The sequence below is a fragment of the Paraburkholderia sediminicola genome (assembly GCF_902859805.1).
Lineage (GTDB): Bacteria > Pseudomonadota > Gammaproteobacteria > Burkholderiales > Burkholderiaceae > Paraburkholderia > Paraburkholderia sediminicola.
Window position 1 is genome coordinate 286,974 of the sequence record NZ_CADIKC010000007.1, and the last position, 180,912, is coordinate 467,885.

General features: G+C 62.1%; 170 protein-coding genes and 1 tRNA gene (1 of these 171 cut by a window edge). 96 read left to right on the top strand and 75 right to left on the bottom strand.

Annotated features, from left to right (window positions below; all coding sequences use genetic code 11):
* The 5 genes from R8871_RS24385 to R8871_RS24405 all read right to left on the bottom strand — a co-directional run.
* On the bottom strand, positions 1 to 1,486 hold the 5' portion of the coding sequence (locus R8871_RS24385; protein WP_175052764.1) for a bifunctional diguanylate cyclase/phosphodiesterase. It extends 884 nt beyond the left edge of the window; the window shows 1,486 of its 2,370 coding nt (coding positions 1-1,486); the start codon lies at positions 1,484 to 1,486; its stop codon lies off the left edge, out of view.
* A 469-nt stretch (positions 1,487 to 1,955) separates the two neighbouring features.
* Positions 1,956 to 2,867: a PhzF family phenazine biosynthesis protein gene (locus tag R8871_RS24390; RefSeq protein WP_175052765.1), complete on the bottom strand. Its 912-nt coding sequence runs from the start codon at positions 2,865 to 2,867 to the stop codon at positions 1,956 to 1,958.
* 183 nt (positions 2,868 to 3,050) lie between these two features.
* Positions 3,051 to 3,515 carry a RidA family protein gene (locus R8871_RS24395; RefSeq protein ID WP_175052766.1) on the bottom strand — a complete coding sequence of 155 codons (465 nt, stop codon included), beginning with the start codon at positions 3,513 to 3,515 and terminating at the stop codon, positions 3,051 to 3,053.
* A 63-nt stretch (positions 3,516 to 3,578) separates the two neighbouring features.
* A complete protein-coding gene (locus R8871_RS24400) occupies positions 3,579 to 4,775 on the bottom strand; it encodes an aminotransferase-like domain-containing protein (RefSeq protein WP_175052767.1) in 1,197 nt (398 codons plus the stop codon).
* 75 nt (positions 4,776 to 4,850) lie between these two features.
* Entirely contained in the window at positions 4,851 to 5,540 is a 690-nt protein-coding gene (locus R8871_RS24405; RefSeq protein ID WP_175052768.1) for a VOC family protein, read from the bottom strand.
* 279 nt (positions 5,541 to 5,819) lie between these two features.
* Here R8871_RS24405 and R8871_RS24410 point away from each other — a divergent pair, with 279 nt between their 5' ends.
* Together R8871_RS24410 and htpG are read left to right on the top strand one after the other, a co-directional pair.
* Positions 5,820 to 7,274: an aminotransferase-like domain-containing protein gene (locus tag R8871_RS24410; RefSeq protein ID WP_175052769.1), complete on the top strand. Its 1,455-nt coding sequence runs from the start codon at positions 5,820 to 5,822 to the stop codon at positions 7,272 to 7,274.
* Positions 7,275 to 7,431: 157 nt separating this feature from the next.
* Positions 7,432 to 9,330, top strand: a complete 1,899-nt coding sequence (gene htpG, locus R8871_RS24415) for a molecular chaperone HtpG (RefSeq protein ID WP_175052770.1) — start codon at positions 7,432 to 7,434, stop codon at positions 9,328 to 9,330.
* A 142-nt stretch (positions 9,331 to 9,472) separates the two neighbouring features.
* Here htpG and R8871_RS24420 read toward each other — a convergent pair whose 3' ends face one another.
* The gene (locus R8871_RS24420) at positions 9,473 to 9,742 is read right to left on the bottom strand and encodes a hypothetical protein (protein WP_175052771.1); all 270 of its coding nucleotides are present in this window, start codon (positions 9,740 to 9,742) and stop codon (positions 9,473 to 9,475) included.
* 272 nt (positions 9,743 to 10,014) lie between these two features.
* Here R8871_RS24420 and R8871_RS24425 point away from each other — a divergent pair, with 272 nt between their 5' ends.
* Positions 10,015 to 11,805 carry a glycosyltransferase family protein gene (locus R8871_RS24425; protein WP_175052772.1) on the top strand — a complete coding sequence of 597 codons (1,791 nt, stop codon included), beginning with the start codon at positions 10,015 to 10,017 and terminating at the stop codon, positions 11,803 to 11,805.
* Positions 11,806 to 11,936: 131 nt separating this feature from the next.
* Here R8871_RS24425 and R8871_RS24430 read toward each other — a convergent pair whose 3' ends face one another.
* Entirely contained in the window at positions 11,937 to 12,443 is a 507-nt protein-coding gene (locus tag R8871_RS24430; RefSeq protein WP_175052773.1) for an OmpA family protein, read from the bottom strand.
* 253 nt (positions 12,444 to 12,696) lie between these two features.
* Between R8871_RS24430 and R8871_RS24435 the strand changes: the two genes are divergently transcribed.
* The 7 genes from R8871_RS24435 to R8871_RS24465 all read left to right on the top strand — a co-directional run bounded on the left by R8871_RS24435 (position 12,697) and on the right by R8871_RS24465 (position 19,205).
* On the top strand, positions 12,697 to 13,455 hold the full coding sequence (locus R8871_RS24435; RefSeq protein WP_175052774.1) for a chorismate--pyruvate lyase family protein: 759 nt from the start codon (positions 12,697 to 12,699) through the stop codon (positions 13,453 to 13,455).
* Entirely contained in the window at positions 13,455 to 13,931 is a 477-nt protein-coding gene (locus R8871_RS24440; protein WP_175052775.1) for a DNA-deoxyinosine glycosylase, read from the top strand. The genes R8871_RS24435 and R8871_RS24440 overlap by 1 nt, the downstream gene beginning before the upstream one ends.
* Positions 13,932 to 14,110: 179 nt before the next feature.
* Positions 14,111 to 14,611 (top strand): pyridoxamine 5'-phosphate oxidase family protein, encoded by a 501-nt coding sequence (locus R8871_RS24445; protein WP_175052776.1) that lies wholly within the window; start codon positions 14,111 to 14,113, stop codon positions 14,609 to 14,611.
* Positions 14,612 to 14,845: 234 nt separating this feature from the next.
* Entirely contained in the window at positions 14,846 to 15,769 is a 924-nt protein-coding gene (locus R8871_RS24450) for a class I SAM-dependent methyltransferase (protein ID WP_175052777.1), read from the top strand.
* 397 nt (positions 15,770 to 16,166) lie between these two features.
* Complete coding sequence (locus tag R8871_RS24455) at positions 16,167 to 16,406, top strand: DUF3311 domain-containing protein (RefSeq protein ID WP_175052778.1); 240 nt, start codon at positions 16,167 to 16,169, stop codon at positions 16,404 to 16,406.
* The gene (gene mctP / locus R8871_RS24460; protein ID WP_175052779.1) at positions 16,406 to 17,956 is read left to right on the top strand and encodes a monocarboxylate uptake permease MctP; all 1,551 of its coding nucleotides are present in this window, start codon (positions 16,406 to 16,408) and stop codon (positions 17,954 to 17,956) included. The genes R8871_RS24455 and mctP overlap by 1 nt, the downstream gene beginning before the upstream one ends.
* A 124-nt stretch (positions 17,957 to 18,080) precedes the next feature.
* A complete protein-coding gene (locus R8871_RS24465) occupies positions 18,081 to 19,205 on the top strand; it encodes an FUSC family protein (protein WP_175052780.1) in 1,125 nt (374 codons plus the stop codon).
* A gap of 96 nt (positions 19,206 to 19,301) precedes the next feature.
* Here the strand turns inward: R8871_RS24465 and R8871_RS24470 are convergent, their stop codons facing one another.
* The 5 genes from R8871_RS24470 to R8871_RS24490 all read right to left on the bottom strand — a co-directional run bounded on the left by R8871_RS24470 (position 19,302) and on the right by R8871_RS24490 (position 24,539).
* Complete coding sequence (locus R8871_RS24470; protein ID WP_175052781.1) at positions 19,302 to 19,724, bottom strand: VOC family protein; 423 nt, start codon at positions 19,722 to 19,724, stop codon at positions 19,302 to 19,304.
* Positions 19,725 to 19,988: 264 nt separating this feature from the next.
* The gene (gene tal / locus R8871_RS24475) at positions 19,989 to 20,942 is read right to left on the bottom strand and encodes a transaldolase (protein ID WP_175052782.1); all 954 of its coding nucleotides are present in this window, start codon (positions 20,940 to 20,942) and stop codon (positions 19,989 to 19,991) included.
* Between the two features lie 249 nt (positions 20,943 to 21,191).
* Positions 21,192 to 22,412 carry a benzoate/H(+) symporter BenE family transporter gene (locus tag R8871_RS24480; RefSeq protein ID WP_175052783.1) on the bottom strand — a complete coding sequence of 407 codons (1,221 nt, stop codon included), beginning with the start codon at positions 22,410 to 22,412 and terminating at the stop codon, positions 21,192 to 21,194.
* 44 nt (positions 22,413 to 22,456) lie between these two features.
* Positions 22,457 to 23,632, bottom strand: a complete 1,176-nt coding sequence (locus tag R8871_RS24485; protein ID WP_175052784.1) for a vWA domain-containing protein — start codon at positions 23,630 to 23,632, stop codon at positions 22,457 to 22,459.
* Between the two features lie 64 nt (positions 23,633 to 23,696).
* A complete protein-coding gene (locus tag R8871_RS24490) occupies positions 23,697 to 24,539 on the bottom strand; it encodes an AAA family ATPase (RefSeq protein ID WP_093639389.1) in 843 nt (280 codons plus the stop codon).
* A 409-nt stretch (positions 24,540 to 24,948) separates the two neighbouring features.
* Between R8871_RS24490 and R8871_RS24495 the strand changes: the two genes are divergently transcribed.
* Both R8871_RS24495 and R8871_RS24500 read left to right on the top strand, forming a co-directional pair.
* Positions 24,949 to 25,317, top strand: a complete 369-nt coding sequence (locus R8871_RS24495; protein ID WP_007175710.1) for a c-type cytochrome — start codon at positions 24,949 to 24,951, stop codon at positions 25,315 to 25,317.
* Positions 25,318 to 25,376: 59 nt separating this feature from the next.
* Positions 25,377 to 25,760, top strand: a complete 384-nt coding sequence (locus R8871_RS24500) for a c-type cytochrome (protein ID WP_054035022.1) — start codon at positions 25,377 to 25,379, stop codon at positions 25,758 to 25,760.
* 147 nt (positions 25,761 to 25,907) lie between these two features.
* Here R8871_RS24500 and R8871_RS24505 read toward each other — a convergent pair whose 3' ends face one another.
* From R8871_RS24505 to rsxB, 3 genes are all read right to left on the bottom strand, one after another.
* Positions 25,908 to 26,342, bottom strand: a complete 435-nt coding sequence (locus R8871_RS24505; protein WP_054035021.1) for a DUF1841 family protein — start codon at positions 26,340 to 26,342, stop codon at positions 25,908 to 25,910.
* A 205-nt stretch (positions 26,343 to 26,547) separates the two neighbouring features.
* Positions 26,548 to 27,192: an endonuclease III gene (nth, locus tag R8871_RS24510; RefSeq protein WP_175052785.1), complete on the bottom strand. Its 645-nt coding sequence runs from the start codon at positions 27,190 to 27,192 to the stop codon at positions 26,548 to 26,550.
* Between the two features lie 20 nt (positions 27,193 to 27,212).
* Positions 27,213 to 28,061 carry an electron transport complex subunit RsxB gene (gene rsxB / locus R8871_RS24515; RefSeq protein WP_175052786.1) on the bottom strand — a complete coding sequence of 283 codons (849 nt, stop codon included), beginning with the start codon at positions 28,059 to 28,061 and terminating at the stop codon, positions 27,213 to 27,215.
* A gap of 397 nt (positions 28,062 to 28,458) precedes the next feature.
* On the opposite strand from rsxB, the gene R8871_RS24520 reads away from it, so the two are divergent.
* Positions 28,459 to 29,091 (top strand): TetR/AcrR family transcriptional regulator, encoded by a 633-nt coding sequence (locus R8871_RS24520; RefSeq protein WP_020065324.1) that lies wholly within the window; start codon positions 28,459 to 28,461, stop codon positions 29,089 to 29,091.
* 119 nt (positions 29,092 to 29,210) lie between these two features.
* Here R8871_RS24520 and R8871_RS24525 read toward each other — a convergent pair whose 3' ends face one another.
* The gene (locus tag R8871_RS24525) at positions 29,211 to 30,488 is read right to left on the bottom strand and encodes a polyhydroxyalkanoate depolymerase (RefSeq protein ID WP_175052787.1); all 1,278 of its coding nucleotides are present in this window, start codon (positions 30,486 to 30,488) and stop codon (positions 29,211 to 29,213) included.
* A gap of 179 nt (positions 30,489 to 30,667) precedes the next feature.
* Complete coding sequence (locus R8871_RS24530; protein WP_175052788.1) at positions 30,668 to 32,548, bottom strand: glycoside hydrolase family 15 protein; 1,881 nt, start codon at positions 32,546 to 32,548, stop codon at positions 30,668 to 30,670.
* 228 nt (positions 32,549 to 32,776) lie between these two features.
* On the opposite strand from R8871_RS24530, the gene R8871_RS24535 reads away from it, so the two are divergent.
* On the top strand, positions 32,777 to 33,022 hold the full coding sequence (locus tag R8871_RS24535; RefSeq protein WP_054035019.1) for a hypothetical protein: 246 nt from the start codon (positions 32,777 to 32,779) through the stop codon (positions 33,020 to 33,022).
* Positions 33,023 to 33,279: 257 nt separating this feature from the next.
* Here R8871_RS24535 and R8871_RS24540 read toward each other — a convergent pair whose 3' ends face one another.
* Positions 33,280 to 33,432: a DUF3096 domain-containing protein gene (locus R8871_RS24540; protein WP_154559008.1), complete on the bottom strand. Its 153-nt coding sequence runs from the start codon at positions 33,430 to 33,432 to the stop codon at positions 33,280 to 33,282.
* A 251-nt stretch (positions 33,433 to 33,683) separates the two neighbouring features.
* Between R8871_RS24540 and R8871_RS24545 the strand changes: the two genes are divergently transcribed.
* Positions 33,684 to 34,979 carry a lactonase family protein gene (locus tag R8871_RS24545; protein WP_175052789.1) on the top strand — a complete coding sequence of 432 codons (1,296 nt, stop codon included), beginning with the start codon at positions 33,684 to 33,686 and terminating at the stop codon, positions 34,977 to 34,979.
* Between the two features lie 221 nt (positions 34,980 to 35,200).
* Here R8871_RS24545 and R8871_RS24550 read toward each other — a convergent pair whose 3' ends face one another.
* Together R8871_RS24550 and R8871_RS24555 are read right to left on the bottom strand one after the other, a co-directional pair.
* On the bottom strand, positions 35,201 to 39,187 hold the full coding sequence (locus R8871_RS24550; RefSeq protein ID WP_175052790.1) for a DNA translocase FtsK: 3,987 nt from the start codon (positions 39,185 to 39,187) through the stop codon (positions 35,201 to 35,203).
* A 122-nt stretch (positions 39,188 to 39,309) separates the two neighbouring features.
* Positions 39,310 to 39,849, bottom strand: coding sequence for an META domain-containing protein (locus R8871_RS24555; protein ID WP_175052791.1), 540 nt, complete (start codon positions 39,847 to 39,849; stop codon positions 39,310 to 39,312).
* Between the two features lie 194 nt (positions 39,850 to 40,043).
* Between R8871_RS24555 and purT the strand changes: the two genes are divergently transcribed.
* The 3 genes from purT (at position 40,044) to R8871_RS24570 (ending at position 42,060) form a co-directional block, all read left to right on the top strand.
* Complete coding sequence (purT, locus tag R8871_RS24560) at positions 40,044 to 41,258, top strand: formate-dependent phosphoribosylglycinamide formyltransferase (protein WP_093639418.1); 1,215 nt, start codon at positions 40,044 to 40,046, stop codon at positions 41,256 to 41,258.
* Between the two features lie 129 nt (positions 41,259 to 41,387).
* Positions 41,388 to 41,606, top strand: coding sequence for a DUF6726 family protein (locus R8871_RS24565; protein ID WP_407673192.1), 219 nt, complete (start codon positions 41,388 to 41,390; stop codon positions 41,604 to 41,606).
* 85 nt (positions 41,607 to 41,691) lie between these two features.
* A complete protein-coding gene (locus R8871_RS24570) occupies positions 41,692 to 42,060 on the top strand; it encodes an MliC family protein (RefSeq protein ID WP_175052792.1) in 369 nt (122 codons plus the stop codon).
* A 54-nt stretch (positions 42,061 to 42,114) separates the two neighbouring features.
* On the opposite strand, the gene R8871_RS24575 is transcribed toward R8871_RS24570, so the two are convergent.
* Positions 42,115 to 42,321, bottom strand: coding sequence for a hypothetical protein (locus R8871_RS24575; protein ID WP_175052793.1), 207 nt, complete (start codon positions 42,319 to 42,321; stop codon positions 42,115 to 42,117).
* A 33-nt stretch (positions 42,322 to 42,354) separates the two neighbouring features.
* Between R8871_RS24575 and R8871_RS24580 the strand changes: the two genes are divergently transcribed.
* The 3 genes from R8871_RS24580 to R8871_RS24590 all read left to right on the top strand — a co-directional run bounded on the left by R8871_RS24580 (position 42,355) and on the right by R8871_RS24590 (position 47,404).
* Positions 42,355 to 44,007: an acetolactate synthase large subunit gene (locus R8871_RS24580; protein ID WP_175052794.1), complete on the top strand. Its 1,653-nt coding sequence runs from the start codon at positions 42,355 to 42,357 to the stop codon at positions 44,005 to 44,007.
* Positions 44,008 to 44,101: 94 nt separating this feature from the next.
* Entirely contained in the window at positions 44,102 to 45,538 is a 1,437-nt protein-coding gene (locus tag R8871_RS24585) for an aldehyde dehydrogenase family protein (protein ID WP_175052795.1), read from the top strand.
* Between the two features lie 378 nt (positions 45,539 to 45,916).
* Positions 45,917 to 47,404, top strand: coding sequence for a DEAD/DEAH box helicase (locus tag R8871_RS24590; protein ID WP_175052796.1), 1,488 nt, complete (start codon positions 45,917 to 45,919; stop codon positions 47,402 to 47,404).
* 122 nt (positions 47,405 to 47,526) lie between these two features.
* Here R8871_RS24590 and gluQRS read toward each other — a convergent pair whose 3' ends face one another.
* A complete protein-coding gene (gene gluQRS / locus R8871_RS24595) occupies positions 47,527 to 48,411 on the bottom strand; it encodes a tRNA glutamyl-Q(34) synthetase GluQRS (protein ID WP_175052797.1) in 885 nt (294 codons plus the stop codon).
* 127 nt (positions 48,412 to 48,538) lie between these two features.
* Positions 48,539 to 49,402 (bottom strand): sulfurtransferase, encoded by an 864-nt coding sequence (locus R8871_RS24600; RefSeq protein WP_175052798.1) that lies wholly within the window; start codon positions 49,400 to 49,402, stop codon positions 48,539 to 48,541.
* A 271-nt stretch (positions 49,403 to 49,673) separates the two neighbouring features.
* Between R8871_RS24600 and dnaE the strand changes: the two genes are divergently transcribed.
* Positions 49,674 to 53,249 carry a DNA polymerase III subunit alpha gene (gene dnaE, locus R8871_RS24605; protein WP_175052799.1) on the top strand — a complete coding sequence of 1,192 codons (3,576 nt, stop codon included), beginning with the start codon at positions 49,674 to 49,676 and terminating at the stop codon, positions 53,247 to 53,249.
* Positions 53,250 to 53,391: 142 nt separating this feature from the next.
* Here the strand turns inward: dnaE and R8871_RS24610 are convergent, their stop codons facing one another.
* The gene (locus tag R8871_RS24610) at positions 53,392 to 54,159 is read right to left on the bottom strand and encodes a glycosyltransferase family 2 protein (RefSeq protein WP_175052800.1); all 768 of its coding nucleotides are present in this window, start codon (positions 54,157 to 54,159) and stop codon (positions 53,392 to 53,394) included.
* Positions 54,160 to 54,399: 240 nt separating this feature from the next.
* On the opposite strand from R8871_RS24610, the gene msbA reads away from it, so the two are divergent.
* The gene (gene msbA / locus R8871_RS24615; protein ID WP_175052801.1) at positions 54,400 to 56,193 is read left to right on the top strand and encodes a lipid A export permease/ATP-binding protein MsbA; all 1,794 of its coding nucleotides are present in this window, start codon (positions 54,400 to 54,402) and stop codon (positions 56,191 to 56,193) included.
* Positions 56,194 to 56,248: 55 nt separating this feature from the next.
* Here msbA and R8871_RS24620 read toward each other — a convergent pair whose 3' ends face one another.
* On the bottom strand, positions 56,249 to 57,340 hold the full coding sequence (locus tag R8871_RS24620; RefSeq protein WP_246287687.1) for a glycosyltransferase family 9 protein: 1,092 nt from the start codon (positions 57,338 to 57,340) through the stop codon (positions 56,249 to 56,251).
* A gap of 430 nt (positions 57,341 to 57,770) precedes the next feature.
* On the opposite strand from R8871_RS24620, the gene R8871_RS24625 reads away from it, so the two are divergent.
* From R8871_RS24625 to R8871_RS24635, 3 genes are all read left to right on the top strand, one after another.
* A complete protein-coding gene (locus R8871_RS24625) occupies positions 57,771 to 58,940 on the top strand; it encodes an O-antigen ligase family protein (protein WP_322789525.1) in 1,170 nt (389 codons plus the stop codon).
* Positions 58,941 to 58,956: 16 nt separating this feature from the next.
* Positions 58,957 to 59,877 carry a glycosyltransferase family 2 protein gene (locus R8871_RS24630; RefSeq protein ID WP_175052803.1) on the top strand — a complete coding sequence of 307 codons (921 nt, stop codon included), beginning with the start codon at positions 58,957 to 58,959 and terminating at the stop codon, positions 59,875 to 59,877.
* 175 nt (positions 59,878 to 60,052) lie between these two features.
* Positions 60,053 to 60,898: a glycosyltransferase family 2 protein gene (locus R8871_RS24635; protein WP_175052804.1), complete on the top strand. Its 846-nt coding sequence runs from the start codon at positions 60,053 to 60,055 to the stop codon at positions 60,896 to 60,898.
* A 22-nt stretch (positions 60,899 to 60,920) separates the two neighbouring features.
* Here R8871_RS24635 and R8871_RS24640 read toward each other — a convergent pair whose 3' ends face one another.
* Positions 60,921 to 61,241, bottom strand: coding sequence for a hypothetical protein (locus R8871_RS24640; RefSeq protein WP_175052805.1), 321 nt, complete (start codon positions 61,239 to 61,241; stop codon positions 60,921 to 60,923).
* A gap of 281 nt (positions 61,242 to 61,522) precedes the next feature.
* Between R8871_RS24640 and R8871_RS24645 the strand changes: the two genes are divergently transcribed.
* The 6 genes from R8871_RS24645 to R8871_RS24670 all read left to right on the top strand — a co-directional run bounded on the left by R8871_RS24645 (position 61,523) and on the right by R8871_RS24670 (position 66,667).
* Positions 61,523 to 62,446, top strand: coding sequence for a recombination-associated protein RdgC (locus R8871_RS24645; protein WP_093639465.1), 924 nt, complete (start codon positions 61,523 to 61,525; stop codon positions 62,444 to 62,446).
* A 238-nt stretch (positions 62,447 to 62,684) separates the two neighbouring features.
* Positions 62,685 to 63,047 (top strand): superantigen-like protein SSL4, encoded by a 363-nt coding sequence (locus R8871_RS24650; protein WP_175052806.1) that lies wholly within the window; start codon positions 62,685 to 62,687, stop codon positions 63,045 to 63,047.
* Positions 63,048 to 63,229: 182 nt separating this feature from the next.
* Positions 63,230 to 64,636 (top strand): HdeD family acid-resistance protein, encoded by a 1,407-nt coding sequence (locus R8871_RS24655; protein ID WP_175052807.1) that lies wholly within the window; start codon positions 63,230 to 63,232, stop codon positions 64,634 to 64,636.
* A 621-nt stretch (positions 64,637 to 65,257) separates the two neighbouring features.
* Entirely contained in the window at positions 65,258 to 65,833 is a 576-nt protein-coding gene (locus R8871_RS24660) for a hypothetical protein (RefSeq protein ID WP_175052808.1), read from the top strand.
* 92 nt (positions 65,834 to 65,925) lie between these two features.
* Entirely contained in the window at positions 65,926 to 66,414 is a 489-nt protein-coding gene (locus tag R8871_RS24665; RefSeq protein ID WP_175052809.1) for a hypothetical protein, read from the top strand.
* Positions 66,407 to 66,667, top strand: coding sequence for a hypothetical protein (locus R8871_RS24670; RefSeq protein ID WP_246287689.1), 261 nt, complete (start codon positions 66,407 to 66,409; stop codon positions 66,665 to 66,667). The genes R8871_RS24665 and R8871_RS24670 overlap by 8 nt, the downstream gene beginning before the upstream one ends.
* 134 nt (positions 66,668 to 66,801) lie before the next feature.
* On the opposite strand, the gene R8871_RS24675 is transcribed toward R8871_RS24670, so the two are convergent.
* A complete protein-coding gene (locus R8871_RS24675) occupies positions 66,802 to 67,521 on the bottom strand; it encodes a glycosyltransferase family A protein (protein WP_175052811.1) in 720 nt (239 codons plus the stop codon).
* 320 nt (positions 67,522 to 67,841) lie between these two features.
* Between R8871_RS24675 and R8871_RS24680 the strand changes: the two genes are divergently transcribed.
* The 3 genes from R8871_RS24680 to R8871_RS24690 all read left to right on the top strand — a co-directional run bounded on the left by R8871_RS24680 (position 67,842) and on the right by R8871_RS24690 (position 70,110).
* Complete coding sequence (locus R8871_RS24680) at positions 67,842 to 68,750, top strand: transglutaminase family protein (RefSeq protein WP_175052812.1); 909 nt, start codon at positions 67,842 to 67,844, stop codon at positions 68,748 to 68,750.
* 113 nt (positions 68,751 to 68,863) lie between these two features.
* On the top strand, positions 68,864 to 69,667 hold the full coding sequence (locus R8871_RS24685; protein WP_175052813.1) for a transglutaminase-like domain-containing protein: 804 nt from the start codon (positions 68,864 to 68,866) through the stop codon (positions 69,665 to 69,667).
* 125 nt (positions 69,668 to 69,792) lie between these two features.
* Positions 69,793 to 70,110: a hypothetical protein gene (locus R8871_RS24690; protein ID WP_175052814.1), complete on the top strand. Its 318-nt coding sequence runs from the start codon at positions 69,793 to 69,795 to the stop codon at positions 70,108 to 70,110.
* Between the two features lie 81 nt (positions 70,111 to 70,191).
* Here the strand turns inward: R8871_RS24690 and R8871_RS24695 are convergent, their stop codons facing one another.
* The 7 genes from R8871_RS24695 to R8871_RS24725 all read right to left on the bottom strand — a co-directional run bounded on the left by R8871_RS24695 (position 70,192) and on the right by R8871_RS24725 (position 79,053).
* Entirely contained in the window at positions 70,192 to 71,148 is a 957-nt protein-coding gene (locus tag R8871_RS24695) for a Csu type fimbrial protein (protein WP_175052815.1), read from the bottom strand.
* Entirely contained in the window at positions 71,145 to 73,559 is a 2,415-nt protein-coding gene (locus R8871_RS24700; protein ID WP_175052816.1) for a fimbria/pilus outer membrane usher protein, read from the bottom strand. The genes R8871_RS24695 and R8871_RS24700 overlap by 4 nt, the downstream gene beginning before the upstream one ends.
* Before the next feature lie 133 nt (positions 73,560 to 73,692).
* Positions 73,693 to 74,397, bottom strand: a complete 705-nt coding sequence (locus R8871_RS24705) for a fimbrial biogenesis chaperone (RefSeq protein WP_407673199.1) — start codon at positions 74,395 to 74,397, stop codon at positions 73,693 to 73,695.
* 83 nt (positions 74,398 to 74,480) lie between these two features.
* Positions 74,481 to 74,963 carry a Csu type fimbrial protein gene (locus tag R8871_RS24710; protein ID WP_093639731.1) on the bottom strand — a complete coding sequence of 161 codons (483 nt, stop codon included), beginning with the start codon at positions 74,961 to 74,963 and terminating at the stop codon, positions 74,481 to 74,483.
* 521 nt (positions 74,964 to 75,484) lie between these two features.
* Positions 75,485 to 76,693 (bottom strand): MFS transporter, encoded by a 1,209-nt coding sequence (locus tag R8871_RS24715; RefSeq protein WP_175052817.1) that lies wholly within the window; start codon positions 76,691 to 76,693, stop codon positions 75,485 to 75,487.
* A gap of 64 nt (positions 76,694 to 76,757) precedes the next feature.
* Positions 76,758 to 77,240, bottom strand: coding sequence for a VOC family protein (locus R8871_RS24720; RefSeq protein ID WP_175052818.1), 483 nt, complete (start codon positions 77,238 to 77,240; stop codon positions 76,758 to 76,760).
* Between the two features lie 163 nt (positions 77,241 to 77,403).
* On the bottom strand, positions 77,404 to 79,053 hold the full coding sequence (locus R8871_RS24725; protein ID WP_175052819.1) for an SH3 domain-containing C40 family peptidase: 1,650 nt from the start codon (positions 79,051 to 79,053) through the stop codon (positions 77,404 to 77,406).
* Positions 79,054 to 79,284: 231 nt separating this feature from the next.
* On the opposite strand from R8871_RS24725, the gene R8871_RS24730 reads away from it, so the two are divergent.
* The 5 genes from R8871_RS24730 to R8871_RS24750 all read left to right on the top strand — a co-directional run bounded on the left by R8871_RS24730 (position 79,285) and on the right by R8871_RS24750 (position 83,051).
* Positions 79,285 to 79,707: a TOBE domain-containing protein gene (locus R8871_RS24730; RefSeq protein WP_175052820.1), complete on the top strand. Its 423-nt coding sequence runs from the start codon at positions 79,285 to 79,287 to the stop codon at positions 79,705 to 79,707.
* A 177-nt stretch (positions 79,708 to 79,884) separates the two neighbouring features.
* Positions 79,885 to 80,385, top strand: coding sequence for a GAF domain-containing protein (locus R8871_RS24735; RefSeq protein ID WP_175052821.1), 501 nt, complete (start codon positions 79,885 to 79,887; stop codon positions 80,383 to 80,385).
* Positions 80,386 to 80,557: 172 nt separating this feature from the next.
* A complete protein-coding gene (locus R8871_RS24740) occupies positions 80,558 to 81,634 on the top strand; it encodes an aromatic ring-hydroxylating oxygenase subunit alpha (protein WP_175052822.1) in 1,077 nt (358 codons plus the stop codon).
* Between the two features lie 56 nt (positions 81,635 to 81,690).
* Positions 81,691 to 81,858 carry a rubredoxin gene (locus R8871_RS24745; protein WP_093639504.1) on the top strand — a complete coding sequence of 56 codons (168 nt, stop codon included), beginning with the start codon at positions 81,691 to 81,693 and terminating at the stop codon, positions 81,856 to 81,858.
* On the top strand, positions 81,855 to 83,051 hold the full coding sequence (locus R8871_RS24750) for an NAD(P)/FAD-dependent oxidoreductase (RefSeq protein ID WP_175052823.1): 1,197 nt from the start codon (positions 81,855 to 81,857) through the stop codon (positions 83,049 to 83,051). The genes R8871_RS24745 and R8871_RS24750 overlap by 4 nt, the downstream gene beginning before the upstream one ends.
* 159 nt (positions 83,052 to 83,210) lie before the next feature.
* On the opposite strand, the gene R8871_RS24755 is transcribed toward R8871_RS24750, so the two are convergent.
* Complete coding sequence (locus R8871_RS24755; RefSeq protein ID WP_175052824.1) at positions 83,211 to 84,131, bottom strand: LysR family transcriptional regulator; 921 nt, start codon at positions 84,129 to 84,131, stop codon at positions 83,211 to 83,213.
* Positions 84,132 to 84,561: 430 nt separating this feature from the next.
* Between R8871_RS24755 and R8871_RS24760 the strand changes: the two genes are divergently transcribed.
* Positions 84,562 to 86,271 (top strand): putative bifunctional diguanylate cyclase/phosphodiesterase, encoded by a 1,710-nt coding sequence (locus tag R8871_RS24760; protein ID WP_175052825.1) that lies wholly within the window; start codon positions 84,562 to 84,564, stop codon positions 86,269 to 86,271.
* Between the two features lie 169 nt (positions 86,272 to 86,440).
* On the opposite strand, the gene R8871_RS24765 is transcribed toward R8871_RS24760, so the two are convergent.
* The 14 genes from R8871_RS24765 to upp all read right to left on the bottom strand — a co-directional run bounded on the left by R8871_RS24765 (position 86,441) and on the right by upp (position 98,843).
* Positions 86,441 to 86,950 (bottom strand): phasin family protein, encoded by a 510-nt coding sequence (locus R8871_RS24765; protein WP_175052826.1) that lies wholly within the window; start codon positions 86,948 to 86,950, stop codon positions 86,441 to 86,443.
* Positions 86,951 to 87,129: 179 nt separating this feature from the next.
* The gene (locus R8871_RS24770) at positions 87,130 to 88,239 is read right to left on the bottom strand and encodes an extracellular catalytic domain type 1 short-chain-length polyhydroxyalkanoate depolymerase (protein WP_175052827.1); all 1,110 of its coding nucleotides are present in this window, start codon (positions 88,237 to 88,239) and stop codon (positions 87,130 to 87,132) included.
* Positions 88,240 to 88,345: 106 nt separating this feature from the next.
* Positions 88,346 to 88,771 (bottom strand): CopG family transcriptional regulator, encoded by a 426-nt coding sequence (locus R8871_RS24775; protein ID WP_175052828.1) that lies wholly within the window; start codon positions 88,769 to 88,771, stop codon positions 88,346 to 88,348.
* Positions 88,772 to 89,229: 458 nt separating this feature from the next.
* Positions 89,230 to 89,931, bottom strand: a complete 702-nt coding sequence (locus tag R8871_RS24780; RefSeq protein ID WP_175052829.1) for a hypothetical protein — start codon at positions 89,929 to 89,931, stop codon at positions 89,230 to 89,232.
* A gap of 271 nt (positions 89,932 to 90,202) precedes the next feature.
* Positions 90,203 to 91,672, bottom strand: coding sequence for a ribonuclease G (gene rng / locus R8871_RS24785; RefSeq protein ID WP_093639528.1), 1,470 nt, complete (start codon positions 91,670 to 91,672; stop codon positions 90,203 to 90,205).
* Positions 91,673 to 91,681: 9 nt separating this feature from the next.
* Positions 91,682 to 92,311, bottom strand: coding sequence for a Maf family protein (locus R8871_RS24790; RefSeq protein WP_054034992.1), 630 nt, complete (start codon positions 92,309 to 92,311; stop codon positions 91,682 to 91,684).
* Between the two features lie 61 nt (positions 92,312 to 92,372).
* Positions 92,373 to 92,504 (bottom strand): hypothetical protein, encoded by a 132-nt coding sequence (locus tag R8871_RS38750; protein WP_281370250.1) that lies wholly within the window; start codon positions 92,502 to 92,504, stop codon positions 92,373 to 92,375.
* A 29-nt stretch (positions 92,505 to 92,533) separates the two neighbouring features.
* Positions 92,534 to 93,004, bottom strand: a complete 471-nt coding sequence (gene rlmH, locus R8871_RS24795; protein WP_175052830.1) for a 23S rRNA (pseudouridine(1915)-N(3))-methyltransferase RlmH — start codon at positions 93,002 to 93,004, stop codon at positions 92,534 to 92,536.
* Between the two features lie 90 nt (positions 93,005 to 93,094).
* Positions 93,095 to 93,550 carry a ribosome silencing factor gene (gene rsfS, locus R8871_RS24800; protein ID WP_175052831.1) on the bottom strand — a complete coding sequence of 152 codons (456 nt, stop codon included), beginning with the start codon at positions 93,548 to 93,550 and terminating at the stop codon, positions 93,095 to 93,097.
* A 4-nt stretch (positions 93,551 to 93,554) separates the two neighbouring features.
* Positions 93,555 to 94,307 (bottom strand): nicotinate-nucleotide adenylyltransferase, encoded by a 753-nt coding sequence (locus R8871_RS24805; RefSeq protein ID WP_175052832.1) that lies wholly within the window; start codon positions 94,305 to 94,307, stop codon positions 93,555 to 93,557.
* 26 nt (positions 94,308 to 94,333) lie between these two features.
* Positions 94,334 to 95,257, bottom strand: a complete 924-nt coding sequence (gene hemF / locus R8871_RS24810; protein ID WP_097391844.1) for an oxygen-dependent coproporphyrinogen oxidase — start codon at positions 95,255 to 95,257, stop codon at positions 94,334 to 94,336.
* 230 nt (positions 95,258 to 95,487) lie between these two features.
* Positions 95,488 to 96,786, bottom strand: a complete 1,299-nt coding sequence (gene purD / locus R8871_RS24815; RefSeq protein WP_175052833.1) for a phosphoribosylamine--glycine ligase — start codon at positions 96,784 to 96,786, stop codon at positions 95,488 to 95,490.
* A gap of 239 nt (positions 96,787 to 97,025) precedes the next feature.
* Positions 97,026 to 97,754, bottom strand: a complete 729-nt coding sequence (locus R8871_RS24820) for a YebC/PmpR family DNA-binding transcriptional regulator (RefSeq protein WP_175052834.1) — start codon at positions 97,752 to 97,754, stop codon at positions 97,026 to 97,028.
* A gap of 438 nt (positions 97,755 to 98,192) precedes the next feature.
* Entirely contained in the window at positions 98,193 to 98,843 is a 651-nt protein-coding gene (gene upp, locus R8871_RS24825) for a uracil phosphoribosyltransferase (RefSeq protein WP_175052835.1), read from the bottom strand.
* A 236-nt stretch (positions 98,844 to 99,079) separates the two neighbouring features.
* On the opposite strand from upp, the gene R8871_RS24830 reads away from it, so the two are divergent.
* The 15 genes from R8871_RS24830 to R8871_RS24900 all read left to right on the top strand — a co-directional run bounded on the left by R8871_RS24830 (position 99,080) and on the right by R8871_RS24900 (position 115,011).
* Positions 99,080 to 99,862 carry an SDR family oxidoreductase gene (locus R8871_RS24830; RefSeq protein WP_175052836.1) on the top strand — a complete coding sequence of 261 codons (783 nt, stop codon included), beginning with the start codon at positions 99,080 to 99,082 and terminating at the stop codon, positions 99,860 to 99,862.
* Between the two features lie 76 nt (positions 99,863 to 99,938).
* Complete coding sequence (locus tag R8871_RS24835) at positions 99,939 to 100,328, top strand: methylglyoxal synthase (RefSeq protein WP_175052837.1); 390 nt, start codon at positions 99,939 to 99,941, stop codon at positions 100,326 to 100,328.
* Between the two features lie 53 nt (positions 100,329 to 100,381).
* Positions 100,382 to 101,356 (top strand): quinone oxidoreductase family protein, encoded by a 975-nt coding sequence (locus R8871_RS24840; RefSeq protein WP_175052901.1) that lies wholly within the window; start codon positions 100,382 to 100,384, stop codon positions 101,354 to 101,356.
* 171 nt (positions 101,357 to 101,527) lie between these two features.
* A complete protein-coding gene (locus R8871_RS24845) occupies positions 101,528 to 101,638 on the top strand; it encodes a potassium ABC transporter ATPase (RefSeq protein WP_175052838.1) in 111 nt (36 codons plus the stop codon).
* Positions 101,638 to 101,730, top strand: coding sequence for a K(+)-transporting ATPase subunit F (kdpF, locus tag R8871_RS24850; protein ID WP_011487462.1), 93 nt, complete (start codon positions 101,638 to 101,640; stop codon positions 101,728 to 101,730). Before R8871_RS24845 ends, kdpF begins: the two co-directional genes overlap by 1 nt.
* Positions 101,727 to 103,532 (top strand): potassium-transporting ATPase subunit KdpA, encoded by a 1,806-nt coding sequence (kdpA, locus tag R8871_RS24855; protein ID WP_175052839.1) that lies wholly within the window; start codon positions 101,727 to 101,729, stop codon positions 103,530 to 103,532. Before kdpF ends, kdpA begins: the two co-directional genes overlap by 4 nt.
* A 68-nt stretch (positions 103,533 to 103,600) precedes the next feature.
* Positions 103,601 to 105,685 carry a potassium-transporting ATPase subunit KdpB gene (gene kdpB, locus R8871_RS24860; protein WP_054034985.1) on the top strand — a complete coding sequence of 695 codons (2,085 nt, stop codon included), beginning with the start codon at positions 103,601 to 103,603 and terminating at the stop codon, positions 105,683 to 105,685.
* Between the two features lie 30 nt (positions 105,686 to 105,715).
* Positions 105,716 to 106,294: a potassium-transporting ATPase subunit KdpC gene (kdpC, locus tag R8871_RS24865; RefSeq protein ID WP_175052840.1), complete on the top strand. Its 579-nt coding sequence runs from the start codon at positions 105,716 to 105,718 to the stop codon at positions 106,292 to 106,294.
* A 233-nt stretch (positions 106,295 to 106,527) separates the two neighbouring features.
* Entirely contained in the window at positions 106,528 to 109,362 is a 2,835-nt protein-coding gene (locus R8871_RS24870) for a DUF4118 domain-containing protein (RefSeq protein WP_175052841.1), read from the top strand.
* Positions 109,355 to 110,053 (top strand): two-component system response regulator KdpE, encoded by a 699-nt coding sequence (kdpE, locus tag R8871_RS24875; protein ID WP_093639564.1) that lies wholly within the window; start codon positions 109,355 to 109,357, stop codon positions 110,051 to 110,053. The genes R8871_RS24870 and kdpE overlap by 8 nt, the downstream gene beginning before the upstream one ends.
* A gap of 153 nt (positions 110,054 to 110,206) precedes the next feature.
* The gene (sugE, locus tag R8871_RS24880; RefSeq protein ID WP_054034983.1) at positions 110,207 to 110,527 is read left to right on the top strand and encodes a quaternary ammonium compound efflux SMR transporter SugE; all 321 of its coding nucleotides are present in this window, start codon (positions 110,207 to 110,209) and stop codon (positions 110,525 to 110,527) included.
* 259 nt (positions 110,528 to 110,786) lie between these two features.
* Complete coding sequence (locus R8871_RS24885; RefSeq protein WP_054034982.1) at positions 110,787 to 111,398, top strand: DUF4126 domain-containing protein; 612 nt, start codon at positions 110,787 to 110,789, stop codon at positions 111,396 to 111,398.
* A gap of 56 nt (positions 111,399 to 111,454) precedes the next feature.
* Positions 111,455 to 113,971, top strand: coding sequence for an ABC transporter permease (locus tag R8871_RS24890; RefSeq protein WP_407673201.1), 2,517 nt, complete (start codon positions 111,455 to 111,457; stop codon positions 113,969 to 113,971).
* A 28-nt stretch (positions 113,972 to 113,999) separates the two neighbouring features.
* The gene (locus tag R8871_RS24895) at positions 114,000 to 114,413 is read left to right on the top strand and encodes a group II truncated hemoglobin (protein ID WP_175052842.1); all 414 of its coding nucleotides are present in this window, start codon (positions 114,000 to 114,002) and stop codon (positions 114,411 to 114,413) included.
* Entirely contained in the window at positions 114,406 to 115,011 is a 606-nt protein-coding gene (locus tag R8871_RS24900) for a DUF924 family protein (protein WP_175052843.1), read from the top strand. The genes R8871_RS24895 and R8871_RS24900 overlap by 8 nt, the downstream gene beginning before the upstream one ends.
* Before the next feature lie 64 nt (positions 115,012 to 115,075).
* Here R8871_RS24900 and R8871_RS24905 read toward each other — a convergent pair whose 3' ends face one another.
* The 11 genes from R8871_RS24905 to R8871_RS24955 form a co-directional block, all read right to left on the bottom strand.
* Positions 115,076 to 116,974: an ArnT family glycosyltransferase gene (locus tag R8871_RS24905; protein ID WP_175052844.1), complete on the bottom strand. Its 1,899-nt coding sequence runs from the start codon at positions 116,972 to 116,974 to the stop codon at positions 115,076 to 115,078.
* A 252-nt stretch (positions 116,975 to 117,226) separates the two neighbouring features.
* A complete protein-coding gene (locus R8871_RS24910) occupies positions 117,227 to 117,973 on the bottom strand; it encodes an SDR family oxidoreductase (RefSeq protein ID WP_175052845.1) in 747 nt (248 codons plus the stop codon).
* A 96-nt stretch (positions 117,974 to 118,069) separates the two neighbouring features.
* Complete coding sequence (locus tag R8871_RS24915) at positions 118,070 to 118,654, bottom strand: LOG family protein (RefSeq protein ID WP_175052846.1); 585 nt, start codon at positions 118,652 to 118,654, stop codon at positions 118,070 to 118,072.
* Positions 118,655 to 118,656: 2 nt separating this feature from the next.
* The gene (locus R8871_RS24920) at positions 118,657 to 119,382 is read right to left on the bottom strand and encodes a TetR/AcrR family transcriptional regulator (RefSeq protein ID WP_054034977.1); all 726 of its coding nucleotides are present in this window, start codon (positions 119,380 to 119,382) and stop codon (positions 118,657 to 118,659) included.
* A gap of 231 nt (positions 119,383 to 119,613) precedes the next feature.
* Entirely contained in the window at positions 119,614 to 120,249 is a 636-nt protein-coding gene (locus tag R8871_RS24925; protein WP_175052847.1) for a diacylglycerol kinase, read from the bottom strand.
* Between the two features lie 20 nt (positions 120,250 to 120,269).
* Positions 120,270 to 121,301, bottom strand: a complete 1,032-nt coding sequence (locus R8871_RS24930; protein ID WP_175052848.1) for a glycosyltransferase family 4 protein — start codon at positions 121,299 to 121,301, stop codon at positions 120,270 to 120,272.
* 30 nt (positions 121,302 to 121,331) lie between these two features.
* Positions 121,332 to 122,273, bottom strand: a complete 942-nt coding sequence (locus R8871_RS24935; RefSeq protein WP_175052849.1) for a UDP-2,3-diacylglucosamine diphosphatase — start codon at positions 122,271 to 122,273, stop codon at positions 121,332 to 121,334.
* 101 nt (positions 122,274 to 122,374) lie between these two features.
* On the bottom strand, positions 122,375 to 122,896 hold the full coding sequence (locus R8871_RS24940; protein WP_175052850.1) for an RDD family protein: 522 nt from the start codon (positions 122,894 to 122,896) through the stop codon (positions 122,375 to 122,377).
* A gap of 12 nt (positions 122,897 to 122,908) precedes the next feature.
* On the bottom strand, positions 122,909 to 123,667 hold the full coding sequence (locus R8871_RS24945) for a DUF3106 domain-containing protein (protein ID WP_175052903.1): 759 nt from the start codon (positions 123,665 to 123,667) through the stop codon (positions 122,909 to 122,911).
* A gap of 16 nt (positions 123,668 to 123,683) precedes the next feature.
* Positions 123,684 to 124,112 (bottom strand): DUF3619 family protein, encoded by a 429-nt coding sequence (locus R8871_RS24950; protein ID WP_175052851.1) that lies wholly within the window; start codon positions 124,110 to 124,112, stop codon positions 123,684 to 123,686.
* The gene (locus R8871_RS24955) at positions 124,109 to 124,672 is read right to left on the bottom strand and encodes an RNA polymerase sigma factor (RefSeq protein WP_054034971.1); all 564 of its coding nucleotides are present in this window, start codon (positions 124,670 to 124,672) and stop codon (positions 124,109 to 124,111) included. Before R8871_RS24955 ends, R8871_RS24950 begins: the two co-directional genes overlap by 4 nt.
* 363 nt (positions 124,673 to 125,035) lie before the next feature.
* On the opposite strand from R8871_RS24955, the gene R8871_RS24960 reads away from it, so the two are divergent.
* From R8871_RS24960 to R8871_RS24985, 6 genes are all read left to right on the top strand, one after another.
* On the top strand, positions 125,036 to 126,799 hold the full coding sequence (locus R8871_RS24960) for an acetolactate synthase 3 catalytic subunit (protein ID WP_175052852.1): 1,764 nt from the start codon (positions 125,036 to 125,038) through the stop codon (positions 126,797 to 126,799).
* A gap of 112 nt (positions 126,800 to 126,911) precedes the next feature.
* Entirely contained in the window at positions 126,912 to 127,403 is a 492-nt protein-coding gene (ilvN, locus tag R8871_RS24965) for an acetolactate synthase small subunit (RefSeq protein WP_011487482.1), read from the top strand.
* Positions 127,404 to 127,534: 131 nt separating this feature from the next.
* Positions 127,535 to 128,551, top strand: coding sequence for a ketol-acid reductoisomerase (gene ilvC, locus R8871_RS24970; protein ID WP_012432364.1), 1,017 nt, complete (start codon positions 127,535 to 127,537; stop codon positions 128,549 to 128,551).
* A 134-nt stretch (positions 128,552 to 128,685) separates the two neighbouring features.
* A complete protein-coding gene (locus tag R8871_RS24975) occupies positions 128,686 to 129,324 on the top strand; it encodes a phosphatidylserine decarboxylase (protein WP_054034968.1) in 639 nt (212 codons plus the stop codon).
* 24 nt (positions 129,325 to 129,348) lie between these two features.
* Positions 129,349 to 130,218, top strand: coding sequence for a CDP-diacylglycerol--serine O-phosphatidyltransferase (gene pssA / locus R8871_RS24980; RefSeq protein WP_175052853.1), 870 nt, complete (start codon positions 129,349 to 129,351; stop codon positions 130,216 to 130,218).
* 367 nt (positions 130,219 to 130,585) lie between these two features.
* Positions 130,586 to 132,133, top strand: coding sequence for a 2-isopropylmalate synthase (locus tag R8871_RS24985; RefSeq protein ID WP_175052854.1), 1,548 nt, complete (start codon positions 130,586 to 130,588; stop codon positions 132,131 to 132,133).
* A gap of 121 nt (positions 132,134 to 132,254) precedes the next feature.
* On the opposite strand, the gene R8871_RS24990 is transcribed toward R8871_RS24985, so the two are convergent.
* The 3 genes from R8871_RS24990 to R8871_RS25000 form a co-directional block, all read right to left on the bottom strand.
* A complete protein-coding gene (locus R8871_RS24990; protein ID WP_175052855.1) occupies positions 132,255 to 133,835 on the bottom strand; it encodes a SulP family inorganic anion transporter in 1,581 nt (526 codons plus the stop codon).
* A gap of 94 nt (positions 133,836 to 133,929) precedes the next feature.
* Positions 133,930 to 134,565 carry a carbonic anhydrase gene (locus R8871_RS24995; protein WP_175052856.1) on the bottom strand — a complete coding sequence of 212 codons (636 nt, stop codon included), beginning with the start codon at positions 134,563 to 134,565 and terminating at the stop codon, positions 133,930 to 133,932.
* 230 nt (positions 134,566 to 134,795) lie between these two features.
* On the bottom strand, positions 134,796 to 135,359 hold the full coding sequence (locus tag R8871_RS25000; protein ID WP_175052857.1) for a hypothetical protein: 564 nt from the start codon (positions 135,357 to 135,359) through the stop codon (positions 134,796 to 134,798).
* Between the two features lie 184 nt (positions 135,360 to 135,543).
* Here R8871_RS25000 and R8871_RS25005 point away from each other — a divergent pair, with 184 nt between their 5' ends.
* The 30 genes from R8871_RS25005 (at position 135,544) to R8871_RS25145 (ending at position 164,006) form a co-directional block, all read left to right on the top strand.
* Positions 135,544 to 136,866 (top strand): branched-chain amino acid ABC transporter substrate-binding protein, encoded by a 1,323-nt coding sequence (locus R8871_RS25005; protein ID WP_175052858.1) that lies wholly within the window; start codon positions 135,544 to 135,546, stop codon positions 136,864 to 136,866.
* A gap of 204 nt (positions 136,867 to 137,070) precedes the next feature.
* Entirely contained in the window at positions 137,071 to 137,343 is a 273-nt protein-coding gene (gene rpsO / locus R8871_RS25010; protein WP_011487489.1) for a 30S ribosomal protein S15, read from the top strand.
* 340 nt (positions 137,344 to 137,683) lie between these two features.
* Entirely contained in the window at positions 137,684 to 139,831 is a 2,148-nt protein-coding gene (gene pnp / locus R8871_RS25015) for a polyribonucleotide nucleotidyltransferase (protein ID WP_175052859.1), read from the top strand.
* 230 nt (positions 139,832 to 140,061) lie between these two features.
* Positions 140,062 to 141,078: an NAD(P)H-quinone oxidoreductase gene (locus R8871_RS25020; RefSeq protein ID WP_175052860.1), complete on the top strand. Its 1,017-nt coding sequence runs from the start codon at positions 140,062 to 140,064 to the stop codon at positions 141,076 to 141,078.
* A 126-nt stretch (positions 141,079 to 141,204) separates the two neighbouring features.
* Positions 141,205 to 141,984: a triose-phosphate isomerase gene (gene tpiA, locus R8871_RS25025; protein ID WP_175052861.1), complete on the top strand. Its 780-nt coding sequence runs from the start codon at positions 141,205 to 141,207 to the stop codon at positions 141,982 to 141,984.
* An 82-nt stretch (positions 141,985 to 142,066) separates the two neighbouring features.
* Positions 142,067 to 142,444, top strand: coding sequence for a preprotein translocase subunit SecG (gene secG / locus R8871_RS25030; RefSeq protein WP_054034962.1), 378 nt, complete (start codon positions 142,067 to 142,069; stop codon positions 142,442 to 142,444).
* A gap of 113 nt (positions 142,445 to 142,557) precedes the next feature.
* Positions 142,558 to 142,642, top strand: a tRNA-Leu gene (locus tag R8871_RS25035).
* A gap of 160 nt (positions 142,643 to 142,802) precedes the next feature.
* Entirely contained in the window at positions 142,803 to 143,162 is a 360-nt protein-coding gene (locus R8871_RS25040) for an NADH-quinone oxidoreductase subunit A (RefSeq protein ID WP_007175615.1), read from the top strand.
* A gap of 63 nt (positions 143,163 to 143,225) precedes the next feature.
* On the top strand, positions 143,226 to 143,705 hold the full coding sequence (locus R8871_RS25045; protein WP_006052903.1) for a NuoB/complex I 20 kDa subunit family protein: 480 nt from the start codon (positions 143,226 to 143,228) through the stop codon (positions 143,703 to 143,705).
* A gap of 21 nt (positions 143,706 to 143,726) precedes the next feature.
* Entirely contained in the window at positions 143,727 to 144,329 is a 603-nt protein-coding gene (locus R8871_RS25050) for an NADH-quinone oxidoreductase subunit C (RefSeq protein ID WP_093639627.1), read from the top strand.
* Positions 144,330 to 144,338: 9 nt separating this feature from the next.
* On the top strand, positions 144,339 to 145,592 hold the full coding sequence (locus R8871_RS25055) for an NADH-quinone oxidoreductase subunit D (RefSeq protein ID WP_093639630.1): 1,254 nt from the start codon (positions 144,339 to 144,341) through the stop codon (positions 145,590 to 145,592).
* A gap of 131 nt (positions 145,593 to 145,723) precedes the next feature.
* Entirely contained in the window at positions 145,724 to 146,209 is a 486-nt protein-coding gene (gene nuoE / locus R8871_RS25060; protein ID WP_054034960.1) for an NADH-quinone oxidoreductase subunit NuoE, read from the top strand.
* Positions 146,206 to 147,534: an NADH-quinone oxidoreductase subunit NuoF gene (nuoF, locus tag R8871_RS25065; RefSeq protein WP_175052862.1), complete on the top strand. Its 1,329-nt coding sequence runs from the start codon at positions 146,206 to 146,208 to the stop codon at positions 147,532 to 147,534. The genes nuoE and nuoF overlap by 4 nt, the downstream gene beginning before the upstream one ends.
* 110 nt (positions 147,535 to 147,644) lie before the next feature.
* Positions 147,645 to 149,978: an NADH-quinone oxidoreductase subunit NuoG gene (gene nuoG / locus R8871_RS25070; RefSeq protein ID WP_175052863.1), complete on the top strand. Its 2,334-nt coding sequence runs from the start codon at positions 147,645 to 147,647 to the stop codon at positions 149,976 to 149,978.
* Positions 149,979 to 151,043: an NADH-quinone oxidoreductase subunit NuoH gene (gene nuoH / locus R8871_RS25075; protein ID WP_175052864.1), complete on the top strand. Its 1,065-nt coding sequence runs from the start codon at positions 149,979 to 149,981 to the stop codon at positions 151,041 to 151,043.
* 15 nt (positions 151,044 to 151,058) lie between these two features.
* Positions 151,059 to 151,547, top strand: coding sequence for an NADH-quinone oxidoreductase subunit NuoI (gene nuoI, locus R8871_RS25080; protein WP_012432383.1), 489 nt, complete (start codon positions 151,059 to 151,061; stop codon positions 151,545 to 151,547).
* Between the two features lie 214 nt (positions 151,548 to 151,761).
* Positions 151,762 to 152,451: an NADH-quinone oxidoreductase subunit J gene (locus R8871_RS25085; protein ID WP_175052865.1), complete on the top strand. Its 690-nt coding sequence runs from the start codon at positions 151,762 to 151,764 to the stop codon at positions 152,449 to 152,451.
* Between the two features lie 20 nt (positions 152,452 to 152,471).
* The gene (nuoK, locus tag R8871_RS25090) at positions 152,472 to 152,777 is read left to right on the top strand and encodes an NADH-quinone oxidoreductase subunit NuoK (RefSeq protein ID WP_013339863.1); all 306 of its coding nucleotides are present in this window, start codon (positions 152,472 to 152,474) and stop codon (positions 152,775 to 152,777) included.
* A 17-nt stretch (positions 152,778 to 152,794) separates the two neighbouring features.
* Positions 152,795 to 154,867: an NADH-quinone oxidoreductase subunit L gene (nuoL, locus tag R8871_RS25095; protein ID WP_175052866.1), complete on the top strand. Its 2,073-nt coding sequence runs from the start codon at positions 152,795 to 152,797 to the stop codon at positions 154,865 to 154,867.
* A gap of 14 nt (positions 154,868 to 154,881) precedes the next feature.
* Positions 154,882 to 156,372, top strand: coding sequence for an NADH-quinone oxidoreductase subunit M (locus tag R8871_RS25100; protein ID WP_175052867.1), 1,491 nt, complete (start codon positions 154,882 to 154,884; stop codon positions 156,370 to 156,372).
* 25 nt (positions 156,373 to 156,397) lie between these two features.
* The gene (gene nuoN / locus R8871_RS25105; RefSeq protein WP_093639649.1) at positions 156,398 to 157,870 is read left to right on the top strand and encodes an NADH-quinone oxidoreductase subunit NuoN; all 1,473 of its coding nucleotides are present in this window, start codon (positions 156,398 to 156,400) and stop codon (positions 157,868 to 157,870) included.
* Positions 157,870 to 158,166, top strand: coding sequence for a DUF2818 family protein (locus tag R8871_RS25110; RefSeq protein WP_175052868.1), 297 nt, complete (start codon positions 157,870 to 157,872; stop codon positions 158,164 to 158,166). Before nuoN ends, R8871_RS25110 begins: the two co-directional genes overlap by 1 nt.
* Before the next feature lie 42 nt (positions 158,167 to 158,208).
* A complete protein-coding gene (locus R8871_RS25115; RefSeq protein WP_175052869.1) occupies positions 158,209 to 158,793 on the top strand; it encodes an NUDIX domain-containing protein in 585 nt (194 codons plus the stop codon).
* Positions 158,794 to 159,141: 348 nt separating this feature from the next.
* Positions 159,142 to 159,390, top strand: coding sequence for a hypothetical protein (locus R8871_RS38520; RefSeq protein WP_246287694.1), 249 nt, complete (start codon positions 159,142 to 159,144; stop codon positions 159,388 to 159,390).
* Between the two features lie 50 nt (positions 159,391 to 159,440).
* Positions 159,441 to 159,965: a helix-turn-helix transcriptional regulator gene (locus tag R8871_RS25120; RefSeq protein WP_175052870.1), complete on the top strand. Its 525-nt coding sequence runs from the start codon at positions 159,441 to 159,443 to the stop codon at positions 159,963 to 159,965.
* Between the two features lie 262 nt (positions 159,966 to 160,227).
* Positions 160,228 to 160,653, top strand: coding sequence for a DUF1178 family protein (locus R8871_RS25125; protein ID WP_093639658.1), 426 nt, complete (start codon positions 160,228 to 160,230; stop codon positions 160,651 to 160,653).
* A gap of 48 nt (positions 160,654 to 160,701) precedes the next feature.
* Positions 160,702 to 161,898, top strand: coding sequence for an acyl-CoA dehydrogenase family protein (locus R8871_RS25130; protein ID WP_175052871.1), 1,197 nt, complete (start codon positions 160,702 to 160,704; stop codon positions 161,896 to 161,898).
* 10 nt (positions 161,899 to 161,908) lie between these two features.
* A complete protein-coding gene (locus tag R8871_RS25135; protein WP_175052872.1) occupies positions 161,909 to 163,036 on the top strand; it encodes an acyl-CoA dehydrogenase family protein in 1,128 nt (375 codons plus the stop codon).
* A gap of 35 nt (positions 163,037 to 163,071) precedes the next feature.
* Positions 163,072 to 163,530 carry a MaoC family dehydratase gene (locus R8871_RS25140; protein ID WP_154567188.1) on the top strand — a complete coding sequence of 153 codons (459 nt, stop codon included), beginning with the start codon at positions 163,072 to 163,074 and terminating at the stop codon, positions 163,528 to 163,530.
* On the top strand, positions 163,527 to 164,006 hold the full coding sequence (locus R8871_RS25145) for a MaoC family dehydratase (protein WP_175052873.1): 480 nt from the start codon (positions 163,527 to 163,529) through the stop codon (positions 164,004 to 164,006). Before R8871_RS25140 ends, R8871_RS25145 begins: the two co-directional genes overlap by 4 nt.
* 147 nt (positions 164,007 to 164,153) lie before the next feature.
* Here the strand turns inward: R8871_RS25145 and R8871_RS25150 are convergent, their stop codons facing one another.
* The 6 genes from R8871_RS25150 to R8871_RS25175 form a co-directional block, all read right to left on the bottom strand.
* The gene (locus R8871_RS25150; protein ID WP_175052874.1) at positions 164,154 to 164,855 is read right to left on the bottom strand and encodes a glutathione binding-like protein; all 702 of its coding nucleotides are present in this window, start codon (positions 164,853 to 164,855) and stop codon (positions 164,154 to 164,156) included.
* A 134-nt stretch (positions 164,856 to 164,989) separates the two neighbouring features.
* Positions 164,990 to 166,249: an acyl-CoA dehydrogenase family protein gene (locus R8871_RS25155; protein WP_175052875.1), complete on the bottom strand. Its 1,260-nt coding sequence runs from the start codon at positions 166,247 to 166,249 to the stop codon at positions 164,990 to 164,992.
* A gap of 62 nt (positions 166,250 to 166,311) precedes the next feature.
* Entirely contained in the window at positions 166,312 to 167,418 is a 1,107-nt protein-coding gene (locus R8871_RS25160; RefSeq protein WP_175052876.1) for a phosphotransferase, read from the bottom strand.
* A 20-nt stretch (positions 167,419 to 167,438) separates the two neighbouring features.
* A complete protein-coding gene (locus R8871_RS25165) occupies positions 167,439 to 168,155 on the bottom strand; it encodes a histidine phosphatase family protein (protein ID WP_175052877.1) in 717 nt (238 codons plus the stop codon).
* Between the two features lie 21 nt (positions 168,156 to 168,176).
* Complete coding sequence (locus tag R8871_RS25170; protein WP_175052878.1) at positions 168,177 to 168,965, bottom strand: oxepin-CoA hydrolase, alternative type; 789 nt, start codon at positions 168,963 to 168,965, stop codon at positions 168,177 to 168,179.
* Positions 168,962 to 170,518: a 3-hydroxyacyl-CoA dehydrogenase gene (locus tag R8871_RS25175; RefSeq protein WP_175052879.1), complete on the bottom strand. Its 1,557-nt coding sequence runs from the start codon at positions 170,516 to 170,518 to the stop codon at positions 168,962 to 168,964. The genes R8871_RS25170 and R8871_RS25175 overlap by 4 nt, the downstream gene beginning before the upstream one ends.
* A gap of 126 nt (positions 170,519 to 170,644) precedes the next feature.
* Between R8871_RS25175 and R8871_RS25180 the strand changes: the two genes are divergently transcribed.
* Positions 170,645 to 171,292: a glutathione S-transferase family protein gene (locus R8871_RS25180; protein WP_175052880.1), complete on the top strand. Its 648-nt coding sequence runs from the start codon at positions 170,645 to 170,647 to the stop codon at positions 171,290 to 171,292.
* A gap of 115 nt (positions 171,293 to 171,407) precedes the next feature.
* Here the strand turns inward: R8871_RS25180 and R8871_RS25185 are convergent, their stop codons facing one another.
* Both R8871_RS25185 and R8871_RS25190 read right to left on the bottom strand, forming a co-directional pair.
* Positions 171,408 to 172,580, bottom strand: a complete 1,173-nt coding sequence (locus tag R8871_RS25185) for a pyridoxal phosphate-dependent aminotransferase (RefSeq protein ID WP_175052881.1) — start codon at positions 172,578 to 172,580, stop codon at positions 171,408 to 171,410.
* 127 nt (positions 172,581 to 172,707) lie between these two features.
* Positions 172,708 to 173,196, bottom strand: coding sequence for a putative toxin-antitoxin system toxin component, PIN family (locus tag R8871_RS25190; RefSeq protein WP_175052882.1), 489 nt, complete (start codon positions 173,194 to 173,196; stop codon positions 172,708 to 172,710).
* A gap of 57 nt (positions 173,197 to 173,253) precedes the next feature.
* Between R8871_RS25190 and yaaA the strand changes: the two genes are divergently transcribed.
* Positions 173,254 to 174,036 carry a peroxide stress protein YaaA gene (gene yaaA, locus R8871_RS25195; protein ID WP_175052883.1) on the top strand — a complete coding sequence of 261 codons (783 nt, stop codon included), beginning with the start codon at positions 173,254 to 173,256 and terminating at the stop codon, positions 174,034 to 174,036.
* A gap of 34 nt (positions 174,037 to 174,070) precedes the next feature.
* Entirely contained in the window at positions 174,071 to 175,225 is a 1,155-nt protein-coding gene (locus tag R8871_RS25200) for a M14 family metallopeptidase (RefSeq protein ID WP_175052884.1), read from the top strand.
* Between the two features lie 118 nt (positions 175,226 to 175,343).
* On the opposite strand, the gene R8871_RS25205 is transcribed toward R8871_RS25200, so the two are convergent.
* The 4 genes from R8871_RS25205 to R8871_RS25220 all read right to left on the bottom strand — a co-directional run bounded on the left by R8871_RS25205 (position 175,344) and on the right by R8871_RS25220 (position 179,273).
* The gene (locus tag R8871_RS25205; RefSeq protein ID WP_175052885.1) at positions 175,344 to 176,009 is read right to left on the bottom strand and encodes a BspC domain-containing protein; all 666 of its coding nucleotides are present in this window, start codon (positions 176,007 to 176,009) and stop codon (positions 175,344 to 175,346) included.
* A gap of 167 nt (positions 176,010 to 176,176) precedes the next feature.
* Positions 176,177 to 176,851 (bottom strand): energy-coupling factor ABC transporter permease, encoded by a 675-nt coding sequence (locus tag R8871_RS25210; RefSeq protein ID WP_093639753.1) that lies wholly within the window; start codon positions 176,849 to 176,851, stop codon positions 176,177 to 176,179.
* A 112-nt stretch (positions 176,852 to 176,963) separates the two neighbouring features.
* Positions 176,964 to 177,842, bottom strand: coding sequence for a response regulator transcription factor (locus tag R8871_RS25215; protein ID WP_175052886.1), 879 nt, complete (start codon positions 177,840 to 177,842; stop codon positions 176,964 to 176,966).
* 216 nt (positions 177,843 to 178,058) lie between these two features.
* Positions 178,059 to 179,273 (bottom strand): DUF2863 family protein, encoded by a 1,215-nt coding sequence (locus R8871_RS25220; RefSeq protein WP_175052887.1) that lies wholly within the window; start codon positions 179,271 to 179,273, stop codon positions 178,059 to 178,061.
* Between the two features lie 271 nt (positions 179,274 to 179,544).
* Here R8871_RS25220 and R8871_RS25225 point away from each other — a divergent pair, with 271 nt between their 5' ends.
* Positions 179,545 to 180,660, top strand: coding sequence for an AI-2E family transporter (locus tag R8871_RS25225; protein WP_175052888.1), 1,116 nt, complete (start codon positions 179,545 to 179,547; stop codon positions 180,658 to 180,660).
* The last annotated feature ends 252 nt before the right edge of the window (positions 180,661 to 180,912 follow it).

The window sequence follows — 180,912 nt, forward strand, 5'->3', positions numbered from 1 at the left end:
AATAGAACTGGTAGCAGTTCTTGCCCGCGTCTTTCGCGCTGTACATCGCGAGGTCGGCTTTTTTCAGCAGATCGATCTCGCTCTCGTTGGCGACCGAGTAGAGCGCGATACCGATGCTCGCGTGCAATACGAACGAACTGCCACGCACTTCGAAAGGCTTGGAGAACGCTTCGGCGGCCGCTTCGGCGAGCGTGACGGCGCGCTTCTCGACGTCGTCGCCCTTGATCACCACGACGAACTCGTCGCCGCCGATGCGGCTCAAGGCGCCGCCGTCGCCGATCGCGGTGGCCAGACGCGAGGCTGTCATTTGCAGCACGATGTCGCCTGCGTTGTGGCCTAGCGTGTCGTTGACGGTCTTGAAGTTGTCCAGGTCGATGAAAAGAATCGCGAGGCGCCCGAGATTGGCATGCTGCGCCACGTCGTGCCGCAGTGTTTGCAGCGTTGCATAGCGATTGCGCAAACCGGTCAGCAGATCGTACTCGACCAGATGCGTCATCTCGCGCTCGCGTCCGAGCAGCTTGCCGATCAAACCGGTGGCCACCGCGAAGAAACTCAGCATGGCAAGCGAGATGAAGCCCGCCATCAGCAGGTAGACGTTGCGCGTGTGGTTGTAGTCGGCGAATTCTTCGGCTTGCGAGAGTCCGACCAGCACGCCGAGCGGATAGCCGTCGATATGCCGGTACGAGACGATACGCGTGACGTTGTCGATCGAATCGACGTAAGTGCCCGACACATGCTCCGAGGTCGGATACGAGCCGCTCGCCGAAAACGAACCGTTGGCGCTGTCGGCGCTGCCCGTGCGGCGCGCCAGCACCGTACCGTTGTCCGAGATCACCGCGATTACGCCTTCACGGCCGATGGCCGCGTTGTTGTAGAAATCGCTGGTGAAATAGCTCGGGTCTTCGGAGACCACCACGACGCCCGCGAACGAGCCGTCGGGATGATTCAGCCGCCGCGTCATCTGCAAGGTCCAATGGCCGGATACGCGGCCGAGCACGGGCTTGCTGATATACAACTGGTCGTCGTTTTCGTGTTCGTGGACCTTGAAGTGTTCGCGGTCCGACAGATCGATGTGTTTGGGATTGAGTTCGGCCGTGTTGGCGATCAGCGTGCCGTGCTCGTCGATCAGCGACACTTGCACCAGTGTCTCGCTTTGCACGACGCCTTTTTCCACCGTGCTGGCGAGATCGAAATGACTCGGCGTTTTTTCGAATTCGTATTTGACGAAGCGGGTAATCTGGTCGACCTGGTGAATCGCCTTGACCGTGTGCTGCTCCAGCGCCGCGGAGAGAATTGCGGCAGAGGCCATCGCCTCACGATTCGTGGCTTCTTTCTCAACCGAGAGGCGCGCGAAGATCACAGTCCAAAGCAGGATCAGCACCAGCACGCCGAGCGCCGGAATGGCGAGCAAGGCACGGCGGCGCGACACGGCGGGGTCGCGGCGGGTTTTGGCTTCGCGCTGGTCGGAGAAGCGGAACTGGCTCATCGGGCGGCCCGTTCCCTGGTGCCGGCCAGTTGCAACTGCGCGAGAATTGACTGCGCTAATTTCATGGGTGGCTGCATGGTGACCAAGGTGCCGGGACTGCTGCGCAGGGGAAGGGAGCGTGGCGTCGTGCCTGACCATCCGCAGGTCATCGGGTACGTTTCGATATTACTTAATGCCACTGGATTAAGGAAGAGTCCACGCATCGGGTATACGCGGGCGCGACAGACCGTCCCGGCAGGCTGAATTCGCAGCCGGCGCAGCCAGTCATGGGGCTGCGGCCTGGCACTTGTTTTCGAATATTTCATCGGGATCTGGAATTCAGGTGTGCCAGGCCTCGCATCATGCATGGCGCATTAATCGCGGGAAAGGTGCGGCATTTTGTTGTTAAGCGTGGGCTGAAGCGGCGAAATACGGCCGGCGTTCAGCGGCAGACCGGCGCGTGCGAACCTGCAAACGAGTGCTGTGGCGTTCATGGCAACCGGAACGTGCCGTCGACGATCGTCACGGACGGCCCACCGATCCACGTTTTGCCGGCTGCGTCGTCGTAGTGCACAGAAACGTTGCCGGCACGGCCCAATACGGTGCCCTGGCGGGCCGTGTAGTGCGCGCCGGGGCGCAACTGCTGGGCGCTCAGCAGGCCCGCGAGCGCGGCGTTCGCGCTGCCGGTGACCGGATCTTCGCCGACGCCGAAGCTGCCGCCTGACATCAGGCAACGCACCTCGAAGGTGGCCGGGCCGTCAGCGTCGTGCGGTCCATAGACGGCAACGCCGTGGGTGTCCATTGCATGGACGAGGTCGGCTAGCGCTGCGGCATCGGGCTCGAGTGCGAGGCAGTCGCGCGCTGAATTGACGCGTACCACAAGCCATGGCGCACCATTGTCGACCGCGCAGGGCGTTGCGCTGAAGTCGACCGCGTCGCTACGCAAAGCCGCAGTGAGTGCCGCGTACCGATCCTGGGGAAGCGCTGTGACGCGTGCGGGAGGGGCAGCGAATGCCCATGTCTCCTGTGCTTCGCCGGTCGAGTCAGCCGGCGCCTTCAGCGCTTTCAATTCGACGAGCCCCACGCCGCACTGCTGCACCAGCTTGCCGGCCTGTTTCGGCAGGTACCCACTTTCGAGCAGCGCATGGGCGGTGCCGAGTGTCGGATGACCGGCAAACGGCAATTCGCCATGCGTCGTGAAGATACGCACGCGATAATCGGCCGCCGGGTCGGTCGGCTTCAGCAGGAAGGTCGTTTCGGAAAGATTGGTCCAGTGCGCGATGGCCTGCATCTGATCCGCATCGAGTGCATCGGCATCGAACACGACTGCAAGCGGATTGCCTTTGAACGGCACCGACGTGAACACGTCGACTTGTTTAAAACGAACGGTGTGAGCGGTCATCAGGCGCGGTCCGGCGAATCCAGCAAATTGATAGGTTTCGCGGATTCTATCTGGTGACAAAGGAACGATCTACCTCGCCACAAAAGCAAAACGCGCCGCAGGTGACAGACACCTGGCGACGCGTTCAGTACGCTTGGCGCGACCGGCCGGGTGAACCGCGGCGGTCGTGCCAGTCGACGGTAGTTATTCGACTTCGGCGATCATCTCGATCTCGACGCATGCGCCGAGCGGAATCTGCGCCACGCCGAACGCCGAGCGCGCATGCTTGCCGCGCTCACCAAACACATCCGCGATCAGTTCAGACGCGCCGTTCGTCACCAGATGCTGCTCGGTGAACTCGAGCGTCGAGTTGACGAGGCTCATCAGCTTGACGATGCGCGTGACGCGGTTCAGGTCGCCCACATGCGTATGCAGCGTGGCGAGCAGGTCGATCGCGATGGAGCGCGCGGCGGCCTTGCCTTCTTCAGTGGTAATGGTGGCGCCGAGCTTGCCGGCCCACACCTTGCCGTCTTTCTTCGCGATGTGGCCCGACAGGTACACCGTGTTGCCGCTTTGCGCGCTCATCACATAGGCGGCTGCCGGCGCGCCTGCGCTCGGCAGTTCGATGCCCAGTTCCTTAAGCTTGTCGTACACGTTTGATTGAGCCATGGTGCGTCCTTGGTCGGTAGTGAACAGTAGTGAAATTCGGTGGCGCGGGTGGGTCGGGACAGCCTAGACCTTCGCGCGGATCAGCGCCGCGAGACGCGACACGCCTTCGTCGATCTTGGCCGGCGGCACCGTGACGAACGACAGGCGCAGCGTATTGTGCTGGGCTTCGCTCGCGAAGAACGGACCGCCCGGCACGAACGCGACATTCTGCGCGACGGCTTCTTCGAGCAGCTTCATGCTGTCGATCTGCTCGGGCAGATTCACCCATACGAACATGCCGCCTTCCGGCCGGTTCCAGCTTACGCCTTCCGGCATGTAGCGTTCGAGCGAGGCGAGCATCGCCGCGCATTGATCGCGGTAAAGCTCGCGAATGGTCGGCACGTGCGTGTCGAGGAAGCCGTCCTTGATCACTTCGTACACGATGCGTTGCGTGAAGCTCGGCGTGTGCAGATCGGTGGCCTGCTTGGCCTGCACGAGCTTGAAGATCAACTCTTCGGGCGCAATGATGTAGCCGACCCGCAGGCCCGGCGCCAGCACCTTCGAGAACGAACCGAGATGGACGATGTGATCCGGCGCCATCGACAGCATGGTGGGCAGCGGTTCACCCGCGTAATCGAGCGCGCCGTAGGGATCGTCTTCGATCACCGGGAACGGCGCGGTCTTCGCGAACGCGGCCAATGCGCGGCGGCGTTCGACCGGCAAGCGGCGGCCCGTCGGGTTCTGGAAATTCGGTTGCGCGTACAGGAGGCGTGCGCCGGCCGTCAGTTCAGGCGTGAGCGCTTCGGGAATCAGGCCTTGCTCGTCGGTCGCCACCTGCACGTAGCGCGGCTCGTACATCGAGAACGATTGCAGCGCGCCGAGGTAAGTCGGCGTTTCGACCAGCACGGGGCTGTCCGGGCACACCAGCACTTTGCCGAGCAGGTCGAGCGCTTGCTGCGAGCCGGTCGTGATCAGTACCTGCGAAGGACGAATCTGCGCGCCGTTCACCGAATAGCGTTGCGCAATCCATTCACGCAGCGGCAGATAGCCTTCGGTCGCGCTGTATTGCAACGCCGCGGCGGGCGCGTCGCGCAGAATGCGGTCGGATGCTTCGCGCATGCGCTCGGCCGGGAAGGTCGCCGGCGAGGGCAGGCCGCCCGCGAACGAAATGACTTCGGGCCGCTCCGTGACCTTCAGGATCTCGCGAATCGCCGAGCTCGTGAGCTTGCGTGCGCGTTCGGACAGTTGCCACGTGGGGGCTTTCAAGTCGCTTTGGTCCATGGTCTCCTCTGCTGGTATCTCTGGAACCGGTCAAAACTTCCATTATCGCGCGAGTTGAGGCCCCGCGCGCGCTGCTTATTTAAGGGTCCGTAGACCCTCGGGTGTTTCAAATTCGGCGACGAGCGCTGGCGCGCCGTCCGCAGGTTCGAGTGCGATCAGGTGCGCGGCGCCTAGCCAATGCAATTGCGCGGCGATCGTGTCGGTCTGCGGATGTACTGCTTTCAAAGCTTTCAGAGCGATGCCCGTTTCCGGCAGGACCGCCGACGGATGCCGCGGCGTATCCCACTGGATCAGCGTCGGCAGCACACCGTCGCCGGCGCCTTGCCACGCGGGGAAGGCGCCATCGTCAGGCACCGACAGACCCCACGTGAAATCGCCGCGCGTCATCGGCACGATCGGTGCAATGCGCTGCGGATACTGGGTCTGCCATGCCGTAAGCTGCTTCGGCCGTTCGACTCGGGCAACCCAGTGCGACAGGTACGGGCCTTTTTCGAGCCGGGCTTGCGTCGCCGGGTCGTCGAGGGCGAACAGGCGGGCGCGAGGCGCGGCGCCATCTGCCGGTTCCGCCGCCTGCGGGTCGATTGCGATCACCTCCAGATACACGCCGCCCCACAGATTCAGCAGACGATTGTGCGTGCGCATCAACGGGTGCGCGCCGCCGCCGGCCGGTGCGACGCCGAGCGTGTCGGCAACGTACTGCGTGCCCTCGTCGAGGGTACGGGCGGAAATCACGAGATGATCGAGACGGAGCGAATGGGCAGTCATGGCGGATCAGGAAAACGGTTTCTGCGGTAAGCCGGAACGCGCGCCGGGTGCGGCAGCAGCGTTGCCGGGGTCGTAAGCATAACCGTTTGCCGGGTCGGCGGGCCAGGCGGATGGCGTTTGGGCGGGTCTTGCCCGAGGTCGCTCGTGAGCGGCGGGATGCAACCTGCGCCGCTTCATCATCCGTTGCTTATCTTAAATGTAGCCTTAAATGTAGCGGCGGCGACCGGCACAGTAACGGTACAATCGACTCGATACCGTTCGGTACAGTTGGAGCCCGTCATGTCCGTCCCGCTTACCCAGATTCCCACGCCTCACGATACGACGTCGCTGACGCTGGTCGAGCAGCTCGTCCAGTGGGCGCGCCGCCGCATCGAGGAGCGTGTGTTCCGTCCCGGCATGCGCATGCCATCGATCCGCAAGCTGGCGCTGGACAAGGGCATATCGCGCTTCACCGTGGTCGAGGCGTATGAGCGGCTGGTGGCGCAGGGCTACCTTGAATCGCGGCGCGGCTCCGGCTTCTATGTGCGCGAACGATTGGGCGCCGTGCCGACGGCTGAGATCCGCACGATCGCCGCAGCGGCGCCCGCGCCGGCCACGATCGACGTCGTCTGGCTGCTGCGCAACATGTTGCATACGGGCGCGCGCCCCGAGCGCAGTCCGGGCCTCGGCTACTTGCCGGGCCGCTGGCTCGACGGCGATCTGATCACCAATGCGTTGCGCACGCTGGGCCGGCAAAGCGGCGCGCAGATGCTCGGCATCGGCACGCCGCAAGGCTTTTTGCCGCTGCGCCAGCAGTTGCAAACGCGCCTGGAGGAGCTGGAAATCGGCGCTTCGCCGGATCAGATCGTGATGGTCTCGGGCATCACTCAGGCGATCGATCTGATTTCGCGGATCTACGTGAAGCCGGGCGATGCGGTGATCGTCGGCGATCCGGCCTGGTTCCAGATGTTCGGGCGCTTCGCGTCGCAGGGCGCGCGGCTGGTCGGCATGCCGTACACGCCGGATGGGCCGGACCTCGACGCGCTCGAGTCGCTGGTCGAGACCTGGCGGCCGAAAATGCTGGTGATCAATTCGGTGCTGCAGAATCCCACCGGCACCTCGCTCACGGCCGCGCAGGCGTTCCGCATTCTGCGGCTCGCCGAGGCCTACGATTTCATCGTCGTCGAAGACGATATTTACGGCGATCTGTGCCCGCCGAGCTATCCGGGCACGCGTCTCGCGAGCCTCGACCAGTTGAAGCGCGTGATCTACCTGGGCAGCTTTTCAAAGACGCTCGCGCCCAATCTGCGCGTGGGGTTTATCGCCAGTGCGCCGGAGGTGGCCACGGCCGTCAGCGATCAGAAAATGCTGGTCGGCATGACGAGCCCCGAATTGAACGAGCGCGTGCTCTACAAGATTCTCACTGAGGGCCACTACCGCCGGCACGTCGAGCGGCTGCGTGCGCGGCTCGACGGCGTGCGCGAAAAATCGGTGCGGATGCTCGAAAAGACCGGCATGAAGCTGTTTCTGACGCCTGCGGCGGGCATGTTCCTGTGGGCCGACACCGGCGTCGATGCGAGCGCGCTCGCGGCCGCCGGCCACGAAGAAGGCTTTCTGCTGACGCCTGGCAGTCTGTTTTCTCCGCTGCAATCCCCCACCACGTGGATGCGCTTTAACATCGCCAACTGCGGCGATCCCGAGCTGTCGACGTTCCTGTGCCGCTATCTGGACAGCGTCGCGCGGCGCGCCTCTTGAAACCGCGCCGGCCTGCCCCAACTTAGCGGCGACACGGCAATCCGGCCATCCGGCGGCACGGTCCCGGCGATCCCAGCGGCCTAGCCGGCCCAAGCGGCTCGCGGCCGTGCGCCACGCCTGACTAGAACCCCATTCGTAACAGAGAGGAAGTCCGACCATGGCACAAGAAACCATGAGCTTTCAGGCAGAAGTTAAACAACTTCTGCACCTGATGATCCATTCGCTGTACAGCAACAAGGAAATCTTTCTGCGCGAGCTGATTTCGAACGCGTCCGACGCGGCCGACAAGCTGCGCTTCGAAGCGATCGAAAACAGCGCGCTGTACGAAAACGATCCGAATCTGCGGATTCGCGTGTCGTACGACAAGGCCGCCCGCACGATCACGCTCGACGACAACGGCATCGGCATGAGCCGTGACGAAGCGATCGCCAACCTCGGCACGATCGCGCGCTCGGGCACCAAGGAATTCTTCGGCAAGCTCTCCGGCGACCAGCAGAAAGATGCGGCGCTGATCGGCCAGTTCGGCGTGGGCTTTTACTCGGGCTTCATCGTCGCGGACAGGATCACGGTCGAAACGCGCCGCGCTGGTCTGCCGGCCTCGGAAGGCGTGCGCTGGGAAAGCGCGGGCGAGGGCGATTTCGCGGTGGAGCAGATCGAACGCGCCGCGCGCGGCACGACCATCACGCTGCATCTGCGTGCCGATGAAGACGAGCTGCTGTCGTCGCATCGTCTGAAGTCCATCATCCAGAAGTACTCGGATCACGTCGCGCTGCCGATCCTGATGGCGAAGGAAGAGTGGGACGCCGAAAAGAGCGAGATGGTCACGAAGGACGAGGACGAGACCGTCAACCAGGCGAGCGCGCTGTGGACCCGTTCGAAGAACGACATCACCGAGGAACAGTACAAGCAGTTCTACCAGCATCTCTCGCACGATCATCAGGATCCGCTGACGTGGACGCATAACCGCGTGGAAGGCCGCAGCGAATACACGCAACTGCTGTATGTGCCGACGCACGCGCCGTTCGACATGTTCAACCGGGATCATCGCGCCGGTCTGAAGCTGTACGTGAAGCGCGTGTTCATCATGGACGACGCCGAGCAATTGCTGCCGGGTTATCTGCGGTTCGTGAAGGGCGTGGTCGATTCGGCTGATCTGCCGTTGAACGTGTCGCGCGAAATCCTGCAGGAAAGCCGCGACGTGAAGGCGATCCGCGAAGGCGTGACCAAGCGTTCGCTGTCGATGCTCGAAGAACTGGCGAACTCGGAGAACGGCGCCAATAAGGAAAAGTACGCCGGCTTCTGGAAGGAGTTCGGTCAGGTGCTGAAAGAAGGCATCGGCGAAGACTTCGCCAATCGCGAGCGTATCGCGAAGCTGGTGCGTTTCGCGTCGACGCATACGGAATCGCCGGAGCAAAACGTCTCGCTCGCCGATTACGTCGCGCGGATGAAGCCCGAGCAAACGAAGATCTACTACGTGACCGCCGACACCTGGCAGGCCGCGACCCACAGCCCGCATCTCGAAGTGTTCCGCAAGAAGGGCGTGGAAGTCCTGCTGCTGACCGATCGCGTTGATGAATGGATGCTGTCGTTCCTGAACGAATTCGACGGCAAGCCGCTGCAAAGCGTTGCGCGCGGCGATCTCGATCTGGGTGCGCTGAATGACGAAGAAAAGCAGGCGCAGGAAAAGGTCGGCGAAGAGTTCAAGCCGCTCGTCGACAAGATGAAAGAAGCGCTGAAGGACAAGGCCAAGGACGTGCGCCTGACGTTCCGCCTGACCGATTCGCCGTCCTGCCTCGTGGCGGACGATGGCGAAATGAGCGGCTATCTGCAACGTATGCTGAAGGCAGCGGGTCAGGAAGCGCCGTCGTTCCACCCGATTCTCGAAGTGAATCCGGAGCATGCGCTGGTGAAGGGATTGCATGCGGACAGCGCGAATTTCGACGACTGGTGTCATCTGTTGTTCGATCAGGCTTTGCTTGCTGAAGGTGGCGCGCTGGAAGATCCGGCCAGCTTCGTGAAGCGTACCAACGCGTTGTTGCTGGCGCGTGCGAGTTGAGTTTTCAGGTTTGAATTGAGCCCGGATCGGCGTTGTTTTGACGCTCGTGATTGAAAAATGCGCTGCCTTGGCAGCGCATTTTTTTCGTCTGTTTTTCCGGCACCGGTTTTGCGCCAGTGCTCAGGCGGGCAGCGGTGAAATCTTAGTGCGCGGGCGCCTGGCCATGCGAATGCCGCACTTGCGATAGCACGGAGCCGGCGAGTTCCTTTGCCTCCAGGCACGAGAGATGATTGGCCAACACTTTCGCCGCGAGACTGCCGATCGCCGCGCTGGTCTGTTTCGATGTGTGATGTTGCGCGAGCGCTGAACCGGCAAGTTCCTTTTCCAGATGCAAGGCACCCGGGCGCCGTAGGACGACCGCCGCCAGATGAGCAATGCGGTCAGAAGTTTCTTTTGAGTTCGTAGTAGTCAAGCCTTTGCTCCTGTGTGTTTGTTGTCGATCCGGACGATTTCGCGAGTCGTTAAAAATCGACCGGAAAATAATTATGGTTAACTAACCAAATATATTCAACAACACTATATTGAGATTGATTTGTGAGATGTGAAAGCGTGCTTTTGTCTTATGCTGGCGCGATCGAAATTCGGATGCGTATGGGGATTATCGAGAATCTCTAAGCCATTTATGCACCGAGTCTTATTTCTGCGATTGCACGTTCCTGCGTCGCGACAACGCTCTGTATTCCTATGTCCGATTCCACCTTGGTGAAACCCGCCGATCCTGTTTTCATTCTGTGGTCGATCTTGCGCGAGCAAGGTTTCAGCGCCGCTGAACGACGAGTCCGTGAACTCGTCGCAGAGGGTCTCACGCCGCAATGGCACGCAGATCTGTGCGCGAGTGCTGGGCGGTTCGAAGCGGCGTATCACAGTGCATCGCTGGCGCAGACGGTAGCGAATGGCGCGCGTTACGCCCGACTGGCGCTGTTCGCCGACGCGCTCGGCCGCGCTGACGCCGCGCAGCACAACAGCGAATTGGCGGTAACCGCCCAACCGTCGGCGGCGACGCTCGACTGGATCGTCTGGTTGATCGATCGCTGCGGCGCGCATTCGGCGGCGGCACACATGTTGCGCGCCTATGAGCAACATGAGCCACAGGATGCCCGCGCCCCCTGGTGGCTGGCGATTACGCTTGGCGAGTCGCCGGATGCGAGCGCGCGAGCGGAGCGCCGCGCCGCGCTGTGGCGAGCCTATGCGCTCGATCCGGTGATCCACCCCGCGTTACCGTTACAGCTCGTACTAGCGTTTCGTGAGATCCGCGATTGGCCCAAGGTCGAACGCGTTTGTCGTGAGGTGCTGAGACGCCATCCTGCCGATGCGGAAATCGCCTGGCAACTGAGTCATGCGCAGTGGCAGTGCAACGACGCCGCCGCGGCCGAGGCAACCATGTGCGCTGTCAATGCAGCCGCGCCAGGCAATGCCCACGTGTTGGGTGCGATCGGCATGTATCTGGCCGAACAGGCGCGTTTTGCAGAAAGCGAAGCGGCGCTGCATGCAGCGCTCGCGCTCGACCCTGCCGCATCGCAGGCGGCCGTTGATCTGGCCGATCTGAAGTTGCGGCGCGGCGACTGGTCGAGCGCGTGGCCGCACTTCGCGGCGCGTCTGACGCGCGACGATCGCGAGCCTAACAACGTCGTGACGGTAATGGAACGGCTGTGTCCGCGCTGGCAGGGTCAACTGTTGGCTGGCAAGACCTTGATCGTGCACAGCGAACAGGGCAACGGCGACGATATTCAGATGGTGCGCTTTGTGCACGAACTGGCGGCGCGCGTACGCGACGAAGGCGGTCGGCTGGTGCTCGCGGTGCGCAAGGCGCTACAACCGCTGTTCGCGCGCTTTTACGCAGATTGCGTGTCTATCGAGGACGGACCGCTCGGCAAGCCTCACTTCGGGCTGCCGATCATGAGCGTTCCGTCGGTGCTTGACTTGCTGCCTGACCAGGTGCGCGGCGGTGCCTACCTGACTGCCGATGCCAGCCGCGTGGCGGCATGGCGGGAGCGGATCAACGCATGGGGTGGGGAGGCAGCGCGATTGCATATCGGCCTTGTTTGGTCCGGCAGTCCGACGCATCGCCGCGACGCGAAGCGGTCGATTCCGCTTGCGATGCTGGCGCCAGTTCTCGCGCTACCCAAGATCGTGTTCCATCCGCTGACGCCGGGCCGTGATGCCGATGTGGCCGCGCTGAGCGGCGAGGGGTATCGCGTGTGCGATCTGACTGCGCACTATCAGGCCGGTTTCGACGACGTGGCCGCGCACGTGAGCGCGCTCGATGCGGTACTCACCATCGACAGTGCGCCTTTGCATCTGGGCGGCGCGTTGGGGCGCCCGGTGCTGGCGATGCTCGATCACGTGTCGCATTGGGCGTGGGGTAATGAAGAGACGCAACCGTGGTACGACTCGGTTGATCTGTTCCGGCAATCGCAACCGCGTGCGTGGGAGCCGGTAGTCGAGCGCGTGGTGGCTCGTCTGCTGGCGATGTAAGCGCGCCGTCGTTGTTCGCGCGAATCGCGCGCAACCTGGAAAATCGCGTCGACAGGAACAAGAGCGCGCACGTAGAAACGCCCGCATGACGCGGGCGTTTCCTTGCGAACCTCACATCAGATGCCGAACACCTACTTCTGCCCCATCAGCGTATCCATCGTTTCGCCGCGCACCACGATCTCAGTACGCCGGTTCAGCGCGCGCCCTTCGGCCGTGTCGTTGCTGGCGACGGGGTTGTTGTAGGCGTAGCCCTTCGTGCGGATCCGCTCTAACACCACGCCGTGCGCCACGAGCGCATAACCGACCGCCGTGGCGCGCGATTCGGAAAGCTGCTGGTTATAGTCGAGCGTGCCGACATTGTCGGTGTAACCTTCAACCAGCACGGGCTTCCTGCTGCGCTTGAGCAGAACAGCAGAACGATTGATCACCGCCGCCGCATCACCGCGTACTTCAGATTTGCCGAACTCGAACAGCGCGGCTTCCGGCAGCTTGACTGAAACACCATCGGCAACCGGCGTCACCTCGATGCCGACAGCCTTATTCAACGATGTTTCATTGTCGCGGTTCAGCGGCGCCGCGCAACCCGCCATCAGCACGACAGACATTGCGCATGCAGAAGCGCCCAGGAACGTTTTCATGGTTCTTTATCTCCTTCAATATCCTTCAATATCCGATCACAAGGCACGCCCTTCGATCGCGGGCGGGCCGTCGACTTGTTAAAGCACGAAGGTTGTATCGCGCGTCGCTGGACGAGGAGAATCGGAGCTGTCTGAAATCGCTGTGCTGATTGGGGCAGGCTCGTCTGGCATGGTGATCGACTTACATTCCCGATGGGACGACAGGTGAGGGACTCACGATCCTCTGACAACTGCGCCGTTATAATCCGACACCATGCCCATCCGTTTCGATGCCGCCGACGCCCACTGGCGTATCGCGCCCTTACCCGGTTTTAGTGCCGCCCAGAAAGACTGGTTGACCCGCGGTGGATCGCTGACCGCGCATCTGCGCACGCTCGGCGCGGTTGCCGTGCGCGTGACGCGCGAAGCCGTCGCGCTGCCGTGGGCCGACGAACACGCCGCGCTCGGCCTCGCGCCGCGTGCGCCGGTGTGGGTCCGGGAGGTGGTGTTGTCGGTCGACGGCGTGCCGTTTGTCGCGGCGCACAGTGTCGCGCCGTTGGCCGCGAGCGTCGGCGTATGGCAGGCCACGCGAAGCTTACGCACGCGGCCGCTCGCCGAGTTGCTGTACAGCGATAGCAGCGTCGCACGATCGTCACTGGTGAGCCGAAGGCTGACGGCGCGTCATCCGTTGTACCGGCTGGCCGCGGTTGAGATCGGCGGCATGTCTCCGCATTCGCTGGTCGCGCGTCGCTCGGTATTCGAGCGCCACGGTGCGCCCTTGATGGTCACGGAGTGCATGTTGCCTGCGCTGTGGGCGCAGTTGGCGTCTTCGGCGCAAACACCGTCAGCGGACCCTGCATCCACCCACGTTCATGCACCGCCGCGCACTCATGTGCGGGAACACGGCCGGCCGCTTGAGCACACGGTGTCGCGCGCCCATGGTGCGCCGCGCGCAGAGCCAGGACAGCTTTCCGAACGGGATGCGCGTGAATCCGGGCAAGCGCCCGCATCGGACCGTAAGGAAAAGCGCTGATGCTGCGCGGCTTTCCTCCCGTCGTCGCGGCGGATACGCACACACTGATTCTCGGCAGCTTTCCCGGCGAGGCGTCGCTGGCCGCGACGGAGTATTACGCGCATCCGCGTAACCAGTTCTGGCGTTTGTTGGGGGAGGTGCTCGGCGAGGCGGGGTTGCATCAGCTTACGTATGAAGCGCGACTCGAACGCGTGTTGAAGCACGGCATTGGCATTTGGGATGTGCTCGCCGCATGCCATCGCGAAGGCAGTCTCGATTCGGCGATCCGCAATGCGAAGCCGAACGATTTCGATGCGCTGCGCGAGCATGCGCCGCGGCTGAAGAGGGTGTGCTTCAACGGGAAGACGGCGGGGCGATTTGCGGAGGTAATCGGAGCGGCGGGCTATGAAACGCTCGTGCTGCCTTCGTCCAGCCCGGCAAATGCGATGCTGTCGTTCGAGCAGAAATTCGCTGTCTGGCGGCAGATTCTCGATTGATTGATGCCCAACGCTTTTTGCCGGAAATGTGGTGGACGCACCGGATGGGATGTCGCTTTGCAGTAGGATGGAACCAAAACAAAATCAAGGGGAAGCACGCGCGTTTGGGCCTCGCATCTATCGCATATAGCCAGACGTTAGCGTTCGGCTATTGATAGTTTGGTTGCAGGAGAATCACCATGACCGACCATACGAATGCGGACCTTGTCGCACGAGCCGTCGAGTTGTTGAATGGCCAGCCGTATTTCAACGTCGCAACCGAGAGCGATGGGCAACCTTGGAATACGCCGGTTTGGGCCGCGAGGAGTAGAGACCTGAGCCTCTACTGGTCATCATGGGTCAAGGCGGTCCACTCGCAGAACATTGAGAAGAATCCACGAGTCTTCCTCACTCTCTTTGACTCAACACGCAAACGCGGGACTAACAACCTGCGCTGCCTTTATCTTCAATGCACTGCTGCCGCTGTCGTTGACCCGGGTGAAGCACAGGAAGTCGCAGCGCTCCTCTATCCGGGAGACGTCGTCGAGCTGGCCGACTTTCTTGGGAGTGGCCAAAAGCGCTTCTATAAGGCCATTCCAACGCAAGTGTGGCTCAACTGCCTGTCTGAACGTGAGCTCACGCCGTCGACTGTCAAAATGCGCGTTGAGGTTCCATTGGAACTGCTGCAAGCTGCCACCTGATTGCTCGCTCGAGTGAACCGCTGGGGCGGTCCATCCGGGTAGTGATATTTATCTTCGCTCCGCGCCCACGCGCGGCAGCTTGCCAAGGTCTGCTTCAACGCCAGAACGGCGAGCCGCTTTGCGCCGGGGATCGGCGAAGCGGGCTGCGCCGCCCTCGTATTGCCTTCGTCGAGTCCGGCGAATGCTATGCTCTCGTTCGATCAAAAAATTGCGTCTCTGGCGCGACATCCTTACATGACGAAACTGATCAAGCGCGCCTCGGCTGAAGCCCGTGCTTTCCGCAACAAAGACGCTGACGCCCACGACACCACGCTGAACAAACAGAAAGCGGTGCGCAATAAAAAGCGCGCGCCGCACGACGACGATCTGCACGACGCGCCGCAAATTGAAGCGCCGCGCAAGCCGCGTTTCGCACCGGTTACGTTCTCGGAGGAGGGCGGTGTGCGCTTCCTGCACTTCGGTACGGAATGGGTGCAAGGCGCCATGCGCCTGCGCAAGCCGGATCACATCGAACTTGAATACGCGCAGCAGATGATGGGCTGGTTGCTGTTCATCGAGACGCCCAGGCGGATCGTCCAGCTCGGTCTCGGCGCCGCCGCACTGACCAAATTTGCGCATCGCTTCCTCAAGCGCGCCAAAGTCGAAGCGGTCGAAGTGAACCCGGCCGTGGTCGTGGCCGCGCGCACGATGTTCGAGCTGCCGCACGACGACGCCCGTCTGACCGTGCACGAAATGGACGCATGGGACTTCGTCAACGACCGCGGTAACCACGGCACGATCGGCGCGTTGCAAATCGACGTCTACGATGCCACCGCGCGTGGCCCGGTGCTCGACAGCGTTGGCTTCTACCGCGCGGTGCGCGCGTGCTTGACTGACGCGGGCGTGGTGACGGTGAACCTGTTCGGCGATCATCCGAGCTTCGTGCGCAACATGAAGCGTCTCAACGAAGCCTTCGACGGCCGCGTGGTCGCGCTGCCGGAAGTGCACGACGGCAACCGCATCGCCATCGCGTTCTCGGGCCCGGCGCTCGACGTGCCGTTCACGACGCTACAAGCGCGCGCGAAGCTGATCGAAGCGGAACTCGGCTTGCCGGCGCGCAAGTGGATCAAGGGTCTGCAGGAATCGACCGGACAGAACGGCAGTTCGTTCTCGATCTGATGTGAGAATGGGTCGGGCCGCTTAATGCCGCGTAAGGCTAGTTGAGGCTGGTCCGACCCAGGCTTCCCCGTTGCGCTGATGCGACGGTTTTCCAACCGATTCCCCACTGCGTTGTCCGGCTGGTTTGATATCCCCGGATACCCAGCATGCATCGCATCCATCGGCGGCCCAGCCCCCGCGTCCAACCCCCTCACGGCCACCCCTCACCTCTGCTAAACCACCGCCCCGCGCGCCCCAGCAGCACATTTGCGCATCGGGTCGTCCCTGCTTGACCGGATGTTCTCGGCTCCTATACTCTTTCGAAGCTTTCGGGGGACCCGTGGCCTACCTGCGACGGGAGATCCACCACCCGTCCACACACGGGCCAACATTTCAATAATAGGGAAGAGGAGACGTCATGGCTCACGACGCCGACGCGAACAAGGCCAGCAAGCACTGGCTCTGGTTGCTGCTGTTGCCCTGGATCGCGATGATCTGGGTGCCGTCATATAACAAGGTCGAACCGCAGCTGTTCGATTTTCCGTTCTTCTACTGGTACCAGCTGCTGTGGGTGTTGATCAGCGCGATCATCACGGCGCTCGTGTACTTCAAGACCAAGACCCGCTCGACGGGCAGCTCGCAAGGGGGCGCACAATAATGAACGCCACCGCAACATTCGTCTTCGTCCTGTTTTTTATCGGCGTCACCATTCTCGGTTTTGTCGCGGCTCACTGGCGCAAGGGCGACCTCGCCCATCTGGAAGAGTGGGGCCTCGGCGGCCGCCGCTTCGGCACTATCGTCACGTGGTTCCTGCTGGGTGGCGACCTGTACACCGCTTACACCTTCATCGCCGTGCCGGCGCTGGTGTTCGGTGCGGGCGCAACGGGTTTCTTCGCTCTGCCGTACACGATCCTGATCTATCCGTTCGCGTTCGTCGTGTTCCCGAAACTGTGGAGCATCGCCAAACGTCAGGGTTACGTGACATCGGCCGACTTCGTCTCGGCTCGCTATGGCAGCCGCATGCTGGCGCTGGCGATCGCCGTGACCGGCATCGTCGCGACGATGCCGTACATCGCGCTGCAACTGGTCGGTATCGAAGTGGTGATCGGCGCCTTGGGTTTCGACACCAAGGGCTTCGTCGGCGATCTGCCGCTGATCATCGCGTTCGCGATTCTGGCGGCTTACACGTACACGTCGGGCCTGCGCGCGCCGGCCATGATCGCGGTCGTCAAGGACGTGCTGATCTACATCGTGATCTTTGCCGCGATCATCGTGATTCCGCCGCAACTGGGCGGCTTCGGCCATATCTTCAGCGTGGTGCCGCCTGCCAAGCTGCTGCTGAAGGCGCCGGACGTGTCGAGCCTGAACGGCTACAGCGCGTACGCGACGCTTGCAGTAGGTTCGGCGCTTGCCCTGTTCCTGTACCCGCACTCGATTACCGCGGTGCTGTCGTCGAAGTCGGGTAACACGATCCGCCGCAACATGGCGATGCTGCCGGCCTACTCGCTGGTGCTTGGCCTGCTCGCGCTGCTGGGCTTCATGGCGCTGGCTTCGGGCGTGAAGGACATGCCGGAATTCGCGCCGTACTTCAAGGCGTTCGGCCCGAACTTCGCGGTGCCGGCGCTGTTCCTGCACTTCTTCCCGTCGTGGTTCGTCGGCGTGGCCTTCGCGGCGATCGGTATCGGCGCGCTGGTGCCGGCGGCGATCATGTCGATTGCGGCAGCGAACCTGTACACGCGCAACATCCACAAGGAGTTCGTGAACCGGAACATGTCGCATGAGCAGGAGACCAATGTCGCGAAGCTGGTGTCGCTGATCGTCAAGGTCGGCGCGGTCGCGTTCATTCTCGGTCTGCCGCTCACGTATGCGATCCAGTTGCAACTGCTGGGCGGCATCTGGATCATCCAGACGTTGCCGGCCATCGTGCTGGGTCTGTACACGCGTGTGCTTGACTACCGTGGCCTGCTCATCGGCTGGGCGGTCGGTATCGCAACCGGCACGTGGATGGCGATTTCGCTGAAGCTGGCGGGCTCGATCTTCACGATCCACCTGTTCGGCATGGCGATTCCGGGCTACGCGGCGGTGTGGTCGCTGATCGTCAACCTGGTGGTGTCCGTGGTGGTGAGCCTGCTGGTGCGCGTGTTCGGCATGCAGCGCGCCGAGGACCGTACCCGTCCGGAAGACTATCTGGACGTGGTCGAAGGCTAAGTCAGCCGTTCCATCTCGCCGGAAAAGCAACGCCCGCAGACAAAAGTTTGCGGGCGTTTGTCTTTCCGGGGCACTCCAGGGCACGATAGCGGAACCGTCCTTCAAAGCGTCCGTCGCGCGAGCCATGGCTTCTGCCGATTCCCCCCGTGTCGTTGTCCGTCGCTCGGCCATCAGCCGTATGGTGCGAACGATCACGTCGCCGTACTACCGCTATCGCCACGCGAAGGTGCTGCATAGCCTGCGCGTCGGCATCGCGATGCTGGTGTCGATTCTTGCGACCACCGGGATCAACATTCCGCACGGCATCTGGTCGTCGGTGACCCTGCTGGTAGTGATCGGCGGTTTGCAGCATCACGGCAACATCCGCAAGAAAGCTGCGGACCGGGCGGCGGGAACCCTGCTTGGCGCGGTGATCGGGCTTGCGCTCATCCTGACGCAGAATCTGACCGGGTCGCTGCCGCTGACCTATGTGCTGATGTCGATCGTCGCGGGGATCTGCGCGTGGTTCGCGATTGGATCGTCGGGATATATCGGCCTGCTGACGGCGATCACGATGTGCATCGTCGCGGGTCATGGCGACAACCTGATCGACGTCGGTCTATGGCGCACGTTGAACGTGCTGATCGGTATTGTGATCGCGCTGGCGTTTTCGTTCGCGTTGCCGCTGCACGCGACTTATTCGTGGCGCTACGGGATTGCCGCCAATCTGCGCGACTGCGCGCGGATCTACACCCGTTTGCTGGAAGGCGAAACGATCAGCGAGGACGAACAGGTCAAACGCTTCCTCGCGATCAACAAGCGGCTGGTGCAGTTGCGCTCGCTGATGCCTTCGGTGGCGAAGGAGATCGATGTGCCGCAGGCGAAGCTCGAAGAGATCCAGCGCTTGCATCGTTCGGTGCTCAGTTCGCTGGAGTTGCTGGCGACCGGCCCGCTGATGCGCGCCGACGCCGCGGCGCGCGCTGCCTATGCGCGGGAGTGCGGCGTCGAGGTGCACGCCGTGCGCGGCATGCTGTTGGCGATCGCGCGCGGCCTGCGCTTTGGCCGCGCGACGCACTTCGGCATTCCGCCTGCTACGCCGCTTACCGATGTGTGCAGCGGCGTGGCGCTTGACTTACCGCCTGACTTGCAGGGGCCGTACTGGCTCGGGCAGCGGCTTGCGGAACAGGTGGACCGGTTGCGTGCTTTGCTGCTGGAGACTGAGCCGAACTGGAACATCGAACGGCATTCGCGCAGTTTGCTGAAGGTTTAGAGCGCAATGCTCAGGGCCGCGTGCCCTTTGTTGACGCCCGCCGCGGCTGCTGCGGCAATCGGCCCACAGCGGACCAGCGGACCACGCACGAGAGGCTTACTCTTCCGGTACCGTCACCATCCAGGCGAGACCGAAGCGGTCCACCAGCATCCCGAACCCCTTGCTCCAGAAGGTGGGCTGAAACGGCATCATGACCTGTCCGCCGTCGGCAAGCGCGTTGAAGTATTTTTCGGCCGAGGCGGCGTCGTCGGCCGTGAGCGACAGGCTGAAACCGTTCATCGGGCCGGCTTGAGGGTCGCAGTGGCCGTCGGACGCCATCCAGTTGGTCGAGCCGAGCTTGATCGTGGCGTGCATGATCTTTTCTTCCAGACCGGGCCGTGGCTGGTTCTGCGGGTCGGGGCTGGGCGGCGCGTCCTTGTAGCGCATCAGTAGCAATACTTCGGCGCCGAGCTTTTCGGTGTAGTACTTGAGCGCTTCTTCACAGCGGCCGTTGAAAAATACATAAGGCTGAACGTACATGATCGTCTCCTGGAATAGGACCAGCGGCGCCGCGTTCCTTCGGCAAATGGCAGCGATGAGCGGGCGTGGAGACGATTGTAGTCGTCTGCTGGAGCAGCGATTGTGACATTGTGTCGACGGCAGAAGGCGGACGGCGGGTAGCAGAAGGCAGAAGGCAGGCGGGGCACCGCCGATCGGCGACTGGGTAAACGCCAAGCGGCCCTGAACCGGAAAGGTTCAGGGCCGCTTGCTTAACGGCGTGTTCAAGCTGTACCGTAGCGGGCTTTAACGCAGCGCTTCGATCATCTTTTCCAGCTTGACGGCGTCTGCCGCGAACGCGCGAATGCCTTCAGCGAGCTTTTCGGTCGCCATGGCTTCGTCGTTGACGAGGAAACGGAACGACGATTCGTCGACCGGCACGCGTTCGATATCCACGCCCGTGCCCATTTCGGGCGACAGATTGCGCTCGACCTTCTCGGTGCTCTCCTGCAGCTTTTGCAGCAGATCCGGGCTGATGGTCAGCAGATCGCAGCCGGCCAGTTCCAGAATCTGGCCCGGAGTGCGGAAGCTCGCGCCCATCACCTCGGTCTTGTAGCCGAACTTCTTGTAGTACGCGTAAATGCGGCGCACCGATTTGACGCCCGGATCGTTGGCGCCGCCGTCTTTCGCTTCGTCCCACGCGCTGCCGGCATTCTTCTTGTACCAGTCGTAGATGCGGCCGACGAACGGCGAAATCAGTTGCGCGCCTGCTTCGGCACAGGCGGCGGCCTGCGCGAGCGAGAACAGCAGCGTCATGTTGCAGTGGATGCCTTCCTTCTGCAGCACTTCGGCGGCGCGGATGCCTTCCCACGTGGAGGCCAGCTTGATCAGCACGCGTTCGCGGCCAATGCCGTGTTCTTTGTACAGGGCGATCAGCTCGCGGCCCTTGGCGATCGACGCCTCGGTGTCGAACGAGAGACGTGCATCCACTTCGGTCGACACGCGACCCGGGATGATCTTGAGAATTTCTGTGCCGAACGCGATCAGCAACTGGTCGATGATCGCGCCGACCGGCTTCGACGCATGCGCCTTCACGGTCTTTTCGAGCAGCGGCTTGTAGTCGTCTTTCTGGACGGCCTTCAGAATCAGCGACGGATTGGTGGTCGCGTCCTGCGGCTTGTACTGGGCAAGCTGCTGGAAGTCGCCGGTATCGGCCACGACGGTGGTGTATTGCTTGAGTTGATCGAGTGCGGTTGTCATGTTCGAGCCTTCATGGCGCGCGTGCGCCGTGGTTCAGGAGAAATGAGATCGCCACCGGACGGAAAATACAAAAACCGTTCCGGCGGCCGCGGGTCACGCTGCAGCGTCTGCCCGTCATGTTGCCGGGGAATTTTGACGGAAAGCGCTGCCGGATGCTTCTATTCTATGGCGGATCGTCTGACGCAGTATTGACACTTGCTGCCGGCAATCCGTTCACAGGGATTTTGGCTGTCGATTTCCACCGACGATTCAGGCACGCCGGGCGTTCAGCACCAGTTGCGTCAGCACGCCCGCCACCAGTCCCCAGAACGCCGAGCCGATCGACAGCAGCGTGAGGCCGGAGGCCGTCACCATAAACGTCACCAGCGCCGCCTCGCGCTGCTTCAGGTCGTGCATGGCGTTGGCGAGGCCGCTCATGATCGAGCCGAACAGCGCCAGCGCCGCAACGGAGACCACCAGCGCCTTCGGCAAGGCGGCGAACAGTGCGGCGATGGTCGCGCCGAAAATCCCGGCAATCAGATAGAAAGTACCGCACCAGACTGCGGCGGTGTAGCGCTTGTCGCGATTTTCGTGTGCTTCGGGGCCGGTACAGATCGCCGCCGTGATCGCCGCAAGATTGATGCCGTGCGAGCCGAACGGCGCGAGCAGCAGCGAAGCGATGCCCGTCGTCGAAATCAGCGGCGCGGAAGGCGTGGTGTAGCCGTCGGCGCGCAGCACGGCGATGCCCGGCACGTTCTGCGAGGCCATCGCGACGACGAACAGCGGAATGCCGATGCTGATGCTCGCCGCGACCGAAAACACCGGCATCGTGAACACCGGGTGGGCGAGCGCGACGTGAAAGCGGCTGAAGTCGAGCAGCCCGAGCGCGCCGGCGGCGATTGTGCCGACGATCAGCGTCGTCACGATCGCATAGCGCGGCGCGAGGCGTTTGACGATGAGATAGGTGAAGAACATCGCCAGCACGAGCGCGGTCTGGAACTGCGCTGCGCGGAAAATTTCGATGCCGATCTCGAACAGAATGCCCGCCAGCAAAGCGGACGCGATGCCGGCCGGAATTTTCTTCATCAGCGTGTCGAACCAGCCGGTCAGGCCGACCACCGTCAGCAGCACCGCGCAGACGATAAATGCGCCGATCGCCTCAGGGTAGGTCACATGCGGCAGCGACGACACCAGCAGCGCCGCGCCGGGCGTCGACCAGGCAATCACGATCGGCGCGCGAAAGCGCAGTGAAAGGCCGATCGTGCAGACGGCCATGCCGATCGACAACGCCCAGATCCACGACGAAATCTGCGCATCGGTGAGGTGGGCGGCCTGGCCGGCCTGGAACATCAGCACGAGCGAACTGGTGTAGCCCGTCATCATCGCGACGAAGCCGGCGACGAGGGTGGACAGGGACGTATCGGCAAACGGTTTGAGCGGCCCGGGGTGCACGTCGGCAGGGGACAAATCGGGCGATGAAGACGGACTCATGCAGAAGCTTTCTTATAGTTGGAGAAAAACGTGATCTGATCGGATTACTTGCTCAACATGCGCATCGCCGATTCGAGTCCGGCGAGGGTGAGCGGATACATGCGATGACCGAGCACTTCGCGGATCGCGCTGACCGACTGCCGGTAGGCCCACAAACCTTCCGGCTCCGGATTGAGCCACGCGTAATGCGGGAAATGATCGGCGAGGCGGCGCAGCCACACCGCGCCGGCTTCCGCGTTGTTGTACTCGACCGAGCCGCCCGGTTGCAGCACTTCGTAGGGGCTCATGGTCGCGTCGCCGACGAAGATCAGCTTGTAGTCAGGCGTGAACTTGTGCAGCAGGTCCCACGTCGGCATGCGTTCGGCGTGACGGCGGCGATTGTTCTTCCACAGGAAGTCATACACGCAGTTGTGGAAGTAATAGAACTCGAGATGCTTGAATTCGGCCTTGGCGGCGGAAAAGAGCTCTTCGGTGCGTTTGATGTGATCGTCCATCGAGCCGCCCACGTCGAGCAGCATCAGCACTTTCACCTTGTTATGCCGCTCCGGCACCATCTTCAGGTCGAGCCAGCCGGCGTTCGCGGCCGTGCTGCGGATCGTGTCCGGCAGATCGAGTTCTTCTGCCGCGCCCTCGCGCGCAAAACGACGCAAGCGGCGCAGCGCGATCTTGATGTTGCGCGTGCCGATTTCGACCTGGTCGTCGTAATCGCGATAGGCGCGTGCTTCCCACACCTTCACCGCCGTGCGGTTGCCCGCCGCGTCGCCGCCGATGCGCACGCCCTCAGGGTTGTAGCCGCCGTTGCCGAACGGCGAGGTGCCGCCCGTGCCGATCCACTTGTTGCCGCCTTCGTGGCGCTCCTTCTGTTCGTCGAACAGTTCCTTCAGGCGCTCCATCAGCTTGTCGAGGCCGCCCATCGCTTCGATCTGCGCTTTTTCTTCGGGCGACAGATCGCGTTGCAGCTTCTTCTTCAGCCAGTCGAGCGGGACGTCGAAGGCGAGCTCTGAAGCTTGCGCGACGCCGTTGAAATACGCGCCGAACGCCTGGTCGAACTTGTCGAAATACTGCTCGTCCTTGACCAGCGTGATGCGCGCGAGATAGTAGAACTCGTCGAGCGACGGCGCGATCACGTTGGCTTTGAGCGCTTCGAGCAGCGTCAGGTATTCCTTGACCGACACCGGCAGTTTGGCGGCGCGCAGCGAGTAGAAGAAGTCGATCAGCATGCTGTGTCCTCGGCGGCGGCGAGTGGGCGGTGCGCCGCGCTCATCAACGGGTATTCGCGATCAATCAACGGTTGTTGCGGTTCATGAAGATCAAGCGCTCGAACAGGCTTACGTCCTGTTCGTTCTTCAGAAGCGCGCCGTGCAGCGGCGGGATGATCTGCTTCTGGTCGGACGAGCGCAGCGCTTCGGGCGGAATGTCTTCGGCAAGCAGCAGCTTCAGCCAGTCGAGCAGTTCCGAAGTGGACGGTTTCTTCTTCAGACCGGCGACGTTGCGCAGCTCGAAGAAGCTCTGCATCGCCGCGGCGAGCAGTTCCTTCTTGATGCCGGGGTAATGCACCTCGACGATCTGCTGCATCGTCACCGGATCGGGGAATTTGATGTAATGGAAAAAGCAGCGGCGCAGGAACGCGTCGGGCAGTTCCTTCTCGTTGTTCGACGTGATGATCACGAGCGGGCGCTGTTTCGCGCGGATCAGCTCGTGGGTCTCATACACGTAGAACTCCATGCGGTCGAGTTCGCGCAGCAGGTCGTTCGGGAATTCGATGTCGGCCTTGTCGATCTCGTCGATCAGGAGCACCGTTTGTTCCTCCGACTCGAACGCCTGCCACAGCACACCCTTGACGATGTAGTTGCGGATGTCCTTGACGCGCTCGTCGCCGAGCTGCGAATCGCGCAGGCGCGACACCGCGTCGTACTCGTACAGGCCTTGCTGGGCCTTGGTGGTGGACTTGATATGCCATTGCAGGAGCGGCATGCCGAGCGCGGCGGCAACCTCTTCCGCGAGCATGGTTTTGCCGGTGCCGGGTTCGCCCTTGATCAGCAACGGGCGCTTCAGCGTCATCGCGGCGTTGACCGCGAGCTTGAGGTCGTCGGTGGCGACGTACTGCGATGAGCCTTCAAAACGCATGGCGAGATGCTCTTTTTTGGGAAAAAACCCAGTATAAGTCAGAAGGCCTGTTGGGCTGAATCAGCCTGGCGTAAGGTGTCACCCGCGATGCTGGACGCCGGTTCAAGTGCATACGCGGCGTTCGCGAGCAGTTCGTTCGCCTGGCGTGCCCGGTGGGCGGGCGCGCCAGGCGTCACGGGCCGAGCGGGCGACACGAGGCCATACGGAGCCTGCGCGGCGGAGCAAAATGGCGTCAGCTGCGGCTTTGCGGCGGCCGGATACGCCTCTGGCCCCGCGCGGTGGACGTTCGGCGCGGCGTCGCGGTACAATTAGCCCGATTTTTTTGGCCTGCGTGGCTACCCTATAAGAATAACGGCGCGGGCCGTTGCCTTTTCGGGCGCCCGTTTCCCCTCAAGCCAGGTTACATGCTATGAATAAATTCGTTGGCAAACACGTCGTGATCGCAGCGCTGTCGGTGCTCGCGGGCTATGCGGCCAGTGCGCAGGCAGCGGATGTCGTCGGCAACGCGAAGGCGGGCCAAGGCAAGGTCGCGATGTGTATTGGCTGCCACGGCATCCCTGAATACCGCACGGCTTACCCTGAGGTCTACCGCGTGCCCATGCTCGGCGGCCAGAATCAGGCGTACCTCGAGAATGCCCTGCACGGCTACAAGAAGGGCGACCGCCATTTCGAAACGATGCGCGCGATCACCGCGTCGCTGTCTGATCAGGACATCGCCGACATCGCTGCCTACTACGCAGCGCAAAATTCCTCTTCGAAGAGCAATCCCGACAAGTGATCGGCTTCGGTCATCCAAGCGGTCACTCGGCTATTTATATTCGCGGGATAGGAGAATTCATGAATAAGCCCCAACAGGCACTCCACACGGTGTTCAAGGCTGCATGCGCGTCGGCGGCAGTCATCGGTCTGGTTGCAGCGAACGTCGCGCACGCCGCTGACGCCGGCAACGGCAAGGTGCTGGCGAACAACCACAACTGCGCGGCTTGCCACGGCGTGAACCTGAACAATCCGGTGAGCCCGGAATATCCGAAGCTTGCCGGTCAGCATTCCGACTACGTCTACTGGGCGCTGCGCCAGTACCAGATGGGCAACGGCAACCCGCACCTGGGTCGCAACAACGCGATCATGCAGGCGCAGGTACAAAGCCTGTCGCCAAGCGACATGAAAGACATCGCGGCTTACATCGAATCGCTCGACGGCGCGCTGGTGCAGAAGAAGTAATCGCGCAGCGCTGCTTTTGCACGGTTTTCAGATTGAACAACACCCCGCTTCGGCGGGGTGTTGTGCTTTTGGGGTTGGGGTTTGTGCGGGGGTGGCGGGTTCGGCTAGCGTGCTAACGGGCGCTGAGCCGCTCTGGTCGCCTTAGTCTCAGTCCCGCGTAGCGCGCTGCTCGATGCGCTGCAAATACGCGTCCGTGTCCGGCGGGGTGCCGGTGCGTTGTGCTTCCCAGATGGTTTCGCCGAGGCAATCCATGATTGCGTGCTGCGCCTCGTGGGTCGAGCCGAGCCGGGCGGCCAGCCGTTCGTGCGCCGCGCGGATGCCCGGCGGCTGGTCGATCGACAGCTGTTCGGTGATCGCCAGATGCATCGACAGATGCAGGAACGGGTTGGTCTGGCCGCGTTCGGGCGAGTAGTCCTGCGCCTGGGCGGCTTCCGTGCTGGTGAGATCGGCGTGATATTCCGGATGCTCGACGATCCAGTCGGCTGCGATCGCTTCAAGCGGCGTCAGAATCTCGCCTTGACGCTGCTTGCGCCAGGTGTCGGTGAAAAATTGGCGGACTTCGTCGCGGCTGGGATTGAACATCGTGGGAATGGGTGTTGAGTGTGAGGCGGGCTAGAAGGGGGATTTTACGCCGAGGCAGAGCGGCTTGCTGGCGGCGTGGCAGCAAGCCGAAGCGCCGCGGCGGCCGTGGGTGCAATGAGCCTGTGTCGCGTACGCGCCGGGCAAACGCGCCACGGCGATTCGGTGTCGGCTCGCCCACGCGTGCGCTCGCCGACCGGTTCCGCCCTCAAAGATCCGGCGGCGGCGTCTTGGGCCGGAATTCGCAGAGCGGCTCGATCGCACAGTGCCAGCATTCCGGCCGGCGCGCTTTGCACACATAGCGGCCATGCAGAATCAGCCAGTGGTGGGCATCCTGCTTGAACTCTGCGGGCGTGAATTTCTCCAGCGCCACTTCGACCGCGCGCACGTCTTTGCCAGGTGCGAGGCCAGTTCGATTCGCGACCCGAAAGATATGTGTATCGACAGCGATGGTCGGATGACCGAACGCCGTGTTCAGGATCACGTTCGCCGTTTTGCGGCCGACCCCCGGCAAGCTTTCGAGCGCTTCACGATCTTCTGGGACTTCGCCGCCGTACTGGTCGAGCAGAATGCGGCAGGTTGCGATCACATTCTTCGCTTTGGTCCGATAGAGCCCAATCGTCTTGATGTAGCCAACAACCCCTTCTTCGCCGAGATCGAAGATCTTCTGCGGCGTGTTCGCGACCGGGAACATCTTGCGCATTGCCTTGTTCACCGACACGTCGGTGGCTTGCGCCGACAACAGCACGGCAATCAGCAGTTCGAACGGTGTGGTGTACTCGAGCTCGGTCGTGGGGTGCGGGTTGAGACTCTGAAGCGTCTCGTAGATGGCGCGGCGTTTGTTCGCGTTCATGCGCAGCGTAGAGTTAGAGGTTAGCGCTTCGTTGGCGGGATTTCAGTGTTACCCCCGGAGTTACCCGCGGTGTTGTCCGCAGCGAGTCCAAGACGGCGGCGGCGTGCTTCGGCTGCGTCGATCTGTGCCTGCACGTCGGCGCTGACGCGCTCGGTGTTCTGCGGACCTTGGCCCTTGGCGGCCAACTCTTCTTTCTTCTGGCGTGCACGCTCGAGCGCGGCCTGGATGATCGCGCGTTTCTTCGCTTCGGCGGAGTCCACTGCGGGCGCGGTGGGCGTTGCGGCGGCACCGGTTTCCATCACCGGAGCGGGCGCGCTGCTAACCGCTCGCCGCGCTGCAGCACGCGCCTCGGCCGCTTCACGTTCGCGTGCGAGACGGGCTTCACGCCGGTTGTGGCGCTCGCGCGCGGCGTCAGCCTGGCTCTGACTCCATGCGTCCCAGCCGGTTGCTTCACCGGTGACTGACGGCATCGCAATGCAATCGACCGGGCAGGGTGGCACGCACAGGTCGCAACCGGTACAGAGCTCGGCGATCACTGTGTGCATCTGTTTCGGTGCACCAACTATTGCATCGACCGGACAGGCCTGCATGCACAGCGTGCAGCCGATGCAAACTTGTTCGTCGATAACCGCCAACGGGCGCGGCCGTTCGACGCCGTTGGCGGAATTGAGCGGAATCACCGGTTTGCCGAGCAGTGCGGCGAGGCGCGCGATGCCTTCCGCGCCACCCGGCGGGCACTGATTGTAGTTAGCCTCGCCATGGGCGACGGCTTCGGCATACGGACGGCATGCGGGATAGCCGCACTTCGTGCACTGCGTTTGGGGTAGCAGATCTTCAATGCGATCTGCGAGTGTTCTGGAATCGGTCACGGTCACGACGTTGGGGCTTGCCTCGCTGCCGCACAGCTTGCCGAGCGCGGATTAGGGAAAACACGCGGCAGACCGGGGCAACACAAAAGCACTGCGAAAGCGCGCAAACACGCGCCAATATAGGTAAATACAGACACGAATAGAGGCGCGAATTTGTGCAGCTAAGTGTGCACCTAAGGCTGCAACTAAGCGCAAGCGCTGGACTTGAACTAAATAGCACATTATCGCCGATTTCCCCAATTGCCATCCGCAATCCATGTGCCATAATCGAAGCGCTTTTTCGAAAGACCGCAGAAGGGTGTTCCCCCAACCAGCCCGTTCAGTGCTGTCGGTGCAAGGCCCGAGGAGAGGCCGGCGGCGCGATCCGGATAACGCGGCTCACGAAGACGATGCCACCATGAATCAGCCGAAAATCAAAAGAGATCCTGAAGGCACGCGGCGCCGCATTCTGCTTGCGGCGGCCGAAGAGTTTGCAAATGGAGGGTTGTTCGGCGCGCGCGTCGATCAGATCGCCCGCCGCGCGGAGACTAATGAACGCATGCTCTATTACTACTTCGGTAGCAAGGAGCAGCTTTTCACGGCTGTACTCGAGCACGCATTCAGCGCGCTCAATGAAGCGGAGCGAACGCTCGAACTGAACGGTATCGCACCAGTCGAGGCCGTCACACGTCTCGCGCATTTTGTTTGGGATTACTACCGCGATCATCCCGAGTTGCTGCGTCTCGTCAACAACGAGAATCTGCATGAGGCACGCTACATGCAGAAGTCGACGCGCATCCGCGAAATGATCTCTCCGATCGTCGCCACGCTTGGCAGCATTCTGGAGCGGGGTCAACGCGCGGGGCTGTTTCGCACCAACGTCGATCCATTGCGCTTTTACGTGACGCTGTCCGGCATGGGCTACTACATCGTGTCGAACCGCTTCACGCTTGAAGCAACGCTCGGCCGCGATTTCAGCAGTGCGAGTGAGCGCAGTGAAGTCATCCAGATGAACACCGAGTTGCTGCTGGCTTATCTGTTGCGGAAGTAAGCCGCAGCGCGAGCGCGCATCGACGGTATAAGAGGCGGCAAAAAAGCGACAAACGAAGCGCCAGAAACGACAACGGCCTCTGAAGAAGAGGCCGTTGTTTATCTCTGCGTGCGGGGTGCTCAGGCTTCGACTTTTTCCTTCGCTACCTTCGGCGCCTTGTTGTGCTCGAGGATGAAATCGCGCAACTGCGGATAGATGATGGTGCGCCAGCGGCGGCCAGAGAAAATGCCGTAGTGGCCGCATTTTTCCGCGGTGAAGTGACGCTTGTTCTTCTCCGGAATGCCGCTGCACAACCCTTGCGCGGCGAACGTCTGACCGTCGCCCGAGATATCGTCCAGTTCGCCTTCGATCGTGAAGAGCGCGGTCTTCGTGATGTCCTGCGGGCGTACACGCTCGCCGGCGACGTCCCACGTACCTTCGGCCAGACTGAATTCCTGGAACACCACGCGGATCGTGTCGAGGTAATAGTCCGCGTCCATGTCGAGCACGGCGTTGTACTCGTCGTAGAAGCGGCGATGCGCTTCCGCGTCGTCTTCGTCGCCGCGCAGCAGGCTCTGGTAGAAGTCCCAGTGCGAAGCTGCATGGCGCTCAGGATTCATCGCGACGAAGCCGGTGTGCTGCAGGAAGCCCGGGTAAACCTTGCGGCCCACGCCCGGATAGTTCGGCGGCACCGTGAAGATCACGTTGTTTTCGAACCATTCGTACGAGTGCTGCGTGGCGAGCGAGTTGACCGAGGTCGGGCTCTTACGCGCGTCGATCGGGCCGCCCATCATGGTCATGGTGCGCGGCGTGTCCTCGCCGCGGCTCGCCATCAGCGAAATGGCGGCGAGCACCGGAACGGTGGGCTGGCATACCGAGATCACATGCAGATTCTTCGCACCGATGTGGCGGATGAATTCCTGGATATAGGCGATGTAGTCGTCGAGGTGAAACTCGCCGGCTTCGAGCGGCACCATGCGTGCATCGATCCAGTCGGTCAGGTAGACCTTGTGGTCTTGCAACAACGTACGCACGGTATCGCGCAACAGCGTAGCGTGGTGGCCTGACAACGGTGCGCACACCAGCACGACCGGCTCATCTTTCAATTGGGTAACTGCGTCGCTGTCGTCCGCGAAACGCTTGAAGCGCATGAGGCGGCAAAACGGTTTTTCGATGATCGTTTGTTCGATGATCGGAATGTTATGACCGTCTTTGACAATCTGATGAAGGTTGAACTCAGGCTTTTCGTAATCTTTGCCAAGCCGGTAGAGCAGTTCGTAACCGGCTGAGAGACGTGTGGCACCGGGCACATAGGCCAACGGGCTGGCGGGATTCGCGAACGATTTCGACGCGGCCTGGGCCCAGGCGGTGAGGGGGCTCAACATCGCCCGCTGGAATTCGTGCAGTTGGTAGAGCATGGGTGCTCCGTTTAGGCGGTTCGCATGGGGCTTGGCAAACACGCGTGTGGCGTTGCGGCAGGCCGTATTGGTTGTAGGCGCATTGATTTTCGGCCAACAGTCTGCTGGATCATACTGAACAAAGCGTACTTGTGCAATGCAGCAATTTGCGCGCGGGCTGCGCGCAAACTGTCATTAAATCATGGTACTGACGATGTCGCCGCGCCGCTATCGGGGGTTGCCGCAGCCTCAAGTTCCTCCGCCAGGCTGCCGATATGGGGCGGCTGCCCGGTCGCCTGAGCCATGGCCTGTTCGTGCTTCATCAGGTTCAGACCGGTGTGCACCAGCGCCACATGGGAAAATGCTTGCGGAAAATTACCGACCAGGCGTTTCGCGGCCGGATCGTACTCTTCTGCCAGCAAACCGACGTCATTGCAGAGGCCGAGCAGCCGTTCGTACATCGCGACAGCTTCATCGATGCGGCCTTGCAGCGCCAGGTTGTCCACCATCCAGAACGAGCACGCGAGGAAAGTGCCTTCGCCGGGCGGCAGACCGTCGTCGTATTCAGTGGTGCGGTAGCGCATCACGAAGCCGTCGTGCATCAAATCCTTTTCGATCGCGGCCACGGTGCCTTTGACGCGCGGATCCGTCGGCGGCAGGAAGCCGACCAGCGGCATCAGCAGCACGCTCGCATCGAGCTGATCGCTGCCGTACGACTGCGAGAACGCGTTCTGCGCCGGATTCCACGCCTTCGCGCAGACTTCCGCGTGAATTGTCGCTCGGGTTGCGCGCCATTCATCGAGCGGGCCTTCCAGCTTGAACATTTCGGCGGACCGGATGGCGCGGTCGTAGGCGACCCACGCCATCACCTTGGAGAAGGTGAAGTGCTGGCGGCCGCCGCGCGTTTCCCAGATGCCTTCGTCCGGCTCCTGCCAGATCGTGTCGAGATGGTTGAGCAACGCGCGCTGCACGTTCCATGCGGTGTCGTCCGCCTGCAGGCCGCCGACGCGCGCGAGATGCAGTGCGTTCATCACTTCGCCGTAGACGTCGAGCTGGCGCTGCCCGACCGCGTTGTTGCCGATCCGCACCGGTTTGGCGTCCTGATAACCCGGCAGCCAGTCGATTTCGAATTCGGGCAGGCGCCGCTCGCCGGCGATGCCATACATGATCTGCAATTGATCCGGCGCGCCGGCCATCACGCGGCCCAGCCAGCTGCGCCATGCGCGCGCTTCGTCGTAATAGCCGCCGCGCATCATCGCGAGCAGTGTGATGGTGGCGTCGCGCAGCCAGCAATAGCGATAGTCCCAGTTGCGTGTGCCGCCCAGTTGTTCCGGCAGCGACGTGGTGGGCGCGGCGACAATGCCGCCGGTCGGCTCGTACGCCAGCGCCTTCAGCGTAATCAACGAGCGGCGAATCTGTGCTGCCCATTTGCCTTCGACGGTGCTGCGCGACGACCATTCGAGCCAATGGTTCTCGGTGCGGGCCAGCGACGTGTGCGGATCGCGGCCCGGCGGAATGCGCAGATGCGAGGCCGCATAGGCCAGCGAAAACGGCACGCGTTCGCCTTCGCTCACCGTGAACTCCGCGACGGTCTTCATGTTCTCGCCGCGCAACTCGACCGGCGTGCGCAGCACAGCTGTGTCCGGGCCGACGATCGCCTTGATGCCGCTATCGTGCTTCAGGCGATCCACCCACGGAATCGAAAAACCGTAGTCGAAGCGCAGCACCAGTTCCATCTGCATGCGCACCGTGCCGCGTTTGCCCACGACGATCCGCACCATCTCCGACCAGCCGTTGCCCGGCGGCATGAAGTCGATCAGCGTGACCGCGCCTTCGGGCGTTTCGAAATCGGTTTCCAGGACCAGCGTCTCGCCACGATAACGGCGCGTGATCGTGGGCGGCGTATCGGAGACTGGCGAAATCAGCCAGCGGCCGTTGTCGGGCGTGCCGAGCAGGGCGGCGAAGCACGCGCCGGAGTCGAAGCGCGGCCAGCAGAGCCAGTCGACCGAACCCTCGCGGGAGACAAGCGCGGCCGTGTGGCCGTCGCCGATAAGCGCATAGTCTTCGATGAGTGCGGGCATGGAGGAGCGTGTCTGTTTTGGGCGAGGCGAAGGCCGCCGCGCTGGGGGTCATTGTGTTACCGGACTCGCGCGATGCGTTTTGGTTCAGCGCGCAATGCGGCAAAACGCGGGTTGGTAATTGTCAAATCACTGCCTACAATCGGATTTCAAGCCGATGCGCGGAGCCCTCCGGATCATGCAGCGGCCTTGCCCTGGCGAATGCAGACGCCGTTTTCGAGGATCCACGCAATGCTGAACCCGTCGAAATCCGATTGCATCACAATTCTCTCCGCCGCCAGCGAACTCGCTGACGATTCGATGTTGCCGCTCGAACATGGCCGGCTGGGCCTGAGCCGCAACGGAATGCTGGCTGCGGCGGCCTTTCTGATCGAACGGGCCTGTTTCCGCCGTCACCAGGAAGGTGACGGCCATTATGCCGTCGGCGGATTGTCGTTGCAGGGGCGTTTGCGGCTGGATCAGCTTTCGAACGGCTGACCGTTTCTGCGTTTCTCCGTTGCGCCGGCTCGCTTCGTGCGAGCTGTTCGCCGTTGTCTTGCATCTGGCGCATGGCGTCCGATGCGAATCTGTCGCGCCCGTACGGCTTCGCTGTGCCACGTGTTGCATTGCGGCAGCCGCCATCAGTCCGCGTGCCTAATCCGGCACTGATCCCCTTTCGTGTGAGACATTGCCGGGCCGGCACCGCGCCCGGTCGTGCGTCTCTTCGTGCAGCTTCCATGGCGGACGGTTGCAGCTTAGAAGTGCGACGACCCCATGCCGAAGATTCCAATGATGCCGATGATGATCAGATAGAGCGCGACGATGTAGTTCAACAGGCGCGGCATGACAAGAATCAGAATACCGGCGATCAACGAAACCAGCGGGCCCAGGCTGAGTGTGACGTTCATGAAAACTCCGTAGTGTGGGATGGGTGAGACGCGGTTGAAAAAACGCCCCGTCAGGCGGGACAATTGTTACTCATGCGCCGGCAGGCCAGTCAGCTGAACGCGGCCTGGCCTGCGTGGCCCGCCGGATTCGCTGCATGATCCGGCGCAACGCTTTTATACTTGCCTCGATAAAACAATTCGACCGATGGCGCGGCAGACCAGAGACACCATTACAACCGGATAAACCGAATAACCGATGTCCAGGAGGTCATATGCTTCGTAGTCACCGTGCCGTTGTGCGTGCCGTCTCAAGCTCTCCTCTGCCTTCTGCTGCTCAGTCCGCCTCATGGGGCGGCGGGCGGCCAGCTCCTTTGCGTTCCGCCCGCTCGATAATAAAAGGTTTCGTGCTCATGGTCTCGATTGTTGCTTCGCATGCGTTTGCGCAAGATTCCGGCCCGGCTCCCGCCGATGGCGTCTATGACATGCTGGTCGGCACTTACACGGGTGGCAAGAGCGAGGGGCTCTACGTCTATCGCTTCGACACGAAGACGGGTGAAGCGACCCGCGTCTCGGTCGCGCAGACGGTCAATCCGTCTTATCTGGTAGTGAGCCGTGACCGGCGCTTCGTCTATGCGGTCAACGAATTGCCTGGCGACAACGGGCCGGCCACGCAACGCGGCGGCATCAGCGCGTTTCGCTTCGATGCCGCGAGCGGCCAGCTGAGCTTTCTCAACAAGGTATCGTCGGACGGCAATGACCCGTGCTATCTGAGCCTGTCGCCGGACGGCAAATATCTGCTGACCGCGAACTATTCGGTGGCGGCCGATCCGGGTGGCAGCTTCGCGGTGTTCCCATTGCAGGCGGACGGCCAGGTGGGGGCGTCGGTGCTCACTGTGCATCACGAAGGCGGCGGTCCTGTGAAGGGACGTCAGGACAACTCGCACGTTCACTCCACCGTGTTCTCGCCGGACGGTCACTATCTGTTCGCGCAGGACCTGGGCGCCGACAAGCTGTACTCGTATCGCTACACGCCGGACGGCAGCCGCGGCCTGTTCGGCCCGACCGATTGGCGCTACACGCAGGAGAAAGCAGGCACGGGCCCGCGTCACCTGGTGTTCGGCGCGGACGGCAAGCATGCCTATCTGACGAGCGAGTTGGCCGCCACGGTCAGCACCTTCAACTACGCCGACGGCAAGCTCACGCAGGTCCAAACGAGTTCGCTGGTCGAGCCCGGCTTCAAGGGCGCGGTGGGCGCCGCGGCCATTCATCTGTCGCCGGACGGACGCTTCCTGTACGCCACCAATCGCGGCGATGCGAACGAGATCGTGATCTTCTCGGTCGATCCAACCAACGGTCATCTGAAGAAGATCGGGCATCAGTCGAGCCTCGGCAAGTCGCCGCGCGAATTCGCGATCGACCCGACCGGCAACTGGTTGATCGTCGGCAATCAGAACAGCGGCACGGTGTACGTGTTCAAGCGCGATCAGCAGAGCGGATTGCTCGAAGCGAATCCGAAGCGTATCGAGATCGATTCGCCGGTGGATTTCAAGCTGGTGTCGCCGTCGTGAGGTGAGGTTGCCTGCTATACGCGAATGGTGAGGCCGCGTTGAGCGTTCATCGCTCGACGTGAATGCGAGCAGGCATCCGTTCAGCGTGTGATGCGGATGCGGGTAAGCATGCTTTGGTTGAGCCTGATCTGAATACGCACGTTGAATAAAAAAACGGGTCGCTTCTAGCGACCCGTTTTTTTATCGTCTGGCTTTTGTTGATTCGCACTTGCCCGTCCGGCTTATTCCGCCGGTCCCGGCGCGAGCACTTCACGGCTGCCGTTGATGCCCATCGCGGACACCAGGCCCGCCGTCTCCATCTGCTCGACGAGGCGCGCCGCGCGGTTATAGCCGATGCGCAATTGTCGCTGCACCGACGAGATCGACGCGCGCCGCGTGCGCACCACGAAGGCGACGGCTTCGTCGTAAAGCGGATCGGCTTCGGCATCCGGCGTGTCGCCGAACAGATCGGGCGATGCACCTTCGGTAGCCGGGCCGTCGAGAATCCCTTCCTCGTACTGCGGTTCGCCGAACTGCTTCAGATACTCGACGATCCGGTGCACTTCCTCGTCAGCGACGAATGCGCCGTGCACGCGCTGCGGGTAGCCCGTGCCCGGCGGCAGGAACAGCATGTCGCCCTGGCCGAGCAGCGACTCGGCGCCCATCTGATCGAGAATCGTGCGCGAGTCGATCTTCGACGACACCTGGAATGCCACGCGGGTCGGAATGTTCGCCTTGATGAGGCCGGTGATCACGTCCACCGACGGACGCTGCGTCGCCAGAATCAGGTGGATGCCTGCGGCGCGCGCCTTCTGGGCGAGGCGCGCGATCAGTTCTTCGATCTTCTTGCCGGCGACCATCATCAGGTCGGCCAATTCGTCGATCACCACGACGATCAGCGGCAGCGGCGCGAGCGGTTCGGGTGCGTCCGGGGTCAGCGAGAACGGGTTGTCGAGCTTCTTGCCCTTGGCTTCCGTATCGCGGATCTTCTGATTGAAGCCGGCCAGGTTGCGCACGCCGACCGCGGACATGAGCCGATAGCGTTTTTCCATTTCGCCGACACACCAGTTCAGCGCGTTGGCCGCCAGCTTCATATCGGTGACGACCGGTGCGAGCAGATGCGGAATGCCTTCGTACACCGACAGTTCCAGCATCTTCGGATCGATCATGATGAGCCGCACTTCTTCGGGCGTCGCCTTGTAGAGCAGCGAGCAGATCATCGCATTGATCGCCACCGATTTGCCCGAACCCGTTGTGCCCGCAACCAGCATGTGCGGCGCCTTCGCGAGATCGGCGACCACCGGATGGCCGGTGATGTCCTTGCCCATCGCCAGCGTCAACTGCGAATGCGAGTTCTGGTAGACGCTTGCTTCGAGGATTTCGGACAGACGGATCGTCTGCCGCTTGGCATTCGGCAACTCGAGACCCATGCAGGTCTTGCCGGGAATCGTCTCGACCACGCGAATCGACGTGAGACCGAGGCCGCGCGACAAGTCCTTCATCAGGCCGACGATCTGACTGCCGCGCACGCCGAGCGCCGGCTCCACTTCAAAGCGCGTGATGACCGGACCGGCCGAATGGCCGACCACCGTAACCGGCACCTTGAATTCCTGCAGACGCTGCTCGATCAGCAGGCCGGTTTCGATGAGCTTTTCTTCCGAAACGGGTTCGACGTCGGTGTCGGCGCGCGCGAGCAGGTCGAGCGTCGGCAACTCGACCATCGACGCCGCGGGCGCGCGGAATTCGAAACCGTTGGCGGGGGCGTGGCCGCGCAGCGGGGTGCGCTGGACTGTGGGTTCGGTGGGTTCTGCGAGTTCAGCGGGCTCCGCAGGGTCAGTGCGCTCGGTCGAGGGTTCGGTTGCGACTTGGGCTGCAGGTTGTGCGGTTTGGTAGGCGGGAGTGCCCGGCGTAGCGGTTCCGCCTGGTGCTGCATGTGCTGGTGATGCTGCCGGTGCATCCGGTGAGTAAGGCAGTTCGTTTGCGGCTTCGTCGACGATGGTGGCAGAGGCCGCCGGGGCGGCCTGAACTGCGAAACTCGGGAAACGAACCACGTTCGACGTGTGCGATGTGGTGCTTTGCGGCTCTGCTTCGGCAACGATGGCCGAAGCGGCTGAAGAGTTCAAATCGTCGGCTACGCCCAATGTTTCCACTGCGTCCGATATATCTGATAGGGCAGGGGTGTCCGTCATTTCCACGTCGGCCGGCGCGGCTGCTTCGTCCTCGCTCGGCGCGGTGGTGCTGATCCCATGCTGTACGTCCGTCGACGCTACGGCTCGCTGTGGCGCGACTGCATCGATTCTGGTTTCCCAGGGCGCGAGCGGTTTATCGATGACCACTTCGGCGATCGGCACGGGCGTCTCAGTGTGCGCTTGCGTCGGTTCGTCTTCGCCGAGCGCTGACACGTCCGCTTGCGCGTCGCTAGCTTCCAGCTGGGCTGCGAAGATTTGAAACGGCGTGGGCGTGGGCACCGGCGCTGCATACTGCGTGGCCGCGGCTGGCGATTGTGCCGGTGCTGCCACCTCTGCCGGTGCCAATGAGGATGCCGACGTGTGTGCCGCAGCCAACGGCGCCTGGATAACCGGCGGTTCAATCGGCCATTGCACGACGGGCTCGGAATCTTCCTCGACCGGCTCATCAGAAGCGACTTCGATCCGCGGCGTTTCGACGGGCGATTGCGTCGCAATATGGTGGTCCGCCGCGGCCTCGGCTACGTCCTGCAAAGATTCGCTGACGTCTGATACCGTAGCCATTTCAACATCATCGTTCGCACGTGACGACGAAGCCGCGCCCGATTGCCCAGCCTCGACCGGCGGCTCGGTACTTGTCGGAGTTTCGGGAGTCGTTGTGACGATCGCGTTTTCCGTGCCGCTGCTGCGCGCGAGGCTGACGCCGGCAATGTCGGTCCAGCGCGCGGCGTTTTCCGCGATGCTGCGAAGCGTCTCCTGGACGCTGGCGGGCGGCGTGGCCTTCTGTGCGGTGGCCATCGGTCGGGTATAGCTCGGGGCCGGGGTGCTGAACGCAGCCGGATTCCGTGTAGTCTGCGCCGGCGCGGTGTTGGTGTTTGCGCGCGGAGCGGGCGAGAAGGGCTGCTGGGCGGCGGTGGCGCGACTTCCCGACGATCCTGCACTGGCGGCCGAACCCGGCGTCGTCGACGGACGGCCTTCGGTAGCCGAGGCGTTTGTCGCCGAACCGGCTACCGAACCTGACGCCGTCCGTGCAGCTGCCATGGTGGGTGCCGTTTGTGCCGCAGCAGCCTGGGCGGCGGCTGCACCCGCAAAACCTGCCACACCCGAGCCGGCTCCTGACGAACCTACCGGGCGTTGCTCGCCAGCAGAACGCCGCCCAACTTGAGATGCTCCATCACGGGCCGGAGTCGCTGCCGATCCTGACCCCGCTGTAGACCCAACTGCAGATGCCGGCCCACGCGGCGCCGTTGCCGACTCACGTAACCATCCAGCCGGAGCGACCGGTTCAGCCGGCATCCACGCGGCGCGGTCCGCGGTCTGCATGGGTGTCGGCGTCTGTGCCGGTGCTTGCCGTGGCGTCTGGCGCGGTGGCGTCGCAGCGGACGTACGCAGCACGGGCTCCGCCTGCGCGGGCTGACTACGCGGCTTGGCTGCGCCGGCGCGCCAGTTCGCCCCAGCGCCACGCGCCGCTGCGTCCCTGGCCGCGGCGGAACTAGCCGCACCGGCAGCCGCAGCTGCGCTGCGGCCGTTCGCCGGCGGCCGCCAGACGGTCGGGCGCGCATAACGTCCGTTGCTTTTGGGCGCCATCGTGTTAGTGGACGTCGACATGTGCGACGGCAAACCGTCATCGACGCTGCGATGGCGGCGCGCCTCCTCATCGCGTTTAGCGAGACCGCGCGACAGCCCAAGGCCGAATGCACCGTCGGCCCACACGGCGACGTCGCGCCAACGGAAGTCGATCAGCCAGGGCAGGCTGATCAGGAGCAGGGCAAATGCCGCGAGCGGCGTGCCGATATGTCCGAGCAGATGACCGAAGCCCGCCGCCAGCGCATGGCCGAAGCCATTCACGCCGGCCACGCCGATCAGCGACGCCTCCAGCGTGCAGCTTGCCGCCAGGACGCAGACGAAGCCGAGCCAAAGCCGGATCGTGCCGGGGCCGCGCAAGCCTGCGCCGCCCGGCAGCACCGACTTCACGAGGCGCCAGAAAAGAGGAATGAACCAGACGGCCGACCCGCCGAACCAGCCGAAAACTACCGTGTGCATACTAGACATCAACGAATGACGGACGCGCAAGAACGCAATCCGTCGAGTTTAACCGGCGAAGCCCGATGCTTCGAAGGCAGGCGCAAGTATGCCTGCGCCAAATGGAACGAACCGCGTACCGGTCACTTGGCGCTGCGGTCGAATGTGAGCGTGTCGCCGTTATCGAGCACCAGTTGCATCTGCTGCGGCGCGCGCATCTGCACGCCGGTACGGTCGATGTGGTTCAGCGCGTCGAGATACGGACCTTCGATCTGTCCGCCCGGCGTCGCGCACGCCATACGCGTGCCGCCCAGGGTGCCGAAGCTCAGCTTGCCGTCTTTCAGCGCATACGAGCCCATGTAGCGATTGCAACCGGAAAAGCCGCTGGCGTGGCGCTGGCCTTTGTCGGTGGAGAGCACGAGCGTGATCGGCGCGCCCTGATCCGCGGACGGAATCGCGCGGGCCGTGCCGTCGGCCTGTTTCCAGCCGCTGAGGACCCAACTGGTGTCGTCGAGCAACTGGGTGGCGGCCGGGTTGAACGGATCGGGCGGCGCGGCTTCCGAGTCGGGATGCTTCGGGATGGCGCACGCGCTGCATAGCGCGGCGACGCTCAACGCGGCGATGGCCGTGCGTGCATAAGGGATGAAGCGCGCAACACCTCGCGCGGAGGAGCTTTGGAGCATGACGTCGTTCCTCTTCAAACTGGCGAAGGCGTAAGGGTAACGCACTCGGTACGCCGCACGCGAGCGCGACGTCGACGCATCGGGTGCGGTGCGGGGTGCGCATCGAGGGCGCATCGGCGTGCGCATCGGGGTGCGCATGTTAACATCGTGTTCTACCTAATCCCACCCTCATCCGACTTTTATCTGGAGACCCCATGCAGATCGGCCAACGGATCGGCACGCCCCTTTCTGAATCCGCCACGCGCGTCATGCTGCTCGGCGCCGGCGAGCTCGGCAAGGAAGTGATCATCGCGCTGCAACGGCTGGGCGTCGAAGTGATCGCCGTCGACCGTTATCCGAATGCGCCGGGTCATCAGGTCGCGCATCGTTCGCACGTGATCGACATGACCGATCGCGCCGCCTTGCGCGCGCTGGTTGAACAGGAGCGCCCGCATCTGATCGTCCCCGAGATCGAAGCCATCGCGACCGACGCGCTCGCCGCCATCGAAACCGACGGCCTCGCTGAAGTGATCCCGACCGCGCGCGCCACGCAACTTACGATGAACCGCGAAGGCATCCGCCGTCTGGCCGCGGAAGAACTCGGCCTGCCGACCTCGCCGTACGCGTTCGCCGATTCGCTCGAGGAACTGCGCGCGGGCATCGCCAAAGTCGGCTATCCATGCGTCGTGAAGCCGGTGATGTCGTCGTCGGGCAAGGGGCAGTCGGTGCTGAAGAGCGACGCGGACGTCGAAACCGCCTGGCAATATGCAATGGCGGGTGGCCGCGTAAATCACGGCCGGGTGATCGTCGAAGGTTTTATCGACTTCGAATACGAAATCACGCAACTCACCGTGCGCGCGATCGATCCGGCGAGCGGCGAAGTCAGCACGTATTTCTGCGACCCGATCGGCCACGTGCAGGTGGCGGGCGATTACGTCGAATCGTGGCAGCCGCAGCCGATGAGCCCGCTCGCGCTGGAGCGTTCGCGCGAAGTGGCGCACAAGGTCACTGCGGCATTGGGCGGCAGGGGCCTGTTCGGTGTGGAACTTTTCGTGCGTGGCGATGACGTATGGTTCTCGGAAGTGAGCCCGCGTCCGCACGATACGGGTCTCGTCACGCTGTGTTCGCAACGCTTCTCGGAGTTCGAACTGCACGCGCGCGCGATTCTCGGTTTGCCGGTGGATACGTCGCTGCGGGCGCCTGGCGCCTCGGCGGTGATTTACGGCGGGCTGGACGAAACGGCGATCGCTTTCGAAGGTGTCGCGGCGGCGTTGGCCGTGCCGAACGCGGATCTGCGGCTCTTCGGCAAGCCGGAGAGCTTCGTCAAGCGCCGCATGGGTGTGGCGCTCGCCACTGGCGAGACGACCGACGAAGCGCGCTCGCGCGCGAAGCAGGCCGCGGCGGCGGTGCGGCCGGTTTCCACGAAGTAAGCTGCGTTAAAGGGCTGCTTTGCGGCGCTGCAGCGTGTCGAGGTGCAGTGAAGTGAAATACTCGTGCGCTGCGCAAACCTGCCGCGCGCGAAACCCGACTCATTGAAGTTCGTTGAAGTAGAGGTGCGTATGCCCCTGGAATCCCGCGAGAACATGCACATGCGGTCTGGAAGGTTCGGCCGCCTCGGCGCACTGGTTGTGATGCTCGCGCTGTGTGCGGGGATGACAGGGTGCGGCCTCGCCGCCGCGCCGTGCCGGGTTGCGTCGGCTGGACTGAAGATCGTGCCGCTGGTCGGACACGTCGCCGCCGCGCCGACCGACGCTTGCGCCGACGTAATCGATCCATAAGCAATCCACGGCCGGTTCGCGATGTTCCGGGCGCGCAACACAGCCGCCGCCCATGCTTGATGTGCAACAACAATCGAGGCATCGAATGAATAAATGGCTTGTTGCAGTCACCGCGGCAGCGGGTCTTGCGGCGCTGGTCGGCAATGCATGGGCTGCGCCCTTGAATCTCGCTGATATTCAGGCGAAGAATCGCCAGACGCACAAATATACCTGCGCGACCGGCAAAATTCTGCAGGTGACCTACTGGAATACGGCGAACGGCCAGAGCTTCGCGCTCGTGCCTGTCAAAGGCCAGCAACTGCTGTTCGTCAACACGATCTCGGCTTCCGGCGCGAAGTATCAGGCCGGCAGTTACACCTGGTGGACCAAGGGCCCGCGCGCCGACCTGTACGACGCGACGGACGGCGAAAACGCCCCGCCGATGCTGTCCGACTGCGTCACCATCAATCGCTGAGCATGATGCGGCGGCTTTCTTCAACCGTGCCGCCTGCCTCGCCTGACGTTCGCCCTACGTTTGCGTCTGCCTTGCGGCGCTGCCCGCCTGCGCACATCCTTTCCGTTCGAGTAGTAAGCTGTCCGGCATGGCATCCGCTGTGCCCGCTGCCATTGCTGTTGCCTGTGTCGTCGCTATCGCCGTTATGTCAGGCCGCGCCTGGCTCGCGCGGCTGTCGTCGTCTTCGATCGTCCGATATTGGACTTCAACGGGCGGGCTCATGGCCCGCGTCCGTTTCATCAAGCGAGACCCTCCATGAAAGCATCGGACCTGTTCGTCAAATCGCTGGAAGCCGAAGGTGTCGAGTACGTGTTCGGCATCCCGGGTGAAGAAAATCTCGATCTCCTCGAATCGCTGCGCCGCTCGAAAATTCGTCTGATTCTCACGCGTCACGAGCAGGCGGCCGGTTTCATGGCCGCCACGTATGGCCGCCTCACCGGACGCACCGGCGTGTGTCTGGCCACCCTCGGGCCGGGCGCGACCAACTTCGTGACCGCTGCCGCGTATGCGCAGTTGGGCGGCATGCCGATGCTGATGGTGACCGGGCAAAAGCCGATCAAATCCAGCAAGCAGGGGCATTTTCAGATCGTCGACGTGGTGCGGATGATGGAGCCGCTCACCAAGTACACGCGGCAGATCGTGTCGGTCGCCAACATTCCAGCCGCGGTGCGCGAAGCGGTCCGTCAGGCCGAGGAAGAGCGGCCGGGCGCCACGCACCTCGAATTGCCTGAAGACGTCGCGCACGAAGAGGGCGACGGTCATCCGATTCCGAAGAGCTTCAGCCGCCGCCCCGTTGCCGAGGAAAAGGCGGTGGCGCGCGCGGTCGAGGCGATTACGAAAGCGAAGCATCCCCTGCTGATGATCGGCGCGGGCGGCAACCGCAAGACCACCACCAAGATGTTGCGCGAATTCGTCGACCAGATCGGCATCCCGTTTTTTACGACGCAGATGGGCAAGGGCGTGATCGATGAATCGCACCCGATGTGGCTCGGCAACGCGACCTTGTCCGACGGTGACTTCGTGCATCGCGCGATCGATCACGCGGATTGCATCATCAATGTCGGCCACGACGTGATCGAGAAGCCGCCGTTTTTCATGCGCAGCGGCGATGCCGGCGAGAAGACGGTGATTCACGTCAACTTTCTCGGCGCGGAAGTCGACACGGTGTATTTCCCGCAGATCGAGGTGGTCGGCGATATCGCCAACGCCGTGTGGCAGCTCAAGGAAAGCCTCAAGGAGCGTCAGGAACACTGGGACTTCACGCGTTTCAAGGAGATCAAGCAGCACTTCGAGGAGCATCTGGTCAAAGGCCAGCACGACGACCGTTTCCCGATGTACCCCGTGCGGATCGTCAACGACGTCTACGAGACCACGCCGGTGGACGGCATCGTCTGTCTGGACAACGGCATGTACAAGATCTGGTTCGCGCGCTACTACCGCGCACACGAACCGAATTCGCTGCTGCTCGACAACGCATTGGCGTCGATGGGCGCCGGTTTGCCGTCGGCGATCGCAACCAAGATCGTGCATCCGGACCGCAAGGTCATGGCGGTGTGCGGCGACGGCGGCTTCATGATGAATTCGCAGGAGCTGGAAACGGCAGTGCGTCTGAAGCTCGACCTGGTGGTCCTGATTTTGCGCGACGACGCGTTCGGCATGATCCGCTGGAAGCAGGAAAACATGAACTTCCCGGACTACGGCATGACGCTGCGCAACCCGGATTTCGTCGCGTATGCAGAGAGCTACGGCGCGAAGGGGCATCGCATTGAATCGGCCGCGGAATTCGCGCCGCTGCTGCGCGAATGTTTCGCGACACCCGGCGTGCATGTGATCGATCTGCCGATCGACTACTCGGACAACGAGCGTGTGTTGAATCGCGAGATCAAGCGGCTGAGCGCCCAACTATGAATGGTGCGGCCATGTGCGGCCACATGCGGCAACGGCACATAGCCCTTGCCGCATGCACGGCTGATGTCAGGCATTGGATCAAGGAGAACGCGTCATGTTGAACAAGACTTACCCGTACTACCTCGCCAACGTTGCGGTGGCGGCCAACACCGATCTCGAAGTCACGGATAAATTCAGCGGCGAAGTGGCGACCCGTGTGGCGATGGCGGACGCGGCGGCGATCGACAAAGCGATCGGCTATGCCGTCGAAGCGATGCCCGCAATGCGCGCGTTCCCGCCGTTCAAACGTCAGGCGGTGCTCGAACACTGCGTGAAGCGCTTTCGCGAGCGTTATGACGAATTGGCGCTCGCGCTGTGTATCGAAGCGGGCAAGCCGATCAACGACTCGAAAGGCGAGGTCACGCGTCTGATCGACACGTTCAAGGTGGCGGCCGAAGAATCGGTGCGCATCGACGGCGAGATCATCAATCTGGAGATTTCACCGCGAGCGAAGGGCTATCACGGCTACGTGAAGCGCGTGCCGATCGGTCCGTGCTCGTTTATCTCGCCGTTCAATTTTCCGCTGAACCTGACCGCGCACAAGGTCGCGCCGGCGATCGCGGCAGGCGTGCCGTTCGTGTTGAAACCGGCGAGCCGCACGCCGGTCGGCGCCTTGATCATGGGCGAGATTCTGGCGGAAACCGACTTGCCGAAAGGCGCATTCTCGATTCTTCCCGCGCATCGCGACGGCGCCGATCTGTTCACCACCGATGAGCGCTTCAAGCTGCTTTCCTTCACCGGCTCGCCCGCGGTGGGCTGGGAACTGAAGAAAAAGGCCGGCAAGAAGAAGGTGATTCTGGAATTGGGCGGCAACGCGGCGGCCATCGTCGACGGCGATCAGGGCGAGAAGCTCGATTACGTGGTCGACCGGCTGGCGTTCGGTGCGTTCTATCAGTCGGGGCAGAGTTGCATTGGCGTGCAGCGGATTCTGGTGCACGCGAAGCTCTACGACGCGTTGCGCGAGAAGCTGATCGCGAAGACGAAGTCGTTGATCATGGGCGATCCGAAGGACGAAAAGACCTTTGTCGGGCCGATGATCTCCGAATCCGAGTCCAGGCGTCTCGCCGGCTGGATGGAGAGCGCGGTACAGGCAGGCGCGAAGATCGTCGCCGGCGGCAAGGTGGAGGGCGCGATGTTCGAGGCCACGCTGCTCGAAGGCGTGAAGCGCGACACCGACCTCTATCGCAAGGAAGCCTTCGGCCCGGTAGCGATTCTGGAGCGTTTCGACGATTTCGACGCCGCGCTTGCCACCGTCAACGACAGCGACTTCGGCCTGCAGGCCGGCGTATTCACCGATTCGCTCGCCCATGCGCACCGCGCGTGGGACCTACTCGACGTGGGCGGCGTGGTGATCAACGACGTGCCGTCGTTCCGGGTCGACAACATGCCGTATGGCGGCGTGAAAGATTCCGGGCTCGGGCGCGAAGGCGTGCGCTACGCGATCGAAGATATGACCGAGATGCGCCTGATGGTGATGCGCGAGACGTGGTGACGGGGCGGTGCGGCGGATCGGGTTGAGCCGGACTGTCATGCATCTGTCGCACGCGCGCACTACGCTGCCTGCGAAGCGTTCCGACCCTCGCAGGCCGCTTTTCGGCGCCGGTGCGGACGGTCTGGCGAGCGGCTCGCCGTCTGCCTTTCGCCCGCGTAAGCAGAAAGCGGACGGATGCGCCATGAGTGTTTTTGCTGAAGTGCTACAATACCGGCCTTTCCGGCGGGTGTTTCCGCCGGCCGGAGCCGGCCGCATTTTTCCCGTAATACTGACGGGTCCCGTGCGGAACGCCGTGGCTCCGCCTTCATCCTGATGCCCTCTGCGGTTCCGACCGCTGCCGCGCGCACCGCGCCAAGCGCATTTTTAGCGAAAGCCACCATGTCCGACACAGCCGTCACGCCCAGTACTGCGACTTTTGATCAATTCGGTCTCGCGCCCGACATCCTGAAAGCCGTCAAAGAATCGGGCTACACCATCCCTACGCCGATCCAGGAGCAGGCGATTCCCGTCGTGCTGGCCGGCCGGGACATGATGGGCGCCGCGCAAACCGGTACTGGCAAGACCGCGAGCTTCTCGCTGCCGATCATTCAGCGCTTGCTGCCGCAGGCCAGCACGAGCGCATCGCCCGCCCGCCATCCGGTGCGCGCGCTGATCCTCACGCCGACCCGCGAACTGGCCGACCAGGTGGCGGCGAACGTGCAGTCGTACGCGAAGCACACGGCGCTGCGCAGTGCCGTGGTGTTCGGCGGTGTCGATATGAATCCGCAGTCCGAGCAGCTGCGCCGCGGCGTCGAAATTCTGATCGCGACGCCAGGCCGTCTGCTCGATCACGTGCAACAGAAAACCGCGAATCTCGGCCAGGTGCAGATCCTCGTTCTCGACGAAGCCGACCGGATGCTCGACATGGGCTTCCTGCCGGATTTGCAGCGCATCCTGAACCTGCTGCCGAAGGAACGTCAGACGCTGCTGTTTTCGGCCACGTTCTCGGGCGAAATCAAGAAGCTGGCCGCCACGTATCTGCGCGACCCGCAGACGATCGAAGTCGCGCGCAGCAATTCGACTGCGACCAATGTGACGCAGATCGTTTATGAAGTGGCCGAGGGCGACAAGACGGGCGCGGTCGTTAAGCTGATTCGCGACCGCGGCCTGAAGCAGGTCATCGTGTTCTGTAATAGCAAGATCGGCGCGAGCCGGTTGGCGCGGAGTCTGGAGCGCGACGGTGTGATCGCCACGGCGATTCACGGCGACCGGACCCAGAATGAGCGGATGCAGGCTCTGGACGCGTTCAAGCGTGGTGAGATCGAGGCCCTGGTGGCGACTGACGTCGCTGCGCGCGGTTTGGACATTGCCGAACTGCCCGCCGTGATCAACTTCGATCTGCCGTTCAACGCGGAAGATTATGTGCACCGGATTGGCCGTACCGGACGTGCTGGCGCTTCCGGCGATGCATTGTCGCTGTGCAGCCCGAATGAGCGTAAGCAGCTTGCCGACATCGAAAAGCTGATCAAGCGGCCTTTGGAAGTGCAACACCTGACCGTCGATACGCCGGTGCGGCATCACCATGAAGAGCGTCCGCCGCGGCGTGAGCGTGTGGATGGACGTGCAGAGGGCCGTGAAGAGCGGGGTGGTCGCCGGCGTTCGGGGGCTTCGTCTTCAGGTTCGTTTGACCGGCCGCATCATCATCGTGCGCAGCCTGTGGATGATTTCTTCCTCAAGCCCTATGAGCCTTCGGCGGCTTCGGTGAGGAAGGTTGAGGAGGCGGCTGCCTCGTCTGCTACTGCTCCGCAGAAGTCGACTTCGAAGCAGCCGTTGGCTGCGCTGCTGGGTGGGTTTGGGATGCCGAGGAAGTCGCCTTCGTCTTCCTGATTGCTGGCTTTTTTGCCTGGCTCTGGTTGTTTTTAGCGTTTCTTTTCTGAGCGCTTGTTTTCTGAGCGGTTCACCGGCGCTGCCTCTATTTGGGGCGGCCGCTACGGTCCGCCGCCATCACATCACACTTGCACGCCCGTGCGCTGCGCCCATGCTGCCGTCGCGGCAGCATAAAAACCCTCTAGCGTCGTATGCCCGGTCCCGTCTAGCCCAAGACCCAGGTGACGCGCGGCTGCGCCCAGCGCTTCAAGCGGTTTGTCATTGTCCAGCGCAGTTGCGCCGTTTTGCTTGCTGAGCTTTTCGCCCTGATCGTTCGTGACCACCGGTACGTGCAGATACTCCGGGGTCGGTACGCCCAGGCAACGCTGCAGGTAGATCTGCCGCGCCGTTGAATCCATCAGGTCCGCGCCGCGCACAATGTGCGTAATTCCCGCGTCCGCATCGTCAACTACCACCGCCAGTTGGTATGCCCACTGATCGTCAGCGCGTCTCAGCACGAAGTCGCCGACCTCGGTGGCCAGGTTTTGCGTCTGTTTACCCTGCCAGCGGTCTTCGAATGTGATCACCGCCGCGTCGCCGTCGGGTACGCGCAGGCGCCATGCGCGCGCCGGTTTGTCGTGCAGGCCGCTGCGGCAGGTGCCGGGGTAGGCAAGCGTAGTGTTGCGCGCGTGGGCATGCAGCAGCGAATCAGCAATCTCCTTGCGCGTGCAGCCGCATGGATAGACCAGGCCGGCAGACTTCAATTGCTCCAGTGCTTCCTGATAGCGCGCAAGACGATCGCTTTGCCAGACCGGCGTCTCGTCTGCGTGCATGCCGAAATGCTCGAGGGTCGACAGAATCTCCTCGGCCGCGCCTGGGACGGTGCGAGGCCCGTCGATGTCTTCGACCCGCACCAGCCACGCACCGGCATGCGCACGCGCGTCCAGCCAGCTTGCGAGTGCGCTCACCAGTGAGCCGAAATGCAAGGGCCCGGTAGGCGACGGCGCGAAGCGTCCACGATAGGTCATGGGTTCGATGGGTGTGCTGATGCGCAAATACGCGGAACAACTGCGAGATTCATGCCGCTCAGCCATGAATCCATATGGGGGCGGCGGGCCGCAACGTGAAGACGCCCGGCCGCTGCAATCGCCCGCATCACGCGGCGTGCGCCGCCTTGCTGTCCGGATGGCATTCCGGACATGTCTTGCCTGCCACGTACATCGGCGATTGTTGCGCCTCGGGCGTCACCACCGCGCGGCAGCCGAAGCATTGCACGGTCGCGGTCGGCTCCAGTTGCGGATTGAGCGCGGTGCGGTAGTCGAAGACGAAGCAGTCGCCGTGATAGTGCGCGCCGCCGACTTCTTCGAAATACTTCAGGATGCCGCCTTCGAGCTGGTACACGTTCTCGATGCCGACTTCCTTCATATGGATCGCCGCCTTCTCGCAGCGAATCCCGCCTGTGCAGAACGACACGACCGTCTTGCCTTCGAGATCGGCGCGGTTTTGTTCGATGACTTCGGGAAATTCGCTGAATTTCGTAATGCGGTAGTCGAGCGCGTCGTCGAACGTGCCGACGTCCACTTCGAATGCATTGCGTGTGTCCAGCATCACGACGGGGCGGCCTTCGTCGTCATGGCCGCGGTCGAGCCAGCTTTTCAGCGTGGGGGCGTCGACAAACGGCGCGCGGCCAAGCTCCGGCCGGATGGCCGGCTTTTTCATGGTGATGATCTCGCGCTTGAGCTTGACCAGCATGCGGGTGAACGGCTGCTTGTCCGACAGGCTTTCCTTGAACTGCAGATTGACGAACTTGCCGTCGAACAGCGCGTCGTGACGGATGTAGTCGATGAACGCGTCTGCAGCTTCGCGCGTGCCGGCGACGAACAGGTTGATGCCTTCCGGCGCCAGCAGGATGGTGCCGCGCAAGCCGAGCGCATTACAGCGCTCCGTAACGAACGGGCGCCATGCGGCGGTGTCTTCGATGGTCGCGAAATGATACGCGGCGAGATTGACGATACTCATGTGTGTCCAGCGGTAAGAAGTGGCGGCGCGGAAAACGGGGCGCATTGAAACGCCCGCGTTCAAACTCCGTGCGGCGCGGCCACGTCGAAAAGGGCGAAACCCGTATTATCCCTCAAGCTGGCGCTTTGGCCGACCTGGCCGAATGGCCAACCCTTTGCGGCAGCGCAAATCGCCTGCACAACACGGGTGCGCGGTGCGCTCGCGTTGCCGTCCTAAGCCGAACGGCTAACGCGCGGTTTTGGCCTGAAAACTCCGGAAGGGTGGAGTTACAATGTCGCCCATGTCAGATCCCCGCTTCGTTCATCTTCGCGTCCACTCCGAATTCTCGATTGCCGACGGCATCGTGCGTCTTGACGACATCGTCAAGGCCGCCGCCAAAGACGGTCAGGGTGCGCTCGCCCTTACCGACCTCGGCAACGCGTTCGGCCTCGTCCGTTTCTACAAGGAAGCCCGCGGCAAAGGGGTCAAACCCATTGCCGGCTGCGACGTCTGGATCACCAATCCCGACGACCGCGAGAAGCCTTCCCGTTTGCTGCTGCTGGTCAAGAACCGGCGCGGCTATCTGAATCTGTGCGAGCTGCTCAGCAAGGCATCGCTCACCAACCAGTATCGCGGCCGTGCGGAAATCGAAGCCGGCTGGCTCGAATCCGGTCTGGGCGAGGGGCTGCTCGCGTTGTCGGGCGCGCAACAGGGCGACATTGCCCTCGCGCTCGCGGCGGGTAACGAAGAAGCGGCCAAACGCAATGCATTGCATTGGGCGAAGGTGTTCCCTGGCGGCTTCTATATCGAACTGCAACGCTGCGGTCAGCCGGGCGGCGAGCAGTACGTGCAGCAGGCGGTTGCGCTCGCGGCGTCGCTGAAATTGCCGGTGGTGGCCACGCATCCCATGCAGTTCATGACGCCGGACGATTTCACCGCGCACGAAGCGCGCGTGTGTATTTCGGAAGGCGATATCCTGGCGAATCCGCGTCGCTCGAAGCGCTTTACGTCCGAGCAGTATTTCCGCACGCAGCAAGAAATGGCGGCGCTGTTCGCCGACCTGCCGTCGGCGCTCGCCAATAGTGTTGAAATCGCCAAGCGCTGCAACCTGACGCTCGAACTCGGTAAGCCGAAGCTGCCGCTCTTTCCGACTCCCGACGGTATGTCGCTCGACGACTACCTCGTGCAATTGTCAAAAGAGGGCCTCGAAAAGCGTCTCGAACAGTTGTATCCGGATGCGGCCGAGCGCGAAGCACAGCGCGAAACGTATTACCAGCGCCTCGAATTCGAGTGCGGCACGATCATCAAGATGGGCTTTCCGGGCTACTTCCTGATCGTTGCGGACTTTATCAACTGGGCCAAGAACAACGGCGTGCCGGTTGGCCCGGGCCGGGGCTCGGGTGCAGGTTCGCTGGTCGCGTATGCGCTCGGCGTGACCGACCTCGATCCGCTGCGCTACAACCTGCTGTTCGAACGTTTTCTGAATCCGGAACGTGTGTCGATGCCCGACTTCGACATCGACTTCTGCCAGCACGGCCGCGATCGTGTGATTCAGTACGTGAAGGAAAAATACGGCGCGGACGCCGTGTCGCAGATCGCCACCTTCGGCACGATGGCGGCGAAAGCGGCGGTGCGCGACATCGGCCGCGTGCTCGATCTCGGCTATATGTTCACGGACGGCATCGCCAAGCTGATTCCGTTCAAGCCGGGCAAGCACGTCACCATCGCCGACGCGATGAAGGAAGAGCCGCTCCTGCAGGAGCGCTTCGATAACGAAGACGAAGTGCATCAGCTGCTTGAACTCGCGCAACGCGTGGAAGGCCTCACGCGTAACGTCGGTATGCACGCCGGCGGCGTGTTGATTGCGCCCGGCAAGCTGACCGATTTCTGCCCGCTCTATACGCAGGGCGACGAAAGCGGCGTTGTGAGCCAGTACGACAAGGACGACGTCGAAGCCGTCGGCCTCGTGAAGTTCGACTTTTTGGGCCTCACCACGCTGACCATTCTGGATTGGGCCGAGCGCTATATCCGCCGTCTCGATCCGTCGAAGAAAGACTGGTCGCTCGCGCAGGTGCCGCTCGACGACGCGGCGTCGTTCTCGATCCTGAAGAAAGCGAATACGGTCGCCGTGTTCCAGCTGGAAAGCCGCGGCATGCAAGGCATGCTGAAAGACGCGCAGCCTGACCGCTTCGAGGACATCATCGCGCTGGTCGCGTTGTACCGTCCGGGTCCGATGGACCTGATCCCGAGCTTCTGCGCACGTAAGCACGGCCGCGAAGTGGTGGAGTATCCCGATCCGCGTGTTGAATCTGTTCTGAAAGAGACCTACGGCATCATGGTCTACCAGGAGCAGGTGATGCAGATGGCGCAGATCATCGGCGGCTACTCGCTCGGCGGCGCCGACTTGCTGCGTCGCGCGATGGGTAAGAAGAAGGCCGAAGAAATGGCCGAGCATCGCGAGCTGTTCCGCCAGGGCGCCGGGAAGAACGGGCTGGCCGGCGAGAAAGCGGACGAAATCTTCGACTTGATGGAGAAGTTCGCGGGCTACGGCTTCAACAAGTCGCACGCGGCGGCGTATGCGCTGCTTGCGTACCACACCGCATGGCTGAAGGCGCACCATCCGGCCGAATTCATGGCGGCGAATATGTCGCTCGCCATGGACGATACGGACAAGGTCAAGATCCTGTTCGAGGATTGCCTCACGAACAAGATGGCCGTGCTGCCGCCGGACGTCAATCTGTCGGCGTACCGGTTCGAGCCGGTCGCGGAAGCGGACGGCAAGCGCTCGAAAACGATCCGCTACGGACTCGGCGCGATCAAGGGCAGCGGCCAGAACGCGATCGAAGAAATTATCCGTGCACGCGAAGAAGGTCCGTTCATCGACATCTTCGATTTCTGCAACCGGGTCGACCGCCGGATCGTCAATCGCCGCACGGTGGAAGCCTTGATCCGCGCCGGTGCGTTCGACACGCTGCACGCGAATCGCGCGCAGCTGATCGCCTCGGTCTCGCTGGCCATGGAAGCCGCCGAGCAGGCCAGCGCCAACGCGATGCAGGCGGGCCTGTTCGACATGGGCGATGCGCCGTCGCAAGGTCACGAACTGGTCGACGAGCCGGAATGGCCGGAAAAGAAGAAGCTGCAGGAAGAGAAGGCCGCGCTCGGCTTTTACCTGTCTGGCCATCTGTTCGATGCCTACAAGGACGAAGTGCGCCGTTTCGTGCGCCAGAAGATCGGCGAATTGAAGGAAGGGCGCGACAAGCTGGTCGCGGGTGTGATCGCGTCGCTGCGCACGCAGATGACCCAGCGCGGCAAGATGCTGATCGCGCTGCTCGACGACGGCACTGGTCAATGCGAAGTCACCGTCTTCAACGAGACCTTTGAAGCGCACAAGCAGCTGTTCAAGGAAGACGAGCTGCTCGTGGTGCAAGGCTCGGCGCGTAACGACGCATTCACCGGCGGCATCCGCTTCACGGTCGATACGGTGATGGACCTCGGCCGTGCCCGCTGTCGCTATGCGGAAGCCGTGAAGGTGCAGATGAACGGCAATGCGGACGCATTGGCGCTGCGGCGTGTGCTCGAAGCGCATAGCGCGGGTAAGGACGAGCCGCAAGCTGCGCCGGCGCCGGCGGCGTCATCGCGGGGTGGCAATGGCGGTGGTGGCGGCCGCAACGGCGGCGGTTATGGCGGCGGTGGCCAGCGTCAGGCTGTGCAGATTCCGAACGGCCTTGCAGTGCAGGTGGTTTATCGCAGCGAAAACGCGCAAGGCGAAATGCGTCTGGGCGACGCGTGGCGCGTGAAGCCGACTGACGAACTGCTCGCGGCGTTGCGCGGCGAATTTGCCGGAAGCTCGATCGAAATCGTTTATTGATGTCTGGTTTGCCTGCGCGGGTGGCATCGCCGCGCGGGCAAAGCTGATGCTACCCGAGTGGTCTTGATGCGAAAGCTGGTCACGCTGCGCGTATTACCATCTGACCGTTGCCAAAGAATGCAGTGTGGCGACAGTGAGCCGATCACTCCTCGCGCCGCGTCTGTTCCCCCATACGCGCCAGCTTCAGAAACCGGTAGTACACCGTTTCGGCATTGAACACCGCGATCATAAAACCCGCGCGGCCGTCGAGAAATCCACGCCGCAGCACATAGGTCCGCACGAACGCCCACGCGCCGCGCCCGAGCGCCTTGCCAAAACTGCCGCGTTTGCCGGCGGCGTGACGTTGCTGCGCACCCGCTGTCGAATACGCGTCGAGCTTGCGCAATACGCCTTCGAAGTCCTCATAGGAGTAGTGCATCAGCTTGCCGGTCAGGCGCTGCGACGGCGTGTCGAATACGAGGCGCTCGTGCACGAGGTCGTCGGAGAAACGCGCGGCGCCACGTTTGAACAGGCGCGGAATCCAGTCCGGATACCAGCCGCTGTGATGAATCCAGTGGCCGCAAAAGCTCGACAGCCGGTCCACCGCGTAGACGTCGGCGGTGGGCGCGGCCAGCGTCGCGCGGATTGCCGCGGCCAGTTCCGGCGTGACGATTTCGTCGGCGTCGAGCGAGAGAATCCAGCTGGTGGTCAGCGCGTCCACGGCGCGGTTTTTTTGTGGACCGAAGCCGGGCCAGTCGGTTTGCTCCAGCACGCGCGCGCCGTGTGCCCTGGCGATCTCGGCGGTACCGTCGGTGCTGCCGCCGTCGATCACGACGATCTGATCGGCGAACGCCACGGCCTGCAGGCATTCGGCCAGTCGCGCCGCCGCGTTTTTGGTGATGATGGCGACGCCGAGGGTGGTTTCTTGCATACCTGAATTGCGTGGAGGGTGCAGGGTGGCGAAATGGGTCGCGCAAGTATACACAGCGCGCGGTGGCCGTGGCCGTACGTGTCCGCGGGCCGCTGTCGGCCTGTGAATCCGGCCGGATCTGGTCAATTCATCACTACCGGCCGCACAATCCGCAACCGTTTACAATGCCGTATTTAATTTTACGTGCAGCGGGCATTCCGCCCCTTGCGCGGATGCAGTCCCGCATTCCCAGAGGATTCCTTGAGCGCGAAGCCTACGTTAAGCAAACCCATCGGTTCAGGTGAGGCATCGTCGCCTGCCGTCGTCTTCCGGCGCTTGTGGCCATATATCAAGCCGCTGTTGTGGGTGGTGGTCGGCGCGATCGTCGCAATGGCGGTGAGCGCCGGCACCGACGCAGCGATCCCCGCCTTGCTCAAACCGCTGCTGGACAAGGGTTTCGGCGCACATGCCAACGACAACGCCAAGTGGTTCGTGCCGGCCGCGGTGATCGGCCTCGCGCTGATTCGCGGCGTGTCGCAATACGCTTCGGGTTATCTGCTTGCCTACGTATCGAACAAGATCCTGCTCGATCTGCGCCTGAAGATGTTCGATCGCATGATCCACACGAGCGTGGCGTTCTTCCAGCGCGAAACCGCGAGCACGGTGATCAACGCGATCGTGTTCGAGGTGAACCAGATTCTCAACGTGTTGTTGAGCGTGCTGGTCACGCTGGTGCGCGATTCGCTGACGGTGGTCTTCCTGCTCGGCTACCTGTTTTATCTGAACTGGCGTCTGACGCTGATCGTCGCGGTGCTGCTGCCGGGGATTGGCTGGCTGGTGGGCAAGATCAACCGCCGTTTGCGGCGCCTGAACCGCGAGCATCAACTGCTGACCAACGAACTGTCGTACATCGTCGAAGAGACAGTGGGCGGCTACAAGGTCGTGAAGGTGCACAACGGCGAGCAGTACGAGACGGACCGCTTCACGGCGATGAGCAAGCGTCTGCGCGGCTACGCCATGCGCATGACCGTCTCCGGCGGCCTCGCGCAGCCGTTGACGCAGTTCCTCGCGTCGATCGCGCTTGCCGTGGTGATTACGATTGCCGTGGTGCAGTCGTCGTCGGATCAGACTACGGTGGGCGGCTTTGTGGCGTTCGTCACGTCGATGCTGCTGATCATCTCGCCGCTTAAGCACCTGATGGACGTGAACCAGCCGCTGCAACGCGGCATGACGGCGTGCGAGCTGATTTTCGGCCTGATCGACGAGCCCTCCGAACCGGAAGGCGGCGGCAAGCCGCTTGACCGCGCTCACGGCGAAGTGGAATTCCGCAACGTATCGTTCACCTACGGCAGCAATGCCACGCATGGCCGCAACACGCTCGACCAGGTGTCGTTCAAGGTGGCGCCGGGCGAAATGGTGGCGCTTGCAGGGCCGTCGGGCAGCGGCAAGACCACGCTGGTGAATCTGCTGCCGCGCTTTTTCGATCCGACCGGCGGGGAGATTCTGGTCGACGGTGTCGCGCTGCCTGAATACGGCCTGCACGCGCTGCGTAGCCAGATCGCGATGGTGAGCCAGGACGTGGTGCTGTTCAACGATACGGTGGCGAACAACGTTGCTTATGGCCAGCCGGCCGATCCGGACAAGGTCAAGGCGGCGCTGCGCGCGGCTAACCTTTGGGACACCGTCGAGGCGATGCCCTCGGGCATCGATACGCTGGTCGGCGACAACGGCATGATGCTCTCGGGCGGCCAACGCCAGCGTCTGGCGATCGCGCGCGCGATCTACAAGGACGCGCCGATCCTGATTCTCGACGAAGCCACCTCAGCGCTGGATTCGGAATCCGAACGCCACGTGCAGGCGGCGCTGGAAACCTTGATGAAGGGCCGGACCACGCTCGTGATCGCGCACCGTTTGTCGACTATCGAACGCGCCGACCGGATTCTGGTGATGGATGCAGGGCACATCGTCGAGCGCGGTAGCCATCGCGAGCTGCTGGCGCAAGGCGGGCTGTACGCGCATTTGCATCGCATCCAGTTCCAGCAGGACGCAGCGTAAGAAGCGTCGGTCGGGCGCGCGGCCTGTGTCCGCGCCCGAGCCCGACCCGGCAGCATCAGGCGAATTCGCGCCTGAACGGCTGTGACAACTGTTTGCCGATCGCGCCCATCACCTCTGCCGGCGCGATCTCGTCGACGCCGCTGGTGCTCTGGATGCCGATCGAATGGCATTGCCCGGTAAGCCGTAGATAGGGCGGCTCGCGGTCGGAAAAGAGCGAAACGCTTGGCGTCGGTGTCGAATGCGCAACATGCATCAAGCCGCCATCCGCGCCTACGAACAAGGCGGCCTTCGACACCACCTCCCGCGACTGCAACAGCGTCAACTGGCCGACGCACGAACTGACTTCGAGCCGGCTGAAACGCTGTTCGAGCAGCTCACGCGCCATCGCCAACCCGTTGTCCGACCCGACCAGCACGACGTGCTTCGGCATGTCGCCGTGCGTGGAGCGGTCGATGAGTTCGAGCAGCGCGCCCCAGTGTCGATACGTGCGATTCGCATCCAGCCCGCCGATCGCCAGCACGAGGAACTGCCCGTCCGGCAGGAAAGGGAGCACCGACTCGCGAGTGTGAGCATTTGCCGTGAGATACGGCTTGCTCATCGCGACGATTTCTTCCGGCGAATGGCCGAGCGCAAACACGTCGTTGACCGCGGCGTGGCTGAAGCAGGTCTGATTGCGATCCGGCCCGAAGAAATACTGGAACAGACAGGCGTACGGCAAGTGCTTGAAGTGCCGGCTTTTCAGCTTGATCGACGGCAGGTTGTACTCCGACATCAGGATCGCGTCGTATTGCCGCCCCTCGAGCGCACCCAGGTCGGAAAACACGTTCCCGAAGACGTCGTCCTCTTCGAACAGCGTGTGCAGGTTCGGCAGCGTGAACAGGTCGATCTCGACGCCGTGCCCCTTTAGCAGCGCGCGCCCGGACATGTCCATGGTCGCGTCGCCGAAATTGCGCTTGCCGGTGTAGATCCAGAGCAGCCGCTTCGCCGTTGCGGCGCTGGCTAGTTCAAGGCGCGTCTGTCCATGCCATTTCAGCAGCAAATGCTTGTGCAGGTACTTCTTGACGATTTTCGCGCGCGGCGTCTTTTGCAGAAATGTCTCAGGCTCGTGAGCAACACCCGCATACGGAATGCGGGTGGAGCGGGTCACGGCCGTCTCTACGATTCTTTTCAGGGCGCCGGGTGCGCTGCGATAGAGCGCGCGCATCAATCGATTCATTGCTGAGATGGCGAGGTATGGCCAGAATGTGGGGCGACTTGAGGACCTGGCCCGTGTACGGGCGGTGGTGGCCGGTCGTGGCGGCCGACCGGTATCTTACCAATATCCCGGCGGGGCGCGCACAAGCCGTCGGATTAGTCGGATAGGCACGCGAACCCGGTACAATACCGGGGCCAACATCCCGGTCGCACGCCAGTTGTCGCGCGGCCGGTTAAATTCATAAGACATGTCGACGCCCGCCAAACAATCTTCCCTGAGCGTCAACTTACGAAGCCTGCTGCCAGCGTTATTCCTCCTCACGTATCCATCGGCCACCCTGCTGATACACGGTGGTGGGAGCGCACTATCGATCGCGGCAGTGATGGTCTCGCTCGTATTGCTCGCCTTGCCCAGAAACTGGGGCGGCCTGCGGCCGCTGCAGTGGGATCGTGTCGACGTCGCGCTCTGCATCGCCACCGCGTCCCCGTTTCTGGCGGTGCTGCTCGGCGGCGCCTGGCATGGCGCGGTCGTCGCCAGTACGCTCGATTCACCTTCCCGATTCTTTGCTGCCGCACCGCTCTTTCTGGTGTTGCGGCGTGCCTTGCCGCGCACCCTCGCCTGGGCCGACCTGTCGTTCGCGCTGGCGGGGCTGGCGGCGCTCGGCATTCTGCTGATCGCGCCGCGCGACTGGGGTTTCGGCCGGCTCAGCAGCCAGTTCCTGAACCCGATTCACTTCGGCGACATCGCCCTGGTAATGGGCGCGCTGTCCGTGCTTTCGCTGAACTGGTGGCGCAAGGACCGGCTGGCGGTACGCGTCGTCAAGATGGCAGGGTTGTTCGCGGGACTGGCCGCGTCGCTGATAACCGGCTCGCGCGGCGGATGGATCGCGATTCCGGTGGTCGCGGCGATGATCCTGTATGCGCGCAGCCGCGGCAAATCGCGCCGGTGGAAGGTGTTGCTGCCGGCTGCGATCGTCGCGATCCTCGTCGGCGTGTACGTATTCTCGCCGACCGCACGCGACCGCGTCGGCGACGTCTCGTCGGATATCGTTCAGTACACGCACGGCAACAAGGACACGCCGCTCGGGATTCGCCTGCAGCTTTACGAGGCGGCGGCACGGATCGTGGAGAACCATCCGCTGCTGGGCCTCGGCGGCGATGGCTTCCGTGACAGCATGGAGTCGTTCGCCAAGTCGGGCCTGCTGACGCCAGCCGCCGCGCAATTGGGCCGGGGCGAGACGCACAATCAGCTGTTCGCTTACATGACCGATTACGGCATTGTCGGCGGTCTTGCGCTGCTGTCGATCTACGTCGTGCCCGGAGCGATCTTCTGGCGGCGCCTGAACGCGCCAACCGTGCCGGCGCGGCGCGCGGCCCTGATGGGACTGACTTTCGTCGTCGCGTTCTGGATTTTCGGGCTGACAGTCGAAACTTTCGATCTGAAGGTGACCGTGTCGTTCTACGCGTCGGTCATTGCGATCCTTGCGGCGGCTTCCGCCTATGCGGACCGTCGCGGGCAGTATCACGACGTTCAGCGCGAACCTCTTCAATGAAACCTGACGTCATCCCATGTTCAGTATCCTGATTCCGAGCTGGAACAACCTGCCGTATCTGAAGCTGTGCATCGACAGCATCCGGCGTCATTCGGCGTTCGATCACGAGATCATCGTGCACGTCAACGAAGGCAGCGACGGCACGCTCGAATGGGTCCGCGCGGAAGGCATCCGCCACACCTGGAGCAAGGGTAACGTCGGCGTGTGCCTCGCATTGAACGACGCCGCGCGCCTCGCCACGCTCGACTGGATTCTGTTCCTGAACGACGACATGTTCTGCACACCGGGCTGGGACCTCGCCTTTGAGGCGAACCTGCGCACGCTCGGCCACTCGTCGGCCTATCTGTCGTCGGTGCTGATCGAGCCGACCGACACCGGCAATGCGAACGTGACCACCGCCAATTTCGGCACCGGGCCCGACAATTTCGACGAAACCGGCCTGCTCAGCTATGCCGCCGGCATGCAGCAGGTTGATCGCGACGGCGTCGCGCTGCAGCCGATGCTGATCAGCCGCCAGTTGTGGCACGCGGTAGGCGGCTACAGCATCGAATTCGGCCCCGGCATGAGCAGCGACGACGACTTCCTGATGAAGCTGTGGCTGGTCGGCTGCCGGGTGTTCCGCTCGGTGGGCGCGAGCCGCATCTATCATTTCGGCTGCAAGTCCACCGGACGAATCCGCCGCAACCGCGGTGGCCGCGAGTTCCTGATGAAGTGGGGGATTTCGCAGCGCGACTTCACGCGCGGGTATATTCGCCAGACGGCGAGCGCCGCGCCCGGCACGCTGCCGAATATTCCGCGCGCGCCGTTCAGAAGCCGTTTCAAGCGGGTACTGTATGCGCTCGGCCGCTACCCGTTCGAAGATCTGGAAGGCTGGGAGCCGGACTTACCTGCGAAGCTGACGTTCAAGAAGCCGTTCGGCAGCAAGAACGACGGCTAGGCTAAAAACCTGGTCGATAAGCTGGTCAATAAGCTGGCCGAGAAGTTGACCGATAAGCTGACCGGGAAGTCGACCAGAAAGCAGGCCGCAGATCGCAACCCGCGGCAATCGATCCGCGCAGCCGCCGATAGATGCGAACCGCTCGTGCGGGCAACCACCACGGAAATCACATTCGATGTTCTCAATCATCATCCCGACCTGGAACAATCTGCCTTATCTGCGGCTCGTGATCGAGAGCCTGCGGCGTCATTCCACGCACACGCATCAGATCATCGTGCACGTGAATGACGGCTCGGACGGCACGCTGGCCTGGGTGCGCGACGAGGGGATCGAACACACTGCGTCGCCTGGCAATATCGGCATCTGTCACGCGGTCAATATCGCGGCGGCGCGCGCCACGCAGGACTACATCGTCTACATGAACGACGACATGTACTGCTGCCCTGGCTGGGACGACGCGCTCGTCAAACGCCTCGCGCAGATGCCGGCCGACAACCTGTTCATGCTATCGGGAACGATGATCGAACCGGTCGACTCCGGCAATCCGTGCGTCGTTGTGCAGAATTTCGGCCGCGACGTGGAAAATTTCCGCGCCGACGAACTGGTGGCCGCCACGCCGACACTCGTGCGCGCCGACTGGCGTGGCGCCACGTGGCCGCCGACGCTCGTGCATCGCGATTGGTGGTACAAGCTCGGCGGCTATAGCAGCGAATTGAGTCCCGGCATGAGCAGCGACAACGATTTCTCGATGAAGCTGTGGGATGCCGGTTGCCGGGTGTTTCTCGGCGTGGGCGACAGTCTGGTTTATCACTTTCAGCAGAAGAGCACGGGCAAGGTCGTCAAGAACGATGGACGCCGTCAGTTCCTGAACAAGTGGGGCATGACGCAGGCCACCTTCGACCGTTATTTTCTGCGGCGCGGCACAGCGGTGGAAGGCGCTCAGGCGGTCACCGAACCCGAGCGCACCGGCCGCTTGCGGCGCGCGCTGCTCAAGTCGCGCATCAAGCGTGCGTTTAGCTGAAGCAGGCGCCAAAGAAGGGGCGTTAGACGCCGCCCGTCACCAGCGGCAGCACCGTTAAATCCGGGTGTGTGCCGTCGACGATGCTGCGGCCCACATGCACCCCCTCGTAGAGCGCTTCTTCCACGCTGGCGAAGCTCTCTTCGCCATCCGGGTGGAACGGCACCGCATGCCCGGGGATCGCCGGGTCGGCGCCCGGATGGCACACGTAGCCGACGTAGGTGCAGCGGTTATCCGGCACGGCCGACGGCCTCGTTTCGTCGGGCGGGTTTTTCGGGAAGGGCGCCACGTGAATTTCGAAACCCTCGTACTCCACCATCTGCCAAGGTGCGGTTTCATCGGCCATGGCCGCCTCCGTCTTTGTCGTGCGCTTCCCAAAAAGTCTAGGTGATTTGAACGTAAAGCGTGCCATAAGACTGATGAGGCTAAACCACTATGGTTTGCACATCGCGTTGTTCGAGTTGCGTTGATAGTCGATCTGTCGCTTAATAGTTTTCTCGGGTTTCATTTGAAAATGACCGTGCAGCGGCGTTGCATCGGCGTCGAGCGTGTGGGTACTTGCCCGGCCGCGCCATCTTCTCCACGTCATATAGAATGACGCGCTTTGCCCATACAAGACCCCCGCCAATGTGGTTCAAAAACCTTCAGTTGCACCGTCTTCCCGCTCCGTGGTCTGTCACCCCTGAACAAATGGAGAAATGGCTCGCGCCGCACGCGTTCGCGCCCGGCAACAGCGTCGAGATGCAAAGCCACGGTTGGGCCTCGCCGCGCGACAACGACTCGCTGGTGTATTCGCTCAATGGCCAGATGCTGCTGACGTTTCGCGCCGAAAAGAAACTGCTGCCGGCTTCGGTCGTCACGCAAGTGACCAAGGCGCGTGCGCTCGAACTCGAAGAGCAGCAAGGCTTCAAACCTGGCCGCAAGCAGATGCGCGAACTCAAGGAGCAGGTGACTGACGAGTTGCTGCCGCGCGCTTTCAGCATTCGCCGCGATACGCGCGTGTGGATCGATACCAAAAACGGCTGGCTCGTGATCGACGCGGGCTCGCAAGCGGTCGCCGACGAAGTGCGCGGCCTGCTGGTGAAGTCGATCGATCAACTGCCGCTCGGCACCGTGCGCGTCACCCAATCGCCGGTTGCGGCGATGACGGAGTGGCTGCTTTCCGGTGAAGGTCCCGCGGGTTTCACGCTCGACCAGGACACCGAATTGCGCTCGCCGACCGAAGGCAACGCGACCGTGCGCTATGTTGGACATACTTTGGATGCCGAAGATATGCGCCGTCATATCGAAGCCGGCAAGCAATGCATGCGGCTCGCGATGACGTGGAACGATCGCGTGTCGTTCGTGCTGACGCCTTCTTTGATTATCAAGCGCATCGCGCCGCTCGACGTCCTCAAGGAAGCGAGCGACCCGACCGCGCAGAACGACGACGAACGCTTCGATTCCGACGTCACGCTGATGACCGCTGAACTCGATCGCATGCTGTGCGATCTGCTCGACGCATTGGGCGGCGAGCAGGGCGTGGAAATGCCGCAAGCCGCGGCTGCGTGAATGACGTTTGCTTGATCTGCGGTTATCCGCTATAGGCCGGCGCGTTGAGAATACTTCGTGCCGGCACTTATTAAGCCAGATTACGGTTATCTGAATCTGGCTTAATAAAATTTACCCTTCATGTCCGGGCCGTCACACTGCTTGTGCTGACGGTGCAAGCCGTCAGGAGCCTTCCGAACCACTGACGCGCGCCACGCCTTCCATCATGCGGGTCGCGTCATCCTGACCAGGACTCGACATGAAAATCGCCCACTTGATGATCGCCATCGGCCTTGCCTGTGCCGCCTCCGCATCCGTCACCTCTACTGCCATGGCTGCCAATGCGACGTATCCATCCACGCCGCTGCCTGCATACGCGCAGGACGAATTGCAGAAGGTGATCGACGACGCAACGGGGCCGTTGCCCGCTGCACAGACTTCATTGCCTGCGCCACAAAACGCGGCAACCCCGCCGCAAAGCGCCAACATGCTGCCGAACGGTCCTTATGTCACTCCGCGCGTCACGCCACACGATGATGAAGCGCATGCAACCGCGAGTGCGAGCAAGCGCGGTGCACGTCCGTCGAAGGCGCATCGGCATGAGCGTCACAAGTACGTCTGAGAAACTTGCTCCGATCGTGCGGCGCCGACACGCGATGCGCCAATACAGGATGCTTTCGCGAAGCGGCGCTGCGTGAACGCATCACCACGCGCATACCGCCGCTACACCGGACCCGTCCGCGCCCGCGCGGTGAAAGTGGTTAAGATTGCGTTCAGAAAGGCGTCGATCACGGAGAGTTCGCGATGGTTCGGCTGGTCATGATCCTGCTGGGTGTCGATTACCTGCGCACGCGCTGGCGCTCGTTGCAGTTGATAGGCTGGGTGAGCCTGGTGCTCGGGGTGGTGGTGTTCATCGACGCACTCGATAGCGCGCTCTATTTTCCGATCACACCGTTTGCATTGTTGCTGTTGCTCGAAGGGCTCGCCACGCTGACCGTCGCGTGGACCGGCATGGGCGGGCAACGCACGCTGCGCTATGTGAAGGGCATCGCATTCTGCGTTGCGGCGGCGCTGATTCTCGCCGGGCATCATCACGGCAACTTCATTCTGTCGATGATCTTCGGCACGCTCTTTCTGGCCGACGGTCTGCTGCAGATCGTCTCGGCGAAGGTCGTTCGTTATCGCACCTGGCGGCTCGCGATGATCGGCGGGGGCGTTGAAATCGCGCTGGCGGTTTTCTTCTATCAACCTTATCCGACGCACTATGTGGGGACCGTGCCGTACTGTCTCGGCCTCGGTCTGATATTCGGCGGCTGGAACATGATTTTGCTGAGTACGCGCGTGCGGCGTCTCGCGTCGAATCCCGCGGTGGCGTCGGATGATGCAAGCGCGGATGCCGCCAACTCCGCCGCGAGTGCGGTTGCGCCCGGCCGCTTGAGCGCGGTGGAATGGGACGGCCCGCCCACCGCCGATGAAGACGCGTTGACCGTGCACGTGTGGACGCCGGTCGGCTCGGCCAAGGGCGAGGCGCGGCGGCAGTTGATTGTCGATCGCTATATCGCGGCGGTGGATCGTAACGGTGTGATATCGACTGGACATGCGGCGCTCGAATCGCCTGAAGGCATCTACATCAGCTTGTATCCGGGTGTCGAAATCGATCGTTCGCCCGACGATTTCGCGCGGCTCCTGCGCGCGACGCGCGAGAACGACGTGCCCGGAGTATTCCAGCCCGATTACCCGACCGAATCGAAAGCGTGGTGTCCCTCCACGGTTCAGGTGCGCATACGCAATTACGATCCCGCGCGCCTGCGCCGCTTCTGGGACACCTATCGACAGGACACGACCTACAACCTGACACACCGCAATTGCTCGAGCAGCGTATCGCGCGCACTGGAAGCGGCAATCGAAGGTGCGTCGGCGCGCGTATGGGGCAGCCTTGGCGGCTGGCGACCGTTTCTGCGGGTGATTACGACGCCGGAGTTGTGGGTGGCCGCGCAACTGCGCAAACGCGCTGCGACGATGGCGTGGACACCGGGCCTCACGCTCGACTATGCCCGCGCGCTTAGTATGCTTGCCGACCCGCGTCCGTCGGGCTGGGTGAAGATGGCGCGTCTTGCCGTGCGCCGCATGGTCCGCTCGCGGCAGCAATGGCGTGAGGAAGAGCGCAGTGCGCCGGCTGCACAGGAAGCCGGGCGCGGGCATGGTGCGTGATTGATGTGCTTGACGCCGGCGGGCGGCGACTGGCGGCGCCGGAGATTGGACGGCGAGATACAGTCCCAGCCGCGATTGATCGACAACTCAGCCGCAACCACCGCGCGACACGGATAGGCGCCGCGCATGCCCACGTTCGCCGTAGCGGTAAAAAAAGCAAGCGTATCAAAAGGTTGCCGATTTTGCCGGGCAGTTATGCACAGCCTTATGAACGAAAACTGTGGATAAAGTTGACCCCGCGATGCACAAGTCCCACAAACATCTATCCCCGTTTCAGTTCAACAATTTAGGTGTTGGCACACGGCTTCCGGCTGTGCGTAGCATAAGGACACCGCAGGTGTCTCGTGGGGAATCTCGGGGAAAAACGTTCGCCCTACAGGCGTCAGAGTTAGTGCCTATCTCGGGCTAAGATAATTAGGATTACAAATTGCATAATGTGAAATGTGCCGTCGCGCCGCGCATCTACACGGTTGCGGCAGGGAGATAAGAGTGCGACAAGGCGTGGTGTGTACTCGCGGAGGATGGCGGGCAGCGTGCGCAATGGTCCTGCGACAGTTTGATAACAATTGGAAAACGGTTGGATGATAGATTGGTGATCCAGCACATATCAGAGATCGAAGCTTGAATATTTCGCAATTTCAATGGGCAATTGTCGCTATCGGCATGGTCGTTGGCTTAAGTGTGACGCGAATCCTTTCTGGAATGATTGCGGCGTTTCGCTCCCGAGCCAATGCAGCCCCCGATTTGAGGTCTGTGGTTTGGGCGATCTGCATTTTTCTGCTAGAGCTTGAGCTATGGTGGGGACTATCCGATTTGCGGACGATCATCAAGGAGTGGACGTTCCCAATCTTTCTGTTGTTTATCTCTTCGCCGCTGCTCCTGTTTATTGCGGCTGCCTTGATTTTGCCTTTGCACGAGTTGCGTGTTGACGAAGACCATCGGAGTATCTTCCGAAGTAACGGTCGTTGGGCGTTGTTTGCCATCAGCGCGTACTATTTTGAATCACTGTGTCAAACGCTTTACTTCTGGAAGGCTCCGTTGATCTCGACATGGGGCGCGATCAACGTCGCCCTGGTTGTCTTGCCCGTGTTTGCTTTTTTTACCCGGGGATACAAGGGGTGGGTTATCACGAGTTCTGCCCTTGTGCTGACCATTCTGTTTGTATTCCTTGACATTCTCATACCCGCACCAGTTTGATTGCTGAAGCCTGATAAGCGGTAAGGTGGAGAGCACGGTGCGTTGGCACGCTAGGGGGGAGGTGACAGCCGATCAGTGACGCTGAGCTAGGCGTGTGGCTCACTAACTGGGAGTTGGGCAATGACCCGGTTGCGCCACCGCCAATGCTCACGGGAATCAAGGCCGAGGCCGGGGTCTTCGTTCCCGATATGTGCGTTGAATGTTATATGGCGTGGAAAGCCGAGCCGGTGGGGAAACTCTTTGGTAGTGAGCTGAGCGCTATAGTTCCAGCATGGGGCGAGACAACGGAACTGATGCTGAGCGATCAGGCGCAGGTTCCTTACCCGGTGCTTGTGCCGGATCTGACCAGTTCCGCGAAGAGGGCGACGCTCTACAGCAGCCTGTTCAAGGGGGGCAGCGGTGACGGTGGAATCGTTAAATGCGGTGGTAGGAGTCTCATGAGGGCAAGTGCTATGCTCAGTATGAAAACGACAGAGATGAATGCCGTCTCCTGGCCGGGCCAAGAGGGAAGCGAAACTGGGCCCTATGCTTGGCGAACGCTTTTGACAGATATCAACAATGCAGGGGGTATTGATGCTTAAACGTCCGCCGTATTCAATGGTTGTCACCTACGTCGAAAATCCACAACAGTTGATCATGCAAGTTGTTGAGTCAGCTAGGGTGACTCCGCTTTTGGTCGAGTGTATGGAAGTACCATTCTTTGTGGATGACGAAGAGTTCGAATTCGACGATGAATTAGCGCGACAGCTCGGCGTTGCAATGCTTAACGTGATCGCGGAGGGGCGGCCTGAGGTTAAGAAGCGTTTAAACGTCACGCAGCACCCAATTGACTAGTCATCAGAAGAGTAGTTGATCGGATGTTGTGCGCCATGACCGACCGACGTTTGGTCATGGCGCCAAGGCGAAGCGGACGGCCGCGCTGCGCAAGCTGCCACACATGATTTTGTGTACAAACGACTGCCATCACATCACCGGCCGGATGCTCCACCCATCGCCTTATATTGCGCGTAACTAACCATCTGAAAATGCTCGTGGCCCGGCAGTTTTGCAATGACCTTTGAGTCGTCGGGCGGAATTTCTCCGAACATCTCGTAGTGAGATGCGAGCGTGCTCACGTAGTTGACGGTTGGCGCGGTGGAGTGGAAATGAAGGTAGCCACCGGCTTGCACGGCTCTCCAGAATACCCTGTCGCCGCTGATGCTTTCGCGCGGGTCCTTGAATAGCCACGCCGCGCATGCGGGAAAGGCGGAGCGAGTAAGGAAAAAACAGTTGGTGTCGTTGAAATCGACCCCGTTGGATTCCTTGCAGACGCCAAGCATACGGCCGTCGGCAGTGAAGATATTTCGAGCTGCCGTGACTACCTGCGCACCCGTTTCCTCGATGATCATGCGCATCGTTTCGACATGGTTTGGTTCATACCAGTTGTCGGCGTCGAGAAAACAGATCGCATCAAATCCATTCGCCGCCGCGCAAGCGGCACCTACGCCGCGAGGTGTATCCCCGTAGTCGGCGTGATTAGGAATCTTGATGTGCACTACACCGGGCCAGCTATCAACGTCGGAGTCAGGGAATCCATCGGCGACCATAAAGTGGGTCACTTCAGCTGCTTGCGTAATGGCGCTTTCGTGACATTTTCGTAAGACGTGACGCGGCTCTTTATAGTAGGCGCTAATGACGGCGACTCGCATGAAGGCTCTTCGTGAGATCAGTGGAGCGGGAGATTGTAGCTATTGGCAACGCATCTCAGGCTATCTCAATGACATGCCGTCCGTGACGCCACCGTGTATACAACGACGGCGCTGCCGTCAAATGAGTGATTTCAACCAATATGGCGGGTGTATGCTCAAAGCGAAAGCTTGTCGATGACAGCACCTCACCACGCTGAACCTTGTTCGTGGCTCTTTCAGGATCAAACCGTGCCGGGCGCCAGCGCCTGCTGCGGCAGCAGGTTTTACCAGCGTGAACGTGATGCTCAGGACGAATCCAGTTGCATCTATCGGCCCGTCAGATGACTGAGCCACAGCGTTTCACGGTGCGTCATGTCAGCGTCTACCGTTACTCGGAACCTGTCCGGTTCGGCGAACACCGGATGATGTTCCGCCCGCGCGCCAGCCACGACCTGCGCCTCGTCACGAACCGCCTGGTGATTACGCCGACTCCGTCGCGGCTGCACTGGCTGCACGACGTGTTCGACAACTCCGTGGCGGTCGCGAGTTTCACGGGCAGGGCGAGTGAATTGCGCTTCGACAGCGAGGCGACGCTCGAACACTTCGAAACGCCCATGCCTGACTACGCGCTTGAACCGTACGCGGTGAACTGGCCGTTCGCGTACACGAACGAGGAAGCGTCCGATCTCGTGAACGCGCGCAGCCGCCAGTATCCCGACCGCGACGTCGATGAGTGGGCGCGGCGCTTCGTTCCCGTGCCGGGCAGCGGCGGTGCGGGTGGCAAGAGCGGCACCGGCGGCACGATGGCGTTGCTGCGCGCGATGACACTCGACATAAAAAGCACGTTTTTCTATGTGCGCCGCACGGAGAAGGGCGTGCACCGTCCTGGTGACACCTTGCGCAACCGTAGCGGCAGTTGCCGCGATTTTGCCGTGCTGATGATGGACGCGGTGCGCTCGCTCGGCCTCGCGGCGCGCTTTGTGAGCGGTTATCTGTTCGTGCCCGACCTACCCGAGCAAGACGCGGTGCAAGGCGGCGGTGCGACGCATGCGTGGCTGCAAATCTATCTGCCGGGCGCCGGCTGGGTCGATTTCGATCCGACCAATAGCATCGTCGGCAATCGCCATCTGATTCGGGTGGCGGTGGCGTGGAACTACTACCAGGCGTTGCCGTTGTGGGGTACATGGCATGGCGCGCCGCATTCGTTTCGCGGTTTGCAGGTCGATGTGAGCGTGACCGAAGGTAAGTGAGAGGCGAGCCGGATGAATGGCTCGTACAAATCGAACGTGTTAGCTGGGAGTGTCAACTCAGGTTGCTCACCGGACGCGTCAACTGAACGTTTCAACTGGAAGAGGGCGTCGCGATGAAATTGCGCGTTGGCTACGAGCTGGTCTATGAGTGTGTGCAACCGACGCCGATGATGCTGATGTTGAACACGCACTATTCGCACGCGAAGGAAGTGCTGAGCCCGGATTTGCTGGCGGTCAATCCGCCGGTGCCGATCAGCCAGTATCGCGACGGCTTCGGCAATTTGTGCAGCCGGATCGTGGCGCCACAGGGGTTGATAGCGTTTTCGACGAGCGCGGTGCTCGAGGTGTCGTCCGAGCCTGAGCGGCGGCCGCCGCTGACCGAGCAGCATCCGGTAGAGGCATTGCCTGACGATACGCTGGTGTTTCTGCTGGGCAGCCGGTATTGCGAAACTGATTTGCTATCCGAATTTGCGTGGCAGACCTTCGGCAAGATGCCGCTCGGACGCGGTCGTGTGGATGCGATCTGCAACTACGTGCATGAACACATTGTGTTTGGCTACGATTTCGCGCGGCCGACCAAGACCGCGTGGCAGGCATGGCAGGAGAGAAAGGGCGTGTGCCGGGATTTCGCGCATCTGGCCGTGGCGCTGTGCCGCGCGATGAATATCCCGGCACGCTATTGCACGGGCTATATCAGCGATGTCGGCACGCCGCCGCCCTACGCGACGATGGATTTTGCCGCGTGGTTCGAAGCGTATGTTGGGGGCTGCTGGCAGACCTTCGATCCGCGGAATAATGTGCCGCGTACGGGGCGCGTTTTGATGGCTCGGGGAAGAGATGCGGCTGACGTCGCGATCAGCAATGCGTTTGGCGCGACACAGCTAATGAAGTTCGATGTTGTCTGTCAGGCGATATAGATTCTGCTGCCGGTAAAGGCCAAAACAGACCCCAAAAGGCCAAAAAAGGCTTAAAGTTTTTCGCGTGAAATGCCGTAAAAACCGGAATCGCTACTCGCGCCGCGAGCCGATTCCGGACCCATATGATGCCCCGCAACACAGCCACCACGTTAGTGGCAATCCTGCTGGCAGCGCCAGCGTCAACCGCATGGCCAACGGAGCTGGCTTCGATCCCGGTCAGTCTGACCGTGCAGGAAACCTGCGTCATCCAGTCGGTGGACGCGGCGATCACCGTCGCGAATCAACCGGCGGTTTCCTGCCTGCACGGGGCGCCGTTCCAGATATCGCAGGTCGCATTCGACCCCGCCGCGCCAGACGAAACAACGCGAAATCAGGCGCAGCCAGTGCAATTCGTCGCCACCCACGGCGGCGCCCGGCAAACGATCTGGACGATCAACTTCTAGAAATCGCGCTTTGCCCTTCGCCCTTCGCCCTTCGCCCGTTACGCGTGCGATCCCACTGCCGGCAGAGCGAGCGTCCAACAATCAAAAACTGATTGTCGCGGTAATCGTGTCGCTGTAGTTGCCGGGCATCGGCGTTGTCTGCGCCGGCACGCGGCCGTACACCGTGATCGACACCGCATTGCCACTGCCCGTGCCCGTTGCCATCGTTGTGCCCGCCGTGCCGTCGCCCCATGCGCTCGTGTGGGCAGCATCCGTGTAAAGCTGGTAGTTCACCGCGCCGCCACCGCCCGCGCGCTGCATCTGGCGTGCTGCGACGCTGCCGCTCAACCCGCTGCTGAGCGCGATCTGATATGCGTCGCCGTTCGTGCAACGCGCCGTGATCGCGCCGCTCGCGTTCAACGCCGAACTCAGCACGCCCGTCGATGTGAAAGCAACGTTGGTCGCGCTGATCAGGCAGTTGTTCACCACCGTCGCGCTGGCCGTGAAGCCGAAGCTGCCGGCGCTCGTCGTCAGCGCGGCGCAGCCTGGCGCGAGCAGCAGGAAGAAACCATAGTTGAGCGAAGTCTGACTCAAGGTCTGCGAGTACGTGGTGCTGGCGTTGCCGGTCGTGGGCACGGTTGGCTGATTGGCGGTGATCTGGCCGTAGAAATTGACCGATGTCGTCGCGGTATTGCCGGTCACCGGCTTGTTGAGGATCACCGATATCGGTGTGGTGCCGAGCGTGGTCGAACCCCACGGGAGCGAATGCGCGGCGTCCTGATACAGGTTGTATTGCAACTGGTTGGCGCCGATCGTCAGCGCGCGCGGGGTCGTGCCGCCCATGTTCAGACACACCTGCACGCTCGGCGTCAGCGTAATTGCAGGCCACGTGCACGAAATGCCGACGGTGCCGGTCGCGGCCACCGCGTTCAAGCCGATCGGACTGACGTTGCCGAAGCTCAATGCCGATGGGCTCGCCGTACAGGTTTGCGCACTCGCACGCTGCGGTAACACGCCGAGCAGCGCGCATAGGGCGAGGAGCAGGACGAGCCGTCTCACCGCGTCGCCGCCGCGCCGGCAGCGGCCGGGCTGCCGCAGGTCAACGGTCCGAGCGTCGGCAGCGAGCCGTCGGCCGGACGCTGGTAGGCGAACTCGACGCTGCAATGGGTGGCGCCGGTGTCGATCTCGAGATGATTGTCGCGCTGCAGATTCTCGATGAAGGTCAGGCCGTCGTAGCCGACGATCGTATCGCCCCCGCTTTCGACATGATGCACGCGCGTGCCCGGCGGCAGGAGCTTGCCATCCGCGCCGCGCAGAATCACCGAAGCGGCGCTGTAACGTGTCACGCGAAAATTCGCCAGCACACCCGTGAGCGACTTCGGCACGAGATCCATGGAGGTCGTTGCGATGCGCGCATCGGCGGGCAGGTTCATGCTGTCGATCGCGACCTGGTTGTGCTGGTACGCGTTCAGGTCCGGTATCAGCAGATGACCGTTGCGGTCGGTCGTGCCGATCACGCGGTTTTCGTGCAGCACCGGCACGCCCGCGACGCCGTCGGTGGACACCAGCGCGAAGCCGTCGTCGATACGCCGCGCCGGCTGGATGCTGCGATCCATCAGCACGATCGCGCCGGTTAAGTCGAGCGAGGCATTCGCATGCCGGTCGACGTCCTGCGCGAGCGCCGTCACTTCGCCGTAGTTGCCGAGATACTGCGCCTGCGCCTGACGGTATGGCACCGCGCCCGAGCCGCCCGCCTGCACGCCCCAACCCCATCCGCCGGCATAGTCGGGCGGGCGCTGCGCATTGAGGTTGTAAGTCGACTGGCCATTCTGACGGCCGACACTGGCATTGATCGCGGTGTTGTTGCCGAGGCCGAAGCTCGCGGTCAGAAATACGCCTTGCGCGTTGTGCTGCAGAAAGTCCTTGTACGTGCTGAGCGTGAGCGATGCCAGATTGCCGAAGTTCAGCGTGTACGAGAGCGAGCCGATCCGCGAGGCGGGAATGCCCGGAAAACGGTAGCCGATATAGCTGACCGACACGGTCTGGCGACTGAAGAAGGGCAGCGCCAGCGTCACACGGTCGGTGGCGGTGGGCACCGGCGTGCCGTCGCGCGCGGCCAGATCGCCGTAGTTGCCGTAGGCGCGCAGCGTCTGCGCATCGATCGAGAAATGCGGTTCGATCAGCTGATAACCGAGACCGAGCTGGGTGCCGGTCAACTTGCCGGCGCTCGCCGACAACGAGCCGTTGATCACACCGGCCATGCCCATGCGCACCAGCGCACCGGCACCCGCATTGACGAGGCCGCCGGTGGCCTCCGCATGTCCTTCGAGTGTCAGCGTGTCGCTCATGCCGCGCCGCGCGGTGGCGCTGACCGCCGGGCGCGGATCGTAGGAAAACGAATCGATGCCGTACGCGCGGCGCAGGAACCCCGCTTCGAACGAATAGCTCGACAGGCCCGCGGCCAGCATGCGCGTATCTACGTACAGCGGCAGCGAAGTCGAAATAGTGCGGCCGAGCGCGTCGTGCGTAATGACCGTCGCCACGCCCGCGCCGGTGATGCCCGGCACGTTGTTGACGATGAACGGCCCGCTCGGCACATTGCCGCTGAATTGCCGCACGTTGTTGATGTACAGGTCCACCGCCGACGGCACGACGGCCGTGCCCGAGAGCGCCGGCACCGGAAACGTCACGAGGTCGGGGCGCAGCGCAAAGTTGCTGCGCCACTGGAAGCCGCCGATACGGATCGAACGGCTCCAGTCGAGCGACGATGAAATGGTGTCGCCGAATTGCGTGGTGCTGAGCGTGGCCGGATTCGAGGTGCTCCACGCGGTGTCGTAGCGCACATAGCGGTGCAGATCGCGGTATAGATACGCGATACCGGTATTGCTCAGCACACCGGACGGATCGAAGTAGCGCTCCTCGCTCCATAGGGCGAACTGCGCGTTGGTGTCCGTTTGCGCGAACGCGTCGTAGTTGATCAGAAAGCCGCGCGACGCGGCGGCGTTTGGCGTTTGCGCCAACTCGCGCGTGTCGAACGTGTACGGCTTGCGGATCGCGTCGGGCACCTGCAGATCGACGGTCTGGAGCGACGCGTCGTATTCGTAGCGCAGGCCCGGGATCTGGTCGAGTTCGATCGAGGCGGTGTCGGCGGCGCCGAGCTTGTCGGTGTCGATGCCGACTTCGCGCAGGTCCTTCCCGGTGGCGCTGAGCCGGCCGCCGACGTCGCGAAAGTGCGCGATCAACGAGGTGCGCTGGCCGTTGAGCATGACTTCCAGATATAGATCACGGCCTGTCGCGGAGTCCGGCGCGGTCTTCGCCGCGATGCGTTCGGCGGAGGCCTGGCCGGGGGCCGGCGGCGGAGCCGTCGCTTGCGCGCCTGCCCGATTCACGCTCAGCAAGTTCAGCGTCGCCGCGAGCGTGACGGCATGCAGTCTCCATCCATGGCGTATTCGCCGTCGTGTCTTTCTCATTGATTGCGTGGCGGTGCATCGTGTGTGTTCCCAGCGACCCTGGCGCGATCATGACGAACCTTGCGTGCCTGTCGTCAGCACCTGTGTTAGCTCCTGTGTTAGCCCCTGTTTCAGCTCCTGAACCCTCGTGTGTTCACTCGACATTCACCGTCGCCTCAACCGGCAGCGAATTGACTGAGGCGCGTACCTTCAGCGGACCGTTGTGGGCGGCGTTGTCCGGCAGCGTGACCGGCCAGTGGCGTTCGCGGCCGGCCAGCGCGTAGCCAAGCAGGCCTTTGTTGATCACGTAGGCGTTTCCTGTGTTGTCGATCAATTGCACGGCGGCGATCTGCGCGCGCTTTTTGCCCGCGTTGTCGACGCGCAGCATCCAGCCTTCTACGCCGCGCGACAGATGCCAGCCCAGTTTCGGCTGACCGATGTCGACGGGAGGTTCGACGAACACCGGCACCGAGTAGCGCAAACGGATCGTCACGCCGTTGGTGGGCGCGGCATCGGGTTCGGGCAACTCGTCGATCAGCACGCGGTAGCCCTGTTCCGCATTCGAGGGCTGCGGAGTCGTGCGCACCAGCCGCACCAGCTGATCGGCATGCGCGCCGATCTGGATCAGCGGTGGGCTTGCGACCAGATCCTGAGTGGGCGTGAGCGTGTCTTCGCCGCTTGCCTGATCCCAGCGGAACACGCGGACCTGGCCGAACAGCGGCTTCTCGCCGGGGTTCTTTAACGTGATGCCGGTTGCGTTGGCATCCGCGGACATGTCGACCATCACCGGCGAAATTTGCAGCGTTGCGGCTTGCGCGAGTGGCGCCGTCAGACACCATGCGAATGCGCTTGCCGTCAGCAGGCGAAGCGGTCCGTTTATGGCGCTCGCGACGTGCGTGCTTGCAGACCACGCCCTTGCGGATCGCGTCCTTACTGACCGTATCAAAAGTAGACCGTGGCAGTGATGGTGGTCTGATAGGTGTCAGGTTTCGGAGTAGTCTGCGCCGGCACCTGGCCGTACACGACAATCGATTGCGCCGAGCCAGTGCCGGTGCCGCTGGCTGTGTTGGTGCCCTGCGTGTTGCCCCACAGGGTTGTATGGCCTGCGTCCTGATACAACTGGAACCCGACCGTAGTGGCGGTATTGCCGGTGGCCGTGCCGGCCATCAAGCGGCTCGTTACGGTGGAGCCGGTGACCGTGCCGGCGTCGAGCCCGACGTTGTACGGCGTGGTGTTGGTGCAGGTTACGGCGACCGTGGTCTGCTGGTTGATCGCGGTGCCGAGCACACCGTTGCTGCCGAAGTTCAGCGGGTTGGCGCTGATCGAGCAGTTGGCGTTCAACGTGAGCGTGACGGTGAAGGTGGTGACGGCGGTGCCGTTCGAATAGGTGGCGGCGCGCGCGAGCTGTAGAGGCAAACCGAACATCAAGGCGACGATGAGGCTGGACGACAGCAGTTTTTGTTTCATCATGAGACCTCGCAAACCGACAGGACGCGGATTTTCCAATTGTGTTGGCAGTTTGAAATTTCACTGACCAGATCGTCGATCTAATAGCCGGATATTTCAATGGGACGTAATTGTGTTATGCAATGACCATCGCAATTGATGAAATTAAGTCTACACCAGACTTTCTTCGTAATACAAATTGTTGCGGCAGGAAATTCATTGGAAATATCTGGAGCGGGCGGTGTGGAGCGGCTCGGGAGATTTGATGAATCAGGAAATTATTTCTATGTGCGAGTTCGGGAAAATACCTAATTCAGGTAGTTTTTTCTAAAAAATTTGAATATTTTTTGATGTTTTATTGAGTCGTAGATGCATGTTTATGCGTGTCGAATTTCTCGCTGAATGCAAATTGGCTTAATTGAAATTCACGCGATTAAGCTGCGGCCGATGTGAATGTCACGCAATGTTAATTATTGCTTTCAGTCAGCGCGTGCGTGGCGTCATTCGCCAAGCGCGAGCGCGCGCTTGCGTCGCAACAGCGCAGAGCCGATCGACACCGCCACGCCGATGCAGCCCATCGCGACCGAAAGCGTCACGATCAGCAAGCCGGTTTGTGCCCGTGCCGAAAACACGCCGACCAGCAAACCGGCGAGTGGTTGCGTCATGTTGTTCAACAAGATCACCACGCCAGTCGTCTTGCCGTAGTCCTCGGGCGGAATGATTTTCTGCCGCGCGCTGCGGATGAAGAGATTGAACATCTTGTCGAAGCCGACAATCAGCAGGAAGCCGAGCGCATAGCCCCAGGGCGCCGCACTCGCACCGGCGATCACGCCGCCGGCACAGATTGAAATGAACGCGACGCGGCCGAGTGTCTGCGCGGGCCAGGCGTTACGTGCGATTGTCAGGAGAATCAGCACCGTCGCCACGGCGCCAGCGGTTTGCAGGCCGGCATAGTAGCGGTTCGATTGCGCGTGAAAGCCGGTCACCATCGCGGCGGATGTCGCGAGCGTCACGCCGATCACGAGGTTTTCGGCAGCGGCGAGCAGCACGACTTTTTTCAGACCAGGCAGCATCAGCACATGGCGCAGCGCGATGCGCAGGGGCATCGTCCAGTGACCCGGCGCAGCGGGAGGTGGATCGCCGGCGCGAAAACCGCTGGTGCGTTGCCACAGCAGCAGTGCTCCATCGGCAAGCAGAAACAGCACGCCCGTTGCACCGACCACCCATTCCCAGCGCCACAAGCCGAGCAGCACTGCGGCCAGCATCGGGCCGAGTACGAAACCCAGCTGGTCGGCCAACTGCGAGTAGGCGAGGACACGCTGGAATTGCTGCGTGCTGAAGATTTGCGGCAGCATCACTTCGCGTGCGACCAATCCCTGGCTCGTGAGTACACCGCACAACGCCGATAGCGCGATCAACCAGCCGATGCCGCCAAACAATGCATACGCCAGCACGCCGCCGAAACACACCAGTGCCCGTACGGTCTGGCTCACGCGCATCAACTTGAGCGGCGAAATGCGGTCGCACAAGGCGCCGAAGAAAGGAAAGACCAGGTAGCGCGGCAAGGTTTCGATAAAAAACGCGAGACCTGACCACGAGACCTGGTGCGTCGTCTGAAACACGACGAGAGGGACGAGGAACAGCAGGACCTGATCGGCAAGACGCGCGACAAACAGCGAGCAGAAGAAAGCCTGATGGTTGACGCGCACCGTTCATGTCCCGCCGTTTATGGGTCGAGACCGATCCTATCAAAGATCGAAGGGCGGCGACTTATTACGAGCCGCACTCCGCGCCTTGCATCCCCTGCATGCCTTCCTGAATCTGTTCCGGCGTCAGGTCGCGCTTGTGCGTGGCGAGCGACCAGCTGTGGCCGAACGGGTCTTTTAACTGGCCGTAGCGGTCCCCCCAGAACATATCGGCAAGCGGCATGGCGACGGTCGCGCCGGCATCGACAGCCTGCTTGAAACTGGCGTCGACGTCTTCCACGTAATGATGAATCGTGACCGGCGTGCCTTTCAGCGAGTTCGGGCCCAGTGCGTGGTGGTCGGGCCATTCGTCGGTCAGCATCAGCATGGAGTCGCCGATCTTCAGGCAGGCGTGCATCACTTTGCCGCCCGGCCCGGGCAGGCGGTATTGCTCGACGGCGTTGAAAGCCTTGGTGTAGAACGCGATGGCTTCCGCGGCGTTGGCGCAAATCAGATACGGAGTAAGCGAGTGCATCCCGTCCGGGATCGGTTTGACAGCGGGGCTGGACATGACGGCGACTCCTTGAATTAACAGGTTCGTGAGTTGAAAGACCGGCTGCGTAAGCCAGGCCTTCAACGTTACGACGAGTGAGTCGCTGTTGAATCGACACTCCGGGAAAAATATTTTTAAGCACGCCCGTGCGGTGTGGTGCGGCGCGGTGTGATGTGGTGCGTCAGCCGGCCGGATTGTCTTCGTCTGACGGCGCAGCGGGTGAGGAGGGTGTGGAAGGCGTCGCCGTGCCCTCCGGCGCGCCGAGAATGCTGATCTGGAACGTCGGCGTCGCCGCGAGCGATTGCAAGGTCGCGTCTTCCGGGATGTGCTCGAACAGCGGCAGGATCACCGAGCCGCCGATCACCGCGCGCCGGCTATTGTCGGCCGGCCGCAAGCCCCACACGTCCTGGTAGACCACCGGCACGGCCATGCCGTTGCGGGTCGTGTTGCCGATGTACAGCATCACATGGCCGCCGATGTAAATCAGCGTGCGCAACGGTTCACCGTGCTGGGCGAGGTAGTCGAGCCGTTGCGCCGGCGTCGACGCGGACAGATCGATCATGCGCCCGGCGCTCATCTGCGTCGACGAATGGCGCGGCAGCCACACGCCGAACGCCGCGAAGATGCTTTGCAGTTCCGACGAGCAGTCGTTGTAAAGGCCGCTATTGCCCCAGCCGTACGGCCGGCCGATCAGCGTTTTCATCAGCATTGCCAGATGCCGCGGAGTGGCGGCAAGCGGCATCGGGGCGATCTGCGTATCGCTCAGTTGGGCGGTGCGGATGATCGCGCGGCCGTCCACATCGCGGGCCGGGACAAAGAGTTTGCGGGAGGCGGGGGCGTCGGCGGCTTCGCTCGCGGGTTTATTTGCCTGTGCCGCCGGCCGCATGGCGTTGTCTGGAGCGAGCGGCAGCAGCGTGCCGGCGGGCGCGTCGAAGCGGAACACGCCGCGGCTATCGCGCACCGGCGCCGAGGCGACTATCACGGCGCCCAGCGACTTCGCGGTGGCCGCGCGCCACGTGTCGACGAAGGTGTCGTCGGTCAGGCCGACGCCTTCTGTGCGCACCCAGCCTTGCACGTCGGGTGTCTGCACGTAGCGCCACGCGCCGTCGACGCTGCTGCCCAGCACATACAGCGGCGTGCCTGGACGTACGGCCGAGATCTGCAGGTTGTCGAACGGATAGCCTTCGCCGGCAAGGTGGTGATCGTAGAACGACGGGTCTGTGGTCGGCAGTTCGCGCACCATCAGGTTGCCGGTGGCGATCGCGCGGTGTTCAGGCTGGTAGACGGCCGCCTGCGTGAACTGGCCGACGTCCATGTTTTGCGCGATGGCGTCGATCCACGCCTTGTCGTGCGGACGGAAATTTTCGCCATAGCCGAGCGCCGCGCCGCTCTTGCCGGTGTTATCGAACTTGTCGATGCGGCGCTGCTGCAGCGCGACAATGTCCGCGCCTTGCTGGCGATAGACGCGCATCGCCACGTAAGCGGAATTCCACGGCGACGGCGCGGTAGTGCCGGTGCCGAAATAGCGCGCGTAGAGGGCGCTGAAGTGCGCCTGCTGATCCGCGGGACTCAGGAACGGCCGGTCGTAGCCGGGGCTGTCCGGTTCGAGCCAGTGATCGACGTTCTGGTCGTAATTGGCGATCGGGAACAGCGCGACCGTGTCGACGCTCGCATGGACCTCGCGGGTCGGCGATGGATTGCTGCAGGCGGCGAAGGTAGCGGCGGCTGCGAGCGCGGCGCATAGCGTGGCGGCACGGCGGGCGTGCGGCAAGCGTGCAGCAACGTGGGCGGCCAGGCGTGCGGCAAAGCGGGGCAGGACGGCGACAGGCATGGAGTTCGACGGTGATGGTCCAAGGGCACGATGATACGGTGTCGCGACGGGCGCGGCGCTATGAGTGTATTTACACAACGCTTATGTGGTTTCATTGGGGTTCGAATCGTCAATAGCGGCTGTGCCATACCGCACTTCACGCGCAAGCGACCGCACAGGCCGGGCGTTTCTTTACACTCGACACATCGCCTCGAAGCACCTTTTACGAGGCTCCACAACCAGGAGAACAACATGCAAACCAGCGCACGCAATCATTTCGCCGGCGAAGTCGCCGAAGTCAAACACGGTGCCGTGAACGACGAAGTCACGTTGCGCACACCGGACGGTCTCGAGATCGTCGCGATCATTACGCACGGCAGCGCGACGTCGCTCGGCCTCGCTGCCGGCAAGAAGGCTTTTGCGCTGGTCAAGGCGTCGTCGGTGATCGTGATGGTCGACGTGGCGAAGAGCCAGGTGTCGGCACGCAATTGCATCGCCGGTACGGTGTCGGCAGTCACCAAGGGCGCGGTGAATTCGGAAGTGACCATCAGCGCGGGCGGCGCGCAGATCGCTGCGATCATCACCAATGAAAGCGTCGACCGCCTCGGCCTCGCGAGCGGCAAAGCGGCGACGGCGATCTTCAAGGCATCGAGCGTGATCATCGGCGTCGAATAACAATCGACGCACGGCGTTGTTCGCAGGCTTGACGTCTGGACAACGCCATCTGGGCGCACGTAGATCGAACGGAAAGAGGGCGGCATGCTCCGAGGGGCGTGCCGTGAAGGAAACGGCGGCTTGATTTAAACTGCACGCCTCGCTGTTTCTCTTTCCGCTTTCATTACGGACGCCGTCATGTTCGAAGTCTCCTCCGCCTCGCATCTCCCCAAAGCCGCGCACTACGAAGAACTGGTCGCCCAGGCGCGCTCGCTGCTCGCCGGCGAAACCGACTGGATCGCCAACGCCGCGAATTTCTCCGCGTTCGTATTCCATTCCCTGAGCGATCTGAACTGGGCCGGTTTCTACTTCCACGACGGCCGCGAACTGGTGGTCGGACCCTTCCAGGGCAAGCCCGCTTGCGTGCGCATTGCGCTCGGCAAGGGCGTGTGCGGCACGGCAGCGCAAACCCGTCAGACGCAAGTGGTGCGCGACGTGCATGAATTCCCTGGTCATATCGCCTGCGATTCGGCGTCGCAATCGGAAATCGTCGTGCCGCTCGTCGCACCGGACGGCACGCTGATCGGCGTGTGGGATGTCGACAGTCCGGTCGTCGCGCGCTTCGATGAAGAAGACGCGAAGGGCATGGAAGCGCTGTGCGCGGTGTTTATCGAAGCCGCGCTTCCGCGCGCAGCCTAGGCGTTTCAGTCAGCGCTGATCCAATGGTGCGGCGGCACCCTATGCATTTTCATACATAGACTAGATGCATTTCAGGGGATGGGTCGGCGGACCTCATCCCGCTATCGTTCTCTCCACGCGCTCAGGAAAACACATGAGCGCGACGAACCCCCACCAGGTTTTGGAGACACGCATGAGTTCCGCCGCCGCTACTGCCACCGCCGCCACCACCAGGCCGCTGACGTTCCAACGTTCCCCCGCTTTACCCCGCAATTGCACCTTCGATAGCCACGACTGGGAGATTCTCAGCCGCTACTGGCATCCGGTAGCGTTCGCCGCCGAGGTGACCGACAAACCCATCAGCGTGACGCTGCTTGACGAGCCTCTGGTCGTATTCCGCTCGAATGGCCAACTGGTGAGCGCGCGCGATATCTGTCCGCATCGCGGCGCGCCGCTCAGCCAGGGGTGGGTCGATAACGGCAATATCGTGTGCCCGTATCACGGCCTCGCGTACGGCAATGACGGCAAGTGCAAACACATTCCGTCGCAAACGGATGGCCCGATTCCCGAGCGCCTGCATCTCGTCACGTATGCGACGCAGGAAGCGTATGGTCTCGTGTGGGTCTCGCTGGGTGGCGGCACCGAAGCGTTACCCGCGTTTCCCAACTGGGACGATCCCGACTTCCAGCAGATCCTGCCGCCCTCGATCGACATCAACGCTTCCGCGGGACGTCAGACTGAAGGCTTCATCGACGTCGCGCATTTTGCGTGGATTCACCACGACAGTTTTGCCGACCGGCATAACCCGGTGGTGCCGCAGTATTCGGTCGAGCGGCGCGAACGCGGCATGCACGCGGAGTACGTGAGCACGGTCAGCAACTTCCCGAAATCGATGCAGCATCGCGCGCCTGAGGGTTATCTGTGGCACCGCTTCTTCGACGTGGATGTGCCGTTCTTTGCGCGCCTGACCGTGCACTTTCCCGAAAACGGCCGCCTGTCGATCCTGAATGCCGCGAGCCCGGTGTCCGCGCGCAAGACGCGTCTGTTCGTGCCAATCGTGCGCAACTTCGATAAGGATTTGCCGCTCGAGGACGTCTACGCGTTCAACCGTCAGGTGTTCGAAGAAGATCGTGCGATCGTCGAACAGCAGCGCCCGGAAGATCTGCCGATCGACCGCGCGGCGGAAGCGCCGATTCTCGCCGACCGTTCGTCGGGCGCCTACCGTCGGGCGTTGGCCGAGATTGGCCTCGGCCAGGCTTATGTGCGCTAGTTCGCGGCGCGGGCTCGTGATGGGTGATGGGTGATTGGTGATTCGGGAGAGAAGTCATGAAAGTATGGGAATGCGTGATCTGCGGCTTTCGCTATGACGAAGCGCTGGGTCTGCCGGAAGCCGGCATTGCGCCGGGCACGCGCTGGGAAGATGTACCGGACGACTGGTTGTGCCCGGACTGCGCGACCGGCAAACACGACTTTGAAATGCAGGTGATCGCATGACGGCCGCTCAGCATGAGGGCAAAGGCAAAGAATCGCCGGTGGTGATCGTCGGTACGGGCATGGCGGGCTATACGGTTGCGCGCGAACTGCGCAAGCTCGATAGCACGGTGCCGATCGTGATGATCAGCCGCGACGACGGCAGCTTCTATTCGAAGCCGATGTTGTCGAATGCACTGGCGATGAAGAAAGAGCCGCAGGCGTTGGCGAGTTTCGACGCCATGGCGATGGCGGCGCAGCTGGGCGCGTGGATTCGCGTCAATCAGCGTGTGGAGCGCATTTTGCCGGCCGAGCATACGCTGGTGGTCGACAATGCGTTGCTCGGCTACAGCAAGCTGGTGCTGGCTACGGGCGCGGACCCGCGGCGTCTGAAGGTGGCGGGCGATGGCGCGGCCGACGTGATGTCGATCAACGACCTCGGCGATTACGCGCGCTTCAGGTTGGCGCTCACGCGTTGCCGCTCGGTGGCGATTCTGGGCGCGGGTCTGATCGGCTGCGAGTTTGCCAACGATCTGGCCGCCGCTGGTTATGCGGTCAACCTGATCGATCCGGCTTCGACGCCGCTGGCCCGCCTGCTTCCGCAAGACGTGGGCGAGATTTTCGCCCGCGCGCTTGACGATGGCGGTATCCGTTTTCATCCTGGCCGCAGTGTGGATCGTATCGACCGCTTGTCGGACGGCTACCGGCTGACGTTCGCCGACGGTGAGCCGATCGTCGCGGATCTTGTTGTCTCGGCGGTCGGCCTCGTGCCGCGTACGGCCTTGGCTGCTGCTGCGGGTCTCGAGATCGATCAGGGCATTCGAACCGATGCGTGGTGCCGCACCAGTGCACCCGATATCTACGCACTCGGAGACTGTGCCGCGATCGACGGCAAGGTGCAGCCGTATGTTCTGCCGATCATGCACGCCGCGCGAGCGCTTGCGCGCACCCTGGCCGGGCAGCCGACGCGCGTTGCCTTTCCGGTGATGCCGATTACCGTGAAGACGCCCGCGAGTCCTGCCGTCGTCGTGACGCCCGAGGGCGAGGGCGCGTGGTCGATCGAAACCGCCGGCGATGCCGCGAAACACGCGGCGCGCGCCGTGTGCCGGCATGCCACCAGCGAGCGTCCGTTGGGCTTCGCCTTGCTCGGCGCAGCGATCGAGGGCAAGGCCGCCTTGATCAAGGCCATGACAGAGGGGCCAATGGCGACTAGCTGACCCATAACAATGTTCCGTCTGACCGACCTCACTTTGTGATCGCTCGGTGTTTTAAGGGCCTGTCACCTGCAACACATCCGATGATCGCATTTGCGCCGCAAGCTCTGCTTGCGGCGTTTTTTTATCTGCGTGAAAGAGGTGCGTGCCGGTGGCGAACGCTTAGGAAACCAGATCTTTCGCGACGTTGGCGATCAGCCTGCGCAGCCAGATCGCGGCGACGCTGCGATGCGTGCGGTCGTGCCAGAGTTGATAGTAGGTGAGCGCCTGCGGCTCGCCGGGAATCGGCTCGATACGCAGCGGCAGCATCCTGGTGTAGTGCGTGGCGAGCGCACGCGTGGTCGTGAACAGCAGATTCGAGCGCGCTAAAACATAGGGCGCCATGCCGAAGTAAGGCAGCGTCGTAGTGACGGTGCGCGATAGGCCATTACGCGCGAGTTCGACGTCGACCGTGCCCCACGACGTCGTGTTGTACGTCATTACGGCCAGATGTTCGGCCTCTTCGTAGACGGGCTTGCTAAGCCGCCCCGGCTTGATGGGATGGCCGTTGCGCATCAGGCACACCAGTTCGTCCTTGCACAGCGGCTGCAAATGCAGATGCTCCGGCGGCGTACGCCAGTTGCCAATCACCAGATCGAGAAAGCCGCTTTCGAGGCCGTGTTCGTAGCCGCCGTCCACCATCATCAGATGCCGGAACTCGAGCTTCGCACCGGGCGCTTCGCGATGAAACGCATCGACCACGGCGGGGACGAAGAACGCATCGAGATAATCCGGCGAGCCGATCCGAAAGGTCTGGCTGGTGGTGGCCGGATTGAACGACGTGGTGGGATGCAGAATGGCCGCGATACTGTTCAGCGCCTGCGCCGTGGGTTCGATCAGCGTGAGTGCGTGCGCGGTGAGAACCATCCGGCTGCCGCTGCGCACGAGCAGCGGATCGCCGGTCATGTCGCGCAGTTTGCGCAGCGCCACGCTGACGGTCGGCTGCGATTGTCCGAGCAACGTTGCGGTGCGCGAGACGCTCGATTCGGTCAGTAGCGTGTGCAGCACCTTGAGAAGGTGCGAATCGATGACTTCCTTGGACATGAAAAACGGGACCCTGTTTCGTGCGGATCCATGCAGTGGGGCAGTGTTTTTGTCGAAGGATCGCGAGCGAAATATATCGGTGGATATAACGGTAGTCAATCCGGCGAAGCCCTGTGGGAAGGCGTCGAAAGCCGGTGTACGTTGAGTCATGGGGCGCGGAGTATCCCGGTAATAGCGGGCGCTTTATGATGTGCGCGATGACGGGCGTGCCGCTGCCGGAATCGGGGAATACACCGAGGGAAACGATTGCCGCGGGGAACGTGCGGCCGATGCGGTGGACCCGGCCAGGAAAGCCGCTATCATACGAACGTTACCCGGCGGATCGGACCGAAACCGCCGGATTTGCCGGTTGCACGGTGCGCGTCAGGAAGAACGCTCATCCGCTTTCCTCATTCGCTTTTAATATCCAGGAAATTCAAAGGCCGGCGCGATGCAAGTTCACCCTTACGCCGAAACGCGCACACGCGACGCCGCGCTTGCGGCGGCGCCCTACGGCATGTTCATTTGCACAGCCGGCGGCACGTTCGACATCGTCAACGCAGCTTTCGAGAAGCTGACCGGCTTTACCGCCGAAGAATTGATCGGCCGGCGCACTTTTGAGTCTTTGCTCGACCCGGCCGAACTCGCGAGGCGGCGCGCTGAGTTGCCGCCGCTATCGGCGCTAGGCTCGCGCTATGAAGGCGAATGGTCCTATGTGCGGCGCAACGGCAGTCCGATTCGCGTGGTGTTCGCGCTGGCGCCGCTCGCCGCCGAGCCGGCACATCCCGGCGGTTTAGCCACGGGGGCCGCCCGTTACGTTGGCATCGCTATCGACATGACGCGCTACGCGCAGTCCGAAGCACGCCTGTGGTACGTCTCGCATCATGACGGCGTGACCCGCCTGCCCAATCAGACGCTTTTCACCGAACGCCTCGAGTTGACGATTGCGCGCTGCCAGCGCAACGGTAATGGCTTTACCGTGCTGATCGCCGAACTCGATCATCTGCGCAAACTACGCGATGCGCTCGGTTTGCATGCGGCCGAACTGGTGTTGCAGATCGTCGGTGAACGGCTGCGCGGTCTCTTTCCTAACGACGGCACGATCGCCTCGATCGGTGGCACGCAATTCGCGCTGCTGATCAATGAAACCGGCGCGGCGGCCGACGCTTTTGCGGCTGAGGCGCTGGGCCGCATCGCCGAATCGATCGACTACGCGGGCACCGCGCTGAACATCACGGCGAGTATCGGCGTCGTCGCCTATCCTGCGGACGGCGCCGATGCGCCGACACTGATGCGTCGCGCGGGCGTGGCGTTGTCGGCGGCTTCGGCGGTCAACGGCAATGCGGTGCGGCGCTTTTCTACCGCGCTCGAAGGCCAGGCGGCGCGCCGCTTCGAATTGGAGACGATGCTGCGCGAAGCGCTCGAGCGTCAGCAACTGCATCTCGTGTATCAGCCGCAGGTGACGCTTTCCAATGGCCGCATCGCGCAGGTGGAGACGCTGCTGCGCTGGAATCATCCGCAGCGTGGGTTGATCAGTCCGGTCGAGTTCGTGCCGGTCGCAGAAGAGTCGGGCCTGATCGAGCAGATCGGCGAGTGGGTGATCCGAACCGCGTGCCGCGACGCCGGCAAATTACTGCGGCTTACCGGCACTTTGCCGCGGGTCGCGGTGAACGTCTCCCCGCAGCAGTTCCAGCGGCACAATCTGTTCGAGACGATCCGCGGAGCGCTCGAAGATGCCGCGCTCGACCCTTCGTACCTTGAAGTGGAAATCACCGAGGGCGTGCTGCTGGGCGACACCGAGCTGGCATTGCAGACGCTGCATGCGTTGCGCGAATTGGGCGTCGAAGTCGCGGTGGATGATTTCGGCACCGGCTATTCGAGTCTCGCTTATCTCACGCGCTTTCCGCTGAATCGCCTGAAAATCGATCGCTCGTTTGTGATGCGCATGAGTACCGATCCGCAGTGCGCGGCGCTCGTCGGCGCCATTATCGCCATGGCCCATGCGTTGAAATTGCGGGTGACGGCTGAAGGTGTGGAGACAGCCGAGCAGGCCGCGCAACTGGAAGCGCTCGGCTGCGACGAGGCGCAGGGATTCTGGTTCTCGCGGCCCATCACCATCGCGGCGTTGCGCAATTTGCTGAAGCCGTTGGGCACCGGCTGACGATCGGCGGTTGATGGCGGCAATTCCGCTGCCAACTTGACGTCGGTCGCGATCCTTCAATTGCCGCAGCGCGTCGTATTTGGCGCAAAACGCGTGTCGCCAAAGCTAGCCGGAAAAGAGAAAGGGGCCGAATGGCCCCTTTTCATCTGCTCGCATTACGACACGAGACTTATTTTGCTGCGTCGTCCGCGGCGGTAATCGCCGTGCCGGCCATAGCGGAGGCACGCTTGATACTGTCCTGAACCACATTGCTCGAATGAATCATCGAGGCCATCACGGATTGCATTGCCCCGAATGCGCTATCCGAGCTGAACGGCGTGGTTTGGCCGAAGCCGGAACCGAGTTGCGCCACGTTGGCGCCGAACTCTTCGCGCAGCGATTCGCCGGCCTTGGTCAACGCCGCGGTGAATTGCGCGTCAATTTCCTTGACGTGCTGCGCGTACGACAAGGTGCGTTGCACCAGTTGCTGCTGCAGATCGGACACGCCGGCGAACGGCGCGGTGGTGAACTGGCCGGCCGACAATGCGCTCTTGCTTTCGGTGACGGTTGCCTTCAGTGCCGCGAGATTGAGTTCGCCGAGCTTTTGCAGACATGCCAGCCCGTCGAGCTGCAGGTTGGTGAAGATGTTGAAAGTGCGTTGGCCGAAGGCTGCGCTATGTTCGATCGCGGGGCTGTGCATAAGTGATCTCCAAAGTGACCCGGGGCAGGCGCCCAAAGGATTTCGGAGGCCAGGTCTCACGCGAGACGGCAGGTCGACGCGGCGCAGTGATTTTGCTGCGCTGCAACATGAGCCACTTTATACCTTTGCGGCAGGATGTACAGCGTTTTCGTCAAAATGATTCGTCAGTCGAATGGCGCTCAGTGTGCCCCTGCTGCGCGCGGATGGGCGAGGAAGAAGCGCAGCATTTCGGCTGTCGCGTCAGGGCCGGATGGGTCCGTGTAGGTGCCGCGCTGACTGCCGCCGGCCCATGCGTGGCCCGCGCCATGGATCGACCAGTATTCCGCTTCGACACCGTTCGCGGCGACGAACCGTTGCACCGTGCATCCGCGCCGGCCGCTCGCGGTGCCTGCAGTGTGCGACAGCGGGTTGAGTGTCGTGACGCCGCCATCGAAGCTCGCTAACAGCGCAGCGGCGTTCGAGGGATGCACGGTCGTGTCCGCGTCGCCTTGAAACACGATGAGCGGGCGCTGCGGTTCGACGTGCGAGCGGCTGCGATGCGCTTTGCCGCCCTTCATTGCGGCGAGCGCTGAGGGCAGATCATTCGCGCTTCCGTAGGCGAGGCCGGAATGCACGCAGGCCGCGGCGTACAGATCGGGCGAGGTTTTCAGCATGATGTCCGCCATGGCGCCACCTGCCGACAGACCCGCCACATACACCCGCGCCGGATCGACGCGATAACGCGCCATCACCTCACGCGTGATGCCGGCGATCAACGACGGTTCGCCCTGATCGCGCTGCTGGTCGGCAGGCTTGAACCAGTTCCAGCAGGTCGACGGATTGGCTGCCTGCGATTGATTCGGATACACGACGATGAAGCCATGACGCTCGGCCATTTCGTTCATGCGCGTGCCGGCCGCGAAGTCATCGGCGTTTTGCGTGCAGCCGTGCAGCATCACGATGAGCGGCAACGGTTCGCTCTTGTAGACGGCGGGTACGTAGAGCTTGTATTGGCGTTGGCCCGCGCTGTTGCTGAAGGTGTGGGTGCTGAAGGTGCCGGGTGTGTCGGCGTCGAAAGTGCGCTCGGCAGGGGCGTGCGGCGTGGTGTTGGCGTGGGATTGCGCCTGCGTCCACGCTTGTGCCCATTCGTTGACACTTTGCGGCATGGGCGAGGTTTGCGCATTGCCCGCGTTGGCCTTGTTGCCGGCGAGTGCGCGCTGAACCGCAGCGGTCGCTTCTTTCGGCCCCTTCGTGCGCAGCAGGTCGAAGGCTTCTTTCATCGACTTCAGGAAATCTTCATTCATTTTCATGATCGGCAGTTACTGCGTTGACCTACATTGCGCGTGACGGAGTCAGGCGATGAGTTTCACGGCCTCAGCATGGCTTCAACCAACGAATCAGCCATGCCGGGCACCCCTACCTGATGCGTCCGGCGAGCGCCGCCTTGACCGCGGGCGACGCGTGAAACGCGCCGAGCACCACCACCGACGCGATCGTGGCCGCCGCGAGTTCCGGCGGCACATCGGCTGCGATGCTGGCGAGGCCGAGCACGTGAATGTCCAGTCGCTCGCTCGAGGCTTGAGCGGCTTCGAGGTCCTGTTTCGAGAAGTGCTGCAGGCCGAGTACCAGCGCGCGCCGGGTCACCGTTTCCGTGACGACCTGCGCGTGGATGGCTAACTGGTTGCGAATCGCCGTACGGATCAGGTCGGTGCGGTTCGAGTAAAAGCCTTCTTCGACGAGTAAGTCGATCTGGCCCAGGTCGATTGGGCCGAGATTGATGGTGATCTTTTCGGTCTCGCCGCCTTTGGGGCGGGAGGTGTCGACGAGTTTGAGGTTGGCCATTTCTATTCCGTTCGGCGTCGGCTCGGCATCCGCACGCCATCCAATTAACATCCAATGGGATGGTTATACGCGGCTGGGTCGAACGACGTCAATGAGGAAATTGAGGGCCGGGAGAGATTGGGAACCTAAATCTGAGAGCTGTTTGCGCGGCAGGCAGCGTTTGCAGAAGGGCGTGAGCAAAACCTCAGCACCCAACGACCCGCAGTGACTGCCGGCTTCGAAGTGACGCGCAGACTATTTCGCTGACTCAAGCAACGTCAACGAGCGGCGGCTTTTGTGGATCGGATGGACCTCTGAACGGCAGGTCTCGGGGAAGCGGCTTTGCCGGCGGCTCCAGCGGCGGCTCCGGAGGCGTGCTCGAGACGGGCCCGACAGGCGAATCGTCCTTGGCCGGATTGAACCTGACTTGCATGGCAACCTCCATGTGTATCGGAACGTTCTGGGGCGCTCAAAAGCGCTTATTTACTATGTCCCTTGCTGGTCCGGGGCCCGTGCGCGTATTCCGTGGGCGGAAACCAGAAGAAACATTGGGTTTGCTGGGTAGAAGGTATGCTACGTATATCGATCGGTGCTGTTATTTTTATATCCTGGGTTTTCGGCAGGTCCGCCTTATTCAGACCGCCTAAGTAGAAGATCGAGAAAGCGGCCGCGGTTAGCAGGGCCTCAACTATGACGAGGAGATTGATATTGGAAATATTCTTCGCGCGTTCGTCGTTGATTTTTGCGTTGGTTTCCTGGCGCGCGAGATAATTTTCTATTAATAGTTTTTTAAGCTCGTCTGCCGATGTTATTCCCTGCGCCTGTGCCCTCTGGGGCGATCTGGCTATCGTAGCGTCCCATCCACGCTTGTATCTCTCCAGCTCCGTCGACACTGGAAGGGTTTTGTACGTGTTTCTATGGAAGAGCGAACCGACCGAGGATCTGAAAAAATAAAACCCGGACAAGAACAGTAACGCAAAGGTGATCGCCAGAAGCGCGAAAAACAGATAATCCACGAGACCATGCTTGTGCCCGATATCGACGTTAGTCAGCAGAAAACTAAGCGCTCCGATAATCGCGGTAACAAGCGTGAGTGATGACTGCAGCCGTGAGTCGATCTTGTCGCGTAAGTCGAGTTCGCGCCAGTGCTGGCTTTCGTAGAGATCTTCAGCGTTCAACATGCTGCGCCCCCTAAATCCGGCGAGTTATGACGTTCTTTCCAGACGACCAAGCAGCATTGCAACGTTCATTGTAGTGAGGGGTTCTCCGTTTTAAATCAACCAAAACCCGGAGAAAGCACCGCGCCGGATGCTGAATATCTGCGCGGACGCTGGACGAACGTCGCGAGACTCCTTCAAGAAGTCTCGCGAGTGGAGTGGAGGGGGGAAATCATCGAGCCGGGAGGCTTCGATCAGGCGAGCAATGAGGCGCTACAGAGCGCATCGAGCAACGTTACATCAACACGATATCGTACTGTTCCTGGCTCAAGTTCGACTCCACCTGCAACGACACCGGCTTGCCGATGAAATCGATCAGCATCGCCAGATGCTGCGACTCTTCCTCGAGGAAAAGATCGATCACCTGCTGCGACGCCACCACGCGAAACTCGCGCGGATTGAACTGCCGCGACTCGCGCAGAATTTCGCGCAGCACGTCGTAGCACACCGTGCGCGACGTCTTGACCTGTCCCTTGCCCTGACAAACCGGGCAGGGCTCGCACAGCACATGCGCCAACGATTCACGCGTGCGCTTGCGCGTCATCTCCACGAGTCCGAGCTGCGAGAAACCGTTCACGGTCACGCGCGTGCGATCGCGCGAGAGCGCCTTCTTCAACTCACCAAGCACCTGATCGCGATGCTCGATGTTCTCCATATCGATGAAGTCGATGATGATCACGCCGCCCAGATTACGCAGGCGCAATTGCCGCGCGATGGTGTGCGCGGCTTCGAGGTTGGTCTTGAAGATCGTATCGTCGAAGTTGCGCGCGCCGACATAGCCGCCGGTGTTCACGTCGATGGTGGTCATCGCTTCGGTCTGGTCGATCACCAGATAGCCGCCCGACTTCAGATCGACCCGGCGTGACAATGCGCGCTGGATTTCCGCCTCGATGTTGTACAGATCGAAGAGCGGCCGCTCGCCGGTGTAGTGATGCAGCTTCGACGATACCGCCGGCGTGAATTCCGCCGCGAAGTCGGCGAGCATCTGATAGGTCTCGCGCGAGTCGACCTGAATGCGCGAGGTCTCGTCGTTGACGAAATCTCGCAGCACACGCTGTGCAAGATTCAGGTCCTGATACAGCAGACTGGTCGGCGGCATGCGCTGACCTTGCGAGATGATCGTTGCCCACGTCTTGCGCAGATACGCGACGTCGCCGGCCAATTCTTCGCTGGTTGCATCTTCAGCGATGGTGCGCACGATGTAGCCGCCTTTTTCGTCGGCAGGCAGCACGGCGGTCAGACGCGCACGCACGGCCTCGCGTTCGGCTTCGCTCTCGATTTTCTGCGAGATGCCGATGTGCGGCTCCTGCGGCAGATACACGAGCGTGCGCCCGGCGATACTCACTTGCGTGGACAGCCTCGCGCCTTTGGTGCCGATCGGATCCTTCACGACCTGCACCATCAGCGTCTGACCTTCGAAGACGATTTTCTCGATGGGCTGATGCGGCGTTTGATGCTGCGGTTCGCCCGCAATGCGCGGATGCCAGATATCCGCTACGTGGAGGAACGCGGCGCGTTCCAGACCGATGTCGATGAAGGCGGATTGCATGCCCGGCAACACGCGGACGACTTTGCCGAGATAGACATTGCCGACGCGTCCTCGCGACAGCGTTCGTTCGACGTGAAGTTCCTGGACGGCGCCTTGCTGGACGAGCGCGACGCGCGTTTCCTGCGGCGTGACATTGATCAGGATTTCTTCATTCATGGTGTTATTTTAGAAGTCGATGCGCGCTGCACGCAGGAGGGCAGCGGTTTCAAAAAGCGGCAAACCCATGATACCTGAATAGGACCCGTCGATATGCTCGATAAACTCCGCGGCGCGTCCCTGCACGCCGTATGCGCCCGCCTTGCCGAGCGGCTCGCCGCTTGCGGCATAGCGGCGCACGGCGTCCGCTTGCAGTGCAGCAAAACGCACCTTCGACACCGATAGCGCGGCAGGCAGCAACGTGCCTTCCGCGTCGACCACGGCAATGGCCGTCAGCACTTCGTGATCGCGGCCCGCGAGGCGCGTGAGCATCGCGACGGCATCGTCGGCGTCGACGGGCTTGCCGAGGATCGCGTCGTCGATCGTGACGGTTGTGTCGGCAACCAGGATCGGTCGTGCGGCATGCCCGCCTGCCACGAGGCGTGCGCGCGCGGCGTGCGCCTTCGCGATGCACACGCGCTGCACGTAGTCGCGCGCCCGCTCGCCGGGGAGCTCGACTTCGAGCGCTTCGGCATCTTCATCGGGACGCGGCAGGAGCAATTCGAAACGCACGCCGAGTTGTTGCAGCAACTCCTGACGGCGCGGACTTTGGGAAGCGAGGTAGACGAACGGATGCAGCGAAGCGGCGGACGTGGGCATGAACAGGTCTCGATGAGGCGGGTTGCGTCAATGCGCGAGGCGCACGCGATGAGCGTGTCAGTCAGGCGACGATGAACGAGCCGAAGGACACGACGAAAAGCGCGTCGATCGATGTATCGATGAACGCGCCTGCACATGCGTCCACAAATGCATCCAGAAGCGCGTCAATCAGCGCCGCCAGCAGGATCAGCAAACACGCGATCCGTCAGCTGCTTCGTTCGCTCACACGCGGTGATAGGGGTGATTTTGCGTGATGGTCCACGCGCGGTAAAGCTGTTCGGCGAGCAGCACGCGCACCATGGCGTGCGGCAGCGTCAGGCTGGAGACACGCAGCAGCATATCGGCGCGTGCTTTCAGATCGGGATCGAGCCCGTCGGCGCCGCCGATCAGAAATGCCACGTCGCGCCCGTCCTGCTGCCAGCCGGGCAGCGCGCCGGCAAGCTGCATCGTGGTCCAGTCCTTGCCGCGTTCATCGAGCGCGACGATGCGTGCGTTCTTCGGCAACGCGGCTTCGATTTTCTGCCGTTCGGCTGCCATCACGCTTTCGGCCGGACGCCCCGACGAACGCTGCTCGGGCTTGATCTCGCGCAGCTCGATGCGCAGCTCGGACGGCATGCGCTTCGCGTATTCGTCGAAGCCGGTGGCGATCCAGTCTGGCATCTTGTGGCCGACGGCGAGGATGTGCAGTTTCATGACGGATGTAATCGGGGGCGCAAGCGCTGCAATCGCGCACGCAAGCTTTGCCTTTGCGTCGCGGACTTCAGCGGTTTGCCAGCCGCGTACTTACTTGCGGCGTACCGGCGTCTTGCGTGCGGTTTTCTTCGCAGCCGGCGCTTCGTCCTCTTCTTCCTCGTCGTCCGGTTCGCTCGCGCTGGCGCCACCGAACGGGTTCGGCGTGGACAGCTTGATGCGCACGGGCTTGTCGCCCCAGATTTCTTCGAGGTTGTAGTACTGGCGCAGCGCCGGTTGCAGGATGTGCACGATCGCGTCGCCGCAATCGACCAGCACCCATTCGCCGACGTCGTCACCTTCGGTGCTGATAACGTCGCCGCCGTTTTCCTTGACGCTCTCGCGCACGCTCGAAGCGAGCGCCTTGGTCTGGCGGTTCGAGGTGCCGGAGGCGACGATCACGCGATCGAACAGCGCGGTCAGGTGGCTGGTGTTGAACACCTTGATGTCTTGCGCTTTGACGTCTTCGAGAGCGTCGACGATCACGCGTTGCAGTTTGCGAATATCCATGGGGTTACCGGTGGTACAGATGATGTTGAAGAATATAGTCCCACACCGCAGTGGGGACATGGCTTGCGGCCCGGGCCTGGCTCCTGTCTTGCGGTTCGCCGCCCGCGAGGGCGAGCCGCTGGGTCACCTGTTCGCGCAGATGCGCGCGAATGTCGGTGGCCGAGACGTTGAACGCAAGCGTCGTATCGATCAGCAAGTGCCCGCAGGGGGTGGCTTGCAGAACGTCGGCGCGGGCACGGCGCGCGTCGATTTCTTTCGCGACCACGGGCGGAATCGATGCGAGGTCGAACCCGGGGCGCGTGGCCGCGCAAATATGAGCAAACTCGAACAGACGCCGCCAGTCGCGCCAGGTGTCGAGATGCACCAGTTGGTCCGCGCCGATCAGAAGCGCAATCGACGCATCCGGACCTTCGCGTTCACGCCATAACTGCAGCGTGTTGATCGTGTATGTCGGACCGTCGTGTTCGATCTCGTCGGTCGCCACCCGCACGGTCACACCCGGCAGCACCAACGCAGTGGCTGCGGCGCGGGTCATGGCCAGCCTGTGAACAGCCGCTGACACGTCCGTTTTCTGCCATGGCTGGCCGGCCGGAAGCAACACCAGCTCGGTCAGGTTCAGCACCTCGGCGAAACGCCGCGCGAGCGCGAGGTGGCCGTCGTGGATCGGATCGAAAGTGCCGCCGAGCAGTCCAATCCGGCGAGGCAGGGCGACAGGATGAGCGTTCGGCTTCAGGTGAAGATCCTTTGTCGTGGTCACGTGGAGTACGGTGCGGGCCTGAAGCCTCACACCCACTCGCGCGGCACGAGAAAATCGCTGTAAAGACGCGCTTCCGGCGTGCCCGGTTCGGGCTGCCAGTTGTAGCGCCAGTTCACCACAGGCGGCATCGACATCAGTATCGATTCGGTGCGTCCGCCGCTCTGCAGCCCAAACAGTGTGCCACGGTCGAAGACCAGATTGAACTCGACGTAGCGGCCGCGCCGGTATGCCTGGAAGTCACGCTCGGCTTCGCCGTACGGAATGTTGCGGCGCTTTTCGATGATCGGCATGTACGCTTTGAGGAATCCTTCGCCGACGCTTTTCAGCATCGCGAATGATTGATCGAAGCCCGGCGCCGAGAAATCGTCGAAGAAAATCCCGCCGATGCCACGCGGTTCATTGCGGTGCTTGAGGAAGAAGTATTCGTCACACCAACGCTTGAAACTCGGGTAGAGGTCGGCGCCATAAGGCTGCAGCGCGTCGCGGCACACACGATGGAAATGCTGCGCGTCTTCCTCGTAGCCGTAGTACGGCGTCAGGTCCATGCCGCCGCCGAACCAGAACACCGGCTCTTCGCCTGCCTTGGTCGCGATCAGCAGACGCACGTTCATATGCACGGTCGGGCAGTGCGGATTGTGCGGGTGCAGCACGAGCGAAACGCCCATGGCTTCAAAACCACGGCCGGCCAGTTGCGGGCGCGCGGCGCTGGCGGAACCCGGCAACGCGTCGCCTGCTACGTCCGAAAAACCAATGCCGGCCCGCTCGAAGAAGTTGCCACCTTCCAGAATCCGCGTGCAGCCGCCGCCGCGCAGCTTTTCGCCGGGGGCGCGCTGCCATGCGTCGGTCGCGAACGGCTTACCGTCGAACGCGCCGAGCGTGTCCGCGATATGCGTTTGCAGGCCTTGCAGCCAGCTGCGCACGGCCTGTGCGTCGTAGCTCGAATCGGTCATGAATGCAGATGCTGAGGGCGGCACGCTCGTCGTGCCGCGGGTTCTTCGTGAAGGGCGAGCACCGGGCCTTCGTCAGGATATTTCCGCGAAGGCGCGGTGCTACGGTCGTTCGCGCCGGGTGAAATGCCGATCAACCGGGGTGAGCCCACATGGAGCGGTGGGCGCCGCGACGGCCGCGAAAACCCGCAGTGTAGCGCCGTTGGCGCTGCACGCGGGCGAGTGGGGCGGGCTTAGTGCTTGCCTTCGGTCTTGGCGTCGTGCTTACGGTTCAAGGCGCGGTAGCCGATGTCGCGGCGATATTGCATGCCGTCGAACGAAATCTGGTTGATCGTCTCGTACGCGACCGATTGCGCGCTGCGCACCGAATCCGCCAGACCGACCACACACAGCACACGGCCGCCCGAGGTGGTCAGCTTGCCGTCCGCCAGCGTGGTGCCGGCGTGGAAAGTGACCGAATCGCCGGTTTCCGCCGGGATATCGCTGATCCGGTCACCCTTGCGCGGTGTCTCCGGATAGTTGTACGCGGCGAGCACCACGCCGAGCGCGGTACGGCGGTCCCATTCGAGTTCGATCGTATCGAGCGTGCCGGCGATGGCCTGCTCGACGACCTTCGAAAAGTCGCCTTTCAGGCGCGCCATGATCGGCTGCGTTTCCGGGTCGCCCATCCGGCAGTTGAATTCGAGCGTCTTCGGGTTGCCCTGCGCGTCGATCATCAGGCCGGCGTAGAGGAAGCCCGTAAAACGGATGCCTTCCTTCTCCATGCCACGCACAGTCGGCTGGATGATTTCGCGCATCACGCGTGCATGCAGTTGCGGCGTGACGATCGGCGCGGGCGAATAGGCGCCCATGCCGCCGGTGTTCGGACCCTGATCGGCGTCGAGCAGACGCTTGTGATCCTGGCTCGAAGCGAGCGCCAGCACGTGCTTCCCGTCTACCATCACGATGAAGCTGGCTTCTTCGCCGGCGAGAAATTCCTCGATCACGACGCGCGCGCCGGCATCGCCTAGCTTGTTGTCCGACAGCATCATGTCGACGGCGGCGTGCGCTTCTTCCAGCGTTTGCGCAACCACGACGCCCTTGCCGGCAGCGAGGCCGTCGGCCTTGATCACGATCGGCGCGCCCTTGGCGTCCAGATACGCGTGCGCGGCGGCGACGTCGGCGAAGGTTTCGTATTCGGCGGTCGGGATCGCGTGGCGCTTCATGAACGCCTTGGCAAAATCTTTCGAGCTTTCGAGCTGCGCGGCTTCCTTGCTCGGCCCGAAAATCTTCAGACCGCGCGAGCGGAACAGGTTGACGATACCTGCGGCGAGCGGCCCTTCCGGCCCGACCAGCGTGAAGGCGATCTGTTCTTTCTCGACGAAATCGGCGAGTTCGGCCGGATCGGTGATGTCGATATTGCGCAGACGCTCGTCCTGGGCGGTGCCGCCATTGCCGGGCGCAACGTAGACGAGCTGAACCCGCGGCGATTGCGCGAGCTTCCATGCCAGCGCATGTTCGCGACCGCCGGAACCGACGACGAGTAACTTCATGTGAATCCCCGAGACTTAAAAACCATAAACGGCTGAAGCGTCACGCTCAGCCGTGGAATAACAGCGAGGTTTGCAATGGGCCCGCAGCCAGGGAGCGGCGCAGGGCACATAGCGAACCCGGGTGGTGGCGGTGTTGAAGCCCCAACCAACGCCCGCTCTGCAGCAACGCGAATGCTAACCGGCGGCGCGGGCGTGTGGTTCGGATGCAGATCCACACGCCAGGCGCTGCCGGGATACGCTCATTCGTCGGCGATCGCGGCGTTTGTATAGACTTCCTGCACGTCGTCCAGACTTTCCAGCGCGTCGAGCAGCTTCTGCATTTTCACAGCGTCTTCGCCCGTGAATTCGACTTCCGTCTGAGGTTTCATCGTCACCTCGGCCAACTCGGCCTTGAAGCCCGTGGCTTCGAGCGCGGTCTTCACCTTCGGGAAATCGTTCGGCGGGCACAGCACTTCGATACTGCCGTCTTCGTTCGTGACGACGTCTTCGGCGCCGGCTTCGAGCGCGGCTTCCATCAGCTTGTCTTCCGGCGTGCCGGGCGCGAACAGGAACTGGCCGACGTGATCGAACATGAACGACACCGAGCCGTCCGTGCCCATGTTGCCGCCGTTCTTCGAGAACGCGTGACGCACGTCCGCCACCGTACGGGTGCGGTTGTCGGTCATGGTGTCCACGATCACTGCCGCGCCGCCGATGCCGTAGCCTTCGTAGCGGATTTCTTCGTAGTTTGCGCCATCGACCCCGCCCACACCGCGTTGAATCGCACGGTTGACGTTATCTTTCGGCATGTTGGCGTCGTACGCCTTTTCGACGGCGAGCCGCAGACGCGGGTTCGAGTCGATGTCGCCGCCACCCATGCGGGCTGCTACCTGAATTTCCTTGATGAGCCGCGTCCAGACCTTGCCGCGCTTGGCGTCTGCCGCTGCTTTTTTATGCTTGATGTTGGCCCATTTCGAATGACCCGCCATACTTTTCTCCGTCGCGCGCGCCAGTGGGACGCACGCATAGTGCAATTGTCGTTGCGATGTCGGGCGCGCGGCGCTGCTGATTGCGGCCTTGCGCCTCGATGTCAAACCGCTCGGCGCCGGACCGCCCGGTGTCAGGCTTTCCTCAGCTTGATCGCGCCCGGCCAGCCCGGCTAGCGGGACCGAAGGTCGGCAGCGGGTGGGGCGGGGCAGGACGGTCAGCGGGCGGCTCAGCGGCGTTCAAGTGCGCCGGTCCCGGCAGACCCGGCGTAAAGGCGTGATGCACTGCCTGGCAGTGCAAGTCGAGCCGCTCTTTGAGCGGATTCGAATTTTATCACGCCGCAGGGGTGCGGCAGAGGAGAGCGTAGTCGGAAATCGCGGGGAAACTGCGCGGTGGCGGCGTGTTGCGCGCGCCGCCCCGCTGTTTTCTTCGGCCCGCTGTCAGTTTTTCGTGCCGAACAGGCGGTCGCCGGCGTCGCCGAGACCCGGCACGATGTACGCGTGCTCGTTCAGGTGCGAATCGAGCGACGCCACGTACAGCTTGACGTCCGGATGCGCGTCCTGGAACACCTGCACACCTTCCGGCGCGGCCACCAGCGCGAGGAACATGATGTTCTCGCCGCTCACGTTGCGGCGCTTGAGCACGTCCACCGCGTGCACGGCCGAATAACCGGTTGCGACCATCGGATCGCACAGAATGAACACGCGGTCTTCCAGATCCGGCAGGCGCACCAGATACTCGACCGGGCGATGGTCCTCGGCACGATACACGCCGATGTGGCCCACGCGCGCCGACGGCACCAGTTCCAGCAGGCCGTCCGACATGCCGATACCGGCACGCAGCACCGGCACGATCGCCAGTTTCTTGCCGGCGATCACCGGCGCGTCGATCTCGACCAGCGGCGTGGTGAGGCGGCGCGTGGTCATCGGCAGATTGCGGGTGATCTCGTAGCCCATCAGCAGGGTGATCTCGCGCAGCAGTTCGCGGAACGTGCGGGTCGAGGTGTCCCGGTCGCGCATATGCGACAGCTTGTGCTGGATCAGCGGGTGATCGAGGATGAAAAGATTGGGAAAACGGCTGTCCTGGGTCATGGCGGGGGCGCAAGCGGCGGCTAGAGGGATCGGTTTGGCGGTCCGCGCGGCCTGAAACCGGCGGGCGGACGCGCCACGGCGCAAGTTTACCGAAAGAGTGGCGCCGGAAGATACCGGAGATTGCAGTGGGCCGGCGCAGTCCGGCACCGATTCTTCTAGAATCGGGGGAAACTTTGCCACGATCGGGCAACCGCGGGACGATCCCCGCGCCACGACTACGTCATGAGGATAGACACATGGACATGGGAATCGCAGGACGCACCGCGCTGGTTTGCGCGGCCAGCAAGGGTCTGGGGCGCGGCTGCGCGGAAGCGCTGGCAGCCGAAGGCGTCAACCTGACGATCGTCGCGCGCACGGCCGAGACGCTCGAGGCAACCGCCGCCGAGATTCGCAAGCAGAGCGGCGTCGAGGTGAAAACGGTGGCGTGCGACATCACCACGCCCGAAGGGCGCGCCGCGGCGCTTGCCGCCTGTCCGCAGCCGGACATTCTGGTCAACAACGCGGGCGGGCCGCCGCCGGGCGACTTTCGCAACTTCACGCATGAAGACTGGATTCGCGCGCTGGAGAGCAACATGCTGACGCCGATCGAGCTGATCCGCGCGACTATCGACGGGATGAGCGAGCGCGGCTTTGGGCGCATCGTCAACATCACGAGCTCGGCGGTCAAGGCGCCGATCGACGTGCTCAGCCTGTCCAACGGTGCGCGGTCTGGGTTGACCGGCTTCGTGGCGGGACTGGCGCGCAGCAAGGTGGCCGCCTCGGGCGTGACGATCAACAGCCTGCTGCCGGGCCTGTTCGACACCGACCGCATCGCCACCACCTTCGCGGCGCAAGCCAACGCGCAACACATTTCCGTCGACGATGCGCGCAAGCAGCGCATGAAGACGATCCCCGCCGGCCGTTTCGGCACGCGCGACGAATTCGGCCGCGCCTGTGCGTTTCTGTGCAGCGTGCATGCCGGCTACATCACCGGGCAGAACTGGCTGATGGACGGCGGCGCCTACCCCGGTACGTTCTGAGCGTGTACGTTCTGACGCACCAGCATCACCTTCACTACAACAACGACAATCACAACGGTTTCAGGAGTCTTACGTCATGAGCACCCGCATTGCGCTGATCGCGCACGATCACAAGAAAGACGACATCGTCAAACTGGCCGGCGAATACGTCGATACGCTCAGGCGCTGCGAGATCGTCGCGACCGGCACGACGGGCACGCGCATTGGCGACGCACATGGCTTGACGGTCGAGCGCATGTTATCCGGCCCGCACGGCGGCGACCTGCAGATCGGCGCGCAGCTTGCGGAAGGGCGGGTGGACATGGTGATCTTCCTGCGCGACCCGATGACGCCGCAGCCGCACGAACCAGACATCAACGCACTGGTACGCGCCTGCGACGTTCACAACATTCCATGCGCCACCAATATTTCGACCGCGCGAATGATTCTCGACGTGCTGGCCTTGCGCCTCACACAGCAGGTTTGAGCCAACGCGGCGGCGCTTTACGATCAAGCTGAATCACACATCAAGGAGACATGATGGTCAAAGCAATCCGATTCGACAAAACCGGCGGCCCGGAGGTCATGAAATGGGTCGACGTCGAAGTGGGCGAGCCAGGTACGGGCGAGATTCGCATCAAGCAGACCGCGGTCGGCTTGAACTATATCGATGTGTATTTCCGCACGGGTTTGTATCCGTTGCCGTTGCCCGGTGGCTTGGGCATGGAAGCGGCCGGTGAGGTGACGGCAGTCGGCGCTGGCGTGACCGGTCTCAAAGCAGGCGATCGCGTTGCGTACGTGGCGCGTCCGCCTGGCGCCTACACCCAGGAGCGTGTGTTGCCGGCGGCGCATGTCGTCAAGGTGCCGGACGCGGTGAGCGATGAGCAGGCGGCCTCCGTCATGCTGCAAGGGCTGACCGCCCAATATCTGCTGCGCCGTACGTATCCGGTGAAGGCTGGCGACACGATCCTGATTCAGGCTGCGGCCGGGGGCGTCGGTTTGCTGGCTTGCCAATGGGCGAAGGCGCTGGGCGCAACGGTGATCGGCACGGTCGGCTCCGACGAGAAAGCCGAGATCGCCAAAGCACACGGCTGTGACCATCCCATCGTCTACACGCGCGAAAACTTCACCAAGCGCGTGCGCGAGATCACCAACGGCGCGGGTGTGCCGGTGGTGTACGACTCGATTGGTAAAGACACGTTTACGGGCTCGCTCGATTGCCTCGCGCCTCTTGGCCTTTTCGTGAGCTTCGGTAATGCCTCGGGACCGTTGCCGCCGATCGATTCGTCTGAATTTGCCGGACGCGGTTCGCTGTTCTTTACGCGCCCCACGCTGTTTACCTACATCGCGAAGCGCAGTGACTACGAGGCGATGTCCGCCGAACTGTTCGATATGCTGGTGTCGGGCAAGGTGAAGGCGAGCATCAATCAGCGCTACGCGCTGGCTGATGTCGGGCAAGCGCATGCGGACCTCGAAGGGCGCCGCACCACCGGTTCGACGGTTCTGCTGCCGTAGACGCGAAAGACCGCAAACCCATACCCAGCGCCCCAAGGCCGTTCCATCCCACGATGGAACGGCCTTTTCCGTTTACGCGATTTTTACATCCCATCTCAGATCTTTGACCAGCCCTTTACGCGGATCGGCATAACGTTGCACCTATCCAAAGTCCGTGAATGGGGAATAAAAATGGATGTGCTGTATGTCGGGGGGCTGGTGCTGTTTTCCGCGCTGACCTTTGCTTTGATTGCCGGCTGCGAGAAGTTGATGCAGTTCCGGCGTGGCCAGGGAGCGCGCTAATGAACTGGATCCTCTGGTTATCTGGCGCGGCGACCGCGCTGCTGTTTGTGTACCTGGTCTATGCGCTGTTGCGCGCGGAGGACATTGAATGAACTCGAACAATGTCCTGCAAGCGGGCTTTTTCATCGTCGTGCTGCTGGCAGCCGCGGTGCCGATGGCCCGCTATCTCAGCAATGTGATGGATGGCAGCTCGCGCGTGGTCCGTTTCGGCGGTCCGATCGAACGTTTGCTGTATCGCATCGCGGGTGTCGATCCGTCGACGGAAATGAGCTGGAAGCACTACGCGATCGCGACGATTGCGTTCAACGTGCTCGGCGTGCTGGTCCTTTACCTGCTGTTGCGCGTACAAGGCTGGCTGCCGGGCAATCCGCAGCAGTTCGGCCCGATGACGGTCGACGGCGCGTTCAATACGGCAGTCAGCTTCGTGTCGAACACGAACTGGCAAGACTACACGCCTGAGCAAACCGTCAGCTATCTGACGCAGATGCTCGGCCTGACCGTGCAGAACTTCTTCTCGGCTGCTACCGGCATCGTGGTGGTGATCGCGCTGATTCGCGGCTTTGCGCGTCACACCGCGCAAACCATCGGCAACTTTTGGGTCGACCTGACGCGCGTGACGCTCTACGTGTTGCTGCCGATGTCGGCGATCATCGCTGCGCTGCTGATGAGCCAGGGTGTGATCCAGAACTTCAAGTCGTATCAGGACGTGCCGACGTTGCAAACCACGACGTACGCCGCCCCGAAGCTCGATGCACAAGGCAATCCGGTGAAGGATGCCAAGGGCAATCCGGTGACGGTCGATACGCCGGTGAAGACGCAGACTATCGCGATGGGCCCGGTTGCTTCGCAGGAAGCGATCAAGATGCTCGGCACCAACGGTGGCGGCTTCTTTAACGGCAACTCGGCGCATCCGTACGAAAACCCGACGCCGTTCTCGAACTTCGTGCAGATCTTCTCGATCCTGATCATTCCCGCGGCATTGGCGCTCGTATTTGGCCGCATGATCATGGACCGCAAGCAGGGCGTGGCCGTGCTCGCGGCGATGACGATCGCTTTCGGCGTATGCGTGTTCGGCGAAATCGGCGCCGAGCAATCGGGTAATCCGGCGTTGACTGCGTTGCACGTCGATCAATCGGCGAATGCGATGCAGTCGGGCGGTAACGCGGAAGGTAAGGAAACGCGCTTCGGTATCGCGCAGTCGGGCATCTTCACGGTGGCGACCACGGCGGCTTCGTGCGGTGCGGTAGCGAATACGCACGACTCGCTGACGCCGATCGGCGGCCTCTATCCGATGCTGCTGATGCAGCTCGGCGAAGTGATCTTCGGCGGTGTGGGTTCCGGTATGTACGGCATGCTCGTGTTCGCCCTGCTGGCCGTGTTTGTGGCAGGCCTGATGATCGGCCGTACGCCTGAATATGTCGGCAAGAAGATCGAAGCGTACGAGATGAAGATGGTGTCGATCGTGGTGCTGCTTACGCCGCTGCTGGTGTTGGTGGGCACGTCGATCGCGGTGCTGACCGACGCGGGCAAAGCGGGTATCGCTAACCCCGGCGCACACGGTTTCTCTGAAATTCTTTACGCGTTCAGCTCGGCTGCGAATAACAACGGCAGCGCGTTTGCTGGTCTGACGGTGAGCACGCCGTTCTACAACTGGCTCACGGCCATCGCGATGTGGTTCGGCCGCTTCGGCACGATCATTCCGGTGCTGGCGATTGCCGGTTCGCTGGCTTCGAAGAAGCGCATCGGTGTGACCGGCGGCACGCTGCCGACTCACGGCCCGCTCTTCGTCGTGCTGCTGCTCGGCACGGTGTTGCTGGTCGGCGCGCTGACTTATGTGCCTGCGCTTGCGCTCGGACCTGGTGTTGAACATCTGATGATGATGGGCGCCCATTGAGGCGACTCATCGGGATGACACAGGCGACCAACGAGTGAACAGGCGCAAACGGGAAATTCGAGGATTCAATGACTGAACACAATGCAACCAGGTCCATGTTCGACCCGGCGCTGCTGCGCCCGGCGATCGTGGACTCCTTCAAAAAGCTCACGCCGCGCACGCAGTTCCGTAACCCGGTGATGTTCTGCGTGTACGTCGGCAGTATTCTGACGACCATTCTGTGGATCGCCGCGCTCGGCGGTCAGGCTGAGGCGCCCGCGGGCTTCATTCTCGCGGTCACCTTGTGGCTGTGGTTCACGGTGCTGTTCGCGAACTTCGCGGAAGCGCTCGCCGAAGGCCGTTCCAAGGCCCAGGCAGCGTCGCTGCGCAGCGCGAAGAAAGACGTGATGGCCAAGAAGCTCAACGAGCCGCATCCGAAGTCGCCGATCCGTATTCTGACGGCGTCCGATCTGCGTAAAGGCGACGTCGTGCTGGTCGAAACCGGCGACGTGATTCCGGCTGACGGCGAAGTGATCGACGGTGTTGCGTCGGTCGACGAATCGGCGATCACGGGTGAATCCGCGCCGGTGATCCGCGAGTCGGGCGGCGACTTTTCGTCGGTGACGGGCGGCACGCGCGTGCTGTCGGACTGGATCGTCGTGCGCGTCACGGCGAATCCGGGCGAGGCTTTCCTCGACCGCATGATCGCGATGGTCGAAGGCGCCAAGCGTCAGAAGACACCGAACGAAATCGCACTGACGATTCTGCTGGTCGCACTGACCATCGTGATGTTGCTGGCTACCGCCACACTGCTGCCGTTCTCGATGTTCTCCGTCGAAGCGGCAAAAGCGGGTCACGTCGTTACGATTACCGCGCTGGTCGCGCTGCTGGTGTGTCTGATTCCGACCACCATCGGCGGGCTGTTGTCGGCGATCGGTGTGGCCGGTATGAGCCGCATGATGCAGGCTAACGTGATCGCCACTTCGGGCCGTGCTGTCGAAGCCGCAGGTGACGTCGACGTGTTGCTGCTCGACAAGACCGGCACGATCACGCTCGGTAACCGCCAGGCATCGCAGTTCGTGCCGGCGCCGGGCTTGACCGAAGAAGCGCTCGCCGACGCCGCCCAGCTTTCGTCGCTCGCCGACGAAACGCCGGAAGGCCGCAGCATTGTGGTGCTGGCGAAGCAACGCTTCAATATCCGTCAACGCGACATGGCTTCGCTGAAGGCGGAATTCCTCGCCTTCACCGCGCAAACGCGGATGAGCGGTGTCGATCTGCCGGGTCGTGAAATCCGCAAGGGCGCGGCTGACGCAGTGAAGAACTACGTCGAAGCGAATGGCGGCCGTTTCCCGAACGAAGTCAGCACGGCGGTGGCCGAAGTCGCACGCCGCGGCAGCACGCCGCTGGTGGTCGCCGAGAAGGGCGAACAGGGCGCACGCGTGCTCGGCGTGATCGAGTTGAAGGACGTGGTGAAGGGCGGCATCAAGGAACGTTTCGCCGAACTGCGCAAGATGGGTATCAAGACCATCATGGTGACCGGCGACAACCGCCTGACCGCAGCAGCGATTGCAGCAGAAGCAGGCGTCGACGATTTCCTCGCCGAAGCCACGCCGGAAGCCAAGCTCGCCACGATCCGTTCGCACCAGGCCGAAGGCCGTCTGGTGGCGATGACCGGTGACGGCACCAACGACGCCCCGGCGCTCGCCCAGGCCGACGTCGCGGTGGCGATGAACACCGGTACGCAGGCCGCGAAAGAAGCCGGCAACATGGTCGACCTCGATTCGAATCCGACCAAGCTGATCGAAATCGTCGAGATCGGCAAGCAGATGCTGATGACGCGCGGCTCGCTCACCACGTTCTCGATTGCGAACGACGTGGCCAAGTACTTCGCGATCATCCCGGCTGCATTCGCGACCACCTATCCGGCACTGAACGCGCTGAACGTGATGCATCTGGCTACGCCGGCCTCGGCGATTATGTCCGCGGTGATTTTCAATGCGCTGATCATCGTGTTGCTGATTCCGCTGGCGCTCAAAGGCGTGCGTTATCGCGCGCTGGGCGCGGCGATCCTGTTGCGCCGCAATCTGCTGATCTACGGTCTGGGCGGGATCATCGTGCCGTTCATCGGGATCAAGCTGATCGATATGGTGCTGGCCGCGTTTGGCTGGGTTTGAGACGCGGCAGCTTAAAAGGAGTTACCTGTCATGAAAAATCTGTTTCGTCCGCTGATCGTGATTTTCGCGGTGCTGACCGCCGTCACCGGACTCGCTTATCCCGCCGTGATGACCGCGGTCGGTCAGGCGGCCTTCAACAACCAGGCCAACGGCAGCATGCTCGAGAAGGACGGCAAGGTGGTCGGCTCGAAGCTGATTGGCCAGCAGTTCGATGCGCCGCAGTACTTCTGGGGCCGTCTGTCGGCCACCAGCCCGATGCCGTACAACCCGCAGAGCTCGGGCGGCTCGAACCTTGGACCGACCAACCCGGCACTGCTCGATGAGGTCAAAGGCCGCATCGACGCGTTGAAAGCTGCCGGCACGGATATGTCGAAGCCGGTGCCGGTCGATCTGGTGACGTCCTCGGGTAGCGGTCTCGATCCTGAGATCAGCCCGGCGGCCGCCGCGTATCAAATCGATCGCGTCGCCAAGGCGCGTAAGCTCGCTACGAACGATGTGCAGGCGCTGGTCGATCGTTATACGAGCGGCCGTCAGTTCGGCATTTTCGGTGAGCCGCGTGTGAACGTGCTGCAACTGAATCTGGCGCTCGATGAGATGAAACAAGGTTGAGCGTCGCTGACGTCGATAAGCGTGGTTGATGGCTGTGGTTTGAGGAGGCGGCGACCATGCGGTGCCGCCTTTGCCATTTGTTCGCGACTCTGCTGTTGCAACGAGCCGCCTTGGCGCGGCATGGATCGCCGGCAACTGGCAACCCGCATCGCCGCCTTTGCCATTTGCGGCGCGGCCGCTGCCGTGCCACCATGCATGCACTATCGCTCGCCTTACTATGAAAACCATTGAGCATGAACCGCCCCGATCCTGATGAACTGCTCGACAAGCTGCAACGCGACGAAGAAAAACGTCAGCGGGGCAGGCTGAAGATTTTCTTCGGCGCGTCGGCGGGCGTCGGCAAAACCTATGCGATGTTGCAGGCCGCGCGGCGCCGCGCTGATGAAGGCGCGGACGTGGTGGTCGGCATCGCCGAAACGCATGGCCGCAGCGAAACCGCAGCGCTGCTCGAGGGTCTCGACGTGCTGCCGCTTCAGCATATCGAGTATCGCGGCCGCAAGCTCGGCGAGTTCGATCTCGACGCCGCGCTCGCCCGCAAGCCGCAACTGATTCTTGTCGACGAACTCGCGCATTCGAACGTGCAGGGCGCACGGCATCTGAAGCGCTGGCAGGATGTCTACGAACTGCTCGATGCGGGCATCGACGTCTACACCACGGTCAACGTCCAGCACCTCGAAAGCCTGAACGACGTGGTCGGCCAGATTACCGGCATCCGCGTCTGGGAGACGGTGCCCGACCGCGTGTTCGACCGCGCGGACGAAGTCACGCTGGTCGACCTGCCCGCCGAAGAACTGCTCGACCGGATGCGCGACGGCAAGGTGTATTTGCCGCAGCAGGCCGAGCGCGCGGTGCGCAACTTCTTTCGCAAGGGCAATCTGATCGCGTTGCGCGAGCTGGCGCTGCGCCGTACCGCCGACCGCGTCGATGCGCAGATGCGGGAATATCGCGCCGATCGTTCAATTCAGCGGATCTGGCAGGCGCGTGAGCGCTTGCTGGTGTGCATCGGCCCTGGCCCGGAAGCGCCGATGCTGGTGCGCGCGGCGGCGCGTCTCGCCGCCAGCCTGAAGGCCGACTGGATCGCCGTCTATGTGGAAACGCCCGCGCTGCAGCGTTTGCCCGACGCGCGCCGCGAACGCACGCTGAACGCCTTGAAGCTCGCCGCCGAACTCGGCGCCGAAACCGCGACGCTCGCCGGTACCGATGCGGTCGCCGCACTGATCGGTTACGCACAGGCTCGCAACGTCTCGAAGCTGGTGGCCGGCGCGTCGGCGCGCACCGGCATTAAGCGCTGGCTGCGCCGTCCGCTCGGCGAGCGCATCGCCGAACGCGCGGGCGATCTCGATCTCACGCTGATTCGCGCGTCGTCGGAACGTGATGGCGCTGAACATCGCCGATTGCTGAACACCACCGCCAACTCGTGGCGCGAGGCGCTGAGCACGGCGCGCGAACGTCGTTCGCCGCCGCGCGCCTATGGCATCGCGCTGGCGATTTGCGCGGCCATTACGCTGTTGTCGAGCCAGTTGATCGACCATATCGATCTGACCAACCTCGTCATGCTTTACCTGCTCGGCGTGATTTTCACGGCCGTGAAGCTAGGGCGCGGGCCGGGCGTCGTGCTGTCGTTCATGAGCGTGGCGGCATTCGACTTTTTCTTCGTGCCGCCGCGCATGTCGTTGTCGGTGTCCGATACGCAGTATCTGCTGACCTTCTTCGGCATGTTGCTGACGTCGCTCGTTATTAGCCATCTCACGTCGAGCTTGCGGCGCGAGGCGAGCGTGGCGCGGCGCCGGGAGCAACGCACAGGTGCGATGTACGCAATGGCGCGTGAACTGGCGGCGGCGCTCACCATGGAGCAGATCGTCGGCATCGGCAGCCGGCACGTGAGCGAAGTGTTCGGCGCGCGCGTCGCGATTCTGTTGCCGGACAGCGCCGATCAGGTGAAGCAGAAGATCGAGGACCCCGATGCGGCGATCACGCTCGAAGGCGAGATGCTCGATATCGACGTCGGCCAATGGGTCTACGACCAGCAGAAACCGGCCGGGCAAGGCACCGATACGCTGCCGGCCGCCGCCGCGCTGTATCTGCCGCTGAAGGCGCCGATGCGCACGCGCGGTGTGCTCGCAGTTGTGATGCGCGATGAGCGTGAGCTGGACGTGCCCGAGCAGCAGCGCATGCTCGACGCGTTCGCCGCGCAAATCGCGTTGGCCCTTGAGCGTGTGCACTACGTCGACATTGCACGCGATGCGCTCGTCAATATGGAATCCGAGCGCTTGCGCAATTCGCTCCTCTCGGCGATTTCGCACGACCTGCGTACGCCGTTGACCACGATCGTCGGCTTCTCGTCGATGCTGGCGCAATCGCGCGAGGCGCATCCCGGTGCGCAACCGGGCGACGATCTCGTCGAAGCCATTCACGAAGAAGCGCTGCGTATGACCGGCATCGTCACCAATCTGCTCGACATGGCGCGCTTGCAAGCCGGCAGCCTGCAATTAAATCAGCAGTGGACGCTGCTCGAAGAAACGGTGGGCGCCGCGTTGCGGGCCTGCAGGCGTGTACTGGCGAATCATCCCGTACAGGTGAAGCTGCCCGCGGATTTGCCGCTGCTGCATCTCGATGCCGTGCTGATGGAACGGCTCTTTTCCAACCTGTTTGAGAACGCGGCCAAGTACACGCCGCCGGACACGCCCCTGACAATCGGCGCGCAACGTCTCGATGCGGACGGCAAGTCGTTTGTCCGCGTCGCGGTCGACGATAACGGACCGGGTCTGCCGGCCGGCATGGAAGCGCGTGTGTTCGAGAAATTCACGCGCGGCGAGAAAGAGTCGGCCAAGCCGGGCATCGGCCTCGGCCTCGCGATCTGCCGCGCAATCGTCGAAGCGCACGGCGGTACAATCGGCGCGCTCAATCGGATGTCCGCGGACGGTCGCGTCGAAGGCGCGCGCTTCTGGTTCACGCTGCCGGTGGAAACGCCGCCCGAAGCGCCGGATGCGCTGGAAGACGAAGGCGCCGATGCCTTGCCGGACCTCGATTCAACTCCTAACCCGCTTTCCAAGCCCAGCCATGAGTGACCCGAGCATCACAGTCGTCCTGATTGAAGACGAAAAGCAGATTCGCCGCTTCGTGCGAACCGCGCTGGAAGGCGAGGGCATCGTCGTGCACGACGCCGAGACCGGCAAGCAAGGTCTCGTCGAAGCGGCGACGCGCAAACCCGATCTCGTCATCGTCGATCTCGGCCTGCCCGACACCGACGGTCTCGACGTGATTCGCGAGTTGCGCGGCTGGAGCGAACTGCCGGTGATCGTGCTGTCTGCGCGCACCCAGGAAACCGAGAAAGTCGCCGCGCTCGATGCCGGCGCGGACGATTACCTCACCAAGCCGTTCGGCGTCTCCGAATTGCTGGCGCGGATCCGCGCGCATATGCGGCGCCGCAATCAGGGCGGTGCGAATGAATCGCCGGTGGTGCGCTTCGGCGCGGTGACGGTCGATCTGGCCTTGCGTCAGGTGAGCCGCGATGGCGTGGCCGTCCATCTCACGCCAATCGAATACCGCTTGCTCGCGACGCTGGTGCGTCACGCCGGTCGCGTGCTGACGCACCGGCAACTGCTGCGCGACGTGTGGGGGCCGTCGCATGTGGAGAGCCATCACTATCTGCGTATTTACATGGCGCATCTGCGCGGGAAACTGGAGCGCGACCCGGCGCAGCCGGAGCATATCGTCACGGAAACGGGCGTGGGATACCGGCTGGTGGGCGCGGTTTGAGCCTGCGCTGGGAGTCCGTTGCGCCCGTGCGCGCCTTTGCGACTTGTCGCCGCAGCAAGGCGACGCCCTAATTTGGTATAATTACAGTTCGTAAGGACGACCTTGCGCACTGCTACAAACGGGGACGGCCCCATCTGATCATGGAGCTGTCTAATGTCCTGGATTCTTCTGCTGATTGCCGGTTTGCTTGAAGTCGCGTGGGCGGCCGGTCTCAAAACCTCCGAAGGTTTCACCCGGCTCTGGCCGTCCGTGTTCACGATCGTGACCGCGCTCGGCAGCTTTGTTCTGCTCGCCATGGCGATGCGCCAGCTGCCGCTCGGCACGGCCTACGCCGTCTGGACGGGGATCGGCGCGGTCGGCGCGTTCATCTTCGGCATCGTCATGATGGGCGAGGCCCTGACGGTCGCTCGGGTGGCGAGCGCAGCGCTGATCGTGATCGGATTGATCGGTTTGAAGCTGTCATCGGGGCACTAAGCCCCGCTGGCTGGTCCGAATATCGTGTTTGCGTGCGCTCAAACAGTGCGCCAATATGCTGCCATTAGAGTCCGCCATTTGTTAGTCGCTCTGCGTTCTGCGAATTAACGTGGCTATAATGAGATCGAATCCAACCTGAATTTGCCCGCGGCCTATTTGGCGCGGCCGGCTTGGCGCGGGTCTGACGACTTCGGTGCGGCTGCTCCTTTTCCAATGCCCGTCGAAGCGCCCGGCACGCACAGCGCGCCTGGAGGCGGCCATGCTTGAATCACTTTCGCTCGCTGCGGGCCTCTCATGGGGCAGCGGCCTGCGCCTCTATCTCACAGTCCTGCTGGCCGGCGTCTTCGCACGTCTGGGCTTCATCCATCTCCCCGATACGTTGTCCGCGCTGTCCTCGCCGTGGGTCATCGGTGTCGCCGGTGTGCTGACGGTCACTGAATTTCTCGCCGATAAAATCCCCGCGTTCGATTCTCTATGGGACGCGATCCATACCTTTATCCGCATTCCCGCCGGCGCCGTGCTGGCGGCCGGCGCGCTCGGCCATGCCGATCCTGCGCTGCTGACGGTCGCTGCACTGGCAGGCGGTACGCTGGCGGGCACCGCGCATCTGGCCAAAGCGGGCACGCGCGCGCTGATCAATCTGTCGCCGGAACCGGTGTCGAATGTCGTGACCTCGACCGCTGAAGACGGTCTCGTGTTCGGCGGCATGCTGCTCGCGCTGTTTGTGCCGCTTCTGTTCCTGGTCTTGATGGTGGGCTTCCTGATGCTGGCCGCCTGGGCGTTGCCGCGTCTGTGGCGTGGGGTGCAGGGCGGTTTTCGCGGGATGGCGACGCACATGGTGTCGCGCTTTGCCAGGAGTCGGCACGATTGAGCGATACGGGACGCGGGGTAACGGCGCGCGCCAAGGCAGCGAGCCGGTTGGGCAGTATGGATCTGTTGCGCCAGGCTATCCGTATGACGGCACGCGACTGGCGCGCCGGCGAACTGACGATGCTGCTGCTGGCGCTGGTGCTGGCCGTCGCGGCGCTGTCGAGTGTCGGCTTTCTGGCTGACCGTTTGCATCAGGGACTCGAGCGCGATGCGCGGCGCATGATCGCTGCTGACTTCATCGTCCGCGCCGATCATCCTGTCGATCCGCAGTTCGCGCAACAAGCCAGCGCACTCGGTCTGAACACCGCCACCACGGCGATCTTCCCCAGCATGATCAACTCGACCGGCGCGCAACCGGTCTCGCGGCTGGCCGCCATCAAGGCCGTGTCGCCGGGTTATCCGTTGCGTGGCGCGTTGAAGATTGCGCCGGCGCCGGGCGCGGCGGACCATCCTACCCAATCGATTCCGGCGCCGGGCACGGTCTGGGTCGACCAGGCACTGCTCGATGCATTGAAGCTGCATGTCGGCGATGCCGTGAAGGTCGGGTCCCGCAGCTTCACGATCGGCGCGATGATTACGCGCGAACTTGACCGCGGCTTCTCGTTCGTCAATTTTTCGCCGCGTTTGATGCTGCGTGCCGACGATGTCCCATCGACCGGCCTCATCACCTTCGGCAGTCGCGTGACTTATCGCTTGCTGGTGGCGGGCTCGGACGCGTCGGTGGCGCGTTTCGCGCAATTCGCGCACGACAAGGTGGACGGCGGCAAGATGCGCGGCGTCGCGCTCGAGTCGTTGCAGGACGGTCAGCCGCAAGTGCGTCAGACGCTGGACCGCGCGAGCCACTTTCTCACGCTGGTCTCGCTGCTCACCGCGTTGCTCGCGGCGGTGGCGATCGCCATGGCCGCGCACCGCTATATGCGCCGGCATCTGGACGGCTGCGCGGCGATGCGCTGTCTTGGAGTGAGTCAGGCGACGCTGCGCACGCTGTTCACGCTTGAATTCGTGGGGCTCGGTTTGATCGGTGGCGCGCTCGGCGTGGCGCTCGGTTATCTGGGACACATGGCGTTGCTGACGTGGCTCGGCAGTCTGATCGATGTCGTGCTGCCGTATCCAACCGCATGGCCGGCGCTCGAAGGTATCGCGGCCGGTCTCGTGTTGTTGCTCGGGTTTGCGTTGCCGCCGCTGTTGCCGCTGACGCGCGTGCCGCCGGTGCGCGTGCTGCGCCGCGAATGGGGCGAAGCGGGGCGCACTGCCTGGGCCGCATACGCGCTTGGCATCGTGCTGTTCGCCGGACTCCTGATTGTCGCGGCGGGCGAGTTGAAGCTCGGCGGCATCGTTGCGGGCGGCTTCGCCGGCGGACTGCTGGTGTTCGCGTGCATCGCACGATTGGCGTTGTGGGGCGCTTCGCGTGTCGTGCGCAGCGAGCGTGTGAATGCGGGCATCGGCTGGCGCTACGCGCTGGCCTCGCTGGAGCGGCGCAGTGGCGCGAGTGCGCTGCAGATTACCGCGCTCGGTATCGGTCTGATGTGCCTGTTGCTGATCGCGATGACACGCAATGATCTGGTGGCCGGCTGGCGCAAATCGACGCCGCCCGATGCGCCCAACGAATTCATCATCGATATCCAGCCCGATCAGCGCGACGCCGTCACGCAGTATCTGGGCGCGCACGGCGTGCCCGGCACGGTGCTCGCGCCGATGGTGCGCGGCCGGTTGATTGCGATCAACGGCAAGCCGGTCAATCCGGATTCGTTCAAGGGAGACGATGCGAAGCGTCTCGTCGACCGCGAATTCAATCTGTCGTACACCACCGAGCTGCCCGACGATAACCGTCTCTCTGCCGGCACCTGGTATGGCGACACGAAGACGCCGCAGATTTCGATCGAGCAGGGGCTCGCGAAGCTGATCAATGTGAAGCCCGGCGATACGTTGCGCTTCGACGTGACCGGTCTGCAGGTCGATGCGCCGGTGACGAGTGTGCGCAAGCTCGACTGGGGCTCGTTCAAGGTCAACTTTTTCGTGCTGATGCCGCCGGCCGCCTTGCAGGATTTCCCGGCAACCTTCATCACAAGCTTCCATTTACCGCCCGACAAGCAATCGACTATCGACGGGTTGATCGCCGCCTATCCGAACCTCACGGCAATCGACACCGGTCCGATTCTGGCGCAGGTGCAACGTGTCCTGCAGCAGGTGATCGGCGCGGTGCAGTTCCTGTTCGCGTTCACACTAGCGGCCGGCGTGCTGGTGCTCTACGCGGCGCTTGCCGGCACCCGCGACGAGCGTATGCGAGAATCCGCGCTGCTGCGCGCGCTGGGGGCCTCGCATCGCCAGGTGCGGGCGGTGCAGGTCGCCGAGTTCGTGGCCGTTGGCGCGCTTGCCGGCTTGATGGCGGCGCTCGGTGCGCAGGTAATCGGCTGGCAACTGGCGACGCGCGTGTTCGAGTTTTACCTGGCGTTCGATCCGTGGTTGTTGCCGGCCGGTATCGCAGCCGGCATTGCCTGCGCGGGTGTGGGTGGCTGGCTCAGCTTGCGGCACGTGCTGGCGCGGCCCGCATTGCAATCGCTGCGAGATGCGTGATTTTTCTTTCCTGTTTTTGTGATTGGGTATGAGCGATCTTAACGACGAAGTGTCCGCGGCACAGCCGACGGCCTTCGAACTGGTGGGCGGCGAAGCGCGCGTGCGCGAACTGGTCGACCGGTTTTATGACTTGATGGATCTCGAAGCGGAATTCGCCGGGATTCGCGCGTTGCATCCCGAGTCGCTCGACGGCTCGCGCGACAAGTTCTTCTGGTTCCTGTGCGGATGGATGGGCGGCCCTGATCATTACATCAGCCGCTTTGGCCATCCGCGGCTGCGCGCGAGACATATGCCATTTCCGATTGCGTCCAGCGAGCGGGATCAGTGGCTTCGCTGCATGGCGTGGGCGATGGAAGACGTTGGGCTTTCCGAGCCGTTGAGGGAGCGCTTGCTGGCGTCGTTCTTCGAGACTGCGGACTGGATGCGCAATCGCAATGGTTGAGCGGGTAGCGGAGCCGGAAGCAGCAGAGGCGCGTGCGGTCCTGGATTGCTGGTTCGGCGCTCCGAATACGCCCACCTTCGGTGAGGCGCGCAAACTCTGGTTCTCCCGCGACGCTGCCTTCGATGCGATGCTGCGGGAACGTTTCGGGGCACTGATCGACGCGGGGCGCGCAGGGTCTCTCGACAATTGGACAGAGACACCGCTCGGCGCGTTGGCGGTCGTCATCGTGCTGGATCAGTTTTCGCGCAATTGCCACCGCAATACACCACGCGCTTTCGCCGCCGACCATCACGCGCTGCGCATCGCGCAACAGATGATCGCCGACGGTGCCGACCTCTTGTTGCCGACCGTGAACCACCGCGCGTTCGCGTATCTACCATTCGAACACGACGAAACGCTCGCCAGCCAGCACGAATCGCTGCGCCTGTTCAAACAGCTGAAGGCGGAGCCGGGCGGTGCGTCCTACTACTCATCCGCGGTCAGGCACGCCAGAATCATCGAACGTTTCGGACGCTTTCCGCATCGCAATGCGCTGCTCGGGCGCCAGTCGACGGATGAAGAAAAGGCCTTCCTGAAAGAGCCCGGCTCGTCGTTCTAGGCGTAACGGCAACGCGCAGGCGCAGACCCGGGCGTAGTCCGGGCGCGCCATCCGCCGCCACGTGCTACTCGCCGCGCGCGGGCGTTGCCGGCGTGCGCACGAATACCCGCAACAGCTCGTCGGTGTCGCCCGGACGCGCACCCGACCAGAACAGCCGCCAATCGCCTGCCGGCGCGCGCGGATTGTCACGGCGCCCCTGCTGGATCAGCCACGTGCACTCGGTCGCCGCGGTATTCGTGGTCGGTTGATGTTCGATGCCGGTGTAGTAGTACAGCATCGGCGCTTCGGATTCGCCGAGGTCCATACTGGCCATGCAATCCCCGTCGTTCCATTCGATATTCATTCTGGCGCCGAGGTTTTCGAACACGGAACGGTAGCTCTTTCCGTAGTCGAGCCACGGCAGCAGCAGCGTGCTCACCAGGCCCCACGCGAGAATCGCACCTGCACACCAGCTCAACACCCCGCGCCATTTGCCGGTGTATTTGAAGACCGGCAGGAGCCACAGCCAACCGAGCGTCATCAGCAGCGCGGCGGCGATCAGCCCCGGCTTGACCGGCAGCACCCAGTCGAGCGGCAACCAGCGGCCGAGCCGGTGCAGTGAAGCATGCGTGTTGGCCGGATCGCTCATGATCGACCAGATGATCCACGCGAGTGCGGCCGTGCTGCCGAACAGCACGCGACTCGTCATGTCCCAGCCTGCGTGCAGACGCCGCGGCAGCTTTTCGATGCCGTTCATTGCCACCAGCGCGAGCGGGGCGATGAACGGCAGGATGTACAGTTCGCGCACCGTTGCCGAGCTTTGCAATACGGCGAACCCGGTGCCCGCGAAGATCACCGGCAGAGCGACACGCGGATCGCGCCAGCGGCGCCATCCGCCGCCGGCGAGCGCGGCCAAGGCAAGCGGCACGACCGGAAAGCCGACACTCAGCACGGTGCGCAGGACGAACCAACGGCTTTCGTTTTCAGAGCCGAGTTCCGCCACCGAAAAGCCGAAGAAGCGGCCGATGTTGTTGTCCCACAGCCAGACCTTGAAGAGCGCTTCTGAGCGCAGATAGAAACAGATCGGCCAGATCAGCGCGAAGGGTGCGCAGACCAGCGCGGAGAAACCGAGCGCTCCTGCAAAGCTGCGCGTGCGGCAGGCGGGATACAGCACCAGTACCGCGACGGTGGTGGCGCCGAACACGAGCGGCACGAACAGGCCCTTGGCCAGCAACGACATGCCGACGCCCGCACCGAACATCGCCGCGCCGCTCAGAATCGCGTGGCGTCGGCGGCGTGCATCGCCCCGCAGCAGGCGCGCGTCGTCGCGCAGATGCACGAGGACGAGTTCGAATAGTCCGCAAAAGCCCATCGCGGCGCCGGCCATCAGCGCGACGTCGGTCATCATGTCGTGCACGTGCTTGATGACGACGAGCGTGCTCGCGAACAAGGCCAGCGTGCCGATCACGCGGATATCGAACCAGCTCGAGGCAGCCACCGCGCGGCGAACGACGCGCGCCGTGTAGTAGACGGTCAGTCCGGCGAAGAGCGCACTCGCGAGGCGTGCGGCGTCATGCAAAGGCAGGTAGCGGCCGAACATCCACGCGAGGCCCGCGGCGACCCAGTCGTAGATCGGCGGCTTTTCGACGAACGGCTGGCCGGCGTTGGTCGGCACGACCAGGTCGCCGGTGTCGAGCATGTGCTGAATGATGCCGAACGTGTAGGTCTCGTCCTGCTTCCAGGGTTCGTGGCCCAAGGTGCCAGGCAGGAGCCACGCGCACAGGATCGCCAGCGCGACCAGCCACATCAACGGACGGGCCGCCGTGAGCGCGCGCAAACGCCGGGCGCCACGCGAAGCGGGAGCCGGAGCCGGAGCGAGAGGCTCTGCAGGGGCGGGCCTTGCGGGTGCTGCGGATTCGGCCGGCGCTGACGTCGCAATCGCGACCTTCCCCGAGCGCCAGGGCCCGGATGGCTTTTCGTGCATTGGTATCTCTGATTACTGTACGCGGCGACGTGGGCAGCGGACTTATGCTTTGGCTATGCGTCACATGCGGTTGCATGCGAATGCTGCGATTGTAGTCCGAGTTTATTACGGTCAATTACAGAAAAAGCGCGGAATATAGCGTTCAGCCGAACAGATTGAGCCGATTCCTCATCAAATTGACGGGAATGGAATGTGGGGAAAGGAGAAGGCGACGGTGCGAAACCGCCGGCCGCGAGAACAGGAACGCGGTATTCAGCGTCCGCCGGCGACGTCGAGCAATGCCCCCGTCACATACGATGCGGCGTCGCTCAGCAACCAGACGACCGACTCGGCGACTTCGTCGGCGCTGCCGGGGCGCCCCAGCGGCGTGGTCGCGCCGAGCTGGGCCGCGCGCTCGGGTTTGCCGCCGCTGGCGTGGATTTCGGTATCGATCAGGCCGGGGCGCACCGCGTTCACGCGCACGCCCTCTGGGCCGAGTTCTTTGGCGAGGCCGATCGTCATGGTGTCGACGGCGCCCTTCGAGCCGGCATAGTCGACGTATTCGTTCGGCGAACCCAAACGCGAGGCCGCCGACGAGATGTTCACGATCACACCACCCGCTCCACCACGCGTTGTCGACATCCGGCGCGCGGCTTCGCGCGCGCACAGATACGCGCCGAGCACATTGACGTCGAACATGCGCTTCAGGCGCGCGAGGTCCATATCCGCGAGCCGGCTCGAAGGCGCGACGATTCCGGCATTGTTGACGAGCGCGTCTAGCCGGCCGAACTTTTGCTGGAGCGCGTCGAACATCGCGATCACGTCGGTTTCACTGGCAACGTCGCCGGCAATCGGCAACGCCTGGCCGCCGGCGCGTTCCACTTCAGCAACGGTTTCCTGTGCGGCGGCGAGGTTTTGTACGTAATTCACGCCGACCGACCAGCCGCGTGCGCCCAACAAACGCGCGGTCGCGCGGCCAATGCCGCGGCTGCCACCGGTGATCAGAACGGTTTTCGTCATTGCAACCTCGTCGTTCGGGCGGGGCCGCGGGAGTGCGCGGCGTGGGTGTTCGTTCAGGCGCTTGAAAAAGCGCGGCGCGCGGCGTTCAAACTACGATCAAACGGCGTCGCGTTTGACGGCCCATTTGTCGCTGACAGGCGGCTTGTAGCGTTGCAGCTTGTCGATCAGCGCGACCGGATCGGCATCCCTTTGCAGAATGTCGAAATAGGTCTGCCGCATGAAACCTTCGTCCACCGTGTGCTTGAGGAGCGCGATCAGCGGATCGTAGAAACCGTCGATATTCAGCAGTGCCACCGGCTTCTGGTGATAGCCGAGCTGCGCCCACGTGTAGACCTCGAACAGCTCTTCGAGCGTGCCCGCGCCGCCCGGCATCGCGACGAACGCGTCGGACAGATCGGCCATCATCTTCTTGCGATGATGCATGTCGGGCACGACATGCAACTCGGTCAGCCCGTTATGGCCGACTTCCTTGTTGACCAGCAACTCGGGAATCACGCCGATTGCGCGACCGCCTTCGGCCATCACCGTATCGGCGATCACGCCCATCAGTCCGACCTTGCCGCCGCCATAGACCAGCGCGAGATCGGCCTGTACCAACGCGCGGCCGAAGGCGCGCGCGGCTTCGGCGTACAAGGGTCTGGCTCCGTCGGAGGAGCCGCAATACACACACACCGACTTCATTCTCAAACGTCCTTCGGTTCGTTGCGGGGCGCGGCGCCTTCCTTGGGCGGCAGGTAGTCGTAGAACTCGCGCTTGGGCAGCTTGCCCGAGACGAGGTCGTCGAAAATCTGCCGCGAGCGGCCGCGCAGATAAGGCGCCATCAGCGAGACGATCTGCACGCTTACCTGATGCAATTCCGCGCGAATCGTTTCCTGCTCGTTGTACTTGCGCGGGTTCATCACGAACTGATACGACAGCCAGTACGTGCCGATCACGCCGACATTGGTGGCGATCACGTGCAACTCTTCGGGCGTGGCGACCATTTCGCCGTCGGCCACGAGTTGCTCGCAGAACTGGCTCGCAAAGCGCACCTTGTGACTGATGATCTGCTTGAAGTGTGTCTCCAGCGTGCGGTTGCGCGCCAGCAGATCGTTCAGGTCGCGATACAGGAAACGATAGCGCCAGGTGAAATCGACCATGTACTGCAGGTACGACCACATCTCGTCGATCGTCGCGCGGTGGTCGTCGGGAAAGCGCAGACGCTTTTCGATCTCCTGCTCGAACTGGCTGAAGATGCTGTTGATGATGTCGTCTTTGTTGCGGAAGTGGTAGTACAGGTTGCCTGGACTGATTTCCATTTCCTCGGCGATCGTCGTCGTTGTGACGTTCGGCTCGCCGATCTCGTTGAACAGCTTCAACGATAGTTCGAGTATCCGTTCGCGGGTGCGGCGGGGAGGTTTGGCTTCCATGTCGTCCGGCCCTGGTTTCGCCGGGCTGGGCGCGTGGCGGCTTGCCGCTCCAGCGTGATCCACCCGGACGTGGTTGGTATTTTGATTGAGCGTCTCAGCGGTTTCCCGTGAGACTGTCGGACGATTATAAACCGACCGTTCTTATACCAAACGGATACTCAGGGTTTTCATTCTTTGGGACGCCGGGAAAGGGCGTCAGGTGGTGCTGCGGCGCGAATTCCATCGCCACGCTTATAGCCACGCTTTGATCCAATGCACGACGAGCGGTCCAACGATCAGTCCCCATGTCATCACGCACATGCCGAGCGCGACCATGACCGCCGCGCTGCCGAGGTCCTTCGCACGGCGCGACAATTCGTGGCGCTCAAGCGAAATCCGGTCGATGGCCGCCTCGACGCTCGAATTCAGCAATTCGACGATCAGCACGAGCAGTACCGAGCCGAGCAGCAACACACGCGACACGGGATCGACCGGCACCAGCACGCCGCACGGAATCAGAATTGCGGCGAGCGTGAGCTCCTGGCGAAACGCGCTTTCCTCGCGGATTGCCACGCGAAACCCGGCCAGCGAATTTTTCATCGCGTGCCACGCGCGGGTGACGCCGCGATTGCCCTTGTACGGATTGAAGGGGAGCGGCGCGAATGGATCGTCGGGGCTGAGCGGTTCGTTGTGCGGCTCGCTCTCGGGGTTCGCGTGACCCTCGAGGCTTGCGCCGTTCATGCCGTGAAAACCATTCGCGTGATCGACATGATTCGGCGTGCCGTTCTCGCTCACGTCGTCGAACGGCTCGATGCCGGCGGCTTCGGTGTCGACAGCGCGCAGCGCGCCTTTCGACGCGCGTGCCGCGTTGGAGTTTCGGGTTCGCATAAACGGCTCGGCGCGTCGCTTCACGCGGCGGCGCTTTCCTCGCTGTACGACGTCCGCGGCAGCGGCTTCAGGTGCGCCGCGAACTGCTCGGATGCGGCTGCCCACGAGAAGCGTTCCGCCCACGCGCGCGCATGGCTGCGCTCGATCTTCAGCGCTTCGAGGCAAGCCTCGCGCAAGTCCTCATGCATGGCGCCCGCGCCGCCGTCGCCGAGCACGTCGATCGGACCGGTCACCGGATACGCCGCGACCGGCGTGCCGCAGGCGAGCGCTTCGAGCAGCACGAGCCCGAAGGTATCGGTGCGGCTCGGGAATACGAATACGTCGGCGGCCGCGTAGACCTTGGCCAGTTCGGCTTGCGTCAGCACGCCCAGGTAGTTCGCTTGCGGATAGCGCGATTTCAGTTCGGCGAGCGCCGGGCCTTCGCCAGCCACCCACTTGGAGCCGGGCAGATCGAGCTTGAGAAACGCTTCGACGTTCTTCTCGACTGCTACACGTCCCACGTACAGAAAGATCGGCCGTGCGGTGTTGAGAACCTTCGAGTCCATCTGGTGAAAGATGTCGAGGTCGACGCCGCGCGTCCACAACACCACATTGGTGAAGCCGAATTTTTCGAGGTCCGCCTTGACCACGGGCGTGGGCGCCATCACCGCCAGAGACGCCTTGTGGAACCAGTGCAGAAACTTGTAGGTGGCAGCGATCGGAATGCCGAATCGCGCCTGTACGTATTCGGGAAAGCGTGTGTGATAAGCGGTGGTGAACGGCAGCTTGTGCTTGATCGCATAGGACCGCGCGGCCATGCCGAGTGGGCCTTCGGTTGCGATGTGCAGCGCGTCGGGCGCGAATTCGTCAATGCGCTGATGAAGCTTGCGACGCGGCAGCAGCGACAGGCGAATCTCCGGATAGGTCGGGCACGGAATCGTCTTGAATTCGAGCGGCGTTAGCAGATCGACCTGGTGGCCGAGTGCGGTGAGTTCACGCGTGGTGTTTTTCAGCGTACGCACGACGCCATTGACCTGCGGTTCCCATGCATCGGTGACGATCATGATCTTCATCGGTTTCGGCCCAATAGAAGTGGAGAGGGACTACGCGGTCGCCCGGGCCTTTTGCACGCCGACTTCCGGTGCGCGCATCACGGTCCAGTAGATCACCTTGAGTTCGCCTTCATACGTCTCGACGAGCGCCGACAGGCTTTCGACCCAATCGCCGTCGTTGCAATACAGCACGCCGTCGATGTCGCGGATTTCGGCTTTATGAATGTGCCCGCAGACCACGCCGTCGCAACCGCGGCGGCGCGCTTCGTCGGTCATCACGCGCTCGAACGACGAAATAAAATTCACCGCGTTCTTCACCTGATGCTTCAGGTATTGCGACAGCGACCAGTACGGGAAGCCGAGCCGGCTGCGGATCCGGTTGAACCAGCGGTTCAGGATGAGGATCATCGTGTAGAGCGTGTCGCCGAGATAGGCGAGCCACTTCGCGTGCTGGATCACGCCGTCGAACAGATCGCCGTGCACGATCCACAGGCGCTTGCCGGCGAGCGTCGTGTGGAACGCTTCGCCACGCACGTGGATGTCGCCGAACGCGAGGTCGCAGAACTGGCGCGCGGCTTCGTCGTGATTGCCCGGCACGTAGATCACCTGGGTGCCTTTGCGTGCTTTGCGCAGCACCTTCTGCACGACGTCGTTGTGCGCCTGCGGCCAGTACCAGCCTTTTTTCAACTGCCAGCCGTCGATGATGTCGCCCACGAGGTACAGGTATTCCGACTCGTTGTGACGCAGGAAGTCGAGCAGATACGGCGCTTGGCAACCGCTCGAGCCGAGGTGGATGTCGGACAGCCAGATGGTGCGATAGCGGTGTGGTTCGGCGTGATCGTCGTCGTGTTGGCCGGCGTGCGCGTCGAGCGGCAATGACGGCACGGGCAACGGCAAGCCGTGGCTAGGGTTGGGTTCCGGGCGGAACGCGACAGGGTCGACGCTCGGGCCGGTCTGGCGGAACAGGGAAGTCGCGGACGTTTTGGGGTCCATGGCTCACGCGTCGAGTTGCGGTGCCCGTATTGCGCCAGTCGCGCGTGACCGTGCCGTGACAGTCACGAGAAGTTCTTATTACTGTGGCGGGATTGGGAGGCTCAGCGCTCGACGCTGATCACGCGCGTACCGGCGAGGCGGTCGTGCAGGAATTGACGCTGCGAATCGAAACGGCCGGTGGCGGCCCACAGCACGAACCAGATCGCGGCAATCACGAGCGTCTGCGGCACGGCGAGGCCCAGCAGCGGATGCAGCGCGAGCGGCGGCAAAAACCACAGCCACGCCAGCACGTAACGACCGATCGCCCGGCCTGTGGACAGCGGCGCGCCGTTAGCGGCGACGACGCGCAGGCGCCAGGTTTTCATCGGCAGCGTCTGGCCGCTGTGGGTCCAGAACCAGACGAAATACAGACCGACCACGAGGCCGATCCACGCGGCGAGCAGGTTGTGATGGGTGAGACCGTTGCGCTGCTGTGTCAACGTGCTGAACAGGTAGCCGGCGATGAACACGACGCCGAACAGGATCACGGCTTCGTAGAGCAGCGCGGCGAGGCGCCGCCGAACGGTGGGCGCGGCGCCGGGTGATTCAGCGGGCAGTGTCGAGGTGGCGAGCGGCTGGGACACAGTGGGCGCGGATCAGGAGCCGTTGAAGATCGACGGCGCCTCAGCCGGCGAAACCGGCACCGGCGTGGCGGGTACGAAGCTGCCCGCAGCCGGAATCGCCGGCGTGACGGCCGGGCTCGGCAATTGAGCGGCCGCCGCGGCACTCGCCGCTGCGGCACCGCTCGCGCCGTGCTCGCGGGCATTGACCAAACGGTCGATGCCCTTGATCTCGGTCTTGCCGGACGGCGGCGCACTCACGACGCTCGGGCGCCGCTTCCGCTCGCTTGCGGCGAGCCGCTCCTTCTGTTCTTCCGGCAATTGCTGATAAGTCTTCCACGCGTTCTGGCGGGTTTCGCGCGGCAACTCCTTCGACACCTGATAGTTTTCGCGGGCAACGCGCCGCTGATCGGGTGTCATGCGCACCCATTCAGTCATTCGGTCATGCAGGCGTTTTTGTGCATCGGGCGATAACTTCGGGTAACGCGCGGCGATCTTGATCCATTTTCGCTTGCGTTCGTCGCTGAAGGAATCCCATACGCTGGCGAACGGCGCGAGCGCAAGGTGCTCGGCCGAGCTCAGGCGGGACCACGCCATCGGGCTATTGTTGCCGGACAGGCTGGGCAGGTCGACGGCGAGCGTAGGCGCGGGCGTCTTGGCGGTTGCGTTGCCGCCTGCGGCGGGCGCACTGGAGGTCGACGGGCTCGGATAAAAGCGCGGATACGTCGCGGCAAACGACACCAGGGCCGCGATCGCGCATCCGAAAACAACGGCCAAGCCGCGCTTGTAACTCACCCGAAGAATCTCCCGCTCAGTGGGCGCGTGATAGGTACGCGTTGAAACCGTGATCGAGATAGGCATTGAGCGGCAAGTCGTCGCTTAGCATGGCTGCATCGATGTCGGCGAGTTCGGCGGTGCGTTGCTGGTCTTCCCAGTAGGCGATGCCCACGAGGCTGACGACCAGCGCGACGAGCGGCCAGGCGAGCGCAAAACGGCGCAGCGGCGAGCGGCGGCGCTGCGGCATCTCGATCTGCGGCATACCGGAGGGCATGCCGGCACCGGCGAAGGCGGGCACGAACACCGGCGCGCTCACGGTCTCAGGCTTCTTGCGAGCGAGCGCGGCGCGGCGCGCCACGGCGAGCCGGTCGACGGTGGCGGACGGAATACTGGCGGCGGTTTCGTCGAGCGCGCGGCGCACCTGGCGGGCGAACTCGAGTTCTTTGGTTTCTAGGGAGCTCATAGCGTGATTCCTTTAGCCTTGAGCGCTTGCGCCAGCGTGTGGGTGGCCCGCGAGCAGTGTGTTTTCACACTGCCTTCGGAGCAGCCCATCGCGGCGGCAGTCTCGGCGACATCCATATCTTCCCAATAACGCATGAGAAACGCCTCCCGTTGACGTGCCGGTAACTTTTGGATCTCGTCGTCGATTAACTGTAAGACCTGTTCGCGTTCGAGTTTCTGTTCGTTGCTTTCTGAGCCCGCTGAACCTTGCTGCGCCTCGAATGTTTCGAGTGGGTCGAATTCGTCGTCGTCGGCGTTGCCGAGCGAGGAGAACAGACTAACCCAAGTATTGCGCACTTTGGCACGACGGAAATAGTCGTGCATCGCATTCTGGAGAATACGCTGAAACAGGAGCGGAAGTTCGGCGGCCGGACGGTCGCCGTATTTTTCGGCGAGCTTGATCATCGCGTCCTGCACGATATCGAGCGAGGCGTCGTCGTCCCGCACGGCGTAGACCGTCTGCTTGAATGCGCGCCTTTCGACGCCCGCCAGAAAATCGGCGAGTTCCTTGTCTGATGCCATCCGTTTGGGGGTCGGCGCAGCGTGCGTGCGCGTAATCGGTCGAAAAATGTCGTAAAACTCGCGGATGCTAACAAACTTTCGCTCCGCTGGGGCGAAACCTGTCCTACCTTGCATCTCTATAACATGATCTCGGTCGTTTTTGACCTATTGCGGGATTCAGGGGCAGGGCGCCAGGGCAATATTTGCTTGACCGCGCGAACATCTGCAGATATCTTCGCTGGTTCGCAACATAAGTGACTTGTCTCAATTGAGGTGTGGCCCAAGAAGCTCACCTGTCAACTGGACGCGCCGCTTGAACCCGAGCCACAAGCCCGGCAGAGAGCACCCGATCAATTTTTTGCCGAAAATTCGAAAGGTGAATAAATGAATATGCCCAGCGCGGAATTCTCCACGTCGGATACGACCCCCCATCCTGAAGCTGACTCTATCGGCGCCACCGTGCTCATGCGCGCTTTGGCCGACGAAGACGTCGAATTTGTGTGGGGCTATCCCGGCGGCTCGGTACTCTACATTTACGACGAGCTGTACAAGCAGGACAAATTCCAGCACATCCTCGTGCGCCACGAGCAAGCCGCAGTCCACGCCGCCGACGCCTATGCGCGTTCCACCGGCAATGTGGGTGTGTGCCTCGTGACCTCCGGCCCGGGCGTCACCAATGCGGTGACCGGCATTGCCACGGCCTACATGGATTCGATCCCGATGGTGATCATCAGCGGCCAGGTGCCGACTGCTGCGATCGGTCAGGATGCGTTCCAGGAGTGCGATACGGTCGGCATCACGCGTCCCTGCGTGAAGCACAACTTCCTCGTGAAGGACGTGCGCGACCTCGCCGCCACCGTCAAGAAAGCTTTCTACATTGCACGTACCGGCCGTCCCGGCCCGGTGCTGATCGACATTCCGAAAGACGTGTCGAAGATGCCGTGCCAGTACGAACCGCTCAAGACCGTTTCGCTGCGCTCGTACAACCCGGTCACGAAAGGTCACTCCGGTCAGATTCGCAAGGCTGTGGCCTTGCTGCTGTCGGCCAAGCGTCCGTATATCTATACCGGCGGCGGCATCATTCTCGCGGATGCATCGCGTGAGCTGAACCAGTTCGCCGATCTGCTCGGTTACCCGATCACCAATACGTTGATGGGTCTGGGCGGCTACCGCGCGAGCGACAAGAAATTCCTCGGCATGCTCGGCATGCACGGTACGTACGAAGCCAACATGGCGATGCAGCACTGCGACGTGCTGATCGCGATCGGCGCGCGCTTCGACGACCGCGTGATCGGCGACCCGGCGCACTTTGCATCGCGCCCGCGCAAGATCATCCATATCGACATCGATCCTTCTTCCATCTCCAAGCGCGTCAAGGTCGACATTCCGATCGTTGGCGACGTGAAGGAAGTGCTGAAGGAGTTGATCGAGCAGTTGCAGACGGCCGAACATGGCCCCGACACCGCGGCGCTCGCCGACTGGTGGAAGGACATCGAAGCCTGGCGCGCCAAAGATTGCCTCAAGTTCGACCGCAAGAGCGACATCATCAAACCGCAGTACGTGGTGGAAAAGGCGTGGGAACTGACCGACGGCAATGCCTTCGTGTGTTCCGACGTCGGCCAGCACCAGATGTGGGCGGCGCAGTTCTATCGCTTCAACAAGCCGCGCCGCTGGATCAATTCCGGTGGCCTCGGCACGATGGGCTTCGGCCTGCCGGCGGCGATGGGCGTGAAGATGGCGCACCCGGACGACGACGTGCTCTGTATCACGGGCGAAGGCTCGATCCAGATGTGTATCCAGGAGCTCTCGACCTGCAAGCAGTACGAGACGCCCATCAAGATCATTTCGCTGAACAACCGCTATCTGGGCATGGTGCGCCAGTGGCAGCAGATCGAATACAGCAAGCGCTATTCGCATTCGTACATGGATGCGCTGCCGGATTTCGTGAAGCTCGCCGAAGCGTATGGCCACGTCGGCATGCGTATCGAACGCACGGCCGATGTCGAGCCGTCGCTGAAGGAAGCGCTGCGCCTGAAAGATCGCACGGTGTTTCTCGATTTCCAGACCGATCCGACCGAAAACGTCTGGCCGATGGTCCAGGCCGGCAAGGGCATCACTGAGATGCTCATGGGTTCGGAAGATCTATAACGACGGTTTCTAGTGCCGGCTTCGTCAAGCACGCCTTCAAAAAGGGCGAAGGCGGACGAAGCGGCGCGAAACCGCTCGCATACATCGACAAAACATCTGGAAGAAGCGAAACATGAGACACATTATTTCTGTCCTGCTGGAAAACGAACCGGGCGCGTTATCACGCGTGGTGGGGCTGTTCTCGGCACGCGGCTACAACATTGAAACCTTGACGGTGGCTCCGACCGAAGACCGTTCGCTGTCGCGCATGACCATCGTCTCCATTGGCTCGGACGACGTGATCGAACAGATCACGAAGCATCTGAACCGCCTGATCGAGGTGGTGAAAGTGGTCGACCTTACCGAGGGCGCCCACATCGAGCGCGAGCTGATGTTGATCAAGGTGAGGGCGGTCGGCAAGGAACGTGAGGAGATGAAACGGATGTCGGATATTTTCCGCGGCCGCATCATCGACGTCACAGAAAAGACCTACACGATCGAACTGACGGGCGCGAGCGACAAGCTCGATGCCTTCATTGAAGGGATCGACGCGACTGCGATTCTCGAAACCGTCCGTACGGGCAGTTCGGGCATCGGCCGCGGCGAGCGCATTCTGAAGGTTTGACGCGCGCTTATCGACGATTCGCTAACGTTTCGATCGGGGCCGGGCAGTGCCTTCAGGAGCCCGGCCAAGCAACACACCATTCGCAGTATTTGTATTTCACTGATTTCACCGAATTTAGCCAAGGAACTGACATGAAAGTTTTCTACGACAAGGACGCCGACCTCTCCCTCATCAAGGGTAAGCAAGTCACCATCATCGGCTATGGCTCGCAAGGCCATGCTCACGCGCTGAACCTGAAGGAAAGCGGCGTGAACATCACGGTCGGTCTGCGCAAGGGCGGCGCATCGTGGAGCAAGGCTGAGAACGCCGGCCTGCAAGTCAAGGAAGTGGCGGAAGCCGTCAAGGGCGCGGACGTCGTCATGATGCTGCTCCCGGACGAGCAGATCGCTGAAGTCTACGCAAAAGAAGTGCACGCCAACATCAAGCAAGGCGCAGCGCTTGCCTTCGCACACGGTTTCAACGTGCACTACGGTCAGGTGATCCCGCGTGCTGACCTCGACGTGATCATGATCGCGCCGAAGGCGCCGGGCCACACGGTTCGTGGTACGTACTCGCAAGGTGGCGGCGTGCCCCACCTGATCGCCGTTGCGCAAGACAAGTCGGGCGCAGCACGTGACATCGCTTTGTCGTACGCAGCAGCGAATGGCGGCGGCCGTGCCGGTATTATCGAAACGAACTTCCGCGAAGAAACGGAAACCGACCTGTTCGGCGAACAAGCCGTGCTGTGCGGCGGTACGGTCGACCTGATCAAGGCCGGCTTCGAAACGCTGGTGGAAGCGGGTTACGCGCCGGAAATGGCGTACTTCGAGTGCCTGCACGAACTGAAGCTGATCGTCGACCTGATCTACGAAGGCGGCATCGCGAACATGAACTACTCGATCTCGAACAACGCCGAATACGGCGAGTACGTGACGGGTCCGCGTATCGTGACGGCTGAAACGAAGAAGGCGATGAAGGCTGTGCTGACGGACATCCAGACCGGCGAGTACGCAAAGAGCTTCATCATCGAAAACAAGGCCGGCGCACCGACGCTGCAATCGCGCCGCCGTCTGACGGCTGAGCACCAGATCGAAACGGTGGGTGCCAAGCTGCGTTCGATGATGCCGTGGATCGCAGCGAACAAGCTGGTCGACCAGTCGAAGAACTAAGAAGCCAGTTTTATCGCATCTGACCGGCGCGGCGCCTCGTCGCAGCGGCCGGTAATGCAAAAAGCCGTCCAAGGGTGCTGAACCCTGGGCGGCTTTTGCTATCCTACGGTTTTACAAAAATACAGAAGCCATCCATGAATTACCCTCATCCGATCATCGCGCGAGAAGGCTGGCCGTTCATCGCCATCGCGGCCGTCGTTGCATTACTGGTTCATGCCTTCGCGGGATTCGGCTTTGCATGGCTGTTCTGGCTGATCCTGATCTTCGTCGTGCAGTTTTTCCGCGATCCGGCACGCCCGATTCCGACTCAGGCGAATGCCGTACTGTGCCCGGCCGACGGCCGTATCGTCGCAGTCGAGACAGCGCATGATCCGTATGCCAACCGTGAAGCGCTGAAGATCAGCGTGTTCATGAACGTTTTCAATGTCCATTCGCAGCGCTCACCGGTGGACGGTGCGATCTCCAAGGTCGAATATTTCCCGGGCGCGTATCTGAATGCCGCTGTGGATAAGGCTTCGCTCGAAAACGAGCGCAATGCGGTCGTGATCGAAATGGCCGGCGGCCAGACGGTGACCTCGGTGCAGATCGCCGGTCTGATTGCGCGGCGCATTCTTTGCTATGTACGTTCAGGTGAGCCGCTCACGCGCGGCCAGCGTTATGGATTTATCCGTTTTGGCTCGCGTGTCGACGTGTACCTGCCGGTTGGCAGCCGTCCGCGTGTGTCGATCGGTGAGAAGGTTTCCGCGTCGTCCACGATCCTCGCTGAACTATAAAGCGGCACCAAGGAGGTTTTCCGAATGGCCGCATTCAAACCGCGTCGACCCCGCAGCAGCGGGCAGCTCCCGCGTCCGTTCCGCCGTAACAAGCCGATCGTAGCGGAGACAGGAGCAGTCGACAGCCGGCGCGCTCAGCGTCAGCAGTTCCTGAGGAAGCGCGGCATTTACCTGCTGCCGAACGCGTTTACCACCGCCGCGCTCTTCTGCGGTTTCTTCGCCGTGGTCCAGGCGATGAACGTGCGCTTCGAAATCGCGGCCATCGCGATCTTCGTGGCGATGGTGCTGGACGGCATGGACGGCCGCGTCGCCCGCATGACGCATACGCAAAGCGCGTTCGGCGAACAGTTCGACTCTCTCTCGGACATGGTCTCGTTCGGCGTGGCGCCGGCGCTCGTGATGTACGAATGGATCCTGAAGGATCTCGGCCGCTGGGGCTGGCTCGCGGCGTTCGTCTACTGTTCGGGCGCTGCGTTGCGTCTCGCGCGTTTCAACACGAACATCGGCGTGGTCGACAAGCGCTTCTTCCAGGGTATGCCGAGCCCGGCGGCCGCGGCGCTGATCGCCGGTTTCGTGTGGCTCGCCACCGATAACCGCGTGCCGCTCAAGCTCGTGTGGCTGCCATGGGTCGCTTTCGTGCTGACCATCTACGCCGGTGTGACGATGGTGTCGAATGCGCCGTTCTACAGCGGCAAGGCGCTCGACGTGCGGCACCGCGTGCCGTTCGGCGTGATTCTGCTGGTGGTGGTGGCGTTCGTGCTGGTGTCGTCCGATCCGCCGCTGATGCTGTTCGGCCTGTTCGTGCTGTACGGTCTGTCGGGCTATGTGTTCTGGGGCTACCAGGCGCTGCGAGGCAGGGCGAATCCGGCTCGGTCCGTAGCGCGGGACAGGTAACGGCGCAGCTTCGTTACATGGGCGTGACATGAGAAAACGGCAGCCTTCGCGGGCTGCCGTTTTTCGTTGTCGAGCCCGTCCGGCGGCGCGCGGCAGGGAGGTCCGACGCCAATTGCACGGCGACGGGAATGCCGCTATAGTCGTTGGATAAATGCGTTCAGGTTCCCATTTGAGCTGCAGCACGAGCCTCAACAAGCTGGTGCGCCGCGGGTGCGCTAGTGCTGGCGCATCTAGCGTGCTGATCGCTTATCGTTTTCTGCCCCCCGTCTGCCTCGTCTGCGGTTTATAGCGTCGCCAACGGTGGCGCAAAACGCCCGAATTCCAATATCCGATCCCCACAATTGAACGACTCCTCAGGAGACCCGACATGGCCGACAAACTGATCATATTCGACACCACGTTGCGTGACGGCGAGCAATCGCCCGGCGCGTCGATGACGAAAGAAGAAAAAATCCGGATCGCGAAGCAGCTCGAACGGATGAAGGTGGACGTGATCGAAGCGGGCTTCGCGGCCAGTTCAAATGGCGACTTCGATTCGATCCACACGATCGCGGGCCTGATCAAGGACAGCACGATCTGCTCGCTGGCCCGTGCGAACGACAAAGACATTCAACGCGCTGCTGACGCACTCAAGCCGGCTGATCATTTTCGCATCCACACGTTCATCGCAACGTCGCCGCTGCACATGGAAAAGAAGCTGCGCATGACACCGGATCAGGTGTTCGAGCAGGCAAAACTGGCGGTGCGTTTTGCGCGCAAGTTCACGGACGACGTCGAGTTCTCGCCCGAAGACGGCAGCCGTTCGGACATGGATTTCCTGTGCCGCGTGCTGGAAGCGGTGATTGCCGAAGGCGCGACCACGATCAACATTGCGGACACGGTCGGTTATGGCGTGCCGGAGTTGTACGGCCAGCTCGTGAAGACGCTGCGCGAGCGGATTCCGAACTCGCATAAGGCGGTGTTCTCGGTGCATTGCCATAACGACCTCGGCATGGCGGTGGCGAACTCGTTGGCGGGCGTGCAGATCGGCGGCGCGCGTCAGGTCGAATGCACGATCAACGGTCTCGGCGAGCGTGCGGGTAATACGTCGCTCGAAGAAATCGTGATGGCGGTGAAGACTCGCAAGGATTACTTCGGCCTTGAAGTCGGTCTCGATACGACCCAGATCGTGCCGGCGTCGAAGCTGGTGTCGCAGATCACCGGTTTCGTCGTGCAGCCGAACAAGGCGGTGGTCGGCGCGAACGCATTTGCGCACGCATCCGGCATTCACCAGGACGGCGTGCTGAAAGCGCGCGACACGTACGAAATCATGCGTGCCGAAGATGTGGGCTGGAGCGCGAACAAGATCGTGCTCGGCAAGTTGTCGGGCCGCAACGCGTTCAAGCAGCGTCTGCAGGAACTGGGCATCGCGCTCGATAGCGAAGGCGAACTGAACACCGCGTTCGCACGCTTTAAGGAATTGGCTGACCGCAAGTCGGAAATCTTCGACGAAGACATCATCGCGATCGTTACCGAGGAATCGGCTGAAGCGCAGGAGAGGGAGCACTACAAGTTCCTGTCGCTGTCGCAGCATTCAGAAACTGGCGAGCAGCCGCACGCGAAGATCGTGTTCTCGGTGGAAGGCAAGGAAGTGACCGGCGAAGCACGCGGTAATGGTCCGGTGGACGCCACGCTCAATGCGATCGAAACGGAAGTGGGGAGCGGATCGGAATTGCTGCTGTACTCGGTGAACGCCATCACCACCGGCACGCAGGCGCAGGGCGAAGTGACCGTGCGGCTGTCGAAGAGCGGTCGCATCGTCAACGGCGTGGGCACCGATCCGGATATCGTCGCGGCCTCGGCTAAGGCGTATATCTCGGCGCTCAACAAGCTGTATTCGAACGTCGACAAGTTGAATCCGCAACGTTCGGAGTAGTGGAAGCAGGCGCGCTGATGGCGTGCCCGCTGAACTGGATTGTGAAGAAGCCCTGTGCCCTGAAAAGCACAGGGCTTCTTGCTTTTGTGGTGTCTCCTCCTTCGTGAGCCGCGTGCTGAAACTACTCCGCAGCCGCGCGGCGCATCGACCATCCGCGCGCCGCGCGTGCCTGCGTCTGGACCTGATGTCGCACTTCGACCGCGATCTCACGGCGCGGCGCATCGGTGACAAATGTGTCCAACAGTTCGCGCACATCGTGATCGACGAAGTCGGCACGCGTTGCGTCGACGATCAAGGTTGCGCCGTTGGGAATCTGCTGCAGGTAGTGTTTGAGCGGCACCTTGCCGAGAAACGACACGTCCTTGCGAAACGACAGCAGATAGTGATCGCCGTGCTGCGCGAGCACGATCGGGCTGCGCAGGTTCGCATACAGCGCGAGCAGCACGCTGCACAGAATGCCGAGCACGATGCCGACCAGCAGATCCGTGGCGAGCACGCCGACCAGCGTGACGATGAACGGCGCAAACGGTGCGAACCCCTGCTTGGCGACGGCGACGAACAATGACGGTTTGGCGAGCTTCACGCCGGTGAAAATAAGAATCGCTGCAAGGCACGCAAGCGGAATCAGGTTGATGACGCTGGTGAGCGCGAACACACTGACCAGCAGCAACACACCATGAATGATCGCGGACAGCCGGCTCTGCGCGCCTGCATGCACATTGGCAGAGCTACGCACAATGACCGAGGTGATCGGCAGGCCGCCGATCGCGCCGGCAATCAGATTACCCACGCCCTGTGCCTTCAATTCGCGATCCGGCGGTGCGGCACGTCGGGCGGGATCGATCTGTTCGACCGCTTCGAGGCTCAGCAGCGTTTCGAGACTCGCGACGATCGCCAGCGTGATGGCGACGCGCCAGACATCAGGATTGACCAGTTGCGCGAAGTGCGGCCCGAAGTCGACCCATTGGAGAGCGACTTGCAACGCGGCGAACGATTCGAGCGACGGCAGCGCAACGCGATGCTCGGCAGGCGGCGCAAGCGATGGGGCGAGCAGGCTGAGCAGCAGCGTCGCGCCGATGCCCAGCAGCACCACCGCGAGCGGCGCGGGTACAAGGCGCACCAGCGCAAAGCGGCGCAACGCGCGCGTTTCCCAGCCCACCAGAATCGCGAGCGAGAGCAAGGTGATCACGCAGGCCGCGAGCGATATCGATCCGAACGGCGTCGTTACGCTACCGGCCATCTGGGCAGCAGCGTGCGACCCGGCCGACGCATTCGCGCCGGATAGCCCAAGCGCAAGCGGAAACTGCTTGACGATCAGCAACACGCCGATCGCCGCGAGCATGCCCTTGATCACGGGCGATGGGACGTAGGCGGCAAATCTGCCGGCCTTCAGCATGCCGAAGCCGAATTGAATCGCGCCGGACAGCAACACGGCCAGCAGGAACGCGGAGAAGCTGCCGAGTTGCGCGATTCCGTCGACGACGATAACCACGAGGCCCGCCGCGGGCCCGCTGACGCTCAGCCGCGAACCGCTCAGCACGGCCACCACCAGTCCGCCGACGATGCCCGACACAAGCCCGGCAAATGGCTCGACGCCCGACGCGTTGGCGATGCCCAGACATAGCGGCAGCGCCACGAGAAAAACGACCGTGCCTGCCAGCAGATCGCGCTGAAATGTGGAAAAGAAAGCTCGTAGGTTCATGGGGTCGGTGCAGAAATGGTTGGAGCCTTGCTTGCGGCGAAGGCAAAGACAAAGGCGGAGGCCATGCTGAGGCCGGTTTGATAAGAGCTGCGCACTAGGCGGCGCTATGGGCGGCTGTTGTGCAGGTCATCGCGTCATCGGCTTCGTAGCCGGACGCGAGTACCTTGATGCGCCCGTCCTCGAGCGCAAAGATCCAGCCGTGAACGAGCGGTGCCGGGTCAGCGTCCCGCACGATCGCGCTCGCGCGTAACTGGCGTACCTGTTCGAGCACGTTCAACTCCGCGAGGCGGTCGATACGCTCACGCTCGCTTGCGCGGCTCTGGAGCTCGTCGCCGTGCGTCTTTGCCAGCGCACATAGAGGCGCGATCCGCCGATTCACATGCGGCAGCGTCGGTTCCGGCGGCAGCAGGGCGGCACGCACACCACCGCAGCCATAGTGCCCGCAGACGATCACGTGCCCCACCTTCAGCACCCGCACTGCGTATTCGAGGACGCTCGCGGTGTTGTCGTCGTCGGGATGAAAAAGGTTGGCGATGTTGCGGTGAACGAACAGATCGCCAGGCTCGCAATGCGTGATGGTTTCCGCGGGTACGCGGCTGTCCGAGCAGCCGACCCACAGCACGTGCGGATTCTGGCCCCGCGCCAGATCACGGAAAAATTCGGGGTTGCGCGCGGCGGTTTCATGCGCCCATGCGACGTTGGCGACCAGCAGGCGTTTCGGACGGTTCATCGATAGTGGCTCCGTAAGTAGGGCGCACAGACTCTTCGCCGACTCCACGGCTGTGCCCCGGACGGCGCAGCGGGTGTATTCGGCGCTGAATCAATGCTTACGAAAACCTTTCTATCAAAAAATAAATCGCTGTGCGCGAAATAAAATTCGCGGGCATGCGCAATAAATAAAAAAAAGCCGCCTGAAAAGGCGGCTTGGCAGATCCATGCGCAATGGGTTCGAGCGAACACTCAGAACAGGCTGCGGCGATCCGGGTCGTGCAAGGGATCAGGCGTTTTTTGCGTGAGCCGCACAATGCCCTGGTCGTCGAAATAGAAGCTGTACATCATGTACCAGACGTTGTCTTCCAGATAGCGATACGTCCAGACCTCGCGCTTCATCAACGGGAAGTACGAGGTTTCGACGGGGCGGCCGAAGTTCACCAGCACGTCGCTCTTCGTCCACTTGCCGATTTCCGCCCGGTAGAACTCGTTGGGCTGGAGCACCTGACGCACCGTGACGATCTTGCCGGATGCGTCGATATCAGCGGCGGTAGTGGTTTCGCCCATCGGTTGGGTCGGCCACATCAGCCGCTTGCCGCCGTTGGGCAGATCGTAGCTTTCGCGCGGCGCGCCAAGGCGGGCGACGATGGTCGATTCGTCCGCGCCTTGCTGGTATTGCTGCCATGGCTGCACGCAGCCGGCGAGCGTAGCCGTGAGCGCAAGCGCGCTCAGGCAGACGAGCGCGGCGCGGCGCAGGCGTGCTGCGGGCGGCGCTTCGATCGAGGCCGCCGTGGATGGGTGGCGGTTGAACATGAATTCCTCCGATGGCATTTGTGTAGCGGTTTTTATCATCGAGACGCATTATTTTGACACGGGCGGCGGCAAAAGATTTGCGCCTTGTACAAGCCCTCGCCGTTATTACGATAACGGCTTTGCCGGCTTGCTTATTCCATCTGGAACGCCCTATGATCCGCGCTTCGACGAATCCAGCGGGGCAATGACGATGGCGAAGTGGCAACGGGCGGCAGCAGCGGCAGTCGTGGCGCTGGCAGCGATTTCGATGGCTGCGGCGGCGCTCGCCGCGGGAGAAACGATGTCGGGTCCGGCAAGCAAGCCGGTCAGTATGCCGACGGGTACACCGATCCAGTTGGCGCTGATCGAAGGCATGTCCGGCCCCTTTGCGAATGCGGGCGCGGCGGTGGAGCGCAATCTGCGCTTCGGCGTCGAACAGGTGAATGCGCAGGGCGGCGTGAAGCTCGCCGATGGCGCACATCCGCTCGAACTGGTCGTGCTCGACAGCAAGGGCAGCGCTGAGGAGGCGCTGGTGCAACTACGCGCCGCCGCGGACCGGCACATCGGTTACATCATGCAGGGCAACAGTTCGGCCGTGGCGGCCGCGCTGATCGGCGCGATCGAAAAGCAGAACAGCCGCGAGCCGGCTAATCGCGAACTGTTCCTCAATTATTCCGCCGACGATCCCGCCCTGACCAACGCCAATTGCAGTTTCTGGCACTTCCGATTCGATGCGCATGCGGGCATGCGCATGGACGCGCTGGTTGATGTGATCCAGCGCGACAAAGCAGTGAAGAAGGTTTATCTGCTGAACCAGGACTACAGTTTCGGCCACGATGTCAGCAGCCTCGCGCGCTCGACGTTGGCGGCAAAGCGGCCGGATATTGCAGTCGTCGGCGACGAATTTCATCCGATCGGCCGCGTGAAGGACTTCGCGCCGTACATCGCGAAGATTCGCGCAAGCGGCGCGGACGCGGTGATCACCGGCAACTGGGGTAACGACCTGACGCTTCTGGTCAAGGCGGCGAGAGAGCAGGGTCTGGACACCCGGTTTTACACCTTCTACGGCAACAGCCTCGGCGCGCCTGCCGCGCTGGGCGATGCCGGCGTCAAACACGTGATCGCGGTGGCCGATTGGCACCCGAACGCCGGCGGCGCGGCCTCCGACGCGTGGTACGCGGCGTTTCGTGCCCGTTTCCCGGCCGCGCAAGACGACTACCCGGTGCTGCGTATGTCACTGATGATCGAGACCCTCGCCGTGGCGATGAACCGCGCCGGCAGTGCCGACCCGACGGCGGTCGCGCGGGCGTTGGAGGGCATCAAGTTCGACAACGGCTTCCACGCCTCCTGGATGCGTGCCGACGACCATCAATTGATCCAGCCCCTTTATGTGATGGAAATGGACAAAGCCGGCACGCCGGGCGTCAAGTTCGACAACGAAGGTTCCGGCTATGGTTTCCGCACGGTGCTGGCTTTGCCGCCCGAGCGGACTGTGCCGTCAACGGTGTGCAAGATGAAACGGCCGTAAAGCGGCCCCTGAACAAACCCGGGCTGGCCACGATCCCGCCCGGCACAGCAGGGTTCGCGGCCGGATTGGGCTGTGCTACAATATGCGTCCCGTTGTGAGGCATGGCTGTAAGTAAGTGCAAATCAGTGCAAATGTGCGCACACGGGTAACCCACGGCACGGCCTTTCTTCCGTGACCGCCTGTCTAGTTCTCAAGGAAATCGACATGTCCGCAGTTGAAACAAGCAAGAAGTCCGAAGTCGTTGCGCAATTCGCACGCGCAGCTAACGACACCGGCTCCCCCGAAGTTCAGGTCGCGCTGCTCACGACCCGCATCAACGAACTGACCGTTCACTTCAAGGCACACACGAAGGATCACCACAGCCGCCGCGGTCTGCTGCGCATGGTGAGCCGCCGTCGTAAGCTGCTCGACTACCTGAAGGGTAAGGACGCGGATCGTTACCGCGCACTGATCGAGAAGCTGGGTCTGCGTAAGTAATCGGCCAGTCGTTCAGCAAGATGCCTGTGTCAGTTCCACTGATACAGGCATTTTGTTTTTGCACGGTGCGCTTCATGTGATGTGCACTGCCTGCCGGTCGCGGTAGCGTGACGATTCATGCGGCGCCTAGCAGGAAAACAGTAGTAAAAAAAGCAGCAAAAATAGCAGAAATACGGCCGGGCTCCAGGGCAGAGCTTTGTGTCATTCCAGCGGTTCGCGCGCGTACATCACGTAGGGCGTGGTTCTCTGGAATGGCATAACACTACTCTTCCCCTGTGGCGCCGGTCCTGGCGTTGCCGCGCCGCTTCTGGTCCGCGCGGCATAACGAAGAGGAAAAGCAATGACTATGTTCAATAAGATCGTCAAAGAATTTCAGTGGGGCCAACATAAGGTTCGCCTCGAAACGGGCGAAATCGCTCGTCAGGCGAGCGGTGCGGTGATCGTCGATGTCGAAGACACCGTTGTGCTGGCTACTGTGGTCGGCGCCAAGACTGCCAAGGCGGGCCAGGACTTCTTCCCGCTGACCGTCGATTACCTCGAAAAGACCTACGCCGCAGGCAAGATCCCCGGTGGTTTCTTCCGCCGTGAAGGCCGCCCGTCGGAAGGCGAAACGCTGATCTCGCGCCTGATCGACCGTCCGCTGCGTCCGCTGTTCCCGGAAGGCTTCTACAACGAAGTCCAGGTCGTGATCCACGTCCTGTCGCTGAACCCCGAAATCCCCGCTGACATCCCCGCGCTGATCGGCGCGTCGGCGGCGCTCGCTATTTCCGGTCTGCCGTTCAACGGCCCGGTCGGCGCAGCACGCGTGGCCTACATCAACAACGAATACGTGTTGAACCCGACGCGTCCGCAGATGAAGGAATCGGCACTCGACCTGATCGTCGCCGGTACGGAGCGCGCGGTGCTGATGGTGGAATCAGAAGCGCAACAACTGACCGAAGAAGTGATGCTCGGTGCTGTGGTGTTCGGTCACGACCAGATGCAGATCGCGATCAACGCAATCCACGAACTGGTTCGCGAAGGTGGCAAGCCGGAATGGGACTGGAAGCCGGCTGCCAAGAATGAGCCGCTGATCGCACGCGTGTCGGAACTGGCGCAAGCCGATCTGCTCGCTGCTTATCAGATCCGCGACAAGCAAGCCCGTTCGACCAAGCTGAAGGAAGTCTACGCAGCGACGTCGGCCAAGCTGGAAGAAGAAGCAGCGGCAGCCGGCACGGTTGCAGCAGACAAGGCTAGCGTCGGCAATGTGCTGTTCGACATCGAAGCCAAGATCGTCCGTACGCAGATCCTGAACGGCGAGCCGCGTATCGACGGCCGCGACACGCGCACCGTGCGCCCGATCGAAATCCGTACCGGCGTGCTGCCGCGTACGCACGGTTCGGCACTGTTCACGCGTGGCGAAACGCAGGCTATGGTTGTCGCAACGCTGGGCACCAAGGGCGACGAGCAGAACATCGACGCGCTCGAAGGCGAGTACCGCGAACGCTTCATGCTCCACTACAACATGCCTCCGTTCGCGACCGGCGAAACGGGCCGCGTCGGTTCGCCGAAGCGCCGTGAAATCGGTCACGGTCGTCTGGCCAAGCGCGCGCTGGCTGCATGCCTGCCGAGCGCCGACGAATTCGGCTACTCGATCCGCGTCGTGTCGGAAATCACGGAATCGAACGGTTCTTCGTCGATGGCTTCGGTGTGCGGCGGCTGCCTCGCACTGATGGACGCCGGCGTGCCGATGAAGGCGCACGTCGCCGGCATCGCGATGGGCCTGATCCTGGAAGGCAACAAGTTTGCCGTGCTGACCGACATCCTTGGCGACGAAGATCACCTCGGCGACATGGACTTCAAGGTGGCGGGTACGGAACAAGGCGTGACCGCGCTGCAGATGGACATCAAGATCCAGGGCATCACCAAGGAAATCATGCAGGTCGCCCTCGCGCAAGCGAAGGAAGGCCGTATGCATATCCTCGGCAAGATGACCTCGGCTGTGTCGGGCGCGAACACGGTGCTGTCGGACTACGCACCGCGCATGATCACCATCAAGATCAACCCGGAAAAGATCCGCGACGTGATCGGCAAGGGTGGTTCGGTGATCCGCGCGCTGACCGAAGAAACCGGCACGACGATCGATATTTCGGACGACGGCGTCGTCACCATCGCCAGCACGAGCAGCGAAGGGATGGCCGAAGCGAAGAAGCGTATCGAGAACATCACGCTGGAAGTCGAAGTGGGCCAGGTCTACGAAGGCACCGTGCTGAAGCTGCTCGATTTCGGCGCGATCGTGAACATCCTGCCGGGCAAGGACGGTCTGCTGCACATCTCCGAAATCGCCAACGAGCGTATCAAGGACATCAACGACTATCTCAAAGATGGTCAGCAGGTGAAGGTCAAGGTCATCCAGACGGACGAAAAGGGCCGTGTGCGTTTGTCGGCCAAGGCGTTGCTGAATGAAGGTGCAAACGGCGCGCCGCAAGGCGAACCGACGCCGCAGTAATGCGGTAGCAGGGCGACGGCCGGCAGCGCGAATGCGCGCCGGCCGTTTTTCATGAAGGGTGCAGGGTGGATTGCGTTGCAAGCAGGCACAGGCAGGCACGCGCAGATGCAGACAGGTGCAAACCGGCATAAGCGGGTACTCTGGTTGCATGAAGCGCTTCGTCGCGGTTCAGGCGATTTTTGCCAATTCGTGTCAGTAGGCAACGCAATCCAATCTTGGAGTTGACGCAGATGAAAGCGATCGAAATCACCGAATTTGGCGCGCCGGAAGTCCTCAAACTGGCAGAGCGGCCCACGCCGCAGCCGAAAGCGGGCGAAGTGCTCATCAAGGTGGCGGCATCAGGCATCAACCGTCCGGACGTGTTTCAGCGCAAAGGTGGCTATGCGCCGCCGCCGGGCGCGTCGGATCTGCCGGGGCTGGAAGTGGCGGGTGAGATCGTCGGTGGCACCATCGACGAGAAGAACAATCCATTCGGTCTGAAAATCGGCGATCGCGTGTGCGCGTTGCTTGCGGGCGGCGGTTATGCGGAATATGCGACCGCTCCGCTGTTGCAGTGCTTGCCGGTACCCGCCGGTTTGTCGGATGTCGAGGCGGCTTCGCTGCCGGAAACATTCTTCACGGTGTGGAGCAATGTGTTCGACCGTGCGCAACTCGGCAAGGGCGAGGGCGCCCCGAACGAGACGCTGCTGGTGCAGGGCGGCTCGAGCGGCATCGGCGTGACGGCGATCCAGATTGCGCATGCGCTGGGTTTTCGCGTGTTCGCCACAGCCGGCTCGGACGAAAAGTGCCGCGCCTGTGAAGCGCTCGGTGCCGAACGGGCGATCAACTACAAAACTGAAGATTTCGTCGAAGTCATCAAGTCGCTGACGAACGATCGCGGTGTCGACGTGATCCTCGACATGGTGGCGGGCAGTTATGTGCCGCGCGAGCTCACCGCGCTGGCCGACGGCGGCCGCATCGTGCTGATCGCCTTGCTGGGCGGCGCGAAAGCGGAGCTCAATCTGAACGAGGTGCTGCGTCGCCGCCTGACGGTGACGGGTTCGACGTTGCGTCCGCGGTCGATCGAGTTCAAGGCGAAGATCGCCGCGCAGTTGAAAGAGCGTGTGTGGCCGCACCTCGAAGACGGCCGCATCAAGCCGGTGGTGCACCGTGTGTTTCCGGCAGCGCAAGCCGCCGAAGCGCACGCGCTGATGGAAAGCAGCACGCACGTCGGCAAGATCATGCTGACTTGGGGTCAGGACGCTTGACGCGGTCGGTTTGACCCGATCCACCCCACGCAGTAAAATTGCGCGTTTTGCGCACGCCGCATGAATACGAAAGGTGGGCTGTAAGCGCAAACCAAGTCCGCCGCCAATACACGAGACGACGAGACGATGTCGAAACAACGAGCCAAGCTGGTAGTCGGTAACTGGAAGATGCACGGGCGCCTCGCCGAAAACGCAACGCTGTTGCAGGCCGTGGCGCAAGGCGCGGGAGAATTGCCGGCTGATGTGCGCGTCGGTGTCTGTGTGCCGAGCCCTTATCTCGCGCAGACTCAATCGTTGCTGGAAGGCAGCAAGGTCGTGTGGGGCGTGCAGGATGTCTCCGCGTTCACGCATGGCGCCTATACCGGCGAAGTGGCTGCGCAGATGGTGGTGGATTTCGGCGCCACGCTTGCGATCGTCGGGCACTCGGAGCGCCGTGCTTATCATCGCGAAAGCGCGGAGCTGGTTGCGGTGAAGACGCAGCGTGCACTCGAAGCAGGTTTGACCCCGATCGTGTGTGTCGGCGAAACGCTTGAAGAGCGTGAGGCTGGTTCGACGGAGCAGGTGGTGGGCGGGCAGCTGGATGAGGTGCTGGCGAAGCTGTCGGTAGCCGATGCGGCACGCATCGTCGTCGCGTACGAGCCCGTCTGGGCGATCGGCACCGGCAAGAGCGCTACATCGGATCAGGCGCAGGCAGTGCATGCTTTCCTGCGTTCGCGTCTGGCGGCAAAGGGCGCCGCGGTAGCGGATGTGCCGGTGTTGTACGGCGGCAGTGTGAAGCCGGAGAACGCGGAAGAATTGTTCCGCGAGCCGGATATCGACGGTGGCCTGATCGGCGGCGCGTCGTTGAAAGACCAGGATTTCCTGGCGATCTGCAAAGCGGCGGCTGCGACGAGCGTCGCCGGTTAAGCAGGGCGCCTCGGCGAGGATGACCCAATCCCGCACGGCACACTTTGTGTGGTGCGGTTAAATAAAGACTCAGGTGAGTGTGATGCTGTATTTGAAAACATTGATTATCGTCGTTCAGCTGTTGTCGGCACTCGGGGTCATTGGCCTTGTCTTGCTGCAGCACGGCAAAGGCGCCGATATGGGCGCTGCTTTCGGTAGCGGCGCATCGGGCAGCCTGTTCGGCGCGACCGGTTCGGCAAACTTTTTGTCGCGTACCACGGCCGTGCTTGCAGCCGTGTTTTTTGTAACGACATTGACGCTTACGTACCTCGGCGCGTATCGTGCGAAACCGTCCGCAGGCTTGCTGGGCGCGGCTGTGACCGCACCGGTCGCGGCTTCTGCTGCGGCCGCTCCGGCTGGTGGCTCGGCAGTATTGCCGGCATCGGCTGCGTCCGTCCCGGCTACGGATGTGCCGAAATAAATTTTTCGTTCAAAGTGCTTTTGTGCGTTGAACAAACTGTTTAGACCAGTTACAATCTAAGTCTTGAAGCGATTCGCGGGTTTTATAAGTTGTTTTCCCGGATTGCAGTTAGTGCCGACGTGGTGAAATTGGTAGACACGCTATCTTGAGGGGGTAGTGGCGAAAGCTGTGCGAGTTCGAGTCTCGCCGTCGGCACCAAATGTTATCTAATGCCAGCCGCTTGCTTCGCTTCGGCTGGCATTTTCACTTCTGACGCGCGGCTTGCGTTGGGCTTGCGGCATGTGCGTTGCCGAAGTGATTTCGCGCCAGGAGTGCTATGCTCTTGGCGGCATTCAGAACCAACCGATAGAGGATAGTCTTGAACCTCGCAGCCTATTTCCCCGTCTTGTTGTTCCTCATTGTGGGCACCGGTTTAGGCGTAGCACTGGTCAGCATTGGCAAGATCCTCGGTCCCAACAAGCCCGATACCGAGAAAAACGCACCATACGAGTGCGGCTTCGAAGCATTCGAAGATGCGCGCATGAAGTTCGATGTGCGTTACTACCTCGTCGCCATTCTCTTCATCATTTTCGACCTTGAAACCGCGTTCCTGTTCCCGTGGGGTGTAGCCCTGCGCGACATCGGCTGGCCTGGCTTCATGGCGATGATGATTTTCCTGCTCGAATTCCTGTTGGGCTTTGCCTATATCTGGAAGAAGGGCGGCCTCGACTGGGAATGATGGATTAATCGCCGGTTTGCGTGGGTGGCCAAGGCTTGCCGCCCCGTCTGGAGTGGAAAGCAAATGAGTATCGAAGGGGTCTTGAAGGAAGGGTTTGTCACCACGACGGCTGACAAACTGATCAACTGGACGCGCACCGGCTCGTTGTGGCCGATGACGTTCGGTCTCGCGTGCTGCGCGGTCGAGATGATGCATGCGGGCGCTGCCCGTTATGACCTTGACCGTTTCGGCGTGGTGTTTCGTCCGAGTCCGCGTCAGTCGGATGTGATGATCGTCGCCGGCACGCTGTGCAACAAGATGGCGCCGGCTCTGCGCAAGGTCTACGATCAGATGGCCGAGCCGCGCTGGGTGATTTCGATGGGCTCGTGCGCGAACGGCGGCGGCTACTACCACTATTCCTATTCGGTGGTGCGCGGCTGTGATCGGATCGTGCCGGTCGACGTCTACGTGCCAGGTTGTCCGCCTACGGCAGAAGCGCTGGTGTATGGCGTGATCCAGCTGCAGGCCAAGATCCGCCGCACCAACACAATCGCCCGTCAATAAGGTCAACGCCTCCCCCACAATATGGCAAGCAAACTCGAGACCCTGAAAGCGAACCTCGAGGCGGCCTTTGGCGGCCTCCTGTTGAGCACCACCGAGGCAATCGGTGAGTTGACGATCGTCGTGAAGGCGAGCGACTACATCAATGTGGCAACGCGTCTGCGCGACGATCGTTCGCTCGGTTTCGAGCAACTGGTCGATCTATGCGGCGTCGACTATCAGACCTACGCCGATGGCGCATACGACGGCCCGCGTTTCGCGGCCGTTCTGCATTTGTTGTCGGTACAGAACAACTGGCGCCTGCGTCTGCGTGTATTCGCACCAGACGACGAAATGCCGATCGTCGCGTCAGTCGTTGATATCTGGAGTTCGGCCAACTGGTACGAACGCGAAGCATTCGACCTGTACGGCATCGTCTTCGAGGGTCACCCGGACCTGCGCCGCATCCTGACCGACTACGGTTTCATTGGTCACCCGTTCCGTAAAGATTTTCCTGTCTCCGGCTACGTCGAAATGCGTTACGACCCGGAAGAGAAGCGCGTCGTCTATCAGCCTGTGACGATCGAGCCGCGGGAAATCACGCCGCGCGTGATCCGCGAGGATCGCTATGGCGGTCTGAAACACTAAGAGAACGCCATGGCAGAGATCAAGAACTACACGCTCAACTTCGGTCCTCAGCACCCGGCTGCGCACGGTGTGCTGCGCCTCGTGCTCGAACTCGACGGCGAAGTCATCCAGCGCGCCGATCCGCACATCGGCCTCCTGCATCGCGCGACCGAAAAGCTCGCGGAAACCAAAACTTTCATCCAGTCCGTGCCGTATATGGACCGCCTCGACTACGTGTCGATGATGGTCAACGAGCACGGCTACGTGATGGCGATTGAAAAGCTGCTCGGCATCGAAGTGCCGATTCGCGCGCAGTACATCCGGGTGATGTTCGACGAAGTCACGCGAGTGCTGAACCACCTGATGTGGATCGGTGCACACGCGCTCGACGTCGGCGCGATGGCGGTGTTCCTGTACGCGTTCCGCGAACGCGAAGACCTGATGGACGTGTACGAAGCGGTGTCCGGCGCACGGATGCACGCGGCTTATTACCGTCCGGGCGGCGTGTACCGCGATCTGCCTGACGCAATGCCGCAATACAAAGCGTCGAAGATCCGCAATGCGAAGGCATTGTCGAGGATGAACGAGAACCGCCAAGGTTCGCTGCTCGACTTCATCGACGATTTCTTCACGCGTTTCCCGAAGTGCGTCGACGAATATGAAACGCTGCTCACCGACAACCGGATCTGGAAGCAACGTCTGGTCGGTATCGGCGTGGTCAGCCCGGAACGCGCGCTGAACCTCGGCATGACCGGCGCGATGTTGCGCGGCTCGGGTATCGAATGGGATCTGCGCAAGAAGCAGCCGTACGAGGTCTACGACAAGCTCGACTTCGACATTCCGGTCGGCGTGAATGGCGACTGCTATGACCGATATCTGGTTCGCGTCGAGGAAATGCGCCAATCCACGCGGATTGTGAAACAGTGCATTGAGTGGTTGCGCAAGAATCCGGGTCCGGTGATGGTCGACAATCACAAGGTTGCGCCGCCGTCGCGGGTCGGAATGAAGTCGAACATGGAAGATCTGATTCACCACTTCAAGCTCTTCACGGAAGGCTTCCATGTGCCCGAAGGCGAGGCATATGCCGCGGTCGAGCATCCGAAGGGCGAGTTCGGTATCTACCTGATCTCGGACGGCGCGAACAAGCCGTATCGCCTGAAAATTCGGGCGCCGGGCTACGCGCACCTGTCCACGCTCGACGAAATGGCGCGCGGTCATATGATTGCCGACGCTGTGACGATCATCGGTACGCAGGACATCGTGTTCGGCGAAGTCGATCGCTAGGACGTATTCATCAGCGCGCGTCTTCAGGTTGCACCGAAGCGCGCGTCAAGCAAAGGAACGCCGGGTCTGTCGCAACATGCAACGCGCGACGGGTTTTCGTTCGGTAGGAATTGAAAGAGTCGTGTCTGAAAATGATCTCAGCTGAAGGCCTGAAAGAAATCGATCGTGCGATCGCGAAGTATCCCGCCGATCAGAAACAGTCCGCCGTGATGTCGGCACTGGCTACTGCTCAGGAAGAGCATGGCTGGCTGTCGCCCGAACTCATGCAGTTCGTCGCGGACTATCTCGGCATGCCGGCGGTCGCCGTGCAGGAGGTGGCTACCTTCTACACGATGTATGAGACCTCGCCGGTCGGCAAATACAAGATCACGCTCTGCACGAACCTGCCGTGCCAACTCGGCCCGGACGGCGGCTCAGACAGTGCCGCTGAATATCTGAAGCAGAAGCTCGGCATCGACTTCGGCGAAACCACGGCTGACGGCAAGTTCACCTTGAAAGAAGGTGAGTGCATGGGCTCGTGCGGCGATGCGCCGGTGATGCTGGTGAACAACCATCGCATGTGCAGCTTCATGAGCCGCGCGAAGATCGACCAGCTGCTCGAGGAACTTTCGAAATGACGTCTTTACACGATCGTCACATCAAACCGCTGATTCTCGCCGGCCTGAACGGCGACAACTGGCATCTCGAAGACTATGTGGCGCGCGGCGGTTACGCCCAGCTGCGCCGCATTCTGGAAGAAAAGATTCCGCCCGAGCAGGTGATCGCCGACGTCAAGGCGTCGGGTCTGCGCGGCCGTGGTGGTGCAGGCTTCCCGACCGGTCTGAAGTGGAGCTTCATGCCGCGTCAGTTCCCGGGGCAGAAGTACCTCGTCTGCAATTCGGACGAAGGTGAACCGGGCACATTCAAAGACCGCGACATCCTCCGTTTCAATCCGCACTCGCTGATTGAAGGCATGGCCATCGGCGCGTACGCGATGGGCATCACGGTCGGCTACAACTATATCCACGGCGAAATCTGGGAAGTCTACAAACGCTTCGAAGAAGCGTTGGAAGAAGCCCGCCGCGCCGGATTCCTCGGCGACAACATCATGGGTTCGGGCTTCTCGTTCGAACTGCATGCGCACCACGGTTACGGCGCCTACATTTGCGGCGAAGAAACCGCGCTGCTCGAGTCGCTCGAAGGCAAGAAAGGCCAGCCGCGCTTCAAGCCGCCGTTCCCGGCGAGCTTCGGCGTGTACGGCAAACCGACCACGATCAACAACACCGAGACGTTCGCCGCGGTGCCGTTCCTGCTCGCGATCGGTCCGCAGAATTACCTCGAAATCGGCAAGCCGAACAATGGCGGCACGAAGATTTTCTCGGTTGCAGGCGACGTCGAACGTCCGGGCAACTATGAAATTCCGCTCGGCACGCCGTTCGCCACGCTGATGGAACTGGCCGGTGGCATGCGCGGCGGGAAGAAGATCAAGGCCGTGATTCCAGGCGGCTCGTCGGCACCGGTGATCCCGGGCGAAATGATGATGCAGACCGACATGGACTACGACTCGATCGCCAAGGCTGGCTCGATGCTCGGTTCCGGCGCGGTCATTGTGATGGACGAGACGCGTTGCATGGTCCGTTCGCTGCTGCGTCTGTCGTACTTCTATTACGAAGAGTCGTGCGGTCAGTGCACGCCGTGCCGCGAAGGCACCGGCTGGCTCTATCGCGTCGTGCATCGTATCGAACACGGGCTCGGCCGTCCGGAAGATCTGGATCTGCTGAACTCGGTCGCTGAGAACATCATGGGCCGCACGATTTGCGCGCTCGGCGATGCAGCGGCCATGCCGGTTCGCGGCATGCTTAAGCACTACTGGGACGAATTCGAATACCACGTCGCCCACAAGCATTGCCTCGTCGGCGGTCACGCCGGTGCGGCAGCGGCGTCAGAAACAGTGGCTGCCTAAGTACGCGAAGTAGCGCACCAGAACACGTCATCCGCGGGATTCATCGCCTGAAATGGGCGCTGAACGGGGCGAACGATTGAGCGGTAACAGGTTAAGGAAGATTGACCATCATGGTTGAACTTGAAATAGACGGCAAGAAAGTAGAGGTGCCTGAAGGCAGCATGGTGATCCAGGCTGCGCATAAGGTCGACACGTACATTCCTCACTTCTGCTATCACAAGAAGCTGTCGATTGCGGCCAACTGCCGGATGTGTCTGGTCGATGTCGAAAAGATGCCGAAGGCCGTGCCCGCATGCGCCACGCCGGTGTCGGCAGGCATGATTGTGCGCACCAAGTCGGACAAGGCCGTGAAGGGCCAGCAAGCCGTGATGGAATTCCTGCTGATCAACCACCCGCTGGATTGCCCGATCTGCGATCAGGGTGGCGAGTGTCAGTTGCAGGATCTGGCGGTGGGTTACGGCAAGTCGTCGTCGCGTTATAGCGAAGAAAAGCGCGTCGTGTTCCACAAGAACGTCGGCCCGCTGATCTCGATGGAAGAAATGTCGCGTTGCATTCACTGCACGCGTTGCGTCCGCTTTGGCCAGGAAGTCGCCGGCGTGATGGAACTCGGCATGCTGGGTCGCGGCGAGCATTCGGAAATCACGTCGTTCGTCGGCAAGACGGTCGACTCCGAACTGTCGGGCAACATGATCGATCTGTGCCCGGTGGGCGCGCTGACCAGCAAGCCGTTCCGCTACAGCGCACGCACGTGGGAACTGTCGCGCCGCAAGTCGGTGAGCCCGCACGATTCCGTCGGCGCAAACCTCGTGGTGCAAGTGAAGAACAATCGCGTGATGCGTGTTCTGCCGTTCGAAAACGAATCCATCAACGAATGCTGGATTTCGGACAAGGACCGTTTCTCGTACGAAGGTCTGAACAGCCCGGAACGTCTCACGCAGCCGATGCTCAAGCAAGGCGGCAAGTGGGTCGAGACCGACTGGCAATCCGCACTCGAATACGTAGTCAAGGGTCTGAAGGGCATCAAGGGCGACCACGGCGCGAACGCGCTGGCCGCGCTCGGCAGCGCCCACAGCACCGTCGAAGAATTGTTCCTGTTGAAGCAGCTGGCCCAGGCGGTCGGCACGCCTAACGTCGACTTCCGTCTGCGTCAGTCGGATTTCTCCGCGCCTGTGAACGGTGCGCCGTGGCTCGGTACGGCGATCGCCGACCTCTCGAACCTCGACGCCGCATTGGTGATCGGTTCAGATCTGCGCCGCGATCATCCGCTGTTTGCCGCGCGTCTGCGTCAAGCCGCCAAGAGCGGCACGAAGCTCACGCTCGTGCAAGCCACCAACGACGACGCGCTGATTCCGCAAGCGCAACGCGTGGTTGCCGCGCCGTCGGCATGGCTCGACGCACTGGCTGGTATCGCGGGCGCGGTGTCGGAAGCGAACGGCGTTGCACTGCCGGAAGCCTTCGCCGGCACGCAGCCGACGGACGCCAACAAACAAATCGCGAAGTCGCTCGCCACCGGCGAACAGCGTGTGGTGTTGCTCGGCAACGGCGCAGTCCGTCATCCGGACTTCGCCGCGATCCACGCCGCGGCGCAATGGATCGCAGACGCGACCGGTGCCACGCTGGGTTTCCTCACGGAAGCCGCTAACACGGTCGGTGCGCATCTGGTGAACGCATTGCCGGGCGAGGGCGGTTTGAACGCTCGCGAAGTGTTCGAGCAACCGCGCAAGGGTTATGTGTTGCTGAACGTCGAACCGGAATTCGACACGGCCAATCCGGCGCAGGCTTTGGCCGCGCTGAAGCAGGCTGAAATGGTCGTCGTGATGTCGCCGTTCCAGATGGGCGCCGAATACGCTGACGTCCTGCTGCCGATCGCACCGTTCACGGAAACGGCCGGCACGTTCGTCAACGCCGAAGGTACGGTGCAGACGTTCAACGGCGTCGTGCGCCCGCTCGGCGACACGCGTCCGGCATGGAAGGTCTTGCGCGTCCTGGGTAGCCTGTTGGGCGTGCCGGGTTTCGAATTCGACACCTCGGAAGAAGTGCGCACGGCAGCGCTTGGCGACGGCGAGATCAAGTCGCGCCTGTCGAACAAGACGGGCGCCACGGTTGCACGCGGCAAGGCAGCGAAGGCAGCGGAAGGCAAGTTCGAGCGTATTGCCGACGTGCCGATTTACCACGCAGACTCGCTGGTACGCCGTGCCGAATCGCTGCATCTGACGGCAGCGGCGCGCGCAGCAAATTCGGCCGGTCTGCCGGCTGCGCTGTTCGACAAACTGGGTTTGAAGGAAGGCGACGCAGTGCGCGTGCGCCAGGGCGAGCAATCGGTGCAGTTGCCGGCCGTGCGCGACGCAAATCTTGCGGAGACGGTCGTCCGCGTATCGGCGGCTACGCCTGCCGGTGCAGCGCTGGGCAGCCTGTTCGGTGAACTGGTGGTGGAGAAGGCGTAAATGAGCTTGTTCGATACGATCAACTCGGGCGGCACCCAGCTTCTCGGTGTGGCATGGCCCACGGTGTGGGCACTGGTGCGCATCCTGGTGGTGGCCGTCGTGATCCTGCTGTGCGTGGCTTACCTGATTCTGTGGGAGCGTAAGCTGATCGGCTGGATGCACGTGCGTCTCGGCCCGAACCGCGTGGGCCCGGCAGGTTTGCTGCAGCCGATCGCCGACGTGCTGAAGCTGTTGCTGAAAGAGGTGATTCAGCCGGCTCAGGCGAGCCGCTGGATCTACCTGATCGCGCCGATCATGGTGGTGGTGCCGGCCTTCGCGGTCTGGGCGGTGATTCCGTTCCAGGCGGGCGCGGTTCTCGGCGACATCAACGCAGGTCTGCTTTACGCGATGGCGATTTCGTCGGTCGGCGTGTACGGCGTGATTCTGGCGGGCTGGGCGTCGAACTCGAAATACGCGTTCCTCGGTGCCATGCGCGCGGCCGCTCAAATGGTCTCGTACGAAATTTCGATGGGCTTTGCGCTCGTCGTCGTGCTGATGACGGCGGGCAGTCTGAATCTGTCGGAGATCGTCGGTTCACAGGAACGCGGCATTTTCGCCAGCTACGGCTTGAACTTCCTGTCGTGGAACTGGCTGCCGCTCCTGCCGATGTTCGTCGTGTACTTCATCTCGGGCATCGCCGAAACGAACCGTCACCCGTTCGACGTGGTGGAAGGTGAGTCGGAAATCGTCGCGGGCCACATGATCGATTACTCGGGGATGGCGTTCGCGCTGTTCTTCCTCGCCGAGTACATCAACATGATCGTGATCTCGGCATTGGCTGCAACACTGTTCCTCGGCGGCTGGAGCGCACCGTTCGGCTTCCTGTCGTTTGTTCCGGGCATCGTTTGGCTCGTCGCCAAGGTTTTCTTCCTGCTGTCGGTATTCATCTGGGCGCGTGCCACGTTCCCGCGCTATCGCTACGACCAGATCATGCGTCTGGGCTGGAAAATTTTCATTCCGGTTTGCGTGGTGTGGCTCATCGTGGTCGGCTTCTGGATCATGTCGCCGTTGAATATCTGGAAATAAAGGGCGGATGAACCCATGACCGCAATCCAAAACTTTTTCAAGACCTTCTTCCTGACGGAGCTACTCAAAGGCCTCGCGCTGACCGGACGTTATACGTTCCAGCGCAAGGTGACGGTGCAGTTCCCGGAAGAGAAGACGCCGATTTCGCCGCGTTTCCGCGGCCTGCATGCGCTGCGCCGCTATGAAAACGGCGAAGAACGCTGCATCGCCTGCAAGCTGTGCGAAGCGGTGTGCCCGGCGCTCGCCATCACGATCGAATCGGAAACCCGTGCGGATAACACGCGCCGCACGACGCGCTACGACATCGACCTGACCAAGTGCATCTTCTGCGGTTTCTGCGAAGAGAGCTGCCCGGTCGATTCGATTGTCGAGACGCACATTCTCGAATATCACGGCGAGAAGCGCGGCGACCTGTATTTCACGAAAGACATGTTGCTGGCCGTTGGCGATCGCTACGAAGCGGAGATCGCTGCGAACAAGGCAGCCGACGCGCCGTATCGTTGAAGCATTTCGGTTAAAGCGGTAAATGCGGCAAAAAGCGCGGCAATAAACGCGGCAGTAAATGCAGCAGTAACACGGCCTGTTGTCGGGCCGAGCGCCGCGGCCTGAGTGCCGCGGCACGGCGCACCTGTGCGGATGTTCTGGCGGTTTCGGCCGCTTTATCCGCCCCGTGCCAAAGAACAATGCCTGACGATGGCCTAACGATGAACCGGTAATCATGGAATTCACGACCGTACTGTTCTACATCTTCGCGCTGCTCCTGGTGGTTTCAGGGCTGAAGGTGATCACCTCGCGCAACCCGGTTTCGTCCGCACTGTTTCTGGTGCTGGCGTTCTTCAATGCAGCCGCGATCTGGATGCTGCTGCAGGCCGAGTTCCTCGCGATCCTGCTGGTGCTGGTGTATGTCGGCGCGGTGATGGTGCTGTTCCTGTTCGTCGTGATGATGCTGGACATCAATATCGACGTGCTGCGCAAAGACTTCAAACGCTTCGTGCCAATGGCCACGCTGGTGGGCGCGATCATCGTGATCGAGACCGCGCTGATCCTGTGGCACGGCTACGGCGCGACCGCCACGGCGCTGCGCGACACCACGGCTGCCGCGAACGGCATGGCGGACTGGTCGAATACGCGTCTGATCGGCAAGGTCATCTACACCGACTACATCTTCGCGTTCGAAGTCGCCGGCCTCGTACTGCTGGTGGCGATCATCGCGGCGATTGCGCTGACCACGAGCCACAAGAAAGACAGCAAGCGCCAGAACATCAGCGAGCAGGTCAAGGTGCGTGCTCAGGACCGTGTGCGTATCGTGAAGATGGCATCTGAAAAGACCGCGGCAACTGTCGCGGCAGAAGAAGCCGCCGCAGCGGCAGCCGCAGCGGCCGACTCGGCACCTGCTAAAAACAGCTGAGCGGACAGGAGATAGAAATCATGTTGACCCTTGCTCATTACCTTGTCCTCGGTGCGATCCTGTTTGCGATCAGCGTCGTGGGCATTTTCCTGAACCGTCGCAACGTCATCATCATCCTGATGGCGATCGAACTGATGCTGCTGGCGGTGAACACCAATTTCGTCGCGTTCTCGCATTACCTCGGCGACGTGCATGGTCAGATCTTCGTCTTCTTCGTGCTGACGGTTGCAGCAGCTGAAGCGGCGATCGGCCTCGCAATTCTGGTGACCCTGTTCCGTAGCCTCGACACGATCAATGTCGAGGACCTCGATCAGCTCAAAGGTTAATTTCAGGTAAAGCGGTTATGTCAACGACACTCAATGAAAACCTGCTGCTGGCGATCCCGCTGGCACCGCTGGCCGGCTCCCTGATTGCGGGGCTGTTTGGGAAAGCGGTAGGGCGAGCCGGCGCGCATTCGGTCACGATCCTCGGCGTCGCGATCTCCTTCATCCTCTCGGCCATCGTCTTCTTCCAGGTGATGGACGGCGCGAGCTTCAACGCGACCGTTTATGACTGGATGCAGATCGGCCAGACGAAGTTCGAGATCGGCTTCCTGGTCGATTCGCTGACGGCGATGATGATGTGCGTGGTGACCTTCGTGTCGCTCATGGTGCACATCTACACGATCGGCTACATGGCCGACGACGACGGTTACCAGCGCTTCTTCTCGTACATCTCGCTGTTCACGTTCTCGATGTTGATGCTCGTGATGAGCAACAACTTCCTGCAGCTGTTCTTCGGCTGGGAAGCGGTGGGTCTGGTGTCGTACCTGCTGATCGGCTTCTACTTCACGCGTCCGACGGCGATCTACGCGAACATGAAGGCGTTCATCGTGAACCGCATCGGCGACTTCGGTTTCCTGCTCGGTATCGGCCTGCTGTTCGCGTTCGCTGGCTCGATGAACTACGGCGATGTTTTCGCGAAGCGCACCGAACTTGCAGCATTGAGCTTCCCGGGTACGGACTGGGGCCTGCTGACGGTTGCCTGCATTTGCCTCTTCATCGGCGCAATGGGTAAGTCGGCGCAGTTCCCGCTGCACGTCTGGCTGCCGGATTCGATGGAAGGCCCGACGCCGATCTCCGCACTGATTCACGCGGCAACCATGGTGACGGCCGGTATCTTCATGGTGACGCGCATGTCGCCGCTGTTCGAACTGTCGGATACGGCGCTGTCGTTCGTGATGGTGATCGGTGCGATCACGGCGCTGTTCATGGGCTTCCTCGGGATCGTCCAGAACGACATCAAGCGCGTGGTGGCTTACTCGACGCTGTCGCAGCTCGGTTACATGACGGTCGCACTCGGCGCATCGGCCTACTCGGTCGCCGTGTTCCACCTGATGACGCACGCGTTCTTCAAGGCACTGCTGTTCCTCGGCGCGGGTTCCGTGATCATCGGCATGCACCACGATCAGGACATCCGCAACATGGGCGGCCTGCGCAAGTACATGCCGATCACGTGGATCACGTCGCTGGTCGGTTCGCTCGCGCTGATCGGCACACCGTTCTTCTCCGGTTTCTACTCGAAAGACTCGATCATCGATGCAGTGAAGCTGTCGCATCTGCCGGGTTCGGGTTTCGCGTACTTCGCGGTGGTGGCGAGCGTGTTTGTCACCGCGCTGTACTCGTTCCGTATGTACTTCCTGGTGTTCCACGGCAAGGAGCGCTTCCGCGATCCGAAGCATCCGGAATCGCCGATGGGCATCGAAGCAGCCGCGCACGCGCATGACAGTCACGGCCACGACGCACACGGCCACGGTCATGGTCACGACGACCACGCGCATGAGCCGCATGAAACGCCGTGGGTGGTGTGGGTGCCGCTGGTGCTGCTGGCGATTCCGTCGATCGTGATCGGTGCGATCGGTGTCGGTCCGATGCTGTTCGGCGACTTCTTCCAGCACGGCGTGGCGTTCGACAAGGTCATCTTCATCGGCGAAAACCATCCGGCGCTGCACGAGATGGCGGAAGAATTCCAGGGCTGGGCGTCGATGGGCCTGCACTCGGTCTCGGGTCTGCCGGTGTGGCTGGCGCTCGCGGGTGTGGTGACCGCGTGGTTCCTGTACCTGGTTCGTCCTGATCTGCCGGCTGTCATCAAGCGCGCGTTCGGTCCGATCTACACGCTGCTCGACAACAAGTACTACATGGACAAGATCAACGAAGTCGTGTTCGCGCGGGGCGCTGTGGCAATTGGCCGTGGTCTCTGGAAGGAAGGCGACGTCGTGGTGATCGACGGTATCGTCAACGGCAGCGCACGCTTTATCGGCTGGTTTGCCGGCGTGATCCGCTTCCTCCAATCCGGTTACATCTACCACTACGCGTTTGCCATGATTATCGGCATGTTGGGGCTCCTGACCCTGTTTGTAACGCTCGGCGGCAAATAAGGCGAGGGACACTAATGCACGCTTATCCGATTCTCAGTATCGCGATCTGGTTACCGATCCTCGTAGGTCTCCTGGTCCTGGCTATCGGTTCCGACCGGAACCCGGCTCCGGCGCGCTGGATTGCGCTGATCGGCTCGGTCGTCAGCTTTATTGTGACGATCCCGCTGATTACGGGTTTTGATTCGAGCACCGCCGATCTGCAGTTCGTCGAAAAGGCGAACTGGATCGAGCGCTTCAATATCACGTACCACCTGGGTGTCGACGGCATCTCCATGTGGTTTGTCGTGTTGACCGCATTGATTACGGTGATCGTTGTGATCGCCGCGTGGGAAGTCATCACGAAGAACGTGGCGCAGTACCTTGCTGCATTCCTGATCCTCTCCGGCATCATGGTCGGCGTGTTCAGCTCGGCTGACGGCATGCTGTTCTACGTGTTCTTCGAAGCGACGCTGATTCCGATGTACATCATCATCGGCGTGTGGGGTGGGGCGAACCGCGTGTATGCGGCGTTCAAGTTCTTCCTGTACACGCTGATGGGCTCGCTGTTGATGCTGGTCGCGTTGCTGTACCTGTACATCCAGACCGGCACGTTCGATCTGGCTACGTGGCAGAACGCGCAGATCGGCATGACCCCGCAGATATTGCTGTTTATCGCGTTCTTCATGGCCTTCGCCGTGAAGGTGCCGATGTGGCCGGTTCACACGTGGTTGCCTGACGCCCACGTGGAAGCGCCGACCGGCGGCTCGGTCGTGCTGGCCGCGATCATGCTGAAGCTGGGCGCGTACGGTTTCGTGCGCTTCTCGCTGCCGATCGCACCGGACGCCAGCCACTTCCTCGCGCCGGTGGTCATTACGCTGTCGCTGATCGCGGTGATCTACATCGGTCTGGTCGCGATGGTGCAGACCGACATGAAGAAGCTGGTCGCGTATTCGTCGATCGCGCACATGGGTTTCGTGACACTCGGCTTCTTCATCTTCAATCAGCTCGGCGTGGAAGGCGCGATCGTACAGATGATCTCGCACGGCTTCGTCTCGGGCGCGATGTTTCTGAGCATCGGCGTGCTGTACGACCGTATGCACTCGCGTCAGATCGCCGATTACGGCGGCGTCGTCAACGTGATGCCGAAGTTCGCGGCGTTCGTGATGCTGTTCTCCATGGCCAATTGCGGCTTGCCGGGTACTTCCGGTTTCGTCGGCGAGTTCATGGTGATTCTGGCTGCTGTCCAGTACAACTTCTGGATCGCAGGCGGTGCGGCTGTCACGCTGATTCTCGGCGCGGCCTACACGCTGTGGATGTACAAGCGGGTGTACTTCGGCGCGATCGCCAACGATCACGTGAAGGGCCTCCTCGACATCAACCGTCGCGAATTTTTCATGCTGGCAGTGCTCGCCGCACTGACGCTGTTCATGGGCCTGTATCCGAAGCCCTTTACCGATGTGATGCACGTATCCGTGGAAAACCTCCTCTCCCACGTCGCGCAGTCCAAACTGCCGTTGCCACAGTAATGCAGAGCGGAGGAATTTAAAGATCATGCAAAACGCCCCTATGACTGCCCTGTTGCCCGACGCACTGGTGATGCTCGCCGTTGTGGTCGCGTGGCTCAACGACACGTTCGTCGGCCAGGCCGGTCGCCGCACCACGTATTTCATCGCGTTCTTCTCGACGCTGATTGCCGGCATCTGGTTCGCGGTGAATGCGTTCGACCCGCAGGTTCACTACTTCTTCGGTCACATGTATGTGGTGGATTCGTTCGCCAGCGTGATGAAGGCGGTGGTGACGCTCGGTTACGCCGTGTCGATCGTTTACTCGCGCCGGTACCTCGAGGATCGCGGACTGTTCCGCGGTGAGTTCTTCCTGTTGGGCATGTTCTCGTTGCTCGGTCAGCTCGTGATGATCTCCGGCAACAACTTCCTGACGCTGTACCTCGGTCTGGAACTGATGTCGCTGTCGCTGTACGGTGCGATCGCTCTGCGTCGTGATGCGGCGCCGTCGAACGAAGCCGCCATGAAGTACTACGTGCTCGGCGCGCTGGCTTCCGGCTTCCTGCTGTACGGCATTTCCATGCTGTACGGTGCAACCGGTTCGCTCGACCTGAACGAAGTGTTCAAGGCGATCGGCACGAGCCACTACGATCCGAGCGTGCTGCTGTTCGGCGTGATCTTTATCGTGGCAGGCGTGGCGTTCAAGATGGGGGCGGTGCCGTTCCACATGTGGGTGCCTGACGTGTATCAGGGCGCTCCTACGGCCATGACGCTGATGGTCGGCGGCGGTCCGAAGGTGGCGGCATTCGCGTGGGGCCTGCGTTTCCTCGTGATGGGTCTGCTGCCGCTGGCGGTCGAATGGCAGGAAATGCTGGTGATCCTGGCGGCGCTGTCGCTGATCGTCGGCAACATCACCGGTATCGTGCAACGCAACGTCAAGCGGATGCTCGCGTATTCGGCGATCTCGAACATGGGCTTCGTGCTGCTGGGCCTGCTGGCCGGCGTGGTCGACCACAAGACCACGGGCGCCGCCAATGCGTACGGCTCGGCGATGTACTACAGCATCGTCTACCTGATCACGACGATGGGCACCTTCGGCATCATCATGCTGCTGGCACGCCGCGATTTCGAAGCGGACACGCTCGAAGACTTCAAGGGCCTGAATCAACGCAGCCCGGTATTCGCGTTCGTCATGATGGTGATGATGTTCTCGCTCGCCGGCATCCCGCCCGCGGTCGGCTTCTACGCCAAGCTCGCGGTGCTGCAGGCAACCATGAATGCCGGCTTGACCTGGCTGACCGTGCTGGCTGTGATCACCTCGCTGTTCGGTGCGTTCTACTACCTGCGTATCGTCAAGCTGATGTATTTCGACGAACCGCAAGACAAGTCGCCGATTCTCGCCGACACGAGCACGCGTGCTCTGCTGGCGCTCAACGGTGTTGCTGTGCTGGTGCTCGGTATCGTGCCGGATCCGCTGTTGAAGGCCTGCCTGCAGGCTATCCAGCACACGCTGCTGCTCTGATGTCGGCTGCGGGTTGGTTTATCGTGTTGTTGGCGCTGGTCGGCGCCAACCTGCCGTTCCTGAATCAGCGCCTCTTCGCCGCCGTGCCGTTGAAAGCGGTGAAGAAGAGCGCCTGGATCCGGATTGCCGAGTTGATCGTGCTGTACTTCGTGGTCGGCGCGTTCGGTTTCCTGCTGGAAGCGCGCGCGGGTAACCGCTTCGAACAGGGATGGCAGTTCTACGCGATTACGTTCGCGCTGTTCGTCGTATTCGCATTCCCCGGCTTTACCTTCCAGTATCTCGTCAAACGTCGCTGACGGCGTCTCGCCGTCGCGCACCACGCTGTCCTGAGGTCGCATATGGCTGAACTTCCCGATCATGACGCCACGCTCACCGAGACCTGTCTCGAGAGCAAAACGATCCATCAAGGACCATTCCTGACGCTCAAGTGCGATACGGTCCGCTTGCCCGACGGTAAGCAGGCCACGCGCGAGTACGTTCAGCATCCGGGCGCCGTGATGGTGATTCCGCTATTCGACGACGGCCGCGTGTTGCTGGAAAGCCAGTACCGCTATCCGATGGGCAAGGTTATGGTCGAGTATCCTGCGGGCAAGCTCGATCCGAACGAAGGCGCGCTGGCCTGCGCGAAACGCGAGCTGCAGGAAGAGACCGGCTATACGGCGCGCGAGTATGTTTATCTGACGCGCATTCATCCGATCATTTCCTACTCGACCGAATTCATCGATATTTACCTTGCGCGTGGGTTGACTGCCGGCGAGCGCAAACTCGACGACGGCGAATTCCTCGAACTGTTCACGGCCAGCGTTACCGATATGCTGGAATGGGTACGCACGGGCAAGGTGACGGACGTGAAAACCATCATTGGCACGTTCTGGCTGGAAAAGGTTTTGGCGGGTACCTGGCCAATGGCCGAGCCGCAATAACGCGCACGGTTCTGAACGCAGGAACGCTGAACGGGCGCGATTCACTCGCCGGTTAGAAAATCTGCAAAAAAGCCCCTGCTGGTCTACGACCGGCAGGGGCTTTGTCATTGCGCGCGTGAAATCGACTCAATGCGTAACTCTCCGTGTCTGAAAAACGAGCTCCAGTCCTATGCCATTTGACAGTCTCGCCCAGCGGCCGTTGTCACTCTAGTATCGACATCTGGCAACGAGGTTTGTTATCGCACTTATTTTGGATAACGAAGGGTGTGGGATGTATTCGGTTATGGCCGCACGCGCATGGTTGTCACTTGACAACCATGCGCGTGCGGACTAAATTGGAGGGTATAGATGGTTCGTGGAGTCCATTCAAAGAAAGAGGTCGAGGCCGCGCTGGCTTACGCGGAAAGAAGCGGCTGGCGTGTACAAGGTGGCGGCAAAGGCCACGCATGGGGAAAGATTTACTGTCCGTACAACGACGCGGAATGCCGTTGCGGCGAGTTCTGCATATCGAGTGTGTGGAGTACGCCAAAGAATCCCGGCAATCACGCAAAGCACCTCAGACGCATTGTCGACAACTGCACGACCCGTCGGCAGTAAAAGTGTTCGAAGGGCAAAAGCCCGTAGTTGAATGAAGGCAGGAGTAGCTTATGGAATATGTATTCACCTTGAAGTACCGGCTCGCGGCTGAAGATTGCGATCTTGACGAGATCGTCGAGCGGCTGGGCGAAGCCGGATGCGACGACGCTACGATCGGCGTTGGGCAACCGGGTCGCCTGGCGCTGGTTTTTGCTCGCGAAGGCGCGTCGGCGTTGGAAGCGCTCGTCAGCGCACTCAAAGATATCAAGCAGGCAGTGCCGTCTGCGCGTCTTGTCGAGGCGGGGCCGGATTTCGTCGGCCTGACGGATGTCGCTGAAGTCGCAGGCGTGTCGCGGCAAAACATGCGTAAGTTAATGCTGAGCCATGCAATCGACTTTCCGCCGCCGGTTCACGAGGGCAGTGCGTCGGTGTGGCATCTGTCGGACATCCTGGGCTGGCTGACCGCGCGTGGCGGGTATGACATCAAGGCAGACGTATTCGATGTTGCGAAATCGGCCAAACAGATCAACCTTGCCAAAGAGGCGCGCGAACTCGAGCCGCAGCTTAACCGCCGGCTCGAATCCCTGGTGGCTTAAAAGGTGCGCAGCGGCCAGTGGCGCGCACCCATGAACTCCACCATGAACTCCATACAACCAGCGTGCCTTTTATTGGCGGGTTCGGCGCGCCGCTCACCGATTGAGCGACCTTCGGCAGCCCACTGCGCAAAGCGTTAAAATCGCGCACCGCGTTCGATTTGTCAGCGACGCCTGGCGTCAACGCACCGTCCGTAAAAATTTACGAACGACCGTTCACAAATTTCCATTTTGCGCTAAACTGGCACGCAAGCCCTGATTCCACATGAAGGTCCTCGATTTACAGTGTCCGCATGGCCATCGGTTCGAAGGCTGGTTTGCTTCGGCTGATGACTTCGAGTCGCAGCAGTCCCGCAAGCTCGTCGAATGTCCGATCTGCGGTGCGAACGAAGTGAGCCGTCTGCCGTCGGCGCCCCGACTGAATCTGTCGGGAGCAACCGAAGCGAAAGTCCCTGCGGATACGGGAGAAATGCAGGCGCGCGTCATGCGTGCCTTGCGCGAGGTACTGGAAAAGACTGAGAACGTGGGCGACCGCTTCGCCGAGGAAGCACGGCGCATTCACTACAACGAAGCGCCTGCACGCAATATTCGCGGTGTCACGACACCGGAAGACGCGAAAGCTTTGGTCGAAGAAGGCATCGAAGTGATGCCGCTGCCGGTCCCGGCTGCCTTGAAGGAACCGCTGCAATAGCGCAGTGGCTCACTGGCGGCGGGCGGTTGCGGCCAGGAGACACGACGCATGAATCTGGACTATTCCCCTGCTGACGACGCGTTCCGCGCCGACATCCGCGCCTGGCTCGAAGCGAATCTGCCTCGCGAGCTGAGCGACAAAGTACTCAACCACAAGCGTCTGAACCGCGAAGACTTCGCGGGTTGGCACAAGCTGCTCGGCACGCGCGGCTGGTCTGTCATCGCATGGCCGAAAGAATACGGCGGCCCGGGCTGGGACGCGACCCAACGGCATATCTGGGACGAAGAGTGCGCGCGTATCGGTGCGCCGTCCGTGCTGCCGTTCGGCGTCTCGATGGTGGCACCGGTGCTGATGAAGTACGGCAATGAGGCGCAGAAACGCCACTATCTGCCGCGCATTCTCGACGGCACGGACTGGTGGTGTCAGGGCTATTCCGAACCAGGCTCCGGTTCCGATCTGGCCTCGCTGCGCACGCGTGCCGAGCGCGTTGGCGATCACTACGTGGTTAACGGTCAGAAAACCTGGACCACGCTCGGCCAGTACGCCGACATGATGTTCTGCCTCGTGCGCACCGATAGCGGCGCGAAAAAGCAGGAGGGCATCTCGTTCCTGCTGATCGACATGAAAACGCCCGGTATTACCGTGCGCCCGATCATCACGCTGGACGAAGACCACGAAGTCAACGAAGTCTTTTTCGAAGACGTGAAAGTGCCGGTCGATAACCTGGTCGGCGAAGAGAATCGTGGCTGGACCTATGCGAAGTACCTGCTCGGGCACGAGCGCACCGGTATTGCGCGCGTCGGGCAATCGAAGCGCGAACTCGTTTTCCTGAAGCGCCTCGCGCTGGATCAGAAGAAGAACGGTAAGCCGTTGCTGCAAGATCCTGTGTTCGCCGCGAAAGTCGCGAGTCTCGAGATCGAACTGATTGCGCTCGAAGTCACCGTGCAACGCGTGGTCGCCAATGAAACGGGCGGACGTGGGCCGGGTCCAGAAGCCTCGATGCTCAAGATCAAGGGCACGGAAGTGCAGCAGGCGTTGACCGAACTGATGTTCGAAGCGGTCGGGCCACTCGCCGCACCGTTTGACGTGCCCTTCCTCGAGGGCGACCGCGAGCATAGTCTCGCCGGTGACGATGACGCCGCGCCGCTGGCCGCGTACTACTTCAACTTCCGCAAGACGTCGATTTACGGCGGCTCGAACGAAATTCAAAAGAACATCATCGCGCAGATGATTCTCGGACTCTGAGGAGCGGCGCATGGACTTCACTTTCAACGACGAACAACAGCAATTTGCTGACGCGCTGCGCCGCTACCTTGATAAGAGCTACGGGTTCGAAGCGCGCCAGGCGATCGTGCAATCGGAAGCCGGTGTGTCGGACGCGCACTGGACAGCTTTTACCGAGCTGGGCTTGACCGCATTGCCGGTACCGGAAGCACAGGGTGGCTTCAACGGCAGCCCGATCGACATGCTGGTGGTCATGCAGGAGCTCGGGCGTGCTCTGGTGGTCGAGCCGTATTGGGCGACCGCGGTGGGCATCGAGGCGCTGCGGCTGGCTGGCGCCGGGCAGGGCGAAGACGCGTCGCTGCTCGAACGTGCGGCTCAGGGCGAGATCAAGCTGGCAGTGGCATTTCACGAGCCACACGCTCGCTACGATCTGTTCGAGGTCGACACGGTTGCGAACAGCCAGGGCAATCAGCAGACGTTGACCGGCACGAAATCGGTTGTGTTGCACGGTGCGCAAGCGGACTACTGGATTGTGCCGGCTCGGCTGAATGGCGAGATCGCGCTCTTTGTCGTTGCCGGCGACGCGGCCGGTGTCAAAGTCACTGACTACCGCACAATCGACGGCCAGCGCGCCGCGACACTCGAGTTCGATGGCACGCCTGCACGCCAGCTCACCGGCAAACATGCAGGTGCTGCTGCGCTCGAACACATCGCAGACTACGGCACCGTATTGCTGTGCGCGGAAGCGATTGGCGCGCTCGACGCATTGAACCATGCAACGGGCGAGTACACCAGGACGCGCCAGCAGTTCGGCCAGCCGATCGCGCGTTTCCAGGCGCTCCAGCATCGCATGGTCGAGATGTTGATTCACGCCGAGCAGGCGCGCTCGATTACTTATCTGGCGGCCGTGCGTTACGCCAGCGCAGACGCCGACGAACGTCGCCGTGCCGTCTCCGCAGCGAAGGCGCGGGTCGGCCAGGCCGCCCGTTTTGTCGGTCAGCAGGCGGTGCAGTTGCACGGCGGCATGGGCGTCACGAACGAGGTTGCCGCGGCGCATCTGTTCAAACGTCTTGCTATTATCGAAACCACATTGGGCGATGTCGATCACCATCTCGCGCGTTTCGCCGCGCTGCCCGGTTTTGTCTCGACCGAAGCCTGATCAGCAGGTCGAATCGGATAAGAAAGAGGTGTGCGATGGGTCTGAGTTACGAGGACATGGTAGTCGGCACGACTACGGAAATCGGCAAGCATACTTTCACGCGTGAAGAGATCGTCGAGTTCGCGGAGAAGTTCGATCCGCAGCCGTTTCACCTGGACGAGGCTGCGGCCGCTGCATCGCCGTTTCGCGGACTGGTTGCAAGCGGCTGGCATACCTGTTCGGTCATGATGGGCATGCTCGTGCGCAACGCAATCGCGGGTTCCACGTCGATGGGTTCACCCGGTATCGACGAGATCCGCTGGCTGAAGCCGGTGCGTGTAGGCGACACGATCACGATGATGAACGCGGTGCTCGACAAACGTGTTTCGGAAAGCAAGCCGGATCGCGGCATCGTTTCGACGCAGTGGGAAGGCATCAACCAGCACGGCGAAACCGTGATTACGGTGCGTTCGAAGGGGTTGTTCGGACTGCGCAATCCGGGCGCCGCGTCATGACGGGCGGCAGCGCGGTAGCCGCAGCAACGTTTGGAGACGCAGCGGCGTTGCGTGCGTTGATTGGCGCTGAACCGCTCGTTAGCGACTGGCTGACGGTCGATCAGGCAAGCGTCGATCGTTTCGCTGAGGCCACCGGCGATCATCAGTGGATTCACGTCGACCCCGAGCGGGCGCGGCGTGAGTCACCGTTTGGTGGTCCGGTCGCGCATGGGTTCATGACGCTATCGTTGATTCCGGCGTTGCTCGGCAAGACAGTGGCGCTTAAGCAGCGTATGGGCGTCAACTACGGATTGAATCGTGTGCGGTTCACGTCGCCCGTGCTGGTCGGTTCGCAGTTGCGCGCCCGGTTTGCAGTGGAATCCGTCACTGACGTCGACAACGCCGGTGTTCAGGTTGAGTGGAACGTGACGCTGGAGCGGCAGGGCAGTGAGCGGCCGGTCTGCGTCGCGGAGTTCATCACGCGGCACTATTTCTAACCGTTCATGACCGGCCGGTTGGCAAAAAAGCGCGAGTGGCAGTGATGCCGTCTCGCGCTTTTTTATTTTGATGCATCAACGGTTGGCAATGCCGTAATCACTGTCAATGTGAACGAGCGCCGATGCCATGGATCGTCGGTACAGCGGCTACCGCTTCGCGTACTGTGTCGCACCGAACAGCATCTCCTTAGCCTTGTCGTCCATGAGCGGCTTGCGGGCCGACGCCAGCACCTCAACACCGCGTATCACCGCCGGACGCGCGGCAATTTCTTCGTGCCACCGCTTCACATGCGGGAACGTATCCAGCTCGATGCCCTGGTTTTGCCACGAGCGCGTCCACGGAAATGCGGCGATGTCAGCGATCGTGTAGTCGTTGCCAGCCAGATATTGTGTCTTGCCCAGCTGTGTATCCATCACGCCATAGAGACGCCGCGTTTCGTTCGTGTAGCGATTGATTGCGTATTCGATCGGCTCGGGCGCGTAGATGCGGAAATGATGCGTTTGCCCGAGCATCGGACCGATGCCGCCCATCTGGAACATCAGCCACTGCAAGGTGGCATAGCGCGCGGCCGGATCAGTCGGCAGAAATTTGCCGGTTTTCTCCGCCAGATAAATCAGAATCGCGCCCGATTCGAATAGCGCGAACGGCTTGCCGTCGGCGTCTTCAGGACCTTCGGAATCGGTGATCGCCGGAATCTTGTTGTTCGGGCTAATCGCAAGAAACTCGGGTTTGAACTGGTCGCCCGCGCCGATATCGACGCCGTGCGCAGTGTACGCGAGGCCCGTTTCCTCGAGCATGATGTGAACCTTGTGGCCGTTTGGGGTTGCCCAGCTATAGACGTCGATCATCCTGGCTCCTTCGTTTCGTGAAAGCGGCGCCACAAAGGGCGCCGCTGTTGACGAAAATTAGAGCATAGATCGGCCAATGCTGCTGGCCGTGAACCCGCGCGCCGTCGGCTGCCGTCCCGACCCCGACCCAGACCTCAAACCCGCGTAATCGGCGTTTCCACTTGAGCCGCAGCACCTGCATCCATATAACGCGCCAGTTCGAGCTTTGCGATCGCGTTGCGGTGCACTTCGTCGGGGCCATCGGCGAAGCGCAATGTCCGCGCGTTGGCGTATGCATACGCCAACGGGAAATCGTCGCTGACGCCGCCGCCGCCGTGCGCCTGGATCGCCCAGTCGATCACCTGGCATGCCATATTCGGCGCGACCACCTTGATCATGGCGATCTCGCCACGCGCACCCTTGTTGCCGACCGTGTCCATCATGTAGGCGGTCTTCAGCGTCAGGAGGCGAGCCTGTTCGATCATGCAGCGCGCTTCGGCCATGCGCTCCTGCGTGACGCCCTGTGCGGAAACCGGCTTGCCAAAAGCGACACGTTGCATGGAACGTTTGGCCATGAGTTCGAGCGCGCGCTCGGCGAGACCGATCAGGCGCATGCAGTGGTGGATGCGTCCCGGTCCGAGGCGCCCCTGGGCGATTTCGAAGCCACGCCCTTCGCCTAGCAGCATGTTGGTCGCCGGCACGCGTACGTTTTCAAGCGTGATTTCCATGTGGCCGTGCGGCGCGTCGTCGTAGCCGAATACGGTGAGCGGGCGGTGCACGGTGATGCCTGTGGCATCGGCAGGAACCAGAATCATCGACTGCTGTGCATGACGTGGCGCCTCGGGATCGGTCTTGCCCATCACGATGTAGACCTTGCAGCGCGGGTCCCCCGCACCGGACGACCACCACTTGTGGCCGTTGATCACGTAGGTGTCGCCGTCGCGCACAATGCTCGTCTGGATATTGGTCGCGTCCGACGATGCTACCTCCGGTTCGGTCATCAGGAACGCCGAGCGGATCTGCCCTTGCAGTAGCGGTTCGAGCCATTCGCGCTTGTTGTCGTCGCTGCCGTAGCGCTCGATCGTTTCCATGTTGCCGGTGTCGGGCGCATTGCAATTGAACACTTCCGGCGCCCAGGGCACGCGGCCCATGATCTCGCAGAGCGGTGCGTATTCAAGATTTGTCAGGCCGGCGCCACGTACCGATTCAGGCAAAAACAGGTTCCACAAACCGGCGTCGCGTGCTTTCTGTTTCAGTTGTTCGATCAGTTCGGTCGGCAGCCATGCGTTGCCGTTCTGACGATTGCGGGCGATCTCGGCATAGAACGCCTGCTCGTTCGGATAGATGTGTTCGTCGAAGAAGGCGAGCAGTTTTTCGCGCAGCGCCTGCACCTTCGGGGTGTAATCGAAATTCATGTATGACCTCGCGGATGACAAATGACGTTTGTTCAGGAACGCAATCTGGTGCGCCGATTTGCTTAACGTACCTTCTGTGCGTAGCGCCAGGCGAGTTCGGCCATTGGCTTCGCACGACGGCCGGCATCGAGCGCCTGAGCGCTGGCCGCGGTGCCGTCGACTACACGCTTCATGATCCCTTGCAGGATCGCCGCGATGCGGAACATGTTGTACGCGAGATAGAAATTCCAGTCGCCGTGGATTTCGAAGCCCGTGCGCTTGCAATAGCGTTCGACGTACTGCGCTTCGTCGGGAATGCCGAGGGCCGCCCAGTCGAGGCCTGCAATGCCGCGGAATTGCGCCGGGTCGACGTGCCACGCCATGCAGTGATAGGCGAAGTCGGCGAGCGGGTCACCGAGCGTCGATAGTTCCCAGTCGAGTACGGCCAGTACGCGTGGTTCGGTGGGGTGAAAGATCAGATTGTCGAGCCGGTAGTCGCCATGCACGACCGAGGCGCGCTCGCTTGTTTCAGCCGGCATATGCTGCGGCAGCCATTCGATCAGGCGCTGCATCGCGTCGATCGATTCGGTTTCGGACGCGACGTACTGCTTGCTCCAACGACCGATCTGGCGTGCGAAGTAATTGCCCGGTTTGCCGTAATCGGCTAGACCGATTGCGGCGACGTCGACGCTATGCAGCGCGGCGATCACACGATTCATTTCGTCGTAAATCGCCGCGCGCTCCGCAGGCGCCATGCCGGGTAGAGACTGGTCCCACAGCACGCGGCCTTCGACGAACTCCATCACGTAAAACGCCCGGCCGATCACACTTTCGTCTTCGCACAAGGCGAGCATGTTCGCGACCGGCACGTCAGTGTCGGCGAGCGCATGCATCACGCGGTATTCGCGTTCGACCGCGTGCGCCGAGGGCAGTAACTTCGCGGCTGGCCCGGGTTTCGCGCGCATCACGTACGAGCGCGACGGCGTGACGAGTTTGAAGGTGGGATTCGACTGGCCGCCGGCGAATTGCTCAAGCGTGAGCGGTCCGGCAAATCCGTCGACATGCTGGGTTAGCCACGCAGCGAGCGCATCGCTGTCGAAGCGTTGCCGCTCGTTGACCGGACGCGTGCCCTCGAAGGCCGAGTAATCCGGTTTCTGTTCTGGTTCGCCGGTCTGTGTGGCTTGCACCATGTGTCTCCTCCAGTTCGGGTTCAGCTACGCTTGTATTGAATGAATTGTGCGTAGAGCATTTCCATCGTGGTGTTGCGAACGTCGCGATGGAGCGGCGACGGCGGTGAATAGTTGATCGCGCGCAGCACCCAGTCGCGTGGCTCGGCGCCGACGTCGAGCGCGTTGATGCAACCGGTGGCCTGTGCCAGATGGCCGAAGAAAGTGCGGCCGCCGGCGGTAAGCGCGTGCGAGAGAATCGCGCGATTCACGCCGCCATGCAGCACCAGCAGCACGGTGTCCCACGACGTGTCCGCGCGCAACGCCTCCACCGCGGGCAACACGCGGTCGAACAACGCGCCGATGGTTTCGCCGTCGAGAAAGCGCGTGCTTTCCGGCACGATGCCGTCGAACACACCGAGAAATGCCGCTTCGATATCCTGCGGCGGAATGTTGCTGAGCTTGCCGCCGCGAATTTCCTGCCATGCCGGCTCGATGTCGAGCGCGATCTGCTGACCGGTCTCGGCCAATACGCGTTGCGCGGTTTCGATCGTGCGCGGCAAGCCGCTCACGATCACCCGGTCGAACCGGACTCGCTGCTCGGCGAACACGCGGCCTGCCGCGCTGGCCTGTTCGCGGCCGTTCGCATTCAACGGCACCGTTTCCGGATCGATCGCGCGGCCGCTGTCGTCGAAGTAGGTCACGTCACCGTGACGCATCAGGAAGATGCGGCGGCGTTTGGGGAGTTGATAGTCAGGCATCGTCCCTTCGTTCGCTTATGTTTACTTGTAGACCGGAGCGCGTTTTTCGAGGAACGCTGAAATCCCTTCGAGACCGTCGCGATGGTGCAGTGAGGCGACGAAGCTGTCGCGTTCAGCGACCAGATGTTCAGCAAGCGGCTGTGCACCGGCCGCGCCGATGAGCCCCTTGATGCGCGCGACTGAATTCGGTGAAATCTTGCCGAGCTCGTCGGCCCAGGCGACAGCGGTGTCGCGCACGGCGCCGGTCTTCGCCAGTTTGTTGACGACGCCGAGATCGTGCAGACGCGAGGCGCCGATCGGTTTGCCCTCGATCAACACTTCGGTCGCCAGTTGACGCGGCAAGGCTTGCGCGAGAAACCACGAGCCGCCGCCATCGGGCGTGAGACCGACGCGCGCATACGACATCACGAACTTGGCGTCTTCCGCTGCGACGATCAGGTCGCACGCGAGCGCAAGCGAAAACCCCGCGCCGGCTGCGGCGCCATCGACGGCGGCGATCACCGGCTTCGACGATAAACGCAGCGCCGAAATCCATTCGCCGAGCAGATCGATGCTCTCCGCCTGCACCGACGGATCTTTCGCGCGGTTTTCCAGCAGACGGTTCAGATTGCCGCCGGCACAAAAGAAATTGTCCGCGCCGGTAATCACGACGGCGCGGATCGACGGATCGCGCTCCACCGATTCGAGCGCTTCGATGCCCGCGGCATACATGTCCGGATGCAGCGCATTGCGGGCGCCGGGGTTCGACAGCGTGAGGACCAGCGTCGATTCGCTTTCGGTCGGGCGTGAGGTCAGCAGTTCGGCGCTCATTGTTGGGTCTCCGTTTGAGTGTCGGCAGCGTCGCGTTGCGTCAGCGACAGGCCAAGTTGCGCGCGCCGTGCAAGCCAGGGCGATGGGCGATAGCGTGGATCGCCGAGCACGCTGAAGATATTGCGCAAGATGGTGAGGATCGTTTTCGCGCCCAATGCATCGCCGAGTGCGAGCGGTCCGCGCGGGTAGCCGAGGCCTAGCGTCACTGCGAGGTCGATGTCCTCCGGCGTCGCGATCTGTTTTTGCGCGATGTCGCAGCCGATGTTGACGATGGTCGCCACGACGCGTTGCGCAACAAAGCCGGTCGAATCGCGTATTACGGTAACGGGAACGCCATCCGCGGCAAACAGGGCGTGCGCGGTGTCGCGTGCGGCGCGGCTGGTGGCGGGTGTCGTCATCAGCGTGCGGCGCTGCGCGGCGGCCAGCGGGAAGAGGGCGTCGATGGCGACAACGCGAGTTGCATCGAGTGCTTCGTCGACGGCAGCGGTGGTCGCGTCATGACCGAACGGTGTCACGATAATCAACGAGTCCGCTGCGGGCGTAGCGCCTTCGTCGAGCTTTACGCCGGCCTTGGCGATGAGTTGCACGACGGCTTTATGCGCCTTCGGATAGCGCTTGCTGACCCACACGCTGTGCGGCAGTTCGGTCGGCGCAGGCGCTTCGGCTGGCACTTGCTGCTTGCCGTCTTCATAGCGGTAAAAGCCTTCGCCCGTTTTGCGGCCAATCAGTCCGCCCGCGAGCCGCGTGCCTGTGATCGGCGAGGGCGTGAAGCGCGGTTCTTCATAGAACTGGTGATAGATCGACTCCATCACCGGATGCGACACGTCGAGCGCGGTCAGATCGAGCAGTTCGAACGGGCCGAGGCGAAAGCCCGCCTGCTCGCGCATGATGCGGTCGATGTCAGCGAAGCTCGCCACGCCTTCGCCCGCTACGCGCAGGCCCTCGGTATTCATGCCGCGACCGGCGTGATTGACGATGAAGCCGGGCATGTCTTTCGCGCGCACCGGCGTGTGGCCCATGCGGCGCGCGAGTTCCATCAGCGCGTCGCCGATGGCGGGATCGCTGCGCAGGCCGTCGATCACTTCGACGACCTTCATCAACGGAACCGGATTGAAGAAGTGATAACCGGCTACCCGCGACGGATTCGTGCAGCCCGCCGCGATCGCGGTAATCGACAACGACGACGTGTTCGACGCCAGCACGCATCGCCCGCTCACCACCGTTTCGAGTTCGCGAAAGAGCGCTTGCTTCACATCGAGCTTTTCGACGATCGCCTCGACGACCAGGTCGCAATCGGCCAGATCGCCGATAACTTGCGCGCCGCTCACGTTCGCCAGTGCGGCGAGCGAGCGGGCCTGATCGAGCTTGCCTTTGGCAGTCAATTTGGCGAAAGTCTCGGCAAGGTAGTCGCGCGCGGCGCCGATCGCAGCAGGGTTCGTGTCGTAGAGACGCACGGTGAGGCCCGCCAGCGCGGCAATCTGGGCGATGCCACGGCCCATTGCACCGGTTCCGACAATGCCGATAGTCTCGATGCTGAAATTGCGAGAGGTCATTGTGATGCTCGACTCCATGGTTATTTTAGAATAGCACGATCGTGCAATTTACTGGATGATTGATCGAAGTCCGCTGCGTTGATTTTGACGGGCGGTCTCAAACAACCCGAAGAAAGGAGACACCCGATGATCAAGCTGTGCGGTTTCGCGCTCTCTAACTATTACAACAAGGTGAAGTTCGTGCTCCTCGAACACGGCATTCCGTTCGAGGAAGTGTTCGTGCTGCCGAGCCAGGAAGAAACCGTGCTCGAGCATTCTCCGCTCGGCAAGGTGCCCTATATCCAGACCGAACACGGCGATCTGTGCGAATCGCAAGGCATCGTCGAGTATCTGGCCGCGCGTTTTCCTGACAAGGCAATTTTCTCCGCCGATCCTTGGGAAGCGGCCAAGGAGCGCGAATTGATCATGTTCGTGGATGTGCATCTCGAACTGACCGCGCGCAATCTCTACAAGGAAGCATTTTTCGGTGGCACCGTGACTGACGCGACCAAGGGGCGCGTCGAGAAGCTGCTTGCGCATCACATTGCCGGCTTCAAACGGATCGCAGAGTTCGGGCCGTACCTGCGCGGCGAGCGCTTCAGTGTCGCCGACACCGCGGGTTTTGTGAGCTTGCCGCTGGTGGGCATGGCGACGCAGACCATCTACGGCCGCGACTTTCTGCTCGACGCCGGCGTGGACTGGAAAAGCTATGTGAAGGCGATCAACGCCCGGCCGGCTGCGCAGCGCGTGACCGATGATCGCAAGGCATATATCGCGGCTTCGCGTCCGGCTTGAGGCATGGCGGTGTTGCGGTTGAAATGAATCCGGATGCGGGCGGGCAGCGCACGCGTAGGCCGCTGCGCGCGATGGCGAGGAACGTGGGTTCGTTCGCAGCATCGCGCGGGGCGTCCTAGAGCCGCGCCAGCCTGTCGAGCGCGGTGGTGAGGGTGGCTTCCTGCTTGGCAAAGCAGAAGCGCACCACGCCCGATTCATGCGCCTCGTGATAGAACGCCGAAACGGGAATTGCCGCGACACCGATCTCGCCGGTCAGCCATTGCGCAAATTCGGCTTCGGGCAAATCGCTGATCGCCGAATAGTCGACGCACTGAAAGTAGGTGCCCGTGCAAGGCAGCAGCCTGAAGCGTGAATTCGCGAGGCCGGCGCGGAAGTAGTCACGTTTCTTCTGATAAAACGCGGGGAGATCCAGATACGGTGCCGGATCCTTCATGTATTCCGCGAGGCCGACCTGCATCGGCGTGTTGACCGTGAATACGTTGAACTGGTGCACTTTGCGGAATTCAGCCGTGAGAGCAGCGGGCGCCGCCACGTAGCCGATCTTCCAGCCGGTGACGTGATAAGTCTTGCCGAAGCTCGACACCACGAAACTGCGCTGCGCCAGTTCCGGATAACGCGCGACGCTTTCGTGCGGCGCGCCGTCGTACACCATGTGTTCGTAGACTTCGTCGGACAGGATCAGCACGTTGGTGCCACGCACGATTTCTTCGAGCTTGCGCATGTCTTCCGCGCGCCAGACCGTTCCGGTCGGATTGTGCGGGGTGTTGATCAGCAGGAGCCGCGTTTTCGGCGTGATCGCGGCGGCGAGCTTGTCGAACGGAATCGCGTAGTCGGGCGCGTCGAGCGTGACGAATACCGGCTTGCCGCCGGCCAGTTCGATCGACGGCAGGTAGCTGTCGTAGGTCGGCTCGACTACGATCACTTCGTCGCCCGGATGCACGGTGCAGAGAATCGCGGTCAGCAGCGCCTGCGTGGCGCCTGCCGTCACGGTGATCTCGCTGGTGGCGTCGTAGCGGCGGCCGTACAGGTTCGCGATTTTGTCCGAGATTGCCTGACGCAGCGGGGCGGCGCCCGCCATCGGCGGATATTGGTTGTGGCCGTCGCGCATGGCGTTTGCGACCGCGTTGACAATGCGGGGATCGCAGCCGAAGTCGGGAAAGCCCTGGCCGAGGTTCACCGCGCCTTTTTCGGCGGCGAGCGCGCTCATCACGGTGAAAATCGTCGTGCCGACGTCCGGCAAGCGGGACGGAAACGAGGGACTCATGGGCGTGTCGTGCGGTGCATTCATGGCGCTGTCCGGAGCGTAGTCGAGTGAGTTGGCAAAAGACGTCGTTCGAAAAGGACGAAGCCTGATTGTAGGGAATCGGGGCCCTGCGTGCGCGCAGTTGGCCCGACGTTGGCCATCCGGCCAGGGGTCATACGGACGCTGGCTCGTCCGCGATTGCCACACAGGCGCTGACGAACGGCGCCGGCTGCGCAATCTGGAAACCGAAGTCACGCGCAATCCGCTTGGCCAGTTTCAACACCGCGCGGTCTTTCGACACCAGCCAGTCGGCCTGTGCGGCGTGCGCGAGTTCGAGGAATTTCTGGTCGTCGCGGTCTTTGCATTTCGGCAACGGCCTGGCATCTTCCGCCGGTGCAACGGGTTCGACCAACTGCGCGAGGCTTGCAACGACGGCAAGCGCCGCCGCCTTGTCCACATTGCGATGCACGAATTGCGGGTAGTCGAGCACGTAGGTGAGTTCGGCGAGGCAGCGCGCGTCGATCAGCGCGGCGAGCGCGCCACTTTCGAGCGCGGCGCGGATCGGCCGCGTGTGCGGATCGTCGAACACGAGAATATCGATCCACACATTGGAATCGAGGACGACGCGCAAAGCGCCGTGTGAGGCATGGGAACCGGGCATTCGTTACAATCTGGCTTTCGTCTTTGACCGCCAGGCACGGCGTGCCTGCAAGCCTCTATGATAATCGTTCTGTCGCCGGCGAAATCGCTCGACTACGAAACCCCTCCGCACGTCAAAAAGCACACGATCCCCGATTTCGTCGACGATGCGGCCGAATTGATCGGTGGATTGCGCCTTTTGTCGCCGCAGCAGATCGGTTCGTTGATGAGCATTTCCGACCAGCTCGCGCACCTCAATTTCCAACGGTACGCGGAATGGTCGCCCAGTTTCGGCACGCATAACGCCAAGCAGGCCGTGCTCGCGTTCAACGGCGATGTGTACGAAGGTTTCAATGCCAGGACGCTGTCTTCGGCCGATCTGGATTACGCGCAGAATCACGTGCGCGTGCTTTCCGGCCTGTACGGACTGCTGCGCCCGCTCGATCTGCTGCAACCGTATCGCCTCGAAATGGGAACGCGCTTTGCCAATACGCGGGGCAAGGATCTGTACGCGTTCTGGGGCGAACGGATCACGCAGGCGTTGAACGCGCAATTGAAGAAGCGCGCTGCCGCTTCGCGCGTGCTGGTCAACTGCGCGTCGGGTGAGTACTTCAAGTCGGTCAAACCCAAGGTGCTCGAAGCGCCGATCATCACACCGGTGTTCGAAGACTGGAAGGGCGGCCGCTACAAGATCATCAGCTTTCATGCAAAGCGCGCGCGCGGCCTGATGGCGCGCTACGCGGTCGAAAACCGTCTCGACAAACCCGAGCAACTGAAGGGCTTCAACGCCGAAGGCTACGCGTTCGACGCCGAAGCCTCGAACGATTCCACCTACGTATTCCGCCGCCGCATCGCTGACTAAGCGATTGCCGCGCACACAAGCAGGGAAGAACATCATGACGCTATCGATTACGAGCAACTTCGACGCGGGCGCGATCGAAGTGCTGGCCTGCGAAGACGCCGGCAACATCCGTTTGCGCGTGCGACCGGACAGTCACGCCGAATTCGCACAGTGGTTTTACTTCCGTTTGTCCGGCGCGGCCGGCGAGCGCTGCGTGATGACCTTCGAAAATGCTGCGGCGTGCGCTTTTGCCGAAGGCTGGCGCGACTACCAGGCAGTGGCAAGCTATGACCGTGTGAACTGGTTCCGTGTGCCGACTTCCTACGACGGTCGCGTGTTGACGATCGACCACACGCCGGATTTCGACCGCATTTACTACGCGTATTTCGAGCCGTATAGCGAGGAACGTCACTCGGAGTTTCTCGGTGCGATCCAGCAGATGCCGCAGGCCACGCTCACGGAGTTGGGCACGACCGTCGAAGGCCGGCCGATGTCGCTGCTGACGCTTGGTACTCCGCAAACCGGTGACACGCCCAGGAAGAAGATCTGGCTGATCGCGCGCCAGCATCCTGGCGAGACGATGGCCGAATGGTTCATCGAAGGTCTCGTCAAGCGTCTCGCGGGTTGGGGCGATTGGGCGGGCGATCCGGTGGCGCGCAAGCTTTACGATCACGCGGTGTTCTACATCGTGCCGAACATGAATCCGGACGGTAGCGTGCACGGCAATCTGCGCACTAACGCAATGGGCGCGAACCTGAACCGTGAGTGGATGGAGCCGGACGCCGCGCGCAGCCCCGAGGTGCTGGTGGTGCGTGATGCGATTCACGCGACCGGTTGCGACCTCTTTTTCGATATCCACGGCGACGAGGCGTTACCGTACGTGTTCGTGGCTGGTTCTGAGATGCTGCCGGGCTTCACTGAGCGACAGGGCGAGGAGCAGAAAGCGTTCATCGAAGCATTCAAGCATGCGAGCCCGGATTTCCAGGACAAGTACGGCTACGCCGCGAGCAAGTATCGTGAGGACGCGCTCAAGCTGGCTTCGAAGTACATCGGCAACGAATTCGGCTGTCTGTCGTTGACGCTGGAGATGCCGTTCAAGGACAACGCCAATCTGCCGGACGAGCGGGTGGGTTGGAATGGTGAACGTAGCGCGTCGCTGGGCGCCGCCATGCTGCAAGCTATTTTGCGACACGTGGAGACGTTCGCGTAACTGGACGCCGCATAGAAAAACGGGGCACACACTCTGGAAGTGTGTGCCCCGTTTTTTTTGCCGGATGCGAGCCCGCTCTGTGGTGCGGACCCGTTGACGCAGCCTTCGCTCCTGTCCGCTATTGAGTCTTTTTCGCTGTGGACTTCTTCGCGGTCGATTTGCTCGAAGACTTGCTGGAAGTTGCTCGCGAAGATTTTCCCGAGCTTGCCTTCGAGGACTTGCCGGTCGCTTTCTTCGTAGTTTTGCCGCCGGCGGAGTGCTTGCCCTTCACACTCTTATGCTTGCCCGAGGACGCTCGCGACCCCGTTGACCCGGCGCTGTGCGCTCGGGCTGGCGGCACTGGATCGTTCCAGCTGAACGCCAGCATCTGGGCGCCCACATAGCCGCAACGGAATTTGAGATCGGCTGGATCTCCGCCGCCGCTCTGGCGGATACCGAGGCCCTCGACGGTAACGATGTTGTCCACCTTGACGCGCTGCTTGCCCTCGTCGAACGAATCGTTCCAGGGCGTGACCGCCGCATGCGCGCTGTCGAAGGAGCTGGGTGGAAATTCGACATGGTCGAAGGCGGTCGATGTGCTCGCAACAAAATTGCCATGAGCAGCGCAGTCCGCGACTAGCGGGTCCGCATGCATGTCATTGACAAATTTGTTGACGAGATCGTTGTGCTGTTCGAGTTGATCGGCGTATGCGGGAGCAGTGCAAATGAGCGAGAGACTCGCTGCAAATGTTGCCAACCGGCCGACCAACCGCAGCAATCGGCGCGGTACGTTGGTGCGATCCATCTAGTTCGTTAGACGCTAATAAGACATGAGGCACGTAAGATGCCTGGCGAGAGGGATGAGTTCAATCCTGACACAAATATTTTGTTCTGTCGTGGTGCGTGGACTCAGGCGCTTTATGTGCCGGGATGGCAGGTCGTCTTCGATACGTGTTCGATGCCGCGCTCGTGTCAGGTGCGTGGCCCGCCCAATCGGTACCGACGCACATCATAAGTGGTAACCCACGCCGGACGGTAGACCGCGATCAATGCTGTCGACATGCCCGTGAACCAGGCTTCGCCTGTGGCGAGCAGAAGCACGCTGAACGCGTAGCCGACCGGCACCACGGTCATCGAACCGTCTGCGAGTGTGATGTGAACGCCGAGCGCCGCGGCCGCCGTCAGCGACACGGCAATGGCGGGTGAGACAAAACCCTGGCCGAAGATGAACATGAAGAGGTTACGCGGCAGCCAGGCGATGCTGGCGCGCTGGATCAGGGTCGAGATACCGACAGGCAACGCACCGAACACGAGGAAAGTCAGTGCAATGCCTTGCCAGGGGGCGTCGAAGACGACTGCGGCGAGACCGGTGACGATCGCCATGGCGATCAGCGCCAGCGCCCAGTCGAATAATGTGACGACCAGTGTGGCGCCGAGCAGATGCATGACAGTACCGTCGTCGAGCCACGCGTTGCTCGCCCACAGCACGGACACCGCAACGATGATCGCGAGCCAGACATGCTGGAGCGTGCCATCCTGAAGTCGTTTGAAAGGATTTTTCCACAGCGCGAGCGCAACCACTATCGCAGTGGCGATCCAGCCACCGACAGCGACCCAGAACGGAAGCGGTGTGTAGAGGAAACCCATGTATCTCATATTACTCGTTGGACGAGAAAAGGTGTGAGCGGATTCCATGCCAGCCGGCGCGAACGCTGCGAGGAAACGCGCGTTTCGATTCTGGCGTGCGCGCCGGCTGACGTTATGCCGGACCTTGCGTGACCTGTTCCGCCGTCAATCCCGCGGGCGCATCGCCGTATGGCGTGGTCGGTTCGGCCGCCATTGGCAGCGTGTCGGCCGTGTCGTTCGCGGGCAACGGATACTGGAAGCGGCGCAGTGTGCGACGCCGCAATGGCACCACCCCGGCTTGCCCCATTACCGGACGCACCTGAGCTCCGCCGTCGTTGCGCAGTACTTGCAAATGAGCCGACAGCCAACCGTTGTACAGCGCGACCGCGGCGGCGCGGTTAGGCGCTCCGAGTTGCTGAAAAATGCTGGTTAGATGGATCTTGACGGTGCCTTCACTGATGCCGAGCGTGCGCGCGATCATCTTGTTGGTGCTGCCCATGTGGACGCAGCGCATGATCTGCTCCTGGCGGGGTGACAGGCCGTTGGAAAGTTTGGCCCGGCGCGGTGGTGGGCTCTTTTCATCGAACGGCCGGATGGTGGCATCCGGCGGTAGCGGAGGATTGAGCGCCAACGCGCCGGGCGGCACATAGTGGCCGCCTAGCAGGACCATCTCGAAAGCGCGCACGATCAGGCATGGGGCGGTTTCGCGCGGAATGACGCCGAGCACACCTTCGTCCATGAGGTCCCGCACGACAGCTGGGGAGACCTCGTCGGTCAGCACTGCAATGCGCAGGTCCGGATAGTGGCTGAGCAGATGACGGGTGTCGTCAACTGACATCCAGTCCTGCTGCCAGTCGATCACGAGCAGGTCGGGCCGCAGACGCTTGAGCGTACGCTCAACCTGACGCCAATCCTGTGCTTCGTTAAAGCGCGCTAGCCGGTCGATTTGCCGCAGCAATGCTTTGAGTCCATCGCGTCGTTCCGCGTCTGAGTTGAGAATTGAGAATCGCATGCCATGTCTCCAGATGAATCGGGCGAGGTGACGCGATGCGTGCGGGCCGGCGAAGGTGCCGGGCGCATTGCGATGCACCACCGGCACTATGATGACAAATTCCCTTCGGTTTGACCCCCTGTCCAAAAGGCATAGGAGGAATGACATAAAAAAAGCCCCGCGCGTGGCGGGGCTCTCTGATGCAGACGGCGGCGCAATGACGCCGGTGCCGGTGGCTCAGTGGAAATGCGGTTGTGCGGGCTCCGCGTCCTCCGGCATTTCGGCGTGGACGATTTCGCCGAGCGGGTCCGCATAGAGCGGCACGCCGCAGTCATCGCAATATTCCGGCTCGAAGCGGCCCGAGTGACGGCGTACGTCTGTCACGCCGGTTTCCTTGAGCAATGCGACGATTTCTTCGAGCGGGTCGTCCGACGCTGCAGTCTCTTGCGGTTCTTCATCAATGCCGGGCTCGCCGTTCTCGCGGCCGTAAAGCGGCCATACGACGCCATAGATCACATCATTGCTGCCGCGGCGCGTGAAGCCGACGCGATATTCGTCGATACGGCGCTCGCCGAAGCCTGCGACAACCGCGCGCAATTCCTGCGGCGTTGCGCTGATGGTGTCGAACAGATAGCGCACGGCGGTGCGCACCGTGTGCGGGCGCACCCGTTCGTCGGCGTCGCGGCAGGCCGAATAATAGGCATCCGGCAGCAGACACTCGAACTCACATCCGGGCAGCACCAGCGACAGATTGGCGCCGCCTTGCGTTGCCCATTGTTCGAGGCATTGACCGCGCTCGATCCGGCTGCCGTTTTCTTCTTCCTGCCAGCGAAACGCCGGCTCGCCCACGGGCGCTGCGACCACCGCCAGCAGAAAGCGCGGGTCGGCCAGGATGGGTGAGGTTTCCGGCAGCTCGCCAAAATTGAGTTTGACGTTGCCACCCGCCATCGCTGCTTGCGCGAGTTGCTGGGCAATACGCCAGGTCTCGACGTGGTGACGCGGCAGTTGGTCGATGCTGTACAGGAACGGCACCATGGCCACACGCGTATTGGCCGCGAGCACGTGCGCTTGCAGGTGCGCGCGCAGCGCGTCGGCTGCGTCAACTTTGAGCGGGCCGGAAGGAATCATGTAGCGAGTCCAGGCCAGCACGGGCGCGGCAATCAGCAGCGCTTCATAAGGAGTGCCTTCATGGTCGACGATGAACGACTCGCTGTGCGTTTCCGCCATGTCGGCGAGTGCGCCGTAAGCATCAGGATGATTCTGCTGCAGATGATCCAGTGCGGCGTCCAGCGTAGTCTGGTTGGCGTTACGGACGATCTTGGTCAGCAGCGCATCGAGCTTCGCTTCCCAGAAGCGGTCTTCGGTGCGGCTGCCCGACGCGAAAAGCGCGAGCGAGAGACCGACAAGCTTGTCGGCATCGGGGGGGAGACGTTTGGCGATTCGCGAGCGCATAAATCCGGAAATTGGGAGGCACAGAACCTTATATTCTAGTCTTTTCTATGCCGCCATATTATTTGGCTGACTATGCCGGATGGATTGGGACGTTTCCACATTAAAAATAAGCCTGTTGCGGAGGGCATTGGATGCGTTGCGTGGCGTCCTGGCCGGATGATATAAGACATGCCCAGGGGCGTAGCTCGCCCCTATACTGACCACCGTCGGTGGGCGCCTGGCAAGCGTATGTCTATTCGTCGCTGTGGTCTGGCACAAGAGGAGATTCATAGTGAAATCGGACCAACTGATTGAGCGTCTCGCCGCTGTGTTCGCGTTGATCATATTGGTAGGTGGTTCGCTTCTGGTGCTTGCACCCTTTACGACAGCGCTGTTGTGGGGCGCCATTCTCAGTTATAGCTCGTGGGGCCTGTACCGGCGGCTCACTACGGCAGTCGGTGGGCGCCGAAAGCTCGCAGCGACGTTGATCGTGCTCATCATCCTGATTGTGGTGCTTGGTCCGTTCGTCTATGCCGGCTTTGCCTTTGGCGCGCACGTTCACGACATCGTCGCGTTGGTACAAAGGCTCTTCGAGGCTGGCTTGCCGGATTTGCCGCCGTGGGTCGGACGAATTCCGCTGGTTGGCTCGAACATCGAGGCGTTCTGGGCGAATGTAACGAGTAGCAACTCTGAACTGATCGCGCAAATGCGCGCGCTGGCGGCGCCGGCCGGCAAGTGGATTCTGGCGGCTGCGATTGCCGTTACGCACGGTCTGGGTTTGTTGGCACTGAGCATCGTGCTCGCGTTCTTCTTCTATACCGGAGGGGAGGGTGCGGCGGCCTGGCTGAGGGCAGGCATGCGCCGCATTGCCGGCGAACGTGCTGATTACTTGCTGGCGCTGGCGGGCAGTACGGTGAAGGGCGTGGTCTACGGGATTCTCGGCACGGCGCTCGTGCAAGGCATTCTTGCCGGCTTCGGTTGCTGGATTGCGGGCGTCCCGGCGCCGGCGCTGCTTGGGCTGGCGACGTTCTTCCTGTCGGTGATACCGGGCGGTCCGGTGGTCGTCTGGTTGCCTGCGGCGATCTGGCTGTATCACGGCGACTCAACTGGCTGGGCGATCTTTCTGGTTGTGTGGGGCGTGTTGGTCGTCGGCATGTCAGACAACGTCATCAAGCCGATCCTGATCGGCAAGAGTAGTGATATGCCGCTGATCCTGGTGATGCTGGGTATCCTGGGCGGTGCGTTTGCTTTTGGCTTCCTTGGTGTATTCATCGGCCCGACGTTGCTGGCGGTTGCCTATACCGTGCTGCACGATTGGACGATCGGCGCCCCGGCAGCGGACGCTCTGGCGCCCGACGTGAGAGCGCCAGTTGTTGATGAGCCCGGGCGCATAGAAAAGGCGCCTTGAAATAAATTCCAGATATGGCTTGCAAGGGGCGGTCGGGCTCGCTAGAATCTCGCTCTTTCGTGCTCCGGACACCGGGGCGCGGGAGGCGGGAGAGCCAGCAGTGGCAAGGCTTTGCGCGATGTGGGCGGGTTCAGAAAGTTGGAAAAACCTGTTGACGGCGTAGCGAAAGTTCTTCATAATCTCGTTTCTCTGCTGCTGATGCAGCGACGCAGAACGAAGCGGTGCCGGGTAGTTGAAGTGGGCGCGGGTTCG

What these genes read in the sequence shown, in the direction of transcription:
- R8871_RS25150 (WP_175052874.1), bottom strand. Translation starts at nt 164,855, where the DNA reads ATGATCGACGTCTATAGCTGGGCAACCCCAAACGGCCACAAGGTTCAC.
- R8871_RS25085 (WP_175052865.1), top strand. Translation starts at nt 151,762, where the DNA reads ATGGAATTCACGACCGTACTGTTCTACATCTTCGCGCTGCTCCTGGTG.
- R8871_RS24840 (WP_175052901.1), top strand. Translation starts at nt 100,382, where the DNA reads ATGGTCAAAGCAATCCGATTCGACAAAACCGGCGGCCCGGAGGTCATG.
- R8871_RS24730 (WP_175052820.1), top strand. Translation starts at nt 79,285, where the DNA reads ATGCAAACCAGCGCACGCAATCATTTCGCCGGCGAAGTCGCCGAAGTC.
- R8871_RS25130 (WP_175052871.1), top strand. Translation starts at nt 160,702, where the DNA reads ATGAATCTGGACTATTCCCCTGCTGACGACGCGTTCCGCGCCGACATC.
- secG (WP_054034962.1), top strand. Translation starts at nt 142,067, where the DNA reads ATGCTGTATTTGAAAACATTGATTATCGTCGTTCAGCTGTTGTCGGCA.
- R8871_RS24890 (WP_407673201.1), top strand. Translation starts at nt 111,455, where the DNA reads ATGGATCTGTTGCGCCAGGCTATCCGTATGACGGCACGCGACTGGCGC.
- R8871_RS24600 (WP_175052798.1), bottom strand. Translation starts at nt 49,402, where the DNA reads ATGAGTATCGTCAATCTCGCCGCGTATCATTTCGCGACCATCGAAGAC.
- ilvC (WP_012432364.1), top strand. Translation starts at nt 127,535, where the DNA reads ATGAAAGTTTTCTACGACAAGGACGCCGACCTCTCCCTCATCAAGGGT.
- R8871_RS25135 (WP_175052872.1), top strand. Translation starts at nt 161,909, where the DNA reads ATGGACTTCACTTTCAACGACGAACAACAGCAATTTGCTGACGCGCTG.
- hemF (WP_097391844.1), bottom strand. Translation starts at nt 95,257, where the DNA reads ATGACCGATTCGAGCTACGACGCACAGGCCGTGCGCAGCTGGCTGCAA.
- R8871_RS25190 (WP_175052882.1), bottom strand. Translation starts at nt 173,196, where the DNA reads ATGCCCGGTTCCCATGCCTCACACGGCGCTTTGCGCGTCGTCCTCGAT.
- R8871_RS25020 (WP_175052860.1), top strand. Translation starts at nt 140,062, where the DNA reads ATGAAAGCGATCGAAATCACCGAATTTGGCGCGCCGGAAGTCCTCAAA.
- R8871_RS24465 (WP_175052780.1), top strand. Translation starts at nt 18,081, where the DNA reads ATGGCTTCTGCCGATTCCCCCCGTGTCGTTGTCCGTCGCTCGGCCATC.
- nuoK (WP_013339863.1), top strand. Translation starts at nt 152,472, where the DNA reads ATGTTGACCCTTGCTCATTACCTTGTCCTCGGTGCGATCCTGTTTGCG.
- R8871_RS24405 (WP_175052768.1), bottom strand. Translation starts at nt 5,540, where the DNA reads ATGACTGCCCATTCGCTCCGTCTCGATCATCTCGTGATTTCCGCCCGT.
- R8871_RS25050 (WP_093639627.1), top strand. Translation starts at nt 143,727, where the DNA reads ATGGCAAGCAAACTCGAGACCCTGAAAGCGAACCTCGAGGCGGCCTTT.
- R8871_RS24430 (WP_175052773.1), bottom strand. Translation starts at nt 12,443, where the DNA reads ATGAAAACGTTCCTGGGCGCTTCTGCATGCGCAATGTCTGTCGTGCTG.
- R8871_RS24920 (WP_054034977.1), bottom strand. Translation starts at nt 119,382, where the DNA reads ATGGAAGCCAAACCTCCCCGCCGCACCCGCGAACGGATACTCGAACTA.
- R8871_RS24775 (WP_175052828.1), bottom strand. Translation starts at nt 88,771, where the DNA reads ATGGCCAACCTCAAACTCGTCGACACCTCCCGCCCCAAAGGCGGCGAG.
- R8871_RS24710 (WP_093639731.1), bottom strand. Translation starts at nt 74,963, where the DNA reads ATGTTCGGTTTGCCTCTACAGCTCGCGCGCGCCGCCACCTATTCGAAC.
- R8871_RS24435 (WP_175052774.1), top strand. Translation starts at nt 12,697, where the DNA reads ATGCCCATCCGTTTCGATGCCGCCGACGCCCACTGGCGTATCGCGCCC.
- R8871_RS24455 (WP_175052778.1), top strand. Translation starts at nt 16,167, where the DNA reads ATGGCTCACGACGCCGACGCGAACAAGGCCAGCAAGCACTGGCTCTGG.
- R8871_RS24770 (WP_175052827.1), bottom strand. Translation starts at nt 88,239, where the DNA reads ATGAAAATGAATGAAGATTTCCTGAAGTCGATGAAAGAAGCCTTCGAC.
- R8871_RS24490 (WP_093639389.1), bottom strand. Translation starts at nt 24,539, where the DNA reads ATGCGTTTTGAAGGCTCATCGCAGTACGTCGCCACCGACGACCTCAAG.
- R8871_RS24900 (WP_175052843.1), top strand. Translation starts at nt 114,406, where the DNA reads ATGGTTGAGCGGGTAGCGGAGCCGGAAGCAGCAGAGGCGCGTGCGGTC.
- R8871_RS24590 (WP_175052796.1), top strand. Translation starts at nt 45,917, where the DNA reads ATGTCCGACACAGCCGTCACGCCCAGTACTGCGACTTTTGATCAATTC.
- R8871_RS25125 (WP_093639658.1), top strand. Translation starts at nt 160,228, where the DNA reads ATGAAGGTCCTCGATTTACAGTGTCCGCATGGCCATCGGTTCGAAGGC.
- R8871_RS24780 (WP_175052829.1), bottom strand. Translation starts at nt 89,931, where the DNA reads ATGTTGAACGCTGAAGATCTCTACGAAAGCCAGCACTGGCGCGAACTC.
- R8871_RS24955 (WP_054034971.1), bottom strand. Translation starts at nt 124,672, where the DNA reads ATGGCATCAGACAAGGAACTCGCCGATTTTCTGGCGGGCGTCGAAAGG.
- R8871_RS24975 (WP_054034968.1), top strand. Translation starts at nt 128,686, where the DNA reads ATGAATTACCCTCATCCGATCATCGCGCGAGAAGGCTGGCCGTTCATC.
- R8871_RS24645 (WP_093639465.1), top strand. Translation starts at nt 61,523, where the DNA reads ATGTGGTTCAAAAACCTTCAGTTGCACCGTCTTCCCGCTCCGTGGTCT.
- R8871_RS24445 (WP_175052776.1), top strand. Translation starts at nt 14,111, where the DNA reads ATGACCGACCATACGAATGCGGACCTTGTCGCACGAGCCGTCGAGTTG.
- R8871_RS24650 (WP_175052806.1), top strand. Translation starts at nt 62,685, where the DNA reads ATGAAAATCGCCCACTTGATGATCGCCATCGGCCTTGCCTGTGCCGCC.
- R8871_RS24690 (WP_175052814.1), top strand. Translation starts at nt 69,793, where the DNA reads ATGCCCCGCAACACAGCCACCACGTTAGTGGCAATCCTGCTGGCAGCG.
- R8871_RS25215 (WP_175052886.1), bottom strand. Translation starts at nt 177,842, where the DNA reads ATGCGATTCTCAATTCTCAACTCAGACGCGGAACGACGCGATGGACTC.
- R8871_RS24870 (WP_175052841.1), top strand. Translation starts at nt 106,528, where the DNA reads ATGAACCGCCCCGATCCTGATGAACTGCTCGACAAGCTGCAACGCGAC.
- R8871_RS24685 (WP_175052813.1), top strand. Translation starts at nt 68,864, where the DNA reads ATGAAATTGCGCGTTGGCTACGAGCTGGTCTATGAGTGTGTGCAACCG.
- R8871_RS25115 (WP_175052869.1), top strand. Translation starts at nt 158,209, where the DNA reads ATGGCTGAACTTCCCGATCATGACGCCACGCTCACCGAGACCTGTCTC.
- R8871_RS24765 (WP_175052826.1), bottom strand. Translation starts at nt 86,950, where the DNA reads ATGCACAGCCCCGCGATCGAACATAGCGCAGCCTTCGGCCAACGCACT.
- R8871_RS24755 (WP_175052824.1), bottom strand. Translation starts at nt 84,131, where the DNA reads ATGTCCAAGGAAGTCATCGATTCGCACCTTCTCAAGGTGCTGCACACG.
- R8871_RS25210 (WP_093639753.1), bottom strand. Translation starts at nt 176,851, where the DNA reads ATGGGTTTCCTCTACACACCGCTTCCGTTCTGGGTCGCTGTCGGTGGC.
- kdpC (WP_175052840.1), top strand. Translation starts at nt 105,716, where the DNA reads ATGAAAAATCTGTTTCGTCCGCTGATCGTGATTTTCGCGGTGCTGACC.
- kdpA (WP_175052839.1), top strand. Translation starts at nt 101,727, where the DNA reads ATGAACTCGAACAATGTCCTGCAAGCGGGCTTTTTCATCGTCGTGCTG.
- R8871_RS24495 (WP_007175710.1), top strand. Translation starts at nt 24,949, where the DNA reads ATGAATAAATTCGTTGGCAAACACGTCGTGATCGCAGCGCTGTCGGTG.
- kdpB (WP_054034985.1), top strand. Translation starts at nt 103,601, where the DNA reads ATGACTGAACACAATGCAACCAGGTCCATGTTCGACCCGGCGCTGCTG.
- purT (WP_093639418.1), top strand. Translation starts at nt 40,044, where the DNA reads ATGCAGATCGGCCAACGGATCGGCACGCCCCTTTCTGAATCCGCCACG.
- sugE (WP_054034983.1), top strand. Translation starts at nt 110,207, where the DNA reads ATGTCCTGGATTCTTCTGCTGATTGCCGGTTTGCTTGAAGTCGCGTGG.
- R8871_RS24585 (WP_175052795.1), top strand. Translation starts at nt 44,102, where the DNA reads ATGTTGAACAAGACTTACCCGTACTACCTCGCCAACGTTGCGGTGGCG.
- R8871_RS24790 (WP_054034992.1), bottom strand. Translation starts at nt 92,311, where the DNA reads ATGCCCACGTCCGCCGCTTCGCTGCATCCGTTCGTCTACCTCGCTTCC.
- nuoH (WP_175052864.1), top strand. Translation starts at nt 149,979, where the DNA reads ATGAGCTTGTTCGATACGATCAACTCGGGCGGCACCCAGCTTCTCGGT.
- R8871_RS24735 (WP_175052821.1), top strand. Translation starts at nt 79,885, where the DNA reads ATGTTCGAAGTCTCCTCCGCCTCGCATCTCCCCAAAGCCGCGCACTAC.
- R8871_RS24700 (WP_175052816.1), bottom strand. Translation starts at nt 73,559, where the DNA reads ATGAGAAAGACACGACGGCGAATACGCCATGGATGGAGACTGCATGCC.
- R8871_RS24440 (WP_175052775.1), top strand. Translation starts at nt 13,455, where the DNA reads ATGCTGCGCGGCTTTCCTCCCGTCGTCGCGGCGGATACGCACACACTG.
- R8871_RS24530 (WP_175052788.1), bottom strand. Translation starts at nt 32,548, where the DNA reads ATGCCCGCACTCATCGAAGACTATGCGCTTATCGGCGACGGCCACACG.
- R8871_RS24760 (WP_175052825.1), top strand. Translation starts at nt 84,562, where the DNA reads ATGCAAGTTCACCCTTACGCCGAAACGCGCACACGCGACGCCGCGCTT.
- R8871_RS24740 (WP_175052822.1), top strand. Translation starts at nt 80,558, where the DNA reads ATGAGTTCCGCCGCCGCTACTGCCACCGCCGCCACCACCAGGCCGCTG.
- R8871_RS24655 (WP_175052807.1), top strand. Translation starts at nt 63,230, where the DNA reads ATGGTTCGGCTGGTCATGATCCTGCTGGGTGTCGATTACCTGCGCACG.
- R8871_RS24910 (WP_175052845.1), bottom strand. Translation starts at nt 117,973, where the DNA reads ATGACGAAAACCGTTCTGATCACCGGTGGCAGCCGCGGCATTGGCCGC.
- kdpE (WP_093639564.1), top strand. Translation starts at nt 109,355, where the DNA reads ATGAGTGACCCGAGCATCACAGTCGTCCTGATTGAAGACGAAAAGCAG.
- R8871_RS24395 (WP_175052766.1), bottom strand. Translation starts at nt 3,515, where the DNA reads ATGGCTCAATCAAACGTGTACGACAAGCTTAAGGAACTGGGCATCGAA.
- nuoI (WP_012432383.1), top strand. Translation starts at nt 151,059, where the DNA reads ATGACCGCAATCCAAAACTTTTTCAAGACCTTCTTCCTGACGGAGCTA.
- R8871_RS24580 (WP_175052794.1), top strand. Translation starts at nt 42,355, where the DNA reads ATGAAAGCATCGGACCTGTTCGTCAAATCGCTGGAAGCCGAAGGTGTC.
- R8871_RS24450 (WP_175052777.1), top strand. Translation starts at nt 14,846, where the DNA reads ATGACGAAACTGATCAAGCGCGCCTCGGCTGAAGCCCGTGCTTTCCGC.
- upp (WP_175052835.1), bottom strand. Translation starts at nt 98,843, where the DNA reads ATGACCCAGGACAGCCGTTTTCCCAATCTTTTCATCCTCGATCACCCG.
- R8871_RS25165 (WP_175052877.1), bottom strand. Translation starts at nt 168,155, where the DNA reads ATGCCTGACTATCAACTCCCCAAACGCCGCCGCATCTTCCTGATGCGT.
- gluQRS (WP_175052797.1), bottom strand. Translation starts at nt 48,411, where the DNA reads ATGACCTATCGTGGACGCTTCGCGCCGTCGCCTACCGGGCCCTTGCAT.
- rlmH (WP_175052830.1), bottom strand. Translation starts at nt 93,004, where the DNA reads ATGAAACTGCACATCCTCGCCGTCGGCCACAAGATGCCAGACTGGATC.
- pnp (WP_175052859.1), top strand. Translation starts at nt 137,684, where the DNA reads ATGACTATGTTCAATAAGATCGTCAAAGAATTTCAGTGGGGCCAACAT.
- R8871_RS24745 (WP_093639504.1), top strand. Translation starts at nt 81,691, where the DNA reads ATGAAAGTATGGGAATGCGTGATCTGCGGCTTTCGCTATGACGAAGCG.
- R8871_RS25180 (WP_175052880.1), top strand. Translation starts at nt 170,645, where the DNA reads ATGATCAAGCTGTGCGGTTTCGCGCTCTCTAACTATTACAACAAGGTG.
- R8871_RS25155 (WP_175052875.1), bottom strand. Translation starts at nt 166,249, where the DNA reads ATGAATTTCGATTACACCCCGAAGGTGCAGGCGCTGCGCGAAAAACTG.
- R8871_RS24480 (WP_175052783.1), bottom strand. Translation starts at nt 22,412, where the DNA reads ATGAGTCCGTCTTCATCGCCCGATTTGTCCCCTGCCGACGTGCACCCC.
- R8871_RS24505 (WP_054035021.1), bottom strand. Translation starts at nt 26,342, where the DNA reads ATGTTCAATCCCAGCCGCGACGAAGTCCGCCAATTTTTCACCGACACC.
- R8871_RS25120 (WP_175052870.1), top strand. Translation starts at nt 159,441, where the DNA reads ATGGAATATGTATTCACCTTGAAGTACCGGCTCGCGGCTGAAGATTGC.
- R8871_RS24630 (WP_175052803.1), top strand. Translation starts at nt 58,957, where the DNA reads ATGTTCAGTATCCTGATTCCGAGCTGGAACAACCTGCCGTATCTGAAG.
- R8871_RS24610 (WP_175052800.1), bottom strand. Translation starts at nt 54,159, where the DNA reads ATGCAAGAAACCACCCTCGGCGTCGCCATCATCACCAAAAACGCGGCG.
- nuoL (WP_175052866.1), top strand. Translation starts at nt 152,795, where the DNA reads ATGTCAACGACACTCAATGAAAACCTGCTGCTGGCGATCCCGCTGGCA.
- R8871_RS24925 (WP_175052847.1), bottom strand. Translation starts at nt 120,249, where the DNA reads ATGCGAACCCGAAACTCCAACGCGGCACGCGCGTCGAAAGGCGCGCTG.
- R8871_RS24640 (WP_175052805.1), bottom strand. Translation starts at nt 61,241, where the DNA reads ATGGCCGATGAAACCGCACCTTGGCAGATGGTGGAGTACGAGGGTTTC.
- R8871_RS25205 (WP_175052885.1), bottom strand. Translation starts at nt 176,009, where the DNA reads ATGGATCGCACCAACGTACCGCGCCGATTGCTGCGGTTGGTCGGCCGG.
- R8871_RS24675 (WP_175052811.1), bottom strand. Translation starts at nt 67,521, where the DNA reads ATGCGAGTCGCCGTCATTAGCGCCTACTATAAAGAGCCGCGTCACGTC.
- R8871_RS24625 (WP_322789525.1), top strand. Translation starts at nt 57,771, where the DNA reads ATGGTCTCGCTCGTATTGCTCGCCTTGCCCAGAAACTGGGGCGGCCTG.
- R8871_RS24885 (WP_054034982.1), top strand. Translation starts at nt 110,787, where the DNA reads ATGCTTGAATCACTTTCGCTCGCTGCGGGCCTCTCATGGGGCAGCGGC.
- R8871_RS24400 (WP_175052767.1), bottom strand. Translation starts at nt 4,775, where the DNA reads ATGGACCAAAGCGACTTGAAAGCCCCCACGTGGCAACTGTCCGAACGC.
- R8871_RS24535 (WP_054035019.1), top strand. Translation starts at nt 32,777, where the DNA reads ATGCTGAACCCGTCGAAATCCGATTGCATCACAATTCTCTCCGCCGCC.
- pssA (WP_175052853.1), top strand. Translation starts at nt 129,349, where the DNA reads ATGGCCGCATTCAAACCGCGTCGACCCCGCAGCAGCGGGCAGCTCCCG.
- nuoE (WP_054034960.1), top strand. Translation starts at nt 145,724, where the DNA reads ATGATCTCAGCTGAAGGCCTGAAAGAAATCGATCGTGCGATCGCGAAG.
- R8871_RS24425 (WP_175052772.1), top strand. Translation starts at nt 10,015, where the DNA reads ATGTCCGATTCCACCTTGGTGAAACCCGCCGATCCTGTTTTCATTCTG.
- kdpF (WP_011487462.1), top strand. Translation starts at nt 101,638, where the DNA reads ATGAACTGGATCCTCTGGTTATCTGGCGCGGCGACCGCGCTGCTGTTT.
- purD (WP_175052833.1), bottom strand. Translation starts at nt 96,786, where the DNA reads ATGAAGTTACTCGTCGTCGGTTCCGGCGGTCGCGAACATGCGCTGGCA.
- R8871_RS24575 (WP_175052793.1), bottom strand. Translation starts at nt 42,321, where the DNA reads ATGAGCCCGCCCGTTGAAGTCCAATATCGGACGATCGAAGACGACGAC.
- R8871_RS25140 (WP_154567188.1), top strand. Translation starts at nt 163,072, where the DNA reads ATGGGTCTGAGTTACGAGGACATGGTAGTCGGCACGACTACGGAAATC.
- R8871_RS24995 (WP_175052856.1), bottom strand. Translation starts at nt 134,565, where the DNA reads ATGAACCGTCCGAAACGCCTGCTGGTCGCCAACGTCGCATGGGCGCAT.
- R8871_RS25175 (WP_175052879.1), bottom strand. Translation starts at nt 170,518, where the DNA reads ATGACCTCTCGCAATTTCAGCATCGAGACTATCGGCATTGTCGGAACC.
- R8871_RS24390 (WP_175052765.1), bottom strand. Translation starts at nt 2,867, where the DNA reads ATGACCGCTCACACCGTTCGTTTTAAACAAGTCGACGTGTTCACGTCG.
- R8871_RS24410 (WP_175052769.1), top strand. Translation starts at nt 5,820, where the DNA reads ATGTCCGTCCCGCTTACCCAGATTCCCACGCCTCACGATACGACGTCG.
- dnaE (WP_175052799.1), top strand. Translation starts at nt 49,674, where the DNA reads ATGTCGCCCATGTCAGATCCCCGCTTCGTTCATCTTCGCGTCCACTCC.
- ilvN (WP_011487482.1), top strand. Translation starts at nt 126,912, where the DNA reads ATGAGACACATTATTTCTGTCCTGCTGGAAAACGAACCGGGCGCGTTA.
- nuoN (WP_093639649.1), top strand. Translation starts at nt 156,398, where the DNA reads ATGCAAAACGCCCCTATGACTGCCCTGTTGCCCGACGCACTGGTGATG.
- R8871_RS24555 (WP_175052791.1), bottom strand. Translation starts at nt 39,849, where the DNA reads ATGCTCCAAAGCTCCTCCGCGCGAGGTGTTGCGCGCTTCATCCCTTAT.
- R8871_RS24570 (WP_175052792.1), top strand. Translation starts at nt 41,692, where the DNA reads ATGAATAAATGGCTTGTTGCAGTCACCGCGGCAGCGGGTCTTGCGGCG.
- R8871_RS24835 (WP_175052837.1), top strand. Translation starts at nt 99,939, where the DNA reads ATGAGCACCCGCATTGCGCTGATCGCGCACGATCACAAGAAAGACGAC.
- R8871_RS24500 (WP_054035022.1), top strand. Translation starts at nt 25,377, where the DNA reads ATGAATAAGCCCCAACAGGCACTCCACACGGTGTTCAAGGCTGCATGC.
- R8871_RS25045 (WP_006052903.1), top strand. Translation starts at nt 143,226, where the DNA reads ATGAGTATCGAAGGGGTCTTGAAGGAAGGGTTTGTCACCACGACGGCT.
- nth (WP_175052785.1), bottom strand. Translation starts at nt 27,192, where the DNA reads ATGAACGCGAACAAACGCCGCGCCATCTACGAGACGCTTCAGAGTCTC.
- R8871_RS25160 (WP_175052876.1), bottom strand. Translation starts at nt 167,418, where the DNA reads ATGGTGCAAGCCACACAGACCGGCGAACCAGAACAGAAACCGGATTAC.
- R8871_RS24565 (WP_407673192.1), top strand. Translation starts at nt 41,388, where the DNA reads ATGCCCCTGGAATCCCGCGAGAACATGCACATGCGGTCTGGAAGGTTC.
- R8871_RS25200 (WP_175052884.1), top strand. Translation starts at nt 174,071, where the DNA reads ATGACGCTATCGATTACGAGCAACTTCGACGCGGGCGCGATCGAAGTG.
- R8871_RS38520 (WP_246287694.1), top strand. Translation starts at nt 159,142, where the DNA reads ATGGTTCGTGGAGTCCATTCAAAGAAAGAGGTCGAGGCCGCGCTGGCT.
- rpsO (WP_011487489.1), top strand. Translation starts at nt 137,071, where the DNA reads ATGTCCGCAGTTGAAACAAGCAAGAAGTCCGAAGTCGTTGCGCAATTC.
- R8871_RS24485 (WP_175052784.1), bottom strand. Translation starts at nt 23,632, where the DNA reads ATGCTGATCGACTTCTTCTACTCGCTGCGCGCCGCCAAACTGCCGGTG.
- R8871_RS25185 (WP_175052881.1), bottom strand. Translation starts at nt 172,580, where the DNA reads ATGAATGCACCGCACGACACGCCCATGAGTCCCTCGTTTCCGTCCCGC.
- R8871_RS24930 (WP_175052848.1), bottom strand. Translation starts at nt 121,301, where the DNA reads ATGAAGATCATGATCGTCACCGATGCATGGGAACCGCAGGTCAATGGC.
- R8871_RS25220 (WP_175052887.1), bottom strand. Translation starts at nt 179,273, where the DNA reads ATGCGCTCGCGAATCGCCAAACGTCTCCCCCCCGATGCCGACAAGCTT.
- R8871_RS24830 (WP_175052836.1), top strand. Translation starts at nt 99,080, where the DNA reads ATGGACATGGGAATCGCAGGACGCACCGCGCTGGTTTGCGCGGCCAGC.
- R8871_RS24985 (WP_175052854.1), top strand. Translation starts at nt 130,586, where the DNA reads ATGGCCGACAAACTGATCATATTCGACACCACGTTGCGTGACGGCGAG.
- R8871_RS24725 (WP_175052819.1), bottom strand. Translation starts at nt 79,053, where the DNA reads ATGCCTGTCGCCGTCCTGCCCCGCTTTGCCGCACGCCTGGCCGCCCAC.
- R8871_RS24845 (WP_175052838.1), top strand. Translation starts at nt 101,528, where the DNA reads ATGGATGTGCTGTATGTCGGGGGGCTGGTGCTGTTTTCCGCGCTGACC.
- R8871_RS24670 (WP_246287689.1), top strand. Translation starts at nt 66,407, where the DNA reads ATGCTTAAACGTCCGCCGTATTCAATGGTTGTCACCTACGTCGAAAAT.
- R8871_RS24550 (WP_175052790.1), bottom strand. Translation starts at nt 39,187, where the DNA reads ATGCACACGGTAGTTTTCGGCTGGTTCGGCGGGTCGGCCGTCTGGTTC.
- R8871_RS24470 (WP_175052781.1), bottom strand. Translation starts at nt 19,724, where the DNA reads ATGTACGTTCAGCCTTATGTATTTTTCAACGGCCGCTGTGAAGAAGCG.
- R8871_RS24820 (WP_175052834.1), bottom strand. Translation starts at nt 97,754, where the DNA reads ATGGCGGGTCATTCGAAATGGGCCAACATCAAGCATAAAAAAGCAGCG.
- R8871_RS24905 (WP_175052844.1), bottom strand. Translation starts at nt 116,974, where the DNA reads ATGCACGAAAAGCCATCCGGGCCCTGGCGCTCGGGGAAGGTCGCGATT.
- R8871_RS24895 (WP_175052842.1), top strand. Translation starts at nt 114,000, where the DNA reads ATGAGCGATCTTAACGACGAAGTGTCCGCGGCACAGCCGACGGCCTTC.
- yaaA (WP_175052883.1), top strand. Translation starts at nt 173,254, where the DNA reads ATGATAATCGTTCTGTCGCCGGCGAAATCGCTCGACTACGAAACCCCT.
- R8871_RS25000 (WP_175052857.1), bottom strand. Translation starts at nt 135,359, where the DNA reads ATGTTCAACCGCCACCCATCCACGGCGGCCTCGATCGAAGCGCCGCCC.
- R8871_RS24960 (WP_175052852.1), top strand. Translation starts at nt 125,036, where the DNA reads ATGAATATGCCCAGCGCGGAATTCTCCACGTCGGATACGACCCCCCAT.
- R8871_RS24915 (WP_175052846.1), bottom strand. Translation starts at nt 118,654, where the DNA reads ATGAAGTCGGTGTGTGTGTATTGCGGCTCCTCCGACGGAGCCAGACCC.
- nuoG (WP_175052863.1), top strand. Translation starts at nt 147,645, where the DNA reads ATGGTTGAACTTGAAATAGACGGCAAGAAAGTAGAGGTGCCTGAAGGC.
- R8871_RS25170 (WP_175052878.1), bottom strand. Translation starts at nt 168,965, where the DNA reads ATGAGCGCCGAACTGCTGACCTCACGCCCGACCGAAAGCGAATCGACG.
- R8871_RS25100 (WP_175052867.1), top strand. Translation starts at nt 154,882, where the DNA reads ATGCACGCTTATCCGATTCTCAGTATCGCGATCTGGTTACCGATCCTC.
- rsfS (WP_175052831.1), bottom strand. Translation starts at nt 93,550, where the DNA reads ATGGATATTCGCAAACTGCAACGCGTGATCGTCGACGCTCTCGAAGAC.
- R8871_RS25005 (WP_175052858.1), top strand. Translation starts at nt 135,544, where the DNA reads ATGACGATGGCGAAGTGGCAACGGGCGGCAGCAGCGGCAGTCGTGGCG.
- R8871_RS24750 (WP_175052823.1), top strand. Translation starts at nt 81,855, where the DNA reads ATGACGGCCGCTCAGCATGAGGGCAAAGGCAAAGAATCGCCGGTGGTG.
- R8871_RS24680 (WP_175052812.1), top strand. Translation starts at nt 67,842, where the DNA reads ATGACTGAGCCACAGCGTTTCACGGTGCGTCATGTCAGCGTCTACCGT.
- rng (WP_093639528.1), bottom strand. Translation starts at nt 91,672, where the DNA reads ATGAATGAAGAAATCCTGATCAATGTCACGCCGCAGGAAACGCGCGTC.
- R8871_RS25055 (WP_093639630.1), top strand. Translation starts at nt 144,339, where the DNA reads ATGGCAGAGATCAAGAACTACACGCTCAACTTCGGTCCTCAGCACCCG.
- R8871_RS25145 (WP_175052873.1), top strand. Translation starts at nt 163,527, where the DNA reads ATGACGGGCGGCAGCGCGGTAGCCGCAGCAACGTTTGGAGACGCAGCG.
- R8871_RS24935 (WP_175052849.1), bottom strand. Translation starts at nt 122,273, where the DNA reads ATGGACCCCAAAACGTCCGCGACTTCCCTGTTCCGCCAGACCGGCCCG.
- R8871_RS24525 (WP_175052787.1), bottom strand. Translation starts at nt 30,488, where the DNA reads ATGCTCTACCAACTGCACGAATTCCAGCGGGCGATGTTGAGCCCCCTC.
- R8871_RS24950 (WP_175052851.1), bottom strand. Translation starts at nt 124,112, where the DNA reads ATGAGCTCCCTAGAAACCAAAGAACTCGAGTTCGCCCGCCAGGTGCGC.
- mctP (WP_175052779.1), top strand. Translation starts at nt 16,406, where the DNA reads ATGAACGCCACCGCAACATTCGTCTTCGTCCTGTTTTTTATCGGCGTC.
- R8871_RS24520 (WP_020065324.1), top strand. Translation starts at nt 28,459, where the DNA reads ATGAATCAGCCGAAAATCAAAAGAGATCCTGAAGGCACGCGGCGCCGC.
- R8871_RS24720 (WP_175052818.1), bottom strand. Translation starts at nt 77,240, where the DNA reads ATGTCCAGCCCCGCTGTCAAACCGATCCCGGACGGGATGCACTCGCTT.
- R8871_RS24540 (WP_154559008.1), bottom strand. Translation starts at nt 33,432, where the DNA reads ATGAACGTCACACTCAGCCTGGGCCCGCTGGTTTCGTTGATCGCCGGT.
- R8871_RS24990 (WP_175052855.1), bottom strand. Translation starts at nt 133,835, where the DNA reads ATGAACCTACGAGCTTTCTTTTCCACATTTCAGCGCGATCTGCTGGCA.
- R8871_RS24635 (WP_175052804.1), top strand. Translation starts at nt 60,053, where the DNA reads ATGTTCTCAATCATCATCCCGACCTGGAACAATCTGCCTTATCTGCGG.
- htpG (WP_175052770.1), top strand. Translation starts at nt 7,432, where the DNA reads ATGGCACAAGAAACCATGAGCTTTCAGGCAGAAGTTAAACAACTTCTG.
- R8871_RS24545 (WP_175052789.1), top strand. Translation starts at nt 33,684, where the DNA reads ATGCTTCGTAGTCACCGTGCCGTTGTGCGTGCCGTCTCAAGCTCTCCT.
- R8871_RS25110 (WP_175052868.1), top strand. Translation starts at nt 157,870, where the DNA reads ATGTCGGCTGCGGGTTGGTTTATCGTGTTGTTGGCGCTGGTCGGCGCC.
- nuoF (WP_175052862.1), top strand. Translation starts at nt 146,206, where the DNA reads ATGACGTCTTTACACGATCGTCACATCAAACCGCTGATTCTCGCCGGC.
- tpiA (WP_175052861.1), top strand. Translation starts at nt 141,205, where the DNA reads ATGTCGAAACAACGAGCCAAGCTGGTAGTCGGTAACTGGAAGATGCAC.
- tal (WP_175052782.1), bottom strand. Translation starts at nt 20,942, where the DNA reads ATGACAACCGCACTCGATCAACTCAAGCAATACACCACCGTCGTGGCC.